The organism is Muriicola sp. Z0-33 (assembly GCF_026126425.1).
In the GTDB taxonomy this organism is placed as follows: domain Bacteria; phylum Bacteroidota; class Bacteroidia; order Flavobacteriales; family Flavobacteriaceae; genus JAFMPW01.
In genome coordinates this window covers 403,701-634,386 of the sequence record NZ_JAFMPW010000002.1, presented here as the reverse complement: position 1 = coordinate 634,386, position 230,686 = coordinate 403,701, and the positions used below count along the sequence as shown (strand labels likewise).

General features: G+C 39.4%; 181 protein-coding genes, 2 tRNA genes and 1 pseudogene (1 of these 184 running past the window's edge). 70 read left to right on the top strand and 114 right to left on the bottom strand.

The window, feature by feature from the left end; translation table 11 throughout:
• Nucleotides 1–11: 11 nt before the first annotated feature.
• The 8 genes from J1G40_RS05580 to J1G40_RS05545 all read right to left on the bottom strand — a co-directional run bounded on the left by J1G40_RS05580 (nt 12) and on the right by J1G40_RS05545 (nt 6,957).
• Entirely contained in the window at nt 12–566 is a 555-nt protein-coding gene (locus tag J1G40_RS05580; RefSeq protein ID WP_265241609.1) for a hypothetical protein, read from the bottom strand.
• Nucleotides 567–669: 103 nt separating this feature from the next.
• Nucleotides 670–1,212, bottom strand: coding sequence for a hypothetical protein (locus J1G40_RS05575; protein ID WP_265241608.1), 543 nt, complete (start codon nt 1,210–1,212; stop codon nt 670–672).
• A gap of 158 nt (nt 1,213–1,370) precedes the next feature.
• A complete protein-coding gene (locus J1G40_RS05570) occupies nt 1,371–2,720 on the bottom strand; it encodes a sialidase family protein (protein WP_265241607.1) in 1,350 nt (449 codons plus the stop codon).
• A 175-nt stretch (nt 2,721–2,895) separates the two neighbouring features.
• Nucleotides 2,896–3,969 (bottom strand): DUF1080 domain-containing protein, encoded by a 1,074-nt coding sequence (locus J1G40_RS05565; protein WP_265241606.1) that lies wholly within the window; start codon nt 3,967–3,969, stop codon nt 2,896–2,898.
• A gap of 182 nt (nt 3,970–4,151) precedes the next feature.
• Nucleotides 4,152–4,289 carry a hypothetical protein gene (locus J1G40_RS05560; RefSeq protein ID WP_265241605.1) on the bottom strand — a complete coding sequence of 46 codons (138 nt, stop codon included), beginning with the start codon at nt 4,287–4,289 and terminating at the stop codon, nt 4,152–4,154.
• 52 nt (nt 4,290–4,341) lie between these two features.
• Nucleotides 4,342–4,839 carry a DinB family protein gene (locus J1G40_RS05555; protein ID WP_265241604.1) on the bottom strand — a complete coding sequence of 166 codons (498 nt, stop codon included), beginning with the start codon at nt 4,837–4,839 and terminating at the stop codon, nt 4,342–4,344.
• 11 nt (nt 4,840–4,850) lie between these two features.
• Nucleotides 4,851–5,768 carry a carbon-nitrogen hydrolase family protein gene (locus tag J1G40_RS05550; RefSeq protein WP_265241603.1) on the bottom strand — a complete coding sequence of 306 codons (918 nt, stop codon included), beginning with the start codon at nt 5,766–5,768 and terminating at the stop codon, nt 4,851–4,853.
• Nucleotides 5,769–5,889: 121 nt separating this feature from the next.
• Nucleotides 5,890–6,957 (bottom strand): nickel-binding protein, encoded by a 1,068-nt coding sequence (locus J1G40_RS05545; RefSeq protein WP_265241602.1) that lies wholly within the window; start codon nt 6,955–6,957, stop codon nt 5,890–5,892.
• A gap of 339 nt (nt 6,958–7,296) precedes the next feature.
• Between J1G40_RS05545 and J1G40_RS05540 the strand changes: the two genes are divergently transcribed.
• Nucleotides 7,297–7,947, top strand: a complete 651-nt coding sequence (locus tag J1G40_RS05540) for a hypothetical protein (RefSeq protein ID WP_265241601.1) — start codon at nt 7,297–7,299, stop codon at nt 7,945–7,947.
• Between the two features lie 195 nt (nt 7,948–8,142).
• Here the strand turns inward: J1G40_RS05540 and J1G40_RS05535 are convergent, their stop codons facing one another.
• On the bottom strand, nt 8,143–10,296 hold the full coding sequence (locus tag J1G40_RS05535) for a beta-galactosidase (protein ID WP_265241600.1): 2,154 nt from the start codon (nt 10,294–10,296) through the stop codon (nt 8,143–8,145).
• Nucleotides 10,297–10,792: 496 nt separating this feature from the next.
• Nucleotides 10,793–11,212, bottom strand: a complete 420-nt coding sequence (locus J1G40_RS05530; protein WP_265241599.1) for a hypothetical protein — start codon at nt 11,210–11,212, stop codon at nt 10,793–10,795.
• Nucleotides 11,213–11,322: 110 nt separating this feature from the next.
• Between J1G40_RS05530 and J1G40_RS05525 the strand changes: the two genes are divergently transcribed.
• Nucleotides 11,323–12,006: a hypothetical protein gene (locus J1G40_RS05525; RefSeq protein WP_265241598.1), complete on the top strand. Its 684-nt coding sequence runs from the start codon at nt 11,323–11,325 to the stop codon at nt 12,004–12,006.
• Nucleotides 12,006–13,121 carry an outer membrane protein assembly factor gene (locus tag J1G40_RS05520; protein ID WP_265241597.1) on the top strand — a complete coding sequence of 372 codons (1,116 nt, stop codon included), beginning with the start codon at nt 12,006–12,008 and terminating at the stop codon, nt 13,119–13,121. Before J1G40_RS05525 ends, J1G40_RS05520 begins: the two co-directional genes overlap by 1 nt.
• Nucleotides 13,122–13,133: 12 nt before the next feature.
• On the opposite strand, the gene J1G40_RS05515 is transcribed toward J1G40_RS05520, so the two are convergent.
• From J1G40_RS05515 to J1G40_RS05480, 8 genes are all read right to left on the bottom strand, one after another.
• A complete protein-coding gene (locus J1G40_RS05515; protein ID WP_265241596.1) occupies nt 13,134–13,811 on the bottom strand; it encodes a potassium channel family protein in 678 nt (225 codons plus the stop codon).
• 3 nt (nt 13,812–13,814) lie between these two features.
• Nucleotides 13,815–16,925: an efflux RND transporter permease subunit gene (locus J1G40_RS05510; protein ID WP_265241595.1), complete on the bottom strand. Its 3,111-nt coding sequence runs from the start codon at nt 16,923–16,925 to the stop codon at nt 13,815–13,817.
• 21 nt (nt 16,926–16,946) lie between these two features.
• Nucleotides 16,947–18,035, bottom strand: a complete 1,089-nt coding sequence (locus J1G40_RS05505) for an efflux RND transporter periplasmic adaptor subunit (RefSeq protein ID WP_265241594.1) — start codon at nt 18,033–18,035, stop codon at nt 16,947–16,949.
• A 16-nt stretch (nt 18,036–18,051) separates the two neighbouring features.
• Nucleotides 18,052–20,394, bottom strand: coding sequence for a TolC family protein (locus J1G40_RS05500; RefSeq protein WP_265241593.1), 2,343 nt, complete (start codon nt 20,392–20,394; stop codon nt 18,052–18,054).
• Nucleotides 20,395–20,403: 9 nt separating this feature from the next.
• Nucleotides 20,404–20,814: a hypothetical protein gene (locus tag J1G40_RS05495; RefSeq protein WP_265241592.1), complete on the bottom strand. Its 411-nt coding sequence runs from the start codon at nt 20,812–20,814 to the stop codon at nt 20,404–20,406.
• Between the two features lie 208 nt (nt 20,815–21,022).
• Complete coding sequence (locus J1G40_RS05490; RefSeq protein WP_265241591.1) at nt 21,023–21,388, bottom strand: DUF7009 family protein; 366 nt, start codon at nt 21,386–21,388, stop codon at nt 21,023–21,025.
• Nucleotides 21,385–21,972 carry a bifunctional precorrin-2 dehydrogenase/sirohydrochlorin ferrochelatase gene (locus J1G40_RS05485; RefSeq protein WP_265241590.1) on the bottom strand — a complete coding sequence of 196 codons (588 nt, stop codon included), beginning with the start codon at nt 21,970–21,972 and terminating at the stop codon, nt 21,385–21,387. The genes J1G40_RS05490 and J1G40_RS05485 overlap by 4 nt, the downstream gene beginning before the upstream one ends.
• Before the next feature lie 35 nt (nt 21,973–22,007).
• Complete coding sequence (locus J1G40_RS05480) at nt 22,008–22,598, bottom strand: DUF4202 domain-containing protein (RefSeq protein WP_265241589.1); 591 nt, start codon at nt 22,596–22,598, stop codon at nt 22,008–22,010.
• A gap of 226 nt (nt 22,599–22,824) precedes the next feature.
• Between J1G40_RS05480 and J1G40_RS05475 the strand changes: the two genes are divergently transcribed.
• Nucleotides 22,825–24,282: a tagaturonate reductase gene (locus J1G40_RS05475; protein WP_265241588.1), complete on the top strand. Its 1,458-nt coding sequence runs from the start codon at nt 22,825–22,827 to the stop codon at nt 24,280–24,282.
• Between the two features lie 22 nt (nt 24,283–24,304).
• Here J1G40_RS05475 and J1G40_RS05470 read toward each other — a convergent pair whose 3' ends face one another.
• Together J1G40_RS05470 and J1G40_RS05465 are read right to left on the bottom strand one after the other, a co-directional pair.
• Entirely contained in the window at nt 24,305–25,531 is a 1,227-nt protein-coding gene (locus J1G40_RS05470; protein WP_265241587.1) for a glycoside hydrolase family 117 protein, read from the bottom strand.
• Between the two features lie 83 nt (nt 25,532–25,614).
• Nucleotides 25,615–27,294, bottom strand: a complete 1,680-nt coding sequence (locus J1G40_RS05465) for a sulfatase (RefSeq protein ID WP_265241586.1) — start codon at nt 27,292–27,294, stop codon at nt 25,615–25,617.
• A gap of 164 nt (nt 27,295–27,458) precedes the next feature.
• Here J1G40_RS05465 and J1G40_RS05460 point away from each other — a divergent pair, with 164 nt between their 5' ends.
• Genes J1G40_RS05460 through J1G40_RS05450 form a run of 3 tightly spaced genes read left to right on the top strand, consistent with a single transcriptional unit; the run spans nt 27,459 to nt 30,739 of the window.
• Nucleotides 27,459–28,205 carry an NUDIX hydrolase gene (locus J1G40_RS05460; protein WP_265241585.1) on the top strand — a complete coding sequence of 249 codons (747 nt, stop codon included), beginning with the start codon at nt 27,459–27,461 and terminating at the stop codon, nt 28,203–28,205.
• A gap of 12 nt (nt 28,206–28,217) precedes the next feature.
• Entirely contained in the window at nt 28,218–29,093 is an 876-nt protein-coding gene (locus J1G40_RS05455) for a sugar phosphate isomerase/epimerase family protein (RefSeq protein ID WP_265241584.1), read from the top strand.
• A gap of 26 nt (nt 29,094–29,119) precedes the next feature.
• Entirely contained in the window at nt 29,120–30,739 is a 1,620-nt protein-coding gene (locus tag J1G40_RS05450; protein ID WP_265241583.1) for a carboxylesterase/lipase family protein, read from the top strand.
• A gap of 79 nt (nt 30,740–30,818) precedes the next feature.
• Here J1G40_RS05450 and J1G40_RS05445 read toward each other — a convergent pair whose 3' ends face one another.
• A complete protein-coding gene (locus J1G40_RS05445; protein ID WP_265241582.1) occupies nt 30,819–31,007 on the bottom strand; it encodes a hypothetical protein in 189 nt (62 codons plus the stop codon).
• A 691-nt stretch (nt 31,008–31,698) separates the two neighbouring features.
• On the opposite strand from J1G40_RS05445, the gene J1G40_RS05440 reads away from it, so the two are divergent.
• From J1G40_RS05440 to J1G40_RS05420, 5 genes are all read left to right on the top strand, one after another.
• A complete protein-coding gene (locus J1G40_RS05440) occupies nt 31,699–33,090 on the top strand; it encodes an exopolysaccharide biosynthesis polyprenyl glycosylphosphotransferase (RefSeq protein WP_265241581.1) in 1,392 nt (463 codons plus the stop codon).
• A 73-nt stretch (nt 33,091–33,163) separates the two neighbouring features.
• Nucleotides 33,164–33,994: a polysaccharide biosynthesis/export family protein gene (locus J1G40_RS05435; protein WP_265241580.1), complete on the top strand. Its 831-nt coding sequence runs from the start codon at nt 33,164–33,166 to the stop codon at nt 33,992–33,994.
• A 33-nt stretch (nt 33,995–34,027) separates the two neighbouring features.
• Complete coding sequence (locus tag J1G40_RS05430; RefSeq protein WP_265241579.1) at nt 34,028–36,436, top strand: GumC family protein; 2,409 nt, start codon at nt 34,028–34,030, stop codon at nt 36,434–36,436.
• 72 nt (nt 36,437–36,508) lie between these two features.
• Nucleotides 36,509–37,879, top strand: coding sequence for an O-antigen ligase family protein (locus J1G40_RS05425; protein ID WP_265241578.1), 1,371 nt, complete (start codon nt 36,509–36,511; stop codon nt 37,877–37,879).
• 28 nt (nt 37,880–37,907) lie between these two features.
• On the top strand, nt 37,908–39,269 hold the full coding sequence (locus tag J1G40_RS05420; RefSeq protein ID WP_265241577.1) for a lipopolysaccharide biosynthesis protein: 1,362 nt from the start codon (nt 37,908–37,910) through the stop codon (nt 39,267–39,269).
• A 30-nt stretch (nt 39,270–39,299) separates the two neighbouring features.
• Here J1G40_RS05420 and J1G40_RS05415 read toward each other — a convergent pair whose 3' ends face one another.
• On the bottom strand, nt 39,300–40,439 hold the full coding sequence (locus J1G40_RS05415) for a glycosyltransferase family 4 protein (protein ID WP_265241576.1): 1,140 nt from the start codon (nt 40,437–40,439) through the stop codon (nt 39,300–39,302).
• A 523-nt stretch (nt 40,440–40,962) separates the two neighbouring features.
• On the opposite strand from J1G40_RS05415, the gene J1G40_RS05410 reads away from it, so the two are divergent.
• Nucleotides 40,963–41,604 carry a hypothetical protein gene (locus J1G40_RS05410; RefSeq protein WP_265241575.1) on the top strand — a complete coding sequence of 214 codons (642 nt, stop codon included), beginning with the start codon at nt 40,963–40,965 and terminating at the stop codon, nt 41,602–41,604.
• Nucleotides 41,605–41,677: 73 nt separating this feature from the next.
• The gene (locus tag J1G40_RS05405; RefSeq protein ID WP_265241574.1) at nt 41,678–42,601 is read left to right on the top strand and encodes a glycosyltransferase family 2 protein; all 924 of its coding nucleotides are present in this window, start codon (nt 41,678–41,680) and stop codon (nt 42,599–42,601) included.
• 32 nt (nt 42,602–42,633) lie between these two features.
• On the opposite strand, the gene J1G40_RS05400 is transcribed toward J1G40_RS05405, so the two are convergent.
• Nucleotides 42,634–43,350 carry a hypothetical protein gene (locus J1G40_RS05400; RefSeq protein ID WP_265241573.1) on the bottom strand — a complete coding sequence of 239 codons (717 nt, stop codon included), beginning with the start codon at nt 43,348–43,350 and terminating at the stop codon, nt 42,634–42,636.
• Between the two features lie 286 nt (nt 43,351–43,636).
• On the opposite strand from J1G40_RS05400, the gene J1G40_RS05395 reads away from it, so the two are divergent.
• The 5 genes from J1G40_RS05395 to J1G40_RS05375 all read left to right on the top strand — a co-directional run bounded on the left by J1G40_RS05395 (nt 43,637) and on the right by J1G40_RS05375 (nt 50,926).
• Nucleotides 43,637–44,776, top strand: coding sequence for a glycosyltransferase family 4 protein (locus tag J1G40_RS05395; RefSeq protein ID WP_265241572.1), 1,140 nt, complete (start codon nt 43,637–43,639; stop codon nt 44,774–44,776).
• A gap of 3 nt (nt 44,777–44,779) precedes the next feature.
• Entirely contained in the window at nt 44,780–46,000 is a 1,221-nt protein-coding gene (locus J1G40_RS05390; protein ID WP_265241571.1) for a glycosyltransferase, read from the top strand.
• Between the two features lie 90 nt (nt 46,001–46,090).
• Complete coding sequence (locus J1G40_RS05385) at nt 46,091–47,146, top strand: NAD-dependent epimerase/dehydratase family protein (protein WP_265241570.1); 1,056 nt, start codon at nt 46,091–46,093, stop codon at nt 47,144–47,146.
• A 79-nt stretch (nt 47,147–47,225) separates the two neighbouring features.
• Nucleotides 47,226–48,329 carry a glycosyltransferase gene (locus J1G40_RS05380; RefSeq protein ID WP_265241569.1) on the top strand — a complete coding sequence of 368 codons (1,104 nt, stop codon included), beginning with the start codon at nt 47,226–47,228 and terminating at the stop codon, nt 48,327–48,329.
• Nucleotides 48,330–48,529: 200 nt separating this feature from the next.
• On the top strand, nt 48,530–50,926 hold the full coding sequence (locus J1G40_RS05375; protein WP_265241568.1) for a PKD domain-containing protein: 2,397 nt from the start codon (nt 48,530–48,532) through the stop codon (nt 50,924–50,926).
• A 64-nt stretch (nt 50,927–50,990) separates the two neighbouring features.
• On the opposite strand, the gene J1G40_RS05370 is transcribed toward J1G40_RS05375, so the two are convergent.
• The 6 genes from J1G40_RS05370 to J1G40_RS05345 all read right to left on the bottom strand — a co-directional run bounded on the left by J1G40_RS05370 (nt 50,991) and on the right by J1G40_RS05345 (nt 57,782).
• Entirely contained in the window at nt 50,991–52,277 is a 1,287-nt protein-coding gene (locus J1G40_RS05370) for a hypothetical protein (RefSeq protein WP_265241567.1), read from the bottom strand.
• 15 nt (nt 52,278–52,292) lie between these two features.
• Nucleotides 52,293–53,339 carry a glycosyltransferase family 2 protein gene (locus tag J1G40_RS05365; protein ID WP_265241566.1) on the bottom strand — a complete coding sequence of 349 codons (1,047 nt, stop codon included), beginning with the start codon at nt 53,337–53,339 and terminating at the stop codon, nt 52,293–52,295.
• A gap of 69 nt (nt 53,340–53,408) precedes the next feature.
• The gene (locus tag J1G40_RS05360) at nt 53,409–54,419 is read right to left on the bottom strand and encodes a sulfotransferase (protein ID WP_265241565.1); all 1,011 of its coding nucleotides are present in this window, start codon (nt 54,417–54,419) and stop codon (nt 53,409–53,411) included.
• 69 nt (nt 54,420–54,488) lie between these two features.
• Entirely contained in the window at nt 54,489–55,448 is a 960-nt protein-coding gene (locus tag J1G40_RS05355; RefSeq protein WP_265241564.1) for a polysaccharide deacetylase family protein, read from the bottom strand.
• A 20-nt stretch (nt 55,449–55,468) separates the two neighbouring features.
• Entirely contained in the window at nt 55,469–56,779 is a 1,311-nt protein-coding gene (locus tag J1G40_RS05350; protein ID WP_265241563.1) for an NAD(P)/FAD-dependent oxidoreductase, read from the bottom strand.
• Nucleotide 56,780: 1 nt separating this feature from the next.
• Nucleotides 56,781–57,782, bottom strand: coding sequence for an NAD-dependent epimerase/dehydratase family protein (locus tag J1G40_RS05345; RefSeq protein WP_265241562.1), 1,002 nt, complete (start codon nt 57,780–57,782; stop codon nt 56,781–56,783).
• Between the two features lie 344 nt (nt 57,783–58,126).
• Here J1G40_RS05345 and J1G40_RS05340 point away from each other — a divergent pair.
• A tRNA-Arg gene (locus tag J1G40_RS05340) sits at nt 58,127–58,200 on the top strand.
• A gap of 336 nt (nt 58,201–58,536) precedes the next feature.
• On the top strand, nt 58,537–60,018 hold the full coding sequence (locus J1G40_RS05335; RefSeq protein ID WP_265241561.1) for a serine hydrolase domain-containing protein: 1,482 nt from the start codon (nt 58,537–58,539) through the stop codon (nt 60,016–60,018).
• A gap of 49 nt (nt 60,019–60,067) precedes the next feature.
• On the opposite strand, the gene J1G40_RS05330 is transcribed toward J1G40_RS05335, so the two are convergent.
• A complete protein-coding gene (locus tag J1G40_RS05330; protein WP_265241560.1) occupies nt 60,068–61,063 on the bottom strand; it encodes a M28 family peptidase in 996 nt (331 codons plus the stop codon).
• Between the two features lie 199 nt (nt 61,064–61,262).
• Here J1G40_RS05330 and J1G40_RS05325 point away from each other — a divergent pair, with 199 nt between their 5' ends.
• Nucleotides 61,263–63,596, top strand: coding sequence for an ethanolamine ammonia-lyase (locus J1G40_RS05325; RefSeq protein ID WP_265241559.1), 2,334 nt, complete (start codon nt 61,263–61,265; stop codon nt 63,594–63,596).
• A gap of 164 nt (nt 63,597–63,760) precedes the next feature.
• Here J1G40_RS05325 and J1G40_RS05320 read toward each other — a convergent pair whose 3' ends face one another.
• Nucleotides 63,761–65,083, bottom strand: a complete 1,323-nt coding sequence (locus J1G40_RS05320; RefSeq protein ID WP_265241558.1) for an ATP-dependent 6-phosphofructokinase — start codon at nt 65,081–65,083, stop codon at nt 63,761–63,763.
• Between the two features lie 223 nt (nt 65,084–65,306).
• Between J1G40_RS05320 and J1G40_RS05315 the strand changes: the two genes are divergently transcribed.
• From J1G40_RS05315 to J1G40_RS05305, 3 genes are all read left to right on the top strand, one after another.
• Nucleotides 65,307–67,022, top strand: coding sequence for a sulfatase (locus tag J1G40_RS05315; RefSeq protein WP_265241557.1), 1,716 nt, complete (start codon nt 65,307–65,309; stop codon nt 67,020–67,022).
• 79 nt (nt 67,023–67,101) lie between these two features.
• Nucleotides 67,102–67,797 (top strand): prolyl oligopeptidase family serine peptidase, encoded by a 696-nt coding sequence (locus J1G40_RS05310; protein ID WP_265241556.1) that lies wholly within the window; start codon nt 67,102–67,104, stop codon nt 67,795–67,797.
• A gap of 106 nt (nt 67,798–67,903) precedes the next feature.
• Nucleotides 67,904–69,412, top strand: a complete 1,509-nt coding sequence (locus tag J1G40_RS05305) for a sulfatase (protein ID WP_265241555.1) — start codon at nt 67,904–67,906, stop codon at nt 69,410–69,412.
• On the opposite strand, the gene J1G40_RS05300 is transcribed toward J1G40_RS05305, so the two are convergent.
• From J1G40_RS05300 to J1G40_RS05290, 3 genes are all read right to left on the bottom strand, one after another.
• Complete coding sequence (locus J1G40_RS05300; RefSeq protein WP_265241554.1) at nt 69,413–73,003, bottom strand: VCBS repeat-containing protein; 3,591 nt, start codon at nt 73,001–73,003, stop codon at nt 69,413–69,415.
• Between the two features lie 107 nt (nt 73,004–73,110).
• Nucleotides 73,111–74,862 carry a RagB/SusD family nutrient uptake outer membrane protein gene (locus J1G40_RS05295; RefSeq protein ID WP_265241553.1) on the bottom strand — a complete coding sequence of 584 codons (1,752 nt, stop codon included), beginning with the start codon at nt 74,860–74,862 and terminating at the stop codon, nt 73,111–73,113.
• Nucleotides 74,863–74,929: 67 nt separating this feature from the next.
• Complete coding sequence (locus J1G40_RS05290) at nt 74,930–78,232, bottom strand: SusC/RagA family TonB-linked outer membrane protein (protein ID WP_265241552.1); 3,303 nt, start codon at nt 78,230–78,232, stop codon at nt 74,930–74,932.
• Between the two features lie 541 nt (nt 78,233–78,773).
• Here J1G40_RS05290 and J1G40_RS05285 point away from each other — a divergent pair.
• From J1G40_RS05285 to J1G40_RS05270, 4 genes are read left to right on the top strand one after another with little or no spacing between them, the layout of a single operon-like run.
• Nucleotides 78,774–80,495 (top strand): GMC family oxidoreductase, encoded by a 1,722-nt coding sequence (locus J1G40_RS05285; protein WP_265241551.1) that lies wholly within the window; start codon nt 78,774–78,776, stop codon nt 80,493–80,495.
• 3 nt (nt 80,496–80,498) lie between these two features.
• The gene (locus tag J1G40_RS05280) at nt 80,499–81,212 is read left to right on the top strand and encodes a gluconate 2-dehydrogenase subunit 3 family protein (protein WP_265241550.1); all 714 of its coding nucleotides are present in this window, start codon (nt 80,499–80,501) and stop codon (nt 81,210–81,212) included.
• A gap of 33 nt (nt 81,213–81,245) precedes the next feature.
• Nucleotides 81,246–82,076 carry a sugar phosphate isomerase/epimerase family protein gene (locus tag J1G40_RS05275; RefSeq protein ID WP_265241549.1) on the top strand — a complete coding sequence of 277 codons (831 nt, stop codon included), beginning with the start codon at nt 81,246–81,248 and terminating at the stop codon, nt 82,074–82,076.
• Between the two features lie 8 nt (nt 82,077–82,084).
• Nucleotides 82,085–83,707, top strand: a complete 1,623-nt coding sequence (locus tag J1G40_RS05270) for a sulfatase (protein WP_265241548.1) — start codon at nt 82,085–82,087, stop codon at nt 83,705–83,707.
• A 7-nt stretch (nt 83,708–83,714) separates the two neighbouring features.
• On the opposite strand, the gene J1G40_RS05265 is transcribed toward J1G40_RS05270, so the two are convergent.
• Together J1G40_RS05265 and J1G40_RS05260 are read right to left on the bottom strand one after the other, a co-directional pair.
• Nucleotides 83,715–85,502, bottom strand: coding sequence for an arylsulfatase (locus tag J1G40_RS05265; protein WP_265241547.1), 1,788 nt, complete (start codon nt 85,500–85,502; stop codon nt 83,715–83,717).
• Between the two features lie 71 nt (nt 85,503–85,573).
• On the bottom strand, nt 85,574–86,695 hold the full coding sequence (locus J1G40_RS05260) for a glycoside hydrolase family 130 protein (RefSeq protein WP_265241546.1): 1,122 nt from the start codon (nt 86,693–86,695) through the stop codon (nt 85,574–85,576).
• Between the two features lie 172 nt (nt 86,696–86,867).
• Between J1G40_RS05260 and J1G40_RS05255 the strand changes: the two genes are divergently transcribed.
• Entirely contained in the window at nt 86,868–87,608 is a 741-nt protein-coding gene (locus J1G40_RS05255) for a M15 family metallopeptidase (protein ID WP_265241545.1), read from the top strand.
• Nucleotides 87,609–87,622: 14 nt separating this feature from the next.
• Complete coding sequence (locus J1G40_RS05250) at nt 87,623–88,543, top strand: alpha/beta hydrolase (RefSeq protein ID WP_265241544.1); 921 nt, start codon at nt 87,623–87,625, stop codon at nt 88,541–88,543.
• Nucleotides 88,544–88,548: 5 nt separating this feature from the next.
• Here J1G40_RS05250 and J1G40_RS05245 read toward each other — a convergent pair whose 3' ends face one another.
• From J1G40_RS05245 to tsaD, 6 genes are all read right to left on the bottom strand, one after another.
• Nucleotides 88,549–89,925 carry a Gfo/Idh/MocA family oxidoreductase gene (locus J1G40_RS05245; protein ID WP_265241543.1) on the bottom strand — a complete coding sequence of 459 codons (1,377 nt, stop codon included), beginning with the start codon at nt 89,923–89,925 and terminating at the stop codon, nt 88,549–88,551.
• 60 nt (nt 89,926–89,985) lie between these two features.
• A complete protein-coding gene (locus tag J1G40_RS05240; protein WP_321160192.1) occupies nt 89,986–91,098 on the bottom strand; it encodes a THUMP-like domain-containing protein in 1,113 nt (370 codons plus the stop codon).
• A gap of 73 nt (nt 91,099–91,171) precedes the next feature.
• Nucleotides 91,172–92,272, bottom strand: a complete 1,101-nt coding sequence (locus J1G40_RS05235; RefSeq protein WP_265241541.1) for an AI-2E family transporter — start codon at nt 92,270–92,272, stop codon at nt 91,172–91,174.
• Nucleotides 92,273–92,275: 3 nt separating this feature from the next.
• A complete protein-coding gene (locus J1G40_RS05230; RefSeq protein ID WP_265241540.1) occupies nt 92,276–92,917 on the bottom strand; it encodes a DUF4159 domain-containing protein in 642 nt (213 codons plus the stop codon).
• 187 nt (nt 92,918–93,104) lie between these two features.
• A complete protein-coding gene (locus J1G40_RS05225) occupies nt 93,105–93,812 on the bottom strand; it encodes a 16S rRNA (uracil(1498)-N(3))-methyltransferase (RefSeq protein WP_265241539.1) in 708 nt (235 codons plus the stop codon).
• A gap of 105 nt (nt 93,813–93,917) precedes the next feature.
• Complete coding sequence (gene tsaD / locus J1G40_RS05220) at nt 93,918–94,943, bottom strand: tRNA (adenosine(37)-N6)-threonylcarbamoyltransferase complex transferase subunit TsaD (protein ID WP_265241538.1); 1,026 nt, start codon at nt 94,941–94,943, stop codon at nt 93,918–93,920.
• A gap of 82 nt (nt 94,944–95,025) precedes the next feature.
• Here tsaD and J1G40_RS05215 point away from each other — a divergent pair, with 82 nt between their 5' ends.
• The 4 genes from J1G40_RS05215 (at nt 95,026) to J1G40_RS05200 (ending at nt 102,566) form a co-directional block, all read left to right on the top strand.
• Nucleotides 95,026–99,462: a translocation/assembly module TamB domain-containing protein gene (locus J1G40_RS05215; protein WP_265241642.1), complete on the top strand. Its 4,437-nt coding sequence runs from the start codon at nt 95,026–95,028 to the stop codon at nt 99,460–99,462.
• A gap of 155 nt (nt 99,463–99,617) precedes the next feature.
• Nucleotides 99,618–100,604 (top strand): 6-phosphofructokinase, encoded by a 987-nt coding sequence (gene pfkA, locus J1G40_RS05210; protein WP_265241537.1) that lies wholly within the window; start codon nt 99,618–99,620, stop codon nt 100,602–100,604.
• 23 nt (nt 100,605–100,627) lie between these two features.
• Nucleotides 100,628–101,629, top strand: a complete 1,002-nt coding sequence (gap, locus tag J1G40_RS05205; RefSeq protein WP_265241536.1) for a type I glyceraldehyde-3-phosphate dehydrogenase — start codon at nt 100,628–100,630, stop codon at nt 101,627–101,629.
• A gap of 85 nt (nt 101,630–101,714) precedes the next feature.
• Nucleotides 101,715–102,566, top strand: a complete 852-nt coding sequence (locus J1G40_RS05200) for an N-acetylglucosamine kinase (RefSeq protein WP_265241535.1) — start codon at nt 101,715–101,717, stop codon at nt 102,564–102,566.
• Nucleotides 102,567–102,573: 7 nt separating this feature from the next.
• Here J1G40_RS05200 and J1G40_RS05195 read toward each other — a convergent pair whose 3' ends face one another.
• Both J1G40_RS05195 and J1G40_RS05190 read right to left on the bottom strand, forming a co-directional pair.
• On the bottom strand, nt 102,574–102,957 hold the full coding sequence (locus J1G40_RS05195) for a RidA family protein (RefSeq protein ID WP_265241534.1): 384 nt from the start codon (nt 102,955–102,957) through the stop codon (nt 102,574–102,576).
• Nucleotides 102,958–103,048: 91 nt separating this feature from the next.
• Complete coding sequence (locus J1G40_RS05190) at nt 103,049–105,760, bottom strand: putative LPS assembly protein LptD (protein ID WP_265241533.1); 2,712 nt, start codon at nt 105,758–105,760, stop codon at nt 103,049–103,051.
• A gap of 153 nt (nt 105,761–105,913) precedes the next feature.
• Between J1G40_RS05190 and J1G40_RS05185 the strand changes: the two genes are divergently transcribed.
• From J1G40_RS05185 to J1G40_RS05135, 11 genes are all read left to right on the top strand, one after another.
• Nucleotides 105,914–107,323 carry an N-acetylmuramoyl-L-alanine amidase gene (locus J1G40_RS05185; protein ID WP_414855660.1) on the top strand — a complete coding sequence of 470 codons (1,410 nt, stop codon included), beginning with the start codon at nt 105,914–105,916 and terminating at the stop codon, nt 107,321–107,323.
• Nucleotides 107,324–107,376: 53 nt separating this feature from the next.
• Nucleotides 107,377–108,345 carry an MlaD family protein gene (locus tag J1G40_RS05180; RefSeq protein ID WP_265241532.1) on the top strand — a complete coding sequence of 323 codons (969 nt, stop codon included), beginning with the start codon at nt 107,377–107,379 and terminating at the stop codon, nt 108,343–108,345.
• Entirely contained in the window at nt 108,346–109,671 is a 1,326-nt protein-coding gene (locus tag J1G40_RS05175) for a (Fe-S)-binding protein (protein WP_265241531.1), read from the top strand.
• Nucleotides 109,672–109,682: 11 nt separating this feature from the next.
• Complete coding sequence (locus tag J1G40_RS05170; RefSeq protein ID WP_265241530.1) at nt 109,683–110,471, top strand: (Fe-S)-binding protein; 789 nt, start codon at nt 109,683–109,685, stop codon at nt 110,469–110,471.
• Nucleotides 110,472–110,542: 71 nt separating this feature from the next.
• Complete coding sequence (locus J1G40_RS05165; protein WP_265241529.1) at nt 110,543–111,025, top strand: ABC transporter ATPase; 483 nt, start codon at nt 110,543–110,545, stop codon at nt 111,023–111,025.
• A 120-nt stretch (nt 111,026–111,145) separates the two neighbouring features.
• Nucleotides 111,146–114,058, top strand: a complete 2,913-nt coding sequence (locus J1G40_RS05160; protein WP_265241528.1) for a glycoside hydrolase family 3 N-terminal domain-containing protein — start codon at nt 111,146–111,148, stop codon at nt 114,056–114,058.
• Between the two features lie 29 nt (nt 114,059–114,087).
• Nucleotides 114,088–115,230 carry an N-acetyl-alpha-D-glucosaminyl L-malate synthase BshA gene (bshA, locus tag J1G40_RS05155; RefSeq protein WP_265241527.1) on the top strand — a complete coding sequence of 381 codons (1,143 nt, stop codon included), beginning with the start codon at nt 114,088–114,090 and terminating at the stop codon, nt 115,228–115,230.
• Between the two features lie 7 nt (nt 115,231–115,237).
• Nucleotides 115,238–115,699 (top strand): hypothetical protein, encoded by a 462-nt coding sequence (locus J1G40_RS05150; RefSeq protein ID WP_265241526.1) that lies wholly within the window; start codon nt 115,238–115,240, stop codon nt 115,697–115,699.
• 119 nt (nt 115,700–115,818) lie between these two features.
• Nucleotides 115,819–117,003 (top strand): OmpA family protein, encoded by a 1,185-nt coding sequence (locus J1G40_RS05145; RefSeq protein ID WP_265241525.1) that lies wholly within the window; start codon nt 115,819–115,821, stop codon nt 117,001–117,003.
• Nucleotides 117,004–117,082: 79 nt separating this feature from the next.
• Nucleotides 117,083–117,754 carry a hypothetical protein gene (locus tag J1G40_RS05140; protein ID WP_265241524.1) on the top strand — a complete coding sequence of 224 codons (672 nt, stop codon included), beginning with the start codon at nt 117,083–117,085 and terminating at the stop codon, nt 117,752–117,754.
• Between the two features lie 135 nt (nt 117,755–117,889).
• Nucleotides 117,890–119,527: a hypothetical protein gene (locus tag J1G40_RS05135; RefSeq protein WP_265241523.1), complete on the top strand. Its 1,638-nt coding sequence runs from the start codon at nt 117,890–117,892 to the stop codon at nt 119,525–119,527.
• 62 nt (nt 119,528–119,589) lie between these two features.
• Here J1G40_RS05135 and J1G40_RS05130 read toward each other — a convergent pair whose 3' ends face one another.
• The 16 genes from J1G40_RS05130 to J1G40_RS05055 form a co-directional block, all read right to left on the bottom strand.
• Nucleotides 119,590–120,432 (bottom strand): hypothetical protein, encoded by an 843-nt coding sequence (locus J1G40_RS05130; protein WP_265241522.1) that lies wholly within the window; start codon nt 120,430–120,432, stop codon nt 119,590–119,592.
• A 29-nt stretch (nt 120,433–120,461) separates the two neighbouring features.
• Nucleotides 120,462–121,487: a GNAT family N-acetyltransferase gene (locus J1G40_RS05125; protein ID WP_265241521.1), complete on the bottom strand. Its 1,026-nt coding sequence runs from the start codon at nt 121,485–121,487 to the stop codon at nt 120,462–120,464.
• A 2-nt stretch (nt 121,488–121,489) separates the two neighbouring features.
• Nucleotides 121,490–122,608, bottom strand: a complete 1,119-nt coding sequence (locus J1G40_RS05120) for a glycosyltransferase family 4 protein (protein WP_265241520.1) — start codon at nt 122,606–122,608, stop codon at nt 121,490–121,492.
• Between the two features lie 8 nt (nt 122,609–122,616).
• On the bottom strand, nt 122,617–123,216 hold the full coding sequence (locus J1G40_RS05115) for a formyltransferase family protein (protein WP_265241519.1): 600 nt from the start codon (nt 123,214–123,216) through the stop codon (nt 122,617–122,619).
• Complete coding sequence (locus J1G40_RS05110) at nt 123,194–123,808, bottom strand: sugar transferase (RefSeq protein ID WP_265241518.1); 615 nt, start codon at nt 123,806–123,808, stop codon at nt 123,194–123,196. The genes J1G40_RS05115 and J1G40_RS05110 overlap by 23 nt, the downstream gene beginning before the upstream one ends.
• A gap of 134 nt (nt 123,809–123,942) precedes the next feature.
• Nucleotides 123,943–125,145 (bottom strand): glycosyltransferase family 4 protein, encoded by a 1,203-nt coding sequence (locus J1G40_RS05105; protein ID WP_265241517.1) that lies wholly within the window; start codon nt 125,143–125,145, stop codon nt 123,943–123,945.
• Between the two features lie 71 nt (nt 125,146–125,216).
• Nucleotides 125,217–125,900: a PIG-L deacetylase family protein gene (locus tag J1G40_RS05100; protein WP_265241516.1), complete on the bottom strand. Its 684-nt coding sequence runs from the start codon at nt 125,898–125,900 to the stop codon at nt 125,217–125,219.
• Nucleotides 125,894–126,880 (bottom strand): methionyl-tRNA formyltransferase, encoded by a 987-nt coding sequence (locus tag J1G40_RS05095; protein ID WP_265241515.1) that lies wholly within the window; start codon nt 126,878–126,880, stop codon nt 125,894–125,896. Before J1G40_RS05095 ends, J1G40_RS05100 begins: the two co-directional genes overlap by 7 nt.
• Before the next feature lie 23 nt (nt 126,881–126,903).
• The gene (gene wecB, locus J1G40_RS05090; RefSeq protein WP_265241514.1) at nt 126,904–128,040 is read right to left on the bottom strand and encodes a non-hydrolyzing UDP-N-acetylglucosamine 2-epimerase; all 1,137 of its coding nucleotides are present in this window, start codon (nt 128,038–128,040) and stop codon (nt 126,904–126,906) included.
• A gap of 26 nt (nt 128,041–128,066) precedes the next feature.
• On the bottom strand, nt 128,067–129,200 hold the full coding sequence (locus J1G40_RS05085) for an NAD-dependent epimerase/dehydratase family protein (RefSeq protein WP_265241513.1): 1,134 nt from the start codon (nt 129,198–129,200) through the stop codon (nt 128,067–128,069).
• Between the two features lie 38 nt (nt 129,201–129,238).
• Nucleotides 129,239–129,667: a sugar epimerase gene (locus tag J1G40_RS05080; RefSeq protein WP_265241512.1), complete on the bottom strand. Its 429-nt coding sequence runs from the start codon at nt 129,665–129,667 to the stop codon at nt 129,239–129,241.
• Nucleotides 129,667–130,671, bottom strand: coding sequence for a polysaccharide biosynthesis protein (locus J1G40_RS05075; protein ID WP_265241511.1), 1,005 nt, complete (start codon nt 130,669–130,671; stop codon nt 129,667–129,669). Before J1G40_RS05075 ends, J1G40_RS05080 begins: the two co-directional genes overlap by 1 nt.
• A gap of 196 nt (nt 130,672–130,867) precedes the next feature.
• Nucleotides 130,868–132,010 (bottom strand): glycosyltransferase, encoded by a 1,143-nt coding sequence (locus J1G40_RS05070; protein ID WP_265241510.1) that lies wholly within the window; start codon nt 132,008–132,010, stop codon nt 130,868–130,870.
• A 255-nt stretch (nt 132,011–132,265) separates the two neighbouring features.
• Nucleotides 132,266–133,474, bottom strand: coding sequence for a glycosyltransferase (locus tag J1G40_RS05065; RefSeq protein WP_265241509.1), 1,209 nt, complete (start codon nt 133,472–133,474; stop codon nt 132,266–132,268).
• Nucleotides 133,471–134,655, bottom strand: a complete 1,185-nt coding sequence (locus tag J1G40_RS05060; RefSeq protein ID WP_265241508.1) for an O-antigen ligase family protein — start codon at nt 134,653–134,655, stop codon at nt 133,471–133,473. The genes J1G40_RS05065 and J1G40_RS05060 overlap by 4 nt, the downstream gene beginning before the upstream one ends.
• Before the next feature lie 155 nt (nt 134,656–134,810).
• The gene (locus tag J1G40_RS05055) at nt 134,811–135,452 is read right to left on the bottom strand and encodes a sulfotransferase family protein (RefSeq protein ID WP_265241507.1); all 642 of its coding nucleotides are present in this window, start codon (nt 135,450–135,452) and stop codon (nt 134,811–134,813) included.
• 409 nt (nt 135,453–135,861) lie between these two features.
• On the opposite strand from J1G40_RS05055, the gene asnB reads away from it, so the two are divergent.
• Nucleotides 135,862–137,709, top strand: coding sequence for an asparagine synthase (glutamine-hydrolyzing) (gene asnB / locus J1G40_RS05050; RefSeq protein WP_265241506.1), 1,848 nt, complete (start codon nt 135,862–135,864; stop codon nt 137,707–137,709).
• 51 nt (nt 137,710–137,760) lie between these two features.
• Complete coding sequence (locus tag J1G40_RS05045) at nt 137,761–138,687, top strand: hypothetical protein (protein ID WP_265241505.1); 927 nt, start codon at nt 137,761–137,763, stop codon at nt 138,685–138,687.
• A 25-nt stretch (nt 138,688–138,712) separates the two neighbouring features.
• Here the strand turns inward: J1G40_RS05045 and J1G40_RS05040 are convergent, their stop codons facing one another.
• The 18 genes and pseudogenes from J1G40_RS05040 to J1G40_RS04955 all read right to left on the bottom strand — a co-directional run bounded on the left by J1G40_RS05040 (nt 138,713) and on the right by J1G40_RS04955 (nt 157,653).
• Nucleotides 138,713–139,891, bottom strand: a complete 1,179-nt coding sequence (locus tag J1G40_RS05040; RefSeq protein WP_265241504.1) for a glycosyltransferase family A protein — start codon at nt 139,889–139,891, stop codon at nt 138,713–138,715.
• Nucleotides 139,892–139,967: 76 nt separating this feature from the next.
• Nucleotides 139,968–140,168 (bottom strand): annotated as a pseudogene (locus J1G40_RS18340) (hypothetical protein); the annotation flags it as partial.
• Between the two features lie 453 nt (nt 140,169–140,621).
• Nucleotides 140,622–142,064: a lipopolysaccharide biosynthesis protein gene (locus J1G40_RS05030; RefSeq protein WP_265241502.1), complete on the bottom strand. Its 1,443-nt coding sequence runs from the start codon at nt 142,062–142,064 to the stop codon at nt 140,622–140,624.
• Nucleotides 142,055–142,339, bottom strand: a complete 285-nt coding sequence (locus J1G40_RS05025) for a hypothetical protein (protein ID WP_265241501.1) — start codon at nt 142,337–142,339, stop codon at nt 142,055–142,057. Before J1G40_RS05025 ends, J1G40_RS05030 begins: the two co-directional genes overlap by 10 nt.
• A 9-nt stretch (nt 142,340–142,348) precedes the next feature.
• The gene (locus J1G40_RS05020; protein WP_265241500.1) at nt 142,349–143,443 is read right to left on the bottom strand and encodes a GDP-L-fucose synthase family protein; all 1,095 of its coding nucleotides are present in this window, start codon (nt 143,441–143,443) and stop codon (nt 142,349–142,351) included.
• Between the two features lie 6 nt (nt 143,444–143,449).
• Complete coding sequence (gmd, locus tag J1G40_RS05015; protein ID WP_265241499.1) at nt 143,450–144,565, bottom strand: GDP-mannose 4,6-dehydratase; 1,116 nt, start codon at nt 144,563–144,565, stop codon at nt 143,450–143,452.
• A 242-nt stretch (nt 144,566–144,807) separates the two neighbouring features.
• Nucleotides 144,808–147,738 (bottom strand): PKD domain-containing protein, encoded by a 2,931-nt coding sequence (locus J1G40_RS05010; RefSeq protein ID WP_265241498.1) that lies wholly within the window; start codon nt 147,736–147,738, stop codon nt 144,808–144,810.
• A 555-nt stretch (nt 147,739–148,293) separates the two neighbouring features.
• Nucleotides 148,294–149,310 (bottom strand): sulfotransferase, encoded by a 1,017-nt coding sequence (locus tag J1G40_RS05005; protein WP_265241497.1) that lies wholly within the window; start codon nt 149,308–149,310, stop codon nt 148,294–148,296.
• Nucleotides 149,273–149,668, bottom strand: a complete 396-nt coding sequence (locus J1G40_RS05000; RefSeq protein ID WP_265241496.1) for a hypothetical protein — start codon at nt 149,666–149,668, stop codon at nt 149,273–149,275. Before J1G40_RS05000 ends, J1G40_RS05005 begins: the two co-directional genes overlap by 38 nt.
• Nucleotides 149,669–149,821, bottom strand: coding sequence for a hypothetical protein (locus J1G40_RS04995; RefSeq protein ID WP_265241495.1), 153 nt, complete (start codon nt 149,819–149,821; stop codon nt 149,669–149,671). It abuts the gene before it with no gap.
• A gap of 211 nt (nt 149,822–150,032) precedes the next feature.
• Complete coding sequence (locus J1G40_RS04990) at nt 150,033–151,289, bottom strand: sulfate adenylyltransferase subunit 1 (RefSeq protein ID WP_265241494.1); 1,257 nt, start codon at nt 151,287–151,289, stop codon at nt 150,033–150,035.
• Between the two features lie 14 nt (nt 151,290–151,303).
• Complete coding sequence (cysD, locus tag J1G40_RS04985) at nt 151,304–152,209, bottom strand: sulfate adenylyltransferase subunit CysD (RefSeq protein WP_265241493.1); 906 nt, start codon at nt 152,207–152,209, stop codon at nt 151,304–151,306.
• Between the two features lie 2 nt (nt 152,210–152,211).
• Nucleotides 152,212–152,802 (bottom strand): adenylyl-sulfate kinase, encoded by a 591-nt coding sequence (gene cysC, locus J1G40_RS04980; RefSeq protein ID WP_265241492.1) that lies wholly within the window; start codon nt 152,800–152,802, stop codon nt 152,212–152,214.
• Nucleotides 152,795–153,214, bottom strand: coding sequence for a DUF2061 domain-containing protein (locus J1G40_RS04975; protein WP_265241491.1), 420 nt, complete (start codon nt 153,212–153,214; stop codon nt 152,795–152,797). The genes cysC and J1G40_RS04975 overlap by 8 nt, the downstream gene beginning before the upstream one ends.
• Complete coding sequence (gene cysQ / locus J1G40_RS04970; RefSeq protein WP_265241490.1) at nt 153,214–154,011, bottom strand: 3'(2'),5'-bisphosphate nucleotidase CysQ; 798 nt, start codon at nt 154,009–154,011, stop codon at nt 153,214–153,216. Before cysQ ends, J1G40_RS04975 begins: the two co-directional genes overlap by 1 nt.
• Before the next feature lie 130 nt (nt 154,012–154,141).
• Complete coding sequence (locus J1G40_RS04965; protein WP_265241489.1) at nt 154,142–155,422, bottom strand: nucleotide sugar dehydrogenase; 1,281 nt, start codon at nt 155,420–155,422, stop codon at nt 154,142–154,144.
• Nucleotides 155,423–155,478: 56 nt separating this feature from the next.
• Nucleotides 155,479–156,477 carry an SDR family oxidoreductase gene (locus tag J1G40_RS04960; protein ID WP_265241488.1) on the bottom strand — a complete coding sequence of 333 codons (999 nt, stop codon included), beginning with the start codon at nt 156,475–156,477 and terminating at the stop codon, nt 155,479–155,481.
• A gap of 147 nt (nt 156,478–156,624) precedes the next feature.
• Nucleotides 156,625–157,653, bottom strand: coding sequence for an NAD-dependent epimerase (locus tag J1G40_RS04955; RefSeq protein WP_265241487.1), 1,029 nt, complete (start codon nt 157,651–157,653; stop codon nt 156,625–156,627).
• Between the two features lie 471 nt (nt 157,654–158,124).
• On the opposite strand from J1G40_RS04955, the gene J1G40_RS04950 reads away from it, so the two are divergent.
• The 5 genes from J1G40_RS04950 (at nt 158,125) to J1G40_RS04930 (ending at nt 173,218) form a co-directional block, all read left to right on the top strand.
• Nucleotides 158,125–159,219, top strand: coding sequence for a DegT/DnrJ/EryC1/StrS family aminotransferase (locus J1G40_RS04950; RefSeq protein ID WP_265241640.1), 1,095 nt, complete (start codon nt 158,125–158,127; stop codon nt 159,217–159,219).
• Nucleotides 159,212–161,149, top strand: a complete 1,938-nt coding sequence (locus J1G40_RS04945; protein ID WP_265241486.1) for a polysaccharide biosynthesis protein — start codon at nt 159,212–159,214, stop codon at nt 161,147–161,149. Before J1G40_RS04950 ends, J1G40_RS04945 begins: the two co-directional genes overlap by 8 nt.
• Nucleotides 161,150–161,175: 26 nt before the next feature.
• The gene (locus J1G40_RS04940) at nt 161,176–161,952 is read left to right on the top strand and encodes a polysaccharide biosynthesis/export family protein (protein WP_265241485.1); all 777 of its coding nucleotides are present in this window, start codon (nt 161,176–161,178) and stop codon (nt 161,950–161,952) included.
• A 24-nt stretch (nt 161,953–161,976) separates the two neighbouring features.
• Nucleotides 161,977–164,352: a GumC family protein gene (locus J1G40_RS04935; RefSeq protein ID WP_265241484.1), complete on the top strand. Its 2,376-nt coding sequence runs from the start codon at nt 161,977–161,979 to the stop codon at nt 164,350–164,352.
• Nucleotides 164,353–164,788: 436 nt separating this feature from the next.
• Complete coding sequence (locus tag J1G40_RS04930; protein WP_265241483.1) at nt 164,789–173,218, top strand: PKD domain-containing protein; 8,430 nt, start codon at nt 164,789–164,791, stop codon at nt 173,216–173,218.
• 100 nt (nt 173,219–173,318) lie between these two features.
• On the opposite strand, the gene J1G40_RS04925 is transcribed toward J1G40_RS04930, so the two are convergent.
• A complete protein-coding gene (locus J1G40_RS04925) occupies nt 173,319–174,059 on the bottom strand; it encodes a tyrosine-protein phosphatase (RefSeq protein WP_265241482.1) in 741 nt (246 codons plus the stop codon).
• A gap of 430 nt (nt 174,060–174,489) precedes the next feature.
• Between J1G40_RS04925 and J1G40_RS04920 the strand changes: the two genes are divergently transcribed.
• The gene (locus J1G40_RS04920) at nt 174,490–175,362 is read left to right on the top strand and encodes a universal stress protein (protein WP_265241481.1); all 873 of its coding nucleotides are present in this window, start codon (nt 174,490–174,492) and stop codon (nt 175,360–175,362) included.
• A 72-nt stretch (nt 175,363–175,434) separates the two neighbouring features.
• Here the strand turns inward: J1G40_RS04920 and J1G40_RS04915 are convergent, their stop codons facing one another.
• From J1G40_RS04915 to J1G40_RS04905, 3 genes are all read right to left on the bottom strand, one after another.
• Nucleotides 175,435–177,630, bottom strand: a complete 2,196-nt coding sequence (locus tag J1G40_RS04915) for a molybdopterin cofactor-binding domain-containing protein (RefSeq protein WP_265241480.1) — start codon at nt 177,628–177,630, stop codon at nt 175,435–175,437.
• An 11-nt stretch (nt 177,631–177,641) separates the two neighbouring features.
• On the bottom strand, nt 177,642–178,097 hold the full coding sequence (locus J1G40_RS04910; RefSeq protein ID WP_265241479.1) for a (2Fe-2S)-binding protein: 456 nt from the start codon (nt 178,095–178,097) through the stop codon (nt 177,642–177,644).
• 227 nt (nt 178,098–178,324) lie between these two features.
• Nucleotides 178,325–179,194 carry an AraC family transcriptional regulator gene (locus tag J1G40_RS04905; RefSeq protein WP_265241478.1) on the bottom strand — a complete coding sequence of 290 codons (870 nt, stop codon included), beginning with the start codon at nt 179,192–179,194 and terminating at the stop codon, nt 178,325–178,327.
• 156 nt (nt 179,195–179,350) lie between these two features.
• Here J1G40_RS04905 and J1G40_RS04900 point away from each other — a divergent pair, with 156 nt between their 5' ends.
• The 3 genes from J1G40_RS04900 to J1G40_RS04890 are packed head-to-tail and all read left to right on the top strand — an operon-like array spanning nt 179,351 to nt 184,843.
• Nucleotides 179,351–182,845 (top strand): PVC-type heme-binding CxxCH protein, encoded by a 3,495-nt coding sequence (locus J1G40_RS04900; RefSeq protein ID WP_265241477.1) that lies wholly within the window; start codon nt 179,351–179,353, stop codon nt 182,843–182,845.
• The gene (locus J1G40_RS04895; protein ID WP_265241476.1) at nt 182,829–183,716 is read left to right on the top strand and encodes a sugar phosphate isomerase/epimerase family protein; all 888 of its coding nucleotides are present in this window, start codon (nt 182,829–182,831) and stop codon (nt 183,714–183,716) included. Before J1G40_RS04900 ends, J1G40_RS04895 begins: the two co-directional genes overlap by 17 nt.
• Nucleotides 183,713–184,843 (top strand): Gfo/Idh/MocA family oxidoreductase, encoded by a 1,131-nt coding sequence (locus J1G40_RS04890; RefSeq protein ID WP_265241475.1) that lies wholly within the window; start codon nt 183,713–183,715, stop codon nt 184,841–184,843. The genes J1G40_RS04895 and J1G40_RS04890 overlap by 4 nt, the downstream gene beginning before the upstream one ends.
• 234 nt (nt 184,844–185,077) lie before the next feature.
• Here the strand turns inward: J1G40_RS04890 and mnmE are convergent, their stop codons facing one another.
• Nucleotides 185,078–186,481 carry a tRNA uridine-5-carboxymethylaminomethyl(34) synthesis GTPase MnmE gene (mnmE, locus tag J1G40_RS04885; protein WP_265241474.1) on the bottom strand — a complete coding sequence of 468 codons (1,404 nt, stop codon included), beginning with the start codon at nt 186,479–186,481 and terminating at the stop codon, nt 185,078–185,080.
• A 117-nt stretch (nt 186,482–186,598) separates the two neighbouring features.
• Between mnmE and J1G40_RS04880 the strand changes: the two genes are divergently transcribed.
• From J1G40_RS04880 to J1G40_RS04870, 3 genes are all read left to right on the top strand, one after another.
• Nucleotides 186,599–187,027, top strand: coding sequence for a hypothetical protein (locus tag J1G40_RS04880; protein WP_265241473.1), 429 nt, complete (start codon nt 186,599–186,601; stop codon nt 187,025–187,027).
• Between the two features lie 103 nt (nt 187,028–187,130).
• The gene (locus J1G40_RS04875) at nt 187,131–187,493 is read left to right on the top strand and encodes a DUF4870 domain-containing protein (protein WP_265241472.1); all 363 of its coding nucleotides are present in this window, start codon (nt 187,131–187,133) and stop codon (nt 187,491–187,493) included.
• A 434-nt stretch (nt 187,494–187,927) separates the two neighbouring features.
• On the top strand, nt 187,928–189,301 hold the full coding sequence (locus J1G40_RS04870; protein WP_265241471.1) for a hypothetical protein: 1,374 nt from the start codon (nt 187,928–187,930) through the stop codon (nt 189,299–189,301).
• 28 nt (nt 189,302–189,329) lie between these two features.
• Here J1G40_RS04870 and dnaN read toward each other — a convergent pair whose 3' ends face one another.
• The 5 genes from dnaN to J1G40_RS04845 form a co-directional block, all read right to left on the bottom strand.
• Nucleotides 189,330–190,448: a DNA polymerase III subunit beta gene (gene dnaN, locus J1G40_RS04865; RefSeq protein WP_265241470.1), complete on the bottom strand. Its 1,119-nt coding sequence runs from the start codon at nt 190,446–190,448 to the stop codon at nt 189,330–189,332.
• Between the two features lie 108 nt (nt 190,449–190,556).
• Entirely contained in the window at nt 190,557–192,227 is a 1,671-nt protein-coding gene (gldG, locus tag J1G40_RS04860) for a gliding motility-associated ABC transporter substrate-binding protein GldG (RefSeq protein WP_265241469.1), read from the bottom strand.
• Nucleotides 192,227–192,958: a gliding motility-associated ABC transporter permease subunit GldF gene (gene gldF, locus J1G40_RS04855; RefSeq protein ID WP_265241468.1), complete on the bottom strand. Its 732-nt coding sequence runs from the start codon at nt 192,956–192,958 to the stop codon at nt 192,227–192,229. Before gldF ends, gldG begins: the two co-directional genes overlap by 1 nt.
• Nucleotides 192,959–192,960: 2 nt before the next feature.
• Nucleotides 192,961–193,257, bottom strand: a complete 297-nt coding sequence (locus tag J1G40_RS04850) for a putative quinol monooxygenase (RefSeq protein WP_265241467.1) — start codon at nt 193,255–193,257, stop codon at nt 192,961–192,963.
• Complete coding sequence (locus J1G40_RS04845; protein WP_265241466.1) at nt 193,258–194,088, bottom strand: S-adenosyl-l-methionine hydroxide adenosyltransferase family protein; 831 nt, start codon at nt 194,086–194,088, stop codon at nt 193,258–193,260. It abuts the gene before it with no gap.
• 126 nt (nt 194,089–194,214) lie between these two features.
• On the opposite strand from J1G40_RS04845, the gene J1G40_RS04840 reads away from it, so the two are divergent.
• Together J1G40_RS04840 and J1G40_RS04835 are read left to right on the top strand one after the other, a co-directional pair.
• Nucleotides 194,215–195,168 (top strand): PhoH family protein, encoded by a 954-nt coding sequence (locus J1G40_RS04840; protein WP_265241465.1) that lies wholly within the window; start codon nt 194,215–194,217, stop codon nt 195,166–195,168.
• 8 nt (nt 195,169–195,176) lie between these two features.
• Nucleotides 195,177–196,136 (top strand): phosphoribosylaminoimidazolesuccinocarboxamide synthase, encoded by a 960-nt coding sequence (locus tag J1G40_RS04835; protein WP_265241464.1) that lies wholly within the window; start codon nt 195,177–195,179, stop codon nt 196,134–196,136.
• A 43-nt stretch (nt 196,137–196,179) separates the two neighbouring features.
• Here the strand turns inward: J1G40_RS04835 and J1G40_RS04830 are convergent, their stop codons facing one another.
• The 11 genes from J1G40_RS04830 to J1G40_RS04780 form a co-directional block, all read right to left on the bottom strand.
• Nucleotides 196,180–199,680, bottom strand: coding sequence for a DUF5060 domain-containing protein (locus J1G40_RS04830; protein WP_265241463.1), 3,501 nt, complete (start codon nt 199,678–199,680; stop codon nt 196,180–196,182).
• Between the two features lie 316 nt (nt 199,681–199,996).
• The gene (locus J1G40_RS04825; RefSeq protein WP_265241462.1) at nt 199,997–203,929 is read right to left on the bottom strand and encodes a DUF5060 domain-containing protein; all 3,933 of its coding nucleotides are present in this window, start codon (nt 203,927–203,929) and stop codon (nt 199,997–199,999) included.
• Nucleotides 203,930–204,343: 414 nt separating this feature from the next.
• Nucleotides 204,344–205,243, bottom strand: coding sequence for a haloalkane dehalogenase (locus J1G40_RS04820; RefSeq protein ID WP_265241461.1), 900 nt, complete (start codon nt 205,241–205,243; stop codon nt 204,344–204,346).
• 52 nt (nt 205,244–205,295) lie between these two features.
• Entirely contained in the window at nt 205,296–205,868 is a 573-nt protein-coding gene (locus J1G40_RS04815) for a hypothetical protein (protein ID WP_265241460.1), read from the bottom strand.
• 32 nt (nt 205,869–205,900) lie between these two features.
• Nucleotides 205,901–206,611, bottom strand: a complete 711-nt coding sequence (locus J1G40_RS04810; RefSeq protein ID WP_265241459.1) for a VIT family protein — start codon at nt 206,609–206,611, stop codon at nt 205,901–205,903.
• A gap of 84 nt (nt 206,612–206,695) precedes the next feature.
• On the bottom strand, nt 206,696–207,664 hold the full coding sequence (locus J1G40_RS04805) for a hypothetical protein (protein WP_265241458.1): 969 nt from the start codon (nt 207,662–207,664) through the stop codon (nt 206,696–206,698).
• Between the two features lie 310 nt (nt 207,665–207,974).
• Nucleotides 207,975–209,345, bottom strand: coding sequence for an MBL fold metallo-hydrolase RNA specificity domain-containing protein (locus tag J1G40_RS04800; RefSeq protein ID WP_265241457.1), 1,371 nt, complete (start codon nt 209,343–209,345; stop codon nt 207,975–207,977).
• Nucleotides 209,346–209,412: 67 nt separating this feature from the next.
• Nucleotides 209,413–209,712, bottom strand: a complete 300-nt coding sequence (gene hpf / locus J1G40_RS04795) for a ribosome hibernation-promoting factor, HPF/YfiA family (protein WP_265241456.1) — start codon at nt 209,710–209,712, stop codon at nt 209,413–209,415.
• Between the two features lie 156 nt (nt 209,713–209,868).
• Nucleotides 209,869–210,873, bottom strand: coding sequence for an NADPH-dependent aldehyde reductase Ahr (gene ahr / locus J1G40_RS04790; protein WP_265241455.1), 1,005 nt, complete (start codon nt 210,871–210,873; stop codon nt 209,869–209,871).
• Between the two features lie 64 nt (nt 210,874–210,937).
• Nucleotides 210,938–211,384 carry a GNAT family N-acetyltransferase gene (locus J1G40_RS04785; protein ID WP_265241454.1) on the bottom strand — a complete coding sequence of 149 codons (447 nt, stop codon included), beginning with the start codon at nt 211,382–211,384 and terminating at the stop codon, nt 210,938–210,940.
• A 75-nt stretch (nt 211,385–211,459) separates the two neighbouring features.
• Nucleotides 211,460–211,533: transfer RNA gene (locus J1G40_RS04780), tRNA-Met, on the bottom strand.
• A 137-nt stretch (nt 211,534–211,670) separates the two neighbouring features.
• Between J1G40_RS04780 and J1G40_RS04775 the strand changes: the two genes are divergently transcribed.
• Both J1G40_RS04775 and J1G40_RS04770 read left to right on the top strand, forming a co-directional pair.
• Entirely contained in the window at nt 211,671–212,054 is a 384-nt protein-coding gene (locus J1G40_RS04775; RefSeq protein WP_265241453.1) for an START-like domain-containing protein, read from the top strand.
• A gap of 166 nt (nt 212,055–212,220) precedes the next feature.
• Nucleotides 212,221–213,072, top strand: coding sequence for an aminotransferase class IV (locus J1G40_RS04770; RefSeq protein WP_265241452.1), 852 nt, complete (start codon nt 212,221–212,223; stop codon nt 213,070–213,072).
• On the opposite strand, the gene J1G40_RS04765 is transcribed toward J1G40_RS04770, so the two are convergent.
• From J1G40_RS04765 to J1G40_RS04745, 5 genes are all read right to left on the bottom strand, one after another.
• Nucleotides 213,065–213,625 (bottom strand): YqgE/AlgH family protein, encoded by a 561-nt coding sequence (locus tag J1G40_RS04765; RefSeq protein WP_265241451.1) that lies wholly within the window; start codon nt 213,623–213,625, stop codon nt 213,065–213,067. The two genes, J1G40_RS04770 and J1G40_RS04765, sit on opposite strands and share 8 nt — an antisense overlap.
• A 112-nt stretch (nt 213,626–213,737) precedes the next feature.
• A complete protein-coding gene (locus J1G40_RS04760) occupies nt 213,738–214,010 on the bottom strand; it encodes an HU family DNA-binding protein (protein ID WP_265241450.1) in 273 nt (90 codons plus the stop codon).
• Nucleotides 214,011–214,185: 175 nt separating this feature from the next.
• Nucleotides 214,186–215,139 carry a methionyl-tRNA formyltransferase gene (gene fmt, locus J1G40_RS04755; RefSeq protein WP_265241449.1) on the bottom strand — a complete coding sequence of 318 codons (954 nt, stop codon included), beginning with the start codon at nt 215,137–215,139 and terminating at the stop codon, nt 214,186–214,188.
• Nucleotides 215,140–217,038, bottom strand: coding sequence for an ATP-dependent DNA helicase RecQ (locus tag J1G40_RS04750; RefSeq protein ID WP_265241448.1), 1,899 nt, complete (start codon nt 217,036–217,038; stop codon nt 215,140–215,142).
• Entirely contained in the window at nt 217,031–217,600 is a 570-nt protein-coding gene (locus J1G40_RS04745) for an ATP-binding protein (RefSeq protein WP_265241447.1), read from the bottom strand. The genes J1G40_RS04750 and J1G40_RS04745 overlap by 8 nt, the downstream gene beginning before the upstream one ends.
• 88 nt (nt 217,601–217,688) lie before the next feature.
• Between J1G40_RS04745 and J1G40_RS04740 the strand changes: the two genes are divergently transcribed.
• The 3 genes from J1G40_RS04740 to murA all read left to right on the top strand — a co-directional run bounded on the left by J1G40_RS04740 (nt 217,689) and on the right by murA (nt 220,043).
• A complete protein-coding gene (locus tag J1G40_RS04740) occupies nt 217,689–217,976 on the top strand; it encodes a DUF493 domain-containing protein (RefSeq protein WP_265241446.1) in 288 nt (95 codons plus the stop codon).
• Between the two features lie 90 nt (nt 217,977–218,066).
• Nucleotides 218,067–218,720: a DUF4290 domain-containing protein gene (locus J1G40_RS04735; RefSeq protein ID WP_265241444.1), complete on the top strand. Its 654-nt coding sequence runs from the start codon at nt 218,067–218,069 to the stop codon at nt 218,718–218,720.
• A gap of 15 nt (nt 218,721–218,735) precedes the next feature.
• Nucleotides 218,736–220,043 (top strand): UDP-N-acetylglucosamine 1-carboxyvinyltransferase, encoded by a 1,308-nt coding sequence (gene murA, locus J1G40_RS04730; RefSeq protein ID WP_265241442.1) that lies wholly within the window; start codon nt 218,736–218,738, stop codon nt 220,041–220,043.
• A 27-nt stretch (nt 220,044–220,070) separates the two neighbouring features.
• On the opposite strand, the gene J1G40_RS04725 is transcribed toward murA, so the two are convergent.
• The 7 genes from J1G40_RS04725 to J1G40_RS04695 all read right to left on the bottom strand — a co-directional run bounded on the left by J1G40_RS04725 (nt 220,071) and on the right by J1G40_RS04695 (nt 225,223).
• Nucleotides 220,071–221,069: a pirin family protein gene (locus tag J1G40_RS04725; RefSeq protein ID WP_265241440.1), complete on the bottom strand. Its 999-nt coding sequence runs from the start codon at nt 221,067–221,069 to the stop codon at nt 220,071–220,073.
• Between the two features lie 75 nt (nt 221,070–221,144).
• A complete protein-coding gene (locus J1G40_RS04720; protein ID WP_265241439.1) occupies nt 221,145–221,588 on the bottom strand; it encodes a VOC family protein in 444 nt (147 codons plus the stop codon).
• Between the two features lie 83 nt (nt 221,589–221,671).
• Nucleotides 221,672–222,574 (bottom strand): hypothetical protein, encoded by a 903-nt coding sequence (locus tag J1G40_RS04715; RefSeq protein WP_265241437.1) that lies wholly within the window; start codon nt 222,572–222,574, stop codon nt 221,672–221,674.
• 15 nt (nt 222,575–222,589) lie between these two features.
• Nucleotides 222,590–223,021, bottom strand: a complete 432-nt coding sequence (locus tag J1G40_RS04710) for a (4Fe-4S)-binding protein (RefSeq protein ID WP_265241436.1) — start codon at nt 223,019–223,021, stop codon at nt 222,590–222,592.
• A 1-nt stretch (nt 223,022) separates the two neighbouring features.
• Nucleotides 223,023–223,319 carry a GNAT family N-acetyltransferase gene (locus tag J1G40_RS04705; protein WP_265241435.1) on the bottom strand — a complete coding sequence of 99 codons (297 nt, stop codon included), beginning with the start codon at nt 223,317–223,319 and terminating at the stop codon, nt 223,023–223,025.
• Between the two features lie 42 nt (nt 223,320–223,361).
• Nucleotides 223,362–224,789 carry an amidohydrolase gene (locus J1G40_RS04700; RefSeq protein ID WP_265241433.1) on the bottom strand — a complete coding sequence of 476 codons (1,428 nt, stop codon included), beginning with the start codon at nt 224,787–224,789 and terminating at the stop codon, nt 223,362–223,364.
• 14 nt (nt 224,790–224,803) lie between these two features.
• Nucleotides 224,804–225,223, bottom strand: a complete 420-nt coding sequence (locus tag J1G40_RS04695) for a DUF1801 domain-containing protein (RefSeq protein ID WP_265241432.1) — start codon at nt 225,221–225,223, stop codon at nt 224,804–224,806.
• Between the two features lie 214 nt (nt 225,224–225,437).
• Here J1G40_RS04695 and J1G40_RS04690 point away from each other — a divergent pair, with 214 nt between their 5' ends.
• The gene (locus tag J1G40_RS04690; RefSeq protein ID WP_265241430.1) at nt 225,438–226,487 is read left to right on the top strand and encodes a DUF6340 family protein; all 1,050 of its coding nucleotides are present in this window, start codon (nt 225,438–225,440) and stop codon (nt 226,485–226,487) included.
• Nucleotides 226,488–226,518: 31 nt separating this feature from the next.
• Here J1G40_RS04690 and J1G40_RS04685 read toward each other — a convergent pair whose 3' ends face one another.
• Genes J1G40_RS04685 through J1G40_RS04675 form a run of 3 tightly spaced genes read right to left on the bottom strand, consistent with a single transcriptional unit; the run spans nt 226,519 to nt 229,022 of the window.
• Nucleotides 226,519–227,829: a cryptochrome/photolyase family protein gene (locus tag J1G40_RS04685; protein ID WP_265241428.1), complete on the bottom strand. Its 1,311-nt coding sequence runs from the start codon at nt 227,827–227,829 to the stop codon at nt 226,519–226,521.
• A gap of 1 nt (nt 227,830) precedes the next feature.
• Entirely contained in the window at nt 227,831–228,523 is a 693-nt protein-coding gene (locus J1G40_RS04680) for an SDR family NAD(P)-dependent oxidoreductase (protein ID WP_265241426.1), read from the bottom strand.
• Between the two features lies 1 nt (nt 228,524).
• A complete protein-coding gene (locus J1G40_RS04675) occupies nt 228,525–229,022 on the bottom strand; it encodes an SRPBCC family protein (protein WP_265241424.1) in 498 nt (165 codons plus the stop codon).
• Between the two features lie 192 nt (nt 229,023–229,214).
• On the opposite strand from J1G40_RS04675, the gene J1G40_RS04670 reads away from it, so the two are divergent.
• Together J1G40_RS04670 and J1G40_RS04665 are read left to right on the top strand one after the other, a co-directional pair.
• A complete protein-coding gene (locus J1G40_RS04670; RefSeq protein WP_265241422.1) occupies nt 229,215–230,381 on the top strand; it encodes a T9SS C-terminal target domain-containing protein in 1,167 nt (388 codons plus the stop codon).
• Nucleotides 230,382–230,475: 94 nt separating this feature from the next.
• Nucleotides 230,476–230,686, top strand: the start of a protein-coding gene (locus J1G40_RS04665) for a DUF2911 domain-containing protein (RefSeq protein WP_265241420.1). The gene runs 632 nt beyond the window's last position; the window shows 211 of its 843 coding nt (coding positions 1–211); it begins with the start codon at nt 230,476–230,478; its stop codon lies beyond the right edge, outside the window.

The window sequence follows — 230,686 nt, the reverse complement described above, 5'->3', positions numbered from 1 at the left end:
GTATTATGAGATTATTTGCCTGTAAATTCTGCAAAACCTTTCACTGTGGCTTTAACGCATAGGCATGGTGTTGATGCATCTTCACAGGCTTTTGTTATCAGTTCTGGCCTGTTTGCTTTTATCCAACCCTTGGCTGTATAGTACAAGTCGGGGTCGTTAGATGAGGTGTTTATCGATCTGATTTCACTGTTTACAATGGTTAAATGAAAGGTGTCTGTTACGTTGAAATCAACCTCCAAAGCCGCTATCAAATCGTCCTTTACCGTAATGGGGCAAAGAATAAGGGAATCATTTTTTTTAATAAAGTTATTCCGTTTAACCACTTTATAGTTGCCACATTCTGCCCATTTTTGATAATACAGGATATTATCCCGGGTACCGTCGGCATGGGTAAGGGTAGCTTGGAGGCTGTCTTTGTTAAATGAATAGAAGGCATCTATAAAAGCTGTAGCAATATCAGTGTTGTTACTTTTAGCAATCTCGTCTTTTTTAGCTACCTCTTTGCAACTGCATATAAGCAAAAACGATCCGCAAATAAGCAGTAATGTTTTATTGAAAGGAGTCATAATTTAGTTTAACAGGCAATTTAGGCTATAGCTGTTACTTTATCAAGCCTGGATTTTACTTAGGGGAATACATTATGCACAAAACAGAACAATACTTTAACTACTACTTTACTTTCTTCACGTTTATTTTATAAACCAGTTCCCAGTTTTTCATCCCATCTGTAGAACGATACACTTTTTTTAAATAATGGTTATCGGTAATCACATTATCGATAACTTTAATATCAAATTCTTCCTTCCCGCTATAACCGCCTTTTACAATTGTGGTCATTTTTCCATCCACTAAACGGGAAGTAAATTTATGCCATCGCTGTGCTTTGGCATTGAGGAATAGGGCATCCCATTGTTTGGTGGAAGTGTTGTATGTTCTGATATCTGTTGAAAAGAATCCTTTATCGGTTGTAAACTGGGACTGGAAGGTGCTATGGTCTTCTAAAAATTTGCCCTTTATGGTGGCAATGGCTTCCAGCTTTTTGAAAGTACCATCTTCCTGTTTCATTTCCATTTCAGATTTCCATTCTCCCCGGTAGTATTCAAATTGTGCCAGTTCAGGTACAGCATCATCAGCATAACCATAATCTGGCCCGGCCTGAGCTATTAAGTTGATGCATATAAAGAAAACTATAAAAGAAGTAGTAATTTTCATTGAACTAATTTAATTAAGGTGCAGAAATACAATTTAAACAAGCCTTTTTGCCATCACGCCAGTAATGTAATACCATAGATTTTTTAGATGAAAAGTTTTATGCCAGCTGGTAAATTTGCACTTTCTGTATATGATAAAGATTTAACCCTTTTCTATAATTAAAGTATTTTCCTGTAATTGATTCCCTTGTTGTTTACCCAAAAATAGATGGCTCCTTTTTTAAGTGCCATGACCTTTGGAAACGATCCGGTCCCTATTTTAGTTTTGGTATTATTATCTGAATCAATTGTTGTTATAGCATCAGCGTTCGAGAAAACAATATATGTATGCTCATCGTTGGCTGAGATCGCAGGAAATCTCCCGGGACCTATTTTCTCCTCCGAACTACTTGAACTCGAGAGAAAAATTTCCCCTTTTCTTTTCCAGATGGTATTCAACTCACCGTTGTTATCAATAGTCAAACCTCCTCCGTCCATTGGGCATCCATTAATTTTCCAGGTTCCTGAGCCTAACTTTTCAGGCACGGAAAAACTGTCTCCTTTATCAGTAGACCTGGTAAAATGCAGGTCTCTGGCACCGTTTATATTGTTTCTAAACATTACGGTAAGATTCCCATCACTGTCGCTGATTATTGATGGTTTACAGCATTCGCAAACCGATCCGTCCGGTGATCTATATATTAATTTGCTTTTTGACCATGTTTTGCCTCCATCAAGAGAAGAAGAGAGGTATATTTTTCCTTTGGTCTTTACCCGATCTCCATTTCGTTCGCGGAACTTTGCATATTCCCCATAATTCTCTGCTTTTAAAACATTCTTGTTCTTATCAAAAAACACCCAGTATAAATTGCCTTCATTATCATCATGGAATGCCAAATGTGCATTTTTAGGAACGTCCCCAATTTTATTGTACAATTCTCCCTTTGTAATTCCAATAGGGGTCATTTCACTTAGATTCTCTTCAATTTGCGGTGTGGATTCAATGGTATGGCTTTTATTGGCAGCATCCGAATGCCTATCTGCATTATCGGACTCCAGAAAGCGCGTATCAATCCAAACGCAGTAAAGTTGTCCATCCGGTGTTGAAGTAATATCGGAAAGGAATTCGCCCACAGATGCATCGATGTCGTTTATTTGCACGGGCCCATACCATTTGTCATGACTATTAACTGGCCGAGACCATGCGTAAAGGTTGCCTGATTCATCCGGTGCAGTTACAACAGTTGATGAAGACGTTATTGCAATACCCGGACCGCTAGAATATCCAAGCACAAGCCCGTCTAAGGATGCTACCAAGGATGGCTCACTAAAAGACGCTCCCTGATTTTTGGAGGTGGAATAGTAAATAAATGATTCATTGCCAAAAACCAATGCAATTTCACCATCCGTATTTTTGGCAATAGAGGGCTGATCTCCGAAGTCTGAGATTAAGTTTTCGCTTTTCTGTGGGGTATTCTGACAAGAAATTAAGAATAATGAAAGTAGGGATAAATAAGTAAGATGTTTCATGAATATGGTTCAGGTCTTTTGTAATCTTTTCTTAACCTACCCTCGCTAAAGGTTGGTTGCAAATATCGCCGGATTAATATCTATAAATATACCCTCAACGAATTCATGCGGTTAAGTTAGAATATCTTAGGGTTATCGGCAAAGAACGGAAAAAAGATAGTTTATTCCTTACGTGTTATTCCAATTTACCAATTAATCCCCAGCCATTGGCCTTATCTATTACCACGCAGTGAATTTGGTTGGCTCCTTCTTTGAGCGGCAGGTATAATTGGTTGACATTTAGGCCAATATGCCCCATATATTGCACTCCTTTGGCCCTGAATGCATTATTGCCCTTAAAAATAATCTTACCATTTAAATACACTATTATTTTATCGCTATAGTCGAACGTAAAAAGCTTTGTTTCTACTTTATCAGCATTAATTGTTTTGGAGGCGATGATATAATCTTCCTTGTTTTCCTCAAAGTTACCTGCTGAAGTTTTTTTAAGAAATTTGGAAATTGGTAATAGTCCGGATGCTTCGGTGGTTACAGTGCTGTATTCATATTTTAAAAAATCTTCATAGTTCAGTTCCGCTTCGTTGTATGGCATAGCCTGGGTAATTTCCCATTGGGTTATAATACCATCGGCAATAGGCTTATCATCACCAGATTCAGTATTAACCGTAGGTTCACCAGGGGTAAATCTGAAGTTCGAAAACCGATTTGTGAATAGAGCAAAGAGGCCTAGTTCTCCTTCTTCTATAGCAGTTCTCAGAGGCGTTACAGACATAACTTTTTCATCATTTACAAAAACTTCTGCCGTTTTGTTGTTCACTTCAATTCGCAGGGTATTCCAACCCGTATTCTTAAAGGAAACTCGCCCCTGGTGTTGCCTGTACAATTGCCAGTTAGATTCATTATTAAAAATGGGAGTGTATTGTACCGCATCTGCCTGGTTAGATTTATGCAGCCTCATATAGGCTTCCTCCATATTATTATTTTCCTTTCTGAAGGTAATTCCAGCAAAACTCCTTTTAGTATTGGCGTAGACATCTACTTCAATAGTGCCGTTTGCGAATTTCCGATTTTTAACCGTTGCCCTTCCACCTTTCAGGAGAAGTGTTTCCCTGTTGTCAAAATTTTCAAAAGTAGCTTCTTGTGGTAAGTCCCAATTAGAAGCGTTCATTGCAACTTTTATAGTATTATTTTGGGCAATTGATAGTTGAAAATAGCATAAGGCGATGGTTAGATACAGCAATTTTTTCATTGTGATTTATTTTAAATGTTATTTACAGCTATCAGAAGGGTTGCACTTTAATATTTGTACCTTCTAAAGTATTAAAAAACCTCAGGGCAAATTCTTGTATTAACTAAACTTTAGGGTATTGGCATTCTCAAATACAGCTATACCGTAATAGCGATCTCTTGTTTTATTGCAATACGCCGGCACTAAATATTTTGTCTACTTTCCGGGATGTTCATTACCATTGTGTTCAGAAGAAGGCGTAACTTGGTATAAGCGCCAATAAATGCTAAAAGAATTGCCATATCTACCCATATGGATAAACCAATTCTTTTAGCTTTCATTAATTAAATAAATGGTAACCGGTGGAATATTAAGATATAAAAAATGTTCTTTTTAAAGCGATGCCTTTATTTTCCCCAGGTGGTGAAAGCTATGCCTGAGCGCATGGTCTTCAATAAAAAACTGAGCCGTTAGGGGGGCGTCATAATTCAGGGAGACGCTTGCCGAGTTGTCCAGATCTTCATCAGTAAATTTACGTACCGCGCTAGCCGCATTCTGGCTGTTCTGGCGCAATAATTCCAACGTTTCTGCCTTGTCCACATTAGCGTTGGCCTGGGCATGGTCTGCATTCATTTTATCTATCACCTCTTTAGTTGCTCCGGTAATAGGCTTTCCAGAGGCAAGCAGTTGAGCCAGTTCAATTTCTACAGGATACACGCTTGCCACGTGATGTACTACAACACCCACAGACCGGCCATCCCCGGCAACTGCTTGTTTCCATTGTTCTTCGGAAAGTTCTTCGGCTAGTGTTGCTAAAGAATTTGCGCCCAGCAAAATACGATCCGCTAATGCAGCTGCTCTTTTACTTAATTTTTGGTTTGCATTTGTCATGATTATAAATTTTATTGGTTGGAATTAATTGAAAAATTAAAGACGTCTGGTCTGGAATAGTGTCCAACTGCGTCGAACATTCTTTTTGCTTCGGTGATGGTTCTTAGATCGATATCGGCGTATAAAATGCCTTCTTCCGATTGCAGGGGGCCGGCAATTATTTGACCCTTTGGGTCTACAATGCAACTATTCCCCGTATTGATCCATTCTCTTCCTTCGGGGTATCTATTTTTGAAATCAAATTCGTCAGGGATATCATCCATACGTAAAGCCGTACATACGCTTACTACGAACAATCCGCCTTCCCTTGCGATATGTTGCATGGATTGCAACCAGTTTGGGCTTTTGTCCCATGTTGGGGCGGCCAGGATTTGCGTTCCTTTTTCATAAATGGCATTTCTTGCCAAAGGCATATAGTTTTCCCAGCAAATTAATCCGGCTATTTTCCCGGCGGAGGTATCGTATGCCCTGAAGGTAGACCCATCCCCTTGCGACCAGATGAGTCTTTCCCCGCCTGTTGGTATAAGTTTTCTGTGCTTGCCGGTTATTTGACCCTGACTATTTATGAAGAGCAGACTATTAAACAGGCTATTGCCACTTGTTTCTGAATTTCGTTCATGCATTCCCATTACTACACTGATTCCGGCTTCCTTAGCCGCTTTACACAATATGTCAGTAGTATCGTCCGGAACTGAAACGGCGTTTTCAACAAGCTCAACGTAGAGGGCATTCAATTCCGCTCCTTTGCTATTTGGAATAAGCCAAACCCAATCCGGGTATCCAGAGATAAAAGCTTCGGGAAAGACTATTAGCTCTGCTCCGTTCTTAGCTGCTTCTGATATTGCTTTGCAGGCCTTTTCAACTGTTTTCTCCTTGTTTAAAAATACGGGGGTCAATTGTGCGGCTGCTATTTTTGATGTACTCTTCATGTTATTTGGAATTTTATTATTTATAAACCTTATGAGGCAAAACTGCAATAAATAGGAAGAATGCTAATTCAATATTGATTCAAATGCTGAAACAATCGATTCAAATTCCTGTTTTCCGGAATTATGCCTGTTGTTTGGAGAACTCTGTCGGGGATATTCCAAACCTTTTCCTGAAAACCCGGGTAAAATAGGTAGGACTGCTAAATCCTGAATCATAGCCTATTTCGGCAATTGTTTTATTGGATTGCGCTAATTTACTTAAGGCTCTTAGAAGACGAGACTCCTGAATTAATTTGTTGGGTGCCATTCCTGTTAAGGATTTAATTTTTCGGCTGGCCTGCGATTTACTGAACCCCAGAGTAAAGAATAACTCTTCAGTTGAAAAATCCGATCTGGAATAGTTGTCTTTAATAATATTGGACAGCTCCATGGAAAAGCTAATATTATCCCTATCAAGAATAGTGAAAACGCTTTGTTTTTCATTTTGGTCAGACAGCTCTTTTTTAGATAAGGTAATTGTTTCTTTATCCAGGTAGCATTTTCCGTTAAGCCCTAATTCACAAAGGCGATTCACCCTTAGCTTGGTCTCCTCAAAGAAAGATTCGCCCTCCTCATCTACCGGTTTACCACTGACAATGGCCAAATTAAATTCCAGGTCATCGGGCTGCGAATTAAATAGTTCTTTTATAGCAACTGCACATGAAATGGCATCTTTTGCATACATAAATGTGGCCATGGCCTGATGATTTGGTTCCCTTACAATTACCCCATTATGGTCCTTAACCAACTGGATAACCTGCTTTAAACAGCTATTGCTTCCCTGGGAGATACTTATAAAATTAGACATTAGGATACTGCGGTAACCGGAGTCTAACTCTCCGGAATCTGTGGTTGCCAAATCGTCCACGTCCGAACCTTGCCCCATAAACAAGTTATATTCATTGTCAGCTACTTCAATAATATTACATGCGGTATTGCCGTGAGATTCCAGATGTACCTTGTTACAAGCATCTTTATCAGGACCTTCCATAAGACAAAAAATGGTTTTTGCTTGTTCATTTACCCAATATTTCAACTGTTTTACGCCAAATTTGTCTTGTATGGCCAGATCTTCCATATGGGCTTTTACTACGTCTTCAGCTGAGAACTCATCAGAGTCTACGGTATGAATATCCATATATAGAGGCATAAACTTTTGTTTTATAGTTCGGTATTGTATTCCCTGCAAGGCTTAAGATAGGATTTTGCCCCGGGTTTTTAAATGTAGTCAAAATTTTTAATCAGCAGAATGAACCAAAAAGACCTGGATAGCGATTTGGGGTCTTTATGTTTTTGCTATCAATAAGGGAGCTACAGGGAGAGCGACAGAATGGATAGTTAAATAGAAAAAAAGGTAACAATTAACTATGGAACAACTATAGTGGATATAAAAACCCAAATTAAGAATCGTCTAATTGAAACAATTATATGGTTTAAACCTTACTCTATTTTAAAAAAAAAAGTTTAATTTTCACACCAAAGGACCACTATGAAAAATTACAAATTGCTATTCTTTGCCGCCATGATTCTTTCCGGTTGTTCAAGCACAAAACTGGCAAACTCATATAAACCGGACAATATAGGTTCCGTTGGGGATAAGAAAATAATAGTGGTTTCCAGGACGCCCCAAGATGATGTAAGAAAGGGATATGAGCGGGCAATTTCGAAAGAACTTAGAGCTGTTGGATTTAATGCAACAGCGAGTCATTTGGTATTTCCCGATCTGAAACCCCTGACCAATAAAACGGTTGAAAGAATCGCGCAAACCATTTCAAAGTTCAGGGATGAGGGTTATGACATTCTTTTACTAACTTCCCTTAAAGATGTTAATGAACAAGATATTCTAAGAAGCGAAGAAGGCTTTGGTTCTTTATCGGACTATTACGGTAACAAATATGTCACTCTCAAGGGGTACTATGATGATGTCCATGCGCCTCCAAAACTGAGCCCTCTTGAAACAGAATTGGAACCCATAACCAAAAAGGAGGTGACTTTTATTTTGGAGGCTGTTACCTACAATCTTTCCTTACCCGTAGAGCAACGGTTACTTTCTGTGGTCACTACTGAAATAACCAATCCCAATTCGGCATCTTCTGTCAAGAAAGGGTTTGCGAAAGCGATTGCCAAAGAAATCAAATAGTCTTTTATCCAGATGCGGCAACCAGGAGCGAATCAGGGTGAAGAGATCACTTCCTGTTCACTTCAATGCTGCTTTTTGGGTATTAGAATTTGATTCTTTATATAATTAAGAGTTTATTTTGGTTATCCTAAAAAATGATTGTATTCTATTTGTTATGATTGCTATCACCCTCAGGCTGCGGAAATATATCAAAATCTAAAATTTCATTGGGATTTCTGTTACTAAGCCTTCTGGTAGTTCATTCATGGCCGCTCTTAAGCCCATAACTACTTCATAGAGTTCGTCGTTTACCTTTGAGTATCCTTTAACAAAATCTGAATATGGCTTATGCCCAACGCTAACAAACCCCTGATGAAAATTTTGCCCATCAAAACGACCAAGTACAGGGTCATCGTTAAAACTAAAGTAATGAATACCTATACTATTAGGGTGGGCAGCAGCGTTTTCGGCATAATATCGATAGGCTACGGCACGATCAGCCTCAGTTCTGGTCCAACGCGCTCCAAAAGCTGAATGCCCTGCTTCCATAGAGCCATGATGGAATTCTCCAATAAGAATCGGTTTGTTAGTGAATTCAGCAGCGATATCAAGACGTGACGAAGGATTATCGGTATAGTTGTTCATCGAAAAGACATCCAGATATTGGGTTCCTGCAAACCGCCATGATTCTTTCAACGCACCCGATGCCCATCGCATACCCATGTTCAGGTGATTGGGATCCACAGTTTTTGCAGCTTTAACAGGCACTTCGATATACTTTTCCAACATTATAGTAGAGAATTCCTCCAAATCGGCAAAAGCAATTTCAGATAGATTTGAAACCTTATTTTGAGGTTGTTTTAACTGATCAAAAGCATCGAAACTGGTTTTCCATGCTTTATTTAGATCATTGATGTTAGCGTAGCGTTTCTTCAAAAATTCCACCAAGACATCCTTACTTGCATAATCTCCTTCCTTGGTCAATAATTCCTCAGCCAAATTAATAGTCGGTACATATGCCCAGCCAGGCTCATTGTTCATAAAATAGCCAATCAAATATTTGTCATTTTTAAGTGGTTCCAACTGCTTTGCAAAATCGTTCGACAAGTCTGCGTATTCCTGACTAAAAACATCAGGAAAGTCTCTAAAAATTCGTTTTTTCGTAATTGGGAAATTTTGCAACGGAATAACATAAGGAATTTTAGATTTGCTTATAAAGGTCGAGTCTGACCAATTTCCGATACTATTAACGTTCCATTCGACAAGTCGTTGTTTTGTAATTTTCGACCATTCATCATGCCAATTATTTCCGAAACTCCTTATAAGATTAGCGATATGAAAGTTCAACAAATCTAGTTCCTTACCGGTCGGATTCTGAATGTCAAATACTTTTTGCTTCTCCCAGGCATCTACATATTCGCCTTCTTTTTCTGGCATCCACTCATGCAAATCTGATATTCCTTCGACATTACCAGGAATCCCAGGGCCAATAATATCAATACCCATGCTATAGAATGCATAACCAGAAGGATCAACCAACCACCATCTTTTTCCATCGTGTTCTGTTCTAAAAAAACCGCTTGCATCAAATCGTTTGAGTTTGGTACCCCCATACTCACTATACTTTTCAGAATTCCTTTTGGGTTCGGATTGATTGGCCAATTCGCGCAAATAACTAACCATCTCATCGGAACTTTTCATCTTATCATTCCAATCTTTTTGTATCCATTGACCCATTTCATCAATGATTTTAATAGCCGGTACAGGATAATCTGGTTGCTCAGCAGTGAATTTGAAATCCTTTAGGGTTACCGTGGCCGGTTCCCCAGAAAATTTCATAAAACTTATTCCGAGACGGCTCCACTTATTTATATCCACGCTTTTGCCAAATGAAAATTGAATCAATGTTCCTGGAGTTTTAGGCGCACCTCTACCCTCCGCCAAGACTGATAGCGGAAAGGAGTTGCGTGCCCTTAATCCGGGAAATAGCCCAGACGCACTTATCAAATCAGGAGATTGACCTTGATTGTCTTCCGACCAAAACAAGAGGTTCGCAGACGGGCTTTCCAATCCATCCACCTCACTTATAAATGAAATCCACGCGGTTTCAGGAAGCGTTTTCAATTCCGGATGTTGCAATATAAGGGTGCAAGGCAATCCTGTAGAAATTTCAATACTGATTTCATTTTTGCCTAACGTATTGATTTGACACCCGGCGGCAATGAAATTTTCAAAGCTCAAAGTACTGATAGTCTTTTGGGCCATTGATTCTCCTTGTTTTTGTGCTTGTAAACCAAAAGATAACAAGACGGCAGATAGCACAAGAAGCATTGATGTAATGCGTTCAGACTTATTCAAAATGATCTTCATTTGATGTGATTTAATTTAATCAATATAAGAAATATTCAGGGTACCTCTAAAACCAGGTATTAATGAGAATTGAAAATGAAATTCAAATACCTGAGAACTCTAATCATAATTTTTCCATTTTTGGGTTGCCAATCCACTTTTCGAAATAGGGTAGGAATACAATTGGCAAAAACAATACCTACTAATAGTGCGGTAGCAAAGGATGGATATGACAGCCCCAAAAGGAGAGTAAAGCATAGATACCAATTCCGCCTTTTCTGTCAAGAAAGGGTTTGCGAAAGCGATTGCCAAAGAAATCAAATAGTCTTTTGTCCAGATGCGGCAACCAGGAGCGAATCAGGGTGAAGAGATAACTTCCTCTTCAGTTCAATGCTCCTTTTTTGGACATTAGAATATGTATCTTTAAGTGATAAAGAGTTTATTTTATTTGTTGATGATCCTTCTTAAAAAAACACCAAACATACTCTCATAATGGGGACACGAGGCCTAACTTCCATTAGCTATCTTGGATCCTTTTGATTTCCTTTTCGAATTTTTCAAAATCAATTTCCTCTTCTGTAAGTGATATGGCTTTGAAAGTGATTTCCTCAATAGAATTTGGTTCAAATCCTATAGACCTTGCAACGCGTCCCAACCATCTATTTTGATCTTCGCCGGTAATCCCTTTATCCGAGTTTAAAATTTTTCCCAACTCGTACAAAGCTCTTATTCTTTCATCTTTGGAATATGGGGCAGTGATGGGGTAGTCCATATAGTTCTGCATGACAAACTCATATTCCCGCTCGTTGAGACTCAGTTTATACATCAGGTGCTCCAAAAAAATAATCTCCCTTTCCGAGGCATCTCCATCGCGCAAAGTAATTTTTACCATTGATGCGAAGGCATCATGATATTGGCTTTTTGAATGATAATTCATGTTCAGATATCCAAGCTTTTGTGTTCAAAATCCAAGATAATAAACTTCTATGAAGTTGACATCACCTTATTTGATTATCTTAGAAACTTGTTAAATAACCATAAACCTACATGAAGAAGTATAATTATTATCACTTGTTTCCATGTTTGCTTTTCGTTATCCTTTTTTGTACGACCAATTGTCTTGAAGCCCAGCAAACACAGACGCAGGATTCACTTGACACCCCTTTTCGAAAAGGACGATGGCTTACGGGACTCTCCGGTAGTATAAGTTCTAATACCAATAAAGAAACTTCAGGAGATGAAAAAACAATTACCAATGAGTTTGGGCTTAATTTTTCTACTGGAAATTTTATTAAGGACCGATGGCTTTTAGGCGGGAGAATAAATACTGATAGAGCTAGTGCTGCTGGTAATGTTGATAGGACCACTGAATCCTTGTTTGTAGGGCCATTTGTTTCGTATTATCTATCCGAAAATAGCCGAGGTTCCTTGTTTACTACTTTATCATCGGGTTATGTGCGTTATAGGGAAGAGACAAGTTTTAACGATTTAACCAATCCTATTCGTGAACTTTCTGAAGGCGGAGGTTTTGGAGCACTTTTGGGCCTTGGTTATTCTTATGTCATTAATGATCAAATTGCCTTTGATATTGGTTTTGATCTTAATTTATTTTGGATAGGGGTCGACCAAGAGCAACAACCATCGGGAACAATAGGTTCCCAAAATATCTCTGTGAGTAATATCGCTTTCACTTTTGGATTTAATGTTATTTTAGACGATTTCTTTTTTTGATGAAAAAATTACTGGTATGTATTCTTGTTTTAATGATTTTCCCTATTTGTCTACTTAGCCAAGGGAGAGAGGAAGGATTTGTCCGTACTGACACCCTGGGAAAAACAAAAAAAATAAAGTTTATAGGCCTGCCTATAGCTTTTTACACCCCCGAAACACAATTTGGTGTAGGTGGTGGTGGGCAACTATTTTTGCTGAACAATACCAATCAATATAACCAACGTCTTTCCAATGTTTTATTTAGCGGAATTTACACCACTGCGGGGCAAATTATGTTCAATGTAACTCCACAAGTCTATCTGGGTAAAGGGGATTACTTTATTGATGCGGATTATCTCTTTGAAATATATCCAAATTCCTTTTGGGGGATTGGTCCGGAAACTACCGAAGAGAATGAGGAGTTGTACGATCAAACCACGCACAAACTTAAATTAAGTTTCTTGAAGCGACTACCTCCTGACTTGAATTTTGGGTTCACCTATAATTTTGCCAACCATCAAGTAACCGAGGTTGAAGAAGGAAGACAGTTGGATTCAGGAACAATTTTAGGCTCAGATAGAACCGTAATAAGTGGATTAGGTGCCGAATTTAATTTGGATACCAGAAATGATATCAATTCACCCACTGACGGACAACTTTTTGAAATTGGCGCACATTTTTCTAGTCAAATTCTAGGAGCTACCCATGGTTTCAATAAGTTCACCCTTGATTTAAGAAACTATGAACCCTTAGGTGAAAGAAGTACACTTGCAACCCAAATATATATCGAGAATAATTATGGAGACGTACCTTTTCAAGGCATGGCCTTTTTTGGCGGCAGCAGCAGTGCAAGGGGATATTTTTATGGTCGATTCTTGGATAAAAACATGTATGTTGTACAAGCAGAATATCGCTATCGCTTAAGGCCTAGATGGACATTGGCTGCCTTTGGTCTAATAGGAAGCTTGGCCGGAGACGCATCAGATCTTTTACGATTTAATTCGGTAAAACCGGGTTACGGTGCTGGTGTTCGATTTAAGTTATTGAAAGACCAAGGTACCTGGCTGCGTTTGGATATTGGAAATGGGAAAGATGGCCAAAATGGTATTTATTTTGGGGTTAATGAAGCTTTTTAGGTTTCTATTTTGTTACTTGTCGGAGTCTCTTTGATTGATAAACTTCCCTACCACGACAGCCGTAATAACAACCAGATAAAATTGCCCTATTAATCCAATTAAAATTGCTGCTTTTTGAGCAAGGGGTGTTACCGGAATTATATCCCCATAGCCGATGGTCATCAATGTAATGAAGCTAAAATACATGAGTTGCTCTGTAAGGGTATGTGCATGGCCCACTTGCATGGCCAATAACCCTCCTTCAAACGATTCAGGATTGGCTAGTTCAATGCTCATACAAATGAAAAATCCAATAAGACCTAGAGATATAAAACCGCTAATCACACCGAAGATCACTTTTTTGTCTACCTGAACGGAATACCATACCTGCCTGATAATTTCAAAAGTAACTGCTAAATAAAAAGCGAAATAAATTCCGAATTGCATATAGCTTGTGAATAGTGGCATTTCACCATTTGCTTGAGTCAAACCGAAAATAATACTACTGGAGACCAACAAAATTAAGAAGAACCAGAAAAAATCCTTTCTCTTAGAAATCAATATAATTCCTGCTATCAGGTTTAGTAAAAATAAAATAGGTCCGATACTCTCTTCAAAAATTTCTCTCTGAATGAACAATGAACCAAATAATACGGCTATCTGTGTAATAAAGAAAAACTCAAAACGATATGAATAAAGTTTTTTAAACATCCCCTAATCCAATAATGCTTCGTTAAATTGATACCCTTTGTAGTCTACCTTATACAAAACACTATAAAAAGCAGGAATAAATAGTAAGGTAATCACGGTACCGAATAGCAGACCGACCATGATAGTTACGGCCATAGGCTCCCACATTTCCCCGCCACCTAAATAAAGCGGTATTAAGCCCAATACAGTGGTAAAGGTTGCCAACAATATCGGTCGAAACCGTTGTAGACAAGCGGATATGATAGCATCCTGAGGTTTGCGTTTTACCTCGTTCTGTTCAATTTCTATTTTATCTACCAGTACAATTGCATTATTGATGACAATACCCGCCAAAGAAATCACACCTAAAAACGCCATAAATCCGAAGGGAACATTAAAAATAAGAAGTCCCAATACCATACCAATAACTCCTAAAGGAATCGTACAAACAACCATGACCATCTTTCGAAAAGAGTTAAATTGAATAATTAATAGCATCACAATAATAAAGGCCGATAATGGCAGATAACTAGCTACCGCACCCATATTTTCAGCCGTACTTTCAGCATCACCTCCTAAGTTATAACTATAACCCTGACCCCAAGAAGCGGCTTGTTCTTCTAACCATGGGGTTATTTCTGCCGTAATCGCAGACGCATTTCCATCTTCCGATAATTCACTTGAAACATTTATTGTTCTAGTTAGATTTAATCTCTTAATTCGCGTATACTGCCATTGAGGAATAATAGAAGCAACTTGCAATAATGGCACACTTTTACCCGAATTCTGTGCATAGATATTTAAAGTTTCCAAAGAGGCTAAAGATTGTTGCTGATTCTGATCGCTTAGCATCACAATTGGAATTGACTTATCGTTCTCACGATATTCACCCGTTCTAAAGCCATCTAGAACTGTTTGCAAAGAAGTTGCAATATCTTGATTAGTAACACCGGCCAATTGTGCTTTGTTTTGGTCGATATCAATAATAAATTTCTTTCCTTTTGGCCCCCAATCATCTTTGATATTCTTGGTGCCTGAAATTCCGAATAATCTAGTTTTTATCGATTGTGAAATTTCGGCCAATTTATCTGGATCGTCCCCCGAAACCTTTATTTCTATTGGTGTACCACCACCACCAGAACCCAAAAGACCTACTTTGATATCTGCATTGGGGAAAGATGAAAAACTGAAAGAATCCAACTTTTTGACCATTTCATTATTGACCAAAAAATTTGAGGTGTTTATAAGAATATGTGCGTAATTGGAATTCGCTTCATCGGGGTTGTATCCTAAATCATAGGCGGAAGGACCTTCACCGATATAAGCGGACCAATCCAAAATACCTTCAGATTTATTTTCGGAAACTTGCAGCTCACTTTTCATAAAAGCTTCTATCGCAGCAACCATTTCTTGGGTACGTTCAATTTTTGTGCCTTCCGGTAGGTTGATGTCCGCAGTAATCATATTACGGTCACTATCTGGAAAAAATACAAATGCTAACAAGCCAAAGCCTAAAATGGACAAAACGAACATTCCTACAATTCCAAGAAGGACGCTTCGTTTCCAATTCAATGCAATCAAAATCAAATTTTTGTATTTACTCTTTAATCCATTGATTAACTTATCTAAGAAACTTACTTTTCCTTCTTCTTGCTTCTTTACCTTTAAAAAGAAAACACAGAACAAGGTGATAATACTTAACGAAATAATCCATGAGGACAATAAGGCTATGGTAATGACCACAAAAATTGGTCCCATAATATCACCCATTACAGATTCGGCCATATAAAAGGACAGAAATGCCGCAGAAGTTGTCAAGGTAGAAATCAGTAGTGGTGTAAAGAGTTCTGAACAGGAATCTATGGCCGCTTTTTTGACATCCGCGCCATTTTCCATTTTTACTATGACCGATTCTGCCACCACAATTCCGTTATCTACCATCATTCCCAAAGCCATAATTAATGCTGCCAAAGTGATTTGATTTAGCCCAACATCAATTAAGCCCATTACAAATAAGGTGGTAATCGTCACAATCGGAATCAAGCTTGCTATAACCAGACCAGTTCTAAGCCCTAGAAAAAATAACATCACTGCCAAAACAATACCTATGGACTGCAATAGATTGCCAATAAAATCACTGATTTTTACATCAATATAAGTATCGATGGAAGCTAATCTATTCACCTCTAGACCCACGGGAAGTTTTTCCTTCCATTCGTTCAGCACAACATCTAGTTCTTCACCTAATTTAATGATGTTCGCTCCTTTTTTAAGGGAAACATGAAGTGATAGAGCATCTTTGCCGTTGATTCGTACAATTTGAGTTGGTGGATTAATATATCCTTTTCGAACATTTGTGATATCCTTTAAGGGAACAACTTGCCCTCCCTCCCCAACGGGGATTAGCATTTCTTCGATGTCAGAAACTTCATCAAAGTTTCCTGTGGGTTCCAAAATAATACGTTCATCCTCGACATTGATTTGCCCTCCAGAACTCAAAATATTTGTATTACTAATCAATCCCTGTAGACGATTAGAGGTAAGACCGTAACTCTTTAGTTTTGCATTATCAAACTCAACAAATACCCTTTCTTCTTGGTCCCCATTAATTTCAACTTTTGCCGCATCTGGTAATTTGATCAAGTCATCCCGCATATCATCGGCATAATCTTTCATATCAGAAAATGAGTACCCATCGCTAGTGAGACCTACCGCGATTCCAAAAACTTCTCCGATACCATCATCTTTCAATTGTGGTTGAACCCCACTGGGAAGGCCCTGAATGTTATTTAACTTTCTTCGAAGCCTATCCCAAACGGGTTGCAGGTCTTGCGGTTCGACCTGCATGACCAGTTCTACTTGAACTACTGAAAGGCCGGTTCTAGACGTACTTGTTACTTTTTTTAATTCTGGAAGCTCTTGGGCTACCTTCTCGATTTTATCTGTGACCAGTTCCTCCACGCGTTCAGGGCTAGCCCCCGGAAAAGAAGAAACTACTGAAGCGACCCGGATGGTATATGGTGGCATACTGTCCCTTGAAAGGCTTTGATAGCCGACCAACCCCATAAGCAAAACAACCCCTAGAATACTTAAAACAACCCTGTTGTTATTGATGGAAAATTTGGTAAGATTCATAATTTGTATGGTTTAAATTGGCTATTGCAATTTTACTTTTTGTCCGTCCAATAAAGTTTGTAAACCCGCGGTAGCTATCTTTTCTCCTCCTTCAAGTCCACTACGGATTTTAAACCCATCGCTGGTTAATTCTCCCACTTCTATCGTTTGCTTTTTGACCACTCCAACCTTGTTGTCATCAGTCTTAATAACAAACACATAGTTTCCATTACTATCTTCTCCGACTGCTTTTACGGGAACCACCAAAGTATCATCATTGGCTTCCTCACCGCTCCCAAAATTAAAGGTTACATTGGCGGCCATCCCAGGTTTAACGGCAGTGGTTGGGGTAACGATGTCTATCTTTATCGGATAGGTAGATGAGTTGGGGTCTACCACAGGGGAAACTTCCAAAACACTTCCTTTAAACGCATCTTCCAAAGAAGAAAGCGAAATATCCACTTCCATTCCTGTTTGTACTTTGTTAATAACATTCTCGGGTAGCCCTACCATAATATTGATCTGCTCTCCGGCATTGAGCACAGCGATTACCTGTCCGGCACTTACATTCGCATTGAGCGTCCCTGGTCTGCTAGCGATGGTTCCATCTTTTGGAGCATAGATATAGCCATAATTAATTTGTGATTGTTGAATGCTTTTATTACGCCTTGCAGATTCGTACTGATCCAAAGCACTTTGATAACTGTTCTTGGCAGCTTCATAATCACTGAGCGATTGACTACCACTTTCATAAAGCGATTTAACCCGGTCCAGGGCCGACTTAGCAGTTTTCATGGCCGAATTGGCGCTATTTAAAGCGGAAACCGATTGTTCATAGGCCAAATTAGCTTGTACATTATCTAGTTTGGCAATGAGGTCACCTTTCTTAACATTTTGCCCAACAGTCACTTTAAGTTCGGTAATAATTCCATTACTTCTAAAACTCAGTTCAATTTCGTCGCCGGCTTTGGCTATGCCACTGAAGGAGCGTATTTTCTGGGCATCCGAGGTGCCCACCACCTGATAGTTAACAGGCCTAAGAACTTCTTCCTTCTTTTCACTTTCTTCTTTACATGAACCAAATACTAGAACTGTTAAGGCGGTTAAGACTATATGACAGAAATATTTCATAATTAAGGTTGATTTTTTAGTTTCTATTCAAAATGAATTCATTTGCTCTTTGTATAAATGCTTGATTATTATCTTCGGAATTCAATAGGAAGAAATAACCAATGGCGCGCTCCAATTGCATCGAAGCCAAAAGGTAATTATAATTAGCGGTAGCACTCGCTAACTGTGATTGAAAATAATTGGTTTGTGCATCAATGAGTTGGATTAATGGAACCGCACCCTCACTATATGCAATCTGAGTCAAATCTAAACTCTCTTTGGCGGCCTCTTCGGCAATTTTTGAAATTTGAATATTGGCGATTTCATTGGTCAAATCCAATACGAGTGCATTTATATTCGTTTCGATATTCAAATCAATACTGCTCTTTTGAATGTTTAACTGGTCTTCTTGAATCTTAGCTGTTTGCTTATTGATATTTCGTAGGTTTTGATTAAAGAGTGGAAGGGATACGTTCAATCCCAAATTATATGTGCCATCAGGAGCAACAGGGATTCCAGGTGTAGGAACGGAGCCAGCTCCTGATTGAGATAATGCTAAATTATATTGTCCCTGAAGGGCTATTGTAGGCACGAATCTTCCAGCAGTATTTAATCTATAAGTACGCCGGGTCGCCTCTAAATTGTAACCAATATTTTTCAATTCCGGAGCATTGATCTTTGCTTCTTCTATCAGAAAATCCACGAGGTTGGGTCTCAATTTTGGATTATCCAAAATATCATAAAAATCTTGATAATTATAATTGGAGAATATACCTTCAGAGATTATGGCATCCTCAATATCAATCTCCATGCCAATAGCATTATTCATCAATTGGTTGATGGTGTAATACGCCTGGTTTAATTGATTGCCAGCCTCAATCAAGGTTTGCATGTTCTGGGCCATTTGACTGCGAAAACGGAGTACATCAGATTTTCCGGAGGCACCTGCCTGAAAATTTTGTTCTGAGATTTCAAGGTTCTTCTTGGTAACCTCCAGGTTTTGTGCTTGAATTTGAGCATTGGTTTTTAAAATCAACGCATTAAAGTAAGCTACCGACCCATTAAGAACTTCATCTAATTCGGCAGCATTATAGGTCTCTTGTTGTGCTTTCTGTAAATTTTCTTGAATAGTAATGCCCGCTGCCGCACCCTCGGAATAAATGAGTTGCTGTAAGCCTAAGCTTCCGGAAGTTGAGAATTCAGGATTCGTGCCGCCTGATATTTCAGCGACTCTAGGGTCTAAATAACTTCCTGTGGCCGATGCTGATACATCTGGCAGAAAGTTGCTTTTAGCGGTTTTTACATCTTGCGAGCTCAAATCAACACTTTTGCGCTCCACTTCAAGTCCTAAATTTCGACCTATCACCCCGTTCATAATATCCAATAGAGAATAGGCATTTTCAGGAATGAAACTACTTTCACCTCCCACAATATCAACAGTGCCTAACATACTATAACGTAATGGGAATTTGATTTCTTTAGCAGTATTGAAATTTAGGGATAGTCTGTTTTTATACTCTAAGAACATTGGAAGCTCAGACGGATTGGTGCCATTGATAATCGACTCCACATTTAAAGCGATACGCCTAAAAAACTGGTCGATATTTGATTCCGGTTGGTTGGTGGCAAGTATACCCTTCTCCACGTCCTGTTTCCTATTGGCTGAAAAGGAAGGCAATTGATTATCATTGATTGTCGAAATCAAAGTTTTAAGGGCAGTATCTGACAAAGTGAAACCTCCTGCTAAATAGACTGCGTCAACATCGCCCAAGAGGTTGGAAACGTCTCCATTTTCAGGCAGGGTCATTAGTTCATATGTTGATTCCTTATCTGCAAAATACGTATCAAAGAGATCCTTAATGGGTAAAGCTTCAGGAAGATAGTCATCCACTAATATTCCTACTTTTTGATATTCGTAAATTGAATTGAAAGCATCCAGATCCTTTTGATAAGATAAGGGTGCAATGATATAAGTGATATTATCTATTTCTGAGGTTTTTTGACCTTCCGGCAATTTGATAAAATCGCTATTGACTGACCCAAACACTATTACGGGTTTGGTATAGGTTTTTTGTTGATATAACGCTATATTATTGATGACGCCAAAAGCTAAAATGATATCAACATCACTTGATTCCAATGCGAGATAATTAGCTTTGGCTTTAGCTAAATCAAAGTCGTTTGCTAAAGGATTTTGAAAAACCAGACTAGCATCCTGACCTACAACGGCTCGAATCTCATTTTGAAGTTTTTCCAATAAAGGGGCATTCTGTTCCGAGGTTTCGTCAGCCAGTATACCAATGGTGATAGTTCTCGAACTTTGTGCAAATGAAATTACTGTTCCTAAAAGAAATAGGAGTATTATTAATTGTTTTCTCATATTTTTAAATTATTTCCAAGCTTTTCTTTCATAAACGCCCTTTAAAAGTTTATTATAGGTGTCTAAGTAATAAGAATACTGTTTTTCATCTAAAATAGCTTTGATTTCAGAATGCTGCTTTTGTAAAAGTTCTTCAAATTTAGAGCGAACTTGAATGGGTGTATACCCTTTATCTTTCTTTTCAAGGCTGGTCATTTTAAAAGTATGGTACAATATAATATTATAAAACTCATCCCTTTCTTCTCCTTTTAGACCCATTACGGTAGCCCTGTTATAAAACCATATCTGCAAACTATCCCTTTCAGTACTTTTAAAAATATCAACGGGTTTCTTATTGTCTTGACTGGTTTGGGAATAAATTGAATTGGACAACCCTCCTAAAAAAAATATAAATATTAGTATATGGTAAAGTGGTTTCATTTTTAAAGTTTTGGCTGTAAAAATATAAAAAGTATTTCTTTAATAATGTTTAATATATCTATAAATATGTTAAACAAAATAAATTAAACAAAATATACTAATTTACGGATCAAATTATGATACAACTATCTGATAAGTTTTGATTTTAGGAATAGGGTTTAACATGGGGCTAAAAAATTTATAGAAAGTCACCAAGATATCAGCGGCCTTATTGCATTTTCGGATTCGGATAATTGTCTGTCTGGTCCTCTACAGTCTCATCCATACAGACAAAATCTTTCTCCACCAATAGCGATAGCTTTTCATTATTATCAAGCGTTATGCTATGTTCAAAGCCCACCTTGTCATTAGTTTCCCAATCTTTGATCAGCTCCTTAGAGAGGATTATTTCCATGGTGTTCTGAATAATACGCGCTGCCAGGGGATCGTTAGCCTCAGCCACCAGTAAGGCATAGGTAAACAGCCCGTTAGGGAATTGGGTCTTTTCTTCAATTCGGCCCGTCTTACACAGTGTAGCCACCTCTGTTTTTGTCAGCCTTAAGCGTACAGCATTGCCTTTTATACGTATTTTCATTTCTTTTCCTTTTTACTGACCAAACCCTTGGTAAATTCGTTCAGCGTCTCCACCTTTTCCTCAAAATCTCCTTTGATCGTTTTTCTGTATTCGTTCAGATTTTTAACTAAATCGTCTATATTCTCCGGGATCACATCTTCAAAAAATTGCCGCAGCCGTTTTGCCGTGGTGGGCGATTTGCCATTAGTGGATATGGCCACTTTTACATTACCCTTGGTGACAATTCCTCCCATATAAAAATCACAGAAGGGTGGGTTGTCAGCTACATTTACCAAAATATTTCTCTTTCTGCAATCATCGTATACCAACTGGTTCACTGCCACATTATCCGTAGTGGCCACTACCAGATGTTTATCACTAAGGTACTTAGCGTCATAACGGTCTAAATGCATTTGGATATTAAATTGCTCTGCAAGTGCAGCGGTTTCATCCCTGAACATTGGGGCAACCATTGTTACCTGTGCACTGGGGCTCGACTTTAGTAAAAAGCTAAGTTTTTCCAATGCCACATTTCCACCTCCTACAATTAGAGTGTTAAGTTGGGCCACTTTTAAAAATACCGGGTATAATTCGTTCCGCTCCATGTATAATAGTTATTAGAAAAGTATCAACCGGCACATCAGGTTAATTCCGCTTTTTTAATGAGATGTATTGCTTCTTGTGAAAGAGGCAGGGACAGGGCTGCTTCCTGCCCTTGTTCAGACATTTTTCGCCAGGTTTTTTGTAAGATGTCTATGGTTTTATTTTCCTCGTGTTTTTGAGCAAACGGATCAAAGTAGTATTGCAAAAAAACAAGGCAAATGACATCTTCTAAGGTCTGGCTATCCGGGTTTTTCTTCATTTGCTTTTTTTCGAGCAAAATACAGACTTCCCTGATAAGGTTCTCAGAATATCCCACCTCCGTTAGGATTTCGCTGGCCTTTTGGGCATGAAATTTTTTTAGTGCTTGCCGCCATTTAAGGTAGCCTGTCCTGTTCATTTCATAAGCATCTCTAGAGATTTCCCATCGGCAAATGTGCTGGCAACGGGCGGCCAATTGCAGGGATTCAGAAGCATTTGGTGCAAATGCTTTCAGTTTTTCTGTCATCCGCATGGCATAAAGGACTTCCTTTGGGTAGCTTTCGCCCTGGTAGTCCTCGGAATTCGGATCTGCACTGTTTGCCAGATCAAAAAGCCGAAACGCCTGCCCAAGTTTATCCGAGATCACCATGCTCATATTTTAGACTAAGATACAAAGAGGGGCGGTATGCAGCAATGTTATTTTATCAATGATTAAATAATGATCGAAAGATATATTACCCATTTAATTAGTGTGCTGTTAAGACCCATTTTCCAAATTAAATTTGAGTCGAGATTAGTATCTTTAAACCTTAAGTTATCTAAACCACATCAGTCGCGTCCATATTTTAGTTTCGACGCTGAATTCAAAAAATTTTATGCAAAGAATAAATAGGGAAAATACAGGACTTAAAACAACATTACCCATAAAAGTAATTCAATTTGGAGAGGGTAATTTTTTAAGGGCTTTTGTAGAACAGGCATTTCAAAAATTAAATCAGGAAGTAGATTTTAATGCCGGCATAGCGGTGGTGCAGCCAATTGAGACGGGGATGGTGGCTAAACTGAACGAGCAAGACGGGCTGTATACCTTGTTTACCAAAGGAATCAAAAATGGGAGGGAAGTTGAAGAAAAGGAACTCATTACCAATGTTGTGGCCGCTATAAACCCTTATACTGATTACAACAATTTTATGGCCCTGGCCAGAGAGGAGGACCTGGAATTTGTGGTATCTAATACCACGGAAGCCGGGATAGCATTTGTAGCCACCGATACTTTAGAGATGACACCGCCAACCTCATTTCCGGGGAAATTGACGGCTTTTTTGTTTAAAAGATATTCTCATTTTAATGGGGACAGAGAGCAGGGACTAACCATTATCCCCTGTGAACTCATCAACTATAATGCAGATACCCTAAGGCAAATTATCATTGATTACATTAAATTATGGAAGCTGCCCGAGGACTTTAAAGAATGGATTAAAGCAGCCTGCAGTTTTCATAATACTTTGGTAGACAGGATTGTACCTGGTTATCCGAAAGACCAGATTGCACAGTACAACAGCCAGTTAGATTATGAGGACCAGCTCATTGTGAGTGCTGAATCTTTTTTTTTGTGGGTGATTGAGGGTGATGATCAATTAAAGAAAAAGCTGCCTTTTCACAAGGCCAATTTAGATGTAAAAATTGTGGATAATATGCAACCTTTCCGAACCAGGAAAGTGCGTATTCTTAATGGCGCACATACCGCAATGGTTCCTTTTTCATTGTTATATGGGAATACAACGGTTAAAGAGACCATGGATAACAACTTCACAGGGGCATTTATCAGATCTCTGGTGGTTGACGAAGTAATACCCACTTTAGATATGGAACAGGAAGAACTTCTGGTTTTTGCAGCAGCGGTCTTCGACCGTTTTAAGAACCCTTTTATTGTTCATCAATTATCCAGCATTGCACTGAACTCCATTTCTAAATTTAAGGTTAGGGTACTCCCAAGCCTTCTGACATACATAGAAGAGGGGAGAGGGCTCCCGATACATTTGGTATATGCTTTTGCATGTCTCATTCGCTTTTATAAAGGGAGTTGGGAAGGGGAAGTGTTGCCTGTAAACGATAATAAGGCCATCGTAAATAATTTAAGTGTCATTTGGGAATCTGAATCTTATAAAGTTATAATAGATAAGGTGTTACAAAATAGGGAGTATTGGGGGGAAGATCTTACAGAAACTCCACAATTAAAGGAGGCAATTGCTTCTGCTTTAGCACATATTGAAAAAGATGGGATAGCGCCAGGCTTTTCCAAATTCAGGAAGGAGTTTTCTACTTCACACTAAATATCTCTAAACCAGGGTTCCGCTATTCTGAAGCTTCCCCTTTTGCTGTATGAGACGTTCTTCGCCTGGAGGTAAATCGCATAATGCTCTGTTCATCGGGATTGTTATAAACATGTGTCAGTCCCAATCGTAGAATGGATGTTGGTTCAATTTCATTATCCACTGCCCTGTTTAATCCAATGGCATGAGGGGCATCTTTTATAGACGACATAATTTCGAAATTAATACCGTCAGGAGCCCATTGTATGGTGTTTTTTTCTGGCCCATCTGTTGTTATCAGGGATGCAATTCCCCCATTATAAGGCCAGACACATATTTCATGACCGCTATTACTAATAGGGTTGTATGGAGATTTCACATAAGGACCTTCAGGATGATCTGCAATAGCAACCCCATGTCTTATCTGACGCCCGCCAAAGGTGATCTGTTCGCCCATTTGTTCTCCTTTATAGTAAAGATAGAATTTGCCCCGGTAAGGAAGGATACAGGGGTCATGGACCTTATGACTGTCGAAATCACCCTTCTTTTCAACAAGAAATCTGTTTTGTTCTTCCCCCTTCCAAACACCGTTATCTGCCGGACTTAATATTGGTTCTTTGCTTTTTATCCAGGGGCCGTCCGGCGAATCTGCCCAGGCAAGGCCCACCTGGTTTTTAACGCGAACGGTATAAGGCGACTTTACCGTCTGGTAGCACAGGTAATACTTATCCTCAAATTTCATGATCTCTACCGTGAAGACAGAGCGGTCGTCATATTCACCATCTTCACCGCGTGCAACAGCGATCCCTTCTTCTTTCCAATTAATGCCGTCTTCAGAAGTGGCATACCAAATATCACATCGATCCCAGGGAAAAACCTTATCATTGTCGATGTCTCCGCCAAAACCCTGTGTAGGGCCCAAACTTTTTGAATACCAGACATAGTACTTGCCATTTTCCATGATCATTGCGCTGGGGTCCCTGCGAACAACCCCACTTTCATAAGCCAAATCGCCCTTAAGTGGTTCAGGTTTACTAAATTCAATAAACCATTCATTGCCTATGGCTGGCCATTTTAAAGCCCTTTTTGAAGCTGCGCTTAGATATTTTTTATTAGTGATGCCAAGATGATCTATTTGTTCCTCTGAGATCTCCTCAACCCTTTCTTTATAAGAATTATTGTTACTTTCTTTTGAAGTATCAGGGGATGGATTACAGCATACGATCAAAATAAGAGAAATCAAATATATAATGCTGAGGACATTTTTCATTCTTAGTGTTTATTTTAAGATTAATCCCACCTTGGTTGAACTCCAGGAGCAATAGAATTTAAATTTATCCAAATTGCTGTCTTTTAGGGCATTGCCTTGTTTCGCTTATCAATGATTTGTTGTAGTTTTTCTTTATTTACCCCAAAAATTCCGTTCTCTTCCACATCTTTCATGAAGATGTCTATATAGTGTTGATTTAATTCATCACTGTCGCCATATTTCTTGCGAATTTCTTCCAGTTCCTTATGCAACTTTTCTTTTACATCGGCATAGGCAGGGTCGTCATATACATTGGTGAGTTCCCGGGGATCTTTACGACGGTCTATCAGTTCCCAATAGTTCAGGTCAAAATAATAATGAATTAGTTTAAACTCCTTGGTGACGATGGCATAATGCCGGTTCACCATGTGTTCTGCCGGATATTCATAGTAATGATAATATACAGCCTCCCTTTCCCAATTTTCCATTTGCCCGGTAAGGATGGGAACCAGGCTTTCGCCCTGCATGTCTTCGGGTTGTTCTACCCCGGCAACATCCAGGAAGGTTTGTGCAAAATCCAGGTTTTGCACCATTTCGTCTGAGGTTGAGCCGGCTTCTATTTTTCCGGGCCAGGCAACCAGTAAAGGGGTTTTAAAAGATTCATCATAAACAAATCGCTTATCAAACCAGCCGTGTTCGCCCAGGTAGAAGCCCTGATCTGAGGTATATACAATTATGGTATTTTCCATTAGATTATTGGCTTCCAGATAATCTAGCAGCCTGCCCACGTTTTCATCAACCGCTTTAATGGTACCCAGGTAATCTTGCATATAGCGCTGGTAGCGCCATCTCATTTTGTCTTCCTCGGTCATGTTAGGGTACGCTGCTTTGAGCTTCTCATTTACTTTTGAATAAGAGGCGTTGAAATTTGCAAGCTGGGTACTATCCAGGCGGTCCATCCCAAATTTATACCTGAGCTTATCGATGCCTATTTCTGGTAAATTCATTTCATCCATTGTTTCGGGTGAAATTTTTGAATCCCCTGCCCAGCTCAGGTGATTAAGGATGCTCATTTCTGCCTCCCTGGCTGCAGGTCTGCTGCTATAATCATCAAACAAGGTCTCGGGTTCAGGGAAGGTGGTGTTGGTGAACTCTTCCATATGGCGCTCTGCCATAATCCATGACCTGTGCGGTGCTTTGTGCAGGTACATTAGCATAAACGGATCTTCGGGTTTGCGTTCATTTTTTAGCCAGTCCAGGGTCATATCAGTAATGATATCCGTTACATACCCCTTGAAATTAACTCTCCCTTCATCCTTGGTTATAAAGTCGGGATTGTAATAAGCACCTTGTCCGGGCAATATTTTAAACTGATCAAACCCTTTGGGGTTATTTCCGAAATGCAATTTCCCGAACATGGCAGTTTGATATCCAGATTTTTTTAGTATTTGAGGGAAGGTAATATTGGTGGTATCGAACGGAAAATGGTTATCAATCTTACCATTGATATGAGAATGTTTGCCGGTCAGGATGGTCGCCCGGGAAGGGGCACAGATAGAATTGGTTACACTGGCATTGGTAAAGAGCATCCCCATTTTTGCAATCCTATCGATATTAGGAGTCTGAAGGAGTTTGTCATCATAAGCCGAGATGGCCTGGTAGGCATGATCGTCAGACATGATAAATATAATGTTAGGCCTTTTGGCTACTTCCTGGTCTTGGTCACTGCAGGCTGCCAATACAACAATTAAAACGAGGCATAATAACTTTATGGATGAATTCATTGGTCGGAAATTGTAATTAACTTATCACACTCAAGTGATGAAGGTAATCAAAATAGTCTACTAATTACCTTGATAATTTGGAGAATTTATCCTATTGTCTCATTTTGTTACAATAATACTTTGATTTCTTATCGTTTTGTTCTTTATTTGAAAAAAAATACAAATTGAGTCCGAAAAAAATATCCAAAGGTCTTAATCGTGAGGAGTTTATAGAGAACCTCTCATATGACTCTGTTATTTTTGGTTTTAACGGGGAACAGCTCAAAATCCTAATTCTGGAATACCACAATACCGGCTTATTTGCCTTGCCCGGTGGTTTTGTACGGCGCAATGAAAGTTTGGATGACGCGGTTAAAAGGGGTTTAAAGGAACGTACTGGTTTAGACCATATTTATCTGGAACAATTCCACACTTTTGGGGGATTAAAAAGATCGGATGCCAGGGCCATGAGACGTATACTGGAAAAGAACGGACTTGATATAAAAGACCATGAATGGATGCTAGACAGGTTTCTTTCCATTGCCTATTACGCTTTAATAAATTATGAAAAGGTAGTGCCTATACCGGATGCGCTTTCCGATAGCATAAACTGGTATGCCATTGATGAGCTTCCACCTTTGATGATGGATCATCGGCAGATTGTAGCAACCGCCTTAGAGGTGTTGCGGAATAATCTCGAAAAGAAATTGGTGGGTATGAATTTACTGCCGTCCAAGTTTACCATGAAACAGTTGCAACGGGTTTACGAAGTTATTCTCGGGGAGGATTTGCGCCGAACCACTTTTCAACGTCGCCTTTTGGGCATGAATATTTTAGACAGGCACGAAAAGCTTTTTCAGGGGAAAGCCCATAAGGCGCCCTATTTATACAGCTTCAAATCAAGTAATACAGATAACATTAAACAACTTTAATAGACAGTTAAGATGAAAAAATCAACAATTAAAAAAATGATCAGCAGGGCATTCTTTGCTATGATACTTATTAGTGTTTATACCCTCAATGCTCAGGAAAAATTTGGCGGCCTTGCGCTGTATACTGTGCGCGATGCGATGGGGCAGGATGCCAAAACCACCCTGAAGGCGGTTGCAGATGCCGGATATAAAAATCTGGAAGCTGCCGGCTATAAGGATGGTAAGTTTTATAATATGGCCCCCGAAGCATTTAAAGCCTATGTAGAAGGTATAGGATTAACGCCTATAAGTACACATCAGGGAAGTGTAACACTAGAAAATGCGGATGCAATGATGGCAAACGTCAAAGCTGCCGGTTTCAAGTATTTTGTGATCCCGGTACCGCCCATGGGGCTTTTTAAATTTAATGCGGAGAACAGGACGATGGGAATGACCGGTGGAGCTGAAAATTTAGCTGAGATACTTACAACATTAGGTAAAAAAGCTAAGAAGGCCGGACTTCAACTGCTCTACCACAATCATGATTTTGAGTTTGTAAAAGATAAAGATGGTGTAGTAACCATAGACTATTTATTGGAAAATACAGATCCCGAAATTGTGAATTTTCAGATGGACCTCTTTTGGGTGACTAAGGCCGGGGCCGATCCTTTGGCCTATTTTGAGAAGTACCCTGGCCGTTTTAAAATGTGGCATGTCAAGGACATGGACAGTGAAGGCAAATTTGCCCCGGTAGGGAATGGGACCATTGATTTCGGCCGAATTTTAGCACAGAAAGAGCTTTCGGGTATGAAGTATTATATGGTAGAGCAAGACAGGACCTTTACTATGGAGCCTCTGGAGGCCATCAAGGTAAGTCATAAAGGCATTAAGAAAATAGGATTTAACTAATAATTACAGACCTCAATAATAGAAAGATGAAAGAATATTTCAAGTTCATAGCGATAATAACATTTGTATCAATAGCGGCTAATGTTCAGGCACAAGACGAAATAATCACCGGGGCAGACATTGCCGTTACCAGCACGGCGAATGGGAAAGTGAGGGGGTATATTCACAATAATATCTACACCTATAAAGGCATACCCTATGGTCAGGCTAAGCGATTTGAGGCTGCTGTACCACCGGATTCCTGGGAAGGGATCCGGAGTTCTACCACCTATGGTCCTGTAGCACCATTGCTTACACCTACAACCACAGTGATGGATGAGCCCGAGTTTGTATTTGACCATGACTGGGGCTATACTAATGAGGATTGTTTGAGTATAAATGTTTGGACCCCCGGGATTAGTGATGGCAAAAAAAGACCGGTATTATTCTGGATCCACGGTGGAGGGTTTACCGCAGGTTCAAGCCATGAGTTGCCTTCTTATGACGGCGAAAACCTAAGTAAAAAAGGCGATGTTGTAGTGGTCTCTATCAACCACAGACTTAATGTTCTTGGGTTCCTGGATTTGGCAGCCTATGGAGACAAGTACAAACATTCTGCCAATAACAGTATTTTAGATATGGTCCTGGCGTTGCAGTGGGTGCAAGACAACATAACTAATTTTGGTGGCGACCCCGGAAATGTAACCATATATGGCCAGTCTGGAGGAGGGGCCAAAGTAAATACCCTTATGGCGATGCCCAGGGCAAACGGGCTGTTTCATAAAGCCATTAACCAAAGTGGATCTTTTAGGGGAGGTATTCTGGAGAAAGAGGATACTGCTGCGATTGCGGCGGAAACCCTGGCCATTTTAGGCCTGGATGCCACCCAGGTAGATAGCCTGCAAAATATTCCTTTTAGTGCCCTGGCCGATGCCGGTACAAAAGCGCTTAAAAATATAGAGACTAAAATGAAAGCCGCAGGAAAACCTGTTATGGGCTTTGGTCTGGGTTGGGGCCCAAGTGTTGATGGGGAAGATTTACCCTATCAGATGGCTTCAGATGAAGCCCTTGAACTTTCAAAAGATGTACCGCTGCTTATTGGCACTGTAAAGAACGAATTTGCTCCTTTTCCCAATCTGCGTTTTGTCGGTGCCTCTGACGAAACCATTATGGCACATATAAAAGAACAGTATAAAGATAAGGCCGATGCCTATATTGCGGCTGTAAAGAAAGCGTATCCTGATGATACGGCGGCAAAAGACCTGATAGATGTAGACCTGATGTTCCGGCCTGGTGCAGTGGTTCAGGCAAATCAAAAATCTTCCTTAGAAGGAGGGGCCGAGGTTTATATGTATTTGTTTACCTGGCAATCTCCTGTTTTTGATGGCAGATACAAGGCCTTGCATTGTATGGAATTGCCTTTCGTTTTTGATAATATAGATCTTGCCAATCATATGACGGGCGGTGGAAAGCAGGCTCATGAACTGGCAGACAAGATGAGCCAGGCATGGATAAATTTTGCTAAAACAGGAAATCCTAATCATGTGGGCTTGCCAGAATGGCCGGCTTATAATAGCGATAATACGGCTACCATGCATTTTGATAATACAAGTATGGTAAAGCCACAACTAGACAAGGAGTTGTTTAAATTGGTTAGCGGAAATTAATAGAGGGGAAGGTATAAATTGTGAATTGAAGACAGCAAGTAAGCTACTTACCCATCCCATAATTTATAAAGATGTGTTGCTACTTATTGGAAGTAAGGACGGCGATACCTTCATTGAGCCCAGCCATTGAATTATATTTCAGATCGCTGATCAAATGCTGTAAATCTGTTGAATATTCAACATAAAGAATAGCAGCTACTATTAGAAGTAAAAGCAAGGTAAAATCTATAATAGTTTTTTTGTCGATTTTATTATCATTTGCTTTCATAATGTCAATTGGTTGGTTTACAGTAATAAAGATAGCGAATTGAAAATTAATTAACAAATTTTTAAGAAAAATAGAAACCTGGTTTGCTTTGCTTCAGGGCAATATTGGTCTCCTCTTTAATGGCCGTTAAGCCCTTATAGAAAGGCTATTTGGCCAATGAATAACTTCCTGGCTATTCATCATTTAATAGTTTTGAGTATTAAAGAAAATACTTTCAAGGACTGGGATTAATTCTTGCTTTTATATCACAATTGTTCGCGTCATTTTGCTGAATTACTTGTCGTATTCCCACACGGGAATTATTGAAGTTTTTCTCCGGCCCAAAAACCGTGTATTATAAACGATATTTTAACCTTTAATCTAATTTTTTGCACGCTTTAAGGAGTTACATCTATTTTCGATGTGTTCCTGAGAAATTTTAAGTCTTATATTAAATATTTGTCGTGAGGATATTCGGGGAAAGAGAAGGTTTCTATTAATATTTTAAAGATTTTGTCTTATTAGCATTTGAATTGAATTAATTTTGAGAATACAAATTGTTCCCTCCGTCAGAGATACCTCTGACACTTAATTATACCTCCCCAGGTGTTACTTTGTTTTTTACACTGACTTTGCTGTACTATGGCTGTATGGTGGATACTTAATTTCCACATAAGATTTGTTTTTGTAAAATAATGACCGACTATAATTAATGAATTCAAAAAATAGGTTCATACTAAAACTACTGCTTACCATCGAATTTGTTCTACTAAATTTGGTGTTGATATTATTTCTGTATTTCAGGCTTGATGAATTTTCTTTTAGCGATCCAGTATTTCTCAAGACACTGATACCTTTAATTGTTATTTATAATTTATGTTGGCTCTTTATTATACTATATATAAGAGACAAGGAGTTTTATTTTAACCCGGAATACAGTTCCCTAAGAAGTATACTTACTTCCTTATTTTTCTTTGTGGGATTGGTCATTTCTTTCGTAATACTTTTTCAATTCCGGAATTTTGCGCGCTCTAATTTTATTATTCCAATCTTTATTTTTTCCTTTCTGGACTTTTTATCACATAAGTTTTTACTCAATTTTTTAAAGAAAAAGGGGTCGAAATTAATCACGAACACATTGCTTATTATATCGGCCCAGGAGGTTAATAAACTCAATGGTTTTGTAAAGGATATGGCCCAGTATGGATATAATGTAGTGGGTTGCCTTGAAGACGGGGATGAGATTACCGGGAATAATAAAAAATTAAAAGTCTTAGGCCATATTGAGGATCTGTCACAAGTCCTTAATAAAAATACGGTTGAAGAAATATTTATCGCAACCGCAAATTTGGAACGTTCAAAAATAAGGGACACAATTACACTGGCAGATAATTTTGGCGTCCGTGTTAAATTAATACCGGAGCATCCAAAGGAATTTACACATAATTATAAGGCGATTACCTTTGGTGATGTGGCAGCTTTTAAGTTGAGAAAATCGCCTTTAGACAGTTTTAATGCTACTATAATAAAAAGATTGTTCGATTTTTGGTTTGCACTAACGATTATTTTGCTGTGTTCCCCGATATACCTTTTTATAGGTATTTTAATATTTTTGGATTCCAGGGGACCAATAATCTATGCCCCTTATAGAAAAGGCGAAGCTGGCAAGACCTTCAGGTGTTACAAGTTCAGAACCATGTCTGTGTGTGACAATCCGTTAGACGGAACAAAATCTACGGAGATTAATGATCCGAGAATTACAAGGGTAGGAAGGCTGCTGCGCAAGAGCGATTTAGATGAATTGCCGCAATTCTTTAATGTGTTAAAAGGAGAGATGAGTGTCATTGGCCCCAGACCACATAGAGTAAACCTGCAAAAAGATTTTAGAAAGAGCGTCAGCGACTATATGGTGAGGAGTTATGTGAAACCCGGAATTACAGGCTGGGCCCAGGTGAATGGATGGCGCGGTCCTACAGTAACTGATGAACAAAAAAAAGAACGCATAAAACACGATTTGTGGTATATTGAAAATTGGAGTTTTTGGCTGGATATTAAAATTATCTTCCTTACCCTTTTCGGCAGGCACCACCAAAAGGCATTTTAAGGATAATTGCCTGTTAAAACGAATCTCTTTTAAAATATACATTAAATAATAGATCAATTAAATTGGCCGCTAAATGAAAAAAACTTTAAGCAATAAAACTGGAATTAAGAAGTATGTAAGTTGTGCAACTTGGTTTTTTAGGATAGGTAGACGGGGATTCCCATTATTGGTGCTCTTAATGTTATCTTCCTGTTACACGTCCAGGAATGTAAATTATTTACAAAGTGATAAACGTAAACTTAGTATTCCTGTATATCCTACAGTATATGCTGTTCAGCCCAATGATGTGTTGAATATTAAAATCCAAAGCCGCGATCCGGAACAAGCTACATTTTTTAACCTGTCAACGCTGAATACCAATAGAAATAATCAGGCAAATCCGGCGAATTTGTTTTTGAGTGGATATCCGGTTACCCAGGAAGGAACTATAAAAATGGCAGTGGTAGGCGAGCTTCAGGTGGCTGGTAAAACGGTAGAGGAAATACGAGATCTGGTTCAATCGGAGATAGATAAATACCTCCTAAATGCTATGGTACTTGTAAAACTTACCAGTTTTAAGATTTCCGTATTAGGTGATGTTAAGAATCCGGGGACTAATTATGTATTTAATACACAGTCGACTATTTTTGAGGCACTTAGCGCAGCAGGAGACTTAAATTTAACCGCAAAACGGAAAGGTCTGAAATTGATACGCCAACAGGGAGATGAATCTATTGTGGTAGATTTAGATCTTACGGACCCTTCTATTATTCAGTCCCCTTACTATTTCTTACACCCTAACGATGTACTCTATGTAGAACCTTCCAAACAAAATTTACTCAATAATAATTTAGGGCTGTTTTCTGTACTTTTATCTGCAGTCTCAACGACGATTTTGGTCTTGAATTTTGTTTCCAATAACTAATTGAATTAAAGAACTACTTTATACGTTGACACAATGAAAAAAAGAAAAGATACTCATCTTAATATGAATCAGGAGGTGAATTTAAAGTTGTTCCTCCAAAAATTGTACCGTCACAAATGGATATTCCTTGGCGGTATTGCATTGTGTTTGGCTATTGCCTTTGCTTATATTAAGCTTGCCACCCCTACTTATGAAGTGGCTACTTCAATCCTTATAGATCCGTCTGGGAATAGTAGACTTTTAGGTGAAAGTCAGTATGTTGATGGTGGAGTTGGCCTTATCGAGATGGAGAAAAATCTCTATAACGAAATAGGAATTATACAGTCCTTCAGTTTGGTCAGCCAAACGGTTGAAGATCTTGATTTTGAAGTCTCTTATCATGCTAAAAACATTCTTAAATCTAAGGAGTATTATGGTTATTTCCCATTTGAAGTGGATTTGATCGATGAGGAAGTACAACTCTACAACACTCCTTTCGAAATTACCTTATTGGCAAATGACAAATATCGTTTGACAATTAGCACTTCGGGCTATAAAGTTTCGAATCCGGTAAACGGTTCAACAAGTATTGTGGATAAAAAATTAAAGTTTTCAAAGATTTATTCCTTTGGGGAAAGAGTAGCGCATAGATATTTTAATTTCACCATTCAAAAGCCAGATTATGAAGTTTTTAAGGACGATTTTGAGAATAAAAGTCTTCAATTTGTTGTCCACCATACAGATGATTTGACCAATGATTATCTCTCTAACCTGGAAGTAAATAATATTGATATCCAGGCGAGTATTTTTAAGTTAGTGACTACAGGAGCTGTTGTAGAAAAGGAAGTTGCATTTCTTAAGAAACTAACGGATAATTATGTCCAGAATAAACTGGTTTCCAGAAATAGAATTGCTTCCAGCAAGGAAACATTTATAAGAAACCAATTGGCTTTGGTAGCCGACACGCTGTTAAAGGCAGAATCGGAATTAGAATCTTTTAAAAAGAACAAAAGAGCTGTTAATTTAGGAGCGACTGCTATTAATGCGTTAGATCAGAGTCAAAATCTACAGATGGAAAGGGCTAAAATAGCAATGGATATAGAATACAATAAATCGCTGATAGATTATGTGGAAAATAATAAAAACAGTGATGATTTTGCCATCCCTACTTCAACAGGTATAGATGACTCACAGGCAAATGAGAATATAACTGAACTAAAAAGGTTATATGCCGAAAGATCCAGAAAAAAGTTCTTTGTCACTGAGAATAATCAGGAGATGAGCATGCTGAATGCTCAAATAAATGAAACAACAGAGGCATTATTAAATGATTTAAAAAGTACCAATAGATCCTCAGAATTTGCTCTGGAAGGACTAAATCAGCAAATAGGGAGATATAATGGTGTAATTAGCTCTTTACCGACCAGGGAAAAACAATTACTGAATATTCAACGCCAAAGTAATTTATACGAAAACCTCTTTAATTATTTAAGTCAGGAATTGGCTAAAACCGGAATTGCCAGGGCGGAGAGCATCTCGGACACCCGTGTTTTGGATGAAGCCAGGATGGTGGGAGATAAACCGGTAGCTCCTCAAAAAATGCTGATTTTAATACTGGCCTTCATACTAGGATTTTTGTTTCCTCTGGCATGGATGTTATGGTTTTCACCAAACGATATAATACACAATGTGGGTCAAATCATGGCAAATTCCGATTTACCCGTAATTGCCAGCGTCACCTTTCATGATACCAATTCTAAAAAATCTAAGGCTGATATCTCTTTGTGGAATATCAAGGAGTCTTTCAGGGACTTAACAGCTAATCTTAGGTTTATTCGTCCCAAAGAGGGCAGTAGTGTATTGGGGATTACCTCCATCATGCCCGAAGAGGGTAAAACTTTCTGCGCTATTAACCTGGGAATAAGTTTGGCAGAGGCAGGGTATAAAACTATTTTGATAGATACGGACCTCAGAAACCCCAGTCTTGTGGATGGTATTAAGAAAATTGAAGGCAAGGGATTATCAAATTATTTGGCTGGCGATATAGCTAAAATGGAAGAAATTATATATCCCCATGAGAAATTGAGTAATCTGAAGTTTATTCCTACTTCTGTTGCTGAAAGTAATATTCATGAATTACTCTCAGGGGAAAAAATGAAAATGTTGATCGATCAACTAAGGGTAGACTACGATTATATAATTCTCGACACTCCGGCTGTTGGCCTTGTTTCTGACTTCAAACTGTTTAGTGAAGAGATAGATATTAATCTCTTTGTGATTAGAAGAAAGGTTGCTAAAATAGGATTTCTAGAAGACCTCGAAAAACTTATTCCTAAAGGGAAAAGGAAAAAGAGCTGTATTGTTTTTAATGATACTCTGGAGAAATATCATAAGTATGGATATGGGCAAAAATATGGGGTTAATAGGGAACCTAAATTGGTCAATAAGACACTTTCTGTCTAACTCCCGTATTTGTACAATTTAAACTTTGATCCGATATCACCCACAATTCAGATAAGGTGAAATCCTGATAATATGAATAATTTTGAAGCTTATTTTAATTGGAGTACAGATGTAGAGTACTTCCTTGCATATTTCATATTCGCAGGAATCCTGACTTCCTACCTGGTATTTAAAAGTGAGTCTAAATATAAACTAGAAATATTTTTCATATTTTTTTATTTAATAACCGGAAACATAAATAAGTTGCTTACCATTAAGATTCCAGGTTTTAGTCTATTAGAAATTCAACCACTTAGAATAGTTTATTTGTTATTATTTTTCTTAGTAATCAGGAAAACCATCTTGTCTAGAACGCCTATAAAAATTAAAGGTTATAATATTCCATGGTTTCAGGTTGCTCTATTTTTCTATATAATTTGGCTGGTAATTGCTGTTCTGGTAAATAGTCCGGATATGATTATGGCTGAAGTACTTGAAAAAATTATTGAAGCCATTGCCTTTCTGGCTATAATTTATGGACTTCAATTAATGGCAGACAAACCGTCATACGATCTTATTGGTAAAGCAATTATAATTGGAGCGGTTTTATCTAGTATAGTGAGTCTTGTACAATTATTTGTTGATCCTTATTTTTTAAGAATCGGAGATGACAGAGGGGCTTTTGGCAGTTATATTAGATCAAATGGAATTTTCACTACGGAATATTTTAACTCGTATTACCTTATTATTGCCATTACATGGGTTTTAACCACCCTACAAAATAAGTATCTGAAAATAGCTTTGGTCTGTTTGTTTTCAATTGGTGTTTTGACATCTTTTCAAAGAATGAGTTGGATTATCTTGGCTATAATTCTAATTGTCTATTTTATCTATATAGAGAGATTGGCAATTGAGAAAATGGTACTGATTGGTTTATCAGGGCTTGCCATCCTTTTATCACTTTCTATTTTTTATTATCAGGATGTCAAGAGTAGTTCACTTTTTAAAGAACGAATTAGTGATAGTGTGGACGGCAGAAAAGGATATTATGCATTGGTGCTTGATAATATTGGTGAAAAACCATTATTTGGGTATGGAGATCTGACTAATGATGTATACTATAATAATATGCTTCGTATTACCGGGAACAGAAAAAGAGCAACAGCAGAGTCTGGAGATTTGCATAGTGGCTATTTCTCAGCACTATTCTTATATGGAGTTCCAGCTTTTATAAGCTTTATGTTTTTTGTATCTCTCTCTGTAATCTACTATGCCAGATTATTTAAAGAGAATAACTATTTTACAATACCCCTCATGGTTAGTGTCATTTATTTGATAGGCAATCTGACCAATACATTTTTATTTCTGAAATACATTGCCGTACTCTATGCTATCCATATCGGTATTGGCATGGGAATAAATAAGATACGGCGACAGGATAAAACTGTTAAAATGAATAGCTAATTTTGCTAAAACACTTCTTTCCTTACTCATGAATTTATTAGAAAGGGTTAAAACTTTGTTTCTTAAAGGAAATGCGAGATCTGTTCGAGCAAAAAAGAACGTCGTATTAACCATTGTAATCAAGGCTTTTGGAGTGTTAATTGGATTTATTTACTTTCCATTATCTCTTGATTATTTAGGTGCCGTTAAATTTGGAATTTTTCTTACGCTACTTTCAATAGTCGATTGGTTTTTAAATTTTGATATAGGAATAGGCCATGGATTGAGAAATAGGTTTGGTGAGGCAGTAGCATATAATAATGATGAAAAGGCCGTCCACTATGTGAGTACAGCTTATTTCACATTGGGTACTATAGTTACAATATTAACAGGTGTATTGTTAATTTTAAATTTTACATTGCCATGGACGCTTTGGCTCAACATTGCGCCAAACCTTACTGCTGAAGTTGAAATTCTTGGTGCCATTATAATAATTGCTTTTGGTATTCGATTTGTATCATCCAATATTTATGAAATATTTTTTGCATTGCAGAAAATGGCTTATGTAGAATTTTTTTCCTTTCTGACTAAGGCATCCTTCCTTGTACTAATACTGTTAATCCCATTTGTTGTCGAAGATTCTTTGTTGTTGTTTGGAACGGCTAAATCATTAACTTTTGCCCTTGTGCCCTTAGCGGTAGGGCTGTATTATTTTAGGCGCAATTTCAGCAAATACAAACCATCTTTAAAATATGTCCGACTTGATTATTTTAAGGATTTGTTTTCACTGGGAATTAAGTTTTTTTTGATAAAAATAGCGATGCTGGTAATTCACCAAACGAATAATATTTTAATTGCAAGCTTTGTCTCTTTGGAGGGAGTTCCCCAATACGAGGCCGCCTATAAATATCTTTCTATTTTTATGATGTTGTTTGTAATTCTCAATAATCAATTGTGGCCTTCGAACCTCGACGCATATGCCAAGGGAGATTATGCTTGGATGAAGAAGTCTATGCGTATAGTATTGAAAATTTGGGTAGGAACCGTTGTTTTGGCAGCACTAATGGTTATAATATCTCCCTTTATTTACGAATTATGGTTACGAGATAATCTGTACATCCCTATAGTTATTTCAATAGCAGTTGCAGGGTCTATTTGCCTAACTACCTGGGTAAATATGTTTAATCTTGTTTTAAATGGAACAGGTAAAATTAAGCTGCAGATGTATGCCTGGATTTTTGCTGCTGTCATAAATATTCCGGCATCATTATTTTTTGTAAAGGTGCTGAATCTTGGCGTAGTCGGAATTGTTTTGGGAACCATTACTAGCCTGATACCACTTGCAATTTTGTCTCCTTTACAAGTACTTAAAATTCTCGCAAGAAAAGAAAAGGGTATTTGGGCGAAATAGGCGTAATAGATAACCCATATTATGCCTCTATTAAGACGTATTCACCCGGGATTTTATAATGTCAGAATAGAAATCTAATGTTTTGTCTGCTACGGCGGCCGCTCTGTATTTAACACTCTCACGCCCTGCGTTAATTGCCATATCCCTGTGATTGTCAGGATGAAGAAGTACAATTTTGATAATAGCTGCTAAAGTTTTATGATCTCCTGCCGGAAAAAGAAATCCGGAAACATTATCAGATATCATTTCTGCCGTTCCCCCTACATCTGTCGCAATCACCAATTTTTCCTGAGTCATCGCTTCAGCCACACTTAAAGGGAGTGTTTCCTGAAATGATGGTAGCACAAATATGGGAATGTCTTTGGTATAACTAAGTATTTCTGACTGGCTCTTCCAACCACAAAATAGTACGTTTTTCTCGAGTCCTAAAGTTCCCACAGCTTGCATGATCAGTTTTTCATACTCCTTTTCCTTGAAGCCACCGATAACATGTAATTTAAAATTTATCTGCTGCTTTTTTATTTCAGATAGTGCCTTTAGAAGTATATATAACCCTTTCCTTTTTTTAATCTCACCAACAAAATATAACTCGTTCTTCTTTTGTAAAGCCTCATTAAAACTTCGACTATCAAAAATTTTACTAACAGGATTGGGTATTAACACATAATTTAATTCAGGTGCAGTACGATTCTTAAGATATACTTCCTTATTATAATTTGAAATAAATACGATATTGGCAACTTTGGTCAAATATATACGCTCTACAATTTCCTTAATATAGAACTTGATTTTTTTCTTTAATGAGACCTGTTGCAGCCTTTCTTTGCTTAAAATAGCATGCTGCGTTACTATAAATCTATTTTTGTTTTTTTTATTAAACAATAATATACCTGGAACAACCCCCTGTAAGTGAATAATGTCTGGTTTTTCTTTTTTTACTATTTCATTGAATTTAGATCTGGATTGTAGAATTGATGATCTGAAATCTAAAGTATAGATTTTACATTTATTCCGATATCTATCTAAATATATGCTATTGGAAAAAGATACGAGTACAAGATCAATTTCGTTTCGGTCAACAAATTCGTTGGTTAGGTTAACCAATACGCCTTCTATACCAGTTTGAATCTTGTCATTAATGGGAAAATCACCTACTAAAACAACTTTCATTTAATTTTTACTATTAAGTGGAAATAAATATTTAAGTAAAGGGCAATTTTCAAATGGTTCTCGTCCTTGGGTAACCTGGAATATCGATGCAATATAAATATATAAAATGATATATTTTTTTAAAATTATCCCTGTACTTCTTAGGGTTTCCTTCGATTTTTGCGCTTATTATTGAATGAGCGTAACGTGTAGCCAACTTTTTAACTCTTTTACCGAAAACTATTAGTTTATGGCTGCTATTTTGTTTTCTTTACACTTTATTTTGATTTGCAAATATCGTTTTTTACCAGAGTATTCATGCAGTAAATAATACTTAAGATGAATGGGTAATGGTCAACTATTTTCGATCTGTTCCCTAAAAATTATCTGATGTGTTTTCGATTCTTGATTCACCCTGTAATGGCATGTCAATTAAGAGTTGCTATTAAAATTGTTTAGAGAGTCAACGGCTCTTATAAAATGATTTTTAACCAGAAGATATATACTTAATTCTATGTCAATAATTAATCAAATTTATCAGCAATTGATAAAGCTTTTTTGGGTGTTAGTTAAGCTATATATTCCAATTATAGCCTTATTAGCGCTCTTTGTAGTTCTTCAAATTAAATATGGCATAAGGGTAAGTACGTTTACCAGGGATCCCATCCAGTTTTTCGGAGGAGACCCCTATATCGGTATATTGTCCAATATTGGAATTTTATTTTGGGCGGCCACGGTAAGTATCACTTTTTTTACAAGCTATATGCTCTGGGGAAGTAAACGATATAAAGCTTCATCAAAGTTTCTTTTTTATTCCGGGTTGTTTACTTCTTTTTTGATGTTAGACGACTTGTTTCTACTTCATGAAAACATCTTTCCCAAATTATTGAACATTCCTGAATTACTTGTGTATATAGTCTATGCTCTAATTCTGATATGGTATTTTACCGCATATTACAAGAAGATTTCAAAAGGAGAATATGTACTGCTTTTATTGGCAATATTCTTTTTTGGAGGTTCAGTTTCTATTGATTATATCGGACAATTTATTAAAATTCCCGGAGTATACGTCCTGGAAGACGGTTTCAAAATATGTGGTATTGTCACCTGGTTTACCTATTTCGTGCGAACAGACATTGATTATTTGAAACTTTCATTTTCAGAGGAGAACAACTCAATTAATTAAAAATGATTATGCACATTACCATAATGGTTAATCCTATTATTTATCAAACAATGCAAATTTAAGCTTCCTAAAATTGAACAGTAATCCAACTATAAGTATTATCATCGCCACGTATAATAGGTCTGGCACCATTGAACGTTGCATTAGTAGCATTTTAAGACAATCATTTTCTGATTTGGAAATTATTGTGGTTGATGACGGTAGCACTGATAATACACTGAATGTATTGAAGCCTTATGAGGACAAGATTAGACTGTTTAAACACCCTTTTAATAAAGGGGTGTGTGCAGCCAAGAATACTGGTCTTAATCAAATAAAAGGGGATTGGTTTGCTTTTTTGGATGATGATGATGAACTGCTTCCACATGCTCTGGAAACCATGTTGAACGTTCCAAAAATGATAGATGCAAAAATAGATGCCGTCACCTGCAATTGTATAAATACAAGTACAAATGAATTTTCGGGTATTGGCCTTTCCGGAAGTGGTTACATAGACCTTAAAGATATTGTTCAGAAATGTAAAGGGGAATATTGGGGAATAACCAAAACCAGTTTATTGGGAAACAAGCGCTTCAATGAAGACCTACCAGGCGTGGGTAATGTATTATGGTACAGAATTGATAATATTGCAAGGCGCTATTATTTACATGAGGCTTTGCGCATATATCATATGGATGGGAATGATCATGTTACCCAAAATTTGAAAACACTCAAAAATAAAATAAAGTATTACCGGATATTAGTCAGGGATGATTTTTATTGGGATGTTTTATATAAATATAATTTGCCCAGATATAAAAAGGAGTGCTTTAAAGGAAAATATTTTCTTGCATTGGATGGAGACAAACAGGGACTTAATGCTTACCGAACCAGACTCCGGAAAGCGCGTTCAGAACTTTCTTTTAAAAATATCATTACCTACTCCTTGCCGGAAATTATGCCTCCGGGAATATTAAAATCAATTTATGGTATTACTCAGAAAGTTAAAGGGAACTGACAAAACATCTGGTTAAGATGTTGCATCTAATTTTATAGTTTCAGTTGCTTTATATAGATCAATTGCACTAGGTAAATCAGGAAAATATAATACACCATTATTTCCGAAAATTCACCAATATTTACTCCCAAGCCGCCATCTTCCAGTATATTAAGACCAACAAGAAGTCTAGGAACTAAATCTGATATTATTGCAAGGACTGCTACAATTATAATTCTGGGTTTAGGGATGAGGTATTTAAGGTATGGGTGCTTAAATTTTGAATTTAAAAACGGGGCAATTACAAATATTAAGCCCATAACCAAATAAACCGACCTTTTAAATAGTTTGGCATTATTTCCTCTGTTATGGATATTTTTGTCCGGAATATATTTACTCAAGAATTCTTCTTTTTCGCCTCCCAAAAATTGAGCAAAATGTTCTCCGTAATCAATTTCTTCTAAGAATACAAAAACAGCAAACAGCGAGATAAATAGAAAGCCTACTTTTAAAATTGAATCTTCTGACTTTAAAAAAGAGCGAAAAGCAAAAATTAATATGCAAAAAATTATTACTAACTGTATATTTTCCAGAATTCCCCATTCCCAATTCTCTTTTGGGCAAACAAATTCAACAAGTGCAGGTATTTTAGAAAAATAAAAAATCATTAGAATACTGAGTACGGTGATAGGTATTACCCAATAATACAAATGCTCCTGCCTTGTCATTTTATTAATATCACTTTTAAGTAAATTCAAATAACTCTTCATAATCATGTTATAATGAAACTAAACTTTATGGTAGATTGCGCCAATTAATGTATTGTATATCACATTTAAGATCTTCAAAAATTATTTTATATAATTTCGACAGGAATTATATATAAAATCTTAGGTGATTCATTGTTCTAATTGGGCACAAAATACTGAAATTCCTAGGATATTTAAGTAAATAGTCACTTTGAGGGTAGTATATCGAGCATATGTGTTGTTGAGGTATATTTTACTTACGTAATCGAACAAAATACCTAGATTTAACCCTTTATTAGGGCCGTATATGACTAAAAAGAAAATTGCATTTTTTGGCATTAAATATTTTCCTTCTCAAGGAGGATCAAGCAGAACAGCCGAGAGTATTGCCAGGGAATTGCAAGATAAATACCATATTACATTTTATTGCTATAAAAACCCATTGGCCGATGGCCATTTGGAGCATGTCAGGGCAGTGCAAATACCAAGAATTCCGTTAAAGGAATTTGGCGTATTTATATATTATTTCCTTTGTTGCATTCACATATTGTTTTCTAAAAAGTATGATATAATACATGTTCACAAAACGGATAGTGCAATATTTATACCACTGCTGAGGCTAAGGGGTAAAGTAATAGCTACATCCCAGGAAGCACCCTACCTCAGAGATAAATGGAATATTATTTCTAAGGGTTACTTCCGATTTATGGAGTACTTTTTTATATATTTTTCCACGATACGTACATCTGTTTCACAACCCCTGGCAAATATCTACCAAAGAAGGTATTCCAAACCAGTGCATTATATTCCTAACGGTGTTACGATCAGCGAATCAAAGGAAGATGTTTCAATAGATAGTTTGTTATTGGAATATGGAATTAGGGAAGACGAACGGTTTATTTTATTTGCTGCCCGTAGAATCATGTCGACCAAAGGACTGCATACCATGCTCGAAGCAATGCACAATTTAAACTATAAGGGAAAGATTTTGATAGCTGGTCAGCATTCTCATGCGAAGAGTTACATGAAAACTATTTTTAAGCTTGCTGAGGGTCTCGATGTAAAGTTTCTGGGTTATATAGGTGATAAGGCTATTTTAATGAGATTACTAGACAGGTCTGAATTGTTTGTATTCCCGTCCCTTACGGAGGGTTTATCATTAATGCTACTTGAAGTAGGTGTAAGAGGTACTACCCCTATCCTTTGCAGCGATATACCTGAAAATACACATGTTTTTACCCCTCAGGAAGCCCTATTTTTTAAAGCGAATGACAGTATTGATTTTACTGAAAAGTTTGGCTGGGCGGCAACAAATACAGCTATAATGAAAGAAAAGGCGGTTAAAGCCAGAATACGGGTGATTAATGAATATTCGAGTCAGGTAATTGCAAAGCAGTATGATAAATTATATGATCAAATATTAAAAAACACTTATAATAATTCTTAAAATATGACGACTCCTCGCAACGACAATAGGGACTATATCGTCTTTTTGGGAGAATCAACTTTTCCAGCGGGTCTGGCGGCAATTCAAAGAATGACATTAATGGCCAAGGCTCTATTAAATGATGGATTTGGTGTTATGGTCGTTTGCAGAAAAGGGGGTTCAAGAGGTAAGATTATTGACTTCCCAAGCAATGGGAATTTTGAAGGTATTGAATATGTTTATACTTCAGGAAATATTTTAAGGCCCAAAAATTTTTTAAAAAGAAATCTTTTAAAAATTAAGGGAATATTTGGAGAATTTATTTATTTGTACAGCTTTAATAAAAGAAATAAAATTACTGCAGCAATTATTTCTAATCATAGTGCCTTCCACGTCTTTCGATATAGGATTTTTTCATTGATAATTGGATTTCCTATTATTTTGAATTTTGTTGAAATGGCCTCATCCATGAAAGGACGGGAAAGGTTATTAACGAAAATCAATGACTATATTTTTGATTACGGAATAATTAAAATTGTGGATGGAGCTCTGCCTATTAGCAACAAGCTGGTGGATTATTATCGTCAATATTCACCTTCAAAACCCTATTTAAAACTTCCTATTTTATGTGATTTTGAAAAATTTGATGTAGCTGCTTATGAAGAATCCGAGACAATCTTCATGTATTCCGGAGCAGCATCTTATCTTGAACTTATTGACTTCCTGATTATCGCCTTTGACCAGTTAACAATGCAGGGAGACACTATTATTTTACAATTAATACTGGGAGGAGGAGAAGCAGAGCTTAATAGAGTTAAGAAACGAATAGGGGAAGCATTAAATAAGGATCATATAAGGCTAACAACAAATGTTCCTCATAAAGATATACCAAAGTATTATTCCATGGCCAGCGCACTTTTAATCCCCTTAAGGCCTACAGTACAGGATGAAGCGAGGTTTCCTCATAAAATTGGGGAATATTTGGCAGCTGGTAAACCAATGATAACCACCGGGTATGGAGAAATCAATAATTATGACTTTATTGATGGCGAAAACGTATTGATCGCTGATGAATATGATCCTGGCGATTTTGCCGATAAAATGAATTTTGTTATAAATAATCCTTCAGTTGCAAAAAGTATAGGAATTGAAGGAAGGCAAATGGGATATAAGAATTTTAATTATACCAATTTTGGAAAGGACTTGCGCAAGTACTTTGCAATTTTGAAACCTGATAGTACATAACATTAATTAGGATTTTTTCGCATGATTTTTAGGGTATTGGCCCATTAATATAAAGGTGTTTAAATACTATTAAATACAAATTTTTAGACTATGAATATAGCTTTGATAACAGGATCCTCGGGTTTAATAGGAAGTGAGGCCTGTAAGTTTTGGGACAAAAAAGGATTTTCAGTTATTGGTATTGATAACGATATGAGAAGTTATTTTTTTGGAGCAGACGCCAGTACTTTGAATATGGAAAGTAAATTGAAAAGCTCCTTGAATAACTTTACAAGTCATTCTATAGATATCAGGGATTATGATAAATTAAAATTATTGTTTTCTAAATTCAAAACCCAAATTAAAGTAATAATACATACGGCAGCTCAGCCCTCTCATGATTGGGCGGCCAAAGAACCTTTTACCGATTTTTCTATAAATGCAACCGGCACTTTAAATATGTTAGAATTAACCCGGAAGTATTGTCCTGAGGCAGCATTTATTTTTACAAGTACCAATAAAGTCTATGGCGACACTCCAAACAGTTTGCCAATGACAGAATTGGAACATAGATGGGAGATAAGTGAAGATCATCCTTTTCATGAACACGGTATTGATGAATCTATGTCTGTTGATCAGTCCAAACACAGTTTATTTGGAGCGAGTAAATTATCTGCAGATATACTGGTACAGGAGTATGGAAGGTATTTTGGAATGAATACGGTTGCTTTTAGAGGAGGGTGCTTAACTGGCCCATCGCACAAAGGTGCAGAATTACATGGTTTTCTATCTTATTTGATCAGATGTGCCATGGAAGGAAAACATTATACAATTTTTGGATATAAAGGGAAACAGGTAAGAGATAATATCCATAGTTCGGACCTGATAAAGGCCTTTTGGCATTATTATCAAAATCCAAGAAAGGGTGAAGTATACAATATAGGGGGTTCGAGGAATTCTAATATTTCTATCTTGGAGGCAATTCAAAAGATTGAAGAGTTTAGTGGTAAGAAAATCCAATATACGGTATCGGATGAAGCGCGTTCCGGAGATCATATTTGGTATATTTCTGATATAAGAAAATTTAAGGACCATTACCCGGAATTTGAATATGATTATGATATGGATAGAATTTTAAAGGAGATGCTGAATGCCGTTTCGGAATAGGTATGCGGATTTATATTGCAATTCAAGCTAAAAAACAATATAAAATTAGGACCTTTTAATACTTCAATATTTTGTGGCTATGAAAATACTGTTACTTATTGACAGCCTTGGATCTGGGGGAAGAGAAAGGAGATTAATTGAGTTGATCAAAGGATTAAGAGAACAACCGCAAATTCAGCTAAAATTGATAATATTTTCTGATAACATCCATTATAAGGAGATATATAGAACAGGTATCCCCGTTATAATCCTTAAAAGAGTTCCCAAACGAAACCCATTAGTTTTTTACAGACTGTTTAGCATATGCAGAAAATGGCAAGCGGATATAATTCATAGTTGGGGCACTATGTCTTCCATTTGGGCCATTCCCTCTGCAGTATTTCTAAAAACCCCATTGATTAATGGTAACATTGTAGATGCTCCTAAAGACATGAAGTTTTTTGACAAGAGATTATTCCGGGCAAGATTAACTTACCCATTTTCCAGGGTAGTTGTTGGGAATTCAATGGCCGGTCTGGATGCTTACAAGGTGCCTGAAAATAAACGGGTCTGCATCTACAACGGATTTGATCTTAACCGTCTAAATTTGTTAAAGGAAAAGAAGTCGGTACGCACAGAATTTAGTATAGAAAGCGAATATGTCATTGGTATGGTAGGTAGTTTTTCTGATCGTAAAGATTATGGAACCTTAATAGAAGCTGCCTTTCAAATACTCAATATTAGAAAAGATGTCAGTTTCGTTTTTGTTGGAGACGGCCCTGAATTTGCGAAAAGCAAGACTATGATCCCGAATGATTTGCAACCATACTTCAAGTTTGTCGGATTGCAAAATGATGTGGAATCTATCATCAATATATTTAATATAGGGGTAATGTCTACAAATACCCATAGGCATGGAGAAGGAATATCTAACGCCATCCTGGAATATATGGCATTAGAAAAGCCGACCATCGCTACCCGGGGGGGCGGAACAGATGAAGTTGTTGATCATCTGGTAACCGGGATACTGGTAGATCCTCATTCTCCTGTTATAATGGCCAAAGAAATACTACATCTTTTAGAGAATCCTGAGCAATGCCTGCTTATGGGTGAAAATGCAAGAAAACGTCTTGAGAACAATTTTGGTCTGGACAAAATGACCAATTCCTACTCACAACTTTACAATAGTCATATAGCTAACTAAGTAATTGGATTTGTACCATATTTAATCTTTGAAGATTGAATATGTATCATATCTCATTTCGAAGGTGAATTATTTTTTGTCGAGTGCATTTCATCGAAAAAATCGAACATTTAGTCGCAAATAGCGACAAATTAATGATCTTTATTGTCCCTAAACCTACGAATGTGAGCAACTTACCTGTATCTTGCCATAAAATATCAATGTATATATTCCTCCTTGCCATAATCCTTGCATGCAGCAATGATATTGACATTCTCACTGATGCCGTGATCAATGATACGGAAACTATGGTAGAGGAACGAGAGGCTGCAAATTCTGAAAATGAAGCGGGTGAACAAAGTGAAACACCCCCTGATGAAATGGGCGAGGGGAGTGGTATTGAAGACGGATTTGTCAGCAGAAATACACAGTTCCCTCCTATTGAAGATGCATATGTTCAGAGTAACAAAGGATATGACCAGACCATTATCCGTCTCGATGAAAATAACAGAACTTCTTACCTAAAGTTTGATCTTACCCCCATAGCAGCTATTGATGGCTATATAACTGATGCTGTCCTACAATTTACAATTGAAAGTGATGAGGGTAACGGTACAATTGATATTAATAAGGGTTTAAATACAAATTGGACAGAAGAAGAATTAGATGATAGCAATGTTCCTGAAATTGATATACTTCTGGGATCTATAACCAAGGAGTATAAAATTGGCAACACAGAAGAAGTCTTATTGAGTGCTTCTGACCTGCTTCCCGAGCATACCACACTTATATTACGTCATCAGGGTGGGAACGATTTGGCAATAGCTTCAAAAGAACACCCATCCAAAATTGGTCCTAAGTTATTGGTGAGTTACCATGCCCCTGAAAATGCCGATATTATTGTTATAGAAGAAGAGGAGCCCGCAACTTCAGATGAAGAAGAAACACCTGAAGAAGATAGTGCAACAACTGAGAACGCTGCCCCAATGGCCATAGCAGATGCAAGTCCGTCAGCTGGGCAGGCACCGCTTGAAGTGACTTTTACCGGCAGTAATTCTACGGATGACAATGGGGTTGTTTCTTATTCCTGGGATTTTAAAGATGGCAGTACAGCTGCCATTGCAAACCCTAAACATACTTTTTCATCTATTGGGACTTATGAAGCTGTACTTACCGTAACAGATGCGGCTGGTCTTAGTTCTACAGATAATGTAACCATTAAAGTAAATGAAGAGGTCAATGCGGCTCCTATTGCTCAGGTATCCGCCTCGCCACTTTCGGGGGTACTGCCTTTGGAAGTTTCTTTTGTGGGTAGTAGCTCTTCAGATGACAATTCCATAGCAAGTTACTCCTGGGATTTTAAGGACGGTACTTCTGCCAGCAACGCTAATCCAACGCATATTTTTAACACATCTGGATCCTATCTGGTTGAATTGACAGTTACAGATGAACAGGGCCTTACGGACAAAGAGAGTATTTCAATTACCGTAAATGAACCTGCAAGCAATGAAGCTCCGGTTGCAGAAGCTTCCGCTAATCCAATGACCGGAGAAGCACCATTAACTGTAAACTTCACCGGAATGAATTCATTTGATGACAATGGCATTATCAGCTATCTATGGGACTTTCCGGGTGGTTCTTCCTCTGATCCCAATCCTGAGTATACTTTTAATACTCCAGGGGTATATGATGTTATGCTGACCGTTACAGATGACGCAGGTCTGACAGATACAAGCACGCTCAGTATTAGCGTTACCCAAAATACTGGTGGAGGATCCGGCGGTGGCACGGGTTGCATTACCAATGGTGGAAGGGCCGATGATACCGGGTTTAAATCATGGTGCTGGGAAGATATTTCTATTCCAGAATATTCGGATAGAAAGGGAGTGTCCTTTAGTAATAATGAGTTGTATATTGATTCGGAATGCTATGAAAGGCAGGTCACAAATTCTGGGAGTCAATTAAAATTTGAGATAGATCCTATTAACCCAGGAGTTGAAAGTTGGTGCAGCAGAAATTTTAATATGCGCTCTGAAATAAGAACTGCCCCATGGAATGTTCAACATAGTCTGGGTACAGAGGAATGGTTTGGCTGGAGCTATACCTTTGGTAATGATTATGAAATTGACCAGAACAATCAATGGAAATTTTTTCAGGTTTATCCTGGCCCACCTGGTCTATCCCCAAATATAAGTTTGGAGGTTATCCACGCAACACAATTTAATAATCATAATGCCGGAGAAGTCTATGTCGTCAGACAAGGTGGAGATAAGGATTATCGGCCAACAGGATTTACACCAGCTGCAGGAGAAAAACTGGATATAGTCGTGCATGTAGTATGGGGTGACGCTTCTACCGGACTATTACAGGTTTGGATAAATGATAATCTTGTATTTAACGAAAACGCAAGTACCGTTCACCCAGGAACACCTTGGGGAGGAAATGCAAAATGGGGAATTTACAAATGGCCATGGAATAACGCAGATCAGGTACAAAAGTCTTTAAATCAGGGGATAACGAAATTAACCACCTATTTAGGACCTATAAGGATGATTACAAGAAAACCGGGGGATGTAGACTACGGAAAGAATTCCTATAACGAGGTATCTCCAAATTAATATTACCAAGTTTAGTACCCCATATTGGGCTTTTGCCCGTTTGTTATTAAATTATTGAAATATTTTAATCGGAACGATTAAGAGGTACTACTTTTATTGTCCTGGAATAAACGAAACTTAAAAATAAAAGTATACCAGGAACTGCCAGGATAAAATATCTTGCTTTCCCTCCCAATAGTATCATCCCAAAACAGTAAATCAAAACGAAGCAAAGAATCGCTTTTAATTCATAAGGAATTACTTTCCTGATAAGATATGCAGGGTAAAGTAGAACTATAAAGAATACTACTATGAACATATTAGGAATTATATAGCCGTAACTTGTTAAATTGTGATATCTGTATGACAGGGGATAGTTGAATAACAGGCGACCGGTATTTGATATTGTATTTCTTATATATTTAAAAGGATATTCCTTCATATTCATTATCGCTTTGGCCTTGAAAATACTATCTTTCTTTATATTGTCGTAAGCCTGTAATTTTAGATAGAATGCCCGATGATTATCCGCTAATTTTGATAAATCCTCTTTCGAATAAGTCGAGTTTTCAATAGCGTGAGGTGTACCAAGAATTAGGTCGGGTGAAAACCAATCTCCTTGTTCTTTCTCAAAAGGTGTAGACCTATGATATAATATTTCTCCACCCCTGGTGCCCAAGTAAAATGCTTTGCCGGTTATGTTATATGTGTATAAAATATAAGGTGCAATTAGGATCATTGCGCCAAAAGAAACAATTATTGCGGCCTTGGTTTTACGATTTATTTGTATTAAATAGTTAACCAATAACAGCAATGTTGCTATAATTATGACATGAAAAAAAACAGCTTTGGTCACTACTAAAAAGCCCAGGTAAAATGATGCCATTAAATAATGTTTATTTGGTTTATGACCTTTATTCAATATTATACACAAATGATAGATTATACCACAGATAAGCATAAATGACAGTGATTCTGTATAAAGCAAAATCATCCATTTAAGCAAAGGAGGATAAAAACCCATTGCATAAGATAACAGCAAAGCACTTTTATCGGAAATGTATATTTTCAATGCTCCATACAAGTAATTGACTGCAATAAAAACAAATACCCCATTAAGAATTTTAGCCAATATGAAAGGAATATTAAAGGCTACAAAGGGTATTAATATTATGGGGTAACCAGGACCATTGCTCAGATCCGGATTGGCAGAATCTGTATAGAATCCCTGGACCAAATTTTTTGCGTACTGCAAGTATCTAGCTTCATCACCAATTATCTCATCTGATGCAAAAACAAGCACAATTATCGTATAGATTACCAATAGGGGTAAAAAAAGTAATATGGGCTTAAAAAATAATTTTCTACTCATTTTAAGTATTCGGGTTCATGATTCTTTGGATTTTCTAAGTAGCCCGGAATTCAGATGGAACAGTTCATCAAAATACCTCTTACTTTGCAATGATAGGAAACCTATTCCTATGAACTGTAAAGCAACAATTAATGTGAAACCACCAACAAAGAAGGCATGGGGTCTGTCTCTGAAAACCGAGGCAATGGCTTCTGTAAATCTATCATTCCATAGTCCTGAGGGAACCACAATGTCGGGAAATACTACATAAGTATGATAAAAGATCCATACAATTACATAGGTAGAAATGAGCAACAAAGTAATGCCAACAAACATAAAAAACACATAAGGCCTGAAAATGAAACTATTCATCAGACCCAAAAGTACCCCTTTGTATATCCTTAGGCTCGAGGTCCTTGTTTTACCTTCTGTTAACTGATAACTCCAATCTAAATGCGCAGGAATTTCTACAATACGCGCCCTGAGAATGGTAGCCTTCTGGATTATTTCCGGATTTATTGAATAGGTACTCGATTTTAGATTTAACGATTTCAGAAAATCTGCTTTATAAGCCCGCGCCATGCTGGTGAAAGTGTGAATGTTTATGCCCGATGCCAGGCGCATTAATTTGTTCACCGTTTTGCTTAAAACCAGTCTTAAAAAAGGAACACTTGTTGTTCTTCCTCCCTTCATATAAGGAGAGGCTACAACCACTTCTGCCTCTGTTGCAATAAGCTCGTCTACCATCATCTCAACATGATCTGGTGCATAGCTCAAATCAATATCCAGAACAACTATGTATTCCCCAATCGCGTTCCTAAATCCGGTACGCAGGGCGCCTCCCAGATTGCGATTAACTCTGTGGTGAATTACACGAATATTGTCATTGGATATGGCAAAATTATCGGCCAGCTCCGCAGTGTTATCAGAACTACCATCATTTACAATAAGAATTTCCCATTCAAATTTATCACTGAGGGTATTCAAATACTCTGTCAACGTAGTCAGACTTTTGACAATCACTCCGGCCTCATTAAATGCCGGAAGAATAATTGATACAAGCGGTTTATGGTTGGCCTTCATAGTTACAATAAAATTTTCTCTACAGCCCTGAAGAATAACTATATCATTAGCTGCCTATCACAGTTTTGTTTAATTATACAGTTTTTCAATGCAATTGCAGATGCGGTTAAACTCTGCGTCATTAAGCCTTTGACTATTTGTATTGGTTGATAACTTAAGATCTTTAAGGCTTTCTGTCTCAATTTCATAATTCAAAACGTTTTTAGCAACTTTTTGAATCAATTCTTGCGGTTGCTTGCAAAAATCTTCATAGGACACACGCAGGTATTTTTTTGGATCTATTTTCTTTCTGCCAGAAGCAAGGGTTTGGTCTACTTGGTACACCTGTTTACATATGTCATCAATATAATCCAGGGGGTCTCCCGTGTTTTCTGAGTCCTGACTCAAAAGGCCCCATCCAATTTTGTTAGTCCCCTGAACTGCCCTACGTGAAAGTACCAAAGATTGAGCAACAAAAATGGGGTCTCTATGAATTTCTATAAAGTATACATTTTCCAATATTTCATCCAGCAAGGGGGCGCAAAGCGAATTTCTGTTGTTTTTGTTGAGGAAGGGTTTTTTGGTTATATGCAACCAAGTATTAAAAAACAATTTCATATCTGCAGAAGATTGTTCATTAATTTCCTTTGGAATATGATTTCTATCGTCGCCTAACCATCTGTTCCACAGGGAAAATGCATCATTAGGTCCTCCCATGCCAGATACGCTACCATAATAACTTTGAAAACTTTTCTTTGGTTTTGGTAAAAACCTGCCAAATAATTTTAATGCAGATATGGGCGATCTGCTAAAAGCAGCAATAAAATTGCTGATATACCCGACGGGTAAATAATAGGCCAGGGTTTGATACAATAGGGTAGTGCCGCTTCTGGAACCCCCAAGAACCAAAATAATCGGATCTTTTGAGATACTCCTTTGTTTTTGCAGTCTTCTCTTTTCTTTCCTATGCAAAAGAAAATCGACAGGGATCAAAATTTTATTGAGGACTTCCCGAATAAGAACAGAGTAGGCAATCTTATTACCAGAAAGTAACATCCTTTTCAGCAGCCCAAAAGGATCTTTAAAATTTGAATAACCCATTGCAAAATAGTTTGATAATTGGAAATCCTAATTTAACAATCGGATAACCCTTATGTTCTTTTCCTGGTCTCATATCAATTTTACATCCAGTTTGGGGTTTTTTAAAATATCAGAAACATGCTCATCCATGGTCACCAGATCAAAATTTCTATCTAATACTTTCATGACTTTTTTAAAGATGTATATCTTTCTTTCACTGGAAATATTCATTCCGGGAAAGAACGTCAATTCGGAAATCTGATCCCCGCCAATTAGGTCTAAAGGATGCAATAAGAAACTCGGTTCGGTTTTGGTCAGTTTACAGAGGAAAATGGCAGTTTTTAAGTACAGCATCATCAAACCAACGGAAATATTACTCAGGTACAAAAGGTAACTTAAATGAAAAGGAATACGAAATACGGGCATTGTTGTTACCGGTACTTCCAGTAACCTGTTTCCATTCCTCAATTTCCAGTAATAAGGGTTTAACCTTCTGAAGCCGTCAGAGAATTTCCCAAAAATTTCCTTTCTGTCTTCCCTTTCCTGTTTAGACAATTTGGATGTCCTGAAATAATAAAACCTGGCCAATGGCCCAATTACAGTTGGTAGGGTAGTGGCATCGTAGCGATATCCCTTTTCTCCAAGTACTTCCAGTAAAATTTTGCTCCAGCTAAAGCCGGGTCCTCTGAACCCTGTTGGTGCCTGTCCTGTAACCTCTTCAATAATATCATGAGCCTTATCTATCTCATTTTTCATCTCTTCTTTGGTGTACAGGTGCAACCAGGTCTCGTGTTTAAATGAATGATTGCCAATTTCATGACCGGCCTCGGCCAGACTCCTCAACATTTTGTGATTTTTTTTGAAGGCGGCATCCTGTCCTACTATAAAAAAAGTAATCTTTAAATCTAGTTCTTCCAGTACTTTTAGCGCATAGGGCACAAATATATCGAGGTAAGAAGGATATTCTTCCCATCCTTCTTCCCCATGAATTTTCATGTAAGACCATTGATTATCGAGGTCCAGAGAAAGGCTTGCTAGTGGTTTATTCATGCAGTGTGTCTATTGCTATCTTAAATAGATTCTAAATCCTTATTGAAATTAATCATAAAATAGTCTATATGCTGGGTTACCGTATTATTGTTGAGTGTTTCATTAACGAATTGGGAGGTATTCAGAACGTAAAAGTCAGGATTTTTGGTTTGTATTTTTGGAATAAATTCCGAATAATTTAGCACTTGCAATGGTTGCACCTTCATGGCCTTATTAATGTGGACTGAATTAACTGTTCCCATGTTAAATTCCGGATACAACTTTTGAACTCCTTTTAAGAAAATGTCTTCTAATTCCTGGTCGGTCTTCTGCCAATAGGTGTCATCAGCGGTGGCGTATTTCGGAAAATAAGTGATGTACTTACCGCCGGTCTCTTCCAGATCTACCAGGGTACTCATGCCAATTACTCCAGTAAATGGTATTTCCTTATCTGCAATGTTCAGCACATAATAGGGGGTAAGGGGTTGCTCTGTAAGCATCACCATGCATATGACTCCCAGATATTCTATAGGTTTTTGCTTTTTAGTTACCTCCACAAGCTTAGGAGCGGCTAAAATATTCAAAGCATTTAAGGGAGCGGTAAATATTAATTTGTCGAAATGCTCTTCTCTATCATTATAAAAGACAGTAATTCCTCCTGATGCGCCAGGAATTATTTTTTTAACTGAGCAGTCTAGCAACAATTCTGCATCTTTCTGAACCAGTAATTCTTGCAAACGGTCAAAAACAGTTTTATAGCCCCCAGAGACATAACCCATATGTTCTTTTTGTGCAGCTGAACTCCGTGCCTGGAACAGCCGTTTAATATATGACCAAATAAATACAGCCGAAACACTTTCATGCATTTCACCTAATTTGGCAAGTAATAAAGGAGACCAGAATTTTTCATAGGTCTTTTTTCCTCCAATTTTTATCAGCCAGTCTTTTGCTGTTATCTTTTCAAGGGTTTTCCAATTCTTAATCCTTGAACCATAGAAAATAGTAAACCCCAGTTTTAATTTGTCGATAATATTGAGGGGTGGGAAGAATAAAAATTCTTTCAGGCTACTGATAGAGTAAAATTTGTTTTGCACATAATAACCTGTCATGGATCGCCTCCAGTTTATCTGGTCTCCCAGACCAATTTCTTCCATTAGATGTATTAAATCTGCATCTGTCGGCAATATGACATGGTAGAACCTGTCCCAAATAAAATGTTCATAGTCATGATAAGTAGATAAACCGCCAGGCTGGGTTTCTCTTTCAAAGACCTTGACTTTAGCATTGGTTTTTGAGATCTTATGCGCCAGTACCAGGCCCATAAACCCTCCACCAATGATAGCAATTTTCATATTAGTTGCTTTTTTCCAGGGAAATGTTTTTTTGCCATTCAAAAGTTTGGCGTAATCCATCTTCTAATGAAGTTTTCTCCTTTACCCCCAAAATCCTCTGTGCTTTTGTGGTATCCGGAACGCGTCTCATAACATCCTGATATTTCCTGCCAACCGATATCTGATCGTAGGGGATGAGGGTAATTTTGGAATCAGTAGGAACGTCTGCAATACGCTTTATGGTATTGGCCAATTCCAGAATAGTTATTTCCTGATCGGCTCCAATATTGAATACTTCACCGTTGGCCTCAGGTTTAATGGCGGCGGCATATATACCGGCTACGGTATCATCTACAAAGGTAAATGTTCTAGTCTGTAACCCATCTCCATGAATGGGGATATCCTTATTGTTCAGGATGCAGTCTATAAATACAGATTGCGGGCCTCCCCACCAGGACAAATGCTGGTTAGGGCCATAAGAACCAAAGAACCTGAGCATAACCACAGGGAAATTATAGGCCTCCATATAGGCTAGTGCCAGGTGTTCATCGTATAATTTTGATACTGCATACGCCCAACGCGGAACCTTGGAATCTCCCATAACGCAATTACCGTCTTCTACAAAAGGCAGGTCGTTACTCATTCCATAAACGTCTGAAGTGGAGGCGAGTACAAACTTGCAGGAGATGCTTCTGGCAAATTCAAGCATATTTTCACAACCTTTTGAATTTATTCTTAAGGTGTCTACTGCTTTCCCGTACCTGGGGATTTTGTATGCAGCCAGGTGAATTATGACATCAAAATCGGTGTCGAGCGCATCGATAGCAGATTTGTCCAGGATATCATTTTCTAAAAAGACGAAATTTTCATGGGATAGATGGATTTCAATATTTTTTAAACTCCCCATGGAAAGATTATCAATACCTACAACATTATGACCTTCGAGTAATAATTTGCTCAATAAGTTAGAGCCCAGGAAACCCGCTACCCCGGTTACTAAAATTTTCTTAGGGTTTGTATTCATTTAATAACTGGTTTTGATTAATAAGTTATAATGGTTGTTGATATGGAGCCAAATTAACCCAATAAAACAATATTATAAAATGGATAGATGACTTTTAATAGATGAAAATTAACAGCACGACGAATATTCTGATAGCCCTTATTGTTTTAGGGATAGAAGATGAATATTTCTTACAAAAATTTGTCTGTCAATGCGTCTGCCACCAGCTAATCTGCTATTTTTTTAATCTAATAAAGAAAGGAACTTTTATTGACTTCAATTTGTTTCATTTTCAATGTTAATTGTATATTTGCACCCGCCTACGCAGCAAAAAGCTGCTTCGGCGGGCAAGCCCGCTAAAAAAAGGTCGCGTAGCTCAGCTGGATAGAGCATCTGCCTTCTAAGCAGACGGTCACAGGTTCGAATCCTGTCGCGATCACTACAAGCGTAAACCCTGCAACTTTCGTTGCAGGGTTTGTTGTTTCTATTAAAAAGCGAAGCTCGCTTCAGCTTTTTTATGGAAACAACAAACAGCATTGCCTGGGCAATGCAGGTTTACATTTGCAAAGGGGATTGCAATCAGGATCAACGTAGTTAATCCTTTATAAAGCCGCAGGCTTTCAGAATTGTATAGCAATACAAAACGAAGTAGCTCTGTATTAGTTGCTATTAACAACACTCAGGACGATAATTCTCATCATTATTTGCAACATTCTATACCCGGCACCGTCTTTGTAATTATTAGTGAATTATTAATTATAAGAAACAGCGTAAAATGCAAAGATTAAATTATAAGGGTTTAATGGTTTTTATTATTTGCCATTCATTTATTCTGGGATGTACTGAAAATACCAGCAACAAAACCAATTCCAAAAAAGAAGTTGCCATTAATAACCTGGCAAAAAATGACAGCACGGTTTATGCAGTGGAAGATGCTATGAATTTAAATGGTCTGAATGGCCTAAGCGTGGCTGTTATTGAAAATTATCAGGTAGTTTGGACCGCAGCATGGGGCATTAAAGATGTAGTGTCTAAGGAGCTGATTGATGATAGTACTGCTTATTCAACTGCCTCTATAGCCAAACCAGTAACGGCTACCTTGTTTGCCATCCTAGAAGAGCAAGGGCTCATTAGCTTAAAAGACCCGGTTTCTAACTATCTCAAACGCTGGACATTGCCTGAAAGCGAATTTTTAAAGGACACTGAAATCACCTTCGAACATTTACTAAGTCATACCGCAGGAACTTCACAGCATGGATTCACAGATTTTTATGAAGGGGATACTATACCTACAATTGTACAAAGCTTAAAAGGCCAAATCCCTGGATATGACTCGGAAATTGAGATAAAATGGAAACCGGGTACTCATTGGAGCTATAGTGGCGGGGGGTATGTGATTGCTCAAATGGCTGTAGAAGACAGCTTGGGAATACCTTTGGCTGATTTGGCAGATAAATACCTGTTTAAACCTCTTGGCTTAAGAAATACCACTATGAAGCAGCCTAATGAACCTGGGTTTCTTGCTAATGTAGCTAAAGCCCATGATGAAAATGGCCAAATAGTTGGAAACGGTTTGCCAATCACCCCGCAAATAGCGGCTTCAGGATTGTGGTCTACCCCCTCAGATATGGCAACTTTTGTCATTGAAATGCAAAATGCCCTAAGAAATAAAAACAATACAGTTATATCTAACAAAGTAGCAAAAAGAGTGACCGCTATTGTTACTTCCAAAGTCTTGGGGGGTTGGAGTTTAGGCTGGGAAAGAAGATATGGCTTTGGCAATTATGATTGGTTTTCTCATGGCGGAGCCAATACCGGTATTGGCGGTCATATATACGGGACAATGGAAGGAGGTAACGGAATAGCCTTATTGGGAAATGGCTCCAATACTAATAGAATCCCAGTATTAGATCAGTTAAGAAACAGTATTATAAAAACGCATCAATGGTATAAACCAATAGACAAATCACTTCAAAAGCCTTTAACAAGTGAATTAATTCAACTGATCACGGGTAAATACACTCATATCCTCTTTGGGGAAGAAATAGAATTAGTTGTTAGGGATAAAAAATTGTACATAAAAGGATTTATTGGTAATGGTACAAACGAACTTACCTATATCGGAGATAATATTTTTATAATTGATGGATCGCCTTCGAAAATGAGATTCGTAAATAATGAACTTGAAGATTCACTGGATATTTTCCTGCTAAGAAATAATACCAATGAAAAAGTAAAGGCGTTTAGTAAAAAATAAACGCCTCCCACTTACATTTAATAAAAATGCAATTCTGAATTTGTGCTTACTACTTTACAAACAATTTCGGTTCGGTAACCTTAATTCCATCTGGCTTGGCAAGAAAATAGTCGGCGATGGTCCTGTAAAGTAAAATATGCTCTTCAACGCCTTCCCAATTCCACAAATCAGTTATTTCATCAGCAGGACTATGTATGCCGCCAAAGGCTATAGGCTCTGCAGTTTTACCGCCCTTTAATCTATTACCCGTCCACAAAGTCAGCGCCGGGATACCTTGCTGTAAAAAGGAAGCCGTATCAAAATTGGTGTTTAAACTATCTACCCAGTCCGGACTTATATAGTACCAGCCCAATGGTTTAAGGATAGTTTCAATTTTATCTACAAAATTTATGCCCTGCCTTGGGAAAATAAAGTAATCTTCTCGTGGTCCTGAAATATTAAACCCATCAATATTTAAACATATGATTATTTCATCGCTTGGGAACAGAGGGTTTTCGATATAAAATTTGCTTCCGTAAAGTCCAAATTCTTCCCCCGCCGTGGCTATAAAAACAAGGTTGTGTTGAGGTGCTTTTTCACTAGCGTAAATACTGGCAATCGCTATTAAAGCTCCCACTCCCAGGGCGTTGTCCTGGGCCCCGTTATAAATTGAGTCGGTCTCTCCTTCTACTTTTTTTATGCCATAGGCATCATAATGTGCAGTAAACACTATAGATTTTTTGGTGGGGGAAGCGGCTTTTACAAAGCCTACCACATTAGTTTCCGGTTCGTCCTGCCCCGGGAATGGAAATTCCTGAAGGTAAGACCCTGGTTCTGCAGACTCAAGGCCAATTGCCTTAAACTGCTTTTCAATATAATTCGCGGCAAGGCGGATGCCTTTACTGCCAGTTCCCCGCCCTTCCAGTTTATCAGAGGCCAGAAACTCTGTATGTTTTTTGACAATTTCATTCGTTTGAGCTATTAGGTACATTGGGAAGAGCAGTACCAGGATATTCCATTTAAGTTTTGTGGTAAGTAATGTCATAAATCCTTGCTTTAGTTTCATATAAGGACTGTGATAATTTAAGATCGTTACAAAATCTTGTAAAGAAGTGTATAAATTCTATTCGAAATCATTAAAATATTTACATATGCCTGTTTAGCATAATTAAATCCAGTATATTTAATATATGACGCGATGGTATTAAGAACAGAGTCAAGTACCTGATGGTCAAATAAATAAAAATTAAAAATTCTAATTAAAAATGACCAGAACAGACTTTTTAAAACAAGCGGGCTTAACAGGAGCTTCTGTTTTAGTACTAAATGGATGTAATCTTTTCGGTTCAAGAGAAGAGGTCATTAATTCTGATTTGGCGGGGACAATTATCAAAAAACCAAAGACCGGAGAAGATATATTGGGATATATCAACAGGGTGAATGGAAAGTTTGATGCTACCCTCTACAAACAAATATTAGGGGCCGCTAATGAATTTAAAGAAGGGGACAAAACCTTAAATATTGCAGCTGTTGATAATAACTCCAGAACCCACGCCAGAGAATTGCTGGCGAATACACGTATAGAAAGCCTCAACAAATATGTCGTTTTCAAGGACGAGCTCCAGGAATTAATTAGGCAATCGGTTGTTCCAAATCAGGATTTAGAACAATGGACATTACAGGAGCTAAAAGAGTTTACCCTATCACAACCAGAGGAAAAGATAAAAGAACTTATGCCCGGCCTTAGCAGTGATACCATTGCCTGCCTGGTTAAACTAATGACCAATGAGGAACTTATCCAAATAGGGCAAAAAGTATTTAATCCATTGCCAAACAGCAAAATAGGCAGCAAAGGTTATATGGGTGCCAGAGTACAACCCAACTCTCCAACCGATAATATAGAAGACATTTCCTGGCAAGTTTTTAATGCCTGGTCTTACGCGGTAGGGGATGTCGTCTTAGGGACCAACCCCGTATCCAGTGAGCCAGCTTCCGTTGCTAAAATTGAAAACGCCCTTTTTGATATTATTACAAGTTTTAATTTAGAAGAAACAATTCCCAATTGTGTTCTCTCACATGTAGACATACAGGCTGAGGTAGAAAAAGAAAATCCCGGATCTACCGGGATCTGGTTTCAAAGTATTGCCGGTACGGTTAAAGCCAACCACACCTTTGATCTGACTATTGAAAAAATGCTCAAGTACGCTGCCCAAAGAGATGGGCAGTACGGATTTTATGCAGAAACGGGTCAAGGTGCAGATTTAACCAACGGCCACGCAGAAGGCTTCGACATGCTTATGCACGAATCCAGAAAATATGGCTTTCTCAGGGTCCTAAAACAAGAGATTAATGCACTTAAAGGGAAGAACAACTCCTGGGTGCATGTAAATGATGTTGCGGGCTTTATTGGCCCCGAAGTATTCAGAACTAAAGAGCAGTTGGTAAGGTGTTGTCTGGAAGACACCGTTATGGGTAAGCTTCACGGATTAACTATTGGTTTAGACATCTGTTCTACTCTGCATATGGATGTTAATTTAGAAGACCTGGATTGGTGTATAGAGCAGGTAATGCCAGCAAATCCGGCCTATTTGATGGCTTTACCTACAAAAAATGATCCTATGCTTAGTTACCTAACCACGGCATTTAATAACCATATTAAGGTAAGGGAGCAATTTGGGTACAAAGTAAATGATGCCATGTGGGAATTCTTTAAAAAACTCGAGGTAATTGATGAGAAAGGTAATCCCACCCAACATTTTGGTGATCCCCTCTGGGTGTATTACAAATTCAAAAAGGCTAAGAATGATCCCAGAACTCTCGAAAATATATACGAAGAAGGAAGACAAGCCCTTGTTCGTGTTGAGAAAAGGGGCGTGCCTATTGCACAAGGATATGGAGAGCATTATTGGGACCTTAAGCCGGAACTGGACCAGCAAGTACATTATTTATACCAGGATGCCAAGGTGAGTTTATGGACAGAAATTAATGATTCATTTGTTCAAAGCATTCCGGCTGCTGTTCCTATTACCACACAATCTGAAAACAGGAAAGACTACGTTTATCATCCCGAATCTGGAGAAGTATTAAGTCCAAAGGATATTGGAAACCTAAAATCGATAAGAAATTCATGGAATGGAAACGCGCCAGATATTCAAATAATAATTTCTGACGGATTAAATGCAAGGGCTTTAATGGATGAAGGGCATATCTTTCCTTTCTTGGAGGGACTCATAAAAACACTTAAAGGCCACAACTTTTCATTGAGCAACAAACATATTGTAATAAAGAACGGGCGCGTAAGGGCTGGCTATGCCTGTGGAGAAGTACTGTTTGGCCAGGATTCAGGAGGATCAAAAAGTCATGCAATAGTGCATATCATTGGGGAAAGGCCGGGATCCGGGCATCACAATTTTTCGGCATATCTAACTGTAGCTCAAACATCTACATGGAATTTAAAAGGCGCGGTAGATCATAATATTTCTAGGGTGGTTTCCGGAATTTCGGACACAGCCCTTACCCCTCAGCAAGCCATATTGGATACATCAAAAATCCTTGGTGAACTTTTCCTAATTAGTGCCGGTGAAGTTATCCGGTCCTGAAAATTAATGACAAAATATTTCTCTTAGAATTTTAAACCGGAATGGGCCCAATTTAATTTAATCAAGTAAGATTTACTGTTTCAAATACTTAAGAAAGCAGTTTTTCAACGCATTTGTTGCATTATAAAATGATTAACCTCTCAGTTCGGTAGTTGGGTAAATAGTTACATTTTAATAGGTTGTCCGGTACTTTCCAATACAGCAAACCAGAAGTCGGCCTCCAGATCTATCTTTTTCCTTTTTGTGACTACTTTAGATATGGGGATATAAACAAAATGATTGTTTACCCTGCCTACTACAAATTTGGTTTTACCAGCCATAGCGCCATGAACGGCCTGATAAGCCAGCCGTGTACAGAAAGTACTGTCGTTAGCATTGGCAGGGGCACTTCTGATGATATAACTTGGGTCTATATATTTTATAGTTGTTTCGATGTCTTTAGCATCAAAATATTCTTTAATCTTTTGCTTTAACAAGAGCCCTATATCTTTATGCAGCACATTGCCGGATGCATCCTTTACCTGCTCGCTATCACTTCCGAACAAATGCTGCCCTGCGCCTTCTGCTACTACAATTACTGCATGATGCTTTGACTTCAGGCGTTTTTCTAGAGCCTCCAAAAAACCATTTTCACCTCCGAGCGTAAAATCCATTTCAGGTACCAATACAAAATTAACGACCGGGACTGCAATGGCGGTAGAAGCAGCAATAAAGCCACTATCTCTGCCCATCAATTTAACAATGGCCATGCCATTATAGGCCCCGGTAGCTTCGTTATGTGCATCTTTGATAATGCGACTGGCAACGTCAAAAGCGGTCTCGAAGCCAAACGATTTATCTATCAGCTCTATGTCATTGTCTATGGTCTTAGGAATGCCTACTACAGAGATGTCCAATCCCCGCTTTTCAATTTCTTCTCCAATCGCATTTGCGCCCTTTAATGTGCCATCACCTCCTATGGTAAATAATATGTCGATGCTATTTTCCTGGAGGGTATCAACCATTTTCGGAACAGATTGAGCTCCCCGGGATGAACCCAATATTGTGCCTCCAAATTCATGTATGTCTTTAACACTATCAGGGGTGAGCTCCTTTAATTGATGCCCATTTTCCAGGCCGAGACCTTCATAACCATAAGGAATCCCTATAATTCTTTTTATCCCATAAAAATAATGTAGCGCCATCACCAGACTCCGGATAACATTATTGATGCCGGGGCAAAGTCCGCCACATGTCACAATAGCAGCAGTGGTGTTTTTTGGATCGAAGTAGATATTTTCCCTGGGCCCCGCCTTTTCAAGGCAGGCAGGAGTTTCTTTGTTATCCAGACATTTATTGAAACCAGCCAGACTTACATCGTGTAGAATTCTGTAGTCTTCTTTGACAAAATTATGGATTTTATCTCCTGTGATCGTACTCAACTTAATGGGGGATGGGATAGAAGCGGTTCCAAGTGATTGAATATCAAAGTCTTTTTCCTTGTTCATAGAAATTGAAGATATGGTTGATTAAGCTAAAAATATAAATTAATTGAATTATAAAATTAAGCTTTCTAAAACGAATAGGGCCCCATTAAGACAAGGTAAATTCCACCGAAAGGTCTCCTTTTGAAAAGTATTCTAAACCAGGTAAATCGTAATTCCCAATCTTTTCGCTAAATTTAATGTTAAGCCAATAAACGCTTTGCTACACTGAATGAAATTATCGCCATTGTCTCTGATATTAGTATGGTTCCTGTGCTTTCCTGAAGTAGGCCTGGCTTATCAATTGGTGAATATCCGGAATTCGGAAAATCGCCCAAACATCATTTTTATACTTACAGACGATCAGAGGTTTGACGCTTTAGGATTTGCGGGTAACAAATATGCCCGTACTCCGGAAATGGACCAGTTGGCCCAGGCAGGAACTTATTTTAGCCATGCTATGGTAACGACGCCTATTTGCGCAGCGAGCAGGGCAAGTATTCTGACAGGGGTTTATGAACGCACACATAGATACGATTTTGGCAATGAAAAGATAAGAGCACTTTATATGAGGAATTCCTATCCGGAAATTCTAAAAAATAATGGGTATTACACTGGTTTTTATGGTAAATACGGAGTCAGGTACACTGATCTTCAAAGTCAATTTCATGAGTACGAATCTTATGATAGAAACGGTAATTTTAAAGATAGAAGGGGATACTATTACAAAACCCTCGGGCAGGATACCGTACATCTTACCAGGTATACCGGGCAAAAGGCTATCGATTTTATTAGTAAAGCAAATCCCAATACACCGTTTTGCCTTTCTCTTAGTTTTAGTGCTCCTCATGCCCATGATAGTGCGGAAAAACAATATTTCTGGCAGGAGGAATCGGATAAATTTCTCCAGGGGGCAACCATACCCCCGCCGGCATCAGGGGAAGCTAAGCACTTTAATGCGCTACCTGAGATTGTACGTAACGGTTTTAACAGGTTACGCTGGACCTGGCGGTATGATACCCCCCAGAAGTACCAGCATAGCTTAAAGGGATATTATCGCATGATATCCGGGATAGACAGGGAAATAGGAAAAATAAGGACAACCTTAAAGAATAAAGGCCTGGATAAGAATACTGTGATCATCATTATGGGAGATAATGGCTATTTTCTTGGGGAACGCCAACTGGCGGGGAAGTGGCTTTTATATGATAATTCTATCAGGGTACCATTGATCATATATGATCCTAGGAATAGAACCGCTAAAAAAAGTGATGCCCTGACATTGAATGTCGACATACCTGTTACCATACTGGATATTGCGGGGGTATCCCCCCCAGAGAGCTGGCAAGGGAAAAGTTTAATGCCTGTAGTCTATAAGCCTGCTTATGAATTTAAACGAGATACGGTGCTGATTGAACACCTTTGGGAATTTAACGACATACCACCGAGTGAGGGATTGCGAACAAAAGACTGGAAATATTTCAGGTATATAAATGACAAGTCATTAGAGGAACTATATCATCTGAAAACTGACCCAAGTGAATCCCGAAATCTGGCTGGGGATCCCAAATTTGCAGGCAAACTACAACAATTCAGAAGTCGTTTAGATGCTATGATAATAGACCATAGTGATAATTTTTCGGAAGGACCTGTGGAACTATCCGTGCAGTTTATTAAGAATAACTCTGATGAGAAGAGGGCTGCATATAGCTGGAAGGCCTCCAGACATTCAACTTCTCAGACTTCCTTTCAGATCCTGGTGGCTTCCACAGAAGAAAATATCAATACCAATATCGGTGATGTTTGGGATAGTGGCCGTGTAGATTCCCCAGAATATAACGAAATTGTTCACAAAGGGGACCTCCTGGCCGGTAAGATATACTATTGGAAGGTACGAATTTGGGATGCACAAAAACGACTTAGTCGTTATTCCGAAAATCATTCATTTAAAATGGGCGGCTAAGGTTGACAGCGAACGGTTAATTATAGTATCTTAATTGCCTTGAAAGGATGCTGAGATGGGTAAATATCTATTTTTTTTTATGAGTTGTTTACTACTGGGTAGTTGTGCCGCCCAAAGCAAGTCTGTTTTGATTGAAGATGTTGAGGAGACCGTCACCATTGAAAATTTAAGATACTACCTCTATTTCCCCGAGGATTATGAAGAGAGGGCAAATGAAAAATTTCCCTTATTGCTATTCTTACATGGGGGAGGAGAGTCTGGAGATAGCCTGGCTACATTAAAATCTAACGGTCCGCCTAAGCTTATTGCAGAAGGGAAGCAGTTCCCATTTCTTATCCTGGCACCTCAAAATCCGCATAAGAAGAAATGGTGGAATACCAGGGCGGTAATGCAATTATTAGATACCGTTATTTCCAATAACCGGGTAGATACAAACCGGGTGTATTTAACCGGCTTAAGCAGGGGAGGAGGCGCTGCCTGGGAACTTGTTGTACAGTATCCGGATAAATTTGCAGCTTTGGCCGTAGTCTGTGGGATGACCCCTTTACCCTACGCTTCCTGGATAAATAAGGAATTGCCCATATGGGTATTTCATGGCACTGAGGACCAATCTGTGCCCTATTCAGAATCAGAAGAAATGGTAAAAAAGCTTAAATCTATGGGCTATCCAGTGAAATTGACCACCTATGAGGGTGTGGGTCATAATTCATGGGTACAGGCATATACCACCCAGGAGTTGTATGATTGGTTGATGCTACAGGAGAAAAAAAAATAAGAACAATAGTAAATACCAGGGGAGTCATTGAAAAATGCGTAAAAAACTCTAATTTTTTGTTTATTTTCAAGGCCCGGGCCGTACATTCAATTAACTTCAAAGTCATATGAAATACTTAAAAATTGTCTTCCTCTTTTTGTGCAGTTTTGCGTTTATAGCAAGCAGCAATGATTTTGCACCCAATCCTGACACAGCACCGGGAATGGCTACTGTAAAAAAGAAGAAACAAAGGAATGTTATTTTTATCCTTACAGATGATCACCGTTTTGATTATATGGGTTTTACCGGAAAAGTTCCCTGGTTAGAAACCCCCAATATGGATAAATTGGCCGCTGAAGGGGCTTATTTACCCAATGCTTTTGTGACTACATCGCTTTGTTCTCCCAGCAGGGCTTCTATTTTAACAGGGCAGTTTTCACACGCACATACCATAGTTGATAACCAGGCACCGGATCCCGGAAACCTGACATACTTTCCCCAACACTTGGAAAAAGCAGGGTATCAGACGGGGTTCTTTGGTAAATGGCATATGGGGAGTCATGGAGATGAACCTCAACCCGGGTTTACCCACTGGGAAAGTTTTCCCGGGCAGGGAGTATATTACAACCCTACTTTAAATATCAACGGGAAGAGAGTGGCTTATAAAGACTCTACCTACATTACAGATCTGCTGACAGAGCATGCCGTAGATTGGCTTGATAAACGGGATAAAGAAAAGCCCTTTTTTATGTATTTGTCACATAAGGCGGTACATGCAGGCTTTCAACCCGCGCGTCGTCATAAGGGGCGTTACAAGGGAAATAAAATAGCATTACCAGCTACCTATGATCAGACTAAGACCGGGAAATACAGAGATTTAAAATGGCCGCAATGGGTGGCAGATCAAAGAATTAGCTGGCATGGGGTAGACTATATGTACCATGATAATAAGGATTTTCACGCCATGGTAGTAGATTATTGCGAGACACTTCTGGGAGTGGATGAAAGTGTGGGTACGGTGATGGACTATTTAGAAAAAGAAGGATTGGATGAATCTACGCTGGTCATCTATATGGGGGATAACGGATTTAGCTGGGGAGAGCACGGACTTATTGATAAGAGGCATTTTTACGAGGAATCCGTAAAAGTACCCTTACTGGTGAGATGTCCTGAATTATTTGAGGGAGGAATACGCCCGGAGCAAATGGTTCAGAATATTGATATTGGGCCAACAGTATTGGCAGAAGCCGGGGTAAAACAACCAGAGAATATGCCAGGAGTCTCCTTTATTCCAATACTTACCGGAGACACCAGCGCACCCTCTCGTAAGGAAATATTTTATGAATACTATTGGGAATATGACTTTCCAATGACCCCTACAGTATTTGGTATGCGCACAGATCAGTATAAATACATGAAATATCAGGGCATTTGGGACAGAAATGAATTATACGATTTAAAAAATGATCCCGATGAGATGTATAACCTTATTGCAGACCCGGATAAACAGGATATAGCTAAGGAAATGAGTACTGCTATCTATGATTGGTTAGAGGAAACTAATGGCATGCAAATTCCATTAAAGCGTACCGTAAAATATCGTTTCGGAGACTATAAACACAAAAATGAACATTAACTAAGATCCTGCCTGGGGAATACTAACCGTACGCGTTTCTTTACCTGAATTATCGAAGAATCTGATTTCTTTAATCCTTTCTCCGGCAGAAATTGTTCTGCTAGATTGTGATTGGAAGCTGTCTCCCCAATAGAATTCTTGCAAGGACATACCCCCGTCTTTAAACACCATTTGGGCCTTTACCTCATTGTTTCTAAGACGTATCACTTCTTGTTTTATAGCTTTAATAGTTTCAAAAACACGCAAGGAATCATTATTCTGGCTTGCTATATATAAGGGGTTTTTATCCTTTCTGTCTAGGGCAACCAGGGCCTTGGCATCACCAGGGACAAAGAAATGTGAATGCTCCAGAGTTTCAGGGCTGAAGCTCTTATTTCCGGTATTTTTTAAAACCAGTCCACTAAAAGCATCTGCTCTTCCTTGTTGAACTTCCATCCCGTAGTCATTACCAACAAGGAGAAGATCTGTAAAGCCATCATTATCCAGATCTGTTGCCAGAGTACCATAAACAGGGGCAAGTTGAGCTTCAACAGGTAGGGCATGCATTTTAAATTTCCCGTTTCCGAGGTTTTCAACCCAGGAGGTTTTCATATAGTTGAATTCATACACCGCTGCGTCATCAAGAAGTCCGTCTGTAAACATTTCGGGTAGGGTGGAGGCGCCAAATTCTCCAAAAGAATTAAATCTTTTCCTTATTTCTGCATATTGCTTTACCACATCCTGCCAGGGATGATAGAGGTATTCGTATTCTACGCCTGTACTGTCTCTGAGATAATAGGAAATCAGGGGGTCTGTCATCCCGTTATTATCCAGATCCTTAGCATATAACCTAACCGGCTTTTCAGCACTTCCCTGAAAATAAATGTTCTGGCCAAAATTCCCGGCTACATAATCCACATCTCCGTCGTTATCAATATCTGCAGCCATCAGGCTGTTCCACCATCCGGATTTATCCTGTATTCCTGTAGATGCTGTAATTTCGTTGAGTTTTCCATTATTGTTTTCGAAAAAGCGCAGTGGCATCCATTCTCCGGCGAGGATTAGGTCTGGCCAAAAGTCATTGTTGAAATCGGTCCAGATGGCATCACTTATCATTCCCGGGCTACTTAAATCCTCTGAAACTTCATTAGTTGCATCAACAAACTTAACCGTACCATCCTTGCTCTCATTCCTTAAAATATACGACCTGTCAGAATTGGGATAGGAAAAGGGGAGGACCCTACTACCTAAAAAGAGATCCAGATCGCCATCTCTGTCATAATCTGCCGCTTTTACAGCGGATGAGTTGTTTTTAAAACCGGGAAGCGCTTCTGTGTTTTCTTCAAAATTACCACTGCCGTCATTTATCATAAGAAGATCGCGGTAGTATTCATGCCCTGTAGGGTACTGAGCGCAACCCCTGGCAATATAAAGATCCAGATCCCCATCATTATCTACATCAAAAAGCAGTGTCCCTGCATCTTCTTCTTCCAGTTCCTCATGTTGTTTGTAGGCTACTTCTTTTTGGACAAAGGATCCGTCTGTTTGCTGCAGGAACCACTTTTCTTTAAAATTTCTACTGGCTGCTACAAACATATCATCCAATCCGTCATTATTAACGTCACCTACAGAGACTGCCGGGCCGTACTGGGAAAATTTATGGGGCAGCGTTCTTTGGAAGTTAAAATCTATAAAATCTATATCCCTGCTTTGATGTTCAAGGCCATATAGCTGAGCAACCTCCTGCATAAGTGCGTTGGCTGCCAGGTCATTGGCATTTAAATCTTTAAGCTTTGCGGGGTCATATTTTATTTCCAGTACCTGGTTGAGTGTAACCTGGTCTATTCGCTGTGTTTTACCTCCGGGCCATGTAACCAGAATGGCATCTGCCTTGTCTAGTTTTCCAAGACCAAAATGCAATACATTTTCCGGTTTGGAAAGATATCCTCTTCCCGATAGGAGCGATTGTTTTATTTTAACGCTATCAGAAATAATAGTTACTTCACTGCCAAATGCATCCGGATTCTGCGCTGATCCATACAATTTAATACGAAGAAAATTAGCTTCAGGCGAAAGTTCCGAGGCCCTGTTCTCCATCAGTAGGGCAGGATCATTAATGTTGTTGATCACCAGATCTAAATCCCCGTCTTTATCCAGGTCGCCATAGGCGGCCCCGTTGGAGTAGGTGCCAAAGTTGAGGCCCCATTCTTCCGTGGCATCCTCAAATGTGAGGTCACCATTATTTCGAAACATAAAATTTGGAATCTTAATCTCGGGGATGGCTGCTATGAGTTTTTCCTTGCTGACCAACCTACTCGCCGTTACCCTGAAATCGCCGAAATCTCTGTCGGTGACATCTTTAGGAAAACCATTGGTAATCAAGAGGTCTTTCCAACCATCATTATCGTAATCCGCAAATAGCGGTGCCCAGCTCCAATCTGTTTCCTGAATGCCTGCGAACATACCCGTTTCGCTAAAAATCGGCAGGTTTGTTTCCGGATTGGTCCCTAAATTCAGCTGAAGGGTATTACGGGTATACTGGTAGTTGTATTTGTACTTTCTGGTAAAAATTTCTTTTTGGTAACTACTGGGACCCTGGAATAATTTTTTTCGCTTGTTGTAGTAGGGCTGCATTTCAGTGGTAAATAGGTCCATTGTACCATCATTGTTGATATCGGTAATATCGCTTCCCATTGAAGAAAGGCTAAAATGTTTAAAGACATCATTAGCTCGGTTACTAAAAGTACCGTCCTGATTATTTATATAGATCAGATCATTACTTAAAAAATCGTTTGCTACATAGATATCCGGCCACCCATCTTCGTTAAAATCGTGTATTAATGTACTATGACTATACCCGTGGTAGCGTATGCCTGCCTGAGTAGTTATATCTGTAAAGACCGGATGAGGCTCACCCTCTTTCCAGGTATTTTCATATAATCTGTCTTTGGAAAGGGAAGTGCCATCGTCTGTTAATGGGCTAAACTGATTGGGATTAATACCTTCAATTCTGTTTACACCAATAAACAGGTCTAAATCACCATCATTATCGTAATCAAAAAACTGGGCATGGGAAGAATAAGTATTATCTGCAATCCCGTAATCTTCGGCCATTTCCTTAAATTCCGGAATTTTATCTTCCTTGTTCCCAAGATTTACATAGAGCAGATTTTTTCTTTTTGTACTATCCTTATAGAAGGTATTACATATATAGATATCTAATAAACCATCCAGGTTAATATCTAGCATAGATACCCCTGAAGACCATAATAGGGAATCTGGTTTACCAATGTTCGAGGATTCGGAAACATCTTTAAATTTTAATTTTCCGAGATTCAGGAATAATTTATTGTCCACCTGGTTACCGGCAAAGAAGATATCGTCTAGCCCGTCTCCATTAACGTCTCCCAGGGCAACTCCAGCACCATTATAGACAAACTCATTGTCTAGTATATTAATAGAGTCGTTTTCAGTTAGCCTATTATTAAAATCCAGGCCAGAATCCTGGCTTAGAATTTTATGAAATAACTGTTTCTTGTCTTTTTCATTATTACATCCTGCTAAAGAGATCATTAGCAGTACTGCAACGGCAACGGCATATCTAATTTTCATTTTTTAAACGGTATTATAAAGCAACGTACAAAAATGCAAGAACCTCGGCAATTTGGCAAATAAAAAAGGCCGCAATATTGCGGCCTTTTAATATAAACAGATAAATATTAGTATCCGGGATTCTGTGTTAATACATCAGCTCCTTGAATATCTATTTGAGGTTGTGGTATTGGCTGGTATTCATTTTTACCTGCCGCAAAGCTGGCACCACCAAACTTAGTTACTAAGAACTGCCCTTCATACTGTAGATAAGCATTTAGAGTTTCAGCAGCAACTCCCCAACGAACCAGGTCGAAGAAACGATGTCCTTCACCAGATAATTCTAATTTTCTTTCGAAACGGACTGCAGTTCGTGCTGAAGCCTGATCTGCGAAAGCAGATGCTGGGTATTCACCAATCACGTAATTAGCTTCATCTAAATCAGTATCGGCATTTTTAACCCAATGCTCTGCCAAACCGGCTCTTGCTCTTACCATATTAACGTAAGTTCTGGCCTGTTCCAATGAACCAGCTTCAATTTCAGCTTCAGCAGCCATTAAAAGAACGTCAGCAAAACGAATAATGGTGTAGTTCATAATAGCATATCCACGCGTCCAGGAACTTCCATCTGTAAAGGAGTTTTCCTGAGACTTGTAATAGATATACTTCTTAGGCGAATAAGGCCCGGCATATGGGAAACTTCTGATCCAGGCAGATCCTGGGTGCTCTATCCAATCCAGGTACTGGATACCCATTCTTCCAATAGAATGATCTATACGAGGATCTAAGTTACCGGCATCTTCAACAAAAGTACCTTCATCATTTCCGTCAACAACAACATGCTTAAAGTTATTGGCAACAGCGTTGGCTGCGTCATTGTAAGAACCGTCTAATAATGGAAGGCCATTAGCATCAGTTCTGAAAGAGTTACCTAATTCTATACTTGGCTGAAAGAATCCACAGCAGTTACCAGGACCATCAGGACCCGTATTGTATGGATAGTTTAAGTCATCAAAATAGTTGGCATTCTGAGTACTACCTGTATTGTTAGCAGATTCCACATCCATAACAGATTCTGCATGGTTGTCGTTTTCCGCATTATAAATAGCAGAATAATCATCGAGTAGGGCGTAGGCTTGTCCGTCTGAAGTAACACCATTGGCAATTACGTCATCGAACATAGTTTTAGCCTGTGCAAATTTCCCCTGGAATAAATAGGCCTTGGCCAGGTATGCACCTGCCGCCCATTTGTTTACCCTACCTGCTCCGTTAACTGCCGGAAGGTTGTCAAATGCAAATTGAAAATCTGCCTCAATTTGTGGCCATACATCCGGAGTGTTAGGAATTGTAATAATGTCTGCAGCTGCAACGGTTTCGTCAAAAACGGGAACGCTGTTAAAATGCTTTTTAAGGTCAAAATAGAAATGACCCCTTAACATTCTAGCCTCGCCTGTTAAACGTGCAGCATCTCCTGCGGTAAGATCATCTGCATTAGCGATTGCCGCCAAAACAGCATTTGATCGGCTAACCCCTTCAAATCTACCTCTCCATAAGTTGTTAAGGTCTCCCTGGGTGGCATCATGCTCAAATCTTTGTACAGGATTAATGGAGCCATAATCTCCCGCATCTGTTCCTTTGTTGGCTTCACCTCCAAGGATAGATCCGGTGATCCAGTGGTTTGGACCTTCAAAACGGTTGCCAAACACCCCATTCAAGGCAGCGTAGGTACCAATTAAAAGACCTTCAATACCATCTTTGGTTCCAACCTGTGCATCCGCTAGGGATCCTGTAGGCGCAATTTCGAGAAATTCGTCGCTACAAGAGACAGTCACCATTAATAGTGCCATCACACAGAGGGTAAGTTTCTTTACTCTACTCATAGTTTTCATAGTTAATTTTTGTTTTAAAGATATAAAAAATTTATACATCATCTTAGTCGGTTAAATATTAAAGACCTATCTCCAGGCTAATTAAATAACTTGGTGTTACAGGATAGTTACCCACATCAATACCAAAATTGGTATCAGGACCAGAAACTACAGGGTCTAAACCGCTGTAATCAGTGATTGTCCAGATGTTGTTAGCGGAAAGCCCTAAGCTAAATTTGCTCATACCCCATTTCTCAACCATGTCGGTGTCAAAATTGTAGATAAATGCCAAACGCTGTAATCTTAAGAAAGATCCGTCTTCTACATACCAAGAGTTCTCTGCAGCACTGGTACTTAGGTTAGATGCACTTTCCCAAATTGGAGCGCCAGCGTTGTTTCCTAACTCCGGTGTCCATGAATTCTTGGCCCTAACTCCTTTGGCAGAACCTTCAAAAGTTCCGAAGAAATCTGTAAACCATTTGGACTGATTCCAAATCTCATTTCCAATAGAAGCATACCAGTACGTTTCAAATTCAAGATTCTTGTAACGTAAGTTGATTGTAGCACCACCAGTATAATCTGGTACAGCACTACCAAGGAATGTTCTGTCGTCAGGAGTAATTGCTCCATCACCATTTACATCCTCATATCTGAAACGTCCAATCCCGGCACCATCCTGAGCAGGAGAACTGTCAACCTCTGCCTGGCTGTTAAAATAACCGGCAACTTTATATCCAAAGAAAGTAGAGATAGACTGCCCTACTGCATTTCTAATTGGGCGGATACCTCTATAAGAACCTCCGTCAAAGAATTCTATACCATCTGCAAGGAAGGTAATTTCATTGGAAAGGAAGGAGTTGTTTAAAGTAAGGGTATAAGATAAATCTTCTGTTATGTTTCCTCTGTTTACAATCTGGAAATCAACACCCTTGTTACTCATACTGGCGATATTTACAGATGGAGCAGAAGCAAAGTTACCTGTTACCCCAGCAAGAGGTACCTGGAACAATAGATCTTCAGTATCTTTTTCCCACCAGTCTAATATGATCTCTAACTTATCGTTAAATAAACCGATATCAAACCCGATATTGGTTGTTGTACTGGTTTCCCACTTTGCATCCGGGTTACCAATTCTACTCTGGGCAAACCCTTCGTTAGCACCACTGTTCTGACCATCTACAGGATAGAAAGTATTTCCTCTGTTAGATGCGAATAAAGAGAACTGGTTATTTGGATCAACGTTGTTAGAGTTACCCATTTGTCCCCAACCACCTCTGATTTTAAAATCGGAGATGATATCCTGGTCTTGCATAAATGGCTCTGCAATAACCCTCCATGCACCTGAAACCGCAGGGAAAGTACCATATCTGTTATTTCCACCAAACCTGGAGGAACCGTCTCTTCTGATTACCCCGGTTACGTAGTATTTTTCATCCCAGTTATAATCCAGTTTACCAAATAAGGAATAGAAGTTAACCCCTTTAAACTGGAAACTGTTTACGTTAGGACTCTGAACCACACTTAAATTCTGGAAATCCAAATCTGTCGAGAAAGGATTGATACCATTACCAGAAACCTGTCTTCCGGCACCAGTATTCAATGCTTCTATACCAGCAAATGCTTTTAATTTATGCTTTCCAAAAAGCTTTTCATAAGTGGCTGTATTAGTAAATGTCCAGGAGAAGTTATAACCACTTCCTTCAGCGAAAGAGTTACTGGCTTCAGGCTCTGAATCACCTAAATATCTAAAGTTATAATTTACAAAGTGGAAGTTACCATAATCCCCACCAAGACTTGTACGCAAGGTTAAACCATCAATTGGTTTAAGTAATAGGTATATATTTCCAAATCCACCAATACTATAAGAAGTATCATCACCCTGGTTACGCTCCAAACGTCTTACCGGGTTACGTGGGTTGTTAAAACCAGCTGCTCTTGTACTTGCATAGCTGCCAAATTCATCAAATACAGGAATAATGGTAGGCATACGATAAGCAGATAGTACTTCAGATTCGTCGTCAGCAACTCCTAGTCCACCGTCTCCACCGGCAAGTCCTAATACTGAACGATACGTCACCTGGAAGTTCTGACCCAATGACAACCATGGGGCAACATCCCATTCCGAGTTGAAACGTGCAGAGTATCTTGTAAAGGACTGAGAGATAACGATACCGTCTTGCTCTTGTCCACTAAATCCGAAATAGAATCTTCCGCGATCTGTACCTCCATTGATACCAACTGTCACCCTGGTTAAAGGAGCAACTCTTGTAATGGCTTTATACCAGTTGGTTCCCGCAAGGTTTGGTCTGATCAGGAATACATTTTCAGGATCGGCATCATATGCTGCTTGTATAGCAGCTAAGTCTACACTTCCTACAACCCCGTTAGCTCCATTGGCATGAAGGTAATCCGGTAGTCTTGGAGTAGGATCTGAGCCATACTGCGGATGCGTATACTGCGGTGTAGTACCAGTGGCTGCCGCATTATTGCGGTAAGCAATATGTGTATACTCTGCCATGTCCTGAGGATTCAACATATCCGGAGAACCAGCTACGTTTGGATCAGTAACACCACTAGATACATTAATATTTATCTGTGTTTTCTTGCTACGTGCACCCTGCTTGGTAGTATATACAACCACCCCGTTCGCAGCTCTTGCACCATATATAGATGCTGCAGCAGCATCTTTCAATACTGTAGTAGTGGCAATATCATCAGGATTAAGGAATTCTGTAGATCCTACAGGAACCCCATCCACTACATATAAAGGAGCATTACCTCCAAAGGCTCCAAATCCACGAACACGAATCTGACTCGTAGTACCTGGCTGACCATTTGTAAGTACGGTAACACCGGCAACCCTACCTTGTAATTGCTGTTCTACGTTACCAGACGGGATCGCGGCCAGTTCCTCAGCTTTCACTATGGAAACGGCGGCAGTGGTCTCACGTTTTGTTTCCGTGGTATACCCTGTTACAATCACCTCGTCTAGTTCTAGACCTTCCTGGAGGGTTACGTTAATAACACTTTCTCCTCCAACTGTTCTTTCCGTCGGCGTGTACCCTGTGTAAGAGAATACCAGTACATCACCAGGATTGGCATTGATAGAATAATTTCCATCAAAATCTGCAGCTACCCCAGTTGTGGTTCCTTTTACCACAACATTGGCTCCTGGAAGCGGTACTCCACCATTATCTGTAATTGTACCGGTAATGGTAGCCTGGAATGCCTCCACTGTTTTGATTTTCTCCCAACTTGTCGTTCCTGCTGCCATCGCATAAGAACCTACAAGACAAAGAAGCATAGAAAAAACCTTGGTGAGACTGGCAATTTGCTTTCTCGAGCAAGGTTTTAACGATTGAGAATCACTTTTTTGAATCATAATCATTTGTTGTTTAGTTAGTTTTAAGTAATTGAGTTTCATAGGGTTAATTAAAAAAGCCCGCAAACGTTTGCGTGCAAATGTTAAAAAAACCTATAAATTTTTGATAATATTAGTAAAATAATATGGAATCAATTAAGATTTCAAATAGTTTTTTTGTTAAATATTTTGGCTCGGGTATTCTTATTTTACTAGGCACGCACTAATTCTTATGCAACTTCTATTATAAAGTATAAGGTGCTTTTCTAGCGGTGCTAATATCTTAAAAAATACCCAACGGAATCCCAGCTTGAAAAAAATTTACGAAATAAAAAAAAATACGACGACAAAATAGCAATATGATAAAATTATACCCAATAAATTATTGATCTTGTAAATAATAATGTGATAGATTGGTAATTTAGTTGCAGATTACGCCAATTAAGTGAGATTTTACCTCCTTATAGTATCTTAAGAGTCTTCCTAAAATTAATGACATTTAAAAGTTGTAGTTTTTTCTAATTCAATTTTATAAATTGTACAGCATAACTAAACTCATACTATGCAAATAAAAGAATCTTCAACCGTCTATGATGCTATTATAGTTGGCTCCGGAGCTGGCGGAGGGATGTCTACAAAAATCCTCGCAGATGCCGGACTCAAAGTGGCGGTCGTAGAGGCAGGTCCGTATTTTGACCCTGCCGACCCTAAACAGCAAACACAATTAAAATGGCCTTACGAATCCCCCAGGAGAGGTGCCGGGACCACAAGGGTATTTGGAGAATGGGACATGGCCTATGGTGGTTGGGAAATAGATGGGCAGCCTTATACCCACAAAGATGGTACAAAGTTCGATTGGTACCGGTCGCAAATGCTGGGGGGGCGAACCAACCACTGGGGAAGAATATCACTGAGATTTGGACCTAAAGACTTTAAGCATAAAGATGTTGATGGCCTGGGAGATAATTGGCCCATAAGTTATGATGATGTTAAGCCTTATTACGACAAGCTCGATAAATTAATTGGCGTTTTTGGAACTAACGAAGGCTTGCCCAATGATCCTGACGGCTTCTTCCTTCCACCTCCAAAACCAAGACTACACGAACTGTATTATATAAAGGGAGCAAGAAAATCTAAAATGCCGGTGATCCCGGGCAGATTATCTATGCTGACCAAAAAGATTAACGAGGATAGAGGGGTTTGTTTCTATTGCGGCCAGTGCGGAAGGTCTTGCCAGGTATATGCAGACTTCTCAGCCGGATCCTGCCTAATCTTTCCGGCACAGAAAAACGGCGGCCAGATAGACCTATATGTGAATTCGATGGTTAGAGAAGTAACCACCAATGACGAAGGGAAAGCTACTGGCGTCTCTTATATTAATAAGGAAGACAGAAAAGAATACCAACTAAAGGGCAAAGTAGTGATATTGGCAGCATCTGCCTGCAGCTCGGCGCGCATCCTTTTAAACTCTAAAAGCCCTCAACATCCAAACGGGTTGGGTAACAGTAGTGATGTTGTTGGTAGATACCTTCATGATTCTACGGGTGCCAGCCGTGCCGGATTTATCCCGGATCTGATGAACAGAAAAGTTTCTTATAATGAAGATGGTGTTGGAGGCATGCATGTATATACCCCATGGTGGTTAGATAATAAGGACCTGGATTTTCCAAGAGGATACCATATTGAGGTCTGGGGCGGTATGGGAATGCCCAATTACGGTTTTGGGTTTAACCCCAATGATTTCAATAAATTTTTCGGTCTGCCCACAGGTGGCTATGGCGCAGGACTGAAAGAAGACGTGAAGAAATATTATGGATCTGTCATCGGCTTTGGTGGTCGGGGTGAATCTATTGCCCAGAAAGACAATTACTGCGAAATAGATCCGACAGTGGTAGATGAATTTGGTATCCCTGTTCTTCGTTTCCATTATAAATGGACAGATTATGAACGCTTGCAAGCGAAACATATGCAGGAAACCTTTGAAGAACTTATTCACAATATGGGGGGAGAAGTATTGGGCGATACCCCAACCAAAGAACAAGATTACGGGCTTCATAACCCGGGGAATATTATCCACGAAGTGGGTACTACAAGAATGGGGGATAATCCTAAAACTTCGGTCACCAATAAATATCAGCAATTGCACGATTGCGACAATGTATTTATTACCGATGCCGGGCCATTTACCTCCCAGGCAGATAAGAATTGTACCTGGACCATCCTTGCACTTTCATGGAGAGCATCGGAATACATAGTAGAACAACTGAAACAACAAAATATATAGCAGATGGACAGAAGAAATAGTATAAAATCCATTATCCTTGGTTCAGTAGCTGGTGGTTTAGCCGTTCACGGCTGCAAACCCGGACCGGAAGTTACAGAAGGTGCCGCCGCGGCCGGTGCCGATGAGCACTATTTCGGGAGAACCCCCGAAGAATTAGAGCTTATCGCAGAACTGGAAGCAGAACAATTTTTTAATGAGCACGAAATGGAAACGATCACCGTATTGTGCAACCTCATTTTACCACCGGATGATAAAGGCGGTATTGTAGAAGCCGGAGTACCAGAGTTTATAGAATTTATAGCTAAAGACATGCCTCATTTGCAGACCACATTCCGTGGTGGACTAATGTGGTTAGATCATAAGAGCAATACAGATTTTGGCACGGAGTTTAAGGTGACGCCCGAGGATCAACAAAAGCAAATTCTTGACACTATTGCTTTCTATGACCCTGAAACGCCAATGAGTGAACAGCCACTTGAGATACAGTTTTTTGCGTTGATGAGGAATCATACCGTTAGCGGGTATTATACTTCTAAAATTGGGATAGAAGATCTGGGATATAAAGGAAATATGCCTAATGTTTGGGACGGAGTACCCCAGGATGTTTTAGATCAGCATGGCTTGGCTTACGATGAAGATTGGATTGCCAAATGCGTGGATCAAAGCAAAAGAGGCATAATCGCCGAGTGGGATGATGAGGGCAATTTATTGACATAATTGTATCATCTTTTTAATAAAAAAAAACACATTATGAAACTAAAATTGACATTGCTGACCTTGTCGGTCATTTTTGCATTTTCATCAACAGTATTAAATGCTCAGGAAGTAGGATTGCAGTTATACAGTCTTCGGAATCAATTTAAAACAGATGTTACCGGCACCTTAGACATCATTGAATCTTGGGGCATTACCAAGCTTGAGGGCGGAGGTACCTACGGAATGAGTATGGAGGATTTTAAAAAAGAAATCGCCGACAGGAAATTAGAAGTGGTTAGTGTTGGCGCTGGTTTTGGTGACCTGGAGAAAAATGTAGACAAAGTTATTGCCAATGGAAAGGCATTTGGTGCTAAATATGTCATGTGCGCCTGGATCCCCCACGATGGAGATAATTTTACAATTGAAGATACCGAGAAAGCCATTGCAGTTTTTAATAGTGCCGGAAAAAAAATTAAAGCTGCCGGAATGACCCTTGCTTATCATGCTCATGGTTATGAATTCAGACCCTATAATAACGGAACTCTATTTGATTTGATGGCACAGAAGGCAACAGATTTTGCTTTTGAAATGGATGTTTACTGGGTACATCATGGAGGCGCCGATCCCCTGGGGTTACTGAATAAGTACCCTGAGAAGTTTGTGCTCTTGCATCTTAAGGATATGGAGAAAGGGGTAAAAGGTAATGATACCGGGCACGAAGATGTGGAGACCAATGTAGTGCTGGGAACCGGGCAGGTAAATATTGCAGGAGTGGTAAAAAGGGCAAAAGAATTAGGAATAGAATACATGTTTATAGAGGATGAATGCTCCAGGGTTGTAGAACAAGTTCCCCAGAGTCTTGAATTTCTCAAAAGCCTGAACTAGTAATGCCAATGAAGGGGGTACTGAGTGCAGTTTTTATTCTATTAATTACCTCTTTTCAGCTGGGATGTGAGGAAGATACAGAACTACCAGAGCAAAACCTACCCAATATCATATGGCTGGTGGCGGAAGATCAGTCTCCGGATTTTTTCCCAATGTATGGCGACAGCACCATTTCCCTGCCAAATCTGGAAGCCCTGGCAAATGAAGGGGTGATTTTTAATAATGCCTATTCTCCCGTTCCTGTATGCGCACCGGCAAGGAGTGCATTAATTACCGGGATGTATCCTACCACCTTAGGTACGCACAATATGCGCACCTACAATGCATACAGAACAGACAACCAGCCAGAGTTGGGAATTCCCAGCTATTCACCTGTGGTGCCTCAAGGCGTGAAAATGTTTACCGAATACTTAAGGCGTAGCGGTTACTACTGTACAAATAATCCTAAGGAAGACTATAATTTTAAGAAAACCGAGGTAGCCTGGGACGATAGCAGTAAAGATGCGCACTGGAGAAACCGGCCAAAAAACACCCCTTTCTTTTCAGTTTTCAATTTTAGTGTTTGTCATGAATCACAGATATGGCAAAGAGGAGAGGATGAACTTTTGGTTTCCCCGGATGCTGTCAATGTACCGGCATACTTTCCCGATACCAAGGAGGTCAGGCACGATATTGCCGTGAACTACAGCAACCTTATTCGGTTAGATAATCAAATTGGTGAGATTATTAAACAACTTAGGGAGGATGAACTTTATGACAACAGTATCATCTTCTTTTACGGGGATCATGGCGGGCCATTTCCAAGACATAAACGGGCATTATACGAGACCGGGGTAAAAGTGCCCCTGCTTATTAAATTTAAGGAGAACCAAAAGGAATACAATAGTGATAACAGATTTATAAGCTTTGTAGATTTTGCCCCTACCGTCCTGTCCATGGCTGGGATTGAACCCCCAAAAGTTATGCAGGGGAGGGCACATTTTGGTGATTACGCCAATGCAGGAAACTCTGATTATTTATTCTTCAGTTCCGATCGTTTTGATGGCATGGTAGACAGGATAAGGGCAGTGAGATATCAGCGCTACAAATACATTAAAAATTTTAATCCGGATATCAGCAATGCACTACCAGTGGCTTATCGGGAGCAAATGCCAATGATGCAGCAATTAAACCAACTTTGGGAAAATGAAGAACTGGATTCCATACAGTCGCTTTGGTTCAGAACTCCTAAGCCCGAAGAGGAATTATATGATCTTGAAGCAGATCCTTTTGAATTTGTAAATCTCGTGGGAAAAGAAGAACTGCAGGATACGCTTCTTCTATTGAGAAATGTTTTAAATGAATGGATTACTAACACCAATGATCTGGGCAGGCACCCGGAAAATGAATTGCTCTCCAATTGGTTGCCGGAAGGGAAACCACAACGTTTGCCTTCCCTTGAATTAGAGGATAAGGAGGGGAAAATTAATCTTTTCTGCAAGCAATCTGACGCCACCATTGTCTGGAAACAGCCTCAGGATAGTACCTGGCTAATATTTGATGCTCCAATTTCCAATCAAAAATCATTTTCAGCAAAAGCAGTCCGAATAGGATTTAAGGATAGCGAACTGTTGGAGTATACCGTAGACTGATCCGTCTCTAGTTGATCCGTTTAAATTGCAACAACCTTACCTCTATAGCTTTTTCTCCTGTAAGTTCCTGGGCAGTAAGCCGTAATGCACCCGGACCTTCCTGAAGTTGGATAGTGCCCATACTGACCGATTTAAAGTCTTTTACATAAGATTCTATTCGCGGAACCCTGTCGTTCTCCCTACCAGTTTCCGGCGGATCATGGGCTTGTGTTATTTCTTTTGAAATCTTACTGTTTTTAAAGCTCAGTTGCATCCTGACCCCCTTATTTTCTGATGCACAGGTGTAATACAAATCGACTTCAAATTCACCTGCTGCCAAAACATCGATATCCCAACTAATGAAATCATCAACACTGGTCCAATTTGTAAAATAAGAATCGTTCGGATATTTATTACTTCGTTGAATGTTTCCATGTGCTTTCCCGTCCCGGGCCGGTAGCTGTGTCCACTTAAAATCAGGATGTCCAAGAGGAAAGCTTCTCTTTTTATCTTTGGCAGAATATGCATCCACTTCAGATAACCAACGCTGTTTGGCAGTAACAAGGGTATCCCTGATATGCGGCAACTTTTCAGAAAGGTCGTTCAATTGGGCTCTGTCAGCCGAAATGTCGTACAAGCGGTTATCATTATCCAATCGGTATTTCTGACTCCTGACACTTGTTTTACCATTCCAATGATTAAACACAAAGCGGTCTGTCCATTCCACATTTTCATCTAAAAGCAGCGGTTTTAAACTTACACCGTCTATAGGTTTATTGAGGGTTGGGGATATACCTGTTAAAGACACTAAAGTGGGTAACAGATCAATACCACTGGCAATCTCCTGAATTTGCCTTGCTGCCGGTAATTTGTTTTTCCATTTAATGAAAAATGGTGTTCTTACTCCTCCTTCGTCTACCACGCCTTTCCTGCCCCGCATACCGCTATTCCATCGCCAACTGTTTGGACCATTGTCTGAAAGGAAGATAATTATGGTATTCTCCTCGAGTTGTAAATTTTTGAGATGATCGGTGATGCGGCCAACATTGTAATCTATGTTTTCTACCATAGCCAGGGCGGCTTTGGTAAAATCAGGAAGTTCCAGGGTACTGTCTCTGTGTTTCATTGTAAGTTCCCGATCCTGGAACTTTGTCCAATACTTTTCCGGAACTTGCATAGGGCTATGAGGTGTATTATAAGGCAGATACAGGAAAAATGGCTGGTTTTGATTATCAGATATAAATTGTAGTCCCTTATCCGTAAGGTCGTCTACGATAAACCCTTTTCCCTGCACAATTTCTCCATTGTGTTCCAACATAGGGTCGAAATAATTGCCCCAGTGGCCAGATGCAAAACCGTAAAAATCATCAAATCCCCTGGCGTTTGGATGATATGGAGCTTGCATTCCACTATGCCATTTGCCATATGCCGCTGTACGGTATCCCGCCTCTTTAAAGATATCGGCAATGGTGGTTTCACCAAGATTAAATCTTTCACCTCCTGCGGAGGTAGAGTAAACCCCCATTCTACTAAAATGACGGCCGGTTAGCAGTTCGGCCCTGGTAGGAGAACATACTGGTTGCACATAAAAATTAGTAAAGGAAACACCATTTTTAGCTATGTCATCTATATTGGGAGTGCTCAGATTGGTATTGCCATTATAACTGAGATCTCCCCAGCCCTGGTCATCTGCAAGAATAAGGACGATGTTTGGCCGTACTGGAATGGTAGTATTTTCATGTTCGGTACTGTTTTTACAACCAACATCCCCAAGTAGCAAAATGGAAATCCAAAATGTTCTAAATAGAATCTTCAAAATAATAGATGTATAAATAAGATCACCTCAAAAATTTTTATAATTCAAGCTAATTGCTAATTGCTAATTGTTCATTGTTTTACAGCTAGTCCCACCATAGAATCTGCCGTCCCATAGTAGAGGAACCATTTGGATTTATAGTATACAAGCCCTTCTATAAAAGTGGTGCCTGCCTTGTACTGACCACTAATTTCATGCGGCAGGCTGGGGCAGATAAAAGGGGTCTCGAGTCGCGCCAATAGCCTGGAAGGGTTGCTCTTATCAAAAAGAGCCTGCCCCCCACAATAGGTGCCTTCCGGGAATTTATCACTGGCGCCTTCCCCGCTAAGGTTTTTACCATTGTAAAATAATAAAATTCCATTTTCTGTGTAGAGTGCTGGTGGCCCGGGTTCTACCAGGTGGCTGTCAAAATCGTTTAGTGTCGGATCAAAAACATGTAGAAGTTCTCCGTCATCATTTAGTAAAGGATCCCAATTTATTCCGTCAGTAGAACTTGCCAGATTAACAAAAAGTTCTCCCCAGTACATCCAGTATTTTCCATCGATCTTTTTGGCAATCAATCTGCCATCAACAAGTTCTGTGATCACCGAGCCAGATTTACTCCAGATATTCAGGAATTTTCCTCCAACACTATTTTTAAAAACGGGACCGTGTTTTTTCCATTTTTTCAGATCTGCTGAACTGGCAACAGAAAGGCGGGCTGTTTTCTTATTCCAGCTGGTGTACATCATCAGATATTCGCCTTCTGTTGTTTCCACTACTCTCGGGTCTTCCACTCCTCCGGGGTGGTCCCATTGCTGAAATTCGTCCAATTCCGGAAACAATACCGGCTCCGGATACTTAGTAAAATTAATTCCATCTGTACTGTAGGCAAGACCAATTCTAGAGGTTCTGCCACCCAAAATGGCTTCAGGGTTATCCTCGGCCCTGAACAGCATAAATACGGAATCATTTCGTACAATTGCCCCCGGGTTAAAAACATCTGCTTTCTGCCACTGCTGAGGTTGTTTGCTTATTGGATCCATAAAAACAAAACTGGAATCCGCGGTCATTATCGGATTTTTAGCGGTCTTTTCAAACCCCAGCATCCAGCTGGTTTCTTCATTTGTTTTCTCCTCGGACTTCTGGGCTGCTTCTTTACATGAATAGGTAAAAGAGATAAGAAGCAGCAGCAATAGGATTTTAGAATTCATGTGGTATATGTTTGCGATTAGTGTTGAATTAATAAAGGTAGTTCATAAAGATCATCAAAATAAGGAACAATTGCCATTAAAGTAAAAACAAGCTTCCTCAAAGTCATATTAAATCCGATTTCAAAGCAACAAAAATTGCTGTATCTTTTGGGTCTCTTAATGCAACTTTAAAATGATTTCGGATAAGATTTCCAAAGTACCTTTTAAGATCATCTTATGTATTCTTCTGGTTGCTATGAGCTGCAAACAACAGCACAAGCCCACGCAATTAGACACCCACATTGAAGATCAGAATATTGCTTTGGATAGCGTAACTGAAATTAGAGAAACAGCTACCAAAACATTGCGGAGTTTTGATGGTTTAGCCGATACCACTTTTGTCAGACTAGCAGATTTCAGTGAAGATTTTGTGTATGATCTCCGATATGCTACAGAGAATAATTTTCTGAAATCAAAAGTGTATGAATGCCCGGAATGTTACACTAGGGTAAAAACAGCAAAGGCCTTGCTTGCCGCCAATAAGGATATGATGGAACAGGGATATAAAATTAAATTTTTCGATTGTTACAGGCCCAATTCAGTGCAGTACAAGATGTGGAAAATAGTGCCCAACCCCCAGTATGTAGCCAATCCGGTTAAAGGTTCTATTCATAACAAGGGGGGTGCGGTTGATATTACCCTTGTGACATTGGAAGGAGATGAATTGGACATGGGAACCGACTTTGATTTTTTCGGGAAACGGGCGTATCATGACAATACAGATTTGCCTAAGGAGATACTGGCTAACCGGAAAATACTAAAAGAAACCATGGAAAAATACGGTTTCTGGTCGATAAGAACAGAATGGTGGCATTACAATTTATCTGCTGCAACTAATGATCAAGTGGCAGATTTTAAATGGGACTGCAAATAGTCAATATTGCAATTATGAAAATAAAAAGAAGCCTGTACCTGGGAATGTTTATGTTAAGTTTTCAGCTTATGGCACAGGACACTATTATCTCCTTGTGGCCTGCTGACAATATTCCCAATAGAATACCTTCTTCGGAACAGGAGGTGGTTGAAAAAGGAGATATTGTAAGAATCAGTAAAGTTCAGGAACCCACTTTGGAAGTTTACCTGCCCTCAAAAGCTAATGCCACTGGTGATGCGGTACTGATATTTCCCGGTGGGGGTTACCATATCCTGGCCTATGACTGGGAAGGCACCGATATTGCCAAGTTTCTGAATTCTAAGGGAATCGCAGGGATTGTAGTTAAATATCGCTTACCTACCTCAGATGCAATTAAAGAAAAACACAAGGTGCCATTAATAGACGCTCAACGGGCAATAAGATTGGTCAGAGCCAATGCTGCTGCCTGGAATATAACAGAAAGAAATATCGGTATTATGGGATTTTCAGCGGGGGGTCATTTGGCTTCCACCCTGGGCACCCATTTTCAGGAAGAAGTTTATGCCAGACAGGATATGGCAGACGAGCTGAGCGCCAGACCAGATTTTATGGTTTTGGTATATCCGGTAATATCTTTTAGTGAGGCGGCAACACATTCTGGTTCAAGAAAAGCCCTTATTGGTGAAGCTCCGGTGGCAGAACTCGTAAACCATTATTCAAATGAATTACAGGTTACAGAAAATACCCCTCCTACTTTATTGATTCACGCAGCTGATGATACAGCTGTGGTACCGCAGAATAAGATCCTTTTTTTCCAGGCTTTGAGAAAGAAGAAAGTACCGGCAGCGCTCCATATATATCCCAAAGGTGGCCATGGCTTTTCCCTTGCCCCTAAAGACACTTACTTAAGGGGATGGACAGACCGACTAATAGAATGGTTGGAAAATCTTGAGTAACGCCCTTATTTAAATTGGTCCGGGTGTGGATGCTCCCATGGTGCCCTGTACGCCCGTTGCAATTTTGCTGTGACTTCGGGGTCATTCAATACTATTCTTTTTGCCGGATCATAGACCAGTGGCCTCCCGGCATCCATTGATAAATTAGCGAGAATACAGCTAGAAGAGGAAATATGCCCCTCCTCAATATCTGCTACGGGTCTGCTGCCTTTGTCTATTGCGGCAAGAAAGTCTAGCATATGAAGTCTTGTTGCAGGAGCAGCATTTAATTCATTGTCCTTTTCTATCAGGTCTTCCGGGTATTTTTCTTTCTCATAAACAACATCCATATGAATAGGTGCTCCATCGCCATGCGGAACAAAATCGTATTGCATGGTACTTCCCGAAAGGGTGCCTTTTTCACCGAATAGTTTAAAGGACCAGGGATATTCCGGATCTGCCGGAGTGCCCCAACTGCGATGTTGCCATACACAATTTAGTCCGTCATACTCAAACACAGCACTCTGAGTATCAGCTATATTAGATTTACCATCTTTTTGAACATAAATACCTCCCTGAGAAGTTATTCTTTTGGGCCAGCCCAATTGTAGCATCCATCTTACCGTGTCGAACATATGCACGCACATGTCTCCCATTATTCCATTGCCATATTCCATAAAAGTACGCCACCATCTTCTATGGGGCAGACCGTCATAAGGCCTTAAAGGCGCGGGTCCTGTCCACATCTCATAATCCAGGAAGTCCGGAACCTCTTGCAAGTCAGGATTTCCATTGGCTCGCATATGGAAGTAGCAACACATTTCTACATGAGAAACTTTGCCTAATAAACCGGCATCCACAATGTTCTTTTTAGCATGAATAAGGTGTGGTGTGCTTTTTCTTTGTGTGCCTACCTGTACCGTCTTATTGTAATGTCTTGCAGCGGCTACCATAGCTTCACCTTCCATAACATCAACACTTATAGGTTTTTGCACATAGACATGAGCCCCAGACTTCAGTGCTTCAATGCACTGTAAGGCATGCCAGTGATCTGGAGTTCCTATTAAAACTATTTCCAGCCCGCTTTCGGCCAGCATTTTTCTATAGTCCGAATATAATTTCGGCTTTTTACCAGATTTTTGTCTTTGGGAAACCAGGGTGGCAGCCTCGTTTAGAAAACGACTGTCTACATCGCAGAGGGAAATCACTTCCACATTGGCTACCTGAATTAATTTGAACAGATCACTTGTACCATACCAGCCAGTGCCTATAAGTCCAACTCTCCAGGGTTTTTCACGGTTCATTATTTCAAAACCATACATTCCAAATGAAGAAAGCACGGCTGCAGCAGTGGCGCCCTTTAAAAAGTGTCTTCTATTGATGTTAATATTTTTGGATCCCATAATTATAAAGATGTTTAGTTGGTTTAAATACCCTTCTAATATAACGATTAATTCTTTTCATCAACACTTGTTACACAGCAGTACCTTAAGGTTATTATCAAGATCGGTAATAAAGAAAAGATAAGTATTTCCGCCGTCTTTTATCTTGAATTTTTTTCGAATTTCGGCAACAATCACCGGGAAATTACGCACACTTACATTTGCTTTATCAAGTTTCAGGGATGTAATCTCCTTTCTGTTATACCGGAATGCCTTAAGTATATTGAATCGTCTGCCGGGAAAGTTTATTAGATGGTCAGAAGTGTATAGATGCGTATGCTCATGTAGTTTTTTGAGAGAAAATTGATTGCCAATCAGTTTAAAGGCACCAGATTTCATGATAGCTGCGTTAGGCTCGTAGAGAAATGCTAATGGGGCCGATAAATGTAATGCGGCACTTTTTTCCAGCCCCAATTCAAAATTGAAAATATGACGGTCATTTTTCTGGAAATTTATGGTTTTGATGGTAATTGCTCCTGAATATCCGTTCTGAAGCACCCATAGTAATTCCTTTACCTCGTTATTTACTGCAACGATATGAATCTCCATTACGTGCTGCAAAGCAGATAGTCCGGAGGAAATATCGAGTAGGGGAGAGGTCTTGAGTAATATGTTATTAGTTTTTGACAAGATCAGTGGCAAATGCGCGGGCACGTCCGGATGGCAATCCGAAAGTCTGAAAACTTTATTTTGGGATGTGTCGCGTCTTGATGGGTCTATATAAATCCAATCAAATTCCTGCTCGTTTGATTCAAGAAATGTGATTCCATCGGCATGATAAGATTTGATATTCTTTACCCCTAATTTATCAAAATTATAAGCCGCTATTTCTGATAATTCCCGGTCAATTTCCGTGTGCCATACCTCCTTAATATTTTTACTAAAGAAAGTACTGTCTACTCCAAATCCGCCACTGAGATCCAGTAGCGATTTACCACTGACAATTTCCGCTTTATACGCAGCTGTAATTTCTGAAGAACATTGTTCAATATTGGTCTTTTTAGGGTAGTATACCCCCGGGGTATTGAACCAGAGGGGAAGTTTAAACTGGCATTTTTTCCGGGAGGCGATCTGCTGTGCAAGTTCTTTGGGTTCTATACCTTCAAAAGGGCTCTTTTTTAGCAATACTGACATGATGTCAGTATTAATATTTTCATTTATAAAACTTTGTACACCAGTATTTAACAGTTTTTTATTCAAAGTTAAACTATAAGTTATATGTCAACCGTTTAACAATACTGTTTTCAGCCAGAAATTCCTTTAAAATCACTTTTATAGCAGTATATCCGGGTACTGCAACGATCATTCCGACAACTCCAAACAGCAGACCTGCAATAATAATAATAAGGAATATTTCGAGCGGGTGAGATTTTACACTATTCGAAAAAATGATAGGTTGAGAAGCAAAATTATCTACCAGTTGCCCCACGACTAAACCAATTAAAACATAGCCGGTTTTTGGTAAAATTACGGTACTGAAATCCATTCCAATATTGCTGCTCATCGTCAAAAATATCATAAGGACCCCCCCTATTATCGGACCCACATAAGGGATGATATTAAAGAGCGCACAGAGGAAGGCAATTACTACTGCATTTTCAATACCAACAATTAATAAAACAATGGTATAAATAACAAAGAGAACAAAGATCTGCAGCAACAGCCCAACAAAATATCTGGATAGTAAACCGTTTATTTTATCTATTGATTTAACCATATTGGTTTCCTTGTTTTGCGGAATAAAAGTTAGTAGTCCCCTTTGGAATAGCTTACTATCTTTTAGGAAAAAGAACGATATAAACAGCACAGAAAAAAGCCCAATACTAAAAGAGCTTAGGATGTCCACAAATGAGTTGAGGATATTTGGAATGAAACCTAAGTTTAGTCCTTCAAAAACATTTTTTTCGAAATCAGCATCTTTTATTATTTCATTGACCGCTTCTGGTGACGCTCCAAAGTAAAGTGTAATTTGTTGGTATAGGGTGTTCAGGTTGTTTTGCAACTCATCAATATTAAGTAAGGAAAGGTTCTTGCCTTGCTCGGTTATCAAAGGCACAAACAGTGCTATTATCCCCACCAGCACCCCAACCATAATCAGCATAGTAACTATTACTCCCAACAAGTTGGGGAATTTTAGCTTTCTCCTGAGGAAAAGTACTATTGGCCTGCCAATTAGAGCAACTACTACTGCAATTGCTAAATAAGCGAGTACAGACCTGATGGCGTATAGAAAATAGATCAGCAGAACCACACCAACTATAATACCTACGGCCCTTAAGATACCTTGTGATATAATTTTTGGAGTCATCATCTAGTTTTTAAATGCATACTGAATAATATTAGCACCCATCTGAAGTGCTTTTTGGCGAACCTCTTCAGGATCGTTATGTACTTCGGAATCTTCCCAGCCATCACCCAAATCGCTCTCAAATGTAAAAAGCAAAAGCAACCTGTTTTCATGCACTATACCAAAGGCCTGGGGTCTTTTGCCATCGTGCTCGTGTATCTTGGGTAAACCTTCAGGGAATTTATATTCCTGCGCAAAAATGGGATGATCAGCTCCCAATTCTGTAAGCTCTTTATCTGGAAAAACCTTTAATATTTCTTTTCTAAAATAGGGCTCCATTCCGTAATTGTCATCTACATGTAAAAATCCGCCAGACATTAAATAAGTTCTAAGATTATCGGCTTCTTCCTGACTAAAGAAGATATTTCCATGCCCTGTCATATGCAAAAATGGGTAGTCAAAAATAATGCTGCTACCCACTTCAACCGTCTGCGGTTTTGGACTGATATCCGTGTTGATATTCTGGTTGCAAAAGGAAATCAGATTGGGCAGGGCAGTAGGATTGGAATACCAATCACCACCACCGTTGTACTTAAGTATGGCTATTTCCTGAGCTATTGCTGGAAGCGTAAAAATTAATAAGATAAATGTGGTAAGTAGCTTCATGAATATTCGACCTATTATGTAATTCCAAATGTAATAATAATCGAATTGAAAATGATCTTTATGATATCTCTGAGAGCAGATAAATAAAGTTGTGAAAAAATTATATTTTTTTTGTTGTTAGTTATTCCGCATTTTTTCATCGAGAATCCGAAAAAGTGCGGAATTTTTTTATTGCTTTTATTTTCAATTAGATTGTGTTGATGAGGTTTACGGTGTTACAAGCCACAATTGCAGCCGTTTCGGTGCGTAACCTGGCCTCTCCTAATGAAACCGGCAGGAACCCCTTCTCGTAGGCCTTTTGAATTTCGTCATCAGAAAAATCACCTTCAGGACCAATTAAGATGGTGATGTCTTTATCTGCAGCCACCCTACGCTTTAATTCTACTTTTTCATCATCCTGGCAATGTGCAATAAACTTTAAACCCTTGTGCTCCTTTTCAATAAACTCTTTATAAGAAATTACCGGATTTAGTTTTGGCATAAATGCTCTGAGAGATTGTTTCATTGCAGATTGGATTATGCGTTCCATTCTTTCCCGTTTTACAATCTTTCTCTCCGAATGATCACATATTATTGGGGTGATCTCATTTACCCCAATTTCTGTAACTTTTTCCAGAAACCATTCAAAACGATCGTTCATTTTTGTCGGGGCAACTGCCATATGCAACCAATGCATTTTTTGATGTTTTTTCTTCGTAAGCACTATCTCTGCCTTGCATTGTTTGGGGTCAGCAGTCAATATCTTCGCGGTAAATAAATACCCTTTCCCATTGGTAATATGCAATTCGTCTCCTTCTCCCTTTCTTAAAACTTTTACTATGTGTTTGCTTTCTTCAGCACTAAATGCGAACTGGTTAACACTTCTGTCTAGCTTAGGATTATAAAAGAGTTGCATTGTTTTTGTATTATTTGATTAATTCTATATTTATTTTTCTTTTCACCTGCTATAATTACAATTAAGGTTTATCCCAACCTCAGTTGAATAGGGTTTTATCTATTATCAGGCGATTACGTACCTTGCTTTAGCTGTGGTGTCACTGGCTGCAAAATTGCCTTTCAGAAATTTCAGGTAGCCTACTATCCCAATCATAGCGGCATTGTCTGTACAATATTCAAATTTTGGGATATAGGTGGTCCATCCTTCTTTGGTTTCGGCACTTTGCAATGCTTCCCTGATTCCTGAATTGGCAGAAACGCCGCCTCCAATTGCTATTCTCCTTACCCCGGTTTGCTTAACGGCCTTTTTTATTTTTCGCATCAGGATCTTAACGATAGTAGATTGAATAGATGCACATATATCCTCCAGATTTTCTTCTATGAATTTAGGGTTGTCTGCGGTTTCCTTTTCAATAAAATATTTGATACTTGTTTTTAGACCACTGAAACTAAAATTTAGCCCGGCAACATTTGGGATAGGGAAGGGGAATTTATCCGGCTGCCCGTTTTTGGCATGTTTGTCTATTAAGGGGCCTCCAGGATATGGAAGTCCCAGCAGCTTTGCACTTTTATCAAATGCCTCCCCAATGGCATCGTCCAGAGTTTCTCCCAAAATTTCCATCTCAAAATAGTCTTTAACCAATACTATCTGAGTATGCCCTCCACTGATGGTACAGGCAAGGAACGGGAATTCTGGAATTTTACTTTCCTGATCTTCTATAAAATGAGCCAGAATATGCGCTTGCATATGATTTACTTCGATAAGAGGAATATTTAACCCCAGTGAGAGCGATTTGGCAAATGATGTACCTACCAATAAGGAACCTAAAAGTCCGGGTCCGCGGGTAAATGCTATGGCGGATACTAGTTTTTTGTCGATATTTGCTTTGGCTAAGGCTTGGTGCACTACAGGAACAATATTTTGCTGATGGGCTCTGGAGGCCAGTTCCGGTACAACACCTCCATATTCCTCATGAATTTTCTGCGTAGCTACCACGTTGCTGAGCTTTTTGTTATTGCACATTACAGCGGCAGATGTATCATCACAAGAAGATTCTATGGCCAGAATATAAATTTTTTGATTTTTCACCTTGTTTTGGAACAAAAATTGGTTGTACAAAGGTAAAACATAAAGCCCTATCAAAAAACTGAGAAAAATACTGGTTAGAACGCTGTTGATCCTACTGCTCATCTGTGTTTTGGGGACCATTATTTTGTCATTACCTGCTGTTCAGACGAGATTCGCCAAATACGCCACCACTTCTATCAATGAAGAGTTTGGTACCGATATTAATATAGATCGGCTAAGAGTTTCGCTCATCTCCTGGGATACTTCATTAAGGGGGATTTATATAGAAGATCACCACAGGGACACCCTGTTCTATATTGACGAATTAACCACTTCCATACTCAGTATGCGACATCTTATTGAAGGGAGCCTTGAATTTGGGGATATAGAGATAGAGCGGCTTAATTTTAAGCTTAAGACCTATGCTGATGAGAACGATACTAATTTGGGCTACTTCATTGATAAATTGGATGATGGAAAACCACGGGAACCAGGCACTCCTCCCTTCTATTTCAGTTCCGCTGATGTAGAGATTACAGACAGCAGATTCAGGCTTATCGATGAAAACAAGGAGAATATAGAGGCACTTAATTTTAAAAATCTGGAAATTGATGTCAGTGATTTTGAGATTATAGGGCCGGAGGTTATTGCTATGGTCAATTCACTCTCTCTAAATAGTAAAAGGGGAATACGCTTAGATAAACTGGCTACCTCATTTAAGTATACAAAGCAGCAAATGCGCTTTGATTCACTAAATATAAAAACTCCGCAATCTCATTTAAAGGGGAATTTGGTATTTGATTATAACCGGGAAGATTTTCAGAATTTCTTGAATAAGGTAAATTTAACAGCTTCATTTACAGAGTCAACAGTAGCTTTTGATGAGGTAAATATGCTATACGACCAGTTTGGGAAGGAAAAGGAAGCCACTTTTTCTTCAAGCATGAAAGGGGTACTTAACGACCTTACCGTTGAGCAGTTGTTCCTGCAATCTGACAATACGGGAATCAGAGGGGATTTTAATTTCAAGAATTTATTCAGCAAAGGAGAACCTTTTAGCCTGGACGCTGATATTAAAAATATTACCACCAGTTATTATCAGCTAAGGGCATTGCTTCCGAATATTCTTGGTACACTACCTTCATCTTCCCAAAAGTTAGGGCAGTTTACCATACGGGGAGACGCTTTTATTACGGAAACCTCCATAGATGCCAGGATAAATTTAAACAGCGCCATTGGTAGTAGTTATGCTGATCTGAACCTTACTGAAATCAATAATATTGACAACGCAAATTACGAAGGGTTTGTATCCTTAATAGATTTTGATCTGGGCGAGTTCGTGAATAACAGACAACTGGGCAGAGCCACTCTGGATGTAAATGTAGAAGGGAAAGGTTTTGTTCAGGAAAGCCTGAATACCGAGGTCATTGGAGATATCTATAAAATAAATTTTAACAATTACGAATATGATGATGTAAAGGTTTCCGGGGTATTGAAAGATCAGCTCTTTGATGGTAACCTGGTGAGTAATGATGAAAATTTTAAATTTAATTTTAGCGGATTAGCAGATTTTGGTAGCGCTCGTAACACCTTCAATTTTTTTGCCTCAGTTGATTATGCAGATCTTAAGAAATTAAATTTTATCGATGATAGTGTCTCTATTTTCAAGGGGGATGTTAGCATGGACATTACCGGCAATTCTCTGGATAATATTGTTGGGGATGTGAAATTTACCAAGACCAACTTCCAGAACGCCAATCAGGATTACTATTTTGATGATTTTGAGATCACCTCTTCATTCGGACCCGATTCTCTTAGGACAATCGATATTAATTCTCCCGATATCATTACGGGATATATGAAGGGAAAGTTTAAGGTAGGTGAGTTGGGAAGGTTGATTAGAAATTCTATCGGGAGTATCTATACCAATTACAAGCCCTTTGAAATATCAGAAGGCCAGGAGCTGGCATTTAATTTTAAGATTTATAACAAAATTGTAGATGTCTTCTTTCCTGAAGTAAATTTTGGTCCCAATACTTTTATCAAAGGGAATATTGTTGCCGATGAGGGCGATTTTAAGCTCAATTTCAAATCTCCTAATATTGCTGCCTTTGGAAATGTGCTAAACAACATTGATATTAAGATAGACAATAAGAATCCGCTGTTCAATACCTTCGTATCCGTAGACGATGTCTCAACGATATATTATGACGTAAAGGACTTCAATTTAATCAACACAACCCTAAAGGATACCCTCTTCTTTAGAACGGAATTTAAAGGGGGTAGTGAATATAACGACAGTTATAACCTCAACTTCTACCACACTTTTAATGATGAAAACAAATCGGTAATCGGGCTTAAAAAGTCGGATGTCAGCTTTAAAGGGAATACCTGGATTCTAAACAAAGATGGCAACCGCCAGAATAAGGTGATTATTAATAGTACGCTTGACAGCATACAGATCGAGGAGATTGTTATGAACAACGAGAACAGGGAGCAAATAAGACTTAAAGGGCAACTTGCGGATTCTACCTATAAAGATCTGCAACTGCAATTTAAAATTGTATCTCTGGATAAAATTACCCCGGCTATAGACAGTTTAAAGTTAAGTGGGGAAATTAATGGTATCCTCAACGTACTGCAAAAAGACGATATTTACCTTCCTTCTTCTAATCTTGATATTTCAGATTTTGGGATAAATGGAGTAGACCTGGGCCATCTTTCCATAGGAATATTTGGGAATCGGGATCTTACAGAATTTACTGTAAATGCCGATATCGTTGAAAATGAAAAAGAAAAATTCAGCCTGATAGGAAAAGTTACCAATAATAACAATCAGCCAAAGGCAAGATTGGCGGCAGATTTTAACGATTTCAACCTGGAGCCTTTTAATCCTTTGGGAGAAGGGGTAATAACAAATATAAGGGGGCAATTGGATGGGAGTGCACAGATCATCGGAGATATCAGAAACCCGGATATTAGCGGCCTGCTAACACTTAACAACGCTGGCCTGGCCATTCCGTATTTGAATGTGGATTATGCTTTTGCCAATAATTCTGTTGTACGCCTCTCTAACCAAACCTTTGATTTTCAACGAGTACGGCTCACAGATATCGCCATGGATACCAGGGCAACGCTCAACGGCACCGTTAAACATTCGTTTTTTGACGATTGGAGCCTGGATCTTGATCTGGATACCAATAATGACAGATTTCTTATTCTGAACACCCCTTTTGAGGAAGAAATCCTCTACTATGGTACCGGTTTTGTAAATGGAACGGGCAGGATTTTTGGCCCGACAAATGCACTGACCATTACCTTTGATGGGTCTACTGCCAGAGGTTCTTCCCTGAAGATTCCGTTGAGTGATGTGGCATCTGTCGGAGATTACTCCTTTATCAACTTTATTGAAAAAGACGAAGTTGAGCAAATAGATATCCAAAGGACTCTCAGAAACTACGAAGGGATAGAGATGCAGTTCGATCTGGACATAACCCCTGATGCTGAGGTGGAGATTGTGGTAGATCAAAAAACCGGAAGCTCTTTAAAAGGAACAGGTGAAGGAATTCTATTAATCGAGATCAACACCAATGGTAAGTTTAATATGTTTGGTGATTTTGTTGTGGTGACCGGAGAATACAACTATAAATATGGAGGTGTAATTGATAAGACATTTACCGTTAGGCCAGGGGGTACTATTAACTGGGGAGGAGATCCATTGGCTGCTCAGCTACAGTTAGAGGCAGTATATTCTACAAGTGCCAACCCAGCACCGCTACTGGACAATGACGGGATTATCAGAAGAATACCGACCGATGTGGTAGTGTCTTTGACCGAAGAATTGGAGCGTCCTAATATCGACTTTAACATAGAATTTCCAGGCACCAGTTCTATCGTAAAATCTGAGTTGGAATACAAGTTACAGGACCCACAGGTAGAGGAAAGGAACGCGGTATTTTTATTGGCGCAGGGCACCTTTGTTAATGAAGATACCGGGCTTACACAACAGGCTGTTACCGGGAATCTGATTCAGACCGGGACCAGTTTACTCAACCAGGTATTGGGAGGCAGTAATGACAAAGTGGACTTTGGGGTTTCCTATGAGCAGGGATACCAGGATCCAAATAATGTCGTAGAGACAGAAAATAGGATCGGGGTTACCGTTTCTACCAGAATTAGTGACCGGGTGTTATTTAATGGGAAGTTCGGGGTGCCGGTTGGTGGTGTGAGTGAAACTGTTGTCGCAGGAGATGTGGAGGTGCAGGTTTTGCTGAATGAAGAGGGCACTTTAAGAGCTAAAATATTCAATAGAGAAAATGAAATTCAACAATTCCTGGCAGATCGTCAGGGGTATACTCAGGGGGTGGGACTTTCTTACGAAGTAGATTTCGACAGTTTTGGAGAACTGATGAATAAGATATTCGGAACCGCTCAGAAGCAACAAGAAATAGAAGAAGAAGCTCCGGTAACTTCCCCAAATTCTGTTATGGGTAAGGATAGTCTGATTCAGTTCTTTCCCAAGGAAAGGAAATTGAAGTAATTATTTTCACTACATTGAGAATTCCGTGATATTTATTGGAAAATGCGTTAAAATTATTAACTATATCGTTTTCGCCTTGAACGGATCGCAAATAATAATGCTGTTCCATACATTATTGCAATAAGTTTGCTAATTTTGCAATTCGATTTTTTTCAATGGGTTCAAAGATAAAAAGGATAGCAGTTTTTACTTCCGGGGGAGATTCTCCGGGAATGAATGCTGCGGTAAGGTCGGTAGTGCGTACATGTGCATTCCTGAAGGTAGATTGCCTTGCCGTTTACAGAGGGTACCAGGGGATGATAGAAGGAGATTTTGTGACTATGGATGCCCGAAGTGTTAACAATATAATTAACAAAGGAGGAACCATTCTTAAATCTGCCCGTTGCGACGATTTCAGGACCAAGGAGGGAAGGAAAATGGCTTATGATCAGCTGATTAAAGCAGGCATTGATGCTTTTGTTGTCATAGGTGGTGATGGGAGTTTCAGAGGGGCTTTGAAATTTAATGAGGAATACAATTTTCCAATTATTGGTATTCCCGGAACCATAGATAACGATATTTTCGGTACCAGATATACCCTTGGGTTTGATACTGCTTTGAATACAGTGGTAGAGGCAATCGATAAAATCAGAGATACCGCCAGTTCGCATAACCGGCTTTTCTTTGTAGAAGTAATGGGGAGGGATGTTGGCCATATTGCATTGAATGCAGGTGTAGGTGCCGGCGCGGAGGAAGTATTGATCCCCGAACTCGACCTCGGATTGGAGCGTTTGCTAGATTCTTTAAAGCGCAGTAAAAAGTCGGGTAAATCGTCTAGTATTGTCGTTGTAGCAGAGGGCGATAAAATAGGTAAGAATGTTTTTGAGCTGAAAGAATATGTTGAAGAACACCTGCCGATATACGATGTCCGGGTATCTGTGCTAGGGCATATGCAAAGAGGTGGAGCACCATCTGCTTTTGACAGGGTACTGGCCAGCAGAATGGGCGTAAAGGCTGTTGAAGCTATACTGGAGGGTAAAAGCAACCTGATGGTTGGAATTATGGATAGTAAAATTACGCTCTATCCTATAGATGAAGCAATTATGGGTCATACCAAAATTGATAAAGAACTCATTAGGGTATCAGATATAATGTCTACTTAATTTTAAATAATAAATAACAATATATGTCAAACTTAAAAATAGGAATCAACGGATTTGGAAGAATAGGCAGATTAGTTTTCAGGGCTACTGTAAAAAGAGATAATGTAGAAGTGGTAGCGATAAATGATCTGCTAGATGTGGAACATCTTGCCTACTTACTTGAATACGATTCTGTACATGGGAAATTTGATGGTACAGTAGCCGTAGAAGACGGCAACCTTGTGGTTAATGGTAAAACCGTTAGAATTACTGCTGAAAGAGATCCTAAAAATCTTAAATGGGATGAAGTTGGTGCAGAAATAGTTGCAGAATGTACAGGTATTTTTACCACTCTGGAAACTGCGCAATACCACATAGACGGTGGTGCCAAGAAAGTAGTCATTTCGGCCCCATCTAAAGACGCCCCGATGTTTGTTATGGGTGTAAACCACGATGATGTTAAAGCCTCCGATACTATTGTCTCCAATGCATCTTGTACCACCAACTGTCTTGCGCCTATTGCAAAAGTTCTTAATGACAATTTTGGAATTAAAGAAGGCTTAATGACAACGGTGCATGCCACAACAGCTACACAACTAACTGTAGATGGGCCTTCAAGAAAAGATTACAGAGGTGGTAGAAGTGCCATGATGAATATTATTCCTGCTTCAACAGGTGCGGCTAAGGCAGTTACCAAGGTGATCCCGGAATTGGAAGGGAAGCTGACAGGAATGGCATTCAGGGTACCCACGCCAGATGTTTCAGTTGTGGATCTTACTGTGAAGTTGGAGAAGGAAACCTCTTATGATGAAATTAAACAAGCATTTAAGTCGGCCTCAGAAGGAGATTTAGAAGGCATATTAGGTTACACGGAAGAGCCTGTAGTATCTCAGGATTTTGTTGGAGATACAAGGACTAGTATTGTGGATGCCGGTGCCGGTATGGAATTAAATCCACAATTCTTCAAAGTAGTATCCTGGTACGATAACGAAGCGGGATACTCTGACAAATTAGTAGATCTTGCGGAATACGTGGCAGGTCTTTAAAATCATGATAATTAACCAATAATATCCTTAGAGTAAGCAATTGAGTTGCTTATTTTAAGGATATTTTATTTAATGCAACCATTATATGATATTGATTGTAGATAGCGGGGCTACCAAGGCAGACTGGATAGCAATGGATGAAAAAGGAGAGCAACTTTTTCTTACACAAACCTTAGGACTAAGTCCGGAGGTATTAACAGCCGATGTTATTGTGGACAGGTTGGCGAATAATTTTGAGCTATCCAAGAATAGCAGAAAAGTGAGCCATTTGCATTTTTATGGCGCCGGATGCGGTACTAACAGAATGAAGAAGTTTTTAAAAGGAATCTTCAAGAATTTCTTCCCCAAAGCCAAAATAGAAGTAAAGGAGGATACTTACGCAGCAATATATTCCACAACCAAAATTGGGCACCCGGGAATTGTTTGTATTCTGGGGACAGGATCTAATTGCAGCTATTATGACGGGCATCAATTATTTCAAAAGGTAGTATCTCTTGGATATATACCTATGGATGATGGTAGTGGTAATTTTTTCGGAAGAAAACTTATCAGAGATTATTACTATCACAAAATGCCGCAGGATTTGGCAATGCAATTTGAAAAGGAATACAACCTTGATGCAGATGTCATTAAAGAAAACTTGTATAAAAAGCCTAATCCTAATACTTACCTGGCCACATTTGCCCGCTTTTTAGTAGAGCACAAGGACCACCCATATTCTAAAGGGGTAATCGATAAAGGTTTTCAGCAATTCATCAATAATCATGTCATGCAGTTTGAACTGGCTACCAAAGTACCCATAAATTTCGTTGGGAGTATTGCCTATTTCTTACGGGAAGAATTAGCTACAGTAATTGAGCGAAACGACCTGGTACTTGGCGTTATAAGGCAAAGACCTATTGAAGGTTTGGTGGAATTCCACAAGGAAACTATTTAGCTGTTAATCAGTCTTTTACCGCAATCATCGAAATCTCTACGTTGACAAATTTTGGTAGGTTGGCTACCTCTACTGTTTCCCTTGCCGGGGCAGTAGCTGCATCAAAATAAAGAGCATATGCCTCATTTATGAGATTAAACTGATGCATATCCTTAACGAAGATTGAAGTTTTTACAACATGCTCAAAGGTCATACCGGCTTCCTGAAGTATGGCTTTTAAATTTTCCATAGACTGACGGGTTTCCTTTTGTATGTCGCCGGCAACAAGTTCTCCGCTAACCGGGTCTATTGGGATCTGCCCGGATATGAAAAGGGTGTTCCCGCTTAGAACAGCCTGGTTGTAGGGGCCTATTGGTGCCGGGGCGTTTGGTGTGTTTATTATTTGTTTCATCCTTTCCTAAATTACTGATTACTGATTACTGATTACTGATTACTGATTACTGATTACTGATTACTGATTACTGATTACTGATTACTGCTTACTATCGAATAGGGGGCTGACTCCTGTTTTCCCATTTCAGATCTTCAAGTATGGAACTCTTAATTCCAATAAAGAAATTCCAGCGTTCATACGTACCGAAGGGTGTCCAGCTGAAATTCATTTTAAAACTTTTTAAATCCCGCGCAAAGCGCAACTGTGTCACTGTAAATCCTTTTCGTTTAATGTCGTAACCCGAAGAGACACCCACTTCCCACCTTGGTGAGAGACTGATATTCCCTGAAAACATGAGAGAATGATTGCCGATTTCGTTTTGCCTTCGGCTATTGCTGTACCCAACTGCATATTGTAATCGCAGATCCCATGGAATTTTAGTGCCATAGGCCGGATTTTCCACATCCGATTCGTCCCTGTCGTCAAAACTGGTCCTGTTCAGGTCATTGGCCCGTCCAAACATCTCATCGGTACGCCCCCCACTTGCCGCTACATAGTTAGACCCACTATAGGGGTCGTCCTCTTCTTCCTCTTCCCGTTCTTCCCTCTTGTTAAAATCAGCACTGCTGATAGAGTAACTGACATTGGCCCTTGCCGAGGTAAGCCTGAACAAACTCCCCCCGTTGTTAATGTTCAAGGTGTTAATCCGTGTACCATTATTATCTATGGCATAGGGGTCAAGACTGGCGCCAAAATTGATAGACATTTTACTATTCAGGATATTAGTACCACCGGTTACGCTTACCGGATTTAGCTTAAGGGAGTCTGCTTCGAAATTATAACCGGTAGAAAAGTTTAAACTGTTGAGTAACATAATTTTCTTGGGCTCAATGGCTGTCGAGTCTTTGTCTCTCACTTTAGCTTCAAGTGTGTTCGCCAGGGAAAAGCTTAGTGAGTTAGATTTACCCAATCTCGGCGCCCCGTAAAGCGTATTCTGAAACCTGCTGTACTCTACCATTTGACCCGTAGCCTCGTTGAGGAATTCATCGTAATGCTGCTCAAATGAGGGGGCGTATCCCCAGCTTACTGTAGGCCTTACGATATGCCGGATGGCCTGTATTTTTTTGTCTTCTCCAAAATTAAATGTTCCATAAACCGTGGTACCAAGACTGGCGCTAAAACTGTATTGATTATAGCGATCAAAACCACTAATGGTGTCTGTTACTACTGTTTGAGTGTCCGGATCAAACCGCTGGTTAAAAGTTTGAAGCGTCCATACATCTTCATAAGATCCCCCGACGCTTAAACTAAAGTGCTTGGCTACTTTAAAGTTGGTACTTATCGGGATACGATGCCTGGCACCCACTTTGGCATCATCGAACATTTTAGCAGTAAGGAAATCTTCATCATTGGTCCGGATACTGTTCCGGGCATTAACATCGTATTGAAAATTAATGTTTTGCAATATTCCTTTTTTTAGCCCTTCTCGCTTGGCAAATGGAAAAATACGCTCCATACTTGCCTGCAGCGTAGGCAGCGTAACATCAACTACATTGGTGTTTGTATTCTGATTATGAGTGGCGGTCAGGCTTAAATTAACCGAGGGATATGCAGGAAAGGTTTTTGAATAGGAGATAGAGGACGACAAGTTATTGACCTGGGTATTGGGTAAATTTTGTTGTAACAACGAATTCCTGTAATACGAACTGCTTCCAAGGTTTACAGAGGCCGACAAACGCGAATTAGGATTGGCTTTTTGATCCTGAGAATGAGAAATCTGAACATTGTAAATGGTTCCCCGGCTATAGTCGTCAAAACCTTTTTGGCTGGTGACCTGATTCTCAAACCTGAAATTGAAATTACCCCGGTACTTATACCGTTTTGCATAAACAGATTGGGCCCTGAATCCGTAGCTGCCATTGGTATACAGGTCTCCCGTGAGCGTAAGATCCACATAGTCGTTAATAGGCAGGTAATACCCCCCTCCCTGAAGAAAATATCCTCGGTTGGGATCGTTACCAAAAGTAGGCATCATTATACCTGCGGTACGGCCTACGGTTAAAGGAAAGTAGGCAAAAGGCAGGGCAATGGGTGTTGGAACGTCTACTATATAGAGGTTGCTGTATCCGGCAATCACCTTTTTTTTGGGAACAAATTTTGCTTTTCTGATTCGGATGTAATAATCCGGGTTAACCGTATCCTTTGAGGTAGTCAGTTTCCCTTCACTCAGGAAATACACAGAATCGTTTTCTTTTTTGGTCAGTTCGGCATAGACTTTCATAGCATCACTACCTAATTGCCCGAATCCCGCCTGTTGTTCGGTTCTCGAATTCCAAATAAGTGCTTTTTGGGTATCAAAATTAAATCGGATAGAATCAGGAATAACCACCTGATCTCCTTGCTTAAAATAAGGATGCTGGCTATAATTTCCGAGAGAATCCCGGATTCTGCCGGCATACACCTCATTTTTAACATAGTCCATTATGATAATCCCGGCTTTTAACTCCGTATCCTGATAGTATATTTCGGCCTCATCATACAAATAAATCTTTTGCTCTTTTTGATTCATTCGGACATAATCCTTGGCTTTATATTTGATCTTATCAGTAAGTAATTGTTGCTGTGTATTTATAGAGTCAATCCTTGTAGAGTCGGCACTCAAAGAATCCTGAGCTATCGGAGGTTCAAAAAGAGGTGCTGAAATAGAATCCTTTATGGCCGCAATAGGAAGAGGTTCAATCTTATCCTCCTGAGCAATGAGAGAAACGGTGCCAAACAGGAGTAGCCACAGTAAAAGTAGAGGATGTTTGTTTGCTTGCAATGCTATAAATCCTATTTTTGTAACGATTTGGCTTGATCTTTGGAGATCAAACTTACATATATTTTTTGTTCTGTTTATAGCACATTACCATAAATTTAACCAACACAAACGCTTAAGAAGATACTATCTGATATGCAATTAAAGAGGTTTTTATTGATTCTGTTTTTAGTCTTTTCAGGGGTGCTGACTTCATTTACGACTGCGGTCGATTCTTCCCCGGAGGTAAATGACTTTATTGTTGTTCTGGATGCCGGTCATGGCGGACATGATCCGGGGAACCTTGGAAACGGTTATCTGGAAAAGAATATCGCCCTGAAAATTGTATTGGAAGTGGGGCAGGCACTGCAGGCCCAACCCGGAATCAAAGTAATATACACCAGAAAGGACGATTCTTTTGTTGACTTGTATGTTAGAGGGGAAATAGCAAATAAGGCCAACGCTGACCTCTTTGTATCTGTACATTGCGACTCACATTCGTCTGATGCTAATGGGGCCGGGACCTTTGTTCTTGGCCTTCATGCAAACAAACAAAATTTTGAGATAGCTAAAAAAGAGAACTCCGCCATTTATCTGGAAGATAATTATGAGACCCGATATGCGCAGTATGATATTAATTCTCCTGAATCTATAATTGGCCTGACTATTATGCAGGAAGAGTTTTTGGACCAGAGCATTATGCTGGCAAAAATGATGCAGGATAACTTTTCAAATAAACTCAAAAGGAATGACAGAAAAGTTAAACAAGCCGGCTTCATTGTTTTACACCAGACTTTTATGCCCAGTGTTTTAATAGAGACCGGATTCTTAACCAATAAAAACGAGGGGGGATATTTAAACTCAAGAAAGGGGCAATCAGAAATGGGGAAAGCCATTGCTGAGGCAGTCGTAAACTACAAAAACTCTGTTCGGGGTGGGGTAGTGCAGCCTTCGGTTATTTCAACACCGGAACCTCCTGCTCCAGAAGCTAAGAAAGTAGAAGAAATTGCTGAGATACCGGACAATACCGAGCCTTCCGAAGAGGAAGCTAAAGCCTCTCAAACTTCAGATAAGAAAGACATAGTAGCAATAGAAAAAGAAATTAAAACCGCTCAACCAGTAGAGGAGGCGCCAATTACAGAAAAGGCCGAATCAGAGGCTAAAGACACAACTCCACCCGAGGTTAAAGAAGAGGTGGTAAAGGCAATTCCCGAAAAAAAGGAACCTCCCAAAATTGTAGAACCGCCTAAGAAAACGGTGCCAAATGCTGAGAAACCGGAGCCAAAGACTGCGGTTGCCGAAGCTAAAAAACCTGCTGTTGATATTGTCTTTAAAGTGCAGCTCCTGGCAAGTTCAAAGGATTTGCCTTTGCGATCTGAGGATTTTAAAGGTTTGAATCAACTCTCAAAAGAACCGTATAAAAATCTGTTTAGGTATCTTTATGGGAACGTCAGGTTGTATAAGCAAGCAGAATTATTGCAAAAAAATGCTGCTTTAAAAGGCTATACAACTGCCTATATTGTAGCATATAAGGAAGGTGAGCGCATTCCTGTACCTGAGGCGGTGAAATACCTGAAGGATCAATAGCCGGTCTTCTAAAAATTATTTCTAATTTTGTTAGGAACCCAAAAAGAATCTTTTTGAAACTATCCAGGGAAATTAAGACAGGGATTATTGTAATTGGCGGTATTCTCCTTTTTATTTTAGGCTTCAGCTTTCTTAAATCAACACCACTATTTGATACCAGTAAAACCTTCTATGCAGTTTATAGTCATGTAGGTGGGCTTCAGACAGGAACCCAGGTATCTATCAATGGTTTTAGTGTAGGTACGGTCAACAACATCGAGTTTAATGACAATTCGGGAAACTTACTGGTCACCTTTTCGGTGAATAATGAATTCGATTTTTCAAGAAACAGCAAGGCAGAATTATACGATACCGGAATAATAGGCGGTAAAGGAATTCAGATAAAACCGGTTTTTGATAATGCCCCTTTGGCAAAATCAGGGGATACTCTAGCCACAGATACTAAACCCGGACTAACAGAACTTGTGCAACAAAGACTAACACCTTTGCAACTCAAGGTAGAAGGTGCGGTATCTAATGCGGATTCTCTTTTGGTAAACTTTAACGAGGTATTGGATGACGATACCAAATACAACCTGAGGGAAAGCATAAAAGGCCTTAACAGAATGGTCAGCAGTTTTGAGCAAAGCGCCAATACTTTGAACCAGTTATTAGAAAATAATAAAAGCCAGTTAGACAGTTCTATTCGCAATATCAATAATATCACCGGTAACTTTTCCAGCCTTTCTGATTCTATTTCAAAGGTTGGCCTTACCAAGACCATGAGAAATTTGGAAGCGACTATTACCAATTTGAACACTATGCTGGCCAAGATGGAAAGCGGAGAAGGATCATTGGGTAAATTGATGAAAAATGAGGAGTTGTACAATAACCTTTCTAATGCCTCCAGGGAGTTAGATCTTTTATTACAGGACTTCAGGTTAAACCCAAAGCGATATGTGAATGTTTCGGTTTTTGGCAAGAAACAGAAAGATTATACTCTTCCCGAAAAAGACCCGGCTGAAAATATCGATAAGCAATAAATGGAATATCTCCCCAATATCCTTTTCGCGATAATACTATTTCTGGGCATCGGATTCTTCGCCAGGAATATTAACCGCCTCAGAAGAAATATAAAACTAGGGCGTGCGGCTGAGGTATCAGATAACAAAGGACAGCGATGGAAAAATATGGCAAGGATAGCCCTTGGACAAAGTAAAATGGTTGTCAGGCCCATTGCCGGTCTTATGCATATAGTTGTTTACCTCGGCTTTATCATTATCAATATAGAGGTTCTGGAGATCATTATTGACGGACTTTTAGGCACCCACAGGATATTTGCTCCTCTTGGTATAATATATGACGTGTTAATTGGCGCCTTTGAGGTTTTAGCGCTATTGGTGATTGTAGCCGTGGTGGTATTTTGGTTAAGAAGGAATGTAATCAGGCTACAGCGCTTTATTAAGCCAGAGATGGCTGGATGGCCAAAAAAAGATGGAAATCTGATCTTATATATTGAGGTGGTATTAATGCTTTTATTCCTTACGATGAATGCCTCTGATTATCAGTTGCAGCAATTAGGAGCGGCGCATTATACCCAGGCAGGTTTTTTCCCCGTTAGTCAGTTCTTATTACCTTTATTAGAAGGCTTGGATAGCGGTGCGCTCATAATGTTAGAACGTACAGCATGGTGGTTACATATTTTGGGGATTCTAATGTTTCTGAATTATCTCTACTATTCAAAGCATTTGCACATTCTGCTGGCATTCCCCAATACCTATTACGGTAAACTTACTCCAAAAGGACAATTTGGAAATTTGGAATCGGTTACAAAAGAGGTAAAGTTAATGATGGATCCATCGGTAGATCCCTTTGCGGCTCCTGCCGCAGATGCTGCAGTTCCTGACAAGTTTGGCGCTTCTGATGTTATGGACCTGAAATGGACACAATTATTAAACGCATATACCTGCACGGAATGCGGGCGTTGTACCAGTGAATGTCCTGCCAATCAGACCGGAAAGAAATTATCTCCCCGAAAAATCATGATGGATACCAGAGACCGGTTAGAGGAAGTGGGGAAGAACTTGGAAAAGAACAAAGGCACATATGTCGATGACGGAAAGCAATTATTGGATAATTATATTTCCCGAGAAGAACTTTGGGCCTGTACTTCCTGTAATGCCTGTGTTGAAGCCTGTCCGGTTAGTATAGATCCATTATCCATCATAATGGATATGCGTCAGTATTTGGTTATGGAGCAATCAGCAGCACCCTCAGAATTGAATAATATGATGTCTAACATAGAAAATAATGGTGCCCCCTGGCCCTTTAACCAAATGGATAGAATAAACTGGGTGGATGAATCTTAATCTAATATGCCATGAGTGAATTAAAAGTGCCGACGATGGCTCAATTATTTGCAGAAGGAAAACAACCAGAAGTGCTATTCTGGGTTGGATGTGCTGGCAGTTTTGATGACCGGGCCAAGAAAATCACCAAGGCTTTTGTAAGGATATTGAATAAGGCCGAGGTGAGCTTTGCCGTATTGGGGACAGAGGAAAGTTGCTCGGGAGATCCTGCAAAACGGGCTGGGAACGAATTTCTGTTCCAAATGCAGGCCTTAACAAATATTGAAGTATTAAATGCATATGGAGTTAAAAAGGTGGTAACGGCTTGTCCACATTGTTTTAATACTCTTAAGAACGAATATCCGGGATTGGGCGGTGATTATGAAGTAGTGCACCACACTCAATTTTTAAAGCAATTGCTCGATGAGAAGAGAATGAGTCTCGAAGGGGGACAATTCAAAGGAAAACGAATTACCTATCACGACCCCTGTTACCTCGGCAGGGCAAATAACATTTACGAAGCCCCAAGGGAGTTAATTCGGAAGTTGGATGCCGAATTGGTTGAAATGAAGAATTGCAGGAAAAAAGGACTCTGTTGTGGTGCCGGTGGGGCTCAAATGTTCAAAGAACCTGAAAAGGGCGACAAGGATGTGAATATAGAACGAACTGAACAGGCCATGGAAACGCAACCGGATATAATTGCTGCCGCATGCCCTTTCTGCAATACAATGATGACCGATGGGGTAAAGAACAAGGAAAAGGAAACCACGGTTGGTGTAATGGATATAGCGGAGCTCATTGCCAATGCAGAGGACCTTTAAGTAAAAGTTAAAAATAGAAGATCCTAAGTGATATAGTATTAATTTCACTTTACAATTTTCAATACAAATAAATGCTAGTCCCTTTTAATACATTACCCGAAACCTCAAGAATTTGGATCTACCAGGCCAACAGGAGTTTTACTGATGCGGAACTGGCTGAAATTACAGAGCTATTAAATGCTTTTATAGCAGATTGGACGGCCCATGGAGCAGATTTAAAAGCTGGTTTTGAAATAAGGTATAATAGATTTATCATTTTGGCATTAGATCAGCATTCAGCAGCTGCTACGGGTTGTTCTATAGATGCTTCTGTTCATTTTATACAACAATTGGAACGGAAATTTAATGTTGATCTATTAGATAAAATGAATGTTTCATACAAGCAAGGTGAATACATTGCTTATAAACCCCTGTCAGATTTTAAAAAAATGGCGAAAAACAAGGCGGTATCAAAAAACACTGTCGTTTTTAATCATTTGGTGGTTAATAAAGGGGAATATTTAAGTCATTGGGAAGTACCTGCATCAGAGAGCTGGCATGCCAGATTTATGTAATCCAATATAGTGTAAAAGATTCGTCTTGTGAGAAGCACACAATCCCCACTGCCATTGCAATATTCGATGAAATACAATATTTTTTTCTGTTTTTAGTTAGTACCTTAGATTAATCTATTTATGCGGAATTGCCTGCTGCTTTACATATTTTGCTTCACTTTTTTATGGGTTAGGGGACAATCACATCCTTTAATGACCACTGACAGCCTTTCACAACAAAAATGGGTAGATACTGCTTATGAGGCCATGAGCCCTGAGCAAAAGATAGGACAGCTGTTCATGGTAATGGTTGCTTCCAATGATAGAAAGATCAATACGGATAGAATAAAGGCCCAGATAGAAAATTATGACCTGGGAGGAATCATATTTTCCAGAGGGGGGCCATTAAACCAGGCGAAGTTGACCAATGAGTACCAGGAGGTCTCCGAGATTCCTTTGCTAATTGGTATGGATGCAGAATGGGGTCTGGCAATGCGTTTGGATTCTACCTATGCTTTTCCCTGGAATATGACCCTGGGGGCCATTAAAGACAGTACTCTGATAGAGAAAGTAGGGTATCGCATCGGGACGCATGCGAAGCGACTGGGAGTGCATATTAATTTTGCCCCGGACATTGATATAAATACAAATCCCAGGAATCCGATAATTGGAAACCGATCTTTTGGTGAGGATAGAGAGAATGTAGCAGAGAAGGGGATTGCTTTTATTAAGGGTATGGCCCGGGCAGGAATATTATCAACCGGGAAACATTTTCCTGGCCATGGAGATACGGAAGTAGATTCCCATAAGTCTTTACCCGCAATTACATTTCCACGTCAAAGACTGGACAGCGTTGAACTGTATCCTTTTAAAAAACTAATGAAAGCGGGCCTCAGTAGTGTAATGATAGCGCATTTAGAGGTTCCTGCTCTGGAACCAACAAAAGAGAAACCGTCTTCTTTATCTGAAGAGATTGTATCAGGATTACTCCAGGATGAGTTACAATTTCAGGGACTGGTATTTACAGATGCCTTAAATATGAGCGGAGTAACCAGTTATAGCGAAGAGGGTAATACGGCACTTGACGCATTCCTTGCTGGGAATGACATTCTTTTAATGCCTAAAAACCTTGAGAAGGCAAGGGCGTCCCTTCTTCAGGCATATACGCAGGGCAAGGTTACTGAAAATCGTCTTGAGCGATCGGTAAAAAAAATACTAATGGCCAAATATAAGGCTGGCCTTAACAAATTTAAGCCCGTGCCCCTCGATGGCCTCTTAGATGATCTCAACACTACAGAAGATCAGCTGATCTATGAGCAGGCCATGGAAAGTGCCATTACCGTGGTAAAAAATAAGGTGAATCTGGTTGGGATAAAAAAACTGGAAAACAAAAAAATAGCCTATGTGAAATTTGGAGATGCAGATCATCAGCCTTTTTTGAATACCCTGAGAAAATATGCAGATGTCTCTATGGTAAGTGGCAAGGATATAGCAAGTCTGAAACAGCAACTGTCCGATTATAACCTTATACTTATTGGGCTGCACAAAAGCAATGAGAGCCCATGGAAGTCCTACAAATTTACCGAGAAAGAACTTTTCTGGCTTCAGGAAATAGCCAGGGCAAGAACCTCTAATGTGGTACTCAACGTATTCACAAGACCCTACGCTCTTCTGGATGTGGCTAATTTCGATAATATTGACGGGGTAGTAGTGTCCTATCAAAATAGTCAGATTGCTCAGCAGATTACAGCGCAGCTGTTATTCGGAGCACTCCCGGCCTTAGGGAAACTGCCGGTGACTGCACATGCCGAATTTCCGGTAAATAGCGGAATTGCTATTCCGTCATTAATGCGGCTGGGTTATGGTATCCCTGAACGTGTGGGAATAAGTTCGGATAAATTGGCCGAAGTGGATAAACTGGTCAACGATGGCCTGGATTCTCTGATGTATCCGGGTGCTCAGGTACTTGTGGCGAGAAGAGGTAAAATAATATATAATAAGGGTTTTGGGAAGCCGACCTATGATTCTGAAGAACCAATAGGCGTTAATCACTTATATGATCTGGCCTCCCTGACCAAGATTTTAGCAACTTTGCCCACTATCATGAAAATGGAAGAAGAGGGTAAAATAGCCTTGAATTCCACTTTTCAGGAATTGATTCCCTCATTTGCCGATTCAGAACTCAAAAATGTCACTGTCCTGAAGGCACTGAGTCATTACGGCAGGTTACCGGCCTGGATTGCTTTTTATATTGACACGCTCAATAAAAAGAGAAAACCTTCAGCTGAATTCTATCGATCTAACGCTTCGGACGGTTATTCTATAAAGGTTACAGATAAAATGTATCTCCATGATGCTTATAACGATTCTATCTATAATAGAATAGGAAGACAAGAATTGAAGTCGAATAGATATCGTTACAGCGATGTAGCCTATTATGTATTAAAGAAGTATATAGAGGATACTTATGATTTGCGTTTAGACCAGCTGGTTGATGATTTTTTGTTTAAACGCCTGGGTGCTACCTCTACTACTTATAACCCCTTAGAGAAGTTTCCTGTAAACAAAATTGTTCCCACAGAGGTTGATAACTACTACAGATATCAAACCATACAGGGTTATGTACATGATATGGGTGCTGCCATGCAAGGGGGAGTAGGAGGCCATGCGGGCTTGTTCAGCAATGCCAATGATGTGGCTAAGATAATGCAGATGTACCTGCAAGGCGGATTTTATGGAGGGGAGCGTTTTTTACACGACAGGACGGTAGAAAAATTTAACAAATGTTATTTCTGTCATAAGGAAGTAAGGCGGGGTGTTGGTTTTGATAAACCACAATTAAAAGACAAGGGGCCAACCTGTGGCTGTGTTTCCAGGAAGAGTTTCGGGCACAGCGGCTTTACCGGCACATATACCTGGGCGGATCCGGAAGAAGAACTGGTGTATGTTTTTCTTTCTAACAGAACCTACCCCTCGGCTACAAACAGACTACTGGTGAAATCTGGTTTAAGAACCCGAATTCAACAGGCGATTTATGATTCTCTTATCAATTAGGTGTATAATTTAATGGTAATTTTGTGACTATGAAGATAGCTATAGTATGTTACCCCACTTTTGGGGGTAGTGGTGTTGTTGCAACGGAATTGGGAATAGCCCTTGCTAATAGGGGCCATGAGGTACACTTTATTACCTATAAACAACCGGTAAGGTTAGAACTATTAGGCAATGATATTCACTTTCACGAGGTACATGTTCCGGAATATCCGCTCTTTCATTATCAACCATATGAGCTGGCATTATCTAGTAAGTTAGTGGATACTGTTAAGCACTTCGATATTGAATTGCTGCATGTACATTATGCGATACCACATGCCTATGCAGGGTATATGGCTAAAAAAATACTGGAGGAAGAAGGTATTTATATCCCTATGATCACCACCCTTCACGGAACAGATATCACACTTGTGGGAAATCATCCGGAATACAAACCTGCGGTGACATTCAGTATTAATAAATCTGATGTTGTCACTTCCGTTTCCGAAAACCTAAAAAGCCAGACCCTCCAATTATTTGATATCAAGAGAGATATAGAGGTCATCCCGAATTTTATAGATAAGAAAAAGTGTAATACTGAATTTACGGACTGCCAGCGATCTTTAATGGCCGAAGATAATGAGCGTATTATAACTCATATTAGTAATTTCAGGAAGGTTAAACGCATTCTTGATGTTATTCGTATTTTCCATGGAATTCAGCAGCAAATTCCGGCAAAATTAGTAATGGTGGGAGAGGGGCCCGAAAAGGAGAAAGCAGAAGTGCTCTGCGACAAACTCAACATACAGGATAAAGTTATTTTTCTTGGCAATAGTAATGAAATAGACAGGATTCTATGTTTTTCAGACCTTTTCTTACTGCCTTCAGAGACCGAAAGTTTTGGATTGGCTGCGTTGGAAGCAATGATGAACAAAGTGGCTGTGATATCTAGTAATACAGGAGGTATCCCAGAGGTGAACAAACACGGAATCACGGGATTTTTGAGTAACGTTGGAGACATAGACGATATGGTTAAAAATTCCCTTAAGATCCTGAAAGACGATAGCACTTTATTGCAATTTAAAGAGAATGCATACAAAGTAGCTTCAGAATTTGATATCACTAATATATTGCCGTTATATGAAAGCATGTATGAACGAGCACATAAGTCTAATTTAAAAAGTAGTTATTAGATTATTAATGAGATATTTAACCGTGTTAATATTAATAATTACTTTAGGTTGTAAAGGACATAAAAATACTGCGAATACCAATACAAATACCCCAACTGTTTCGGAAGATTTAAACCTGGTTCTATCTGATAATTATGGAGGAACAGACCTTGAAGAAGTAGAGATAATCAGGAACAGTAAAAGGTTGAAACAATTCTTCCTGGAAATAAATAAAACCCGTAAACCAGGGCTTCCTGTTCCCGAAATAGATTTTAGCAAACAGTTGGTAGTTATTTATTGTAGTGGTAAGACCACAAACAGCAATATCCCGGGACTTTTTAAAGTAAGTGAGTCCGAAAACAGACTCGTTTTGGGGATAAAAAAAGAAAATGCTATCCAGGAAAATTCACCTACGGCATTACTCTTACCATTTAGCCTGTATACTATGCCAATCACCGATAAGGAGGTTGTACTTGAAAGTCCAAATTAACAGCAATTTTCCATTTTTTAGGGTTCCTATCGAATATTACTGCACTTAGAACCCTTTTTTTTAAGTAAATAACCTTTCGCTATAATTTTACATTCAGAATACTCCTAAATCTTATTCATATGAAAACTTACAATGTAATTTTAAGCTTTGTGCTATTCCTCTGGGCAGGAACTTCTATTGCTCAGGAAGGCTGTGAGGACTGTTTAACTCCAAAAGATAGTACGGTAACCGGTTCATGGGTACTGGGTGTGGGTGTCAATATAGTAGATGACTCCGCAACGCCTTTTGGTTCAGATTTTTTAAGAATAGAGGAAACCTGGAATATGGTCCCTTATCCCAGTCGTTTAAGCTTAGGCAAGTTCTTTAGCAACGGATTAGGGGTAGAAGCCATTGGTACATATAACCGCTATAAAGTGGGAAAAGTGGTTGATGGTCAGGTAAATGACAATTTAAGAGAATATTTCGCTTTTGATGGTAAGGTTAGTTATGATCTAAACAAAATTGTGGGTGAAACAGCCTGGTTTGATCCTTATATACATGCTGGAGGAGGATATTCTTCCATCGGTGGTTTAGGAAGAATGACGTTCAACACCGGTTTTGGTTTCAATACCTGGTTTAGTGATACATGGGGTGTAAATCTAAATACCATGGGGAAATGGGGACTAAAAGAAAACTCCACGAAACAGTTGCAGCACTCGGCAGCCGTGGTTTATAGGTTTGGTGTTGAAAAGGCACTTACCAAGAAAGGAGCCACAAAACTGGCTTTAATGAAGGAATTGGAAAATGAAATGCTTCGAGTTTCAGATTCTATCCAGCTTGCTGAGCAACGAGAGAAGGAAAAACTGGCCCTTGAAGAGGAGTTAAGGAAAAAAGAGGCTGATAGGTTAGCCGCAGCAGAAAAGGCGCGCCTGGATGCGGAAAAGAACAGAATTAGGGCACTTGAAGATGCAATAGAGGATATAGGAAAGGTGTATTTTGCGCTAAACTCGTCTTACCTTAACAAAGATTCGAAAGCCGTTTTGGATAATATGGTAAGTTTCTTAGCAACTCATCCTAACGTACATATTGAAATTGGATCGCATACAGATTCAAGAGGAACAGATGAGTATAACAAATGGTTGTCTGGCCGTAGGGCTAACAGTACTATTAAATACTTAGTTGCCAAAGGTGTTAAAGCCGAAAGACTTTCCGCAATAGGGCAGGGAGAAGAACATCTTACCAATCACTGTAAAGATGGTGTGAGATGTAGTGAAAAAGAGCATAGATCCAATAGAAGGTCCGAATTTAGTCTGATTAAGTACTAATAATCAGCTTAAAGTTCAAAGACAAGATCATCAAAGAGTTTTAGGGGCAGTAATGGGGATGTATAAATAGCAATTTCCTATGTGGCAGCAAAGAGATAGACGTGATTTGTTTACATTTCTATTTCCCAGATATTTAATACTTCTGGTAATGCTGCCATTGATTATAGGAATGATAATTGACCAGGAACTGGTACAGCCCATTACTTTCTTAGTTAATCTTGTATGGATGCTTCCCTTTACCTTTCCCTACTACATTTTCCGAAGAAGGGTAATTTATAACATTGCAGCCATATTTTATTTTATTACGGGGATGCTTGAAATTGGTCACTGGATAGTGCTAAAGGAGCCCCTCACAATGAGCAGTTTGCTCAATTTCTTAAATACTAAATATGAAGACATTGGTGCTTCGATTGAATTAAGCCTGGATAGCAATTTGTGGTTCTTATTACTTTATACACTCTTATTTATTGTAGCACTGCGCAATCCTCCTAAAGTAGAATGGTACCGCTTAAAGATTTCGATTTTAGCCCTAATTGTAATGGTTTTTACAACGATAGGTCTTGTTTTATTCAATTTTTTTCCGAAAAAACAATTGGTTCCGCCTTTTGCAAAAGTCTTTTATACCACAACAGTTCAATGGACCCAGCAGCATACAGTAAGTACTATAAGCAGGCTGAGTAGGACTGATGACTTACAGGAAATTTCAGTAGAACTTAATAATATTAAACAATATCAAAAACCCGTTTTTTGAAACTGAGCGCAGTATCTTTAGACCAAATTTTAAAGCAGGTCAAGATCATATTTTTAGCAGATGGGTATAGCTATAATTACAGATAAATTATTTCATCTTTAGAAAATATCAGAGCTACTAAATTTGAGCAGTATAATGAGAATTGGAATATTAATAAGGGAGTTTGATTCTTTAAGGAATTGGGAATTAAGAATAATTGATGAGATCAGGACTAACCCTGATCTGGAACTTGTTGTCCTTATCAAAGATAGCAGGACGGAAGTCCAGACGGCCAAGAGCAAATTTAAGCGAGCATGGAAGGCCGGAAATTTATTGGGCAAATTGCTGTTTGTTTTTCAATCGAAAATAGAATCACGGATTTTCAGGGAGCAACGTACTGTAGATCGGGAGGAGGTAGTAGCGTATCTTAAAACAATAACGACCATTGATTTAAGCCCATTGCGCAAAGGGTATTTGGATATCTTTAGTAAAGAAGATGCTGATAAGGTGCGGCAATTTGACCTGGATGTTTTACTTCGACACGAATTCAATATTATCAGAGGTGATATTCTAAATGCTTCTCGATATGGAATATGGAGTTTTCACCATGGAGATAATGCAATACACAGGGGAGAACCAGCCGGGTTCTGGGAAATAATATTAAAACTACCTGTTCTGGGTGTTACCTTGCAAAAACTCACCCCTGAGTTAGACGGAGGTCTGGTCATTGAGAAATCGCATTATAATACCAGCTTTTCTTTCGTCAAAAACAATACTAAAATTCTGGAGCATTCGGTCCGTCTCTTGTTTAAAAACCTGAACAAGCTGGGTAGGGGGGAGTTTAACCCAACTAAATCACCAATTTACTATAACCGCTTGTACCGGGTACCCACCCTTAGGGTAATGTTTGGCTATTTATTGCAATTCTATTATAAATTATTCAGTCATGCCTTAAAGGAAGGTTTGATGCGCATTTTTGGGGTACGTTATAGTTGCTGGACATTATTCATTGGGAAGGGTTCTATATTTGATGCCACCCTATTTCGGTTAAAACCTGTTAAGTTGCCCAAAGGAGAGTTCTGGGCAGATCCTTTCCTATACCAGCACAAGGGTGAAACTTATGTGTTTTTTGAAAATTACTCTTATAAAAAACGCAGGGGTAAAATTTCCTGTGGGAAGATCGTTAATAAAGAGATAAAGGAGGTAATAGATGTATTAGATCTTGATTATCACCTTTCCTATCCTTTTATTTTCGAGGAAGAAGGGGAATTGTACATGATGCCTGAGGCCCACCAAAATAAGCGACTCGAGATTTATAAATGCCTTGAGTTTCCTCATAAGTGGACGCTTTATTCTACTGCCTTCGAAGGCGAATCAGTCGCAGACGCTACCTATTTTAAAGACCAACAGGGACATAAATGGTTGTTCCTGAATAAAGGTTTTAATGATGATCATATGTCCGAGCTCTATATCTACAGAATAGATTCTCTAAGGTTTAAAGAAATTGAAGCGCATCATCAGAATCCGGTAATTATAGATTCAAGAGGAGGAAGGAATGCCGGATCTATATTCGAGTACAAAAATCAGCTTATCAGACCTTCACAAAACAATTCTAATGGGGTATATGGTTACGGACTAAACCTCAATGCAATTAAGACATTAACCCTGGAAAATTATCAGGAGGAGAAAATCATAGGAATTGAACCAAATTTTGTCAAAGGACTAGAGGCCACTCATCATCTGCATCAGCTTGAGGATATGTATATTATTGACGGGGCCTTTAAGCGTTTGTAGTAAGAAAACCATTTTAATGCAAATGGCTATTCTCTAGCGGTAACAATAGATTGTTATTTATCCTATTCAGTGGTTTCAAAAACCTTGGAAAAGTCTAGTTTGTACAATCCAAAGGTGTTTCTCAGATTGCGATTAACCAATTTAATACGATATTTCTTCATTTTCCTGATGATATTCACATAGAACTCCCCTTCAAATATTTTATAGGAATTCATCCTTTTCACCGCCTCCGGGGTACTGCAATAATTCTCGGTATTGGCAATACTGTAAATGGCTCCCGTAAATGGCAGGGGTTTCATTTCCTTGCCATTACTCAAGGTGGTAAAATCATGAGTGAAGACTACAAAAGGCTCTTGAGGTAAAAGCTGATCTACATAGTCAGCGGCCACAATGATACAAGTACCACATAAAACATTAAAGGTGTTTTTATTCAGAAAGATTAGGTTACTTCCTTCGTTATAAATAAAACCTTGTTTAAAATACCACCCGACGTTTTCCGGACTTTTGTTTTCATCCACAAATTTTACAAGATGCTTACTTATGCAATCGTCCGCATCTACCACCATATAATAGTCAGGATTGTATTTGCGTCCGTACTCCACACCTTTCATTATCTTTCTTGCCTTATCTTCTTCTTTGGCAACATTTCTATAGGGGTTCTTTGGATCTATTTCATTAGGATCATCAATTCGTTTTGTAGATGGCGGATCAAAATCTACCTGTATAAATTCCAGATTCTCGTGCTTAAAATTCATCTCCGGAATCTCATGGCACACCACCACAACCTTGAAATTCTGTGAGGTTTGCTGACAAATAGATTGCATGGTACGTTCTACCAGAATTGAAAATACTTTCCAATTAGTGGAAACTTTTTCACTTTTTACGGGAACTACAAATACTAACATTGAATATGATATTTTCAGATTAATTAAAACTATTTTGCCCTGTATTTAGGGAAGAATTCCTCATCGGCTACATCTACTTCCTTGGCCAGTTCATCATATACCTGTTGATCGGCTATATATGTCCAAACGTTCCAAGTCTTCAAATTATTTGAAAAAGATGATTTAAAAGCAAATAATGCATCTTCCGGACTTTGGTAGCCACCACCCAAATTAAAAAAGGTATACCCTTGTTCAGTACCCTGTAGCCTCATTTCATCTAATAACAATCTTGAAGGGGCCAGTTTGAAATATTCAGATTTCGTGCCGGATAAATGATATTGAATAATATTGTTGGTCTTTACAAACATAGTAGCGGCGCCAATGTCTCCTGTTTCTAAATGAACCGCGAGCAGAATATCCGTTTTGAAATCCTCGCATTCCAGGAATTCAAAGAAGTAGCTTTTATCAAAGAAATAGGATTCACTGGCATTTAGCTTCTCCATGGTTTCAGTGTAAATAGATATAAAAGCTTCAATTTCCTCAGGGGTAGTTGCTTTTACCACACGGAAAAGCCTTCTCGCCTTGTTTACCCTGCTTCTGGTATCTCTTCGATATTGTGAGCGCTGTTCATCTAAACTCAGTGTCAGATCTATATTAACGATGTTTTGGATGGTCCTGAATTTTCCTATGTTTTTCAATACCGCTTCCTGACCATCTATATAGGGATTTAAACGTGAAAAAACAGAGATTATATTTTGAGATCGCAAATAATTATCGAAGTAGGTATGAAATGCACTATTATCAAAATCTTCACCTAGATTTTTTGATAGCGGCCCGGCATATCCATAAACCGAGGTGGCATCAAAGTATTTGGTGTCAAATACCCTTCTAACCAGTAATGGAAGGGCAATAAGGCATTCATCCTGCCTATACACTAACAATTCAGGAATCTCGCCTTCGGCTTTAGAGATATTGTGATAGTCGTATGTGTGGTAAAAGTCGAACGTATCAAATTCCTTGAGTACGCTTTCCCATTCGTTTTTATCCCTGATTATGGTTACTGTTTCCAACTCCATTTTTAAACAATTTTGCGATATACTTCGAGCGTTTTTTTTGTCATGGTATCAATTGTAAAGTTTTCCAAAGCTTTTTGATAACCATTTTGAGCTACGGTGGTGGCCAATTCCGGATTTTCCATGAGGTCCTTAATTATCCCGGCCAAAGTTTCTGAATCTTCATTCTCAAAAATAAATCCGTCTACCCCGTGCTGTATTTGATCCAGAGCACCATTGGTATTTGTCCTGATGGTACAACAACCACATAACATAGCTTCAACACAAACAAGGCCAAACGCCTCGGATTTGGAGGGTAGAACGAAAATATCAAAAATATTATAGAAGGGTAATGGATCCTGAAATGAGACCATACTGATCTTATTTGTTATACCGGACTCGGCAATAACCTTCTTCAAAAAGTTTTCATCATATTCACTATAGAAATCGCCCAGGAATACCAGCTGTACTTTTTCTTTCAGGTCGCTTGGCAAGTACTTATCAACAGCATCGATCAGCACATCCAACCCCTTTTCAACTGTGATTCTCCCTACAAAACCAATAATAATTTTATCTTCAGGAATACCTAATTCATTTTTAAGACCGGCCTTTTCCGATGCTGATAAATGATCGGCATAGCGTTTAGAAACTCCATGGCATACAATAGAAATAGATGCTCTTTTGGCGCCCAAATGGCTTATTGCATATTCCTTAGATTCCTCACTGATAGCGATAAGTGCAGTCGGATTTTTATATTTGATATTCTTTACAAGTTGCACATTATGCACCGTGGTTACGTATTTTCTTCCTAACAACCAGGGTAGAAATGTCATGTAGGGCGACTGTGAATGAATAACATCCGATTTCACTCTCAATATCCAGACAAGTATCTGTACAATGGAAATCAGGGAAACAGCCGCCTTGTTAAACAAGTTACCCTTGGGAGTTTTAAAGTACTTAATATCCATCCCCAGATCCTCAAACTGTCTTTTAATTTCGTTCAGGTAGGAATTCCCAGGATCTGTTATACCCCCAGTAATCATGAGCATTTCATGCCCTTCCCGGGCGAGACCATGTGCCAGGTCCAGGGTATGAATACACACCCCGCTTTTTTCTATTCTACTGAGTAAAAAAAGGATTTTCATGGGCCTGTTTAATCTTTGAAATGCTTCTGCTCTATTAAACTTATAGTATCCAGGATAAGTTTCGGTGCTGTTGCAGCAAACTTGGGATAAACGGATTCAAAGGTTTCGTTTTCTTCAAAGCGTATTGGCTCCTGACACAGAATGGTACCCTCGTCAATTTTGTCATCTATAATATGTGTGGTAATACCGGAAATTCGTACCCCATACGCCAATGCTTCCTGAATGGCAGTAGTGGTAGCCAGAAAACTTGGAAACAATGAGGGATGTATATTGATAATCCTATTGGGAAAGGCTTTGAGCATTTCCTCCCTTATGATATATTTAAAACTTAATAATAGGACGTAATCTATTTTTCTTGAGTTTAATTCTTTGATGATGACTTGCTGGTAATCTTCTACACTGGCATAGTCCTTACGCTCCAGGCGCAGGGTTTCTATTCCGGCATTTTCAGCTGCCTCGGCTGCACCACAAGGCAGGGATTGATATACCAGAAGTTTGATATCTGACTTATTTAGTAATCCTTGCTGATAATTTTCAATGGTATCCTTGGCATTTCTGCCCCAGCCAGTTACCAGTATGGCCCAATTAAGCTTTTTCTCTGTACTCATCTAAATCTAGCATTAATGATTGTGGATCAATGGCCGTATCCTTAGAACTCATTACATTTTTTATGGTAAGGAAAAATATCTTTAGATCTAATAAAAATGAAATATTCTCAACATACTCCTTATCCTTGGCCAACCTGTCGTCCCAATTCAACATATTCCTGCCGGAAACCTGTGCAAGTCCGGTTATGCCCGGTAATACCGAATGCCTTTTTTGTTCTTGAGCATTATAATATGGGAGGTAACGTATTAATAATGGTCTTGGGCCAATAAGGCTCATTTCTCCCTTCAGCACATTTATAAGCTGAGGTATTTCATCTATTGACGCTTTTCTAACAAATTTCCCCACAGGGGTGAGCCGGTCTTTATCTAGTAGAAGATTTCCATCCTCGTCCGTAGCATCGGTCATAGTTTTGAACTTAATGATGCTGAAGACTTTTTCATGTTTTCCAGGTCTTTGTTGATAAAAGAAGACCTTCCTGTCATTAACGATAAACAAAAGAATGGAAACAATGAATAATACGGGGCTCAGAGCCACTAATAAAGTGACAGCTGCAAGGAAATCCAAAAGACGTTTGCCAACCGTTTTGTACATGTTTATTAGGAATTTAAGGACAAAATAACCACTTAATTTTTGCTTAATTTCAATTTAATCGTTAAAAAGTACTTTATACCAAACGAGTGGAGGATATGCTTTGTTGCAGTGAATCACAGAAATAATGTTGTGGATTATGCACCAATTTCAGGTCTGTTGATTATTGTCTGGTATGCCTTGGGTGTCAATAAGTTATCTACCATATAACTATGGCCATTTTCCCCCATTTTTTTCCTTAGCTCCGTATTGTTGTAAAGCTGTATTAATAGTGCTTTCAACTTCTCGGTTTTCCCGGCTTCGGCCCATAATCCAGCGCCTATTTCCTCCATTTGTGTACCGAAATCGGTATTGAGGTCGAGCGAAGCTAATATGGGTTTTTTAGCATTGAAATAAGCTATGCTTTTTGAAGGGTAATTGGGAATGGTAAACTCTTCACTTAAAGAAATTAGTCCAACATCTGCAATCTGCAGCACCTCGGCGTATTCTTTCTTGGATAGAAATCCTTGTAACTTGATATTATCGAGCTGTTCTTTCGCCAATAGATTTTCCAGGTTCTCTTTCTCTGTACCTCCACCGATTATAAAGAAGAAAATATCATTGATATCTTTACATGCTTTAGCAAGTGCCACAACATTTTCCATTTTCTGAGGCCTGCCAATGTTGCCGCCAAACATCACAATGAATTTATCTTGCAGACCGTAATCCTTTTTAATTTTGACGACCCTTTCTTCTGAGAGGATTGGGTAATAGGTAGACCAGTTGGGCAATAAATGGAGTTTATCCTGGTTTATTTCAGGATTATGTTGCAATACAAATTCGATATTTTTCGGAGACATACATCCTATACTATCGGAAACACGATATAGTTTTTTCTCCATATTGCGAAAGTAGCGATATGCCGGACTTCCCTTTCTCATCATCTTAAGATCTACTGCATTTTGTGGAAATATATCACGAAGAATTAAATAGACCTTTGAATGATATTTCTTTTTGAGCCAATTGGCCAAAGCCGCCAGGGTAATAGGTGGAGTAGGCATAATTACAAGGTCAAAATTTAAATCGACCCCACTTTTTTTAAGTGCTTTTTTGTATTGATAAGGCAGTAGCAGGTTAGCAATGCCCTTCTGGATTTTTCCAACATTAAACAATTTCATGGTGGGTACTCTAACCACTTTCACCCCCCGTTCTATTTGTAAGCCCAGTTTAGTGTCGTCATAACTTGGCCCAACCAGCACAATGTCGTGGCCCGCTTTTTGAAATTCCATCATTAAATCTGTCATCATCATAAGGTAATCGTCCAAATTCGGTACTGACAGTCCCAGATAAATAATTCTCATATAACTTAATTTGCCGACAATGTGGTTTAATGTACTTGAAGTAATAAATACTTCCTCTTTTTTGTGCTTTTCTAACTCTTTGTAAATACCAGGTGAAAGGGTTCCGCATAAGCAGTACCCACCATGTTACCAAAATATTTGGCCGAATTTCTAATGGCTTCCGAACTCCTGGGGTGCGGATAAGGCCTCATTTCTGCTTCATATTTTTCCATGGCTGCAATCTTATCATCTATTGTAGATGAAATATCTATAAATACATTAGGGTTAAAAGGCTTTTTATTCAGCATATTTCCCCATTCTGTAGATGAGTTTACATAATAAGACAGTAGATGGTTCACTTTTTGTCCGGGAGCGGGTCTGCAAGCCACCATGGCGCTTTTGTACAGCTCAATATGGTCCTGGTTAACATCGGTCCGATCTTGCACAAAAACAGTATCGTATGCTCCTTGTGAAATAACCTTCCCCAAGGCAATGTTAATATCCACATGAGCCACCGTATCCAATCTCATATCAGGAAAATCTAACCGGGGGAGTAAACGTGCCCCAACTACCTTGCATGCATTCTCGGCCTGCTCAAATTTATCTTCTAAAAGGGCGGAATCATTAAAATACTGTGTGCTGCTCCCATCTGTAAAAATCAAAATATCCACTTCTTTTCCCATTTTGATCAGCCGGGAAATAGTACCGCCAACCCCAAGGATTTCATCATCCGGATGCGCCGCTATCACAAGTACTTTATTAAATAATTCTAACATTTGCCTAATTGTTTTCTTAAGTAATATATTTCATCCTGTAGATGGTAACCCAGTTTTTCTCCCAACCGAAACACTTTTAGGTCTACAGCTGTGCCATCATCAAACGCTGGCATTCTCAGCCATAAATTCCCGTCCAGAAATTGCACTAGTATGCCCTTGCTGTCTTTTTTTAGGATTTGACCGGGAGTGCCAGAATAATTGCCATCTTCATCCAGTGCTACTTCCCAGAAAATAATTTTCTTGTCCTTATAATAGCAATAAGCGCCGGGGTAGGGATGCGATACCGCTCTTATTAACTTGTCTATCTCGTCTACAGTTTTGTTGAATGTTATTAACCCGTCTTCCGGACTCCTTTTACCTCTTACGGTAACCCCGTCTGTTTCCTGGGGAGAAAAAGAAATAGTCTTGTTGGAATTGATGTCAGAATAAATTTCAAAAAATCCCACACTTAGTTGTTCTGCAACCAATTCATATAATTCGTTTACATAACATCTGTCTGGAATTTCAAAATGCTTCTGGGTAATGATTTTACCAGTATCAACTCCGGTGTCTATTTTAAAAAAACTGACAGCAGATGCGGATAAACCTTCTATGATTGTCCAGGGTAGGGGAGCCCTACCGCGCCCATATGGCAATTTTGAAGGATGCGTCCCTACTATGAATTGTGAAAAACAACCGATAAAATCTTCCCTGAATATCTGACTCCAACCCAGTGTAAAGAGATAGTCTGGCTTTGCTTCCTTTACTTTAGCTACAGTTGATTCGGAATTTACATTTAGCGTATCTATGGTTTCAATTCCATTCTGTTCACAAAAATCGTGGAGATCATAATAGTCCGAGACATTCTTGTCCTGACCGGCAGGTAATGTAATGAGGGTATCTATTGCACATCCTTTCAACACAAGGTACTTAAGGCATTCATAAGATTCAAGATTTGAACCTATGCAGAATATCTTTATTTTTTCTTTATTCGCATCCATTGCCGCCATTTATCATTTATGAGCTACGGTTTAGACCATACTACCCTATTAACATAATCAACATAGGAGAGAATGATCCTTACCACTTTCTCGCTGACATTGGGCATACTGTAATCTGAAACCTGTCTAAAATTACGTTCAGGATTTCTTTTTTGAACTTCTAAAGCAGTCAAAGCCTGCATTATTCGCTCCGGTCGCAATCCGACCATCATTACCGAAGCTTCTTCCATCGCTTCAGGTCTTTCATGTGCTTCCCGAATATTGAGGGCATGAAAATTTAAAATGGAAGACTCCTCTGAAATTGTTCCACTATCAGACAGAACTGCATAAGAATTAAATTGAAGGGCGTTATAATCGGAAAACCCCAGGGGTTTTAAAAATTGGATGTTTTTATGAGTTTTTACATCTTTAGCATCCAGCATGTTTCTTGTTCTGGGATGTGTAGAAACAATTACCGGATAATTGTACTTTTCTGCAATTTGATTCAGAGAAGTGATCAGTCCTTCAAAATTTCTTGGATTATTGATATTTTCTTCGCGATGTGAGGAGACTACAAAGTATTTTTGAGACTCCAGATTTAGTTTGCTTAGAACATCAGATGCCTCAATTTTAGCTCTGAACTTACTTAGAACTTCAAACATTGGACTTCCTGTCTTGATGACCCTATCTGGCGAAAGTCCTTCTCTCAGTAAATATTCTCTGGCAATATCACTATAAGTCAGATTGATATCGGCTACATGATCAACAATTTTTCTGTTTGTTTCTTCCGGTACTCTTTGGTCAAAACAACGGTTACCGGCTTCCATATGAAAAACAGGAATCTTTCGTTTTTTAGCCGGAATTGCACATAGGCATGAATTGGTGTCGCCCAGAACAAGAAACGCATCAGGGTCTATAGTTTCTAAAATTGGATCTATCTTGATCAATATATTTCCTACTGTTTCCGTAGCGTTTTTACCGGCAGCGTTCAGAAAATGATCGGGCTTTCTAATCTCAAGATCTTCAAAAAATATCTCATTAAGTTCATAATCGTAATTCTGGCCAGTATGAACTAATGTATGATCAATAGCTTCATTTGCATCTAGTGCATTAAGAACACAGGCAAGTCTGATTATTTCTGGCCTGGTGCCTACAACGGTAACAACTTTTAGTTTTTTCAACTTTAAATCTTTCTATTGGTTTATAATTATACATCCTCGAAATACGTATCCGCATCTTCGGGATTATATGGTTCATTGATCCAGAACAGGGTAATGAGTTCTGTGTCGCCTACATTTTTGATATTATGCGTATGCCATATGGGCATATCGACATAGGCAGGTGTATCTCCGTCAAGCTCATAATTTATGACTTTATCAGTGCCGATTTTTCGCAATTGTATCCTGGCTTTTCCTTGTATTACCGCAAAACGTTCTGCTTTTCTTGTGTGAAAGTGATTACCTCGGGTAATACCAGGAACTGTGGTAGAGAACGAAAACTGACCGCTGGTTTGTGTCCTTGCAATTTCTACAAAACTTCCTCTGTTATCAGTGTGTTTGGTGAATTTTACCGGGTAGTGTTCCTCAGGCACATAGCAGCGAAAGGTATTAAAAAGTGCTTTTTCAAAATCTTGCTCCAAGCTGGGGAAAACACCCTGCTCCATATAGTCTGTTTTGTAGGCTTTAAGCAGATCCAGGATGGCAGATACTTTTTTATGATAGGATGGAGGTATTTTCACCTCTATACTGTTGGTTCCTAATGGGATGCCCTCTAGCTCCCCGTTGATTGCTCTGATAAAAAATTGTATGAGCTCATTGATATAAATAAGGCCCACTTCACCATCGTTAATTATTGTGGGTTGTTCACCATTGGCAACTTTATGACAAAAAGTTGCGACAACCGAATTGTAATTAGGTTTTCCGAAAGGACCAAAAACGTTAGGAATAGTAAGTGACGTAAACTTTCCATTATTTGTTGATGCCCAACTGGCAAATTTTTCTTTTCCTTCTTTTTTAGATTTACCATAAAGGTTATCACGTTCTTCCTGTGAAGAAGAGGAAAATATAATATGTGGAGTTGCACCTTTTGCCTCACAAGCAGCAATCAGCTTTGAAACAAGTTGTATGTTGGTATTGTAGATCACTTCCGGATCTTCATGACGGTTCATAGCCGCCAAATGCACAACTACATCACATTTAGAAACAAATAACTCTAATTTGTCACTATCATCGAAGAACGATCTCTCGAAAGGGACAAGTGTAATGTTTTCGTCCAAAGATAGGGTCGTATAAAGATGGTTGCCTACAAAACCGGCCTGACCTGTTATACCTATTTGTTTCATTATTTTAGAATTTTACGCATGCTTATATGGTTTATGAATTACCCCAGGAATTCCCAGGTATTCGGGGCAAATCGATAATCGTCCGCTTTAGATTGCTCAAGGCCAAAGTTAGAAAATACAAGTAAGCGCGAATCTTTCATCAATGCCTTAATTCCTGAGGCATACCCTCCTGAAACTTCCAGAACAACCGGATTGTCCGAGGACAAATGGTACATCTCGCCTTTTAAATCATCAGATGGCTTTTCAAAATTATCTATTTTAATCAGATTGACAACAAATGCACCCGAATTGCAATAGAACCATTTTTTTTCATGTTTATGTCCCTGCCAGGCCCTTACGGTTTCCGTATCATTGGGGGCTATTTCATAAAACCTCACAATCTCATTCATTTCAAACGAATTGAAAAAGTTAAGTTGGCCCCTTTCGTCTTTAAAACTAGATCCCTGGATAAGTTTTAATGATGGCATTACAGATTTTCCTTTATAAAATCCAGATCCAGGAGAATATTCTTCAGGGCATCATTGGTCAGCAGTGTAGTATTGTGCGAATGGTAATCTTCTATTGAACTAATATCTGTTTCTCCCTCCGAAAAGTATCGGCTGTAGTTGAGGTCTCTGTTGTCTGCCGGAATTCTGTAAAATTCGCCCATATCTTCGGCCTTTTGCATCTCTTCCCTGGTACACAAGGTCTCATAGAGTTTTTCCCCATGCCTGGTCCCAATAACTTTAATATCGTTATCAGCGTTAAAAATTCCTTTTATCGCCTCTGCAAGATCCCCAATGGTACTTGCCGGCGCCTTATTTACGAACAAGTCTCCCTGGTTGCCATTTTTAAATGCAAACAGCACCAAATCTACGGCATCTTCAAGCGACATTAAAAACCTGGTCATATTGGGGTCTGTCACCGTAATCGGTAATTTATCCTCTATTTGCTTAACAAATAGTGGAATTACAGAACCTCTGGAGGCCATTACATTTCCGTATCGGGTAAGGCATACCGTTGTTTTATCTTCAGGAATATTTCGTGAAGCTGCTACAGCCACTTTCTCCATAAGTGCCTTACTAATACCCATGGCATTAATAGGGTAGGCTGCTTTATCTGTACTCAGACAGATAATTTTACCCACATTGTTTGCAACGGCGGCATCTATGGTATTCTGAGTACCAAAAACATTGGTCTTTGCGGCTTCTATTGGGAAAAATTCGCAGGAAGGCACCTGTTTTAGGGCTGCGGCATGAAATACGTAGTCTACGCCATGCATTGCTTTGGCTATACTATTATAATCGCGTACGTCACCGATATAGAATTTAACTTTGTTATTTTTTAAGCGCGTTCGCATATCGTCCTGCTTCTTCTCATCCCTGCTGAAAATGCGAATTTCTTTTATATCTGTTTCCAGAAAGCGGTTGAGAACTGCATTCCCGAAAGAACCTGTACCACCTGTAATTAGTAATGTTTTGCCTTTAAACATAGTTTTGATTTGCTATTTAGTTTTTTGGAAGAACAGTAACAGTTTTGCTCTCATAGAGCTTGGTGGAACTATTCATTCCTTTGGTTATTTTTGATTGTGGGGATGCATTTTCAAAATAAAGAAAACATCTCCTAAGAACTCAACGATAATTCTTTCTATATATTTTTCGGAAGAGCCCCTTCTTTAAATTCAATTTTCATTTGGGTTCAAAAGCACTTTCAATTAATTGGCGTTGCACTTCAGGATTGTAGTACTGATCAACAATTTCGTAACAATCATTTTCTATCTCCGTTGGTGTTTTAGCGCTGATCATTTGCAGTACTTCTAATATTTTATTCTTAAGATCTATCTCGTCGTTATATTGGAATAGTGCACCATTCTTAAGATGCTTAATAGCTTCAAATTCTGGCCCCTGATCATTTGGATTATTATGTGAGATTACCGGCACACCATACATTAAAGAATGAATGGCCGTTAAACCAATTTGTCCTGGTGCAACACAACAGTCGCTCGAATATATCAATTGATAGTTAGCAGCCTCGTCATAAGATGCTCCATAAAAACAAACTTGAGACTCCAAATCCTTGTTTTTGACTAATTGCTGTAGATTTTCTCTTTCCGGCCCATCTCCTACAAATAGTAAATTGACAATAACCTGTTCATTTTTTAATAGTGCCGCCGCATTGATAAGCATGTCTAGTTTCTTCTCCGGTATTAACCTTCCAATAAAAATCAATTGACTATTAACCGGATTTGTAAATAATGAAGCTCTGAATTGTTTGCGTTGATCTGAATTAACACTCCCGCGAAAACCAATTTGAGCTTTGTAATCCAGAGAGTTGTAAACCACTGTAATTTTTTCACTTTTATATCCCAGTCGGACAAGGTTGTCCTTGGAGATATTACCATAAAGCAACAGTCCTTTAAATAAAGATTTGTAAAAGAGGACATATAGTTTGCTTCTCAGGTTTACGATATTATCTAATACGCCGTGTGCCCAGTTATAATTGGGTATTCCTTTGATTTTTAGAATAATTGAGGCAATAATTATACTTATCCAGTATGGCGAGGAATGGACAATTGCACCATCAAATTTTTTAAATAAAATAAAGCGAAGTAGTCCTCGGTTGAACCAGAAAGTCCCAATCCTGTATGAAGGAAAATCGTAGAAGTGCGGATAATCCTTAAAATCATATGGCTTAATTTCATTATAACCTCTTTTATCGCCGGCAAAGTGATAGGTGTTTTTATCAGATTCCAGAAGTGCTTCTATTACACCATTTCTATAATGTGGGAATCCCGGATAGATTAGGATTATTTGTTTTTTATGATTTGTCATTAATGCCTGTTGATATGTCTGTTAGGTTTCCGATCTGTTCAACCATTAAACGCTGCTATATTTTAAAAATTATACCTGGCTATCCAAAAATCAATATGCGGGCTTCGGCAATCCAGAAAGTGAGGTGTAGATTTTGTATTCAGTTAGTTGACAGCCTGATTTTTAAACCCCATTTTGGGGTTATAATATCTTAGGAGAATATAGTAACACTATATGGTCTCCTGGCCAATGGTATTTATCTGTCTTTATTGGCACTCATAGCTGCAAGAAATCCAGTATTCTTGCTGCCTGTACCTTGTTGTTTTTATGATCCATCACAAAATTTTTGGATTGTGATCCAAATTGATGTAATTCTTTTCTTGTTTTACTTAGAATAGTATTAAGAGCATCGTAAACGCCCTCCACACTTTCATCCTGGAAGAGATAAACAAAATTATGATATTCTTCAGGCATCCCCGGGAGGTTGGTGGTCACCATTGGAGTTCCTGATACCATATATTCCATATTCTTAGATGGAAAAGAATATTTGGTAAAAGCTTCTGTAGTGGGTCTGGGATTTATCAAAAGGGTGGCCTTCAACTGATCCCGGACTACAATTTCATTGGGGACAATACCCATATAAATTACCCTTGGATCTTTATTTGAGTACTTGTCCATGTCTTTTACCATCTGTCCTTTGCCATACAGATGAAGCTTTAAATCCTCTCCTTTAAGTTCAAAAAATGCATCTATAAGCGTTTTTATTCCATACTTTTCATAAAGTCCTCCGGCATAAATCAAAATCCGATCAGCATCCTTTTCCTCAAGCACATTGGAAGTTGTTTGCATACTAATATCCACCAGGCCCTCCATAATCATATATGGTTTGTTTTTGGGATTAACCACTTCATTCATCTGCTGTGTAAGCAAGATATACCCATCAAATTTGGACAACATCCAGGAAACTAGGGCTTTATAACTCCCGGCCTTTAGTCCGGCTTTTTCACCGGAATTACCAACCATCATGCCTGGAAAATCTGTAACAACCGCTATAATTTTGGTAAATGTAAGCCTCGAAGCAAGTAATGAGGCAGCGGTAATAGATAAATTCAACACATCACAAATGATTACTTTCTTCTCTTTTTTGCGCTTAAAGAGTGTCCTGAAAAAGAAGCTAAATAGAGTATAAATGAATACTCCTAAATTTTTTATAACGGCAAAGTTGATCAGGGGAACATAACGGTAGGAAACATTATTAACATTTTCCCTGCTTGTCTTCCAGAATCTCTTTTTATGAGAAGTAGCTGTAACCGGAATTGTGCTTAGGGTTTCAACTTTGCATTCAGCAGGGTGCATGCCCATTCCTTCAACAATTAACCGGTGGAACTTTTGTATCGCCAGACCCGGTTTTTGACTGGAAGTTTCGAAGATGTATTTCAAGACATTCTCGGAACATAAAGAGCTTGCATAAAATATTTTGATCATGTCCTTGGACTCGTATTGTACTTGTTAATGATCCCCATAAAGAGACAGAAAAAAACAAATATGTAGAAAGAACCATCAATAATTGGTTCTACCATAAAAAGAAGCATAAATGCAATAAAATATACCAGGGTGATAACATTGAATGAGGTATCTGCAGGGGCTATGGTTTTCACATGCTTAATTTGAAACATAGAGCGTATGGTAAAGAATACCAGTAAGAAAAACGAAATTACCGTCCCTAGTCTTAGCACATCAAACCATAGGTTATGAGAATAACCAAATTCTTTTACGTCCCAGCCAAGGGGTTTTTCTATTATATATTGCATGGATTTAAACCAACGGCCAGTTCTACCACCCCCACTGGCAACATCATTGGTACCATTATTATCCATTCTCCCGGCAAAACTAGATAACCAATCTGCGTCCCAATTGAAAGACACATTTCTATATACCAGAAAAATACAAGCAAGAAGCAAGAACAATAAGGTTACATTTTGTTTTAAAGAATGTTTAGGAACCATATAAACCAAGGCAACCAAAAACGTAAACATTGCAATTACCAACTGGGTTCTACTACCCAATCTTAAAACACACACCAGAGTAAGACCAAATATTATCGCCAGAGCTATTTTCATCCAAAGAGATAGTCTTTTAGGGCTGGATAATAATATTGCCGGGATACACATATTTAATACGAACGGCGCAGCCACCCCTGTGGCATTGGTTAGTTTTTTAGTCCAAAAGAACGGGACACTTCTGGATCCCTGTACAAATCCTCCCTCCTGAATATTTAATAAAACAGATATTAGTGATGCTGAAGAAATAATTATTCCAAAGCCAAGTAAAACATAGAACAACTGAGCAGTGTCTTTTGAATTTTGTACAAGTTGTTTACCCCACATATATAATGTAGCAGGCATCAGGGCATAAATAAAAATATACTGAACACCCTTAGCAGGATCATTGCTATAAAACAGGGCATAAACAATGCTGAAAATCAGTAGTATGAGGAGATTAAAATCCAGATTTTGTTTTACAAAATCTTTCTTTAATAAAATAGTAATAATTAACAGATAGCCAAAAATAAAGCCTATTGAAAAAAAGTTGAGCAAAAAGCATAGCAATAGAAAGCTATTTAAATACCCTAATCTTTTCGCGTAGTCTAGAACTTTTGATACCATAATAGATAGTATTACTGATCTAGTGTTGAAATTGATAACATCTTGTACAAAACCTTGCAGCCACCCCTGAATTAATCCCGGGAAAAATGTACCCCTTTTTTTTCATAGCTGACTTTTAATATTAATTCAAATATAAGTCCAATACAAATGAATTATTATAAACTTGGTTTAGTATATCCAAATGTCTTAATATCCTCTGCAAATGCCTCATTTACCAGATCTATTGTTCTTTCTGTATAATGCTGGCTAAAGGAATTGTTCTTCCTGCTCTTTTTCAGATGAGGAAGATCTATTGTGATTCCCAATTTACGACCGATAGTATCAAGATCCTCGTTTAATTGCTCCATCTTGCCAATAAAATCCACGAGACAATTGTTCTGCTCATCGTAGAAAAACCGTTTTTGCAGTCGAAGTTCATTATGTATTCTCCAATCGAGGTATTTTTCAAAGCTGCCCAAAGATGTAATAAGTTCGTGCTGATAATGATTGGGTGATTTCAACATGTAGGTATAAAGCGATACCTGCCAATCCCAAGGATTTCGAACAAAACCAAACTTGTAATAACTGTCAAAGACTTCTGCCGGAATTTTATTCTTAATCTCTAGGGCAGTCGAATGCCCGTCAAACTGACTGGAATAGATCTTAGGATAGCTGCCGAGTAAAAATTTAAATTTGCTATCCAGGGAGCATTTCAAAAATGACTGATCATTATGACTCTTAAGCGCCTGCCGCATGCTTGTTCCGGCAACTTTGTAGTTATGAATAAAGATGAATTTCTTTCCGTGTGATATGATCATAAGAAATTTTTTACTGCGGTTTTCGTGGCAAGATTAATTAAAAATTTAATTAATAATGCATTTAATAGTTAAAAGTTTTTAAAACGGGATGAGCAGCAATTTCCCTGCCGATAATCCCGTAAATAGCGTTCTTCAGAGGAATGAAGCCAACTTTCAGGGAGTTAAAGTAAAATTTAAGATAGTTATTTAAAGAATAACTGTTGAGGACGGTATTTATTATTTCATCCTGCTTATTTACTTTTAATTTTTTTCGAAGTGATTCGATAATATGTTACGATATAGCGCGTTTCTAATTTTGTGTCATTTAATCGGGGATTTTGAGAGTCACAACCAAAGATGATCAGAAAATTTAATAGAATCTCTTGAGCCATACTATATTTGCCACTAAACTTTATATCAGTAATTAACTATGTGCGGTATTCTTGGAACCATTCCTGCTACGGATCATTCTCAATTTAAACAGTCTTTGGACACCCTGGAGCATAGAGGACCAGATGATTATGGAATAGAAACGCTTAACAATTCCATATCATTAGGGCATAGAAGATTATCTATTTTAGATCTTTCTGCGAAAGGTCATCAACCCATGCAAAATGAGGATAAACGATATACGGTAGTCTTCAATGGAGAGATTTATAACTTTCTTGAACTTAAAGAAGAATTAAGGGCCAAAGGACACAGTTTTAGTTCCATTTCAGATACAGAGGTATTGCTTAAAGCATATATAGAGTGGGGGGAAGAATGTGTGCTTAAATTTAATGGTATGTGGGCGTTTGCCATATGGGACAATGAAGATAAAAGACTATTCTTATCCAGGGATAGATTTGGAAAAAAACCTCTTTTTTACGCTATTGAGGACGGGAAGTTCATTTTCGCTTCCGAAATGAAAGCGATTTACCCCTTTTTGAAGCATGTTGAAATTTCCGAAGATTTTCATTGGATGAAGAGAAACATTCTTGCTTATGAGACAACAGACAAGTGCCTGATAAAAGGTATAAAACGATTTCCTCCAGGGTACAACGCCGTATTTAAAGAAGGTGAATTACACACCTATCGGTATTGGAACACTTTGGACCATTTGGTGGAGGTGCCAAAAACATATGAGGAACAAGTAGAGCATTTCAGATACCTGTTCTTGGATTCTTGTAAACTGCGAATGAGATCGGATGTGCCAATTGGTACAGCATTGAGTGGTGGCCTGGACAGCAGTGCAACCATTGCCGCAATGGCCTATTTGTCTGGCCATAATGAGAGTTATGCGGAAGATTGGCAACATGCTTTCGTAGCTTCTTTTCCCGGGACACCCATGGACGAGTCGCACTATGCCAAAATGGTAACCGACCATTTGGGTATTAAAGCAACATTCATCGATATTAACCCTCTGCAGCACTGGAATAAGCTCGAGGAATACTTTTACTTGTTTGAAGATTTATACATTACCTCTCCCATACCCATGATAATGACTTACCAGGCGGTAAAACAGAACGGGGTAACGGTAACCTTAGACGGCCATGGAGCGGACGAATTAATCAGTGGCTATGCGCAAATTACAGAAGCCCTGTGGGACAGTAAATTCAATATAAAAAACATTAAAGACATTTTAAATACCTATGAGGGTACACTGAATAAAAGTGATCAGTTTGAAAGTCTGAATCATTTGAAGTTCTATACTAACTACATGGTTAAAAAAGTAGCTAAAAAACTACTTGGGAAAGAGCATATATCCAGAGATGCCAAGCATCCTAATTTTAAGAAATTAGATAATTTAACCAAGTATTTATACGCAATTTTCCATGAAAAAACCTTGCCTACCCTGTTGAGGAATTACGACAGATATGCAATGATAAACAGCGTGGAAATCCGAATGCCGTTCATGGACCACAGAATAGTTAGTTTTGTAAACTCTTTACCATACACCAGCAAATTGGGGGATGGGTATACCAAAAAGTTAATAAGAGACGCTATAGACCCCTATCTCCCTAAGGAAGTTACCTGGAGAAAATCTAAAATAGGGTTTACATCACCCATAGTAGATTGGATGCAAAACGATTTAAAGGAATGGTTTGCTGATACTACACATACTAAATCTTTTCTGGAATCGGAGTTGGTGATAGATCCACAGGAGTTACAAAGCAGGATCATGAGTATTGTCAACGGAGAGAACAACAATTTTGTTTTTGCACAGCGATGCTGGACAGATTTAACCCCGCATATTTGGGAAAAATCGATTCTGGACAGGGATCATAGTTTTAATTAATCACAACTTTCTTTTTAAAAGAAGAGTAACAGCTAACAAATTTAAAATTCAATGATTTATCTAAAGCCTCTTGGAGGATTGTGCAATAGGATTCGAACGGTAGATTCTATGCTTACATTATGTAAAGAGAACAAAGAAGATCTGACCATCCTTTGGGTAAATAACCCTGCATTAAATTCCAATTATGACGAGTTGTTCTTAATTCCGGAAATTTCAGGGTTTAAGTTAACCATAGTTAATTGCCCTCCTGGATTCCCCGATTTGTATTTTCCCAAGGCAATTAATAGCATAAAAAACATCGTAAAAGGGAGGCGTTTATCAGCTGAATACAAACCGCTTTTGAAAAAAATTGTCCAGGCAAAAGCTAAGAATTCAATAAACAACCATTACCTGATGGACCTCTATGAAGCCCCTAAATATGTAGATAAATTATCGGCAGGGGAATTGGATGAAATGATCTACCCTAAACTGGCTTCAGATTTAAAAAAGTTCTTTAATAACAATACAACCAGCGGTTATATCGACTCTTGTCACAGATTATGTCCTATTGAAAACGATTATAAACTATTTGTCCCTGCAGAAGATATTCAGAAAAGAATCCAAAACACTGTCAATCGCTTTAATAATACCATAGGCCTGCATATCAGGAAGTCGGATCATGTTACTTCAAGAAAGTACAGCACCACTGAGAAGTTTGTGTCCATTGTTGACAAAGAAATAGAAAGGGACCCTAAAGTGAGCTTTTTTGTTTCTACTGATGATGAAGAGACCAAGCAACACTTAATATCGAATTACGGAGATAAAATTATTTATAATGAAATTAGCAGTTATGACAGGAATGACCCTTTAGCCGTTAAAGATGCGGTGGTTGACCTTTACTGTCTGGCGGCTACTTCAAAATTGTTTGGATCTCACCACAGCTCATTTAGTCAGGTTGCTGCCATCATTGGTGGAATAGAAGAAATTACCGCCAGATAAAGTCCTTACAGCTCTCAGCAGAGGGTTATTTTGAACTAAAAAGAGAGGTTATTTTTTTAATTGCCCGACGAAATTTTTCTTTGCTTAGTTCAAGGTAGAGGTATAGCGCATCTCCCCGGGTAATACTTTTCTTCTCATAAAGAATTTCCCGCATTCTGTTAATTGAAAATTTGTTTATGCCGTCCTTCTGAGTGTCGTAAAGGAAGTAGTCTATCCCGGAAATATTTTCAATAATATTGGCATCACGAGGCTTCAGACTCCTGCCAAAAGTTTTAAGTAGCTCGTAATTCAAAATTCTGGGGGTAAGCACAAATCTTTTATTATAGGTCTTTCTGTAGTTATATAAATCTACACAAAGGTCCTCTGCTGCAATTCCTAGGGCCTTGTAAATGTTTGCATTTTCAAAGTAGACATCGTATACACTGGCAGATACTGTTAATGAACTAAAAGAATACTCCTTTTTATCTGCAACTAATAAGTTTACCTGATAATCTGTGCTATCGCTTGCGGCATGGGTGCCTTTATCGCTAAAATTTGTGGTGAGTGATATTTTAGGATATAGAAAGAATTTACCTGTGGCCACGAGATAGGCAATATAGTACTTCAGCCACGATTTCTCTGACCAGTTAAGCACAAATTTGGGCAGTTCCAACGCTTCTGGTATTTGCTGATTATTTTCATACCAGGTCAGGAAATCTTTAAATTGTTTTGCACTCCAGGCCTGTCCCCAGGAAGAAGCAAACTGGAAATACCAATTGTCGAAACCGTCTTCAATTGGGGTGAAATTCATCCCATTATTTACGTTTCGCTGGTGTTTGTAGAGTGAAATACCTCCTATGTAATTTTTGTCTTCACTAAACGCCAGAGCCCGCGAGGCATAATAGTAGAAATTTTGGGAAACATACAGATCGTCTTCCAGTACAATTACGTTACCATGGTGTAGCGCAAGCGACCCGCACTTAAGGATATGTTTTCTCAACCCCAGATTTTCCTCGTTGTACAACACCTCTTTTTCACCATGAATCCAATCAAACTCTTTGGCCATTAACAATACATCCTGATTGTTTTCCCCATTGTCTATGCTAATAACGAGAGGGATATCAGAAGAAGGGTAATTGGCTTTTTTAAGCGAATCCAATAAACGAGAAAGCGATTTTGGCCGATTATAGGCTACTACAACGATGGGGATCTGCTGCTTATTCATCTCCAAAAGATTTGTAGAATTCCTTGATGTCTGTAAATCGCGCAGCATTTTGTTCTATCCATGCAAGATCTTTATCCCACCATTTAAACTGGAGCAGGAATTTGATTTGATCATCATCGAAGCGCGATTTGATATACTTTGCCGGACTCCCTCCAACAATTGCATAGGGCTCAACATCCTTGTTTACAAGGGAATTGGAAGCAATAATGGCCCCGTCACCAATAGTAACTCCGTCCATAATACTTACACCGTAACCTATCCAAACATCGTTCCCAATGCTTATTGAATATTTGCCCTCTTCATCTACGGGTTTTTCAAATTCATCGAAGAGCTGACTTTTGACATAGGTGATTCCAATTTGCTTACGCAGTGAAAAAAATGCGGGATGACTACTGACAAAAGTATGTGTAGGATGTTTTCCGAAAATGCAATTCACTCGGGGACCAATACATGTAAATCGCCCTATTTTAGCTTTTAGCATAGAAGTATTATCCCCTAAGTAGGAGGCGTATCCTATTTTTGACGCCATGATAACGGCGTTATCACCGAAATAATTCCTTCCTTCAAATTGAGTGGAAAGACCGATGGTAACATTACTGCCAAAAATTATGTTGAACTTTTTCTTCAACTTTAAACGCAGAAAGTAAAGCGCAATTTTGGTCAGGAATTTACTCGATAATACTATTTTTCTAAAGCGTTGTTTCATTTTTTGAGCGAATAAAAAATATTCTTAACTCTTTCCTTTCATAAAACCTCTGGCCTTATCGATGGCGATGTTATACTCCGGAATTTTCATGAGGTACACGGTACCCCAATATAAAAGTATTCCCACGATCGGAACAATTATCAGTTCAAGCAAATCATTATTGATGAATAACATTAGCAAATAACAAATTGCTGCCATGGCGAGACCAGCAAGAATAATCTTCAGTAAATCCTTAATCTGACTGAATCCTCCGTATTTCATAAACTTTCCGGGATAATAAGAATTAATAAAGAAATGAATAGAGGTCGACGCCAATTCTGCCAAAGCTATATATATGATCCCATATTGCAAAGCGATTATCACTAAAACAACTCTTACGGCAATGCATAAATACTGTTGCCGTAGCACCAGATCTGTTCTTCCTATTACATAGAGCAGGTTAATATTAACAACAACTACAGTAGTTATAAACCGGGCAATACAGAAAATCTGCATTATTGGGATGGCAAATGCCCATTTGTCTGTTAAGATCACAAGGATTATGGGTTCTGCTAAGACAGCTAAACCAAGAAATACGGGTAAAGTAATTAATGCTGAAGTTTTAATTATGGTCCTGGTCATTGAAACCAATACCTTTTTGTCGTCCTGAACTGGCGATAAACCTGGTAAGAGCACATTATTTAATGCAGAACTAAAAATGCTGTATACCACGTCTGAGAATTGTATGCCGCGAGAGTAAAAGCCCAGATCTTTTGCACCGATATATTTTCCAATTAAAAGTGAGTTCAGATTACTGAAAAAACTGCCGAGCAATTGGGAGACCATTAATTTGTAACCATATGAAAACAATTTTTTAAATGAGGCCTTTGAAAAAACCCAATTCGGTTTCCATTTTACGATAATCCATGTAAGTATCAATCCAATTACGGCTTTTAGCATAGTCTGCCAAACCAAAGCCCAAACACCCCAGCCAATGTACGCCATGTAAATGGCAATTCCTCCCGAAATCACTACCGTAATCAAATTTATCTTAGTCAGTGTTCTGAAATTGAGATCAATTACGAATAGGGTAGTGGGCAGGGCTTTTATAGCCCCTATTATCAGCGAAAGGGCCATAACCCTTAATAATAAAGACAGTTCTTGTATTTCGTAGAAATCCGCAATAAAAGGAGCAGCCACCCATAGGATGAGATAACACACTATGCTTATCCCTATATTGAAGATAAAGACCGTAGAATTATCGTCTTCTGTCCTGTCCTTTTTCTGAATAAGGGCTTTGGTAAAACCACTGTCGATAAATACACCGGATAAGACAATGAAGACCACCAGAATTGCAATTATTCCATATTCTTCAGGTGCCAGAATTCTCGCAAGAATTACCCCAAGTACGAATTGCACGACCTGGATAGAGACACGGTCGATAATGCTCCATGCCATTCCACGAAACATCTTATCGCCTAGGCCCATAGTGCAGCATTTAAATTATTGAGGGGTGACAAATTTATGCCAGTACCAAATGCACTTTTGGAAAGATTTCTTAAGCAGAAGTAAATCGTGTTCCAAATTTGAGATGGAAGGGCAATTTTCAGAGTATTTAATGTCCGTCTTGTCACACCTCCGTATTTAATGTACTCCCTAAGCCTTCTGTTAAGGAAGATTACCTTCGCCTCACACCATTTATAATAGGCATTAGAACGTTTTTGCGTTGCTTTGGCGGCAAGGTCATCTTTAGAATTCTTCATTAAAATTATTTAACTATTAATTTTAACGAGATACCACTCATATAATAATTTTATGCCCTCTCCTAACCCAATCTTATGTTTCCATCCTAATGCATTAAGCTTAGTTACATCGGTAAGTTTTTTCATGGTACCATCTGGTTTTGTGGCATCAAAGTTGAATGAGCCATCGAAGCCGATGATACTTTTAATTTCATTGGCCAGCGCCGCAATTGATATGTCCTGGCCTGTACCAATATTGATATGTGTATTTCTTATTTCTTTGGTCCCTTCGGGATAAGTGTCTTCAAAATCTGCCTTCTCCATTAAAAAGACACAGGCATCGGCCATATCTTCTGACCACAAAAACTCGCGCATCGGTTTCCCGCTACCCCAAATATCTACTGAAACTCCCTCAGCATTGCTTCTAAGCCCATAATTATTGAGCATCTTCAGCATTTCTTCCTCGGAAGCCTCTCCATTTATACCTTCAATGGGCAGCGAATTAAGATCACTTCTTATTAAATCCCAATTGTTTTCCCTCAAGGCTTTGCCAAGGTGTATCTTTCTGATTAGGGCTGGTAAAACATGCGACTTCTCTAAGTCAAAATTGTCGTTAGGACCGTAGAGATTGGTGGGCATCACGGAAATAAAGTTTGTTCCGTATTGCAAATTATAACTCTCACATAATTTAATTCCCGCAATTTTGGCAATTGCATAGGGTTCATTGGTGAATTCCAGCACATCTGTTAGCAAATAGTCCTCTTTCATGGGCTGAGGGCAATTTTTGGGATAGATACAAGTACTGCCCAGGAACATTAATTTTTTAATACCATTTAAATAAGACTGATGAATTACATTATTCTGAATCATCAGATTCTCATAAATGAAATCTGCCCGATAGCGATTGTTAGCAACAATACCTCCGACCTTCGCGGCTGCAAGGAAGACATATTCTGGTTGCTCTTCGCGGAAAAATTGCTGTACTGCGGCCCCGTCAGTTAAATCGAGTTCTTTATGTGTACGGGTAATGAAATTTGTATAACCTCTCCCTTTAAGGTTTTTTAAGATTGCACTTCCCACAAGTCCACGATGCCCGGCCACATATATTTTAGCGTCTTTCTGCATCGATTATTATTCAAAATAATTTAGAATTCTATAACCACCTTCTTTAAGATATTGCTCTTTTTCCATCAATTTAACATCGCTTTTTACCATGTCTTTGATGAGGTCGTCTAAAGAATATTCTATTTCCCAACCGAGCTTTGTCTTTGCCTTAGTAGCATCACCAATTAGCAATTCAACCTCGGTGGGCCTAAAGTATTTAGGATCAACACTGAGTACCTCTTTCCCAATTTCCAATTGAAATTTGGGGTTGGAACAGGATTTTACATAGGCTTTTTCATCAATGCCTTCTCCTTTAAATTCTAGTTCTATTCCCGTTTCCGCAAAACTCTTTCTAACAAATTCACGCACAGGAGTAGTGGTACCCGTTGCAATAACCCAATCTTCCGGTTCATCGGCCTGTAGAATCATCCACATCATCCGGACATAATCTTTTGCATGTCCCCAGTCTCTTTGTGCGTCAAGATTTCCTAAATAGAATTTATCCTGTAATCCCAGGGCAATCCTGGCGGTTGCACGTGTAATTTTTCTGGTGACGAAAGTTTCTCCCCTAATGGGCGATTCATGATTAAATAGGATACCGTTACAGGCAAACATATCATATGCTTCCCGGTAATTAACCGTTATCCAGTACGCATACATTTTTGCCACAGCATACGGACTTCTCGGATAAAATGGAGTGGTTTCCGTCTGGGGAACTTCCTGTACTTTACCGTACAATTCTGAGGTGGATGCCTGATATATTCGTGTCTTCTTTTGAAGGCCAAGGAGTCTTACAGCGTCTAAAACCCTCAACGTCCCAATTCCGTCTGCATTAGCTGTATATTCTGGTATTTCAAAGGAAACATGTACATGGCTCATTGCTGCCAGATTATAAATTTCGTCTGGCTGAATCTCCTGAATCAGACGAATTAGATTAGTACTGTCTGTCATATCTCCATAGTGTAGAATAAAATTACGATGTTCCACATGCGGATCCTGATAAAGATGATCTATACGGTCTGTATTGAACAGGGAGGAACGCCTCTTCAGGCCGTGGACGATATATCCTTTTTTCAATAGAAATTCACTGAGATAAGCTCCATCTTGTCCTGTAACCCCCGTAATTAAGGCTATTTTGTTCATGCTATAGTTTATATATAAATTGGAAAAGTATAATTTACACAAAGATGCTTATTAAAAACTAAGATGCCCAGAAATTCTGTGCAAAATGACATAAAAAACGATAAACTAAAGGAAGACACTACTTAATGATTTACGGAATTATGGTATAATTTATCCAATGAAGACATTCCTCAGAATCTAAAGCAAAAAACCCTTGAGCGTTTGCTCAAAGGTTTTATATGTAAGTTCTTTAAATTATACTGCTAATTTGGAGGATTGAAGTTGACGTTTGTCCAGGTACAGTTTACGTAGGAAGGATTAAAACTACTATACGGAGCATACACCCCCTGCACTTCAATTTCCAAATAATCTCCATTGCTGAAATTACAGTTCCTGAATTCAAAATCTTCTGTACGGAAGTGTACTACACTAACCGCCGTAAAATTAGAGATATTACAATTAATAAAATCATACCTTTTTCCTTCGGCAGAATAATTAGAATCACCTCCTATCCTCAGGGCGCTATAGGTATTATCAATAGTAATATTTTCAAAAACATTATCATTTCCAAGACTTGCATCAGCACCTGTAGAGTCAAAATAAGTGCTTAAAGCAATGGCGGCCCATGTATCTGTGATCTCCATATTTTTTATGGTATTGTGATGCGCTCCGTTGTTTATTAAAACTCGCGAATGCCACTCACCAGAGGAGGTACTTACTCCACGAACAGCGCCACCATTTATGGTATTGTGGTGCACCCCTGGATAACTCAATTCAAAATTGGTTCTCCTGGCCACACAGTTTAGAAAGGTATTGTAGGTACCATCATTTTTGATGATAAATCCATGTCCTCCATGACTTAAGCCCTGTGCTCTTTCTGCATAACAATTTTCTACAACGGTGTTCGTGATGCCACCTGCTAGCAGAAAGTAATAATCGGTTGGATTTGTAGCATTATCAGCATAAACTTTACAATTGCGAACTCTTGAATTGTGCGCCCCGGTTAGTTTAATAGCTTCTGCTGTTGCATTAAGTACAAAACAGTTTTCCAGAACAGAATTGCTTCCTCTAATATTTAGACCAACCCCATCATAGCCATTGCTGTTTTGATTCCCAGAATTAAGAACAATAATATTCTTTGCTTTGAAGTCATCCGCTATAGACTGGGTCAACAGACCATTTGAATATCCTGATATTTGAAAATTCTCAATCTCAACATTTTCTTCAAAAATATTTATCGCTGCACCTTGGTTTGGTGAAGAGGAAATTATCAATGGCATTTTGCTTGGATTCAGAGAATTTCCATAGGAGAAAGTAGAACCACCGGAGCTTACTAAATCTCCGGGTGTGTTGGTATATCCAATAAATTTGGTTGGGTTAGATACAGAATTCAACCTATCATCCAGCCTTAGTTGTTTATTCCCATAGTTACCTGCTTTAACATAGATAATATCACCCGGTTTGGCCACGTCAAAAGCGTGCTCTATGCTCCAGGCAGAGCTCTCTGAAAGCCCGCTATTACCAGCACTTCCACTAGTTGTTACGTAATAGCCCGGAGGTGCATTACCACCGCCACCGGTATTTCCACCACTTCCCTGGGTAACGGTAATGGTCACAGTATCTGAATGTGCTAATCCTGCTGCATCCTTTACTGTTAGTGTTATATCATATACTCCAGGGGTGTTAAATGTACGGGTAGCATTGGTAGCCGCTGAAGGATCCCCTGGGAAATCCCAGTAATAGCTTACAATACCGTTATCATCGCTAGAATTTGATCCTACAAATGAAACCTGAAGCGGTGCATCTCCACTTAAAGGATTTGCACTTGCTACGGCTACAGGAGCTTCATTGCTCGGTGGTGCATTAACTGTTATATTGACGGTCTCTTTATCGGAAAGGCCGTTTTCATCTGTAACAGTAAGTTCCACTGCGTATGTTCCTGCATTATTAAATGTATGGGTCGGATTTGCATTGTTAGCAGTACTACCATCTTTAAAATTCCAGGAATAACTCGCCACAGAATTGTCATCTGATGAATTACTACCAGTAAAGGCAACTTCTAAAGGTGCAGTTCCACTAAGGGGAGAACCCGTTGCACGGGCTACGGGAGCTTCGTTGCTTTCTTCATTAACAGTTATAGTTACAGTGTCTGTTGAAGTAAGGCCTTCTGCATCGGTTACCGTAAGTTCTACTTCATAACTACCTACATTATTAAATGTATGTGAAGGATTAGCCGAACTGGAAGTTCCACCATCTTTAAAATCCCAGGCGTAAGTTGTAATCTCATTGTCATCCGTAGAGTTACTTCCCGTAAATGACACATCAAGAGGAACGCCTCCACTAGATGGTGTTGCGTCCGCTATTGCGATGGGAGCTTGATTTTCAGCAGGGGTATTCTCTTCTTCAGAGGAGTTTTCTTCTGCAGGTGGCGCAGGCTCTTCCTCTATTATTATAATGGGTTCTGCGGTCTCCGGCACGTTATAACTTATTACTAGTTTAGGGCCAATTTTAGAAGGATGCTCTTTAGACGCAATGGCTAAATCATTACCTTCTTCGTGCTGTAATATAAGCGTAGTATTTTCAGGTATGAGATCTGAGCCGCTTAGGGTTACTTCCTCAGTATTACCAATTTTGAACTCCTTGGTAATAGCACCTAGAAGAATATCGATATCCGGAACATTTATATTGTCAATTTCCTGTTCGGTCCAATCGCTGTCAACACCTTTATAGATATTAATTGTTCCGTTACCTTCATCACTGTTTACTGTAAATTTAAGGGAGGCATCTGTAATGTACCCGCCAATAGCTTCAATGGCGCTTAGATCGAACTTCAGATAAGAGGTTCTGTTATTTTCATCGAGACGTATGATAGTCTGATTATAGCCTTTACCGCTTTGAACATGGGCGTCGTCTACAGGAGGGAATTCTGTGGTTCTACTTTCAAACCCATCTTCCATACCGTCTTCTGCGGGGGGTTCTTCTTCTGGAGTTTCTGGCTGCTCTTCTTCCTGGCTCTCTGCTTCTTCTTCTTCTTCTTCTGCTTCCTCAGAATTTTCGCGTTCTTCAACGCTGGCAACCGAGTCGTTTAGAACGGCATCTGATAATATATCAATATCCTTACTACAAGCAACTATTATAGTTAGGATAAAGAAATACAGAATCAAATTAATGACCTTGGTGGGGTGGTATTTCATTTGTGGGGCGATATTTTAAAAAATCTGTCTTCTACTTAATTCAGGATCGTTTTAATGTAACTCTGTTATACCGATAAAAATTGCCATATTTTCGATGAACTGCATAGATATAAAAAAAATATGCAAAAACTTAATAATTATCGGTAAAATAAGCTGATAACAGGCCTTTACTTCGCAACAATCCTATTTTATTCATGGGCATGTATCGGTTGTAATACGTAAATAAACGATGAACGGACTATGACTCGGAGCAATTTTAACAATGCTTTAAGAAAATATTCGATGAACTGCAATGCTTCTGCATATTTTGCTAAGTGGGAGGGAAGTCAATCATAAAATGATGCCCTTTGGATAAGAAAGTATATCTCTATAGGATTAGGATTGCGGCACCGACCAAAAATTGGTTGTGATCCCTCCTTTTTTAATACACATATTCTAAATATTATGGAGAAATAATGGCATCCTAGGCATCTGGAACTGGTAGTTGCTATTCTTAGTTTTGATTGCTGTTAAAGCAAAGCTGAAATGGGTGTCGGATTTTTTAGAGCATCTTATTTAGTAAGCTTTGATGTTACATAACCTGTCATAAATTTTTAACGCTCTTTCCTTTAAATCAATATTACAGCTAATATCTTTATATTTAGTTGGAATGTGTTTATGATCACTTGTTAACGGGGCATTAATATTAAGGTTTGCTTTTAAATGATCATATACCTTGTTTGGTTCTTCTATGAGGTCTTCAAAAGAAACCACCATCCAATTATCGTCAAAATTGGCCAACAAATAATCATAATAATTAATCCATATTTGCAACCAGTAATTCAGATCTTCAGGAGTATATCTGTCCTTATTGTTGATAAAGTTATCGGTTAAAAGGAAAGGCTTATGGCCCAAACCAAATTCGTGATGCCCTAAATAGTTGAAATAATCCAGAACAAAGGGATCATCCTTTTGATTTTCAGAAAAAGATTTGTGCAACTTCATCAGAGAAGAAGCATGGGATAAAGGATCTCTGAATAATATGATAATTTTACTTCCTTGTATTTTATTTAAACTGGATAATCTTAAAATATTGTTGTTATTCTTGGAGATATATTTTTGTTTGCCTTTAGAATGGCAAATTAGTGATACGTAGGTCAAATATTTTGCTAAAACCTTTTCATCCACCTCATGAGGCAGTAGCCCGTCCTTAATATAAGAATCGTTAAGAAACACCTTCCAAAAATATTCGTCAAATTCCTCAGGAGAATTGCCGTCAATGATGATCCCGTCTTTGTGGGCCCTTTCGTGCTTCGCTATTTTTAGTTTTTTGTTCCACAAATTTGGGGAAAGCAGAATAGGCATATTGGAATACTGCAGAGAAGCGTATTCTTCTGTGGTAAAAATTTTGTTCATCAGGGCGGTAGTACCGGATCTGGCCAAACCCGTTATAAAAACATACTCTTCAATTGGGGTCTGTTTGGCTTTATTACCATGTATAATTTCCTCTAGTTCAAGGGAGGATTTAGAAAGGAAATAGTTGGATAAATAGAGTTTATGAAGATGCTTCTCTGCTTTTGAATAATTTGACATAGAGTTTTTTTACAGCGATATAGAAAACCACAGCTAATAGTGACAACAGAATACCGTTCAATGTATACAATATATCCGAATGTATATCAGCAATAAATTGCTCTAATAAGAAAATTAAGCCAAAGGGTGCTACAAATAAAAGAATACTACCTATTAATTTTAGCAAATAGCCTAGTTGCTTTGACACCTGCTGCAGAAGTACCTTTTGCTTTTCCTCATCGGTCAGTTCCTTATTCTGCATGACTTGAAACTGCGACTTATAAGAGCCGGTTAAGTCTCTGATAAGAGGTGCCATTCCCAAATTATCAAAGATAAAACAGGAGAGTAAGGTGAGGCCAAAAATGACTATGTAAGTCAATTATTCTTTTGTTTTTTTACCTTTTATAAATCCGAGAAATCGCTTAATAGGTAGCCAGAAAATAGCCACCAGAAAGGCGAAAATTGTCAAAAATACGCCGGTAATAACCGCAATAATCCCGCCTCCAAGGCCAGGTCCTAGATATAAAAACATATTTTATTATTTTAATAAATTAGTCTACTTCAAAAGTGACTAGGTATATGTTCATGGTCCAATATTTCAGGGAATTCTATCTTCTTCCTGAGAAATTCCCTAAAAAAAGTTATTCTTTTATATATGTCTTCTGTTATCAGCTCTATGCTAATTAAAACATCATTTCTGCCCTGGGGATAGGCCAAATATTCTTACCTAAGTTAGTAAAGATCTAAACAATCATCCCGGCAGCAACAGTTTCGTTAGTGGTTTCATCTATAAGAACAACGCTTCCGGTAACTCTGTTTTCCCTATATGAATCTATCATCAAAGGTTTTGTTGTCCGGATTTTTACCTTACAAATATCATTCATAGTAAGTTCAGTATCCTCTGTTTTCCTTGCCAGTGTATTGATATCAATCTTATAAATAACTTCCTTGATCATGGCTTTTTGATCATTACTTGTATGCTTAATGGTATACTTAGCTCTTGGTTTAGCGGCATTATTATTTAACCAGCATAGCATTACTTCTATGTCCTGAGAGGCTTCTGGCTGATTGTTGGCCCTGACGATCATATCGCCCCTGCTTATATCTATATCATCATTTAATGTAATTGATACAGACATTGGTGCAAACGCTTCGTTAATTGAACCAGATGGTCCTTCTATCGACTTTATGGTCGAAGAAAAACCAGATGGCATAACCGCCACTTCATCGCCTACCCGGAGTACCCCACTGGCCAACCTGCCGGCATAACCACGATAGTCTATAAACCCTTCGCTCTGAGGGCGTAGTACCGTTTGAACAGGAAACCTTGCATCCACTTTATTAATATCACTGCTTATATGCATGGTTTCTAATGTATGCAAAAGCGGCCCTCCCTGATACCAGGGCATATTTTCGGACCTGTTCACCACATTGTCTCCCAGCAGCGCGCTTATAGGAATAAACCTAAAGTCCTTTACCAATAGTTTTGAGGAAAATTCTTCAAATTCCCTGATAATCTTGTTATAGGCCGCCTCTTCAAAATCAACAAGATCCATCTTATTGATACAAACAATTACGTGGGGGATATGCAATAATGAAGCGATAAAAGCATGTCTTTTTGTTTGCTCTATAACCCCGTGCCTGGCGTCTACAAGAATAATTGCGGCATTTGCCGTAGATGCTCCCGTGACCATGTTTCGTGTATATTGAATATGACCCGGAGTATCGGCAATAATAAATTTCCTTTTTGGGGTAGTAAAATACCTATAGGCTACATCAATTGTAATTCCCTGCTCCCTTTCATCTCTTAGTCCGTCCGTAAACAGAGCAAGGTCTACTCCTTCATGCCCCTTCTTTTTACTTGTATTTTCAATGGCCTCGAGCTGATCCTCAAAAATAGATTTAGAATCGTATAAAAGTCGACCTATCAGGGTGCTCTTTCCGTCGTCGACGCTACCTGCTGTTGTAAACCTTAAAAGTTGATTATTATTTATTTCCATAGTTGATTCTTCTATTAAAAATATCCCTGCTTTTTACGATCTTCCATTGCCGTTTCTGAACGCTTGTCGTCTGTTCGGTTGCCCCTTTCTGTCTTTCGCATAGCTGAAACCTCCTGGACAATTTTTTCTATGTTGTCCGCATCAGATTCAATTCCCCCCGTTATGGTAATATCTCCCAGGGTTCTGAACCTTATTTTTTTAGTTTCAATTTTTTCGTTCTCTTCGAGAATCAGATATTCGGATTTGGGAATCCAGGAATCGTTTCGCCAAACTACTTCCCTTTCGTGGGCCAGGTATAAAGAAGGAATTTCTATCTTTTCCCTTCTTATGTAGTTCCAGACATCCATTTCTGTCCAGTTGCTAATTGGGAATACTCTGAAATGCTCTCCTTCAAAATGCCTCCCATTAAAAATGTTCCAAAGCTCAGGACGTTGATTTTTTGGATCCCACTGTCCAAAATCATCACGGTGAGAAAAAAATCTTTCTTTTGCACGGGCCTTTTCTTCATCTCTTCTTCCTCCGCCAATTGCACAATCTACTTTATGCTCTTCAATCGCATCTAATAAAGTGGTGATTTGCAAGGCATTACGCGTAGCATTCTTTCCTTTCTCCTCGGCAACTCTACCGTTGTCTATTGAGGTTTGTACAGATCCAACAATAAGACGGGCATCAAGATCTTTAACCAGATCATCTCTGAATTTGATGGTTTCCGGAAAATTATGACCTGTATCCACGTGCATTAATGCGAAAGGAATCTTACTGGGGTAAAAAGCCTTTTTGGCCAAATGGGTAACAACTATAGAATCTTTACCTCCTGAGAAAAGGATTACCGGATTTTCAAATTGTGCCCAGACCTCTCTTAAGACATAAATTGCCTCAGATTCTAATTCATCCAAATAATTTAAGTAGTACTTACTCATTGTTAAACTCTAAGTTTATTTTTTATTTTTTCATAAATAATATCCACCGCTTCCTCTACGGAATTTTCATGAGTCACCTCTATAGAAGGATTTATTGGGGGCTCATAAGGAGCCGTTATACCGGTCATATCCTTTATTTCCCCTTTACGGGCTTTTTTGTACAGCCCTTTTACATCTCTTTCTTCACAGACTTCAAGGCTGGCATTTACGAAAACCTCTACATAATTTTCTTCTCCTACAGTCTCTTTAATAAAGGCTCTGTCTTTCTCATATGGGGCGACAAAAGCTGCCAGCACTACCATTCCGGCGTCTACAAACAATTTTGAAATTTCTCCAATCCGACGATTATTCTCGGAACGATCTTCAGGGCTGAAAGATAATCCTTTATTGATTCCCCTTCTAACATTATCCCCGTCTAATACATAAGTTTTAACACCATCCACAAAGAGTTTAATCTCCAGGGCATTGGCAATGGTAGACTTGCCCGAACCAGAGAGTCCGGTGAAGAATATAAGAAAGGAGCTATGGCCATTGGCCTGTCTTCTTTCTTCGCGATTTACCCTATAAGTGTGGGGCACGATATTCTTACTCATTTCTAAGTCTTTTTCTTCGTTCTAATCCAAAATTAATACGATACCATGCACGTTCGTGAAGGTAATATAAGATCATTTTGGTTATTACTTCTAACATTCCAATTTTCACTCCCATTAACGGACTACCGGTAATTAACCAGGAGAGTAGCACCGTGTCCAATGTTCCAATTATTCTCCAGGATATGGTTTTAAGCAAGTGTCTTCTGCGACTCTCTTTTATTGCTATTTTAAACCAAATTCGCTCATGAAAATAGTACAAGATCATTTTTGTCACTACCTCAGAAAAGCCAATCTTAAGCCCGGTAAAAGGATTCCCTGTTATTATCCAGGACAAAAGTACCGTATCCAATGTACCTACAGCACGCCATGTTATTGTTTTGGCTAAATGCCTTTTATATGATATATCACCCATTAGTTACTTACTAAAAAATGAGGATTTAATAGATTGCTTTTATTGTATTCCAGCTCTTTATTGCTTTCTCTTGAAATGACTTTAATCCCTACTGCCTTACAAATGGCATGCCCTGCGGCGGTATCCCATTCCATTGTTGGCGCAAATCTTGGATAAACATCAGCCTTTCCCTCTGCTACCAAACAAAATTTTAAAGAACTTCCTGCAGAAACAATTTCCACGTCTTTATAATCTTTATTGATGCCTTCAATAAAATTAACTGTGTCCTGGTTCATATGAGACCTGCTTGCTACCACCCTTATCAACTCTTTGGATATATTAGCAGTCTTAATACGATCGCTCTCACTAAACAATTCTTTGTCAATTGAATGGTTTTTATCCAATACAGTTTTGAAGGCCTCTCCGGAGAGGGCGTCTCCATAGTAAAGGGTGCGCTCAACAGGTACGTATATAACCCCTAAAACAGGTTGTCCTTTTGAGCATAATGCGACATTAACCGTAAATTCTCCATTTCTTTTAATGAATTCCTTAGTTCCGTCAAGAGGATCTACTATCCAATAGTCGCTCCAGCTTTTTCGCAAGTCGTAATCCAATAGTTTATTTTCCTCACTGATCACAGGGTAGGGGGTGTCTTTTAAAAAACTCATGATACAGCTGTTTGAAGCCAGATCCGCCTCTGTCAAGGGAGATTTGTCTTCTTTGAAATCTACTTTGATCTGATCGGCATCATATATTTTCATTATAGCTTTACCAGCATTTATTGAGGCCGTGATCGCTATTCTAAGGTCTGATTTCATTTTAGGAAAATCTGTTTAAAAGATTTGTGAGAATCGCTTATCTTATGTTATAATAAGATTTTTGCTTTTATATTGTGTCTTTCGGAAAAAAAGGAATTTATCCCGATAAAGTGCTAAGCACTTAAAAAGTTTATAAACGTCCTTCTACCGGACAATCCAGTACACTTTTTACATCGTATAACACACCGTCTTCCGTAAGTTTTGATCTTAAATCCATCCGAAGGAATTCTTTGTGAGAAACAGCTAACACTATGGCATTATAATTATCCACAGGTAGTTCCTTTTTTATGGTAAACCCGAATTCCTGGAGCACTTCTTCTTCATCTGCCCATGGATCGTAAACATCAACATCAGCGCCGTAACTACGAAGGTTATTTATAACGTCCACTGCTTTAGTATTGCGAACATCAGGGCAATTTTCTTTAAAGGTTATACCTAAAACCAGGATTTTGGACCCTTTAATTTTTTGATCTTTCTGCACCATTAGTTTAATGATCTCTGAAGCAACATATTTTCCCATGCCATCATTCATTCGCCTACCAGCGAGGATAATTTCGGGATGATATCCGAATTCCTGCGATCTCTGTGCCAGGTAATAGGGGTCTACACCAATGCAATGGCCTCCAACCAATCCTGGGCGAAAGTTTAAAAAATTCCATTTGGTGCCGGCTGCCTTCAATACTTCATCGGTATCGATATCCATTAGATTGAATATTTTGGCAAGTTCATTCACAAATGCAATATTGATATCGCGCTGAGAATTTTCTATCACCTTGGCCGCTTCAGCTACCTTGATAGTAGGGGCCAAATACGTACCTGCGGTAATGACCGATTCATATAAATCATTAACTTTTTTACCAATTTCGGGGGTTGAACCAGAAGTAACCTTCAGGATTTTTTCTACGGTATGTAGCTTATCACCTGGATTGATCCGTTCAGGAGAATAACCGGCGAAGAAATCAACATTAAAGGTTAATCCACTTATTTTTTCCAGGATCGGAACACACTCTTCTTCTGTAACACCCGGATAAACGGTAGACTCATAAATTACTATATCTCCCTTTTTAAGTACGCTACCCACAGCTTCACTTGATTTATATAGCGGTGTCAGATCTGGTCTGTTAATACTATCTACCGGGGTGGGCACGGTCACAATAAAATAATTACAGGCCGCAATATCTTCAATATTATCTGTGCAAAACAGCCCCTTATCCATTTCTGTAGAAGTAGTGATAACTTCTTGCAAGACGTCATCGCTAACCTCAAGAGTTGAATCTTTTCCAGATCTTAGTTCTTCAACCCGCTCCTTATTAATATCGAATCCAACAACCGGATATTTTGTAGCGAACAATCTAGCCAGGGGCAATCCTACATACCCTAATCCAATTACTGCTATCTTTTTGGTGCTCATAAGGTCTTTTTAAGTAAATATTTTTGTTCTTATCTTTTAAAAATTACCGCTATCTATTATTTAAGATTTTCCCAATACCAATTTACAGCCTCTTTAAGCCCTTTAGCTATATCGTATTGAGGGTTGTAGTTCAGTAATTTCCTGGCTTTGTCTATAGAAGCCAGTGAATGCGGTATATCTCCTGCTCTTTCCGGACCATATTGTATCTCAACTGATGCAATTTCCGGGTCGTATTCAGAAAGGTATTTTTGAAGAAAATGTACCAGTTCATTTAGTGTTGTTCTTTCCCCATAAGCAACATTATAAACAGTGTTGATAGCTTCGGGGCTATTCGCTACTAAAGAACAAATGTTTGCTTGTATTACGTTGTCAATGTATGTAAAGTCGCGCGAGAAATTCCCGTCACCATTTATTATTGGGGACTCATGATTCATAAATTGCATTACAAATTTTGGGATTACCGCCGCATAGGCGCCATTGGGATCTTGAAATCTTCCAAAGACGTTGAAATACCTCAAGCCAATGGTTTCCAATCCATACGTCTTACTAAATACATCTGCATAAAGCTCATTTACATATTTAGTAATGGCATATGGGGATAAAGGCTTTCCAATAATGTCTTCAACTTTGGGCAAACTCTCAGAATCACCATAGGTTGAAGAACTGGCAGCATAAACAAAGCGTTTTACCCCTGCGTCTCTTGAAGCGACTAACATATTCAGAAATCCCGAAACATTCACGTCATTGCTGGTAATCGGATCTTTTATAGATCGGGGTACTGATCCAAGTGCCGCCTGATGTAAAACGTAATCCACTCCATTGCATGCAGTATTGCAGGTCTCCAGATCCCTGATATCTCCTTCTATAAACTCAAAATTCGGCAAGGACAATAGAGGTTCAATATTGCTCTTTTTACCCGTAGCTAAATTATCCAGACATCGGATAGAATTACCATTAGTTAAGAGGGTCTTACACAGATTAGAACCTATAAAACCGGCCCCCCCAGTAACTAATATCAATCTATTGGAATCTAACGATTTAAGAATGTTTTCCATATTAAATGCAATGAAAAAGGAAAGTTGAAACTTTCTTCGCTAATTAAAGCCTATTTTAAGGGCGCAAATTAAACCAAAAAATAACGATTTGTGCATATAAGGAAGATGTAATCCACAAAAAAATGGTGAAATACCTTAAATAGTGTTTTATATGTTATAAAAATCGCGGTACCAGCTAACAAAAGCCTTAACACCATCTTTAATCTGGGTAGTTGGTTGATAGCCATAATCCGTTACAAGATCATCTACATTAGCCCAGGTTTTCTCCACATCCCCGGGTTGTATGGGCATCATTTCCTTTATTGCTTCTTTCTTTAGACTATGCTCTATTTCTCTAATAAAGTCTAATAAGTTCACAGATTTGTTATTCCCAATATTATATAACTTATAGGAGTTGTTCTCTGCTTTTCTGCCTGATATGTCCTCTTCGGTAACCTTTACAACGCCAGTTATGATGTCATCTACATAGGTGAAATCTCTTTCCATTTTGCCATAGTTGAACACTTTTATAGGTTGGTTTTTTACAATAGCATCGGTAAATAGAAATAGTGCCATATCTGGCCTGCCCCAAGGGCCATAAACTGTAAAAAATCGCAATCCGGTCGTGGCAAACCCATAAAGATGACTATAGGTATGGGCCATTAATTCATTACTCTTTTTTGTAGCGGCATACAGGCTAATCGGCCGGTCTACATTGTCTTGGATACTGAACGGGACTTCCTTGTTTGAACCGTAAACGCTGGAGCTACTGGCATAAACTAAATGTGCTACCCCGGTATTTCTGCAACATTCCAATAAATTCAAAAACCCGACTATATTGCTGTCTATGTAGGCAGTCGGATTCTCCAGGCTGTATCTTACCCCGGCCTGGGCAGCCAAATTGCAAACTACATCAAATTTTTCTTTGTTGAAAAGTAAGGGTAATGATTCCCTGTCTTCCAGATGCATTCTGACAAAAGAGAAATTATTTGGAGCTGTCGAGCTCTGAGCGGGGAGAAGAAAATTTTCGGCACTTTTTCGAGATATCCCAAGTTGCTCTAATCGGGCATATTTCAATTCAACATCATAATAATCGTTTATGTTATCTAATCCAATAACATTATGTCCAAGTTCTATCAATCTCCTAGCTAGGTGGAAACCGATAAAACCTGCTGCTCCGGTTACAAGTATTTTCATTAAGAAGACATTTTCCGATTAGAATTACCTCAATAAAGGATGTAAAAGTACACATAATAGTAAAAGTGAGTTGCAATTAGAACAGGCTGTTGATAAAATAGCAAAAAATGGGGTTTGCACTTAATCGATAACAGTTGTATTAGTGCTGTACCCCCAAGTTTTTCGGATAATATGCAGCGGGTAGGTCGCATTATCCGAAATTGAGGTCAGTTTGACGAATTGTGTTGACAATTTTTTAAGGGTTTAGTCCTTATATATACTTTTACAGCTTAGATTTGCCCGATATTAACACTGTTAATGTTTATTGTTATCTGCAATAGTTCGTATATTGGTAGGTGTTTACCTTAATCTTAAACAAAGAGGGACTAAAACACCCTTTGAAATACCTAATCTACGATAGTTGTATCAGGGTACTGTAAAACAAGTAATCAATTGATAACTGCAACAAAAATATGGCTTTCGTCTCCTCATATGGGAGGTACAGAACAAACCTATGTTAAGGAAGCTTTTGACAGTAACTGGGTAGCCCCGCTGGGTCCTAATGTTACTAATTTTGAAAAAGCCATAGCATCTTTCGTGAGTGAAAATGTTCATGTGGCTGCACTGAGTTCTGGAACTGCGGCTATACACCTTGCACTTGAACTACTCGGAGTCTCACAAGGGGATGAGGTAATTTGTCAGAGTTTTACATTTTCTGCATCTGCAAATCCTATTTTATACCTGGGGGCTACTCCGGTATTTGTTGATAGTGAGGAGGACACATGGAATATTTCTCCGGAATTATTAGAGAAGGCCATTCTAGACCGTATCTCAAAGGGAAACAAACCAAAAGCGATAATTGCTGTGCATCTATATGGGATGCCATATAATGTGAATGAAATATTTGAAATTTCACAAAAATACCAGATTCCTGTTGTGGAAGATAGTGCAGAAGCGCTGGGTAGTGAGTTTCATGGAAGGGCGTGCAGTACTTTTGGCGATATTGGAATTCTTTCCTTTAATGGTAATAAAATTATCACCACATCTGGTGGCGGTGCTTTGGTTACCAAAAATGAAGAAATTAAAAACAAGGCCATATTCCTGGCAACACAGGCAAGGGATAATGCTCCGCATTACCAGCATTCGCATGTTGGCTATAACTATCGCATGAGTAATGTTCTCGCAGGCATTGGAAGGGGGCAAATGGAAGTGTTGGGCGATAGAGTTGAGGCAAGGAGAGCCAATTTTGAATTTTATAAAAACAATTTAGGACATCTGGAATCTATTGAATTTTTAGAAGAACCCGATGGATATTTTTCAAACAGATGGTTAACATGTATCCTTACACCATCTTTTGAAACCAGAGAATCTATAAGATTAGCACTTTTGGAAGAGGACATTGAATCCAGACCATTGTGGAAACCAATGCATCTTCAACCAATTTTTAAAGATTATCCAAATTTTACCAATGGTGTTTCTGAGCAGTTATTTGAAAGAGGACTTTGTCTTCCTAGCGGATCCAATTTAAAAGAAGAGGATCTAAAAAGAATAGTTGCTGTAATACTTAAATCAATACCCCATGTTTAAAAACTACTTAATGAGCAATGCTCACAGATATGCATCTAAATGGCTGGTTCTGGCCATCGATGTTATTCTGATATTCATTTCTTTTATTCTGTCGTATCTGATACGATTTAATTTGACGCTCAATTTTGCGACCGAAAAGCTTTTGGTTCAGTTACCGTTGGTAGCTTTAATAGCATTATTGGCTTTTATAATGACCGGATCTTATAAAGGGGTGGTGCGTCATACAGGCGTTAGAGACGTGTACAATATTTTTAATGCAATTTGTCTTTCCAGTATCATTACAATTTTCCTTGTAATTGTCAACAGGCAAGTGAATTTTATGGAGGATTTTACAATTCCTCTTTCAATTATAATAATACACAGTTTAATCAGCTTCATCATTTTAACTGCCTCCAGATACGTGTTTAAAACACTGTATTACAATCTGGTAAAGAAGTTTAGGATCACTAAAAATGTAATCATTTATGGTGCCGGAGAATCCGGGATTCTAACCTATAATGCACTTACAAGCCATACGGCAAGTAATTCAAGGGTGGTAGGGTATATTGATGATGATAATAAAAAAGTAGGTAAAAGTATTAATGGGGTTAAAGTATTCTCTAAAAGCGAGCTTTCGGGCTACTTTATTCAGAAAAGAGATATTGAAGAAATCATTGTTTCCATTAATAATATTGATAATAACAGGCTGAGAGAAATAGTAGAAAGCCTTGTAGATTATGGGGTACAGGTTAAGATTGTTCCACCGGTAGAAGATTGGATCAACGGAGAACTAAAATTATCCCAGATTAAGCAGGTACAAATAGAAGACCTGCTAAACAGAGTTCCTATTAATATTAAGAAATCTAAAGTTTCTGATGAGCTTAAGGGCCAGGTGATCATGGTTACCGGTGGTGCCGGGTCTATTGGAAGTGAAATTGTTAGGCAGATTGCAAATTATGATTACAAATCTTTAATAATAATAGATCAGGCAGAATCTGACCTATACAACCTGCAACAAGAACTTAAACAAAACGGCTTTCATAACTTTATCCCTATGGTTGGCGATATCCGGGATAAAAACCGTATGAATACTTTTTTCCAGGAGTATAAACCTACCATAGTATTCCATGCGGCTGCATATAAACACGTGCCGTTAATGGAGTACAATGCCTATGAAGCTATCAAAGTTAATATAGCAGGTACCAAAATGCTGGTAGACCTTTCGCTGAATTACAATGTGGAGAAATTTGTATTTGTTTCTACTGATAAGGCCGTGAACCCAACTAATGTTATGGGGGCTACTAAGAGGATTGCCGAGATGTATATCAGCTGTATGCATCAGGAAAATAAAACGAAATTTATCACTACCCGTTTTGGAAATGTATTAGGTTCTAACGGATCTGTAATTCCTTTATTCAGAAAACAAATAGAGAATGGCGGGCCGTTAACTGTTACACATAAGGATATCACGAGATATTTTATGACTATTCCCGAAGCCTCCCAATTAGTTTTAGAGGCGGCGGCAATGGGTCAGGGAGGAGAAATATTTATCTTTGATATGGGTAAATCTGTTCGTATTTTCGATTTGGCCAAAAACATGATAAAATTATCCGGGCTCAGATATCCTGAAGACATAGATATTAAAGTTACTGGTCTGCGCCCTGGGGAGAAACTCTATGAGGAATTGTTGGCTAGTGGAGAAAATACCCTTCCTACTTATCACCAGAAGATAATGATTAGTAAAGTAAGGGAACTAAATTATGCGGAAGTGCGCTCCAAGGTTGATGAGTTATGCGTATCGAACATGTTTTTTAACGGGGATACAGTTAAGCTAATGAAAGAGATAGTTCCAGAGTATGTTTCTAACAACTCCGAGTTCTGCAAATTAGATGATAGTGTTAATGTAGAAACTGACCCTCAGATAATTAAGAAAATTTTTCAATCACAATAATTTAAGAAATCAAAAAAGATCATCATATGCCAAATTTCAAGGACCTTATGCGTTTACTTAGCGTTGTCGTAGTAACATCTATTTTTTTAACATCCTGCGCCAGTAAAAAAGAGGTGGTCTATTTTCAGAATGCCAGTAGTTATGAAACTTTGGTAGACAAGCATAAGTTCACCCCAAAATTTAAGGTAGATGATCTGGTCAGTATTTATATTTCTACGCTGGATAACGAGGCCAGTGCCCCTTTTAATTTGTTCAGAGGAGCATCAGAAGGAGGCATAAGAGCAGAGCAGGTAGATTATCTTGTTGATGAACAAGGTGAAATTGACTTTCCGGTAGTGGGGAAGGTAAAAATTGCCGGACTTTCACCAGAAGAGACCAGGGTAATGCTGCGTGAACGTCTTTCAGAATATCTTAAGGACCCGATTATTAATATCCGGCTCAGGAATTTTAGTATTACCGTTTTGGGTGAAGTAAAAAGACCTGGGACGTATCCTGTGGTAGGTGAAAAAATCACAGTTTTAGAAGCCCTAGGACTTGCAGGGGATTTAACCATAAAAGGTCAGCGTGAAAATATTATGGTCATCAGGGATTTTGACGGTACCAAAGTGTACACCCGATTAGACCTCACCAGAAAAGAAGCATTGAGTTCTCCAGTATATTATCTGACGCAAAATGATGTAGTGTACGTAGAGCCCAACCAATCTGCCATTACCTCATCATCGCTTGATAATAGAGCAACTATAGCTATTTCTATTGCTTCAATCCTGATTACCTCAACAGTAATTTTAATTACTAGAAATTAAGCCCGTCTTAACAAGAGTTATACCATGAGTTTGCATACCCAGAATAGTTCTACAGATACATCAGATCTAAAAGAAATAATTACCTCGTACACCAAACATTGGAAATGGTTTGTACTTTCAGGTATATTGGCTTTGGTAATGGCATTTATATATATGCGTTATGCAACACCAGAATACTCTGCCGAGGCTAAAATCCAAATACTTGATGAAAAGAGTTCTGATGCCGGACTAGCATTATTCGAAGAATTGGGAGTCTCTGGCGGGAAAAATCAGGTAGAAGATGAAATACAAATCATAAATTCCAGATCTAACGTTATTGAAGTTGTTAAGCAGTTAGGGCTTAATACTAAGATCATGGCTATTGGGAATATCATTGACAGGGAAATATATAATAACCCACCCATCAAGCTCAATTTTATTTCACCAGATTCCATAATGAATAAGCAAAAGCTCGACTTTTACGTCTCGCTATCTTCCTCCACTACATTTGGTTACAGTGACGAAGAAGATCAACCGATAAAAGTATATGCTTTTGGGCGTAATATTCCTACGCCTGTGGGTGAAATTATAATTACTCCGAACGTAGAGAACTTTGAAAAATACAAAAACAAAAAAATTAAAGTAGAGATCCGGCCTATAGCCTCTGTGGCTCAGGCATATCAGCAAAAGATTAATGTTACCAATCCCGAGGAATTCTCCAACATTGTTAACATTTATCTCAAAGATCCGATGCGCCAGAAAGCCACGGATATAATTAATACCTTAATTGATATTTACAATAAGAATGCTATTAGCGACAGAAAAATTATCGCTGACAGGACTTCAGAGTTTATCAATGATAGGATTGCAGATATTTCATTAAATCTCTCCAGTGTGGATCAGTCTGCACAAGATCTTAAGACCAGCAAAGGCCTTACAGATATTTCGACAGAATCTAATATCAACCTCAACGTAGGTGCAGCCAACAGACAAGAATTGGCCAATTATACGACACAGTTGAATATTGCGGCTTCTATGCAGGATATCGTTGATCAACAGGACGGCTTCGACGTTTTGCCCGGTAACCTTGGGCTGAACGACCCCACTATTGCAACTACTACTCAACAATATAATCGCCTGGTATTGGAAAGGCAGCGGCTACTTAAGAGTTCAACCGAAAAGTCGCCAATTATTCAAAACTTAGATCAGGAATTACGTGGCTTAAAACGCACAATGCAGTCCAGTTTAAACAGTACTGTGAATAACCTGGGAATGCAAGTCAATACCCTGAGCGGACAACAGGCAATTATTAACTCAAAAATCTATTCTGCTCCAGGAAATGAACGCGCCCTGAGAGATATTACAAGAAGACAACAAACCACAGAATCGCTGTATTTATATTTATTACAGAAGCGGGAAGAGGCACAGATCGCCGTAGCCTCCCAGGCGCCAAAATCTAAAGTTATTGATTATGCTTATAACCCTTCTAATCTTCCGGTTAGCCCCAGAAGTAGAATTGTTTATTTGGCGGCATTAATATTAGGGATGTTAGTCCCATTTTCATTGATTTATGCAAATGATCTGTTAGACAACAAGGTTCATAATATGCATAGTTTAGAGCAAATAGCAATAAACACACCTGTATTAGGGGAGATTCCTAAATTGTCCAAGACCGATGAAAAGATGGTAATCAAAGAAGATAGATCTGTCCTGGCTGAAGCATTACGTATACTAAGAACCAATCTGGATTACCTGATTAAAACCAAGAAGAAAACCGGTAAGAACAATATTGTTTATGTTACTTCCAGTGTTCCAGGGGAAGGAAAGACATTTTTGTCTACCAATTTATCCATGATCCTGGCAAGCACAAATAAGAAAGTACTGCTAATTGGCGCGGATATCAGGAATCCAAAGCTGTATACTTTCTTTATGGGGAGTCAGATCGATAAATTATCAAAGCCAAGTAGAAACAAAGATGCAGGCCTTACGGAGTACTTATACGATGATAATTTACAAGTAAAGGATATTGTGAACCCAATGCTGGTGCACCACAATACAATTGACGTAGTATATTCCGGGAGGATTCCTCCTAATCCGGCAGAATTGCTCATGAGCGACAGACTTAAGCATCTAATGCGAGAAGTATCGGAGATGTACGACTACGTTATTGTGGATACTGCTCCTTTGATGGTGGTAACTGATACCTTGCTGATAAGTGATTATGCAGATCACTTAATTTATGTAACCAGAGCCGGAGTAACCGACAAAAAAGCAGTACAATACCCAATAAAATTAAGGGAAGAGGGCAAAATTAAAGGACTGTCGTTTGTAGTGAATGATGTTAAAGCCTCCAATCTCGGATATGGTGGTAAATACGGTTATGGGTATGGAAAAACCCAGAAGAAATGGTGGAAGTTGTAGTCCGCTTAACCAGATAACCAATATTTAAGATAAAAACCCCTCAAATCAGGGGTTTTTCTATTTTCTATCTGTAAAGAAATTCCTATAAGCATTGTTTATTAAAAGGGGTATAAGAGAGACCCAAAACAATATTTTTAAAATGATCGTCATCATGAATTTCAGGTGATTTTATTTGTAATTTTGTGACTTGCCTGTGATTGAAAAAATGCGTTAATAAGTCAATTTTTTTACCAAATTAGCTGAAAATACCATCGTTTTTTCGATAAAATGCAACTAGACGACTGGGAATAGTACTTTACCGATAAACCCTCGAATTTAAACGAAAAGCAGTAGGGTAATTGCCTTCTCAGTTGTTAATAGATTATATTTGCTTTTGGGGCAAAACTCTATATTTTAGGGTATTAACAAAGAATTGCTATAAATAACTATCTGGACTATGAATATAATTAACCCCGCTTACATCCGTCTGCTGGCCGTAAGCTTTTTAATCAGTTGTTTTACCGGATTATCTACAGAGCTTAATGCGCAGATTAACTTTGCACAGAGCGAACTGGACATGAATGGAAATGGAACACTCAATGGTGTTACTTCTTTAATGTATGGGCCGGATGGCAGACTTTATGTGGCAGAATACCCGGGATTAATCAAAATTCTTACCGTTCAGCGGAATGGCTTAAATGATTATGACGTAATCGCCATTGAAACGCTTACTGGAGTTAAAGATATTGTCAACTACGACGATGATGGAACTCCATGCAGCGGAAGTACGGGAGATTGTACAAGTAGGGAAACTACAGGAATCACTGTAGGCGGAACAGCCTCAAATCCTGTATTTTATGTGAGTTCCAGTGATTTCCGTATTGGTGCTGGTTCCGGAGGCGGAAATGGAGATGTTGATCTGGATACAAATTCTGGTATTATTACCCGTTTTAGTTGGAACGGAAGTTCCTGGGATGTGGTGGATATCGTTCGGGGCCTTACAAGATCTGAAGAAAACCACGCTACAAATGGTTTGGAATTGGTAACAATTGGAGGCACCAATTATCTTCTTGTTGCTCAGGGAGGCCATACTAACGGGGGATCACCTTCAGAAAATTTTGTTTACACCTGTGAATATGCTTTGTCTGCAGCGATGCTTTCCGTAAACCTGGACATGCTTAATGCAATGGGCGTTCAAACAGATGGCAATGGAAGAGATTATATATTGGACCTGCCTACACTAGACGACCCTACAAGGGCCAACGTCAATGGCATAACTGATCCTGATACACCAGGTTATGATGGAGTAGATGTAAACGATCCATGGGGAGGTAATGACGGTCTTAACCAGGCGATTGTAGATCCTGCTGGACCGGTTCAAATATTTTCTCCGGGTTACAGAAATGCGTACGACTTTGTAATCACAGAAAGCGGGGCAGTTTATGTAACAGATAATGGCGCCAATGGAAGTTGGGGCGGGTTTCCTGTAAATGAAGGCACCGTCAATGTAACTAACCAATATGACCCTGCCGAACCTGGTAGTAATTCGCCTTCAGGAGGAGAACAGATTAACAACCTTGATCACCTGCAATTGGTGACTACAGACATACAAAACTATACATTTGGGAGTCTTTATGGAGGGCATCCTAACCCTATCAGAGCTAATCCTAATGGAGCAGGTTTATATACTGACGATGGCACCAATGGGGGAGTTTGGAGATCCCAGGTATATGACCCTGATGGATCTACACCAGGGTCTACCACAGATCCGGATCTTGGCCTACCTGCCAACTGGGCCACAGTAGTACCCGCCGCGAATGGTGTGGAAGGTGATTGGAGAGGACCTGGAATTAATAATCCTGATGGGCCAGATGATAATCCCATAGTTACCTGGGGAACTAATACCAACGGAATTGACGAATACACCGCTTCAAATTTTGGAGGAGCCATGCAAGGCGATTTAATTGCAGGGGTGAATACCGGAGTTTTAAGAAGGGTAGAACTAGACGGTTCCGGAGGATTGGAAACACTTACGGCAAATTTCTTATCAGGAATTGGAGGCAATGCTTTAGGCATAAGTTGTAATGGAGATAGTGATCCTTTTGCAGGAACTATTTGGGCAGGAACACTGAATGGAAAAATAGTGGTTTTCGAACCAGACGATTTGGTGAATTGTATAGATCCCGGACAACCGGGATACGACCCAAATGCTGACTATGACAATGACGGCTATACCAATCAGGATGAAGAAGATAACAATACAGACCCCTGTAACGGAGGGTCGCAACCAACAGATTTTGACAAGTCGGCCGGAGCACCATTGGTATCTGACTTAAACGACACGGATGATGATAATGATGGCATTTTAGACCAGAACGACCCCATGCAATTGGGTGATCCAGAGACTGCTGGCACTGATGCGTTTAGCCTTCCTATCCAGAATGGATTGTTTAATGATCAACAAGGTTTTGGAGGTATTTTTGGGCTTGGGCTAACAGGCCTGATGAACAATGGGGATCCTAATCCAAACTGGCTAGATTGGATAGATGACCGAGGGCAGGGTCCAAATCCTGATGATGTTCTTGGTGGAGCCCCGGGGCTCATGACTTCTCATATGACATCTGGTACGGCAAATGGGGCAACAAATACACAAGAAAAAGGATATCAATATGGAGTTGAAGTAGATCAGACCACCGGAATTTTTACGGTGTCCGGACGTCTACAGGACTTTGACGGTCCGCTTGCCTTGTACGGAAATGCACCTGCTTCCGGCGGCGAATTAGGATTCTTTATTGGAGACGGTACCCAGAGCAACTTTATAAAGTTTGTTGTAAATACCTCTGGTTTGTCTGCTTTACAGGAAATTAATGACGTTCCACAAACCCCGGTAACCTTAAACATTCCCGTACCTAACAGGCCAACAACCGATATCGTCTTCTACTTTGTAGTAGATCCTTCAAACGGCTTGGTTACATTAGAATATGCTATAGACGGGGGAACAAGGACTGCAATGAGTTCTACAATAACTGCCCAGGGCAGTATATTAACCGCCATTCAGCAATCATCTTCTGAACTGATGGTAGGGTTTATAGGGACATCTGCTGCTGCAGGTGTTGAACTGGAAGGCACCTGGGATTATTTAAATGTATTGGGAGCGACCCCCATTATAACGCAAACACTACCAGACATCAACAGATTGATCAACGAAGCAGATGAGGATATAGACCTCAGTAACTTTTTTGACGATGATAACGGTATTGGCAACCTGACTTTTAGCGCTACGGGTACTGACCCGTCCGTTGGACTAAGTGTGGCAGGAAATATCCTTACCATATCCTATCCGGGCGCAGCGGCTACATCAGATGTTACCGTAAGGGCTACAGATGGGGATACAAATTTTGTAGAACAAACATTTACTGTTAATGTCACTGAGAACCCCATCGCCCTTTATAGGGTAAATGCTGGGGGACCACAAATCAATGCGATAGATGGAGGTATTAATTGGGAGGAAGATACTGCCGCGAATAATTCGCAATACCTGAGCAATCCTGGAAGTAATAATACTTTCGGATACACTATGACAGGCTATACTCCGGAAGTAAACCTTACTACCACGCCTACAACAATTTATGAAAGTGAAAGAGGGGATATCTCGGCAGGCACGCCTAATATGTCTTATTCTTTCCCTGTAGCCGAACCAGGTAATTATGAGGTACGCCTTTATATTGGAAACGGCTGGCCAGGAACTTCTGAAGCAGGCGAACGAATTTTTGATGCGTCTATAGAGGGCATAACATATCCTTTATTGAACGATTTGGATTTATCAGGCACATACGGGCATCAGATCGGTGCTGTAATGAGTCATATTGTTAACGTTAATGATGGCTCAATTGATATTTCCTTTATCCATGGAATTATAGAAAATCCTATTGTCAATGGAATTGAAATCTTAAATGCATCCAATACAGATCTGCCGATCTATGTTGCTGAAATAGCAGACCAAACCAGTAACGTTGGAGAGCAACTAGACGGTAGCCTGGTGGTACAGGCATTGGGGGGAGATGGCAATTTAAATTATGTTGCTACCAACCTTCCGCCGGGCATCACCATAGAACCTACCAACGGTCAGATTGGAGGAACCATTGCAGCAGGAGCAGAAACAGGCAGCCCTTATGCCGTATCGATAACCGTGGATGATAATGATGGCATCAGTACAGATGAGGTGACTGTAAACTTCCAATGGAATATCGTAGTGCCAACAGGCTTTAGGATCAATGCAGGAGGTGCAGAGGTAACAGCTACCGATAATGGCACAGATTGGAGATTTAACAATGTGCAGGGAGCTGTTAATGGAGGAATATATACTGTAAATACCGGCTTTGTGGTCAGCGCAGGACTACTAAATGCTAACAGGCACAGTTCCGTACCGGCCTATATAGATGAAACGGTATTTGATCAATTGTTTGCTCAGGAACGCTACGATGTTCCGAACAATCCGGAAATGGAGTTTGTGGTCCCTGTGGTAAATGGAGATTTTGTGGTTAACCTTTATATTGGTAATGCCTTCTTCGGTGCAAGTGAGATAGGAGAACGTATATTCGACATCGACATTGAAGGGGTAGTGGTAGAAGACAATCTGGATCTGATTGCAGAATTTGGGCATGAGGTCGGTGGAATGCTTTCGTATCCAATAACAGTTTCCGATGGAGAAATTAATATTACATTTATTCATGACGCTGCTGAAAATCCAATCATTAATGCCATTGAGATTTTCTCTGTAAACAATAGTAATCCTACGCTTACTCTTAGTGGGATTTCAAATCAGATTAATGATGTTAACGAAGCGGTAAATATAACCGCCAGTGCTTCGGGTGGTGACCCAGGGGAAAACATTAGTTATTATATCGCCGGGCAGCCTGCTGGTGTGGGCATAAACGGATCAACAGGTGCCATTACCGGTACCATAGACCCCTCGGCAACAACAGGAGGGCCCGCTAATAATGGTATCCATAGTGTTGTAGTTACGGCTACAAAACCAGGATCGGCCCCTTCGAGTCAGGTATTCACCTGGACAATTTCTCAGACGTGGATAGATAAGGATGAGGATGAAAATTATACAGCCCGACATGAAAATTCATTTGTACAGGCCGGTGATAAATTTTATCTGATGGGAGGTAGAGAGAATTCACAAACTATTGATATATATGATTATACATCAGATAGTTGGACTTCTCTCGTAAACTCAGCGCCGTTTGCATTTAATCACTTTCAGGCGACAGAATATCAGGGCTTAATTTGGTTAATTGGGATGTTTAAAGACAATGCATTCCCTAACGAGGCACCGGCCGAGTTTATCTGGGCTTTTGATCCTGCAAATCAGGAATGGATTCAAGGACCACAGATCCCTGTCGGGCGAAGAAGAGGTTCTGCAGGTTTGGCGCTTTATAACGATAAATTTTATATAGTTGGTGGTAATAACGATGGCCATGATGGCGGATACGTTCCCTGGTTCGATGTATATGACCCGGCAACAGGAGTATGGACACAGCTTACCGATGCGCCCAGAGCCAGAGATCACTTTGCCGCAGTAGTAATTGGTGACAATCTTTACTTGGCCAGTGGAAGAATATCGGACTTCCCTTCAACCTTTGGGCCCACAATTCCGGAAGTGGATGTTTACGATTTTGTTGGAGGCACATGGAGTACTTTGCCAGCAGGGCAGAACATACCTACTCCAAGAGGTGGAGCATCTGCGGTGAACTACAATGACAGATTAGTGGTCATTGGGGGTGAGACCGAAGTGGCAGGACCTTCGTTAACGGTAACAGAAGAGTATGATCCTGTAGGACAATCCTGGAGAAATATGGCTACTTTAAATTCTCCCAGGCATGGTACCCAGGCGATAGTTTCGGGTAATGGTATTTTTATTCTGGCCGGTTCTCCTGTACAAGGAGGCGGTAATCAGAAGAATATGGAATACCTTGGGGAAGATAACCCCGTGGGTGTGGCAAGTGCAGCCAGTACGCTCCAAACTCCTGCAGCGGTACAGATACAGGACGGGGATACCGAAGATATTGATATTGCAATAGTAGATGGTAATGTAGGCGTCTTTGTAACTTCCATGACACTTTCCGGCCCGGATGCGGCAGACTTTGTCATTCAGGCAGGAGAGCTTACCAATCAGTTGCTCAATGCAAATAGTTCACATACTATTTCAGTTCAACTAACAGGTACAGGGGCAGATAGGAATGCAGTGCTTACCATAAATTATGGAAACAGTTCATCGGTAGATATCGTTTTATCCAATAACAATCTACCTCCAAATGTGATAAATCCTGGAGATCAGTTTAATAATGAAGGGGACATTGTAAACCTTCAGGTTGAAGCCTCAGATGCCAGTACAAATCTGCTTTATGCAGCTACAGGTCTGCCACCTAACCTTGTAATTGATCCTAACACAGGGTTGATATCAGGAACCATTGAGGATGGTACAGGAGGTGGTTTCCTCGAAGATAATGGCCTGGTTGTAATAGAGGCAGAATCTGGTACGGTTGTGCCAGACTGGAGCCTGACCACTGCAGGCGGGGCTACGGGAATAATAGCAGGAGCCGATCATCTTAGTAATCAGAATGGAGGTACCATACCTTACCAGATCAGTATTACTACACCAGGTGTATACAGGTTTAACTGGAGAAGTTTCTACAGTGGATCTAACCCGACAGAAGAAAATGACAATTGGTTGCGTTTTCCAAATACCAATGGTGTATGGTTCTTCGGTTATAAGGGCACACCCGCTAACGAAGCTGCACTAATATCAGAACTTGAAGGCGCTCAGAATAATATCGTATTTCCTAAGGGAAGTCCCAGGATAACTCCAGGGAATCCTCCGGCAGGGACAACTCCTGTAGGTGCAGGAAGTAATGGATATTTTAAAGTGTACAAAAGTGGAGGTGGTTCAGAAACCTATACATGGCAAGCCTTTACCAATGATAATGATCCATATAACATCTATGTGCGATTTGAGAATGCAGGTGTTTATACTATGGAGATATCCGAACGCTCTTTAGGACATGCAATAGATAGAATAGCTTTATATAAAGTAGACGGTCAGAATTACTCCGATGCACAACTAACTGCAGCTCCCGAATCCCAGCAATCTGGGGGCAATGGAGCGGCTGAGAACAGCCCATATAATGTAGAGATAACCGTTACAGATGACGGAACTCCTCCTTTAGACTCTCAGGTTCAATTTGTATGGACCATTGGTGACGGCACTAATGAACCGCCGGTAGCCGTGGCAGAGGCCATTCCCCTTAGTGGTGATGCGCCCTTAAATGTGAACTTTATTGGAAGTAATTCTACAGATGATGTTGGTGTAGTAACTTATCTATGGGACTTTATGGATGGTTCACCAACTTCAAATGAGGCAGATCCCATGCATATCTTTAATGATCCCGGGATTTATGATGTAGAGTTGACGGTGACCGATATAGGAGGATTCACAGATACTGACATTGTTACCATTTCGGTGAATGATCCTGTGAGTAACGAACCCCCTGTGGCAGTAATTGTCGCTAACCCCATTGGAGGGGCTGCTCCGCTTGAAGTTACATTTAGCGGTAGTAACTCTACCGATGATGTGGGAATAATCAGTTATTTATGGGACTTTGATGATGCAGGCGCAACCTCAACTTCTGTGGATGCAGAGCATACCTTTACCGCAGTTGGTGATTATACAGTGTCCTTAACAGTAACAGATGGTGGTGGTTTAGAGGATACTACTACAGTGGTTATATCGGTTACAGATGCAGGGACTAATGAACCACCTGTAGCCCTGGCTCAAGCTACACCTTTATCTGGAGACGCTCCGCTGGAAGTTACATTTACAGGAAGCAATTCTACAGACGATGTGGCTGTGGTTACCTATTTATGGGATTTTATGGATGGTGGAAATACCTCGGCAGATGCTGACCCTGTTTATACCTTCACTACTGCCGGAACTTATGACGTGGAACTTACAGTAACCGATGAAGAAGGTTTGATGGATACAGATATTATAACCATTACTGTAAACGATCCTACGGTCAATGCACCTCCTGTAGCAGTCGCAGAAGCCACACCATTATCTGGTGATGCACCACTGGAGGTTACTTTTACAGGTAGTAATTCTACCGATGATGTAGGGGTAGTGAGTTACTTATGGGACTTTATGGACGGAGGCAACACATCAACGGATGCAGACCCTATGTATACTTTTACATCGGATGGGACTTATAATGTTAGCCTTACCGTTACCGATGAGGGAGGACTTACAGATACAGCAACAGTTACAATAGTTGTTGGGCAATCTGCCAATATGCCACCAACAGCGGTAATTGAAGGAAATCCTTTTTCCGGACCCGCACCGCTGACGGTAAACTTCATTGGACGTAATTCTATGGACGATTTTGGAATAACTTCCTTTGCGTGGGATTTCGGAGATGGCAACAGTTCTACTGATGTAGATCCTGTTCATACCTATACAACTGAAGGAGAATATACGGTGGTACTTACGGTTACGGATGCAGGCGGCCTTACAAGTAACGATACAGTAGTTATACGTGTAGATCCGGAAACTGGAAAGATGATGGGTAAAATCCTCGAGAATCCAGCAGAGAGTGGAGTAGCTCAAGTACAGGTGATTAATATGCCTACAGAAATCAGGGTGGTGTTCATTTACCTCCATGATTCCAGTGGCCGACTGGTAGCTTCCCATATTGCGGCAGATCTTGATATGAATGGGACATATATTATCCCCATTGCAACGCTCAGGGATGGGCTGTATTATATCGGTCTGGAGATGAATGAAGGGGATCCGTTATTACTAAAATTACTTGTTAAAAACTAAATCTGATATACAATTAGAAAAGGGCCTGTTACATAACAGGCCCTTTTTTTGTTCTCTTTGCCCGTAAGGCATAATTGTCTGATCTTAATAGGGTCTGTTGTTAGTAAAATGTAGCTATTGTATTATTAATAATAGGCAGCATTTGTCTTAAAACCCTTCTGGATACCGTTAATTCTTTTAAAGCCTTAAGCTGATGAAGGTTATGCACATCTGATGCAGCAAAATCTATTAATCCGTCTTCCAGTAATTTCATTGTCATTCTATGCACCTCTTTTCCGTAGAAATCGCCCAGAGAGAGAAAGTTTAACTGAAATAGAATACCCTGTTCTTTATAATGACCGTATTTTCTTGGCTTAAAATGCAAGAAATTATAACGCTCCGGATGGGCTAAAACGGGATAATATCGTTTGCTTGCAATTTTGACAATCGCTGTATCAAAATTTAGTGGTGGTTGCAGATAAGACATCTCAATAAGGAGATAATCGTTCCTCATATGCATTACATCTTTCCTATCGAGGATAGTCTCAAAATTATCATCAATCATGTGTTCAGCAGAAGCAGCAATAGAAACCTCACGCAAATCTACCTTTAATAGCTCATTCTTTAAAAGGGCTAATGATTGGTTGATAGATTGGGGGGTATTTGGATAATAATTGTGAATAATGTGCGGAGTTGCAATAAAATTATCAACTCCAAACTCAGAAAATCCCCTGATAAGTGCAATAGCATCTTCACTGGTTTTTGCCCCATCATCTATACCTGGTAGAATATGATTATGGATATCCACAAATTTCTGCAGATGATCTACCAGGAAAAGTTTTTTGCCAAAAATGTGGAACATATGATTCTAGATTTCTGGGCAAAAATAGTGTTTATAGATTTAAATTTAGCTGCAATATCAATGCGTTCTTTACATGGGGTAAATAGAGCCGTATGATGATATCGTAACTCAGCTATACCTATTTTGAATTTCAACCAATTGGCTCCCGAAGGTGGAAGTCTAGTTAAAATGGCCATGGCCTTATTAGAGTACACTTTTGTTCCGGTATATTTCCCCAGAAATTCGTATCTTATATTGGTCTATCGCCCATGTTCAACCTTCGAATGCATCGAAAGGGCTGATCTTTACTATAGGGGAGAGAAGGATATGTTTCGAAGATAAAGCAACCAATATTTCTAGTCCCAAACATTTTTTCAAATTAAATATATCCGGCAAGTAGATGTATAATCTGGAAGCCTGGTAACTATGATAAATTATAATTCTATAATTGATGGACACACAGTTAAAAGTAATTGCCGGGATCTCTGGTACAGATGTAGACCAGAAATTAATTGCTTATCTAAATTTCCTGGCAGAGAAAATCCCAATATCAGAAATAACGCATTTGCATGTGATCAAAATGCTGTACAACTTTGGTGATATCAACAAAATTGTCAAAGAAGATTTACAGTATATGGCCGATAGATTTAAAGAAGAGCGGTTGGGGCCTATACTTAGGAGCTATGACAAGGTTGCTGGACTTTCTGCTTCGGTTTTGTTCGGAAAAGTGGTTCCCCGTTTTGAAGAAACCCTGGCAGCTAAAAAGGCCTCAACAATTGCATTGGGAAAAAAAGCAAAAGGATCGTCTAACCTGGCTAAGAATATTATCAGGAAATTAGACTGCAATACCCTGATTGTTCCATCAAATTCCGAACACAGATTTAAGAATATTCTGGTAACGGTTGATCTCTCCGAGCATTCGGGTAAACTCCTGGAAAAAGCTATTGACATACAAAAAAGTGCGCCTAACAGGGTGTCTATAACTTGTCTTCATGCCTTTGAAGTTATAGACATACCGGCTTATACCTTGCTGCATACCAAGGAAAGGGTGAGGAGAGATACAAGAGCTACTGTACAGGAGGCCTTTGACAAATTCATTGATAAATACCAAACCAACGATAGTAGGATTGAAACGGTCCTTATAGAAGAAACCAATAATTGGCCCAGTCAGTATATCCTGAATTACATTAACGACGAGAATAATGCTGTGGATTTTGTAATTATGGGCACCCAGGGCCACACCCGTATAGCTGCTTTGTTAGGAAGTACAGTAGAAAAAGTTATTTCCAGGAATAACAAATGCCCTATGCTGATCATAAAATAGGGCAATAGAAACCAGGAGAAATTGCTGATCAAATTCTCCTGGTATCCCTTTTGTATTTAACTTTATTTCGTATTACCCAACAACTGCCTGCTCCGAAGTAAAGGGCTGATGGTAATATCGCGTGCCCGTGGCTTTATACAAGGCATTTGCCAATGCCCCCATGGCCGGTGGTAATCCGGGTTCTCCCAATCCTGTAGGATCTATTTCATTCTCCACAAAGAATACCTCAATCTCTTCAGGCACCTGTGAATGACGAATTAATTGATAACTATCAAAATTCTTCTCATTGGGAACCCCGTTTTCAAAAGTCAACTGGCTGTACATGGCATGTCCTATGCCATCAATAACCCCGCCTTCCAACATATTTTTGGCAGCATCTCTGTTCACTACAATGCCACAATCTGCTGCGCACCAGACTTTTTTAATTTTAGGCTGTCCGTTTTCCATTACCATGTCCATAACTTCTGCTACATAGGACGCGTGGCAATAATATGCGGCAACACCCCTGTGAACACCTTCTTGAGTTTGTCCCCAATTGGCCTTCTCCTTCACTAACTTTAATACCCCGGCATAGCGTTCTGCGTCATAATCATGTTCTTCCCCAACAGGATCATTTATTGCCCGGTTAAACAATTCTAATCGGAAATCTATGGGATCCTTACCTGCGGCTTCTGCAACTTCATCTAAAAATGACTGCTCTGCACCTGCTGTGAAATTAGATCTCGGCGCCCTCCAAGCCCCGGTGGTAATATTAGTACTCGCCATGATTTTTTCAGCAGTGTAATTTTCAACCGTACCTGCAGGGAATCTGTTTGGGAAAACCGGGCCTTCTGGCAAACCTGCTCCTTTTACAGAAAATGCAATCAGATTGTTATTCTCATCCAGGCCGGCTTTGTAAACAGATCTGTAGGTGGGCCTGTAAGTACCCTGGGTCATGTCGTCTTCTCTGCTGTAAATAAGTTTAACGGGGCCGCCAATTTTTTTAGAAATTGCAGCGGCTTCCAGACCGAAGTGCACATAAAGCCTGCGACCAAAACCCCCTCCAATCCTGGTCATGTTTACTGTGATATTTTCCAGAGGTAGACCTAGTAATTTGGCAACAGAACCTTCCAGAGCTTCCGGAGTCTGAGTAGGTCCGATAAGTTCTGCGGAATCTTCGGTCACATTGGCAAAGAAGTTCATCGGTTCTAATGTATTATGCGGTAGGAAAGGGGCACTATAAGTGCGTTCAATTATTTTTGCTGCCTTCTTAAATGCAGCATCTGAATCTCCATCTTTTCTACTTTCCTGTACTTCGCCAGACACCAGTGCTTCTTCCAATTTCTGCAAATGCATATCCGAACTTTCAGCTTCACTCAGACTTTCCCAATTGGCTTTAAGGGCCTTCTTGGCCTGCATTAATTGCCAGGTAGACTCACCCACAATGGCAATAAGCTGGAAATATCCTTTTTCATCAAACCAATCCGGTTCTTCAATAGTGGTATCTATAATAAATGCATCACTTACCCCGGGCATTGCCTTAATCTCGTCGGCATTAAAGTCTTTAACTTTCATTCCAAAGGCCGGTGGGTGTTCTATCATAGCGAGTTGCATCCCATCGCGGTGGAAGTCCAAACCAAATAATGGCTTTCCGGTAACTATGCCCTTGCCATCTACATTTTTCTGACTGGTACCAATCAATTTAAAATCCTTGGGCGATTTGAGTTCCAGTTCTTCAGGTACTTCTATACCTACGGCTTTTGAGGCCAACTGTCCGTAATCTAAACTTCGCTCACCGTTTATTTCACTCACCACACCTTCACTTGCTGTAACATCTTCCAGGGTTACGCCCCATTCTTTGGCAGCTGCTTCAAGCAACATTCTCCTACCGGCAGCGCCAGCCATTCTTAAAGCATTCCAGCTTAATCGGATAGAAAGGCTGCCACCAGCAAACTGGTTTTGGTAGAATCCGGTATTCAGTGGGGCTTGTTCAACCACCACATTTTCCCAGGGAACATCAAGCTCTTCGGCAACGATCATCGGCATAGAGGTTTTTATGTTCTGGCCAATCTCTGGATTAGGGGAGTATATGGTCACCATACCAGTATCACCTATTTTGATGTACCCATTAATATCAAACCATTCGTTGGGGACGGCAACACCCATCTTTTCTTCTGTGCCGGGTTTACAACCGTTAAGCCAGCTAAATCCTATCAGCATACCTCCACCGGCGGCCGCTGAAACCTTTAAAAATGAACGGCGATTATATTGTGTTTTTATCTTTGTCATGATCTTTGATTTTAGATTGTAGAGGCCTTTTTAATGGCTTTTTTAATTCTGGTATAGGTACCGCATCGGCAGATATTGCCGTTCATTGCATTTTCTATTTCCGAATCTGTAGGATTCGGATTCTGATTCAATAGGGCAGAAGCACTCATAATTTGCCCCGCCTGGCAATAGCCGCATTGGTAGACATCTTCTTCTAACCAGGCCTGTTGTACAGGGTGGTCTCCTTCTTCGGACAGTCCTTCAATGGTAGTGATTTCCTGTTCGCCTACCGTAGAAATTGGCAACTGGCAAGAACGTACTGCATTATCGCCAAGGTGAATGGTACAGGCACCACATTGTGCTATACCGCAACCGTATTTGGTGCCAACCAATTTTAGATGATCGCGCAAAACCCATAGCATAGGGGTGCTGCCGTCAACTTCTATCTGCTCTGTTTTTCCGTTAATTTTTAAGGTGAAATTTGCCATGATTATTGTATAAGTGAATAAGTGTGCTGAAGTTAATAAAATAATCCTGCAATTCGAAGGCAATTAAACTTTAAATTGCTGCAAGAAAATTTTAGCTTTCATGAGATAAAAGAAGTTGAAACTAAAAGACAATGCAATGGCGATTCAGGGTTTTTTAGACGTGCTGGGAGGCTGTTAATTAGATATTATTTACGAAATACCTGGAATACTTACTGCAACATACGCAACTAGACTGCCTGGTACTCTTTTTTATACGCCATAGGGGTCCTCTTCGTTATAGTTTTGAATTGTTTGTTGAAGTTAGATAGGGTCTGAAAGCCACTTTCATAACAGGCTTGGGAAGCGTTAGTTTGCTTTTCTATCAATAGTTTGCAAGCATGACCGATTCGTATCTCGCTAACAAATTCAGAAAAGGTTTTATTGGCATGGACCTTAAAATACCTGCTAAAAGAAGTTGGGGTCATACTGGTAAGTGCGCCAAGTTCGGAAACCGTCATTTTTTGTCTGAAATTATTCATTACATAAGCATAGACCTTGTTCATACGCTCTGTATCACCTTCTTTTAGACTATTGGTGTATCCGGGGCTTGCCAAAGGTTGCAAATTATTTGTCCTTGATAGTATATTCAGGATTTTCAGTAGTTCCAGGACACCATCAAATCCATTGAGATCAGGCAATTCTGAAATCATTTCATGGATTGCTTTTCGTGTTCTTCCAATGATATCCAATCCGCGTAGACTTCTTTTGAATAGCTGGCGTATTCTTATGGCTTCTTCCGTCTGTAATAAACTTTTACCAATAAAGTTTTCGTTGAAATAGACTACGATTCCTTCACAGTACTCATCTACTATTTTCAAAGGTATTTCCCGATCACTCCGCCATAAATGCGGTAGATTAGGCCCCGTCAAGGTTATATCGCCCGGTTTAAAGGAAGTTACATGGTCCCCGATAAATCGCGTTCCCTGCCCTTTTATTACTACAAAAATTTGATATTCAGAATGAAAATGCCAATTGGGGTCAAAATAGGGCTCTTTGAGGTGCCTTACCACGAAGGCATGGTTTTCAGGTATGGGTGATTTTTGTAAGGCAGATTTCAATTAAGTCTATATATTTTACTAATATATCACATATCTATTAATATGTATTTATTTGAGACATAAAACAGTCAGTTATGGATACTTTGCAGGATGTTTTTAGAATGATTTTTTAGTATTATTGATTTGTTCATTACACCTTTTATTATGAAAATCAACATGAAATTTTTAGTACTTATACTATTGATCGCACTTTTTCTGGTAAGCTGTGGATCTGAGACTAAACAGGCAAAAGTAATTCCCGATGACCAACCAAGACGGATTGAACTCATGTTTCTAGGTCATGATGCAGAACACCATCCTTCCGCTACCTACATGCCTATTTTAGCTTCCGCGCTTACAAAAGATGGTATCAATATTACCTATACCGAAGATGTTAACGATTTGAATGCTGATAATTTAGCCCAATTTGACGGTGTTATCCTCTATGCCAATTACGAGGATCGGATGCCAGATCACGAACAAGCCTTAATAGATTATGTTTCCGAAGGGCATGCGTTCATACCACTTCATTGTGCCAGTTTCTGTTTTAAGGATAGCGATGCCTATATCGATATGGTTGGTGGTCGCTTCAAGAGTCATGAAACAGGGGTATTTTCCGCTGAGGTTGTTGATGAGGAACATGCTATAATGAAAGAGGTAACTACTTTAGAAACTTGGGATGAAACCTATGTGCACGACAAGTTAGCCGATGACATTAATATTTTGATGGAACGTGTAGAAGGGGAACATCGGGAACCCTATACCTGGGTAAAAAATTATGGAAAGGGCAAGGTATTCTATACCGCTTTCGGACATGACGAACGCACCTGGCAGAACAAAGGTTTTCAAAATTTGGTGAAACAAGGAATTTTATGGGCGGTTGATACGGTCGCAAAAAAGAACTGGACCAATTTTATGACCGACATACCGAAATTGGTTTACGAACCAAAAAATAACATTCCCAATTATGAAAAGCGCGACCCTCCACCACAGTACCAGTTACCATTAGGCCCTGAAGCTTCTTCAAAGTTAATTCAAGTGCCCCCTGGGTTTAAATTAGAGTTATTTGCTGCTGAACCTGATATTGTAAACCCGATCGCCATGAATTGGGACGAGCGTGGCCGACTTTGGGTAATAGAAACTGTGGATTACCCGAATACCGTCCGTGAAGACAAAAGTTCAGGAGACGACGTGATCAAAATTTTGGAGGATACTGATAAGGATGGGAAGGCTGATAAGGTAACTGTATTTGCTGAAGAGCTGAATCTACCAACTAGTTTTGTATTTGTCAATGGCGGCATATTGGTTTCCCAAGCACCTCATTTTTTATTTTTAAAGGACACCAACGGAGACGATAAGGCTGATATACGGGAAGTCATAATCGAAGGTTGGGGCACGTTTGATACCCATGCCGGACCTTCAAATCTGCAATTGGGAATTGATAATAACATATACGGCGTCCTGGGCTACTCCGGGTTTAAGGGGGAAATCTTTGGCAAGCCTTTCGAATTTAGCCAAGGGGTTTATCGTTTTAACACCAACTTTACAGAATTCGAATATCTCACCAAGACAAGCAATAATACCTGGGGGCTCGGATTTACCGAAGACAACTCCATTTTTGCTTCCACCGCCAACAATACCCATAGCGTTTTTCTGGGCATTAACGATTCATATTTTGAAGGAGTAGATGGAATTAGCAATACTGGAAGTAAAAAAATTGATGGGCATTATTTTATGCAGCCCATCACACCTAATGTTCGCCAGGTAGATGTTTTCGGAGGCTTCACTGCCGCAGCAGGCCATCACTTTTATACCGCACGTGAATACCCGGAAAGTTATTGGAACAAAGTAGCCTTTGTTTGTGAGCCTACAGGCGGACTTGTGCATATTTCAAAAATAGTTGAAGATGGGGCAGGTTACCTAGAACAAGATGGTGGCAATCTTTTTTCAAGTGCTGACGAATGGGTGTCTCCCGTAGAAGCAAAGGTTGGTCCCGATGGAGTGGTCTGGGTGGCCGATTGGTACAATTTCATTGTGCAGCACAACCCTACGCCCAACAAGGAAAGAGGGGGGTATGATGCTGAAAACGGCGAGGGCAATGCTTACAAAAACCCGCTTCGGGACAAGTCAAAGGGACGCATTTGGCGCGTTGTTCCAAAAACGTATGAGTCAAGTGATTATCCTGAACTATCCACTGATGATCCAAGCACTTTAATAGCCACTCTGGGTCATGACAACATGTTTTGGCGTTTGACTGCGCAACGTCTGCTTGTTGAGCGAAATAATAAGGACGTTATTGAAGATTTGCTATCAATGGTAGCCGATCATCAAACTGATGCCGCTAATTTGGATCTGGCTGCCTTGCATGCGATTTGGGCACTTGACGACTTGGTCGCTCTGGAAGAAAATGCCAAGGCCCTTAATGCGGTCGAAATGGCTCTGGGCCATCCCTCTGCGGCGGTTAGAAAGGCTGCTTTGCAAATCCTTCCAACAACGGATAGAACGGTTAGCGCAATCTTCAAGTCAGATTTGCTTAAGGACAAAGATCCGCAAGTTGTGCTACAGGCGTTGTTGGCACTTTCCCAGCAAAAATCGTCCGAAGGCCTGGGTAAGAAATTGTTTGCTATGAGCGAAACAAACCGTATCACGGAAGACCAATGGTTGTCAAAAGCGATTTATATCGCTGGAACAAAACATAGTACAGGATTCATTTCGGCTTATAAGAAAGCACACCCTGATGTTGGAGAAGATGTTGCGCAGATTGTGCCGCCCTACGAAGTAAGCTTTCAGGACAGCAACTGGAATACCATGACCCTGCCTCAAACTATTGAAGACGCCGGGGTAAATATTGATGGTGCGCTTTGGTTTCGTAAAACAGTTTCCTTGCCGCAAAATGCAGCAGGGACATCGGCCATCCTTTCTTTGGCACAGATCAACGACAATGACATTACCTATGTCAACGGACAACAGGTAGGGGCCACCAAGGGGTATCAAGAAACGAGAACTTATAACATAAAACAAGGCATTTTAAAAGCGGGTATAAATACAATCGCAGTGTGGATGGAGGATACCGGTGGTGGCGGCGGAATTTATGGTGATGTCCATCCGATGGAATTAAGAGTAGGGGGGCAGCGTTATTCTTTAGAAGGCGATTGGAAATATGATGTGGAAAAGGACTATTCGGGTCAGATAAGTGAATTTTCAAAAAAGAGCATCGCTGAGTTGATGTACGAGAATTATGGCGCCAAACTTGCGACGGAAGCTGCTTCTGTTGAGGGCGATGTTGATCAGGTCATTACTATACGGACCATAAAAAATGAAATGAAATACGATATCTCTGAATTTACCGTAAAAGCGGGGGAGACTATAGAATTGGTTTTTGAGAATAACGATTTCATGCAGCACAATTTATTGGTTTTGGCTAAGGGAAGTAAAGAATTAGTGGGTGCTGCAGCGGATAAAATGGCCCAGGACCCAAGTGGTGCTGAGCGGGATTATATTCCAGATATGCCACAGGTCTTAGAGGCTACTCCTATGGTGGATCCTGAAAAGAGAGCGGTTTTACGCTTTACGGTGCCTAAAGAGCCCGGGGAGTATCCTTATATATGTACATTCCCCGGCCATTGGCGTATCATGCAAGGTGTAATGACAGTAGTTGCAAATCCGGCATAATATGAACGAACAGTTAAAATTCGGGGTAAGTACCTGGTTATGGCAATCTCCGTTCACCACTGAGTCGATTGCACTTTTTCCCAAGATCAGGGCGATGGGTTTTGATGTTGTTGAGATTCCCGTTGAATATCCAGACTTGATCGATGTGAAGACCGTCAATGAGGCGCTAAGAATTAATGGCCTATCGCCATCGATTTGTATCGTTTTTGGCGATGACAAAGATTTGACCTCCGATGATGTTTCCTTATATCAAAATTGTTTTGAGCATGCCGAAAAGTGTTTTGCGATTGCCTCGGCTCTTGGGGTCGACTTTGTTGCCGGACCTTTATACGCTGCGGTAGGTAAGGCGCGTTTGGCATCCGAAGAACAAAAGAAAATAGAATGGGACCGTGCAGTCACGAATTTGAGAATACTCTCCAATATCGCTAAGAAACATGCGCTGGATATCGCTTTGGAGCCTTTGAACCGCTTCGAGTCTGACCTGATCAATACTGCCGATGATGTGGTAAGGCTGCTTGATGAAATCAATGAATATAACATGAAAATCATTTTGGACGGATTTCACATGACTATAGAGGAACAAGATATTCGCAAGGCCATCCAGACCGCGGGCGACAAATTGATACATGTTCAGGTTTCCGAAAACCATAGGGGAATACCGGGTACTGGATTGACTCCCTGGGATGAATTTGCAAAAGGTTTGGCCGATGTAAACTATTCCGGTGCAGTGGTCATCGAGAGTTTCACTCCCGAAATACCTGAATTGGCAGCGGCCGTAAATATTTGGAAAAAACACGCTAATAGCCAGGACGAGTTTGCAAAAAAAGGACTGGAGTTTTTAAAATCAACATTTCAATACACTAAAATATGAGTACAAAGAAGGTTAAAATAGCAATCATAGGCTTAGGGTTTGGAGCCGAATTTATTCCCATCTACAAGAAATATCCAAATGCGGAACTGGTTGCCTTATGTCAGCGTAATAAAGAAAAGTTAAATGAAATTGCTGATGCTTTTGAGGTTGAAAAAAGATATACCTCATATGAAGAATTGCTGAAAGACCCGGATATTGATGCAGTGCACATCAATACTCCTATACCCAATCATGGCGAGCAATCGATTCAGGCACTGAAGGCGGGCAAGCATGTCGCCTGTACCGTACCCATGGCAACAACAGTTGAAGAATGTGAAGAGATAGTGCATCTGACCCAAGAAACCGGATTGACCTATATGATGATGGAGACAGTCGTATATGCACGTGAATTTCTCTATATGAAAGAACTCTATGATAGTGGGGAGCTAGGCAAAGTACAATTTTTAAAGGCGAGTCATCAACAAGACATGGACGGATGGCCCAACTATTGGCCAGGGCTTCCCCCCATGCATTATGCGACCCATTGTGTCGGACCTGTTTTGGCACTTACCAGGGATGAGGCTGAATATGTATCCTGCTTCGGGTCAGGAACTATTCGCGAAGATCTGATAAAGGAATACGACTCCCCCTTTGCCGTGGAGACCACACATATTAAATTCCGCAATTCCGATTTGAGCGCACAGGTTTATCGTTCGTTATTTGATGTCGCCCGCCAATATCGTGAAAGCTTTGAAGTCTACGGTTCAAAGAAATCGGTAGAATGGCCCTTGATCGAGGGCAAGCCATTGGTGGTGCATACCGCTAAAAAACCCGAACCTGAAATACCAGAGGAAGTTGAGAGTCCCGATTTTGCAAAGTTGCTTCCTGAGGAAATACAGCGATTTACGACCCAAGGAGTATATGATACGGATGATAATCAGCATTTGTCTTTTACCCAAGGGGCAGGTCATGGAGGATCGCATCCTCATTTGGTACATGCCTTTGTAGATGCTTTGATTACGGGCAAATCGCCCTATCCGAATGCTAGTCAATCGGCCAACATTACCTGTGTGGGCATATTGGCGCATGAATCAGCTTTAAAAGGGGGTCAGCTAATTAAGTTGCCTGAATTTACTTTTGAGGCTTGAAAGATTAGATGCTACAAACCGCGCATTATGCCTTTCGAATATTCGGAATTGTAATGACTGGGTCGTGTATCCCCATTTTATATCATTTTGGGTTCGCCCTTAAATAGTTGATTTACCCTCGGGATCCAAACGGTTTACACCTATAGGTAATTATTGGCAATACGAGGTTTATCGTGGAAATATTTTCCCGGTAAAAGTTAAAACCAATAAATAAATCAATCAAAAAAATAGAAGCTATTTCCCGATACAAAAATTGGCAAATATATTTCCTAAGAGGTCATCACTGGTAATCTCCCCGGTGATTTCTCCAAAATGATATAAGGCCTGCCTCACATCTATGGCAATTAAATCTCCCGAGAGTCCATCTGCCATAGCCTGTTGTACTTTCTGGATCTCTTCCAGGGCCTTGAGCAGTGCATCGTAGTGGCGAGAGTTGGTTACTATGGTTTCATTGTTCCTTAAAGCTCCGGTATTTACAAAATTCAATAATGTTGATTTTAGCCCCTCTACCCCCTCACCAGTCTTAGCAGAAAGGAACAGGGTTTCTATTCCGTCAATCTCCTTGATGATACCAGCAAGACGCTTTTCAACAGCCTTATCAATTTTGTCTGTTTTATTCACCACCAGGATAAAGGGTTTGCTGGGGTGGTTTTTTTTGACCTTTTGTATTTCCTGCTGAAAATTATGCTCTGAAGCTCCGAATTTTTCAGCATCGAGGAGAAAAACAATTACCTGTGACTGTTCTATTTTCTCAAAAGTTTTTTTAATACCTATGCTCTCTACTATATCACTGGTATCCCTGATCCCTGCTGTATCAATAAACCTGAATCCTATGCCCCCTATACTTATTTCGTCTTCGATAGTATCTCTTGTGGTACCTGCTATTTCTGATACAATGGCCCGTTCTTCGTTTAGCAAGGCATTTAAAAGTGTAGATTTCCCCACATTGGGCTCCCCGACAATAGCAATAGGAATTCCATTCTTTATGACATTACCAATAGCAAAAGAATCTATCAGTTTTTTAAGCACTTCTTCTATTTCAGAAAGCAAGGCTTTAAACTGGTCTCTATTGGCAAATTCTACATCTTCTTCGGCAAAGTCGAGCTCCAATTCAATGAGCGACGCAAAATTCAGTAACTCTTCACGAAGCCTTTTTATTTCACTACTAAAACCACCCCTCATTTGCTGCATGGCTATCTGGTGCGATGCTTCATTATCACTGGCAATCAGGTCTGCAACTGCCTCTGCCTGACTCAGGTCTAATTTTCCATTCAGAAAAGCACGGAGCGTAAACTCTCCCGGCCCGGCCGTTCTGCATCCTTTACGGACGAGGAGCTGTACAATTTGCTGTTGTATATAAGGGGAGCCATGACAAGAGATCTCTACAACATCTTCCCCGGTATACGAATTTGGCCCCTTAAAAAGGGATACCAATACCTTGTCTATACTTTTGTCATCTTCTTCAATAAATCCCAGATGCACCGTATGGGTCTTTTGCTTACTCAGAGTTTTATTACTTACAGACCGGAAACAGTCTGAGACAAAAGAAATGGCCTCTTTGCCAGATACCCGGATGATAGCAATAGCCCCTGCGCCGGAAGGGGTGGCTAAAGCCACTATGGTGTCATTTGTAATCATACTCTGATTTAGACTGCAAAAATAGGGAAAACAACATAGACAACATCCTTAAGATTCCGGGTTCATATGGTGGCATTTATGTATATTGGGATACTTAAATCCATTAAGAACGGCATTATGAAGAAAGTTACCACCTTGTTCCTGGCTGTGTTTTTTTTGAATGCAGTGATCATCAATGGCCAGGAATCAAAATCTACCGAGATACCAAGCACCATTGCCCAAACAGACGCCAAGGAGGCAAAAGCTGTTAGAAAGACTGTTGAGAAGGAGGAGAAGAAAATAAAGAAGGCCGATAAGAAAGTAAAAAAAGCGGAAAAAGAACGGAAGAAGGAAGAACAACTTGCCAAAGCTATTGGAAATAAAAAGAAGGCGATCAAAAAGAATGAGGCCAGGATAGCTAAGTTAGAAGGTAAATTGGCAAAAGATGAAGCCAAAGGGAAACTTTCTCCTGTTGACAAAGCCAAATTAAAGACGAAAGTCCAGAAACTTAACACCGCAGTAGCCAAAGACAAAGCGAAGCTTAAAAAGTTAGTTAAAAAGCAGTAGTGCAGTTACTTAAGCCATTTTTTTAATTGCTTTGGTTTAATTGTATTGTAACATTTTAAGGAAATTTGCTACTTATAGTTATAATCCCCTTAAATTATTAAAAATGGAAGTCATCAATCAATCAGTAATGCGCACGGACAGGCAATTGCTTGTGATTACGCATTTAACACAATTACTACACTATGTCATCGGATTTGGCGGATTAATCACCCCCTTAATTATCTGGCTGACCACAAGAAACAATGTTGAAGAAATGAACGAGCATGGAAAATCTATTGTGAATTTTCAACTCAGTTTAATTTTGTACATCATAATCAGTATTCCATCTATACTGTTATTAGGTCTTGGAATTCTAGGATTAATTGCCGTAGGTATTCTGGGCTTTGTTATGCCCATTGTAAATGCTATACGGGCCAACAATGGAGAAGCTCCAAGTTATTTTATGACCATCCGGTTTATTTCATAAAGTATGCTACTTAACATATTATAAATGCCCCGATAGTTCGGGGCATTTTTTTTTGCAGACATCATATAACCAACAACCTCCCTGGGGGTAATTTTAAAGAATGGGCCGGAAAATTCACAGCTTTAATGAATTATTGAAGTATTGCCCTTAGCCCATCATTAATCTGATTTTTGTCTATTTAACAATTCTTTACTATTCACTGCGTTAAATACTTGGTTGAGAACCAGGGAATTCAACTTTTGTGTTCAGAAAAAGAAAAGATGGTCGTGTATTATTGAATTAAGTATGCAAAATAGGTTAAGAGCAAACACAAAAATTACAATTCATAGGAAAAGGAAAAAGTTCAAACAATTAGATTGGATTTAATCATGGCTAGGGTTTCCAGGAGATATACTGTTTTTACAATCATGTGGGTATTGGCAATTATTTTTCACATGATTCATCGCAGCGATATTGTGTCCGGAGTTCTTCCGGCACTCACTGTCCTTTCAGGGGGGTATGTTTTGCTTAATCCTTCCAAAGAAATAAGGTTGGTGCTATTTTCTTTATTACACGCTTGTGTTTATATTTTTCATGCTCCAAATACCGGTAATCATGCTTTCTTCGCATTCTTTGTAGACCTGACCATTATCATCACCTTCTGCGTAAATTATTGGAGTTCCGGTAAGGATAGAATAAAAAGTCTGGTGTATGTACAACCTATTTTAATAGCATTTACCATCATACTGTATTTTTTTGCAGTCTTTCATAAGCTTAATTGGAGTTATATGAATCCTGATTCATGTGGAGGTACAATGCTGCTTAAAGTGTTTCTGAATAATGATATAACTTCCGTATTTTTTGGAAAATTATCTAGCGAGACCCTCACATTTTTAAAACATATAAGCATTTATGCCAGCTTAGTTTTAGAAATGCTAATTCCCATATTTCTTCTGTTCCGAAGGTTTAGCTGGATTGGATGTTTGCTGGGAATACTGATGCATGGCATCCTCGGGTTTATCTATTTCTGGCATTTTACCCCAATGCTTTTTGCTCTATATGTACTTTTTCTCCCAAATAGTTTCTTTGACAGAATTTATGAGGTTTTCCAGGGATTTAAATTGAATAGCAAGAACGTTAAAATGGTTATTTGGGGCGCTATGCTTTTTATTCCCATACTATATGTTTTAAAGTTTCAGTATCCGCAAATTGTTTCAGAATTAGGCAATTTTTCACGAAACACCCAAAGTGATTGGTCCATCGGGCTCAATATCAGAAGCTTTATAGGCTGGTTTCCATTTTTAATCTATACGCTGATTTTCTCCTATTTTGTACTATCCTTTCCCAGAAAAAATACTTTCGAAAAAAGAATTAAGCTCCCGACAGCTTATTATATATTTCCACTGATATTGATATTGAACGGATTATCGCCCTATTTAGGAACTAAAACTCATCAGAGCTTTAGTATGTTTTCCGGACTCATGACCCACGGGGAAAGAAATAATCATTTATTTATGCCAAATCTTAATATTGTTAAAGCACAGAACGATATTGTGATTCCCTGTCAGAAAGAACATACCAATTATGCAAAACAATTACGTTGGCGTAAAAATGAAAAAATGGTCTTCTATGAATTGCAAAAAAGAGTTACCGTATTAAAGGAGAAAGGCAATAGTGGCATTGAATTATGTTTTCAGAGAAATGGAAAGCAAATACAGTTGCAGAACGCCGAACTGGATTCGAGTTTAATAATTCCCTTATCCTGGATAGATAAAAAATTCAGAATTTATAGAGAGATTCCTATAAACGCCAGCAAATGTTATTATTAATGGCTTTTATACCTATACTATAGAAGTCCTAATTATTCAACATTACCGGCATGACGAGCATGGTGACGTTTTCGCCTTCGTCCAGGCCATCTATCGGAGTAAGAATTCCTGCCCTGTTGGGTAGGCTCATTTCTAAAGAAACTTCTTCGGAGCTCAGATTGTTCAACATTTCTACCAGAAATCGCGAGTTAAAACCTATTTGCATATCGTCTCCCTGGTAAGAGCAGGTAAGTCTTTCCTCAGCTTTGTTGCTATAATCTATATCCTCTGCTGAAATATTTAATTCTGCACCTGCAATTTTTAAGCGGATCTGGTGTGTGGTTTTGTTCGAAAATATGGAAACTCTTCGTACGGAACTTAAGAACTGATTTCGGGCAATAGATAGTTGATTTGGATTCTCTTTTGGAATTACCGCTTCGTAATTTGGGTATTTACCGTCTATCAGCCTGCATATAAGCTCTGTATTATCAAAGCTGAATTTGGCATTGCTGTCATTATATTCTATTACAACGTCTTCTTCACTTCCGGCTAAAATACCTTTTAACAAATTCAATGGTTTTTTAGGCATGATAAACTCCGCAACCTGACTGGCATTTACATCAGATCTTTGATACTTCACCAGTTTATGGGCGTCTGTAGCGACAAATGTCAGATGCTCAGGAGAAAATTGAAAAAATACACCACTCATTACCGGGCGAAGATCATCATTACCTGCTGCAAAAATTGTCTTATTTATGGCAGTTGCCAAAATATCGCCCATCAGGGTAGTAGAACTGGGTGTTGCCAATTCTACAGATTTTGGGAATTCTGCACCATCTGCGTATGCCAGTGCATATTTTCCGTGATTAGAACTTATTTCTACTGTATTGTTATCTTCCACCACGAAGGTAAGCGGTTGTTCAGGGAAAGTTTTTAAAGTCTCTAACAGTAGCCTGGCCGGCACGGCTATGGTACCTTCATTATCAGAATCTACGTCTAACACAGAACTCATAGTGGTTTCCAGGTCGGAAGCAGAAACACTGAGCTTGTCTTTCTTAAGGTCGAACAGGAAATTATCCAGAATGGGGAGTGTGTTACTGTTATTTATAACCCCACCTAAAACCTGAAGTTGTTTTAATAAATAGGTACTAGATACTATAAATTTCATTCTTGGTTATTCTTAGTTGTTTAAGGCTTTTACGAGCCTAGGCAATGCATTTCCAATTAAACAAATATATCCCAAATGTCCAATTGAATAAAACAAACTTATCAACAGCTAACTCCCATATTTTTTCTTTCTAAAGTAATTAAAGGTCATGCCAAAAATAATGACAATCACTACAGGAAGCCCAATGTTAATCAGTTGCCATTTCCTTTTCTGTTCCAATATCTTATTCTGATCCAGCAGGGGTATGGTTACTTTCTTGTTCCGAATGTTTATAAGTCCGGTGTCGTCTAGCTGGTAATTAATGGCATTTATTAGAAATTCCTTGTTGCCGTAGAAGTTATTCGTCCATTTATCAAAACCAAGTTCCAGTGGAATTCCTCCCCTGAGTTGATTCTTTATCAGGTCCCCATCGGCAATCACCAGCATCTTATTTTCCACGCCCTTTTCTTTTACACCGGAAAGATTTAACGGTTTAACCCGGTTGGCAAAGGCAGAAGAAAACTCCCCTTCAACCAGCACGGCCAGCGGTAGATTTCCCTCGTTATATTTGGCTTTATCCGGAGGGGTATTGATAATATCAAGGCTAATCTGCTTAGGGGTGCCTTCCGGCCTGGATAATGGTGAACTCCAATACAGTATGGTTTTTTTGTAATTGTTTTTCAGGGTGTCTATAGTGTTGGAGAACTGAAACCTCACGGCTTCCAGGTTATTGGTTATGGGGTGGTTGTCCCTGGAAAAAACCATGGGATTGTAGTACCAGGGCACCGGATTGTATTGCGAGCTATTGCCCTCTCCAGAAGCTAAAACGATCTGAGTAAAATACAGGTCGCTTACCAGTACTGGATTAATACGCAGCCCATAACTAAAGAAAAAATCGTTAAGATTTAGTTCTCGCGGGTAAGCCATTGCGCTGCCCTTGGGATTGAAAAGGCTATCAAGTTCTATTGCTACCTGATCTACCAGCCAGAGAGATTTACCGCCATCGACCACAAATTGGTCCAACACATATTTTTCTGCATCTGTGAAAGCTTCTGTGGGCTTGGCAATAATGGCAAGATCATAGGTTTTAAGCTGATCGAGTACATTTTGCGGATTGGTAGCTACGGAATCCAGGGTAATAGCCCCTATATTGTAATAATCCCTGATAGCACTGAGATAATCGGCTATGGAAATATCTGCTAACTCCCCATTTCCCTTAATTACCGCAATACGCTTTTTTTCTTTAATTCCAAGTTTTGTAAAAGCGTCGGCAAAGGCATACTCAAGATTCTGGACAGAATTATTAATGCGGTCTTCCATGGCAGCACCCAGCTTATTCTTCAGCAATGGTACTTTCACTGTGGTAGTACTATTTGTAACCATGGCCCATGGGAAGAGCTTTTCCTGAGACACCTTACCATTATCTTCAGTGGTAACATTGGCAGGTTTTAAACCGATGCTCTCCAATTGTGCCATTGTGACTTCTGCCTGTGAAGGATCTTCCTTGGGGTTGATAAAACTGAATTTGATATTCTTGTTTTCAGAGGCAAACTCCTCCAAAATTTGTTTGGTTTCCTGTCTTAATCTTATGAATTCAGAAGGAAGCTGATCTCCATCTAACAGCACATCAACTACAACAGGGTTTTCAATTGTACTAACCGCATCAATTGCGGCCTGGGAGAGGGTGTACCTTCTATCTTCGGTCAGGTCAAATCTGGCATAGAAATAATGCCCCGCAACATTAATAATTACAAGCAGGATAACGACTTTGACAATTGAAAAAACAGCGGATTTTTTCATTAACGTTCCAGATTATTTAAATGATTTACGGCCGTATAAAGAAAGAATATCGCAAGACTTGCAAAATAGATAAGATCTTTGGTATTGACCACTCCTGCAGCCATACTTTCGAAATGCGATTTCATTCCAAAATTTTCTATGAACAAAGCAGTACTGCCACTGGTGAACAAGGTTCCTACGGCTTCAAAACCATAGTAAAATGCAAAGCAGAGTAAAACCCCCACCAAAAAAGCGACAATCTGATTATCTGTAATTACGGAGGCGAACAAACCTATGGCAGTATATGCAACTATCAGAAAGATTAATCCGAAGTAAGATCCCAATACCAATCCGATATCCAAATTCCCTTCTGTACTGCCCAATGCCGAGATGGCGAACACATAAAGTACAGTAGGTGCTATTGCAATAAGTGCCAGTACCAGTGTACCCAGGAATTTACCTGCTACCGTATTCCAGACCCCTAGTGGTTTAATAAAGAGTAACTCCAGGGTTCCCAATTTTCGCTCCTCAGAAAAACTTCTCATAGTAATTGCAGGAATAAGAAATAAAAACACCCAGGGAGCTAAAAGAAATAATTTACTGAGATCGGCAAAACCGTAATCAAAGATGTTGAAAGGTCCTTTAAATACCCATAAGAATAAGCCATTTATCACAAGGAAAAGACCAACCACCAGATAGCCTGTAGGAGAGGAGAAGAAGGAGGTTAATTCTCTTTTGAAGATAGCGAGCATATTTAGTTCAGTTTTTCGATTTTATTGAGGCTCCAGGCCTGTGGTTTTTCCTTAAACAATCTCTTTGTTTCTGCCCAAACCTTCTTAAAGAAATCTGATTGCCGGTATGCCTGTAAATCTTTATCAGAGTTCCAGTAGCTATATGTAAAAAAAACACCGGGCTCGTCAGTGCTCTGATATAATTCTAAATTACTACAGCCTTCAAAATTTCTTATACGGTCTTTTGTATCCTTAAATATCTGCTCAAAACTAGCAATATTTTCGCTTCTGAATGTCAATTTTACAATCCTTACAATCATCTATACGAAATTTATCAGGATGGTATCCCTGTAATCAAGGCCCAGAAGACTGGATGCCCCGCCAACGGTATTTAAATCGCTTTTGTATATGGCTAATTCTATATAACCCGAGGAATTAAATAACGCAAGTAAGTCTCCCGGGCCCTTGCGCTGATTCTTTTCCAAGTCAAAGTTGATGATATCGCTGTATTTATGATGAATTTCTGAAATCTTCTTATTCCGCGCATTAATTGTAAATGCCCTGCCATTCCTGTAAGCCTCAAATAAACTTTTTCTAATGTTCGTAATTACGTTCCCATAGTTGTCTATGTAAATAACACTCCCGACGATTGTTTTTCCGTTATCCGTAATTCTGGGGGAGAATTCCTTAAGTTCTTTGAGTTGATCAAATTTCTTTCCTACAACATCAAGGGTGCCACCTCTAGCGATATGACAAGCCACCTGCACAAAAACATCCAATACCGGAAAAGAACCGTGAATGGGATTAGGGATATTAATCTCAACTACCTTTTCAGGATTTATCTCGGAAGTTATTAAACTTACCACCCCATTATTTGCGCTGATGAAATAGTGCCCGTCTACCAGTACTGCAATGTGTTGATTTTCTTTAGTTGGTTCAGAATCTACCCCAACAATATGTATGGTGCCTTCAGGAAACGCCTTGTATGAATTCTTAAGCAAATAGGCACATTCGTGGATATTAAAGGGACTAATCTGGTGGGAAATATCAACGATTCTCGCATCTGCCAACTCCCTGTATATTGTTCCTTTTATGGCTCCTACAAAATGGTCTTTTAGTCCAAAATCAGTAGTCAATGTAATAACTGCCATGCAACTCTGTTGATATTTTTAACCTAAGCAAAGTGATTTTTTACTTAAGTTTGTTGAACAAAATTACACAAAAAAATAGCCGACAGAAATTTAATCGGTTACTACAACTTTAAACCGCACATTTCTTTGAACGAACTTAAGATAGAACTGACTGAAATAAGCCCAAGAGAGTTTTTTGGGCACAGGAATGAAAACATAGATCTGCTAAAAAAATATTTTCCAAAACTTAAAATTGTCGCCAGGGGAAGCAAGATTAAAGTATATGGTGATGAGCCTTTGCTGGAAGAATTTGACCGTCGTTTTAATATGCTGACTGCCCACTTTCAAAAGTATAATAAATTAGATGAGAATATTATTGAAAGGGTGTTAACCAGCAATGGTTCAGACGACTATGCCTCTTCGGAAAGTAGCGGAGCCGTTTTGGTTCATGGAGTCAATGGGAAATTAATAAAAGCCCAGACTGTAAACCAACGTAAATTGGTAGATGCCACAGGAACCAATGATATGGTATTTGCGATTGGCCCGGCTGGGACAGGAAAAACATATACAGGGGTGGCCCTGGCTGTCAGGGCCTTAAAAAACAAGGAAGTAAAGCGTATAATTCTAACCCGGCCGGCTGTGGAAGCGGGAGAAAATCTGGGGTTTTTACCAGGAGATTTAAAAGAGAAGCTAGATCCCTATATGCAACCGTTGTACGATGCACTACGGGATATGATTCCGTCAGAAAAGCTTACACATTATATAGAAAATGGTACTATTCAAATTGCACCTATGGCTTTTATGAGGGGGCGGACCTTAGATAATGCTTTTGTAATACTTGATGAGGCCCAGAATACCACGCATGCTCAAATGAAAATGTTTTTGACAAGAATGGGTAGAAATGCAAAATTTATGGTGACGGGAGATCCCGGGCAGATAGATCTTCCAAGAAGAATTATCTCAGGATTGAAAGAAGCCATTTTAATCCTTAAAAATGTCAAAGGCATAGAAATAATTTATTTAGATGACAAGGATGTGATCAGACATAACCTTGTTAAAAAAGTTATTGATGCCTATAAAAATATTGAGCATCAGAATTAAGAAGCCGCATGAGCAATACCATAATAGCTACAAATTTTAATTTTCCAGGACAGCAAAGTGTATATAAAGGGAAGGTAAGGGAGGTGTATTCCATGGGTAATAACCTTCTGATAATGATCGCGACAGACAGGTTATCTGCTTTTGATGTTGTGATGCCTAAGGGAATTCCTTATAAAGGACAGATACTTAATCAGATTGCCACAAAAATGATGAAAGCCACTGAGGACATTGTCCCCAATTGGTTATCGGCTACTCCAGACCCAAATGTGGCTGTAGGGATGGCCTGTGAGCCTTTTAAGGTTGAAATGGTCATCAGAGGATATCTTTCAGGACATGCTGCGCGGGAGTACAAGGCAGGAAAGAGAATTTTATGCGGGGAACCTATGCCCGATGGAATGATAGAGAACGACAAATTCCCGGAACCTATTATAACCCCGGCTACCAAGGCCGAAAAGGGAGATCATGATGAAGATATTTCGAAGGAAGAAATACTTAGAAAAAAAATTGTTTCTGCCAAGGATTATGAAGTTCTTGAACGATATACCAAAGCGCTTTTTCAACGGGGTACCGAAATAGCAGCCGGCCGGGGGCTCATATTAGTAGATACTAAATACGAGTTTGGCAAAACAAAAGATGGAAAGATCGTACTGATAGATGAGATACACACTCCGGATTCTTCGCGATATTTTTATGCCGATAGTTATGAGCAACTTCAGTCTGAAGGAGCACCTCAAAAACAACTTTCAAAAGAATTTGTTCGTCAATGGTTAATTAGTAACGGATTTCAGGGGCTTGAAGGTCAGACAGTTCCTGAAATGAGCGATGAATATATTACTTCAGTTTCTGAAAGATATATAGAACTCTACGAGAACATTACTGGGGAAACTTTTGTCAAAGCCGATGTCAGTGATATTGAGAACAGAATTCATGAAAATGTACTTAATTATCTGAATTCGCTAGACACCTAAAATACCACAGGCATACTACATTTTCTATTCTATATCAGAAGGATTATTTTTCTTTAACTACCAGTTTATAATGTAAAGTGGTAAAAGTACTGGTATAGGCCTTTAACAGGTATACTCCCGTTGGCAGATTGGAGGTGTCTATCTTGTAAACACCCTTGGATTGAATAATAGCATTGGTATTATTGTAGCTAAGAACAAGACTACCAGCTATATCGTAAATAAGCATTTTTGATATTTCCCCCTCGCTGCCAATGATTTCAGCATTAATGAAGTCGATTGCTGGGTTTGGATGTAATTTGATAGCTCCTTTTCTAAGGTCTTGCAGTTGGGATAATGGGATGCCATTAGTGTTTTTTGGATCAACACTTTCTTCATTGGCAGCATTATTGGTTACCACTTCAAATGCTACAAAGACCATTTCCAGGAGGTTGCCACTTAATTGTGCACCGCTGTAAGCACGGGCCTCGAGTGTATATAGCCCGGGGACAAGGAACTGGCCCTGATTTTTTGATGAATGATCGCCAAATAGCATATAAGGCGCCTCGTTTTCGGTCCAGGCCCGGGTAATACTGCCGTTTAGGATAAAAGCAACACTTTGGATGTTTTCCATTGTAAAGTCGGCCCTGATGTTTACACTTTGGTCCATGAGGGTATCTTCTTCAATTAGCATATTATCAACTATTTTGAAGAGATCTGTACCTGTAGTTCCAGCAACCATAGTAAAATTCGGATATTGTATTATCTCGGGTTCCAAAACCCTGATTAGAATGGTGTCTCGGGCTATAAGACCATAAGTATCGGTAACCGTAAGGCTAACTACATAATCTCCGGCAGCGGTGAAAGTGTGAGTCGCGAAAGCTGATGAACTATAATTCCCGTCATCGAAGTCCCACAAGAAGGTAGCTATTCCGTAATCATCCGAGGAATTGGTTCCATCAAAATCTATGGTCAAAGGAAAGGTGCCACTTAAAGCCGTTGCCAGGGCAATTGCAGTCGGCGGCTGGTTTAGAAGCTGCCCGTCTGCGGTAATTGTAAAGCTTATGGTTTTAACAGGCCCCTGATCTCCGGTGGCATCAATTGCGGTGAATGGCGTACCGGATAGGGTATAAGTGCCTTCTGGTAATGCCGCTCCATAATAATCTCCCAACAGATCTCCAAACATGGCAAACGGAGCCTCGTGCTCTGTCCAGCTTCTGGTGACAGGCCCTGAAAGTTGCATTGCTATACTCTTTACAATGTCTCCTGAGACATCTGCCCTGATATTAAATTGTGTCGTGGGGAACTGCGAAATGTACACAGCACTATTATCGGTGAGTAAAAGAAGGTCTGTATTGTTTTCGGCGTTTATGAGTGTAAAACCATCTATTTTGTTAAGATTTGTGTTTTGTTCTACCTCTAAATAGGCTGTTGCAGTAAAATTTCCGTCCACAGTTCTGACCATTATTTCCGTAACTCCTTGATTTATAGCAGTCACTATTCCATTTTGATCTACCGTTGCTATGTCCGGATGTTCTGAAGACCAGACCACGTTCAGGTTTGTGGCATTCAAAGGGGTAATTTGTCTGGTTAAAGTGGCAATATCACCCTCTCTCAATGTCAGGGAATTGGGAACAACGGCAATAGCGCTGACAGGTATGGCAGCAGCTTGTTCTCTTTGTATTAAAGCAACCCAATCCAGATTAATGTCTCCGGGAGGTTGGCCGATGGTTCTTAATCCACCACCACTTATTGTTGTAATATCAGAATTGCTCAGATGGCCGCCGCTGCGTGGGTTAAACCATTGAACCGTAAAATTTCCGCTAATATTGGTAAGGTCAATTTCCGTAGTGCTTCCTCCAGGCAAATAAACTACATAAGTTTCCCCAATTTCTGCCAGGCAATAATCCTGGGTATAAGGGGTCAGTTCGTCGTAAGAGTCCATTTCCCAAAACCTGATATAGGAAGTAAAGAAATCGTAGGCGAGTTTTGCATCTTCCCACTTTGTTGCCCTGCTTCGCCAATTCTCGGAAGACCAATCTGTTTCCCCGGTTTGTGTTCCAAAATAATATTCTACTCCAAAACCACCGGCCATTAAAGTTCCCCATAGCACTTTATGTCTTACTGAGGTTCGGTTGTCCGGTTCAGAGCCATGACTACCGGAAAAGTCTTCGTCTACAGTAACGCCAACTTTCCAATGCCCTTGTTCATCACTACTAACAATCCATTGTTTGCCGCTTGCTCTGGAGGCTTCGTTCCATTTTTTTACTTCTTCGTGTACCTTTGAAATATCTATTTGAAGAGAGGCACCATTTAATCCACTGTTGTTGCCAAGAAGTGGGTTATAAGAACGCTCTTGTTGCCCCGGGAAGGTATGCAGAACAATTAGGTGGTCATAAGGATCAACCGCTTTGATATAGGAAGACAACCTGCTAACGAGATCCGGGTCATAAATATGAAATTCTTCTCCCAGGTTCCAGTTAAGGGCCAGGTGGTGTCCAAATCTGGCTATGATTTCCCGGTAGTATAATTTTCTTTGAACCCCGAGATCACCGCCATCCAGTAATTTTAAATTCCCTCTTTCCTGTGTTTTAAAATGTAAAAACATTCCTTTTGCATCCCCATGGCTAAAAAGTATTTCCCATTGGGCCAATTTAGATACATCGTACCTCATTCTGCTATCTATTGATGCGGTACTTGCTCCTTCCATCAGTGGTATATCTGTTGAAGACCAGGGCCAGATTGTCCGGTCTCCTCCGTCATTGTTGGTGTTAGGGTCGTCCAGATTAAACATATTAAAAGCAAAGGCATTCATTCCTTTGGAGGCCAGATAATTTATCGCACCAATCAGTCCTTTGCCTTTATCTCCCTGCCATACAGGATCACCAGCTTGCCAATCAATAATATGCGGGCTCCAGTCTTTTGTGGTCACTGCATTGTCGAAGTCTTTATGGGCAAGTAAGTTTTCGGGAGAATCGGCACCTACTTTTATAAAGTATGCATCACTGCCTTCAAATTTAAGGTAGCGCTTCCCCATATAACTTAATCTGCCTTTTGCCCTGTTATCTGGTAGTGATTTATTGTTGTCAAATACTTCAAAACTCCCACTATCCCCATCCATAGCCATTGGAACCCCCGCTGATGATTCAAGACTAACCGCTACCTCATTCCCTGTTCTGAAAGAAACTAAATAGGTCCATCTGCCAATTTCATCAGGCGTGAAATGTACAGCCCATTTATTTCCGGAGCTAGCTCCGGTTTCTGCTGCATTGCCGTCTGCGGCGAAGTATCCGGGTACCAGAAAGGTATTACCCGAAGGTGATACAAATGAAACATTAAGGCGATAATTCCGGAAGGGATTGTTGCTATTATCTTCAGCAGATTGTGGACCTTCAAAGAGAAGGGTAGTGGTATGCCAAATCCTTTGTTCTCCTTTAATTTCAACCTGGGAAAAACAAACTTCTTGGCAAAACGAGACTATTAGGACTACAAGATATAACCTAAATTCTTTTGCGTTACTGATCCAGTTTGCTCTCATTTCATTGGTTGGTCTTCGTACTTTTTGCATAGTTGCAAATAGCACTTTAACTTAACCAATAGCCCGCCAGCAGGAAGGTTTCAGAAAATTCAGGGACTATAAACTTAAGCACAGAAACCCGCACTGTAGTTTAATTCTCGATAACGTACGGAAATACTCGATCTGCACCTTTTAACCGTGCTAAAAATGATTCAAACTCCTCATAATACAGGGGATTTTTAACATTGTTACCGTAGTGAGTAAATGAAAAGGCTATAAAGTTGAAGTGCGGAATACCCACAAGGGATATCCCGCACAATCAAAACATGGCAAATCTTAATAATTGCCCTATTAATCAAACCAACCTTTATTGTACAATTAGTTTTCCACTAAAAGATTTTTGTATACCGGCAGCACGGATAATATAGAAGCCTCTTGCCATATTGCTCAGAACAACTTCATGAGTAGTTCCCTGAACAGTAATAAGTTCGCTCTGAATAAGTTCACCAGACATAGAGAAAATACCCATACGATAATTCCCTGTAATGAGTCCTTCAAGATGGACACTATTATTGGCTTTGGCCGGATTTGGATATATAGTCAGAGGAGCATCTTCATCTATTATGGTTAAAATTGCCGTATCCGAGAAGTCTTGTAATACCCCGCTCTTCACCTCACTAACACCAACAATAATTGTTTCATCCTCTTCGGGGGCATTGTCATTTCTTGTAGGAACACTTATGGTTTTCACTGTTTCTCCTGGCTCAAAGGTCACTGTCTTAACATTAGAAAAATAATCTTCTGATTCGGCAGTTTCATTAGAGAAAACAATATCTATGGTAATAGTCTCATCACTAATTTTAGATAATTGGATATCAAATTCTATGACCTCACCTTCTACGGCAGATGCATTTTCCAACATCAGACTAGGACCGGCATTCATTGCTGTATCGCACTGCGTTTCTTCGAGCTCCATATCAGTGGGATTATTTATGTCCTTGCTAAGGACTATTCTATCCAGAATATGGCCTTTAGACCTTCCGGATATTTCCATGGTATATACTCCAGGGGCATCAAACCTGACGTAAATGTCGTGAGCATCATTATCACTGGTATTGGTAGACCAGGTCCAATCTAATCCGTTGTCTAAATATACTTTGAACCATCCTTCTTTTCCGGCACCATTGGGCCACGGATTTTTATCGCTTCCTTTTGGATAAATAATTTCTCCAGAGTTCTTCTGACCGTAAAATTCAGACGCATCCGGGAATCTAAGCCAGCTGTCATTGCTCTCTGTAGAGTTGGTGCCTAATCCTACCTTGTTTCTCCATTGAAATTTGTAAACACCTGCTTCTTTAATGTCGATTGTTGCAGTAATGAGTCCATTACCCGGATTTGTAAAATAGTCTTCTCCTTCCCATTCGATATAACCATTCCCGGAATATCCTGCTATATCCGACTTATGTGTCCAGCCTGGAGACACATTAAGGTGTTCTGCTTCTATAATTACTATATTATTATTGGCGACATAATCGGCATCGCAATCTGTTGAAGGTTCTGGCTCCGGATTGGGATCTGAAGAAGTCGTTACCTCAAGTAGGGCCGTAGCGGTATAATTCCCGTCCTCCGTTCTAACGGTGATTGTTGTTGTACCCGCAGTTAGGGCACTAACCGTACCATTAGCGTTAACAGTTGCAACACTAGGGTCTGAAGATGACCAAAAAACTGTTTTGTTGCTCGCATTTGATGGGAGGACCGTGCTTCCAAGGGTATAATTGGACCCAATATTGAGTGTTAGCTCATTTTGTGAGATGGTCACTCCATTTACAGCAATGGTAGGGTTTTGACCGCCTTCACAATCCGTTTCTTCCAGCGACAGATCAGTTCCACTATTGAAATCATTACTAAGGACAATTCTGTCTATTAAATGATGGTTAGATCTCCCGGAAATTTCCATTGTATATACTCCTGGAGTATCAAAAGTAACATAGATTTTATGTGCATCGTTGTCACTTGTATTGGTAGACCATGTCCAGCTCAGTGAGTTCACATATACTTTAAACCATCCATTGGATCCCGCACCATTAGGGGTGGGTGTCTTGCCACTGCCTTTGGGGTAGACAATACTTCCGTTTCCTTTCTGTCCAAAGAAATCTGAAGCGTCAGGAAACCTTAACCAGGTATCATTACTTTCTGTTGTATTGGTTCCATGACCAACTTTGTTTCTCCATTGGAAGAGGTAAGTACCAGGTTCATTTATCTTAATTGAGGTAGTTGAGAGCCCATTTCCAGGGGTACTGAAATAATCTCCACCTTCCCATTCAAGGTAACCCGAGCCGCTGTAGTCTGCAACCGAAGAATGTGTATTCCAGCCAGCTGCGGCATTTATATTTTCTGCCTCAATAATTACCAGGCCATTATTGGATTCAAAAAGGGCTTCACAATTATTGGTTTGGCCGCCTCCGCCACCGCTGCTACCTTCTGTTTTCTTTATCAGTGCTACCCAGTCAGAAGATGTACTGTTGGGCGGGTTTCCTATACTTCTATTCCCACCACCGGCAATTTCCTGAACACTTCCGTTTTGAAGGTTTCCGCCATTCCTGGGGTTGAACCATTGAACTGAAAAAGTTCCGGAGACACTAGATAAATTAAGATTTGTAGATCCTCCATTGGGAAGATAAATGGCATATACATCACCAGACTTTTCCAGACAGTAATCATTGCCTGAAGAAGTAATCTGGTCGTTAGATTGCATGGTCCAGTAAGGAAGTTGTTGCTCAAAAAATTGCAAAGCAATCTTTGCATCTTCCCACTTTGTACTTCTACTTCTCCAATCCTGAGCGGTTAAATCTGTTTCACCGGTTTGATATCCGAAATAGTACTCTACTCCGGCACCTCCTGCCATCAGAGTACCCCATAAGACTTTATTACGAACATTTGCTCGATTATCTGCCTGTGTTCCTTTATCACCGCTGTAATTACCGTCAGCGTTGACACCTGCCTGATAAGGGCCTTGTTCGTCGTTTGCCACAACCCATTTTTTACCTGCATTCGCCGAAGTAGTAATCCAGCGTTTTACATCTTCGTGCACATTATCTATGCTAATTTGAAGAGACGGTCCGGTTATTTGTCCGGATGATCCCAGCAGCGGATTGTATAATTGGTTTTGAGCATTTGGATAAGAATGAATAACAATATGGTGATCATAAGGATCTACAGATCGGATATAATCAGCATAAGAATTTATCAGAGCGGCATCATAGATATCAAATTCTTCTCCCAGATTCCAGTTTAGTGCCAAATGATGTCCAAATCTGGCGATTAGTTCCCTGTAGTATAATTTTCTTTGTGTTCCCAGTTGATTTCCATCTAAAAGTTCAAGGTTTTCGGTTTCCTGGGTTTTAAAATGAAGGTACATTCCTTTGCTGTCAGCATGGCTGAATAGAATTTCCCACTGTGCCAGCTTAGACACATCGTAGCGTGTTCTATTGGTGGCATCAGCACCAGAGGCCCCGTCCAGATCTCCATGATTGGCGGCTGCCCATGGCCATACATCTTTGCCATCTCCAATTACGTTCATAGTTAGGAAAGAAAAGGCGTTCATACCTTTTTCCGATAGGTAATTTATTGCACCAATGAGTCCTTTTCCCTTGCCGTTTTGCCAGGTGGGATCGCCATTGTTCCAATCTTGCAGGTGTGGAGACCAGGTTTTACTGTTTACGGTATTATCAAATTCGCCATAGCCAAGTAGGTTTTCAGGAGAATCTGCCCCGGCTTTCAAAAAGTATTTACCTGTTTCCTCAAACTTAAGGTATCTTTCCCCAACATAGTTTAACCTTCCTTTTGCTCTGTTATCCGGATTTGTTTTATTTGAAGTGCTTATATTAAAATTTCCGGAAGCACCATTAAACGAAGTAGCAGTCCCCGCATTGACATCCAGACTAGTAGCTACATTGCTTCCGCTTCTGAATGAAGCAGTATAATTCCATTGTCCGGTTTGGTTTGGAGTAAACTTTACGGCCCATTTATTCCCGGAAGTAGCTCCTGTATTGGCGGCATTACCGTCTGCAGCAAAATAACCAGGTACCACAAAGGTTTCCCCATTGGGTCCTGTAAAATTCACATTCAGTCTATAGTCCAGAAACGGATTGGTTCCGCTATTCTCGTTGGCATCAGGTCCGTTGAAAAGGATAGTTATAGTGTGCCATTTGCGCAATTCTCCGGAGACGGTAGACTGCGAAAACAGGCCATAAAAAGATAGCAGCAATACTGCTAACAGAGGAAATCTGTTAAAGCGCATTTCGTAGGTTTAGGTTAAGTTCATGTTAAGATTTGGAACTATAATTTGGGGATTATAGTTTCAACCAAGTCGAACGTAACCTTACAAATGACGCTATTCGTTTTGTTCACATTATTACATACTCACCCTATACAGGTCATTTACTGACCTGATTGGTTAAAGAATTCCCTATAGCTTTACACCATATAAGAAAATCCTTTAAGTGAATTGTAAATTGGGTATCTACCCTTTTGCGAAGTTAAATTGAATGCTGCCATGCATAAGTTTTACATAAGATTTGGACTACAATAATACATAATATTCAAATGCGAATTGACGAAAAGCCGAATTTTTCGATGAAATACACTACTCTGGTTTGGATAATAGAAAATATTTATTTCGAACGTGGAATAATATTTTAAAGCCGACCAGGACTTAGTTACTATTGGTTTTATAGAACTCGGTTATGAGGTTTGCGAGCGTTTCCCCTTTTTCTTCCTGTATAAAATGACCTGCAGATAAAATCTTGTGATGTTGGTTTTTTGCCCCTGGGACCAACTGTATAAATGCCTTTTCTGCCCCTTTCATAATGGGGTCTGAATCCCCAAAAATGGTCAGAAATGGCTTTTTCCACTGACTGAGTTTATTCCAGGCTGCTTTATTATTTATCGCCTCCGGGTCTTGCTCCTCAGCTGGCACCAGCATGGGAAAAATCCTTGCGCCGGCCTTGTATTCCTCGGAAGGGAAAGGGGCGTTATAGGCCATTATTACTTCTTCACTAAGCTCCTGCACGGTTCCCATATCTATTACCTTACCGATATCAAAGTCGGGCGATTTCTGTGAAAACTCCCGCCATCTGTGGAAAGATTCTGGCAAAGCAAGTTTGCCGATGGGCAAGGTGGTATTTGATGCTATGATGCCAAAAAACCTGGAGGGTATATCCGTGGCTAATCTAAGGCCTAGAAGACCACCCCAATCCTGGCAGAAAAGTATTATCCCTTGCAGGTCTAACTGCTTAATAAATTCGGACATCCATTTAAGATGTTCCTGATATGAATAGCTGCTCTGACTTCTCAATTTGTCAGATTTACCAAAACCGATAAGATCTGGTGCAATAACCCTAAAGTGGCTCTCAGCAAGAACAGGGATCATTTTTCTATATAAATAAGACCAGCTGGGTTCTCCGTGAAGCAGCAGTACTACTGGTTTGTTCTTTTCTCCCTCATCAACATAATGCATCCTTAGCCCTTCTTCCACTTCCAGATAATGCGCTGTAAAGTTATAGCCCGATAAATTTTCAAACCTCTTATCCGGGGTACGTAAAATGTCTCTCATCTATTAAATATTATATATTAAATATCAACCCTAAGGACTATCAATTCTGGAGTTACTCCTTTTCAATTTTAATATTATCTATCCAAAACGTTCCGGGTTTTAGGATATTCACCTCTATTCGCAAAGTGTTGTATTCTTTCGCAATTGGGATGCTAAAATTAAATTGCTTCCACTCATTAAAACTCTCACTGGTTTGTACAAGTGTTTTCATATCTCCTTCCATGGCCGATACGCCCCCGGCCATTACTCTAAATTCTGCATCTGTATTCTTTATCCAGAATTGTAAATTATAGTTACTGCCTTTATCAATATTAAACTCATTGGTAAACCCGGGGGACTTCCAGCCGCCCAGGTTTGAACAGCGTTCTACTTTAAATTTCAGGGACTGATTACCTTCTTTGAAGTCTACAGTATCGAGATGGATATTAAATTCAGCTCCAGGTACGGTATTGGGTGTATACAACTGCCAATTTACAGGAAGGCCGTTTTGCACTACCTCAAAGCCACCATTAGTTCCTGCAGCTTCATCTACAATCTGCTCGCTCATTTGATTACAGCTAAAACATATTAACAGCACGGCCGTGTATGTCCAATACTTTCTGATATAGTTTAGTATCCTGTTCATGTCTGTTCAAATTTAATTACATCCCTATGGCATCAGACATTTATCCCGAATATATAGCCGGCCAGGGCGGTAAGTCCCATAGCAATAGTGCCCCAGAAAGTAATTCTGATTACTGCTTTCCAGATGTTAGAACCTCCTGTTTTTGCCGCAATTGCCCCAAGGAGCATCAGGAACAAAGTTGCGGTTATATAAAGAATGTATTCCATCCCATCAAGTGGTACAAACAAGGTCACCAGAAAGGGAAGTATACCTCCTGCGGTAAATGCACCACCCGAAGCAAGGGCGGCCTGAATGGGTTTAGCCTGGCTTATTTCATTGATTCCCAGTTCATCTCTTACATGAGCCCCTAAGGCATCGTGCGCTGTCATTTCTTTTGCAACTGTTAATGCGGTTTCTTGCTTCAGGCCTCTTTCCACATATATTTCTGCCAACCGCTGTAATTCTAGCTCGGGCATTTCTTCCAATTCCTGCCTTTCCCTCTCTATATCCGCTTTTTCTACATCGGTCTGGGAACTTACAGAAACATACTCACCGGCAGCCATAGATAGGGCTCCGGCAACCAAACCGGCCAGGGTGGCGAGGATAATCGGTTCTCTAAGTTCGGTTGCTGCCGCCACCCCAACAGCAATACTGGCTGTAGATAAAATTCCGTCATTTGCACCCAGCACTGCCGCCCTTAACCAGTTGCTCCGGTGTATATAATGATTTTCGAGATAGGTATCTAAACCTGCAGATTCTTCCATTTAATTTAAAGTTCAAATGTTATTTCTTTATTCATTAATCCCAATTTCCTTATAGTACAGAATTACAGGAACATGAGTTTATTTTTAATCCGAAACAGTAAAAATCTTAAACATATTCTTGGCTGAAGCGCCTGGCACTTCTGAGATCAGCGCGTACTTTCCTGGCTTTAATTCTGCAGTAAAATAGCCCGTAGATCCTTCTGGCATATCGTTTACCCCGCCTAAAAAGATAACATCTGCCGGAGCGGGCTCTATAAGGCCCTTAGGTTCTGCCCAGTTCATCCAGATTTCCAGTAGCTCCAAATCCGAATTTTGGTTGAGTTTTACCAGGTTAATATCATGGCCGACAAAATTTTCGTGTGCAATCTGGTCTTTGTAGTAAACCGAAAAAATATGATTTCCAGCCGAAATGGTATCGTTAAATTCTATTCCTGCAGTACTGGAAATAGCCACATCTATATCTGCTTTCAACTCCTTATTGCCCGAATTTTCCTGAGAGACGACAAGATCTTTTGTCATACCCATTGAAGTGTGAAATTTACCATTGCTCATCTTAACGTAGCATTCCAGTATGTACTTCCCGGGCGCTAATTTGATAGTAGTTTCTGCAACCTGGCCTGGCGAAAGCAATCCGGATCCGCCCATAAATAGTACTTCACCAAACCATTCCGGTAGATTAGCAAACTCTGCGTATCCCTCTTCTATCTTTCCTTCCATAATAAGTTTCATGGCTTGGTCAAAAACGGGCCCTACAAGCTTTTCAGCGTCTTCTGAAGTCTTCCCTTCAGGGTACTTATCTACCAGGAAAAAATGCGTTTGTGGTGATAGATTTTTATAGCGAAAAGTATTCCACCCGGAAGGGATGGTATCCTGCATCTGAAAATCCATGTTCTCGGTTATAATTTCTATTACGTTTTCTTTTTCTTCTTCAACAACACCAGCTTCTGTTTGCTTTTTTTCGGACTTACAGGATAGTATTGTCAGACTACAAAGGATAATTAATAAAAGTTTCAGGGGAATTTTCTGATCGATTAATGCTTTGATGGTTTTCATAAGACTATATATGGTTGGTTGATAATTTAAATTTAATAATCAAATACGAATAGGTGTTTTAGGTATGTCCAATACGGTTATAAATTGCTGATATCCGATAAATGTAACTGTAAAGATCGAATACCTTGTAATATAGCGAATTAGCACCACAATGTGCAATTCTAATCTCGTGAAAATTAAATCGAAAATGTTTAAAGTGTTCTTAGGTTAGCGGTTTGCGATGAAGTCAAGGAAGAAAAATATAGTCTTTCAGAAAACGGCAGATATAAGCTTAATTTAACTTCTTAATGTGGTTACTAAGACTTTTAGTTTAAAGAAGAATCTCTTGTACTTCCTCAAGCCGGGGAATATGTGTATGCCAGCCATACACCTGCTTAATTTTCTCTTGAAAAGTATCCAGAGCCGCAGACTCACCATGTATTAAGTATAACATTTCCGGAATATTTCTTATATCCTTCATCCAGTTAAGTAATTCTTGTTGGTCAGCATGGGCAGATAAGCTTTCAAGATGTTCAACCTTTGCCGCAACAGGGTAATATTTACCATATATTTTAAGTTCACGAGCACCTTCCAAAAGCTTCCTGCCTCTTGTTCCCTCGGCTTGATAACCCACTAATAGTACCGTGGTAGATGGTTCATCTATAAGTTGCTTCAGGTAGGTGAGTACCCTCCCACCTGTGAGCATACCACTTCCGGCGATGACTATTTTCGGTCTGGGATCGTCTATAGTCTTCCAGGTATCAGCATAAGAACTAATTATATTAAAATGATTGCACATGGCGTGATATTCTTTCATACTTAAGGTGTGCCAATCGGGAAATCTTTCAAAAACATCCAGAACATTACTACCCATCGGACTATCTATGAATACAGGGATATTCGGGATCTTATTTTTTTTGTAAAGTAGCCAAATGGTGTACATCAGGGATTGCAATCGCTCTACAGCAAAGGAGGGTATAATCAGATTACCCCTGTTCACTATTGCTTTTTTTACCAGGGTCACAATCAGTTCTTCCACTTCTTCATCCGGGTGTAGCTGATCTCCATAGGTGGTTTCAATGAACAGGTAATCTGCCCATCTGGGGCGCTCCGGGGGGTCTAACAAGTTATCTTGTAAACGCCCGATATCGCCGGAGAAAACAAACATTTTCCCAAAAATTTCCAACTCTATAAAGGTGGCCCCGATGATATGACCGTTGTACCTAAATTTACATTTTATGTGTTCCGAAAGTGTATGCCATTGATCTTTGTCTGCAGACCGGAACAGGTTAATGGCCCGCTCTGCTTCCTTAATAGTATAGAATGGCAGTGCCGGCCTGTGCTTGCTATAACCTTCCTTATTGGCAATTTCGGCTTCTTCCTCATGAATCTTGGCGCTGTCTAAGAGAATTATTTTGGTTATGTCTAAAGTAGGGGCTGTACCAATAATATTCCCCCTAAAACCTTCCTTCACCAATTTAGGCAGATATCCTGAATGGTCTAAATGTCCATGAGTAAGGAGAACTACATCGATATTTGCAGCGTCTACCGCTAAGGGTTTCCAATTTAACTGCCTCAATTCTTTGAGCCCCTGAAACATACCACAATCTACAAGGATATTGACCTCTGGTGTTTCAAGGAAGAACTTTGAACCTGTAACTGTCCCAGCTGCCCCCAGAAAATGAATTTTCACTGATTTCATAGGTTATAGAGGGTGAAATTATGTCTTTGGCTAGGAATTATTCCTTATCCAGCGTTAAGAACCTTAATTAGTGGCTACTAAATTTTTCTTTACGCTTCTTAAGTTGTCTCTTAAGATCATCGATGGTTTTGGCCGCGGCCTTTTCAAAATTATCTTCCATAGATTTAGCAAACAATCTTGGCCCAGGTGCGCTTAACTCTATTTCACAGACTTTGTTGACCTTGTCATGACTATTTTCTAGTTTAAAGGTGACCTGAGACCGAATTACAAATTGGTATTGCTTGGCTAGTTTATCCAGGTGACGACTAACAATCTCATTTAGTGAATCGCTCTCTGGCATGTGTAGGTATTGAATTTGAATTGTCATATGAATAAATTTATAATTGCTATTCAAAGCTAATAATGCAAATTGCTCTCAACTATGACTTAAATCATATGGCGCAAGATTCTTAAGTAATATACCATTATATACAATAAACAGGATTAACCATTCAATTATAACCACCTTAATGCAAGTGCGCTATCAATTTCTCAGTACTATTCTGAATCTTGCTTTACCCTGTTCCAGATGTGCCATGGCATCATTAATTTTTTCAAATGGAAATTCCTCCACAGTGGGGTAAATATTATGCCTTACACAGAAGTTGAGCATTGTTTTGGTTAAGGCCGGACTTCCCAGTGGGCTTCCGCTGACAGATTTCTCTCCTCCTATAAGGCTAAAGGCCGCAATTGCCATGGGTTCCAGAACTGCCCCTACCGTATGAAATTTTCCTTTTGGCGCTAATGTCGCCAAATACGAATTCCAGTCCAGACTAACATTGGTTGTATTGAGAATAAATTTCAGTCTTCCTGAAATACTATTGATTTCATCCGGGGATTTTGAATTTATCACCCGATCGGCACCCATATTTAAAATCTGTTGTTTCTTCTCGGCATTTGAACTAAAGGCAATTACTTCGCAGCCCCAATGCTTTAAAAATTTGATGGCCATATGTCCCAATCCGCCAATGCCGATTACTCCAACCGAATCAACAGGCTGTACCCCGGCCAGAATTATAGGATTAAAAACAGTAATACCGCCGCATAATAGTGGTCCGGCTTTACTCATATCAATCCCGTCAGGCAGTGGTATGGCCCAGGACCAATGTCCGCGGACATAATCTGCAAAACCTCCATGCCTCCCAACAATTGTCGATTCATTTTGAGCACAAAGATGATGGGAGCCATCCATGCATTGATGGCAACTCATACAAGATGCTGAAAACCAACCTAATCCTACTTTATCTCCAATTTTAATATTTTTTACTGCCTCACCTGCAGCGACAACTTCACCGACTATTTCATGACCAGGGACTATGGGGTATTGTGTCATTCCCCAGTCGTCATTAATCATGCTTAAATCGGAATGACAGATACCACAATAGGCTACCTTAATATCTACCTGTTCGGAGCCTAATTCCCCGAGCTCATAAGTGTATGGCTTTAATTTTGCTCCCGGCTCATTTGCCGCGTATGCTCTAACTTTCATTTTATTTTAATTTCTATTTGCCTAAATCTTGTTACGGTCTGCTTAATTTAGAAATAATTCTTGTTCATTTCCTTTCAAATTGCACTTTTCTTACCCCGTGGTCAGTATCCCATTGACGTATTTCTACAAATCCAAACTTCTTGTATAATTTGGTTGCCGGACCGTTTGCTGCACCAGTTTCAACTGTAAATGTTTTGGATTCATAGGTTTCAAAAACGAATGCGATTAATTGGCCTGCCAGGCCCTGTCTGAAAAATTTTGGAGCCACCACCAAACTTTGGATATGGGTAAGATGACTATCACTATTGACCTCAACTATGGCGGCGATCTCTTTTTTCTTCCAGATACCATAAAATGCGGTATCGCTTTTCAGAAAATTATCTAAGCTTCTTTTCAGGGGAGGAAAATCAACTGCATCGAGTAATTCTGCCTCAATGGCATACGAAGCTTGAAAAACGGAGCGGATTTCTTGTGCTATCTCACGATTTTGATTGTCGAGTCTTGTTATCATTGACAGAAAAGATACATTAATCCCTGACAAATTCTAAAAATAAAAAACCCCTTCATATAAATGAAAGGGTTGTTGTAGCGAGAGGGGGACTTGAACCCCCGACCTCAGGGTTATGAATCCTGCGCTCTAACCGCCTGAGCTACCTCGCCAATTGCCTTGAAAGCGGCTGCAAATATAAAGGTAAATTTCTGGTTCGTCAAAAATAGGCTGTCAAAAAATATTCTTTGCGATTTATTTTTTTATCATATAGAAATATATATATTGTCCATAATAAATCAGTCAGAGAATGGAGGATAAGGTTAAGTTTGAATTGGAATTTGTTATACAGTCTTCACCACAATTATTATATCAATATTTGTCGACACCTTCGGGGCTTTCCGAATGGTTTGCCGATAATGTAAATTCTCGTGGGGAAAATTTTAATTTTATCTGGGACGATTCTGAAGAACAAGCAAAATTATTAAAAAAGAAAAGTGATGAATTTGTGAAATTCTCCTGGGCCGAAAACGAGGACGACAGCTATTTTGAGTTGAAAATAATTGTCGACGAGATTACAAAGGATGTTTCGTTGTTTATTACAGACTTTGCGGAAGAGGACGAAATGGACGAAGCTAAAATGCTTTGGGAAAATCAGGTATCAGACCTTAAACAAGTTCTGGGTTCTAAATAAACCCCATCAAATAATAGTATCTTTGGCCTTGATTTTTTCAAGGCCATTTTTGTTTAGTTTATTATACTTAGGTCTTTAAGCAGATTATTTGCTTTAACTAAAGAATTGTTTACAAAACTATTTAAAGTCACGTTTTGACATCTGTATTATAATCTGAAATGTATTGATGATAAATTTCAACGGCAAATTACTTCCGGAGGATAGCAGCTTTTTAAATCACAGTAATCGTGGATTTAAATATGGAGATGCACTTTTTGAAACCATGCGGGCCACCAGCGGTCTTGTTTTTTTTATGGAGGAGCATTATCTGAGGCTTATGGCATCTATGCGTATTCTGAGGATGGAAATTCCCATGAATTTTACAATGGAGTATATTGAAGACCAGATTAAAGCTTGTCTCCTTGCCAACCAACTAGTTAATACCCCTGCCCGTATACGTTTTACAGTTTTCAGAAATGATGGAGGTTTGTATCTGCCAAAAAATAATGAAGTGTCTTTTGTGGTAGAAGCACAACAATTGAATTCTTCGTTCTATCTCATAGAAGATACCCCTTATGAGGTTGAATTGTTCAAGGATTTCTATATAAATGCCGATATGCTTTCCACCCTAAAAACCAATAACAAGATAATCAATGTGGTCGGCAGTATATATGCAAAGGAAAACGGTTACGACAATTGCTTGTTGCTAAACCAATCCAAACAGGTAGTTGAGGCTTTAAACGCAAACCTTTTTTTGTGTTCCGGAAAGACAATTAAAACGCCTCCCTTAAAAGACGGTTGCCTGAATGGAATTATTAGGAAACAACTTATGCGCATAATAGAGGAAGATACCACCTATACCCTTGAAGAAAAGTCAATTTCTCCTTTTGAATTGCAGAAGGCAAACGAATTGTTCCTCACCAATACAATAGTAGGCATAAGACCAGTTAGTAAATACAGAAAGGCAGAGTACGGCAGTAGCGCAGCAAATTATTTTCTGGAAAAGCTAAATAATCGGGTAAAGGAAATAGCTAATTAAGGGCTGGATTTTCAGGGGCATTAGACCATAGCAGATAATCTCCGCCAAGCTCTAGCATTTTTTCTTTCCAAAAAGCACTGGCAGGTTTTTGAATAATATCACTTTCGTATTTATTCTTTACTACAATCCAGGATTTAGAACTCAATTCCTGATCTAATTGTAAGGAAGCCCAGCCAGAATAGCCAAGGAAAAATCGTATGTCTCTATCGGTAATAGTTTTGTTATTGATCAGATCTACGGTAGTCTCAAAGTCGCCCCCCCAATAGATCCCATCAGATATTTCAATACTATTATCTATCAGATGTGGAACTTTATGTATAAAATAGAGATTGTCTTGTTCTACGGGCCCTCCATTGAATACCTGAAAAGGTACATTTATCTCAGAGACAAGGTCACTGATATCGTAATCCAGTGGTTTATTGAGGATGAAGCCTACAGAACCTTCCGAATTATGTTCCGCAAGCAGAACTACAGATCGGTTAAATGATACGTCACCGGTTAACGTAGGTTCTGCAATTAATAATATCCCTTTGTTTGGTTTTACATCTGTCATGGCCAAGATATATAACTAAAAGTAACATAAATCTTATAAATAACAAAAATGAGTGGAATTAAAAAAAGCACCTCTTTTCGGAGGTGCTTTTAATATATTTTTCAAAGGTTGACTAGTTTACTGAGCTGGCTAAATCAGATCCTGCTTTAAACTTTACTACATTCTTAGCAGCAATTTGTATAGTTTTTCCTGTAGAAGGGTTTCTTCCTTCTCTTGCATTTCTTCTGGAAACAGACCAAGATCCGAATCCTACTAAAGAAACTCTATTTCCTTTTTTCAAAGAAGACTCAACGTTTCCTAAAAAAGACTCTAAAGATTTCTTTGCGGCTGCTTTTGTGATGCCAGCATCGGCTGCCATGGCATCGATTAATTCTGTTTTGTTCATAATTCAATTAAATTAATTGTTGTTAAATAATTTCAAAGCTTGAACAAATTTATAGGGATTTGCGGTTAACGCAAGTAAAATCAAGGGAAATCAGCGATTTTGTTGATAACTTGAAATGTTTGTTGATAAAGTAGGTAAATTTTTACCTTTCTCGCAGCCCAATGATAGTAGGGGTTTAGACCATATAGGCCTTTTTTGATAAATTTAGGCCATTTAGCGCATCTTTTATGCTCATTCTTCTTTTCCCCGCCAATTGAATTTCAACCAAATTAATATACCCCTCTGAAACAGCAACTTTTAGTTCCTTTTTATTACAAACTATTGTTCCGTTATTCAACCCATGTTCTTCTTGCTGAGTATTGGAAGTAAATATTTTAAGGAGTATTACTTCTTCATTATCTAATATAGTGGTCCACGCAGTAGGGTAGGGACTTAGTCCCCTGATAAGATTCTGGATTTGATTCATCGGCTGTTTCCAGTCTATTCTACATGTATCTTTATGAATCTTATTTGCAGATTTTAGTTCAGTTCCTTCCGGGATTTCTTGTATTTGGGGTTGTGCCTTGTCTTCCTGTATTAATCCTACAGTCTTCAAGACCAGGTCTGCTCCTTTAAGCATAAGTTTGTCGTGCAAACTGCCTGCCGTATCTTCTGCTTCAATACTAAGTCTGGCCTGAAGGATTATCGCGCCGGTGTCTATTTTCTCATCAATGAAAAACGTGGTGACCCCGGTTTCCGTTTCACCATTAATAATAGCCCAGTTAATTGGAGCCGCTCCCCGATAATCTGGTAAAAGTGATGCATGCAGATTAAAGGTACCGTATTTTGGCATCTGCCATACCACTTTAGGGAGCATCCTGAAAGCAACTACAATCTGCAAATTGGATTTGAGGGATTTTAATTCTTCAATAAAAGCATCATCCTTTAGGTTAGTAGGCTGCATTAATCTAAGATTCTTTTCCCTTGCAAAAACCTTAACGGCAGACTCTCTTAATTTTCGACCCCTCCCGGCAGGTTTGTCTGCTGCTGTCACTACTCCAACAACATTATAGGAATTGGCAATCAGTGTTGCCAGCGTTGCCACAGCAAAATCCGGGGTACCCATAAAAACTATTCGAAGATCTCTCATTTATATCAGTTTATATTGGTTTTGGGAGTTAATGGCAATTTTTCTGTCCTCTAATAGCAATTGCAGGGTTTCTAGTATTTTGGTGCTTTCAAATGGGATTTCTGTAATCAGTACTTTGGAAGATTTATTGTTGCGCTTCAATTGGGCAAGGATTGCTTCAGATATTTCCTGGTAATGGTTTCCCGGTTTCCTGATTTTACTTTCACAAACATCACACTTGCCACAATTGGTTTCTGTTTTTTCACCAAAATATAATAGCAATTGTCGGTTCCTGCAAAGCTTTCTGTTTTTTATATAGGCCAGAATACTTGCTACATTAGATGTTTTGGTCTCCACGTAATCCTGGACATTACGGGAAAAAGCGTTAATAGTTAGATCATCTTCGCGTGGTACCAAAAATGTAATTTCCAGGTCATTGTGTTGTGCCTGGTAATCAACAATTTCATCTTTGTGTAATTGTTGCAATAAAAGATGTAATGCCTCTTCGGACATGCCAGTTTTTTTAGATAGCAAATACATATTTATTTTCGTCTCAAAATCGAAGATACCGCCATAGGTCCTTAAAATTACCTGTACCGCTGCTGCTAATTGCTGGTTGTTGTCCAAATATGTAAATAACTGGTCTTTAGAGGCAAGAAATTGCAACTTGGTATTTCTTGAAAATGCCTGAGAAAGCGCTATTACGGAATTCTGATCAAGTATCCGTAAACCGTTGTAGGCCTTAATGGTATTAAAACCATAAATATCGCAGAATTCATTAAAGTGAAACTGCAAAGTTTCCATACTATGGCTGCCATATGGAATTTGAAAATAGTTGTTGAGTTTTTTATAGAGCATTTTTATAAAAGGAAGATCCGGTAATACTTGCAGAAACTGTCTCTTTACCTGCAATTCATCATTTTCATTGGTTAACAAAACAGCCAATGCACGGTCTCCATTTCTTCCCGCTCTTCCAGATTCCTGAAAATAATTTTCAATGCTGTCCGGGATTTGGTAGTGTACTACCAGGGATACATCTGGTTTGTCTACCCCCATTCCAAAGGCATTGGTAGCCACCATAATTTTTTTCTCATTAGACAACCATTGTTCCAATTTTTTCTTTTTCTCGCCCTTGCTAATACCGCCGTGGAAATATGCCGAACTAATTCCTTGTTTGTTTAAGTAGGCACATAGGGCCTCAGTAGATTTCCTGCTGCGCACATATACGATACCACTGTTAACTGTAGCTTTACATAGCTGTTTTAAATGATACTGTTTATCTTCTTGTATAAGTACTTTATAGGAAATATTTTCTCTGGAAAAGGAATCTTTAAAAGTTTCCAGATGGCAGAGTCTTAAATTTTCAACAATATCATTGGCTACTTTTGTTGTAGCCGTTGCCGTAAGTGCAATAATGGGAGCCTCCGGATGAAGGTCTCTTAATACGGCACATTCCAGGTAAGCAGGCCTGAAGTCGTTTCCCCATTGAGAGATACAATGCGCCTCATCTATGGCTACCAAATTTACTGGCATGTGAGATATCCTTTCCTGAACAAACTCTTGCTGAAGGCGTTCAGGAGATAAATAAAGGAATTTATAATTGCCGTATAAACAATTATCCAGTAGATCGCTCACCTCTTCAAAAGACATCCCGCCGGTAAGTGCCAATGCTTTTATTCCTTTAGATTTAAGGTTGTCTACCTGATCATGTATCAGCGCTATCAGCGGTGAGATAACAATACAGATACCTTCTTTGGACAATGCGGGAATTTGATAACAGACAGATTTACCTCCACCGGTAGGGAGCAACGCTAAAACATCGGACCCGGCAAGTATGGTTTCAATGATACTTTCCTGGGATCCTCTGAAATCAGAAAAGCCCCAATATTCTTGCAATATGGCAGCTGGTTCTCTAATCATCCTTTGTGTTTACTGAACTTAAGATATAGGCTGTACGTTCTTCTACCGTGCCTTCGGGAATAATTTTAGGGGTGTATCCAAAGGATTTATATGTGGAATCTAAATGGGAATGAATTTCAATGGCTTGCTCAAAACTTTCCAGCCTTTCGTTATCAGATTTGTAGATGGCTTGCCACGGTGGCAGGAGTAATACCTGATCGTAGAGATTTTTGCTACATGCCGATGTAAATTCCTCGTCAAATTCCTGTTTGAAGTAATCCATATAGGCCAATACATCCGGGATACCACGATCATAAAATACCACCGGATCTTTTAGGGTGGAAGCCGAATGAAACTGATCCACTCTGCCCCGTAGCAGTTTTTGGTTAAAAAGGTAAGGGTCAGATACAAAGGTGAGCGGATTAGTAATAAATTCTTCCGAATTCCCCTGTTTCTTGGCTGCTGAGGTCATGGTTCGGATAATTTCATGAAATGAATAAAAGCCCATCGTTTCCAGAGCTTTAATAACCGAAGTTTTTCCTGTACCCGGACCTCCTGTAATGACAATTCTTTTTGGATTCAATGGGATGCTTTTATACACACAAAAGTAATGAATACCAATAAGGCTAGAAAATAATCCGCTTAGGTGTATATTTGCAAAAAAGATCTTTATGGAGAACAAAAAGTCTGAGGAATTTTATAAAAGACTCAAAGATGAACTCTATCAGAATACCCCCTGGCCATCGGATTACCTTTATAAATTTATAATCCCGACAGATACCAATAAGATAGATCAAATTCATAAGATATTTGACAATACGGGGGCGGTTATAGAATCCAAGCAATCCAGAAAAGGAAAGTACACCAGTATTTCTGTTACCGTGCACCTTGCTAACCCCGATGAAGTAATTTTAAAATACAAAGAAGTAGGAAAGATAGAGGGGGTAATATCCTTATAAAATGGGATATGTAGTATAATTTTGTTAATTTGCAGGCGTTATTAAAGTACCTCCTTCTCTCCAGAGAGTTTAATCAAAATACAATTTCTTTTGAATCAAGTAGAAAACCTAGAATACAATACAGAGCGCTCAAAGCTCATTATCCCTGAATACGGTCGTCATTTTCAGAAAATGGTAGACCATGCTGTTTCCATAAAAGATGACGCAGAACGTAATAGAATAGCCCAGGCAATTATAAGTGTTATGGGAAATTTACAACCTCATCTGAGGGATGTGCCAGATTTTCAACACAAACTTTGGGACCAGTTATTCATAATGTCCGATTTTAAATTGGATGTGGAATCTCCATTTCCCATTACCAGTAAAGAGGTATTGCAGCAAAGGCCAGATGCGCTTGAATATCCGCAAAACCATCCTAAGTACAGGTTTTATGGCAATAATATCAAAAGGATGATAGATGTGGCGATAAAATGGGAAAAAGGGGACATGAGAGATGGCTTGGAATATGCCATTGCCAACCATATGAAGAAGTGTTACCTTAATTGGAACAAAGACACCGTTGATGACCAGGTGATTTTTAAGCATCTCTACGAACTTAGTGATGGGCAGATAGATTTGGCTTCCGGTGGTGAGAACCTGACAGATAGTGGGCAGTTTCTTAAGAACAGGCCCTCAAAATCCAACAGAGGTGGTTCCGGAAAGAAATCGCAAAGAAACAGTAACCGAGGTAAAAAGCGGTATTAATTTTTTCATCCTTTAATGGGAACATTCAAAATTGAGGGCGGCCAGAAACTTCATGGCGAGATAACTCCGCAAGGGGCAAAAAACGAAGCACTCCAGGTCCTCTGTGCAGTATTACTTACTCCGGAGACCGTAACAATCAATAACATTCCAGATATTGTTGACGTCAATAAGCTCATTGCATTATTGCAGGATCTAGGAGTTAAAGTGCAAAAAGAAAAAAAAGGATCCTATAGCTTTAAAGCAGATGAGGTGGATTTGGAATATCTACAATCCGGCAAGTTTAAAAAGGATGGTAGTGGGCTAAGGGGATCTATTATGTTGGTGGGTCCGCTTCTTGCAAGATTTGGCAAAGGGTATATTCCAAAGCCGGGTGGTGATAAGATAGGAAGAAGAAGATTGGATACCCATTTTGAAGGCTTTATTCATTTGGGAGCCGATTTCAGATATAATAGTGAAGAACACTTTTATGGCGTTGAAGCCAAAAAGCTCCAGGGCACTTATATGCTGCTTGATGAAGCTTCGGTTACAGGTACTGCCAATATTGTAATGGCAGCAGTTCTGGCCCAAGGGAAGACAACCATCTATAACGCGGCTTGTGAACCTTATTTACAGCAGCTTTGTAAGATGCTCAATAGAATGGGAGCTAAGATCAGCGGTATTGGATCTAACTTATTGGTGATAGACGGGGTGGAAGAATTAGGCGGGACTACGCATACCATGCTTCCTGATATGATTGAAATTGGCAGTTGGATTGGCCTCGCAGCCATGACCAGGAGTGAACTTACTATAAAGGATGTGAGTTGGGATGATCTTGGGCAAATTCCTAGCGTATTTCGCAAGCTGGGCATTCGATTAGAACGCAGGGGCGACGACATCTTTATTCCGGAACATAAAAACGGATATGAGATTCAAAATTTTATTGATGGTTCTATTCTCACAGTTGCTGATGCTCCCTGGCCAGGATTAACACCAGACTTACTCAGTATTATACTGGTAATGAGTACCCAGGCTAAAGGAGAGGTTGTTATTCATCAAAAGATGTTTGAAAGCCGACTGTTTTTTGTAGATAAACTTATAGATATGGGCGCTAAGATTATATTATGCGATCCACACCGGGCAACGGTTATCGGGCACGATTTTAAATCTACCTTAAAGGCCACTACAATGGTTTCTCCCGATATCAGGGCGGGAGTTTCTCTCTTAATTGCCGCTTTGTCTGCCAAAGGGACATCTATTATTCACAATATTGAACAGATAGACCGTGGATATGAAGATATAGATACCAGGCTCAGGGCCATAGGTGCAAAAATCACCAGAATTTAGGGTTTTCCTAATTGGTTTTACTTTCCCTTACTTTTCCACCAAAGTTCCGTCAGGATATTTTGCAAACCTACCTTTATTTCGGGGATGTACATTATCTGGATGGGGCCATGGCCAACCTCCAAACTGAGTAAGCTGATATTCCTGCATCGCCTGCTGTATTTCCTCCTCTGTATTCATCACAAAAGGACCATATTTACTCACCGGTTCAGCAATAGGCTTTCCTTGTAAGACCAGAAAATGTCCCTGCTGATTGCCATTTTGAATTGTGGCCGGAACTTCAGCATTTAGGACTATCCCAGTTCCCGGTTGTATAGTACTACCCTCAATTTTAATATTATCTCCTTCATAGAAGTACAGTGTTCTATTTACTTCAGAAGATACCGGGTCCAGGGTGAATTCTTTGTTTGCTTCCAGATGAATATTCCAGATAGCCACCTGGTTTTCCTCTACGGCGGCCCATGAATCGGGGGCAGGCGCATTGGCTTTGACTCCATTAAAGTTTCCCGCAATGACTTTTATTTGAGCTCCATCTGATGTCACTACCGGAATATCCTCGTGCCAAAGCATCTTAAAATGCGGATCGACAAACTTGCTGGCCTTAGGTAAATTTAACCAGATCTGAAACAATTCGAGGGGGTTCTCTTCATTGGTCTTTAAAAGAGGAAACATTTCTGAATGCTGCACCCCGCGTCCGGCGGTCATCCATTGTACGTCTCCCTGGCCAAACCTGCCTGCAGCTCCCAGCGAATCTGAATGATCACAATAGCCTTTATTTACAATTGTAATAGTTTCGAACCCTCTGTGTGGGTGGTAAGGAAAACCTGGAATAGTTTCACCGTGATACATCCGCCAGCCGTCTTTTACTGTAAAGTCGTTCCCCAGATTTCGTCCTTCCAGGGACGCAGCCGGGCCCATATCCTCATTGCCTTCAGGGTAATGATCTAAATGATATACACAAAATAAAAACGGGTCCTGGGTTTGCCAGGGAAATCCCAGGGGGAAAATTTGCTCAACAGCCTTGTCCATATAAATAATTTAGCTATAAAAATACCACTAAAAAGCGCTCTTAATTCCCATCAAATTGTTAATGAAAATATAGGATTAATGCATAGCTGTATTTATCTCTACCCAATTGTTCTCAGGGTCTTTAATATATATTTGTTTAACACCATCCGCCCTATTGGTTATTGCTCCTTCCTTTCCGGGCCAGTCCCAAAATGGGATATTATTTTTATTTAGGTGATCTATAAATTTGTCCAGGTTTTGAGTTGCCAGACACAGATGAACACTTTTACTGTGCTGCATAGCCACCTTGTCTTTACCAATTAAATGTAACTGTGAGTTCCCTTTTATCCTGAACCATCTAAATCCGCTGCTGGCGGAGGGATGTGGTATTTCTTCCAGTTTCAGAATATTGGCATAAAAATCTCCCGTTTTCTCCAGATCCTTAATAATCAAAGAGTAGTGGTCGTATTGAAAGTCGAATGATTGGCTGCTCAGCATAAAGCAATTCACAGTAAACAAAAGGCAGAGTATATATTTCATAGGTAGTAATGATTTAGTACTAATTAGGATGGGTTTAATTTAACCGTATTTAAAATGTTCTGAAGAGTGTGTTATTAAACGGATTATTCTGACCGTGTAAACTCAAAGGTATAGCTTTTTTCTTCTCCATTTTCTTTACCGCTAATAGTGCGGTGATATGTACCATCAGCATTAAATATATATTTGAGTTTGTTAGGATATCCATACTCGGTATTCTCGAAAGTAATACTTGTGGCGGATTCGGAAATCGCTTTAAAAATCTTTGGATTATTCCCTTTGATCACCGAAAAAATGATTAACTCCTGATTTACCCTTTCAATTTTGGAACTGGCCTTATACAGCACAGCCCCTTTTTCTATATATTCTGCATGTTGTAATAAATGCCCATTCTCATCTATAACCCATTTTTCAATTAATTGACCGTCCCAGGCTTTTGAGCTCCATTTTCCGGCCAACTTTTTGCCGTATTCCTCTAGTTTATTTGTTGTGTATATACGTTTAAACTGTGTTTCAAGAAAACGCTGTCCCCATTGTTTGTTATTATAGCTGCCCACGATAAAATTGTAGGTAGAATCGTTTACATATTCCCACATATCCGTCACTCTGCTGTCACCATAATCGTATTGGTACAAAATGTTTTTACCATCGGCGATGACCTCGCCCATAGTCAGGCCGCCAAAAACGTCAAATTCCCAAAATTTAATCTTTCCAGTAATACTGTCGTATTGCCGAATACCATAGTTACGACTACCAAAGGCAGTCCGCTCTGCATTGGTAAACCCATCAGACCTGGCAATGACTATCTTCTTTTTTAAATTATACTGGAAAAATACCTCTTGTTTAAATGCGGAGCCATCCCCCCAGTTACCTTCCGCAGCCCATCTGGTATTTGCCAGAGGTTCAAAAGTCCTGAGGGCATCTTCCTGTGCATTCCCTGTAAAAGTTAACAAGGTCAGGGAGGCCATTAATAACAAATTCTTTCGCATGCTACCCGCTTTTCCCTAGCCTTCAAAGCCAATTTCATTATGGCTGCCATCGCAGTAGGGTTTATTGGTGGATGCACCGCAACGGCAGAAGGCGGTTGTTCTTTTTTTATTCTCCAGGGAACCATCGGTATTTTTAACCTCAAGGATGCCATGCACCAATAATGGCCCGTTGGCTGCTACTTCTACTTTTGTACTGTTATCGCTCATCTTATTTTCTTTTTTTTCACCTTTAGTATAATAAGACAGTGCTCCGGAAGGGCACTTATCTATCTGTGCTCTCAGGGCATCCGCACTGGCATTTTCAGGAGTAATCCAGGGTTTGCCTTCAGGATCGTATACATCGGGTAATGTCTTTACACATACCGCGGCATGGATACATAATTTAGGCTTCCAAACTACAGTCAACTCTTCGTTAGAATACTCCTTTATAATTTCTCTTTCTCCCATATTATTTGATATTTATTCCTTTTAATACTAATTTCTTCCATTCCGGATGGTCCTTAATATAGCCAGCAACGAAAGGGCATAATGGAATGAGTGTTAAATCTTTTTTATCAATATCTTCCAGGGCCATATTCACCAATTGAGAGCCAATACCATTGCCCTCCAGAGCAATGGGGACCTCTGTATGAGTGAGGTATATCTTATCCTTTGCCTTTATATACTCTATCCTGGCAATTTGGTCTCCGATTTGCACCTGGTACTGCCGGGCATCCGAATTATCAGTTAGTTTGAGGTCGTTCATAAATTAAAGATAGTTTTATTTATTCATAGTAAAGGTGCAAGATTATCCGCCAATAGGGGGAGGTCCTTCCGGGACTATTGCCTCATATTGCTGATCTCCTTTTCTTTCCACATATTCCTTTTTAACTTTCTCTACAAGTTTTGGATCTTCAAAAAGGTCTACCATCGTCATGCTCATCGCCTTGGCCGCATATTCCATTCCCTTATGGCCAATACTCATGCCTCCACAGGCCACCACGGCCCATGAGTGCCAAGGGGTGTCTTTGGGAGCGGTAGTAACACTGAGATTTATATTGGCCACATTCCAGCTGACATCACCAACATCTGTAGAACCACCTCCCGGATGCTCTTTTGTCTCTTCTAACTTGTTTATTTTGCTATCCATGCCCACCTGGGGTTTACCTGTGATCTCCTGTATTTTCTTTCCAAATGCAATTTCTTCTTCCGAATAGGTAATTGGGCCCAGCAATTCCAAATTCTTTTGCATAATTTCACCCCCGGCACGGTTTACCAGTACTTCATAGATCCCTGATATCAGTGAGATTTTGTAATCAACGTTGGCCATAATTGCTGCTCCTTCAACCATTTTTTGCACCTGTTCATATACCGGCATCATACCGCTGCGTTTGGTATCTCTTACCCTGACCCATATTTTAGAATAATCGGGAACTACATTAACTACTTGCCCACCATCCTGTATGTGGTAATGAATGCGCACTGTCGGTTTTATATGTTCCCGATAATAATTAATTCCTGTAGTATAGAGTTCTAATGCATCCGAAGCACTTCTGCCATTCCAGGGATCCGAAGAGGCATGGGCAGCCTGACCAAAAAACTCCACTTTAAAATCTACCAGAGCCAGAGAACTTTGCACATCTGCTTTTGTAGCTGCAGCGGGGTGCCAACTTAGATTTACATCTACATCGTCCCAAAGACCGGCCTTTACCATCCAGATTTTTCCAAAATATTTTTCCTCAGACGGGGTGCCAAAGAACTTAATTGTGCCTTTAAGTTTACCCTTTTCTATAAGTTCCTTAGCGGCGATAGCGGCACCAAGGCTTGCCGTGCCGAACAGGTTATGTCCGCACCCATGGCCTGCAGCCCCTTCTTTCAGGGGGGATTTTACAGGAGATGCTTTTTGTGAAATCCCCGGCAAGGCATCAAATTCACCAAGAACACTGATTACAGGCTTACCAGAACCGTAGGTGGCTACAAATGCTGTGGGCATTCCTGCAACGCCGCGCTGAACAGTAAACCCGTTGTTTTCAGCGTAATCGGCCAATATCCTTGAGGAGCCTACCTCTTGAAAAGCTTCTTCGGCTAAAGCCCATATAGAATCACTTATTTTTATAAGGGCTTGTTCATGTTTTTCAATGCTGGCCAGGGCCGCTTTCTTATTTGAATTCATTTTCTGGGCAAGTACTACCGGCCCAATTAGCAGCAGTATCCCAATTAGGATTAATTTTCTCATTTTTAAATATTTGATTAGCCGTTATATTTCTTGTTGTAATGTATGTAAGAGGTGGCAATGAGTTCTTTTAAAACTTCAATGTCAATATCGGACAGACGTTTAATATACAGGCAGGTTTTTCCTGTACTGTGTTTACCAAGTTTTTTCATTAGCGGTTCATATCTATCAAAACCCGCCATAATATATAAGGAAAAATTCTGTGCCCTGGGTGAAAAGCCGGTCAACAGCATATCACCTTCTCGGCCAGAATCGTATTTATAATGATAGCTTCCAAAACCAATAATAGATGGCCCCCACATCACAGGTGCCTCTCCGGTGATGTCTTTCATTAACTCTAATAGAAAATAAGCATCTTCTTTCTTTTGGGGGGCTGATATTTTATCTAAAAACTGAGTTACAGAAGCCTCATTTGGAAGAGTTTTGTTACCAGACATAATTGGAAATCTATCTTATTTATATACAAATGCTGTGCAATATTCCTGCAACTAAATATACTAAAAAAAACGAGCTTAATAGTTGGAAAGAATTGTAAGCGGGAGCAATAATTATTTTGGTTAGAATACAATTTTTCCGTGCTGTATCTGTTTAATTACAAGATGATTAAATAGATTACAACCTGGTTTTTTTAAAATAATCAATTTCAGTCCCATGAAAAAGCTTAACCTTATACTTGAAGGCATAGTCCTGTGCCTTATTATTACTAGTTGCAGCCCTACCAACAGGCTTACCATGAATGCAATAGAGCCCGCACCGGTTTTTGTGCATTCGGATGTCCAAAAAATTGGAATACTCAATCGAAGTACCGCTTCGGAAGCAAATAAAACACTTGATAAAATAGACCAGATACTTTCACTCGAAGGCCTTAAATTAGATAAGGAGGGTTCGGAAAGGGCAGTACAGGGGTTATTTGATGAGTTGGAGGCCAGCGGCAGGTTTGCCGAAATAGTAGTGATCAACGACCAGAATGTACCCAGAGGAGGACTTGCGGTATTGCCGGCTTCATTACCCTGGAAATCTATAGAAAACCTGTGTGAAACCTATAATGTAGATGCTATTTTTTCTTTAGAATTCTACGATACCGATACCAGGGCACATTATAAGCTAACCAAGATGACAGTTCCCAACGATCTTGGGATTAAAGCCGAGATTCCGGCACATGGTCTTACACTAAATACGCAGATAAAGAATGGCTGGAGAATTTATGACCCGCAGCGTAGGCTAATATTAGACGAATTCAGCACTTATGATCTGGTCTCTTTGAAAGGAGCAGGGATTAATCCTGTTAAAGCCTTTGAAGCTATTATCGGCAGAAAAGAAGCTGTCCTGGAAATAAGTAATAAGCTGGGCATAAATTATGCCTACAGATTAAGGCCAATAAATAAAAGGATTGCACGCGATTACTATGTACGTGGAACGGATAATTTTAAAATTGCCCAGCGCAGAGCTCAGACGGGCGACTGGGATGGTGCTGCAGACTTGTGGGAAGAGGAGCTATCTCATCCTAAAACAAAAGTAGCCGGCCGTGCCTGCTACAATATGGCTATAATAAATGAGATTAATGGTGATCTTGATGCTGCTATGAAATGGGCCAGCAAGGCTTACTCGGATTATAACGACAATAATGCGCTGCGTTATTTGAACACTTTGAAATTCCGTCTTGCAGAAAAAAGGGAGTTAGAATATCAACTGTCAAAATAAGGTCAAAAATAAAGTAGAGGCTGCTTTGTTATTATTGAAGGGCTTCCTTGTAAGCGGCAAGACATCGCTCTCGTGCCATTTTGTGTTCAACCATTTTATCAGGATAACTAAGTTGCTGTAGTTCCGGGACCCACTTGTTGATGTATTTATGATCTTTATCAAATTTTTTAATCTGGGTCATCGGATTAAATATTCTGAAATAAGGGGCTGCATCTACGCCACTCCCGGCGGCCCATTGCCAATTGCCGACATTGCTAGACATCTCATAATCCAGTAATTTTTGGGCGAAGTAGGCTTCCCCCCAACGCCAATCTATCAGCAAATGTTTGCAGAGGAAACTGGCTACCAACATACGCACCCTGTTATGCATATATCCTGTTTTGTTTAACTCTCTCATTCCCGCATCTACCAGGGCGTAACCTGTGGTACCACTTGTCCATTTTTTAAACTCGTCTTCATCATTTCGCCACTTTATTCTGTCGTATTTTGGTTTGAATGCCTGTAATACTGTATGAGGATAATGCCAGAGAATCTGCATAAAGAATTCTCTCCAGATCAATTCATTCCAAAATATTTCATTTTCTTCAGCAATGGCTTTTCTGACCATTTTTCTAATAGAGACAGTGCCAAAACGCAGATGTGGTCCTAATCTTGAAGTTCCCCCAATCAGGGCCGGGAAGTTTCTTGTTGCTTCGTAGTTATTAATAATCTCCGGACTGCTGTCATAATCCACAACTCTAATTGAAGATGGTAGAAACCCAATGTCCGAAAGTGATAGCGTAGGATATTTGTCCAACTTCATCAACCTGTGCATAAAAGGTGCGGTGCTGAACTCTTTAAGATGGGTCTCTGCATTGAACTGCTCTTTCCATTTGCGCATATATGGAGTATATACTACATAAGGCGTCCCGTCATTCTTGAGTACTTCATCTTTCTCAAATAGCACCTGATCTTTAAAAGTTTTCAATTCAATCTGGTGGGCATCCAATATTTCCCCAACCTCTTTATCCCTTTTGATAGCGTAAGGTTCATAATCATGGTTGGTAAAAACCGCCCGGATATCAAATTGCCCAATTAGCTGTTCAAATATATCTACCGGCTTCCCAAAATACATGGATACAGCACATTGATAAGATACATCAAGACTTTTATTCATCTGCTTTAAAGTGCTGTGAATAAAGGTTATCCTGGCATCATTATTGGCCAATTGATCAAGAATGTCAGGGTCAAAAATAAAAATGGGTAATACCGGATGTTCGTCCATTAACGCAGCATGCAAGCCAGCGTTATCTTCCAGTCTTAGATCTCTGCGAAACCAGAAGATGGAAATAGTAGTTTTCATTTTAGTTCGACTTAAGACTAGAGATGCCACCGTCAACAGAGAATATTTGCCCGGTCATCCAACTGCTCTTTGAGCTGAGCAAGTATACCGCGGCATTAGCAATATCTTCTGCAGTCCCCACTCTTTTTAACGGATGCCGCTCTGCCATTAACGCTCTCTTTTTGTCATTATTCAATAGCCGACCCGCCAAATCAGTATCTACCAGGGAGGGCGCTATAGCATTAACCCTGATCCTGGGGGCATATTCTGCGGCAAGGGCTTTTGTAAATCCTTCCACAGCACCTTTGGAGGCTGCAACGCTTGTATGATAAGGCATGCCGGTACCAACAGCAACGGTACTAAAGAAGACCATGCTCGAAGCTGCTGTCATTCTTGGCATAATGTCATTTACAACTTTTACAAGACTAATGAAATTAATCTGCATATCCGCCTCAAAATCATCAGAATTGAGCATTTTAAAAGGTTTTAGGCTTATGGAGCCCGGACAATACACAAACCCGTGAATTTCCTCGGGCAATAAGGACAGGTTAAGCTTATCGGATAAAGCATCAAAAGGGATATGTGTCGTATTGGGAAGCTTAAGATTATCATCTGTTCGGGAAGCGACATATACATTATTATCCTGATGAATTTGTTGTAAAATAGCCTGTCCAATCCCCCTTGAACCTCCTATCATTATTATGTTCTTCTTCATTTCAAATGGTTTTAAAGGTCAATTTTCCCTCAGCATTAGGGATACTTCCAAAAAGTTCGATTAATTTCTGCTCTCGGTATCGGAAAATTTTGAGCAACTGTTTTTTTACAACAAGGGGATGCATTATTTGACCTAAAATCCCAAATGGAATTTTATAATCTATAATATCCTCCATCTGAACCCCACCTTCAACTTTTTTGATGAAATGCTTATGGTGCCATAAGGCATATGGGCCAAATCTTTGTTCATCAACAAAATAAGAGCCTTCTTTAACATGGGTGATTTCCGTAACCCATTTGGTAGTATATCCGGAGAAGGGGGAAACCTTGTATGCTATGATCTGACCGGGGAACATAGCACGATCTTCTCCGGATAATATGTTGAAGCCCATATTATCTGGGGTAATGGTTTTTAAATTGGCGGGATTAGATAAAAAATCCCAGGCCACTTCCTGAGAAATTGGCAAAGATTGGAACGCGTGTAGCTGATATAGTTTCATAGATAAAAATGTAAAAATACAGACAATAATGTTTAATTAAAAAAATAAAAGATTAAACAAAACTTAAAATTTTGAAATTTCTGATGAAAATATTGACGCGGATAGTAGTCTGTACCCCGTCTGTTTCGACATTCATCTAATATTTTAGTGCCGGATGGGACATTTTTGTATTTTGTCGGGTGAAATATTGCTATGATTACCAGAATCACTTGTATTTTTCTGTTTTTAATTGTTAATCCTTTGTTGGGGCAGGCCGATGTAGCTAACATAGGAGTACTCCCTGGGGCAATTTCCGAGACTTCCGGACTTATCTTCTTTAACGACAAGCTAATTACCCATAACGACTCAGGTAATTCTGCTTTTTTGTATGAATTGGATACTGTGAATTTTAATATTTCACGTACTGTCACTGTTGTCAATGCAGATAATGCGGATTGGGAAGATCTTACACAGGATGAAGACTACATCTATATTGGAGATTTTGGCAACAATCTGGGTGGAAGAGAAGACCTGGCAATTTATAGAATTGCTAAATCGGATTATATTGCTTCCGATACGGTAATGGCAGACCGGATAGATTTTAGTTATGAGGACCAAATAGATTTTGACGGAAACGAACTTAGTGATTGGGATGCCGAGGCATTTATAGCTCTGGAAAATGAATTCATAATATTTACAAAGCAATGGCAGAGCAATGGTACTAATGCCTATTCCCTTCCTAAGACTCCGGGTACCTATCAGGCGGTTAATGTAGGTGGATATATTAGTGATGGGCTGATTACCGGAGCTACTTACAATGTATTATCCGGTGTGTTATTCTTAGTGGGTTACAGTCAGCAACTTCAACCTTTTCTAATAAGACAGGATGAACTGACCGATGAGTTCAGTTTTAGTTCTACAGCAGAGAAAATTCCATTATCTGTCGGGTTTGCCCAGATAGAGAGCATCGCATATTCGGATGAGAATACTTATTATCTTACTTCTGAGCGTTTTACAAATGATAATCCCCCTATTACTTTAGATGCCGGGATATTCAGTTTCAACACTAATGACGATGTTATAGGAGAAGAGAACCCTGAAGAACCCCCTCCTGTAGATCCTCCGGTTAATGGTGAAGATGGGGAGGAACTGATTATTTTTATAGCACCAAATTCCAAAGAACTGCAGTATAGTTTAAATGTGGATGTTGAACTGTTTGGAAGGGCAATTTTTGATGTCACCGGCCGTAGAATACACCATACACATGCCAATGACATAGTTTCTAATACTATAGATTTATCTATATTCAGGTCTGCCGTATACTACCTTACCTTCTATCTTCAGGGACGCACTATAGCCAAGCCGTTTATATTGAAATAAGTTTATCCGTCTTTACCTCTTATTTAGGGATTTGTTAACAATTCTAAGCAGGCAATATGACTAGTTTTGTGAGAACTATAAAAACCATTAAATAATGAAGAAATTAACTCTTTTATTCTGTGCGGCATTAGTATCATTTGCAGTACAGGGACAAATTTCAACACCCGCTCCCAGTCCGGCTGCAAAAATTAAGCAGGTTGTGGGGCTTACAAACGTTACCGTGGAATACTCCAGACCTTCTATGAGAGGCAGAACCATTTTTGGGAACCTTGTACCCTATGACAAATTATGGAGAACAGGGGCTA

Bases quoted from the DNA above. Each gene is read 5' to 3' on its own strand.
- J1G40_RS04815 (WP_265241460.1), bottom strand. From the start codon at position 205,868: ATGAACAGGATACTAAACTATATCAGAAAGTATTGGACATACACGGCC.
- J1G40_RS04975 (WP_265241491.1), bottom strand. From the start codon at position 153,214: ATGGGTGATATATCATATAAAAGGCATTTAGCCAAAACAATAACATGG.
- J1G40_RS04680 (WP_265241426.1), bottom strand. From the start codon at position 228,523: ATGAAGAAGAACATAATAATGATAGGAGGTTCAAGGGGGATTGGACAG.
- J1G40_RS05230 (WP_265241540.1), bottom strand. From the start codon at position 92,917: ATGAAGCTACTTACCACATTTATCTTATTAATTTTTACGCTTCCAGCA.
- cysC (WP_265241492.1), bottom strand. From the start codon at position 152,802: ATGAGTAAGAATATCGTGCCCCACACTTATAGGGTAAATCGCGAAGAA.
- J1G40_RS05285 (WP_265241551.1), top strand. From the start codon at position 78,774: ATGCAAATAAAAGAATCTTCAACCGTCTATGATGCTATTATAGTTGGC.
- J1G40_RS04690 (WP_265241430.1), top strand. From the start codon at position 225,438: ATGAAAAAGCTTAACCTTATACTTGAAGGCATAGTCCTGTGCCTTATT.
- J1G40_RS05075 (WP_265241511.1), bottom strand. From the start codon at position 130,671: ATGTTTAAAGGCAAAACATTACTAATTACAGGTGGTACAGGTTCTTTC.
- gmd (WP_265241499.1), bottom strand. From the start codon at position 144,565: ATGAACAAAATAGCCTTAATTACGGGGGTTACAGGACAAGATGGAGCT.
- J1G40_RS05110 (WP_265241518.1), bottom strand. From the start codon at position 123,808: ATGTACAAAACGGTTGGCAAACGTCTTTTGGATTTCCTTGCAGCTGTC.
- J1G40_RS05345 (WP_265241562.1), bottom strand. From the start codon at position 57,782: ATGAATACAAACCCTAAGAAAATTTTAGTAACCGGGGTAGCGGGTTTC.
- ahr (WP_265241455.1), bottom strand. From the start codon at position 210,873: ATGAAAGTTAGAGCATACGCGGCAAATGAGCCGGGAGCAAAATTAAAG.
- J1G40_RS05010 (WP_265241498.1), bottom strand. From the start codon at position 147,738: ATGAAATACCACCCCACCAAGGTCATTAATTTGATTCTGTATTTCTTT.
- J1G40_RS05490 (WP_265241591.1), bottom strand. From the start codon at position 21,388: ATGAAAATACGTATAAAAGGCAATGCTGTACGCTTAAGGCTGACAAAA.
- J1G40_RS05060 (WP_265241508.1), bottom strand. From the start codon at position 134,655: ATGGTATCAAAAGTTCTAGACTACGCGAAAAGATTAGGGTATTTAAAT.
- J1G40_RS05300 (WP_265241554.1), bottom strand. From the start codon at position 73,003: ATGAAAATTAGATATGCCGTTGCCGTTGCAGTACTGCTAATGATCTCT.
- J1G40_RS04785 (WP_265241454.1), bottom strand. From the start codon at position 211,384: ATGATAACAAGACTCGACAATCAAAATCGTGAGATAGCACAAGAAATC.
- J1G40_RS05465 (WP_265241586.1), bottom strand. From the start codon at position 27,294: ATGAATTCATCCATAAAGTTATTATGCCTCGTTTTAATTGTTGTATTG.
- J1G40_RS04775 (WP_265241453.1), top strand. From the start codon at position 211,671: ATGGAGGATAAGGTTAAGTTTGAATTGGAATTTGTTATACAGTCTTCA.
- J1G40_RS05320 (WP_265241558.1), bottom strand. From the start codon at position 65,083: ATGAACAAGGAAAAAGACTTTGATATTCAATCACTTGGAACCGCTTCT.
- J1G40_RS05565 (WP_265241606.1), bottom strand. From the start codon at position 3,969: ATGAAAAAATTGCTGTATCTAACCATCGCCTTATGCTATTTTCAACTA.
- J1G40_RS05545 (WP_265241602.1), bottom strand. From the start codon at position 6,957: ATGCCTCTATATATGGATATTCATACCGTAGACTCTGATGAGTTCTCA.
- J1G40_RS05400 (WP_265241573.1), bottom strand. From the start codon at position 43,350: ATGAAGAGTTATTTGAATTTACTTAAAAGTGATATTAATAAAATGACA.
- J1G40_RS05245 (WP_265241543.1), bottom strand. From the start codon at position 89,925: ATGGGATCCAAAAATATTAACATCAATAGAAGACACTTTTTAAAGGGC.
- J1G40_RS05485 (WP_265241590.1), bottom strand. From the start codon at position 21,972: ATGGAGCGGAACGAATTATACCCGGTATTTTTAAAAGTGGCCCAACTT.
- cysQ (WP_265241490.1), bottom strand. From the start codon at position 154,011: ATGAAATCAGACCTTAGAATAGCGATCACGGCCTCAATAAATGCTGGT.
- J1G40_RS05160 (WP_265241528.1), top strand. From the start codon at position 111,146: ATGCGGAATTGCCTGCTGCTTTACATATTTTGCTTCACTTTTTTATGG.
- J1G40_RS05020 (WP_265241500.1), bottom strand. From the start codon at position 143,443: ATGCAGAAAGACGCTAAAATATATGTGGCCGGGCATCGTGGACTTGTG.
- J1G40_RS05045 (WP_265241505.1), top strand. From the start codon at position 137,761: ATGATTTATCTAAAGCCTCTTGGAGGATTGTGCAATAGGATTCGAACG.
- J1G40_RS05260 (WP_265241546.1), bottom strand. From the start codon at position 86,695: ATGAATTCTAAAATCCTATTGCTGCTGCTTCTTATCTCTTTTACCTAT.
- J1G40_RS05370 (WP_265241567.1), bottom strand. From the start codon at position 52,277: ATGAGTAGAAAATTATTTTTTAAGCCCATATTACTTTTTTTACCCCTA.
- J1G40_RS05115 (WP_265241519.1), bottom strand. From the start codon at position 123,216: ATGAGTACAGAGAAAAAGCTTAATTGGGCCATACTGGTAACTGGCTGG.
- J1G40_RS05355 (WP_265241564.1), bottom strand. From the start codon at position 55,448: ATGAATAAACCACTAGCAAGCCTTTCTCTGGACCTCGATAATCAATGG.
- J1G40_RS04965 (WP_265241489.1), bottom strand. From the start codon at position 155,422: ATGAGCACCAAAAAGATAGCAGTAATTGGATTAGGGTATGTAGGATTG.
- J1G40_RS05530 (WP_265241599.1), bottom strand. From the start codon at position 11,212: ATGAATTATCATTCAAAAAGCCAATATCATGATGCCTTCGCATCAATG.
- J1G40_RS04835 (WP_265241464.1), top strand. From the start codon at position 195,177: ATGAGCAATACCATAATAGCTACAAATTTTAATTTTCCAGGACAGCAA.
- dnaN (WP_265241470.1), bottom strand. From the start codon at position 190,448: ATGAAATTTATAGTATCTAGTACCTATTTATTAAAACAACTTCAGGTT.
- J1G40_RS05225 (WP_265241539.1), bottom strand. From the start codon at position 93,812: ATGCAACTCTTTTATAATCCTAAGCTAGACAGAAGTGTTAACCAGTTC.
- J1G40_RS05360 (WP_265241565.1), bottom strand. From the start codon at position 54,419: ATGGGTTATTCAAATTTTAAAGATCCTTTTGGGCTGCTGAAAAGGATG.
- J1G40_RS04825 (WP_265241462.1), bottom strand. From the start codon at position 203,929: ATGCGCTTTAACAGATTTCCTCTGTTAGCAGTATTGCTGCTATCTTTT.
- J1G40_RS04845 (WP_265241466.1), bottom strand. From the start codon at position 194,088: ATGGCAGTTATTACATTGACTACTGATTTTGGACTAAAAGACCATTTT.
- J1G40_RS05385 (WP_265241570.1), top strand. From the start codon at position 46,091: ATGAATATAGCTTTGATAACAGGATCCTCGGGTTTAATAGGAAGTGAG.
- J1G40_RS04890 (WP_265241475.1), top strand. From the start codon at position 183,713: ATGAGTACAAAGAAGGTTAAAATAGCAATCATAGGCTTAGGGTTTGGA.
- J1G40_RS05250 (WP_265241544.1), top strand. From the start codon at position 87,623: ATGAAAATAAAAAGAAGCCTGTACCTGGGAATGTTTATGTTAAGTTTT.
- J1G40_RS04765 (WP_265241451.1), bottom strand. From the start codon at position 213,625: ATGACAGATGTAAAACCAAACAAAGGGATATTATTAATTGCAGAACCT.
- pfkA (WP_265241537.1), top strand. From the start codon at position 99,618: ATGGGTTCAAAGATAAAAAGGATAGCAGTTTTTACTTCCGGGGGAGAT.
- J1G40_RS05310 (WP_265241556.1), top strand. From the start codon at position 67,102: ATGAGTTGTTTACTACTGGGTAGTTGTGCCGCCCAAAGCAAGTCTGTT.
- J1G40_RS04850 (WP_265241467.1), bottom strand. From the start codon at position 193,257: ATGATTGTAAGGATTGTAAAATTGACATTCAGAAGCGAAAATATTGCT.
- J1G40_RS04720 (WP_265241439.1), bottom strand. From the start codon at position 221,588: ATGAAATATATACTCTGCCTTTTGTTTACTGTGAATTGCTTTATGCTG.
- J1G40_RS05495 (WP_265241592.1), bottom strand. From the start codon at position 20,814: ATGAAACCACTTTACCATATACTAATATTTATATTTTTTTTAGGAGGG.
- J1G40_RS04715 (WP_265241437.1), bottom strand. From the start codon at position 222,574: ATGCGAAAGAATTTGTTATTAATGGCCTCCCTGACCTTGTTAACTTTT.
- J1G40_RS05195 (WP_265241534.1), bottom strand. From the start codon at position 102,957: ATGAAACAAATAATAAACACACCAAACGCCCCGGCACCAATAGGCCCC.
- J1G40_RS05280 (WP_265241550.1), top strand. From the start codon at position 80,499: ATGGACAGAAGAAATAGTATAAAATCCATTATCCTTGGTTCAGTAGCT.
- J1G40_RS04710 (WP_265241436.1), bottom strand. From the start codon at position 223,021: ATGGGAGAAAGAGAAATTATAAAGGAGTATTCTAACGAAGAGTTGACT.
- J1G40_RS05065 (WP_265241509.1), bottom strand. From the start codon at position 133,474: ATGATCAAAATATTTTATGCAAGCTCTTTATGTTCCGAGAATGTCTTG.
- J1G40_RS04920 (WP_265241481.1), top strand. From the start codon at position 174,490: ATGGACACACAGTTAAAAGTAATTGCCGGGATCTCTGGTACAGATGTA.
- J1G40_RS05120 (WP_265241520.1), bottom strand. From the start codon at position 122,608: ATGAAAATCCTTTTTTTACTCAGTAGAATAGAAAAAAGCGGGGTGTGT.
- J1G40_RS05510 (WP_265241595.1), bottom strand. From the start codon at position 16,925: ATGAATCTTACCAAATTTTCCATCAATAACAACAGGGTTGTTTTAAGT.
- J1G40_RS05365 (WP_265241566.1), bottom strand. From the start codon at position 53,339: ATGAAGGCCAACCATAAACCGCTTGTATCAATTATTCTTCCGGCATTT.
- J1G40_RS04875 (WP_265241472.1), top strand. From the start codon at position 187,131: ATGGAAGTCATCAATCAATCAGTAATGCGCACGGACAGGCAATTGCTT.
- J1G40_RS05525 (WP_265241598.1), top strand. From the start codon at position 11,323: ATGAAGAAGTATAATTATTATCACTTGTTTCCATGTTTGCTTTTCGTT.
- J1G40_RS05150 (WP_265241526.1), top strand. From the start codon at position 115,238: ATGAGATATTTAACCGTGTTAATATTAATAATTACTTTAGGTTGTAAA.
- J1G40_RS05240 (WP_321160192.1), bottom strand. From the start codon at position 91,098: ATGTCAGTATTGCTAAAAAAGAGCCCTTTTGAAGGTATAGAACCCAAA.
- J1G40_RS05540 (WP_265241601.1), top strand. From the start codon at position 7,297: ATGAAAAATTACAAATTGCTATTCTTTGCCGCCATGATTCTTTCCGGT.
- J1G40_RS04805 (WP_265241458.1), bottom strand. From the start codon at position 207,664: ATGAAAACCATCAAAGCATTAATCGATCAGAAAATTCCCCTGAAACTT.
- J1G40_RS05440 (WP_265241581.1), top strand. From the start codon at position 31,699: ATGAATTCAAAAAATAGGTTCATACTAAAACTACTGCTTACCATCGAA.
- J1G40_RS04695 (WP_265241432.1), bottom strand. From the start codon at position 225,223: ATGTCTGGTAACAAAACTCTTCCAAATGAGGCTTCTGTAACTCAGTTT.
- J1G40_RS05570 (WP_265241607.1), bottom strand. From the start codon at position 2,720: ATGAAACATCTTACTTATTTATCCCTACTTTCATTATTCTTAATTTCT.
- J1G40_RS04705 (WP_265241435.1), bottom strand. From the start codon at position 223,319: ATGAACGACCTCAAACTAACTGATAATTCGGATGCCCGGCAGTACCAG.
- J1G40_RS05145 (WP_265241525.1), top strand. From the start codon at position 115,819: ATGAAAACTTACAATGTAATTTTAAGCTTTGTGCTATTCCTCTGGGCA.
- J1G40_RS04945 (WP_265241486.1), top strand. From the start codon at position 159,212: ATGTTTAAAAACTACTTAATGAGCAATGCTCACAGATATGCATCTAAA.
- J1G40_RS04810 (WP_265241459.1), bottom strand. From the start codon at position 206,611: ATGGAAGAATCTGCAGGTTTAGATACCTATCTCGAAAATCATTATATA.
- gldF (WP_265241468.1), bottom strand. From the start codon at position 192,958: ATGCTCGCTATCTTCAAAAGAGAATTAACCTCCTTCTTCTCCTCTCCT.
- J1G40_RS05580 (WP_265241609.1), bottom strand. From the start codon at position 566: ATGACTCCTTTCAATAAAACATTACTGCTTATTTGCGGATCGTTTTTG.
- J1G40_RS05380 (WP_265241569.1), top strand. From the start codon at position 47,226: ATGAAAATACTGTTACTTATTGACAGCCTTGGATCTGGGGGAAGAGAA.
- fmt (WP_265241449.1), bottom strand. From the start codon at position 215,139: ATGAGAGATCTTCGAATAGTTTTTATGGGTACCCCGGATTTTGCTGTG.
- J1G40_RS05330 (WP_265241560.1), bottom strand. From the start codon at position 61,063: ATGAAACTAAAGCAAGGATTTATGACATTACTTACCACAAAACTTAAA.
- asnB (WP_265241506.1), top strand. From the start codon at position 135,862: ATGTGCGGTATTCTTGGAACCATTCCTGCTACGGATCATTCTCAATTT.
- mnmE (WP_265241474.1), bottom strand. From the start codon at position 186,481: ATGATTACAAATGACACCATAGTGGCTTTAGCCACCCCTTCCGGCGCA.
- J1G40_RS04800 (WP_265241457.1), bottom strand. From the start codon at position 209,345: ATGAAATCAGTGAAAATTCATTTTCTGGGGGCAGCTGGGACAGTTACA.
- J1G40_RS05305 (WP_265241555.1), top strand. From the start codon at position 67,904: ATGAAATACTTAAAAATTGTCTTCCTCTTTTTGTGCAGTTTTGCGTTT.
- J1G40_RS05520 (WP_265241597.1), top strand. From the start codon at position 12,006: ATGAAAAAATTACTGGTATGTATTCTTGTTTTAATGATTTTCCCTATT.
- J1G40_RS04700 (WP_265241433.1), bottom strand. From the start codon at position 224,789: ATGAGAAAATTAATCCTAATTGGGATACTGCTGCTAATTGGGCCGGTA.
- J1G40_RS05070 (WP_265241510.1), bottom strand. From the start codon at position 132,010: ATGACAAATCATAAAAAACAAATAATCCTAATCTATCCGGGATTCCCA.
- J1G40_RS05255 (WP_265241545.1), top strand. From the start codon at position 86,868: ATGATTTCGGATAAGATTTCCAAAGTACCTTTTAAGATCATCTTATGT.
- J1G40_RS05575 (WP_265241608.1), bottom strand. From the start codon at position 1,212: ATGAAAATTACTACTTCTTTTATAGTTTTCTTTATATGCATCAACTTA.
- J1G40_RS05200 (WP_265241535.1), top strand. From the start codon at position 101,715: ATGATATTGATTGTAGATAGCGGGGCTACCAAGGCAGACTGGATAGCA.
- J1G40_RS04670 (WP_265241422.1), top strand. From the start codon at position 229,215: ATGATTACCAGAATCACTTGTATTTTTCTGTTTTTAATTGTTAATCCT.
- J1G40_RS05005 (WP_265241497.1), bottom strand. From the start codon at position 149,310: ATGTCAAATTATTCAAAAGCAGAGAAGCATCTTCATAAACTCTATTTA.
- J1G40_RS05170 (WP_265241530.1), top strand. From the start codon at position 109,683: ATGAGTGAATTAAAAGTGCCGACGATGGCTCAATTATTTGCAGAAGGA.
- J1G40_RS04685 (WP_265241428.1), bottom strand. From the start codon at position 227,829: ATGAAAACTACTATTTCCATCTTCTGGTTTCGCAGAGATCTAAGACTG.
- J1G40_RS05430 (WP_265241579.1), top strand. From the start codon at position 34,028: ATGAAAAAAAGAAAAGATACTCATCTTAATATGAATCAGGAGGTGAAT.
- J1G40_RS05390 (WP_265241571.1), top strand. From the start codon at position 44,780: ATGACGACTCCTCGCAACGACAATAGGGACTATATCGTCTTTTTGGGA.
- J1G40_RS05130 (WP_265241522.1), bottom strand. From the start codon at position 120,432: ATGTTAGTATTTGTAGTTCCCGTAAAAAGTGAAAAAGTTTCCACTAAT.
- J1G40_RS04960 (WP_265241488.1), bottom strand. From the start codon at position 156,477: ATGGAAAACATTCTTAAATCGTTAGATTCCAATAGATTGATATTAGTT.
- J1G40_RS05475 (WP_265241588.1), top strand. From the start codon at position 22,825: ATGCAAAGAATAAATAGGGAAAATACAGGACTTAAAACAACATTACCC.
- J1G40_RS05560 (WP_265241605.1), bottom strand. From the start codon at position 4,289: ATGAAAGCTAAAAGAATTGGTTTATCCATATGGGTAGATATGGCAATT.
- J1G40_RS05480 (WP_265241589.1), bottom strand. From the start codon at position 22,598: ATGGTGATCTCGGATAAACTTGGGCAGGCGTTTCGGCTTTTTGATCTG.
- J1G40_RS05375 (WP_265241568.1), top strand. From the start codon at position 48,530: ATGTATATATTCCTCCTTGCCATAATCCTTGCATGCAGCAATGATATT.
- J1G40_RS05470 (WP_265241587.1), bottom strand. From the start codon at position 25,531: ATGAAAAATGTCCTCAGCATTATATATTTGATTTCTCTTATTTTGATC.
- J1G40_RS04925 (WP_265241482.1), bottom strand. From the start codon at position 174,059: ATGTTCCACATTTTTGGCAAAAAACTTTTCCTGGTAGATCATCTGCAG.
- J1G40_RS05500 (WP_265241593.1), bottom strand. From the start codon at position 20,394: ATGAGAAAACAATTAATAATACTCCTATTTCTTTTAGGAACAGTAATT.
- J1G40_RS04915 (WP_265241480.1), bottom strand. From the start codon at position 177,630: ATGACAAAGATAAAAACACAATATAATCGCCGTTCATTTTTAAAGGTT.
- J1G40_RS04820 (WP_265241461.1), bottom strand. From the start codon at position 205,243: ATGAGAGACATTTTACGTACCCCGGATAAGAGGTTTGAAAATTTATCG.
- J1G40_RS04990 (WP_265241494.1), bottom strand. From the start codon at position 151,289: ATGGAAATAAATAATAATCAACTTTTAAGGTTTACAACAGCAGGTAGC.
- J1G40_RS05455 (WP_265241584.1), top strand. From the start codon at position 28,218: ATGAAAAAATCAACAATTAAAAAAATGATCAGCAGGGCATTCTTTGCT.
- J1G40_RS05100 (WP_265241516.1), bottom strand. From the start codon at position 125,900: ATGTTAGAATTATTTAATAAAGTACTTGTGATAGCGGCGCATCCGGAT.
- bshA (WP_265241527.1), top strand. From the start codon at position 114,088: ATGAAGATAGCTATAGTATGTTACCCCACTTTTGGGGGTAGTGGTGTT.
- J1G40_RS04830 (WP_265241463.1), bottom strand. From the start codon at position 199,680: ATGCAAAAAGTACGAAGACCAACCAATGAAATGAGAGCAAACTGGATC.
- J1G40_RS04935 (WP_265241484.1), top strand. From the start codon at position 161,977: ATGAGTTTGCATACCCAGAATAGTTCTACAGATACATCAGATCTAAAA.
- J1G40_RS04940 (WP_265241485.1), top strand. From the start codon at position 161,176: ATGCCAAATTTCAAGGACCTTATGCGTTTACTTAGCGTTGTCGTAGTA.
- J1G40_RS05085 (WP_265241513.1), bottom strand. From the start codon at position 129,200: ATGAAACAAATAGGTATAACAGGTCAGGCCGGTTTTGTAGGCAACCAT.
- J1G40_RS04995 (WP_265241495.1), bottom strand. From the start codon at position 149,821: ATGTTTTTATATCTAGGACCTGGCCTTGGAGGCGGGATTATTGCGGTT.
- J1G40_RS05290 (WP_265241552.1), bottom strand. From the start codon at position 78,232: ATGATTCAAAAAAGTGATTCTCAATCGTTAAAACCTTGCTCGAGAAAG.
- J1G40_RS05275 (WP_265241549.1), top strand. From the start codon at position 81,246: ATGAAACTAAAATTGACATTGCTGACCTTGTCGGTCATTTTTGCATTT.
- J1G40_RS05175 (WP_265241531.1), top strand. From the start codon at position 108,346: ATGGAATATCTCCCCAATATCCTTTTCGCGATAATACTATTTCTGGGC.
- J1G40_RS05555 (WP_265241604.1), bottom strand. From the start codon at position 4,839: ATGACAAATGCAAACCAAAAATTAAGTAAAAGAGCAGCTGCATTAGCG.
- J1G40_RS04955 (WP_265241487.1), bottom strand. From the start codon at position 157,653: ATGAAAATACTTGTAACCGGAGCAGCAGGTTTTATCGGTTTCCACCTA.
- J1G40_RS05105 (WP_265241517.1), bottom strand. From the start codon at position 125,145: ATGAGAATTATTTATCTGGGACTGTCAGTACCGAATTTGGACGATTAC.
- J1G40_RS05140 (WP_265241524.1), top strand. From the start codon at position 117,083: ATGTGGCAGCAAAGAGATAGACGTGATTTGTTTACATTTCTATTTCCC.
- J1G40_RS04760 (WP_265241450.1), bottom strand. From the start codon at position 214,010: ATGAACAAAACAGAATTAATCGATGCCATGGCAGCCGATGCTGGCATC.
- J1G40_RS05270 (WP_265241548.1), top strand. From the start codon at position 82,085: ATGAAGGGGGTACTGAGTGCAGTTTTTATTCTATTAATTACCTCTTTT.
- J1G40_RS05295 (WP_265241553.1), bottom strand. From the start codon at position 74,862: ATGAGTAGAGTAAAGAAACTTACCCTCTGTGTGATGGCACTATTAATG.
- J1G40_RS04725 (WP_265241440.1), bottom strand. From the start codon at position 221,069: ATGGACAAGGCTGTTGAGCAAATTTTCCCCCTGGGATTTCCCTGGCAA.
- J1G40_RS05515 (WP_265241596.1), bottom strand. From the start codon at position 13,811: ATGTTTAAAAAACTTTATTCATATCGTTTTGAGTTTTTCTTTATTACA.
- J1G40_RS05025 (WP_265241501.1), bottom strand. From the start codon at position 142,339: ATGAAGAATTCTAAAGATGACCTTGCCGCCAAAGCAACGCAAAAACGT.
- J1G40_RS05125 (WP_265241521.1), bottom strand. From the start codon at position 121,487: ATGGAGTTGGAAACAGTAACCATAATCAGGGATAAAAACGAATGGGAA.
- J1G40_RS05395 (WP_265241572.1), top strand. From the start codon at position 43,637: ATGACTAAAAAGAAAATTGCATTTTTTGGCATTAAATATTTTCCTTCT.
- J1G40_RS05450 (WP_265241583.1), top strand. From the start codon at position 29,120: ATGAAAGAATATTTCAAGTTCATAGCGATAATAACATTTGTATCAATA.
- cysD (WP_265241493.1), bottom strand. From the start codon at position 152,209: ATGAGTAAGTACTACTTAAATTATTTGGATGAATTAGAATCTGAGGCA.
- J1G40_RS05040 (WP_265241504.1), bottom strand. From the start codon at position 139,891: ATGAATAAGCAGCAGATCCCCATCGTTGTAGTAGCCTATAATCGGCCA.
- J1G40_RS05425 (WP_265241578.1), top strand. From the start codon at position 36,509: ATGAATAATTTTGAAGCTTATTTTAATTGGAGTACAGATGTAGAGTAC.
- J1G40_RS05535 (WP_265241600.1), bottom strand. From the start codon at position 10,296: ATGAAGATCATTTTGAATAAGTCTGAACGCATTACATCAATGCTTCTT.
- J1G40_RS05335 (WP_265241561.1), top strand. From the start codon at position 58,537: ATGCAAAGATTAAATTATAAGGGTTTAATGGTTTTTATTATTTGCCAT.
- J1G40_RS05415 (WP_265241576.1), bottom strand. From the start codon at position 40,439: ATGAAAGTTGTTTTAGTAGGTGATTTTCCCATTAATGACAAGATTCAA.
- J1G40_RS04870 (WP_265241471.1), top strand. From the start codon at position 187,928: ATGATTCATCGCAGCGATATTGTGTCCGGAGTTCTTCCGGCACTCACT.
- J1G40_RS05080 (WP_265241512.1), bottom strand. From the start codon at position 129,667: ATGCCATCATTAAAACTTATCCAGGGATCTAGTTTTAAAGACGAAAGG.
- J1G40_RS05550 (WP_265241603.1), bottom strand. From the start codon at position 5,768: ATGAAGAGTACATCAAAAATAGCAGCCGCACAATTGACCCCCGTATTT.
- J1G40_RS04770 (WP_265241452.1), top strand. From the start codon at position 212,221: ATGATAAATTTCAACGGCAAATTACTTCCGGAGGATAGCAGCTTTTTA.
- murA (WP_265241442.1), top strand. From the start codon at position 218,736: ATGGGAACATTCAAAATTGAGGGCGGCCAGAAACTTCATGGCGAGATA.
- J1G40_RS05055 (WP_265241507.1), bottom strand. From the start codon at position 135,452: ATGATCATATCACACGGAAAGAAATTCATCTTTATTCATAACTACAAA.
- J1G40_RS05135 (WP_265241523.1), top strand. From the start codon at position 117,890: ATGAGAATTGGAATATTAATAAGGGAGTTTGATTCTTTAAGGAATTGG.
- J1G40_RS05095 (WP_265241515.1), bottom strand. From the start codon at position 126,880: ATGGATGCGAATAAAGAAAAAATAAAGATATTCTGCATAGGTTCAAAT.
- J1G40_RS05350 (WP_265241563.1), bottom strand. From the start codon at position 56,779: ATGAAAATTGCTATCATTGGTGGAGGGTTTATGGGCCTGGTACTGGCG.
- J1G40_RS05165 (WP_265241529.1), top strand. From the start codon at position 110,543: ATGCTAGTCCCTTTTAATACATTACCCGAAACCTCAAGAATTTGGATC.
- J1G40_RS05435 (WP_265241580.1), top strand. From the start codon at position 33,164: ATGAAAAAAACTTTAAGCAATAAAACTGGAATTAAGAAGTATGTAAGT.
- J1G40_RS04900 (WP_265241477.1), top strand. From the start codon at position 179,351: ATGAAATTTTTAGTACTTATACTATTGATCGCACTTTTTCTGGTAAGC.
- J1G40_RS04675 (WP_265241424.1), bottom strand. From the start codon at position 229,022: ATGAAACTATATCAGCTACACGCGTTCCAATCTTTGCCAATTTCTCAG.
- J1G40_RS04910 (WP_265241479.1), bottom strand. From the start codon at position 178,097: ATGGCAAATTTCACCTTAAAAATTAACGGAAAAACAGAGCAGATAGAA.
- J1G40_RS05445 (WP_265241582.1), bottom strand. From the start codon at position 31,007: ATGAAAGCAAATGATAATAAAATCGACAAAAAAACTATTATAGATTTT.
- gap (WP_265241536.1), top strand. From the start codon at position 100,628: ATGTCAAACTTAAAAATAGGAATCAACGGATTTGGAAGAATAGGCAGA.
- J1G40_RS05030 (WP_265241502.1), bottom strand. From the start codon at position 142,064: ATGGGCCTAGGCGATAAGATGTTTCGTGGAATGGCATGGAGCATTATC.
- J1G40_RS04930 (WP_265241483.1), top strand. From the start codon at position 164,789: ATGAATATAATTAACCCCGCTTACATCCGTCTGCTGGCCGTAAGCTTT.
- J1G40_RS05235 (WP_265241541.1), bottom strand. From the start codon at position 92,272: ATGACTCCAAAAATTATATCACAAGGTATCTTAAGGGCCGTAGGTATT.
- gldG (WP_265241469.1), bottom strand. From the start codon at position 192,227: ATGAAAAAATCCGCTGTTTTTTCAATTGTCAAAGTCGTTATCCTGCTT.
- hpf (WP_265241456.1), bottom strand. From the start codon at position 209,712: ATGACAATTCAAATTCAATACCTACACATGCCAGAGAGCGATTCACTA.
- J1G40_RS04750 (WP_265241448.1), bottom strand. From the start codon at position 217,038: ATGATTAGAGAACCAGCTGCCATATTGCAAGAATATTGGGGCTTTTCT.
- J1G40_RS04950 (WP_265241640.1), top strand. From the start codon at position 158,125: ATGGGAGGTACAGAACAAACCTATGTTAAGGAAGCTTTTGACAGTAAC.
- J1G40_RS04740 (WP_265241446.1), top strand. From the start codon at position 217,689: ATGGAGAACAAAAAGTCTGAGGAATTTTATAAAAGACTCAAAGATGAA.
- J1G40_RS05325 (WP_265241559.1), top strand. From the start codon at position 61,263: ATGACCAGAACAGACTTTTTAAAACAAGCGGGCTTAACAGGAGCTTCT.
- J1G40_RS04880 (WP_265241473.1), top strand. From the start codon at position 186,599: ATGAAGAAAGTTACCACCTTGTTCCTGGCTGTGTTTTTTTTGAATGCA.
- J1G40_RS05505 (WP_265241594.1), bottom strand. From the start codon at position 18,035: ATGAAATATTTCTGTCATATAGTCTTAACCGCCTTAACAGTTCTAGTA.
- J1G40_RS05420 (WP_265241577.1), top strand. From the start codon at position 37,908: ATGAATTTATTAGAAAGGGTTAAAACTTTGTTTCTTAAAGGAAATGCG.